The 227,443-nt window shown below is 63.9% G+C and carries 206 protein-coding genes, 3 tRNA genes and 1 pseudogene (1 of these 210 cut by a window edge); 83 read left to right on the plus strand and 127 right to left on the minus strand.

What is annotated here, in order from left to right; translation table 11 throughout:
* The first annotated feature begins 341 nt into the window (after window positions 1–341).
* The 5 genes from ACFOKJ_RS07280 (at window position 342) to ACFOKJ_RS07300 (ending at window position 6,223) form a co-directional block, all read left to right on the plus strand.
* Window positions 342–833: a hypothetical protein gene (locus tag ACFOKJ_RS07280; protein ID WP_390277957.1), complete on the plus strand. Its 492-nt coding sequence runs from the start codon at window positions 342–344 to the stop codon at window positions 831–833.
* Window positions 834–996: 163 nt separating this feature from the next.
* Entirely contained in the window at window positions 997–1,254 is a 258-nt protein-coding gene (locus ACFOKJ_RS07285) for a PAAR domain-containing protein (RefSeq protein ID WP_390277958.1), read from the plus strand.
* Window positions 1,254–2,609: a hypothetical protein gene (locus ACFOKJ_RS07290; protein WP_390277960.1), complete on the plus strand. Its 1,356-nt coding sequence runs from the start codon at window positions 1,254–1,256 to the stop codon at window positions 2,607–2,609. Before ACFOKJ_RS07285 ends, ACFOKJ_RS07290 begins: the two co-directional genes overlap by 1 nt.
* Before the next feature lie 20 nt (window positions 2,610–2,629).
* A complete protein-coding gene (locus ACFOKJ_RS07295) occupies window positions 2,630–4,285 on the plus strand; it encodes an ImcF-related family protein (protein ID WP_390277962.1) in 1,656 nt (551 codons plus the stop codon).
* A gap of 6 nt (window positions 4,286–4,291) precedes the next feature.
* Complete coding sequence (locus ACFOKJ_RS07300; protein WP_390278581.1) at window positions 4,292–6,223, plus strand: ImcF-related family protein; 1,932 nt, start codon at window positions 4,292–4,294, stop codon at window positions 6,221–6,223.
* A 4-nt stretch (window positions 6,224–6,227) separates the two neighbouring features.
* Here the strand turns inward: ACFOKJ_RS07300 and rnhB are convergent, their stop codons facing one another.
* The 16 genes from rnhB to ACFOKJ_RS07380 form a co-directional block, all read right to left on the minus strand.
* Window positions 6,228–6,812 (minus strand): ribonuclease HII, encoded by a 585-nt coding sequence (gene rnhB / locus ACFOKJ_RS07305; protein ID WP_390277964.1) that lies wholly within the window; start codon window positions 6,810–6,812, stop codon window positions 6,228–6,230.
* A complete protein-coding gene (lpxB, locus tag ACFOKJ_RS07310) occupies window positions 6,806–7,975 on the minus strand; it encodes a lipid-A-disaccharide synthase (RefSeq protein ID WP_390277966.1) in 1,170 nt (389 codons plus the stop codon). The genes rnhB and lpxB overlap by 7 nt, the downstream gene beginning before the upstream one ends.
* Before the next feature lie 3 nt (window positions 7,976–7,978).
* Window positions 7,979–8,752: an acyl-ACP--UDP-N-acetylglucosamine O-acyltransferase gene (gene lpxA / locus ACFOKJ_RS07315; RefSeq protein WP_390277968.1), complete on the minus strand. Its 774-nt coding sequence runs from the start codon at window positions 8,750–8,752 to the stop codon at window positions 7,979–7,981.
* A 2-nt stretch (window positions 8,753–8,754) separates the two neighbouring features.
* Window positions 8,755–9,228 (minus strand): 3-hydroxyacyl-ACP dehydratase FabZ, encoded by a 474-nt coding sequence (gene fabZ, locus ACFOKJ_RS07320; RefSeq protein ID WP_390277970.1) that lies wholly within the window; start codon window positions 9,226–9,228, stop codon window positions 8,755–8,757.
* Window positions 9,225–10,268 (minus strand): UDP-3-O-(3-hydroxymyristoyl)glucosamine N-acyltransferase, encoded by a 1,044-nt coding sequence (gene lpxD, locus ACFOKJ_RS07325; protein WP_390277972.1) that lies wholly within the window; start codon window positions 10,266–10,268, stop codon window positions 9,225–9,227. Before lpxD ends, fabZ begins: the two co-directional genes overlap by 4 nt.
* Before the next feature lie 61 nt (window positions 10,269–10,329).
* A complete protein-coding gene (locus tag ACFOKJ_RS07330; RefSeq protein WP_390277974.1) occupies window positions 10,330–10,821 on the minus strand; it encodes an OmpH family outer membrane protein in 492 nt (163 codons plus the stop codon).
* Between the two features lie 9 nt (window positions 10,822–10,830).
* Window positions 10,831–13,125, minus strand: a complete 2,295-nt coding sequence (bamA, locus tag ACFOKJ_RS07335) for an outer membrane protein assembly factor BamA (protein ID WP_390277976.1) — start codon at window positions 13,123–13,125, stop codon at window positions 10,831–10,833.
* Window positions 13,126–13,134: 9 nt separating this feature from the next.
* The gene (gene rseP / locus ACFOKJ_RS07340; protein WP_390277978.1) at window positions 13,135–14,472 is read right to left on the minus strand and encodes an RIP metalloprotease RseP; all 1,338 of its coding nucleotides are present in this window, start codon (window positions 14,470–14,472) and stop codon (window positions 13,135–13,137) included.
* Complete coding sequence (ispC, locus tag ACFOKJ_RS07345) at window positions 14,472–15,647, minus strand: 1-deoxy-D-xylulose-5-phosphate reductoisomerase (RefSeq protein WP_390277980.1); 1,176 nt, start codon at window positions 15,645–15,647, stop codon at window positions 14,472–14,474. The genes rseP and ispC overlap by 1 nt, the downstream gene beginning before the upstream one ends.
* A gap of 23 nt (window positions 15,648–15,670) precedes the next feature.
* Window positions 15,671–16,486, minus strand: coding sequence for a phosphatidate cytidylyltransferase (locus ACFOKJ_RS07350; RefSeq protein ID WP_390277982.1), 816 nt, complete (start codon window positions 16,484–16,486; stop codon window positions 15,671–15,673).
* A gap of 3 nt (window positions 16,487–16,489) precedes the next feature.
* Window positions 16,490–17,239 carry an isoprenyl transferase gene (locus tag ACFOKJ_RS07355; RefSeq protein ID WP_390277984.1) on the minus strand — a complete coding sequence of 250 codons (750 nt, stop codon included), beginning with the start codon at window positions 17,237–17,239 and terminating at the stop codon, window positions 16,490–16,492.
* A 10-nt stretch (window positions 17,240–17,249) separates the two neighbouring features.
* Window positions 17,250–17,807: a ribosome recycling factor gene (frr, locus tag ACFOKJ_RS07360; RefSeq protein WP_390277986.1), complete on the minus strand. Its 558-nt coding sequence runs from the start codon at window positions 17,805–17,807 to the stop codon at window positions 17,250–17,252.
* 76 nt (window positions 17,808–17,883) lie between these two features.
* Window positions 17,884–18,603, minus strand: a complete 720-nt coding sequence (gene pyrH, locus ACFOKJ_RS07365; RefSeq protein ID WP_390277988.1) for a UMP kinase — start codon at window positions 18,601–18,603, stop codon at window positions 17,884–17,886.
* Between the two features lie 90 nt (window positions 18,604–18,693).
* Complete coding sequence (tsf, locus tag ACFOKJ_RS07370) at window positions 18,694–19,560, minus strand: translation elongation factor Ts (protein ID WP_390277991.1); 867 nt, start codon at window positions 19,558–19,560, stop codon at window positions 18,694–18,696.
* A 73-nt stretch (window positions 19,561–19,633) separates the two neighbouring features.
* Complete coding sequence (gene rpsB, locus ACFOKJ_RS07375) at window positions 19,634–20,362, minus strand: 30S ribosomal protein S2 (protein WP_390277993.1); 729 nt, start codon at window positions 20,360–20,362, stop codon at window positions 19,634–19,636.
* Between the two features lie 133 nt (window positions 20,363–20,495).
* Complete coding sequence (locus tag ACFOKJ_RS07380; protein ID WP_390277995.1) at window positions 20,496–20,681, minus strand: hypothetical protein; 186 nt, start codon at window positions 20,679–20,681, stop codon at window positions 20,496–20,498.
* Window positions 20,682–20,757: 76 nt separating this feature from the next.
* Here ACFOKJ_RS07380 and ACFOKJ_RS07385 point away from each other — a divergent pair, with 76 nt between their 5' ends.
* From ACFOKJ_RS07385 to ACFOKJ_RS07400, 4 genes are all read left to right on the plus strand, one after another.
* Complete coding sequence (locus tag ACFOKJ_RS07385) at window positions 20,758–21,789, plus strand: NAD(P)H-dependent flavin oxidoreductase (RefSeq protein WP_390277997.1); 1,032 nt, start codon at window positions 20,758–20,760, stop codon at window positions 21,787–21,789.
* Window positions 21,790–21,865: 76 nt separating this feature from the next.
* Window positions 21,866–22,528, plus strand: a complete 663-nt coding sequence (locus ACFOKJ_RS07390) for a hypothetical protein (RefSeq protein WP_390277998.1) — start codon at window positions 21,866–21,868, stop codon at window positions 22,526–22,528.
* A gap of 66 nt (window positions 22,529–22,594) precedes the next feature.
* On the plus strand, window positions 22,595–23,368 hold the full coding sequence (gene nudC, locus ACFOKJ_RS07395; protein ID WP_390278001.1) for an NAD(+) diphosphatase: 774 nt from the start codon (window positions 22,595–22,597) through the stop codon (window positions 23,366–23,368).
* 215 nt (window positions 23,369–23,583) lie between these two features.
* Window positions 23,584–25,212 carry a methyl-accepting chemotaxis protein gene (locus tag ACFOKJ_RS07400; RefSeq protein WP_390278003.1) on the plus strand — a complete coding sequence of 543 codons (1,629 nt, stop codon included), beginning with the start codon at window positions 23,584–23,586 and terminating at the stop codon, window positions 25,210–25,212.
* Window positions 25,213–25,355: 143 nt separating this feature from the next.
* On the opposite strand, the gene ACFOKJ_RS07405 is transcribed toward ACFOKJ_RS07400, so the two are convergent.
* Genes ACFOKJ_RS07405 through nirJ form a run of 3 tightly spaced genes read right to left on the minus strand, consistent with a single transcriptional unit; the run spans window position 25,356 to window position 28,866 of the window.
* Complete coding sequence (locus ACFOKJ_RS07405; RefSeq protein WP_390278005.1) at window positions 25,356–26,066, minus strand: Crp/Fnr family transcriptional regulator; 711 nt, start codon at window positions 26,064–26,066, stop codon at window positions 25,356–25,358.
* 56 nt (window positions 26,067–26,122) lie between these two features.
* The gene (locus ACFOKJ_RS07410) at window positions 26,123–27,664 is read right to left on the minus strand and encodes a cytochrome D1 domain-containing protein (protein WP_390278007.1); all 1,542 of its coding nucleotides are present in this window, start codon (window positions 27,662–27,664) and stop codon (window positions 26,123–26,125) included.
* Window positions 27,661–28,866, minus strand: coding sequence for a heme d1 biosynthesis radical SAM protein NirJ (nirJ, locus tag ACFOKJ_RS07415; protein WP_390278010.1), 1,206 nt, complete (start codon window positions 28,864–28,866; stop codon window positions 27,661–27,663). Before nirJ ends, ACFOKJ_RS07410 begins: the two co-directional genes overlap by 4 nt.
* A gap of 728 nt (window positions 28,867–29,594) precedes the next feature.
* Here nirJ and ACFOKJ_RS07420 point away from each other — a divergent pair.
* Window positions 29,595–31,277 (plus strand): APC family permease, encoded by a 1,683-nt coding sequence (locus ACFOKJ_RS07420; protein WP_390278012.1) that lies wholly within the window; start codon window positions 29,595–29,597, stop codon window positions 31,275–31,277.
* A 277-nt stretch (window positions 31,278–31,554) separates the two neighbouring features.
* On the opposite strand, the gene ahbB (ACFOKJ_RS07425) is transcribed toward ACFOKJ_RS07420, so the two are convergent.
* The 16 genes from ahbB (ACFOKJ_RS07425) to ACFOKJ_RS07500 all read right to left on the minus strand — a co-directional run bounded on the left by ahbB (ACFOKJ_RS07425) (window position 31,555) and on the right by ACFOKJ_RS07500 (window position 45,295).
* The gene (ahbB, locus tag ACFOKJ_RS07425) at window positions 31,555–32,559 is read right to left on the minus strand and encodes a siroheme decarboxylase subunit beta (protein WP_390278013.1); all 1,005 of its coding nucleotides are present in this window, start codon (window positions 32,557–32,559) and stop codon (window positions 31,555–31,557) included.
* Window positions 32,556–33,539 (minus strand): siroheme decarboxylase subunit beta, encoded by a 984-nt coding sequence (ahbB, locus tag ACFOKJ_RS07430; RefSeq protein WP_390278015.1) that lies wholly within the window; start codon window positions 33,537–33,539, stop codon window positions 32,556–32,558. The genes ahbB (ACFOKJ_RS07425) and ahbB (ACFOKJ_RS07430) overlap by 4 nt, the downstream gene beginning before the upstream one ends.
* Window position 33,540: 1 nt before the next feature.
* Window positions 33,541–34,719, minus strand: a complete 1,179-nt coding sequence (locus ACFOKJ_RS07435; protein WP_390278017.1) for a cytochrome D1 domain-containing protein — start codon at window positions 34,717–34,719, stop codon at window positions 33,541–33,543.
* On the minus strand, window positions 34,716–35,072 hold the full coding sequence (locus ACFOKJ_RS07440; protein ID WP_390278019.1) for a c-type cytochrome: 357 nt from the start codon (window positions 35,070–35,072) through the stop codon (window positions 34,716–34,718). Before ACFOKJ_RS07440 ends, ACFOKJ_RS07435 begins: the two co-directional genes overlap by 4 nt.
* 54 nt (window positions 35,073–35,126) lie before the next feature.
* The gene (locus ACFOKJ_RS07445; RefSeq protein WP_390278021.1) at window positions 35,127–35,435 is read right to left on the minus strand and encodes a c-type cytochrome; all 309 of its coding nucleotides are present in this window, start codon (window positions 35,433–35,435) and stop codon (window positions 35,127–35,129) included.
* A 63-nt stretch (window positions 35,436–35,498) separates the two neighbouring features.
* Window positions 35,499–37,229 carry a cytochrome D1 domain-containing protein gene (locus tag ACFOKJ_RS07450; protein WP_390278023.1) on the minus strand — a complete coding sequence of 577 codons (1,731 nt, stop codon included), beginning with the start codon at window positions 37,227–37,229 and terminating at the stop codon, window positions 35,499–35,501.
* A gap of 77 nt (window positions 37,230–37,306) precedes the next feature.
* Window positions 37,307–37,519: a DUF3079 domain-containing protein gene (locus tag ACFOKJ_RS07455; RefSeq protein WP_390278025.1), complete on the minus strand. Its 213-nt coding sequence runs from the start codon at window positions 37,517–37,519 to the stop codon at window positions 37,307–37,309.
* A 606-nt stretch (window positions 37,520–38,125) separates the two neighbouring features.
* Window positions 38,126–39,943: a nitric oxide reductase activation protein NorD gene (locus ACFOKJ_RS07460; RefSeq protein WP_390278026.1), complete on the minus strand. Its 1,818-nt coding sequence runs from the start codon at window positions 39,941–39,943 to the stop codon at window positions 38,126–38,128.
* A 16-nt stretch (window positions 39,944–39,959) separates the two neighbouring features.
* Complete coding sequence (locus ACFOKJ_RS07465) at window positions 39,960–40,337, minus strand: hypothetical protein (RefSeq protein WP_390278028.1); 378 nt, start codon at window positions 40,335–40,337, stop codon at window positions 39,960–39,962.
* Window position 40,338: 1 nt separating this feature from the next.
* A complete protein-coding gene (locus tag ACFOKJ_RS07470) occupies window positions 40,339–41,148 on the minus strand; it encodes a CbbQ/NirQ/NorQ/GpvN family protein (RefSeq protein ID WP_390278030.1) in 810 nt (269 codons plus the stop codon).
* Window positions 41,149–41,156: 8 nt separating this feature from the next.
* On the minus strand, window positions 41,157–41,411 hold the full coding sequence (locus tag ACFOKJ_RS07475) for a cytochrome C oxidase subunit IV family protein (RefSeq protein ID WP_390278032.1): 255 nt from the start codon (window positions 41,409–41,411) through the stop codon (window positions 41,157–41,159).
* Window positions 41,412–41,567: 156 nt separating this feature from the next.
* Window positions 41,568–41,966, minus strand: a complete 399-nt coding sequence (locus tag ACFOKJ_RS07480; RefSeq protein WP_390278034.1) for a VOC family protein — start codon at window positions 41,964–41,966, stop codon at window positions 41,568–41,570.
* A complete protein-coding gene (gene yfcF, locus ACFOKJ_RS07485) occupies window positions 41,963–42,607 on the minus strand; it encodes a glutathione transferase (RefSeq protein ID WP_390278037.1) in 645 nt (214 codons plus the stop codon). The genes ACFOKJ_RS07480 and yfcF overlap by 4 nt, the downstream gene beginning before the upstream one ends.
* 107 nt (window positions 42,608–42,714) lie before the next feature.
* Complete coding sequence (locus ACFOKJ_RS07490) at window positions 42,715–43,299, minus strand: cytochrome c oxidase subunit 3 (protein WP_390278039.1); 585 nt, start codon at window positions 43,297–43,299, stop codon at window positions 42,715–42,717.
* A 96-nt stretch (window positions 43,300–43,395) separates the two neighbouring features.
* Window positions 43,396–44,829 carry a cbb3-type cytochrome c oxidase subunit I gene (locus ACFOKJ_RS07495; RefSeq protein ID WP_390278041.1) on the minus strand — a complete coding sequence of 478 codons (1,434 nt, stop codon included), beginning with the start codon at window positions 44,827–44,829 and terminating at the stop codon, window positions 43,396–43,398.
* Between the two features lie 40 nt (window positions 44,830–44,869).
* The gene (locus ACFOKJ_RS07500; RefSeq protein WP_390278043.1) at window positions 44,870–45,295 is read right to left on the minus strand and encodes a c-type cytochrome; all 426 of its coding nucleotides are present in this window, start codon (window positions 45,293–45,295) and stop codon (window positions 44,870–44,872) included.
* 148 nt (window positions 45,296–45,443) lie between these two features.
* On the opposite strand from ACFOKJ_RS07500, the gene cobA reads away from it, so the two are divergent.
* From cobA to ACFOKJ_RS07515, 3 genes are all read left to right on the plus strand, one after another.
* Window positions 45,444–46,238 carry a uroporphyrinogen-III C-methyltransferase gene (cobA, locus tag ACFOKJ_RS07505; protein ID WP_390278045.1) on the plus strand — a complete coding sequence of 265 codons (795 nt, stop codon included), beginning with the start codon at window positions 45,444–45,446 and terminating at the stop codon, window positions 46,236–46,238.
* Between the two features lie 399 nt (window positions 46,239–46,637).
* Window positions 46,638–47,003: a hypothetical protein gene (locus ACFOKJ_RS07510; protein WP_390278047.1), complete on the plus strand. Its 366-nt coding sequence runs from the start codon at window positions 46,638–46,640 to the stop codon at window positions 47,001–47,003.
* 1 nt (window position 47,004) lies between these two features.
* Window positions 47,005–47,370, plus strand: coding sequence for a hypothetical protein (locus ACFOKJ_RS07515; protein WP_390278049.1), 366 nt, complete (start codon window positions 47,005–47,007; stop codon window positions 47,368–47,370).
* A gap of 195 nt (window positions 47,371–47,565) precedes the next feature.
* Here ACFOKJ_RS07515 and ACFOKJ_RS07520 read toward each other — a convergent pair whose 3' ends face one another.
* From ACFOKJ_RS07520 to ACFOKJ_RS07530, 3 genes are read right to left on the minus strand one after another with little or no spacing between them, the layout of a single operon-like run.
* On the minus strand, window positions 47,566–48,825 hold the full coding sequence (locus ACFOKJ_RS07520; protein ID WP_390278051.1) for a hypothetical protein: 1,260 nt from the start codon (window positions 48,823–48,825) through the stop codon (window positions 47,566–47,568).
* Window positions 48,825–49,040, minus strand: a complete 216-nt coding sequence (locus ACFOKJ_RS07525; protein WP_390278053.1) for a DUF2249 domain-containing protein — start codon at window positions 49,038–49,040, stop codon at window positions 48,825–48,827. Before ACFOKJ_RS07525 ends, ACFOKJ_RS07520 begins: the two co-directional genes overlap by 1 nt.
* Window positions 49,027–49,455 carry a hemerythrin domain-containing protein gene (locus ACFOKJ_RS07530; RefSeq protein ID WP_390278055.1) on the minus strand — a complete coding sequence of 143 codons (429 nt, stop codon included), beginning with the start codon at window positions 49,453–49,455 and terminating at the stop codon, window positions 49,027–49,029. Before ACFOKJ_RS07530 ends, ACFOKJ_RS07525 begins: the two co-directional genes overlap by 14 nt.
* Window positions 49,456–49,586: 131 nt before the next feature.
* On the opposite strand from ACFOKJ_RS07530, the gene ACFOKJ_RS07535 reads away from it, so the two are divergent.
* The 8 genes from ACFOKJ_RS07535 to ACFOKJ_RS07570 all read left to right on the plus strand — a co-directional run bounded on the left by ACFOKJ_RS07535 (window position 49,587) and on the right by ACFOKJ_RS07570 (window position 57,887).
* A complete protein-coding gene (locus ACFOKJ_RS07535) occupies window positions 49,587–50,468 on the plus strand; it encodes a hypothetical protein (RefSeq protein ID WP_390278057.1) in 882 nt (293 codons plus the stop codon).
* A gap of 244 nt (window positions 50,469–50,712) precedes the next feature.
* On the plus strand, window positions 50,713–52,053 hold the full coding sequence (locus ACFOKJ_RS07540) for a purine-cytosine permease family protein (RefSeq protein WP_390278059.1): 1,341 nt from the start codon (window positions 50,713–50,715) through the stop codon (window positions 52,051–52,053).
* A 509-nt stretch (window positions 52,054–52,562) separates the two neighbouring features.
* Window positions 52,563–54,347: a caprolactamase subunit beta gene (capB, locus tag ACFOKJ_RS07545; protein ID WP_390278061.1), complete on the plus strand. Its 1,785-nt coding sequence runs from the start codon at window positions 52,563–52,565 to the stop codon at window positions 54,345–54,347.
* On the plus strand, window positions 54,344–56,428 hold the full coding sequence (gene capA / locus ACFOKJ_RS07550) for a caprolactamase subunit alpha (RefSeq protein ID WP_390278063.1): 2,085 nt from the start codon (window positions 54,344–54,346) through the stop codon (window positions 56,426–56,428). The genes capB and capA overlap by 4 nt, the downstream gene beginning before the upstream one ends.
* 118 nt (window positions 56,429–56,546) lie before the next feature.
* Complete coding sequence (locus ACFOKJ_RS07555; RefSeq protein WP_390278065.1) at window positions 56,547–57,503, plus strand: AraC family transcriptional regulator; 957 nt, start codon at window positions 56,547–56,549, stop codon at window positions 57,501–57,503.
* Between the two features lie 150 nt (window positions 57,504–57,653).
* Window positions 57,654–57,729 (plus strand) — tRNA-Ala (locus tag ACFOKJ_RS07560).
* A 2-nt stretch (window positions 57,730–57,731) separates the two neighbouring features.
* Window positions 57,732–57,807, plus strand: a tRNA-Glu gene (locus ACFOKJ_RS07565).
* A gap of 4 nt (window positions 57,808–57,811) precedes the next feature.
* Window positions 57,812–57,887, plus strand: a tRNA-Ala gene (locus ACFOKJ_RS07570).
* 227 nt (window positions 57,888–58,114) lie between these two features.
* Here ACFOKJ_RS07570 and ACFOKJ_RS07575 read toward each other — a convergent pair.
* The 6 genes and pseudogenes from ACFOKJ_RS07575 to ACFOKJ_RS07600 all read right to left on the minus strand — a co-directional run.
* Window positions 58,115–58,636, minus strand: a complete 522-nt coding sequence (locus ACFOKJ_RS07575; RefSeq protein WP_390278067.1) for a hypothetical protein — start codon at window positions 58,634–58,636, stop codon at window positions 58,115–58,117.
* Window positions 58,637–58,677: 41 nt separating this feature from the next.
* Window positions 58,678–59,283, minus strand: a complete 606-nt coding sequence (ribA, locus tag ACFOKJ_RS07580) for a GTP cyclohydrolase II (RefSeq protein ID WP_390278069.1) — start codon at window positions 59,281–59,283, stop codon at window positions 58,678–58,680.
* An 89-nt stretch (window positions 59,284–59,372) separates the two neighbouring features.
* The gene (locus tag ACFOKJ_RS07585; RefSeq protein WP_390278071.1) at window positions 59,373–60,080 is read right to left on the minus strand and encodes a GAF domain-containing protein; all 708 of its coding nucleotides are present in this window, start codon (window positions 60,078–60,080) and stop codon (window positions 59,373–59,375) included.
* A 189-nt stretch (window positions 60,081–60,269) separates the two neighbouring features.
* Window positions 60,270–61,430 (minus strand): GGDEF domain-containing protein, encoded by a 1,161-nt coding sequence (locus ACFOKJ_RS07590; protein ID WP_390278583.1) that lies wholly within the window; start codon window positions 61,428–61,430, stop codon window positions 60,270–60,272.
* Window positions 61,431–61,615: 185 nt separating this feature from the next.
* The gene (gene alr / locus ACFOKJ_RS07595) at window positions 61,616–62,683 is read right to left on the minus strand and encodes an alanine racemase (protein WP_390278072.1); all 1,068 of its coding nucleotides are present in this window, start codon (window positions 62,681–62,683) and stop codon (window positions 61,616–61,618) included.
* 133 nt (window positions 62,684–62,816) lie between these two features.
* Window positions 62,817–64,127 (minus strand): annotated as a pseudogene (locus ACFOKJ_RS07600) (D-amino acid dehydrogenase); the annotation flags it as partial.
* Window positions 64,128–64,293: 166 nt separating this feature from the next.
* Between ACFOKJ_RS07600 and ACFOKJ_RS07605 the strand changes: the two are divergent.
* Together ACFOKJ_RS07605 and ACFOKJ_RS07610 are read left to right on the plus strand one after the other, a co-directional pair.
* Window positions 64,294–64,791 carry a winged helix-turn-helix transcriptional regulator gene (locus ACFOKJ_RS07605; RefSeq protein ID WP_390278074.1) on the plus strand — a complete coding sequence of 166 codons (498 nt, stop codon included), beginning with the start codon at window positions 64,294–64,296 and terminating at the stop codon, window positions 64,789–64,791.
* A gap of 168 nt (window positions 64,792–64,959) precedes the next feature.
* Window positions 64,960–66,159 (plus strand): ammonium transporter, encoded by a 1,200-nt coding sequence (locus tag ACFOKJ_RS07610; RefSeq protein WP_390278076.1) that lies wholly within the window; start codon window positions 64,960–64,962, stop codon window positions 66,157–66,159.
* 309 nt (window positions 66,160–66,468) lie between these two features.
* Here ACFOKJ_RS07610 and ACFOKJ_RS07615 read toward each other — a convergent pair whose 3' ends face one another.
* Both ACFOKJ_RS07615 and ACFOKJ_RS07620 read right to left on the minus strand, forming a co-directional pair.
* Window positions 66,469–68,136: an ABC-F family ATP-binding cassette domain-containing protein gene (locus ACFOKJ_RS07615; RefSeq protein WP_390278078.1), complete on the minus strand. Its 1,668-nt coding sequence runs from the start codon at window positions 68,134–68,136 to the stop codon at window positions 66,469–66,471.
* A gap of 518 nt (window positions 68,137–68,654) precedes the next feature.
* Complete coding sequence (locus ACFOKJ_RS07620; protein WP_390278080.1) at window positions 68,655–69,383, minus strand: FadR/GntR family transcriptional regulator; 729 nt, start codon at window positions 69,381–69,383, stop codon at window positions 68,655–68,657.
* Between the two features lie 210 nt (window positions 69,384–69,593).
* On the opposite strand from ACFOKJ_RS07620, the gene lhpI reads away from it, so the two are divergent.
* From lhpI to fumC, 8 genes are all read left to right on the plus strand, one after another.
* Complete coding sequence (gene lhpI / locus ACFOKJ_RS07625) at window positions 69,594–70,514, plus strand: bifunctional Delta(1)-pyrroline-2-carboxylate/Delta(1)-piperideine-2-carboxylate reductase (RefSeq protein ID WP_390278082.1); 921 nt, start codon at window positions 69,594–69,596, stop codon at window positions 70,512–70,514.
* Between the two features lie 216 nt (window positions 70,515–70,730).
* The gene (gene acsA / locus ACFOKJ_RS07630; protein ID WP_390278084.1) at window positions 70,731–72,509 is read left to right on the plus strand and encodes an acetate--CoA ligase; all 1,779 of its coding nucleotides are present in this window, start codon (window positions 70,731–70,733) and stop codon (window positions 72,507–72,509) included.
* Between the two features lie 10 nt (window positions 72,510–72,519).
* Window positions 72,520–73,518 carry a pyruvate dehydrogenase (acetyl-transferring) E1 component subunit alpha gene (pdhA, locus tag ACFOKJ_RS07635; protein WP_390278087.1) on the plus strand — a complete coding sequence of 333 codons (999 nt, stop codon included), beginning with the start codon at window positions 72,520–72,522 and terminating at the stop codon, window positions 73,516–73,518.
* Window positions 73,515–74,498 carry an alpha-ketoacid dehydrogenase subunit beta gene (locus ACFOKJ_RS07640; RefSeq protein ID WP_390278090.1) on the plus strand — a complete coding sequence of 328 codons (984 nt, stop codon included), beginning with the start codon at window positions 73,515–73,517 and terminating at the stop codon, window positions 74,496–74,498. The genes pdhA and ACFOKJ_RS07640 overlap by 4 nt, the downstream gene beginning before the upstream one ends.
* Window positions 74,499–74,504: 6 nt before the next feature.
* Window positions 74,505–75,683: a dihydrolipoamide acetyltransferase family protein gene (locus tag ACFOKJ_RS07645; protein ID WP_390278092.1), complete on the plus strand. Its 1,179-nt coding sequence runs from the start codon at window positions 74,505–74,507 to the stop codon at window positions 75,681–75,683.
* A gap of 22 nt (window positions 75,684–75,705) precedes the next feature.
* A complete protein-coding gene (locus ACFOKJ_RS07650) occupies window positions 75,706–75,942 on the plus strand; it encodes an acyl carrier protein (RefSeq protein ID WP_390278095.1) in 237 nt (78 codons plus the stop codon).
* Between the two features lie 76 nt (window positions 75,943–76,018).
* A complete protein-coding gene (locus ACFOKJ_RS07655) occupies window positions 76,019–76,999 on the plus strand; it encodes a diguanylate cyclase domain-containing protein (RefSeq protein ID WP_390278098.1) in 981 nt (326 codons plus the stop codon).
* 109 nt (window positions 77,000–77,108) lie between these two features.
* Window positions 77,109–78,494, plus strand: coding sequence for a class II fumarate hydratase (gene fumC / locus ACFOKJ_RS07660; RefSeq protein ID WP_390278101.1), 1,386 nt, complete (start codon window positions 77,109–77,111; stop codon window positions 78,492–78,494).
* 107 nt (window positions 78,495–78,601) lie between these two features.
* On the opposite strand, the gene ACFOKJ_RS07665 is transcribed toward fumC, so the two are convergent.
* A complete protein-coding gene (locus ACFOKJ_RS07665) occupies window positions 78,602–80,638 on the minus strand; it encodes a methyl-accepting chemotaxis protein (RefSeq protein ID WP_390278104.1) in 2,037 nt (678 codons plus the stop codon).
* 346 nt (window positions 80,639–80,984) lie between these two features.
* Between ACFOKJ_RS07665 and mnmC the strand changes: the two genes are divergently transcribed.
* Entirely contained in the window at window positions 80,985–82,976 is a 1,992-nt protein-coding gene (gene mnmC, locus ACFOKJ_RS07670) for a bifunctional tRNA (5-methylaminomethyl-2-thiouridine)(34)-methyltransferase MnmD/FAD-dependent 5-carboxymethylaminomethyl-2-thiouridine(34) oxidoreductase MnmC (protein ID WP_390278107.1), read from the plus strand.
* 251 nt (window positions 82,977–83,227) lie between these two features.
* Window positions 83,228–85,804 (plus strand): ATP-dependent chaperone ClpB, encoded by a 2,577-nt coding sequence (gene clpB, locus ACFOKJ_RS07675; protein ID WP_390278111.1) that lies wholly within the window; start codon window positions 83,228–83,230, stop codon window positions 85,802–85,804.
* 65 nt (window positions 85,805–85,869) lie between these two features.
* Here clpB and ACFOKJ_RS07680 read toward each other — a convergent pair whose 3' ends face one another.
* The 10 genes from ACFOKJ_RS07680 to ACFOKJ_RS07725 all read right to left on the minus strand — a co-directional run bounded on the left by ACFOKJ_RS07680 (window position 85,870) and on the right by ACFOKJ_RS07725 (window position 102,623).
* The gene (locus ACFOKJ_RS07680) at window positions 85,870–87,090 is read right to left on the minus strand and encodes a M24 family metallopeptidase (RefSeq protein ID WP_390278114.1); all 1,221 of its coding nucleotides are present in this window, start codon (window positions 87,088–87,090) and stop codon (window positions 85,870–85,872) included.
* 232 nt (window positions 87,091–87,322) lie between these two features.
* Window positions 87,323–89,284, minus strand: a complete 1,962-nt coding sequence (locus tag ACFOKJ_RS07685; protein ID WP_390278117.1) for a methyl-accepting chemotaxis protein — start codon at window positions 89,282–89,284, stop codon at window positions 87,323–87,325.
* 166 nt (window positions 89,285–89,450) lie between these two features.
* The gene (gene narI, locus ACFOKJ_RS07690; RefSeq protein ID WP_390278119.1) at window positions 89,451–90,137 is read right to left on the minus strand and encodes a respiratory nitrate reductase subunit gamma; all 687 of its coding nucleotides are present in this window, start codon (window positions 90,135–90,137) and stop codon (window positions 89,451–89,453) included.
* Between the two features lie 57 nt (window positions 90,138–90,194).
* Entirely contained in the window at window positions 90,195–90,857 is a 663-nt protein-coding gene (gene narJ / locus ACFOKJ_RS07695) for a nitrate reductase molybdenum cofactor assembly chaperone (RefSeq protein ID WP_390278121.1), read from the minus strand.
* A gap of 5 nt (window positions 90,858–90,862) precedes the next feature.
* Complete coding sequence (gene narH, locus ACFOKJ_RS07700; RefSeq protein ID WP_390278124.1) at window positions 90,863–92,413, minus strand: nitrate reductase subunit beta; 1,551 nt, start codon at window positions 92,411–92,413, stop codon at window positions 90,863–90,865.
* 62 nt (window positions 92,414–92,475) lie between these two features.
* Window positions 92,476–96,174 carry a nitrate reductase subunit alpha gene (locus ACFOKJ_RS07705; RefSeq protein ID WP_390278127.1) on the minus strand — a complete coding sequence of 1,233 codons (3,699 nt, stop codon included), beginning with the start codon at window positions 96,172–96,174 and terminating at the stop codon, window positions 92,476–92,478.
* A 369-nt stretch (window positions 96,175–96,543) separates the two neighbouring features.
* Window positions 96,544–97,737, minus strand: a complete 1,194-nt coding sequence (locus ACFOKJ_RS07710) for a sugar MFS transporter (RefSeq protein WP_390278130.1) — start codon at window positions 97,735–97,737, stop codon at window positions 96,544–96,546.
* Window positions 97,738–98,001: 264 nt separating this feature from the next.
* On the minus strand, window positions 98,002–99,618 hold the full coding sequence (locus tag ACFOKJ_RS07715) for a methyl-accepting chemotaxis protein (RefSeq protein ID WP_390278132.1): 1,617 nt from the start codon (window positions 99,616–99,618) through the stop codon (window positions 98,002–98,004).
* Between the two features lie 301 nt (window positions 99,619–99,919).
* On the minus strand, window positions 99,920–101,299 hold the full coding sequence (locus tag ACFOKJ_RS07720; RefSeq protein ID WP_390278135.1) for a NarK family nitrate/nitrite MFS transporter: 1,380 nt from the start codon (window positions 101,297–101,299) through the stop codon (window positions 99,920–99,922).
* Window positions 101,300–101,360: 61 nt separating this feature from the next.
* Window positions 101,361–102,623 (minus strand): MFS transporter, encoded by a 1,263-nt coding sequence (locus tag ACFOKJ_RS07725; protein ID WP_390278138.1) that lies wholly within the window; start codon window positions 102,621–102,623, stop codon window positions 101,361–101,363.
* A 201-nt stretch (window positions 102,624–102,824) separates the two neighbouring features.
* Here ACFOKJ_RS07725 and ACFOKJ_RS07730 point away from each other — a divergent pair, with 201 nt between their 5' ends.
* Window positions 102,825–103,733, plus strand: a complete 909-nt coding sequence (locus ACFOKJ_RS07730; protein ID WP_390278140.1) for a PliI family lysozyme inhibitor of I-type lysozyme — start codon at window positions 102,825–102,827, stop codon at window positions 103,731–103,733.
* 63 nt (window positions 103,734–103,796) lie between these two features.
* Here the strand turns inward: ACFOKJ_RS07730 and ACFOKJ_RS07735 are convergent, their stop codons facing one another.
* From ACFOKJ_RS07735 to ACFOKJ_RS07755, 5 genes are all read right to left on the minus strand, one after another.
* Window positions 103,797–104,153 carry a SpoIIAA family protein gene (locus ACFOKJ_RS07735; RefSeq protein WP_390278143.1) on the minus strand — a complete coding sequence of 119 codons (357 nt, stop codon included), beginning with the start codon at window positions 104,151–104,153 and terminating at the stop codon, window positions 103,797–103,799.
* A 213-nt stretch (window positions 104,154–104,366) separates the two neighbouring features.
* Window positions 104,367–105,197, minus strand: a complete 831-nt coding sequence (locus ACFOKJ_RS07740) for a DMT family transporter (RefSeq protein ID WP_390278145.1) — start codon at window positions 105,195–105,197, stop codon at window positions 104,367–104,369.
* Window positions 105,194–106,051, minus strand: a complete 858-nt coding sequence (locus ACFOKJ_RS07745; RefSeq protein WP_390278148.1) for a DMT family transporter — start codon at window positions 106,049–106,051, stop codon at window positions 105,194–105,196. Before ACFOKJ_RS07745 ends, ACFOKJ_RS07740 begins: the two co-directional genes overlap by 4 nt.
* Entirely contained in the window at window positions 106,051–106,488 is a 438-nt protein-coding gene (locus ACFOKJ_RS07750; protein WP_390278151.1) for a hypothetical protein, read from the minus strand. The genes ACFOKJ_RS07745 and ACFOKJ_RS07750 overlap by 1 nt, the downstream gene beginning before the upstream one ends.
* Window positions 106,489–106,710: 222 nt before the next feature.
* Complete coding sequence (locus ACFOKJ_RS07755; protein WP_390278154.1) at window positions 106,711–107,820, minus strand: aromatic ring-hydroxylating oxygenase subunit alpha; 1,110 nt, start codon at window positions 107,818–107,820, stop codon at window positions 106,711–106,713.
* Window positions 107,821–108,285: 465 nt separating this feature from the next.
* Between ACFOKJ_RS07755 and ACFOKJ_RS07760 the strand changes: the two genes are divergently transcribed.
* Both ACFOKJ_RS07760 and pta read left to right on the plus strand, forming a co-directional pair.
* Complete coding sequence (locus tag ACFOKJ_RS07760) at window positions 108,286–109,482, plus strand: acetate kinase (protein WP_390278157.1); 1,197 nt, start codon at window positions 108,286–108,288, stop codon at window positions 109,480–109,482.
* Window positions 109,483–109,485: 3 nt separating this feature from the next.
* Window positions 109,486–111,576: a phosphate acetyltransferase gene (gene pta, locus ACFOKJ_RS07765; protein ID WP_390278160.1), complete on the plus strand. Its 2,091-nt coding sequence runs from the start codon at window positions 109,486–109,488 to the stop codon at window positions 111,574–111,576.
* Between the two features lie 278 nt (window positions 111,577–111,854).
* Here the strand turns inward: pta and ACFOKJ_RS07770 are convergent, their stop codons facing one another.
* The gene (locus ACFOKJ_RS07770) at window positions 111,855–112,184 is read right to left on the minus strand and encodes a hypothetical protein (protein WP_390278163.1); all 330 of its coding nucleotides are present in this window, start codon (window positions 112,182–112,184) and stop codon (window positions 111,855–111,857) included.
* A gap of 235 nt (window positions 112,185–112,419) precedes the next feature.
* Between ACFOKJ_RS07770 and ACFOKJ_RS07775 the strand changes: the two genes are divergently transcribed.
* Entirely contained in the window at window positions 112,420–113,898 is a 1,479-nt protein-coding gene (locus ACFOKJ_RS07775; protein WP_390278166.1) for a methyl-accepting chemotaxis protein, read from the plus strand.
* Window positions 113,899–113,968: 70 nt separating this feature from the next.
* Here ACFOKJ_RS07775 and ACFOKJ_RS07780 read toward each other — a convergent pair whose 3' ends face one another.
* Complete coding sequence (locus ACFOKJ_RS07780) at window positions 113,969–114,754, minus strand: HAD family hydrolase (RefSeq protein WP_390278169.1); 786 nt, start codon at window positions 114,752–114,754, stop codon at window positions 113,969–113,971.
* A 150-nt stretch (window positions 114,755–114,904) separates the two neighbouring features.
* Here ACFOKJ_RS07780 and ACFOKJ_RS07785 point away from each other — a divergent pair, with 150 nt between their 5' ends.
* Window positions 114,905–115,702, plus strand: coding sequence for a DeoR/GlpR family DNA-binding transcription regulator (locus tag ACFOKJ_RS07785; RefSeq protein WP_390278172.1), 798 nt, complete (start codon window positions 114,905–114,907; stop codon window positions 115,700–115,702).
* A 90-nt stretch (window positions 115,703–115,792) separates the two neighbouring features.
* Here ACFOKJ_RS07785 and rimO read toward each other — a convergent pair whose 3' ends face one another.
* Together rimO and phaR are read right to left on the minus strand one after the other, a co-directional pair.
* Window positions 115,793–117,112 (minus strand): 30S ribosomal protein S12 methylthiotransferase RimO, encoded by a 1,320-nt coding sequence (gene rimO, locus ACFOKJ_RS07790; protein ID WP_390278175.1) that lies wholly within the window; start codon window positions 117,110–117,112, stop codon window positions 115,793–115,795.
* Window positions 117,113–117,232: 120 nt separating this feature from the next.
* Window positions 117,233–117,793: a polyhydroxyalkanoate synthesis repressor PhaR gene (phaR, locus tag ACFOKJ_RS07795; RefSeq protein ID WP_390278178.1), complete on the minus strand. Its 561-nt coding sequence runs from the start codon at window positions 117,791–117,793 to the stop codon at window positions 117,233–117,235.
* Window positions 117,794–118,019: 226 nt separating this feature from the next.
* Between phaR and ACFOKJ_RS07800 the strand changes: the two genes are divergently transcribed.
* Complete coding sequence (locus ACFOKJ_RS07800; RefSeq protein WP_390278181.1) at window positions 118,020–118,565, plus strand: phasin family protein; 546 nt, start codon at window positions 118,020–118,022, stop codon at window positions 118,563–118,565.
* Window positions 118,566–118,692: 127 nt separating this feature from the next.
* Here the strand turns inward: ACFOKJ_RS07800 and speA are convergent, their stop codons facing one another.
* The 6 genes from speA to ACFOKJ_RS07830 form a co-directional block, all read right to left on the minus strand.
* Window positions 118,693–120,573, minus strand: coding sequence for an arginine decarboxylase (gene speA, locus ACFOKJ_RS07805; protein WP_390278184.1), 1,881 nt, complete (start codon window positions 120,571–120,573; stop codon window positions 118,693–118,695).
* 346 nt (window positions 120,574–120,919) lie between these two features.
* The gene (locus ACFOKJ_RS07810; protein WP_390278187.1) at window positions 120,920–122,209 is read right to left on the minus strand and encodes an NAD(P)/FAD-dependent oxidoreductase; all 1,290 of its coding nucleotides are present in this window, start codon (window positions 122,207–122,209) and stop codon (window positions 120,920–120,922) included.
* Between the two features lie 145 nt (window positions 122,210–122,354).
* Entirely contained in the window at window positions 122,355–123,248 is an 894-nt protein-coding gene (locus ACFOKJ_RS07815) for an ABC transporter permease subunit (RefSeq protein WP_390278190.1), read from the minus strand.
* The gene (locus ACFOKJ_RS07820) at window positions 123,241–124,158 is read right to left on the minus strand and encodes an ABC transporter permease subunit (protein ID WP_390278193.1); all 918 of its coding nucleotides are present in this window, start codon (window positions 124,156–124,158) and stop codon (window positions 123,241–123,243) included. Before ACFOKJ_RS07820 ends, ACFOKJ_RS07815 begins: the two co-directional genes overlap by 8 nt.
* A 10-nt stretch (window positions 124,159–124,168) precedes the next feature.
* The gene (locus tag ACFOKJ_RS07825; protein WP_390278196.1) at window positions 124,169–125,302 is read right to left on the minus strand and encodes an ABC transporter ATP-binding protein; all 1,134 of its coding nucleotides are present in this window, start codon (window positions 125,300–125,302) and stop codon (window positions 124,169–124,171) included.
* A gap of 439 nt (window positions 125,303–125,741) precedes the next feature.
* Complete coding sequence (locus ACFOKJ_RS07830) at window positions 125,742–127,541, minus strand: GGDEF domain-containing protein (RefSeq protein WP_449369336.1); 1,800 nt, start codon at window positions 127,539–127,541, stop codon at window positions 125,742–125,744.
* Between the two features lie 125 nt (window positions 127,542–127,666).
* On the opposite strand from ACFOKJ_RS07830, the gene ACFOKJ_RS07835 reads away from it, so the two are divergent.
* Window positions 127,667–128,461, plus strand: coding sequence for an alpha/beta fold hydrolase (locus ACFOKJ_RS07835; protein ID WP_390278202.1), 795 nt, complete (start codon window positions 127,667–127,669; stop codon window positions 128,459–128,461).
* A gap of 110 nt (window positions 128,462–128,571) precedes the next feature.
* Window positions 128,572–129,582, plus strand: coding sequence for a succinylglutamate desuccinylase (gene astE / locus ACFOKJ_RS07840; protein ID WP_390278205.1), 1,011 nt, complete (start codon window positions 128,572–128,574; stop codon window positions 129,580–129,582).
* A 112-nt stretch (window positions 129,583–129,694) separates the two neighbouring features.
* On the opposite strand, the gene ACFOKJ_RS07845 is transcribed toward astE, so the two are convergent.
* Both ACFOKJ_RS07845 and ppk2 read right to left on the minus strand, forming a co-directional pair.
* Window positions 129,695–131,080, minus strand: a complete 1,386-nt coding sequence (locus tag ACFOKJ_RS07845) for an FAD-binding oxidoreductase (protein WP_390278208.1) — start codon at window positions 131,078–131,080, stop codon at window positions 129,695–129,697.
* Between the two features lie 142 nt (window positions 131,081–131,222).
* Window positions 131,223–132,245: a polyphosphate kinase 2 gene (gene ppk2, locus ACFOKJ_RS07850; protein ID WP_390278211.1), complete on the minus strand. Its 1,023-nt coding sequence runs from the start codon at window positions 132,243–132,245 to the stop codon at window positions 131,223–131,225.
* 200 nt (window positions 132,246–132,445) lie between these two features.
* Between ppk2 and ACFOKJ_RS07855 the strand changes: the two genes are divergently transcribed.
* The 3 genes from ACFOKJ_RS07855 (at window position 132,446) to ACFOKJ_RS07865 (ending at window position 137,380) form a co-directional block, all read left to right on the plus strand.
* A complete protein-coding gene (locus ACFOKJ_RS07855; protein ID WP_390278214.1) occupies window positions 132,446–134,131 on the plus strand; it encodes a glutamine--tRNA ligase/YqeY domain fusion protein in 1,686 nt (561 codons plus the stop codon).
* A gap of 142 nt (window positions 134,132–134,273) precedes the next feature.
* Window positions 134,274–135,911 carry a bifunctional UDP-sugar hydrolase/5'-nucleotidase UshA gene (gene ushA / locus ACFOKJ_RS07860; protein WP_390278217.1) on the plus strand — a complete coding sequence of 546 codons (1,638 nt, stop codon included), beginning with the start codon at window positions 134,274–134,276 and terminating at the stop codon, window positions 135,909–135,911.
* Window positions 135,912–136,075: 164 nt separating this feature from the next.
* Window positions 136,076–137,380, plus strand: a complete 1,305-nt coding sequence (locus ACFOKJ_RS07865) for a nucleotide sugar dehydrogenase (protein WP_390278220.1) — start codon at window positions 136,076–136,078, stop codon at window positions 137,378–137,380.
* Window positions 137,381–137,566: 186 nt separating this feature from the next.
* Here ACFOKJ_RS07865 and ACFOKJ_RS07870 read toward each other — a convergent pair whose 3' ends face one another.
* From ACFOKJ_RS07870 to ACFOKJ_RS07900, 7 genes are all read right to left on the minus strand, one after another.
* The gene (locus ACFOKJ_RS07870; protein WP_390278224.1) at window positions 137,567–137,824 is read right to left on the minus strand and encodes an acyl-CoA-binding protein; all 258 of its coding nucleotides are present in this window, start codon (window positions 137,822–137,824) and stop codon (window positions 137,567–137,569) included.
* Window positions 137,825–137,940: 116 nt separating this feature from the next.
* Entirely contained in the window at window positions 137,941–138,612 is a 672-nt protein-coding gene (locus ACFOKJ_RS07875; RefSeq protein WP_390278227.1) for a hypothetical protein, read from the minus strand.
* Complete coding sequence (locus ACFOKJ_RS07880) at window positions 138,587–139,348, minus strand: DsbC family protein (RefSeq protein ID WP_390278230.1); 762 nt, start codon at window positions 139,346–139,348, stop codon at window positions 138,587–138,589. The genes ACFOKJ_RS07875 and ACFOKJ_RS07880 overlap by 26 nt, the downstream gene beginning before the upstream one ends.
* Before the next feature lie 15 nt (window positions 139,349–139,363).
* Window positions 139,364–140,518: a UbiH/UbiF family hydroxylase gene (locus ACFOKJ_RS07885; protein ID WP_390278233.1), complete on the minus strand. Its 1,155-nt coding sequence runs from the start codon at window positions 140,516–140,518 to the stop codon at window positions 139,364–139,366.
* 33 nt (window positions 140,519–140,551) lie between these two features.
* Entirely contained in the window at window positions 140,552–141,715 is a 1,164-nt protein-coding gene (locus ACFOKJ_RS07890; RefSeq protein WP_390278236.1) for an FAD-dependent oxidoreductase, read from the minus strand.
* A 7-nt stretch (window positions 141,716–141,722) separates the two neighbouring features.
* Window positions 141,723–143,033: an aminopeptidase P N-terminal domain-containing protein gene (locus ACFOKJ_RS07895; RefSeq protein WP_390278240.1), complete on the minus strand. Its 1,311-nt coding sequence runs from the start codon at window positions 143,031–143,033 to the stop codon at window positions 141,723–141,725.
* A gap of 32 nt (window positions 143,034–143,065) precedes the next feature.
* Complete coding sequence (locus ACFOKJ_RS07900) at window positions 143,066–143,437, minus strand: VanZ family protein (RefSeq protein ID WP_390278243.1); 372 nt, start codon at window positions 143,435–143,437, stop codon at window positions 143,066–143,068.
* Window positions 143,438–143,622: 185 nt separating this feature from the next.
* Between ACFOKJ_RS07900 and rfbD the strand changes: the two genes are divergently transcribed.
* The 3 genes from rfbD to ACFOKJ_RS07915 all read left to right on the plus strand — a co-directional run bounded on the left by rfbD (window position 143,623) and on the right by ACFOKJ_RS07915 (window position 145,413).
* A complete protein-coding gene (gene rfbD, locus ACFOKJ_RS07905; RefSeq protein WP_390278246.1) occupies window positions 143,623–144,522 on the plus strand; it encodes a dTDP-4-dehydrorhamnose reductase in 900 nt (299 codons plus the stop codon).
* Between the two features lie 98 nt (window positions 144,523–144,620).
* Entirely contained in the window at window positions 144,621–144,896 is a 276-nt protein-coding gene (locus tag ACFOKJ_RS07910) for a hypothetical protein (protein WP_390278249.1), read from the plus strand.
* Window positions 144,897–144,957: 61 nt separating this feature from the next.
* Window positions 144,958–145,413, plus strand: coding sequence for a hypothetical protein (locus ACFOKJ_RS07915; protein WP_390278252.1), 456 nt, complete (start codon window positions 144,958–144,960; stop codon window positions 145,411–145,413).
* Window positions 145,414–145,482: 69 nt separating this feature from the next.
* Here ACFOKJ_RS07915 and ACFOKJ_RS07920 read toward each other — a convergent pair whose 3' ends face one another.
* Window positions 145,483–146,367 (minus strand): dienelactone hydrolase family protein, encoded by an 885-nt coding sequence (locus ACFOKJ_RS07920; protein ID WP_390278255.1) that lies wholly within the window; start codon window positions 146,365–146,367, stop codon window positions 145,483–145,485.
* Between the two features lie 174 nt (window positions 146,368–146,541).
* Between ACFOKJ_RS07920 and ACFOKJ_RS07925 the strand changes: the two genes are divergently transcribed.
* The 4 genes from ACFOKJ_RS07925 to ACFOKJ_RS07940 all read left to right on the plus strand — a co-directional run bounded on the left by ACFOKJ_RS07925 (window position 146,542) and on the right by ACFOKJ_RS07940 (window position 148,271).
* Window positions 146,542–146,751, plus strand: coding sequence for a glycine zipper 2TM domain-containing protein (locus ACFOKJ_RS07925; RefSeq protein ID WP_390278258.1), 210 nt, complete (start codon window positions 146,542–146,544; stop codon window positions 146,749–146,751).
* 140 nt (window positions 146,752–146,891) lie between these two features.
* Window positions 146,892–147,674 (plus strand): substrate-binding periplasmic protein, encoded by a 783-nt coding sequence (locus tag ACFOKJ_RS07930; protein WP_390278261.1) that lies wholly within the window; start codon window positions 146,892–146,894, stop codon window positions 147,672–147,674.
* Window positions 147,675–147,827: 153 nt separating this feature from the next.
* Entirely contained in the window at window positions 147,828–147,956 is a 129-nt protein-coding gene (locus ACFOKJ_RS07935; protein ID WP_390278264.1) for a hypothetical protein, read from the plus strand.
* Between the two features lie 87 nt (window positions 147,957–148,043).
* Window positions 148,044–148,271: a hypothetical protein gene (locus ACFOKJ_RS07940; RefSeq protein WP_390278267.1), complete on the plus strand. Its 228-nt coding sequence runs from the start codon at window positions 148,044–148,046 to the stop codon at window positions 148,269–148,271.
* Between the two features lie 345 nt (window positions 148,272–148,616).
* On the opposite strand, the gene ACFOKJ_RS07945 is transcribed toward ACFOKJ_RS07940, so the two are convergent.
* Window positions 148,617–148,931 (minus strand): hypothetical protein, encoded by a 315-nt coding sequence (locus tag ACFOKJ_RS07945; protein ID WP_390278270.1) that lies wholly within the window; start codon window positions 148,929–148,931, stop codon window positions 148,617–148,619.
* A gap of 118 nt (window positions 148,932–149,049) precedes the next feature.
* The gene (locus ACFOKJ_RS07950) at window positions 149,050–151,872 is read right to left on the minus strand and encodes a valine--tRNA ligase (protein ID WP_390278273.1); all 2,823 of its coding nucleotides are present in this window, start codon (window positions 151,870–151,872) and stop codon (window positions 149,050–149,052) included.
* Between the two features lie 182 nt (window positions 151,873–152,054).
* Between ACFOKJ_RS07950 and ACFOKJ_RS07955 the strand changes: the two genes are divergently transcribed.
* On the plus strand, window positions 152,055–153,275 hold the full coding sequence (locus tag ACFOKJ_RS07955) for a response regulator (protein WP_390278276.1): 1,221 nt from the start codon (window positions 152,055–152,057) through the stop codon (window positions 153,273–153,275).
* 19 nt (window positions 153,276–153,294) lie between these two features.
* Here the strand turns inward: ACFOKJ_RS07955 and ACFOKJ_RS07960 are convergent, their stop codons facing one another.
* The 6 genes from ACFOKJ_RS07960 to ACFOKJ_RS07985 all read right to left on the minus strand — a co-directional run bounded on the left by ACFOKJ_RS07960 (window position 153,295) and on the right by ACFOKJ_RS07985 (window position 160,702).
* A complete protein-coding gene (locus tag ACFOKJ_RS07960) occupies window positions 153,295–153,621 on the minus strand; it encodes a tetratricopeptide repeat protein (RefSeq protein WP_390278279.1) in 327 nt (108 codons plus the stop codon).
* A gap of 448 nt (window positions 153,622–154,069) precedes the next feature.
* Complete coding sequence (locus tag ACFOKJ_RS07965; protein WP_390278282.1) at window positions 154,070–155,731, minus strand: protein kinase domain-containing protein; 1,662 nt, start codon at window positions 155,729–155,731, stop codon at window positions 154,070–154,072.
* A gap of 90 nt (window positions 155,732–155,821) precedes the next feature.
* Entirely contained in the window at window positions 155,822–157,033 is a 1,212-nt protein-coding gene (locus ACFOKJ_RS07970) for a nitrate/nitrite transporter (RefSeq protein WP_390278285.1), read from the minus strand.
* Window positions 157,034–157,293: 260 nt separating this feature from the next.
* Window positions 157,294–158,451, minus strand: a complete 1,158-nt coding sequence (locus tag ACFOKJ_RS07975) for a CmpA/NrtA family ABC transporter substrate-binding protein (protein ID WP_390278288.1) — start codon at window positions 158,449–158,451, stop codon at window positions 157,294–157,296.
* A gap of 91 nt (window positions 158,452–158,542) precedes the next feature.
* Entirely contained in the window at window positions 158,543–159,121 is a 579-nt protein-coding gene (locus tag ACFOKJ_RS07980; protein ID WP_390278291.1) for an ANTAR domain-containing response regulator, read from the minus strand.
* Between the two features lie 93 nt (window positions 159,122–159,214).
* Window positions 159,215–160,702, minus strand: a complete 1,488-nt coding sequence (locus tag ACFOKJ_RS07985) for a GGDEF domain-containing protein (protein ID WP_390278294.1) — start codon at window positions 160,700–160,702, stop codon at window positions 159,215–159,217.
* Window positions 160,703–161,032: 330 nt separating this feature from the next.
* On the opposite strand from ACFOKJ_RS07985, the gene ACFOKJ_RS07990 reads away from it, so the two are divergent.
* Window positions 161,033–161,611, plus strand: coding sequence for a DNA-3-methyladenine glycosylase I (locus ACFOKJ_RS07990; protein WP_390278297.1), 579 nt, complete (start codon window positions 161,033–161,035; stop codon window positions 161,609–161,611).
* A gap of 55 nt (window positions 161,612–161,666) precedes the next feature.
* Here the strand turns inward: ACFOKJ_RS07990 and ACFOKJ_RS07995 are convergent, their stop codons facing one another.
* From ACFOKJ_RS07995 to ACFOKJ_RS08005, 3 genes are read right to left on the minus strand one after another with little or no spacing between them, the layout of a single operon-like run.
* Window positions 161,667–162,050 (minus strand): DUF1987 domain-containing protein, encoded by a 384-nt coding sequence (locus ACFOKJ_RS07995; RefSeq protein ID WP_390278300.1) that lies wholly within the window; start codon window positions 162,048–162,050, stop codon window positions 161,667–161,669.
* Window positions 162,051–162,055: 5 nt separating this feature from the next.
* On the minus strand, window positions 162,056–162,616 hold the full coding sequence (locus ACFOKJ_RS08000; protein ID WP_390278303.1) for a SiaB family protein kinase: 561 nt from the start codon (window positions 162,614–162,616) through the stop codon (window positions 162,056–162,058).
* Window positions 162,613–163,863: a SpoIIE family protein phosphatase gene (locus tag ACFOKJ_RS08005; RefSeq protein WP_390278306.1), complete on the minus strand. Its 1,251-nt coding sequence runs from the start codon at window positions 163,861–163,863 to the stop codon at window positions 162,613–162,615. The genes ACFOKJ_RS08000 and ACFOKJ_RS08005 overlap by 4 nt, the downstream gene beginning before the upstream one ends.
* Before the next feature lie 227 nt (window positions 163,864–164,090).
* On the opposite strand from ACFOKJ_RS08005, the gene ACFOKJ_RS08010 reads away from it, so the two are divergent.
* The 18 genes from ACFOKJ_RS08010 to ACFOKJ_RS08095 all read left to right on the plus strand — a co-directional run bounded on the left by ACFOKJ_RS08010 (window position 164,091) and on the right by ACFOKJ_RS08095 (window position 182,667).
* Window positions 164,091–165,260 (plus strand): PQQ-dependent sugar dehydrogenase, encoded by a 1,170-nt coding sequence (locus ACFOKJ_RS08010; protein WP_390278309.1) that lies wholly within the window; start codon window positions 164,091–164,093, stop codon window positions 165,258–165,260.
* 83 nt (window positions 165,261–165,343) lie between these two features.
* Complete coding sequence (locus tag ACFOKJ_RS08015) at window positions 165,344–165,730, plus strand: VOC family protein (protein WP_390278312.1); 387 nt, start codon at window positions 165,344–165,346, stop codon at window positions 165,728–165,730.
* 18 nt (window positions 165,731–165,748) lie between these two features.
* Window positions 165,749–166,171, plus strand: a complete 423-nt coding sequence (locus ACFOKJ_RS08020; protein WP_390278315.1) for an NfeD family protein — start codon at window positions 165,749–165,751, stop codon at window positions 166,169–166,171.
* 40 nt (window positions 166,172–166,211) lie between these two features.
* A complete protein-coding gene (locus tag ACFOKJ_RS08025; RefSeq protein ID WP_390278318.1) occupies window positions 166,212–167,159 on the plus strand; it encodes an SPFH domain-containing protein in 948 nt (315 codons plus the stop codon).
* A 107-nt stretch (window positions 167,160–167,266) separates the two neighbouring features.
* Complete coding sequence (dbpA, locus tag ACFOKJ_RS08030) at window positions 167,267–168,649, plus strand: ATP-dependent RNA helicase DbpA (RefSeq protein ID WP_390278321.1); 1,383 nt, start codon at window positions 167,267–167,269, stop codon at window positions 168,647–168,649.
* A complete protein-coding gene (locus tag ACFOKJ_RS08035) occupies window positions 168,649–168,909 on the plus strand; it encodes a DUF2164 domain-containing protein (RefSeq protein WP_390278324.1) in 261 nt (86 codons plus the stop codon). The genes dbpA and ACFOKJ_RS08035 overlap by 1 nt, the downstream gene beginning before the upstream one ends.
* Before the next feature lie 378 nt (window positions 168,910–169,287).
* Window positions 169,288–170,250, plus strand: a complete 963-nt coding sequence (locus ACFOKJ_RS08040) for an IS110 family transposase (protein ID WP_390278327.1) — start codon at window positions 169,288–169,290, stop codon at window positions 170,248–170,250.
* A gap of 387 nt (window positions 170,251–170,637) precedes the next feature.
* Complete coding sequence (locus ACFOKJ_RS08045; protein WP_390278330.1) at window positions 170,638–172,959, plus strand: bifunctional salicylyl-CoA 5-hydroxylase/oxidoreductase; 2,322 nt, start codon at window positions 170,638–170,640, stop codon at window positions 172,957–172,959.
* Between the two features lie 29 nt (window positions 172,960–172,988).
* Window positions 172,989–173,765, plus strand: a complete 777-nt coding sequence (locus ACFOKJ_RS08050; RefSeq protein ID WP_390278333.1) for an SDR family NAD(P)-dependent oxidoreductase — start codon at window positions 172,989–172,991, stop codon at window positions 173,763–173,765.
* An 18-nt stretch (window positions 173,766–173,783) separates the two neighbouring features.
* Complete coding sequence (locus ACFOKJ_RS08055; protein ID WP_390278336.1) at window positions 173,784–174,629, plus strand: enoyl-CoA hydratase family protein; 846 nt, start codon at window positions 173,784–173,786, stop codon at window positions 174,627–174,629.
* Window positions 174,630–174,639: 10 nt separating this feature from the next.
* Window positions 174,640–175,818: an acyl-CoA dehydrogenase family protein gene (locus ACFOKJ_RS08060; RefSeq protein ID WP_390278339.1), complete on the plus strand. Its 1,179-nt coding sequence runs from the start codon at window positions 174,640–174,642 to the stop codon at window positions 175,816–175,818.
* Complete coding sequence (locus ACFOKJ_RS08065; RefSeq protein ID WP_390278342.1) at window positions 175,815–176,255, plus strand: acyl-CoA thioesterase; 441 nt, start codon at window positions 175,815–175,817, stop codon at window positions 176,253–176,255. The genes ACFOKJ_RS08060 and ACFOKJ_RS08065 overlap by 4 nt, the downstream gene beginning before the upstream one ends.
* Window positions 176,255–176,650: a RidA family protein gene (locus ACFOKJ_RS08070; protein WP_390278345.1), complete on the plus strand. Its 396-nt coding sequence runs from the start codon at window positions 176,255–176,257 to the stop codon at window positions 176,648–176,650. Before ACFOKJ_RS08065 ends, ACFOKJ_RS08070 begins: the two co-directional genes overlap by 1 nt.
* 4 nt (window positions 176,651–176,654) lie before the next feature.
* Window positions 176,655–177,455: an enoyl-CoA hydratase-related protein gene (locus ACFOKJ_RS08075; protein WP_390278348.1), complete on the plus strand. Its 801-nt coding sequence runs from the start codon at window positions 176,655–176,657 to the stop codon at window positions 177,453–177,455.
* Between the two features lie 36 nt (window positions 177,456–177,491).
* A complete protein-coding gene (locus ACFOKJ_RS08080) occupies window positions 177,492–179,042 on the plus strand; it encodes a 3-hydroxyacyl-CoA dehydrogenase (RefSeq protein WP_390278351.1) in 1,551 nt (516 codons plus the stop codon).
* A 3-nt stretch (window positions 179,043–179,045) separates the two neighbouring features.
* Window positions 179,046–180,251 carry a 3-oxoadipyl-CoA thiolase gene (gene pcaF / locus ACFOKJ_RS08085; protein ID WP_390278354.1) on the plus strand — a complete coding sequence of 402 codons (1,206 nt, stop codon included), beginning with the start codon at window positions 179,046–179,048 and terminating at the stop codon, window positions 180,249–180,251.
* A gap of 181 nt (window positions 180,252–180,432) precedes the next feature.
* The gene (locus ACFOKJ_RS08090; protein WP_390278358.1) at window positions 180,433–182,037 is read left to right on the plus strand and encodes an AMP-binding protein; all 1,605 of its coding nucleotides are present in this window, start codon (window positions 180,433–180,435) and stop codon (window positions 182,035–182,037) included.
* Window positions 182,038–182,319: 282 nt separating this feature from the next.
* Window positions 182,320–182,667, plus strand: coding sequence for a DUF805 domain-containing protein (locus ACFOKJ_RS08095; RefSeq protein WP_390278585.1), 348 nt, complete (start codon window positions 182,320–182,322; stop codon window positions 182,665–182,667).
* A gap of 189 nt (window positions 182,668–182,856) precedes the next feature.
* On the opposite strand, the gene ACFOKJ_RS08100 is transcribed toward ACFOKJ_RS08095, so the two are convergent.
* The 5 genes from ACFOKJ_RS08100 to mobB form a co-directional block, all read right to left on the minus strand.
* Window positions 182,857–183,366, minus strand: coding sequence for a MarR family winged helix-turn-helix transcriptional regulator (locus ACFOKJ_RS08100; protein WP_390278362.1), 510 nt, complete (start codon window positions 183,364–183,366; stop codon window positions 182,857–182,859).
* Between the two features lie 276 nt (window positions 183,367–183,642).
* A complete protein-coding gene (locus tag ACFOKJ_RS08105; protein WP_390278365.1) occupies window positions 183,643–185,949 on the minus strand; it encodes a Tex family protein in 2,307 nt (768 codons plus the stop codon).
* Window positions 185,950–186,046: 97 nt separating this feature from the next.
* The gene (locus ACFOKJ_RS08110; protein WP_390278368.1) at window positions 186,047–186,508 is read right to left on the minus strand and encodes a molybdenum cofactor biosynthesis protein MoaE; all 462 of its coding nucleotides are present in this window, start codon (window positions 186,506–186,508) and stop codon (window positions 186,047–186,049) included.
* A gap of 2 nt (window positions 186,509–186,510) precedes the next feature.
* Entirely contained in the window at window positions 186,511–186,762 is a 252-nt protein-coding gene (locus ACFOKJ_RS08115; RefSeq protein ID WP_390278371.1) for a MoaD/ThiS family protein, read from the minus strand.
* Window positions 186,759–187,253 (minus strand): molybdopterin-guanine dinucleotide biosynthesis protein B, encoded by a 495-nt coding sequence (gene mobB, locus ACFOKJ_RS08120; RefSeq protein WP_390278374.1) that lies wholly within the window; start codon window positions 187,251–187,253, stop codon window positions 186,759–186,761. Before mobB ends, ACFOKJ_RS08115 begins: the two co-directional genes overlap by 4 nt.
* 195 nt (window positions 187,254–187,448) lie before the next feature.
* On the opposite strand from mobB, the gene ACFOKJ_RS08125 reads away from it, so the two are divergent.
* Window positions 187,449–189,350: a type IV pili methyl-accepting chemotaxis transducer N-terminal domain-containing protein gene (locus tag ACFOKJ_RS08125; RefSeq protein ID WP_390278377.1), complete on the plus strand. Its 1,902-nt coding sequence runs from the start codon at window positions 187,449–187,451 to the stop codon at window positions 189,348–189,350.
* Entirely contained in the window at window positions 189,347–190,000 is a 654-nt protein-coding gene (locus ACFOKJ_RS08130; RefSeq protein ID WP_390278380.1) for a response regulator, read from the plus strand. The genes ACFOKJ_RS08125 and ACFOKJ_RS08130 overlap by 4 nt, the downstream gene beginning before the upstream one ends.
* Before the next feature lie 133 nt (window positions 190,001–190,133).
* Here ACFOKJ_RS08130 and ACFOKJ_RS08135 read toward each other — a convergent pair whose 3' ends face one another.
* From ACFOKJ_RS08135 to ACFOKJ_RS08145, 3 genes are read right to left on the minus strand one after another with little or no spacing between them, the layout of a single operon-like run.
* Window positions 190,134–190,946, minus strand: a complete 813-nt coding sequence (locus ACFOKJ_RS08135; protein WP_390278383.1) for a crotonase/enoyl-CoA hydratase family protein — start codon at window positions 190,944–190,946, stop codon at window positions 190,134–190,136.
* Window positions 190,947–190,948: 2 nt separating this feature from the next.
* The gene (locus ACFOKJ_RS08140; RefSeq protein WP_390278386.1) at window positions 190,949–191,452 is read right to left on the minus strand and encodes a DUF4442 domain-containing protein; all 504 of its coding nucleotides are present in this window, start codon (window positions 191,450–191,452) and stop codon (window positions 190,949–190,951) included.
* Window positions 191,453–191,482: 30 nt separating this feature from the next.
* Window positions 191,483–192,076, minus strand: a complete 594-nt coding sequence (locus ACFOKJ_RS08145) for a TetR/AcrR family transcriptional regulator (protein ID WP_390278389.1) — start codon at window positions 192,074–192,076, stop codon at window positions 191,483–191,485.
* A 169-nt stretch (window positions 192,077–192,245) separates the two neighbouring features.
* On the opposite strand from ACFOKJ_RS08145, the gene dapF reads away from it, so the two are divergent.
* The 4 genes from dapF to ACFOKJ_RS08165 all read left to right on the plus strand — a co-directional run bounded on the left by dapF (window position 192,246) and on the right by ACFOKJ_RS08165 (window position 195,125).
* On the plus strand, window positions 192,246–193,076 hold the full coding sequence (gene dapF, locus ACFOKJ_RS08150; protein ID WP_390278392.1) for a diaminopimelate epimerase: 831 nt from the start codon (window positions 192,246–192,248) through the stop codon (window positions 193,074–193,076).
* A gap of 35 nt (window positions 193,077–193,111) precedes the next feature.
* A complete protein-coding gene (locus ACFOKJ_RS08155; RefSeq protein WP_390278395.1) occupies window positions 193,112–193,747 on the plus strand; it encodes a DUF484 family protein in 636 nt (211 codons plus the stop codon).
* Window positions 193,744–194,310: a hypothetical protein gene (locus tag ACFOKJ_RS08160; RefSeq protein ID WP_390278398.1), complete on the plus strand. Its 567-nt coding sequence runs from the start codon at window positions 193,744–193,746 to the stop codon at window positions 194,308–194,310. Before ACFOKJ_RS08155 ends, ACFOKJ_RS08160 begins: the two co-directional genes overlap by 4 nt.
* A 206-nt stretch (window positions 194,311–194,516) precedes the next feature.
* Complete coding sequence (locus ACFOKJ_RS08165) at window positions 194,517–195,125, plus strand: heme-binding beta-barrel domain-containing protein (RefSeq protein ID WP_390278401.1); 609 nt, start codon at window positions 194,517–194,519, stop codon at window positions 195,123–195,125.
* Between the two features lie 59 nt (window positions 195,126–195,184).
* On the opposite strand, the gene ACFOKJ_RS08170 is transcribed toward ACFOKJ_RS08165, so the two are convergent.
* The 12 genes from ACFOKJ_RS08170 to ACFOKJ_RS08225 form a co-directional block, all read right to left on the minus strand.
* A complete protein-coding gene (locus ACFOKJ_RS08170; protein ID WP_390278404.1) occupies window positions 195,185–195,640 on the minus strand; it encodes an OsmC family protein in 456 nt (151 codons plus the stop codon).
* Window positions 195,641–195,659: 19 nt separating this feature from the next.
* A complete protein-coding gene (aroF, locus tag ACFOKJ_RS08175; RefSeq protein WP_390278407.1) occupies window positions 195,660–196,676 on the minus strand; it encodes a 3-deoxy-7-phosphoheptulonate synthase in 1,017 nt (338 codons plus the stop codon).
* A gap of 9 nt (window positions 196,677–196,685) precedes the next feature.
* Entirely contained in the window at window positions 196,686–197,273 is a 588-nt protein-coding gene (locus ACFOKJ_RS08180) for an LOG family protein (protein ID WP_390278410.1), read from the minus strand.
* 248 nt (window positions 197,274–197,521) lie between these two features.
* The gene (gene pheA / locus ACFOKJ_RS08185) at window positions 197,522–198,595 is read right to left on the minus strand and encodes a prephenate dehydratase (protein WP_390278413.1); all 1,074 of its coding nucleotides are present in this window, start codon (window positions 198,593–198,595) and stop codon (window positions 197,522–197,524) included.
* 2 nt (window positions 198,596–198,597) lie between these two features.
* Window positions 198,598–199,188 carry an O-methyltransferase gene (locus ACFOKJ_RS08190; RefSeq protein WP_390278416.1) on the minus strand — a complete coding sequence of 197 codons (591 nt, stop codon included), beginning with the start codon at window positions 199,186–199,188 and terminating at the stop codon, window positions 198,598–198,600.
* A gap of 122 nt (window positions 199,189–199,310) precedes the next feature.
* Window positions 199,311–200,525 (minus strand): MFS transporter, encoded by a 1,215-nt coding sequence (locus tag ACFOKJ_RS08195; RefSeq protein ID WP_390278419.1) that lies wholly within the window; start codon window positions 200,523–200,525, stop codon window positions 199,311–199,313.
* 267 nt (window positions 200,526–200,792) lie between these two features.
* Window positions 200,793–201,878 carry a 3-phosphoserine/phosphohydroxythreonine transaminase gene (serC, locus tag ACFOKJ_RS08200; RefSeq protein ID WP_390278422.1) on the minus strand — a complete coding sequence of 362 codons (1,086 nt, stop codon included), beginning with the start codon at window positions 201,876–201,878 and terminating at the stop codon, window positions 200,793–200,795.
* A gap of 229 nt (window positions 201,879–202,107) precedes the next feature.
* The gene (locus ACFOKJ_RS08205; protein ID WP_390278424.1) at window positions 202,108–202,554 is read right to left on the minus strand and encodes a PaaI family thioesterase; all 447 of its coding nucleotides are present in this window, start codon (window positions 202,552–202,554) and stop codon (window positions 202,108–202,110) included.
* Window positions 202,551–203,024 carry a PaaI family thioesterase gene (locus ACFOKJ_RS08210; protein WP_390278427.1) on the minus strand — a complete coding sequence of 158 codons (474 nt, stop codon included), beginning with the start codon at window positions 203,022–203,024 and terminating at the stop codon, window positions 202,551–202,553. The genes ACFOKJ_RS08205 and ACFOKJ_RS08210 overlap by 4 nt, the downstream gene beginning before the upstream one ends.
* A 2-nt stretch (window positions 203,025–203,026) precedes the next feature.
* Window positions 203,027–205,699 carry a DNA gyrase subunit A gene (gene gyrA, locus ACFOKJ_RS08215; protein ID WP_390278430.1) on the minus strand — a complete coding sequence of 891 codons (2,673 nt, stop codon included), beginning with the start codon at window positions 205,697–205,699 and terminating at the stop codon, window positions 203,027–203,029.
* A gap of 130 nt (window positions 205,700–205,829) precedes the next feature.
* Window positions 205,830–206,573, minus strand: coding sequence for an amino acid ABC transporter permease (locus ACFOKJ_RS08220; RefSeq protein WP_390278433.1), 744 nt, complete (start codon window positions 206,571–206,573; stop codon window positions 205,830–205,832).
* 72 nt (window positions 206,574–206,645) lie between these two features.
* The gene (locus ACFOKJ_RS08225) at window positions 206,646–207,464 is read right to left on the minus strand and encodes a basic amino acid ABC transporter substrate-binding protein (RefSeq protein ID WP_390278437.1); all 819 of its coding nucleotides are present in this window, start codon (window positions 207,462–207,464) and stop codon (window positions 206,646–206,648) included.
* Between the two features lie 127 nt (window positions 207,465–207,591).
* Here ACFOKJ_RS08225 and ACFOKJ_RS08230 point away from each other — a divergent pair, with 127 nt between their 5' ends.
* Window positions 207,592–208,233, plus strand: a complete 642-nt coding sequence (locus ACFOKJ_RS08230) for a hypothetical protein (RefSeq protein WP_390278440.1) — start codon at window positions 207,592–207,594, stop codon at window positions 208,231–208,233.
* A 60-nt stretch (window positions 208,234–208,293) separates the two neighbouring features.
* Here ACFOKJ_RS08230 and ACFOKJ_RS08235 read toward each other — a convergent pair whose 3' ends face one another.
* On the minus strand, window positions 208,294–210,087 hold the full coding sequence (locus tag ACFOKJ_RS08235; RefSeq protein ID WP_390278443.1) for an ABCB family ABC transporter ATP-binding protein/permease: 1,794 nt from the start codon (window positions 210,085–210,087) through the stop codon (window positions 208,294–208,296).
* Window positions 210,088–210,154: 67 nt separating this feature from the next.
* Window positions 210,155–210,532 carry a Co2+/Mg2+ efflux protein ApaG gene (gene apaG, locus ACFOKJ_RS08240; protein WP_390278445.1) on the minus strand — a complete coding sequence of 126 codons (378 nt, stop codon included), beginning with the start codon at window positions 210,530–210,532 and terminating at the stop codon, window positions 210,155–210,157.
* A gap of 109 nt (window positions 210,533–210,641) precedes the next feature.
* Here apaG and rpe point away from each other — a divergent pair, with 109 nt between their 5' ends.
* Both rpe and ACFOKJ_RS08250 read left to right on the plus strand, forming a co-directional pair.
* Window positions 210,642–211,328: a ribulose-phosphate 3-epimerase gene (rpe, locus tag ACFOKJ_RS08245; protein ID WP_390278448.1), complete on the plus strand. Its 687-nt coding sequence runs from the start codon at window positions 210,642–210,644 to the stop codon at window positions 211,326–211,328.
* On the plus strand, window positions 211,325–212,050 hold the full coding sequence (locus ACFOKJ_RS08250) for an SDR family NAD(P)-dependent oxidoreductase (protein WP_390278450.1): 726 nt from the start codon (window positions 211,325–211,327) through the stop codon (window positions 212,048–212,050). The genes rpe and ACFOKJ_RS08250 overlap by 4 nt, the downstream gene beginning before the upstream one ends.
* Before the next feature lie 110 nt (window positions 212,051–212,160).
* Here the strand turns inward: ACFOKJ_RS08250 and ACFOKJ_RS08255 are convergent, their stop codons facing one another.
* The gene (locus tag ACFOKJ_RS08255; RefSeq protein ID WP_390278453.1) at window positions 212,161–213,324 is read right to left on the minus strand and encodes a hypothetical protein; all 1,164 of its coding nucleotides are present in this window, start codon (window positions 213,322–213,324) and stop codon (window positions 212,161–212,163) included.
* A 114-nt stretch (window positions 213,325–213,438) separates the two neighbouring features.
* Here ACFOKJ_RS08255 and ACFOKJ_RS08260 point away from each other — a divergent pair, with 114 nt between their 5' ends.
* Together ACFOKJ_RS08260 and trpE are read left to right on the plus strand one after the other, a co-directional pair.
* Complete coding sequence (locus tag ACFOKJ_RS08260; RefSeq protein ID WP_390278455.1) at window positions 213,439–214,134, plus strand: phosphoglycolate phosphatase; 696 nt, start codon at window positions 213,439–213,441, stop codon at window positions 214,132–214,134.
* Between the two features lie 237 nt (window positions 214,135–214,371).
* Window positions 214,372–215,838 carry an anthranilate synthase component I gene (gene trpE / locus ACFOKJ_RS08265; RefSeq protein ID WP_390278587.1) on the plus strand — a complete coding sequence of 489 codons (1,467 nt, stop codon included), beginning with the start codon at window positions 214,372–214,374 and terminating at the stop codon, window positions 215,836–215,838.
* A gap of 66 nt (window positions 215,839–215,904) precedes the next feature.
* Here the strand turns inward: trpE and ACFOKJ_RS08270 are convergent, their stop codons facing one another.
* The 3 genes from ACFOKJ_RS08270 to ACFOKJ_RS08280 form a co-directional block, all read right to left on the minus strand.
* Window positions 215,905–218,748: an EAL domain-containing protein gene (locus tag ACFOKJ_RS08270; RefSeq protein WP_390278458.1), complete on the minus strand. Its 2,844-nt coding sequence runs from the start codon at window positions 218,746–218,748 to the stop codon at window positions 215,905–215,907.
* Window positions 218,745–219,671: an ABC transporter substrate-binding protein gene (locus ACFOKJ_RS08275; protein WP_390278461.1), complete on the minus strand. Its 927-nt coding sequence runs from the start codon at window positions 219,669–219,671 to the stop codon at window positions 218,745–218,747. Before ACFOKJ_RS08275 ends, ACFOKJ_RS08270 begins: the two co-directional genes overlap by 4 nt.
* Before the next feature lie 181 nt (window positions 219,672–219,852).
* Complete coding sequence (locus ACFOKJ_RS08280) at window positions 219,853–220,971, minus strand: Card1-like endonuclease domain-containing protein (RefSeq protein WP_390278464.1); 1,119 nt, start codon at window positions 220,969–220,971, stop codon at window positions 219,853–219,855.
* A 347-nt stretch (window positions 220,972–221,318) separates the two neighbouring features.
* On the opposite strand from ACFOKJ_RS08280, the gene ACFOKJ_RS08285 reads away from it, so the two are divergent.
* A complete protein-coding gene (locus ACFOKJ_RS08285) occupies window positions 221,319–222,080 on the plus strand; it encodes a substrate-binding periplasmic protein (RefSeq protein WP_390278467.1) in 762 nt (253 codons plus the stop codon).
* A gap of 70 nt (window positions 222,081–222,150) precedes the next feature.
* Here the strand turns inward: ACFOKJ_RS08285 and nagZ are convergent, their stop codons facing one another.
* From nagZ to ACFOKJ_RS08325, 8 genes are all read right to left on the minus strand, one after another.
* Complete coding sequence (gene nagZ, locus ACFOKJ_RS08290; protein WP_390278470.1) at window positions 222,151–223,236, minus strand: beta-N-acetylhexosaminidase; 1,086 nt, start codon at window positions 223,234–223,236, stop codon at window positions 222,151–222,153.
* A 7-nt stretch (window positions 223,237–223,243) separates the two neighbouring features.
* Window positions 223,244–223,639, minus strand: a complete 396-nt coding sequence (acpS, locus tag ACFOKJ_RS08295) for a holo-ACP synthase (protein WP_390278473.1) — start codon at window positions 223,637–223,639, stop codon at window positions 223,244–223,246.
* 16 nt (window positions 223,640–223,655) lie between these two features.
* Window positions 223,656–224,387: a pyridoxine 5'-phosphate synthase gene (pdxJ, locus tag ACFOKJ_RS08300; protein ID WP_390278589.1), complete on the minus strand. Its 732-nt coding sequence runs from the start codon at window positions 224,385–224,387 to the stop codon at window positions 223,656–223,658.
* A gap of 31 nt (window positions 224,388–224,418) precedes the next feature.
* Window positions 224,419–225,150, minus strand: coding sequence for a DNA repair protein RecO (gene recO / locus ACFOKJ_RS08305; protein ID WP_390278476.1), 732 nt, complete (start codon window positions 225,148–225,150; stop codon window positions 224,419–224,421).
* Complete coding sequence (locus tag ACFOKJ_RS08310; RefSeq protein WP_390278479.1) at window positions 225,131–225,484, minus strand: antibiotic biosynthesis monooxygenase family protein; 354 nt, start codon at window positions 225,482–225,484, stop codon at window positions 225,131–225,133. The genes recO and ACFOKJ_RS08310 overlap by 20 nt, the downstream gene beginning before the upstream one ends.
* Before the next feature lie 211 nt (window positions 225,485–225,695).
* Window positions 225,696–226,586: a GTPase Era gene (gene era / locus ACFOKJ_RS08315; protein WP_390278482.1), complete on the minus strand. Its 891-nt coding sequence runs from the start codon at window positions 226,584–226,586 to the stop codon at window positions 225,696–225,698.
* Window positions 226,583–227,296, minus strand: coding sequence for a ribonuclease III (gene rnc / locus ACFOKJ_RS08320; protein ID WP_390278485.1), 714 nt, complete (start codon window positions 227,294–227,296; stop codon window positions 226,583–226,585). The genes era and rnc overlap by 4 nt, the downstream gene beginning before the upstream one ends.
* Window positions 227,297–227,299: 3 nt before the next feature.
* Window positions 227,300–227,443, minus strand: partial view of a DUF4845 domain-containing protein gene (locus ACFOKJ_RS08325; protein WP_390278488.1) — the 3' portion only. It continues 234 nt past the right edge of the window; the window shows 144 of its 378 coding nt (coding positions 235–378); its start codon lies beyond the right edge, outside the window; its stop codon occupies window positions 227,300–227,302.

Consider the following 227,443-nt stretch of genomic DNA (forward strand, 5'->3'; position numbering starts at 1 on the left):
TCGAGCTGGGCAAGCAGACGTTGAAAGGATTGGGTATCCATCATCGCGCTCCTGGTGAGGTGCTTGCTTCAGCTTAGTTACCAACTCGTAATTGGGACATAGCCATAAAAAATGGAAAACTCAAAAGTCGATCCGACCAAATCACTCTTGAGACGTTATACTTACCATCAGAAAACAAAAACGAACAAACAGAAAAAAACATCAATCACCGTTTTTACCAGCCTTACAGAAAAAAACAGATTCTATATTTATGCATACGCAAACACCGGATACAGCGAGACATCAACCAATTACGCAAAGGGCTTTCTTTCGACATTCCAAAAAATTGACGTCATTAAAAAATGAGAATCACAAAATACATACTCCCCATTGCCATCTTTAGCACAACCCAATCTTATGCCAACGAGCAGGTGGCAATAAACATCGACGACCAAACAAAACTATATATCACAACTGAAAAATCAATTGCAACTATAAAACTAAAATCCGGAAAATTAAAAAAGCAAAAATCCATAGATATGGATTCAGAAAAATCAATTCACATTGAAGTATACAAATCAAAAAACATCAATAATAAATATTTTTCCATATGGCACATAGACGATGGAATGGGGGTTTATAAAATATATAGATTCTTTATATATTTATCAGGAAGAAAAAATATAGTTGAAATAAAACCAAAGTGCGCAGACGAGTTCATAAACATTAAACTAATAAAAGCATCCACCATAATAGAAAGCAGCTACTACAATGAAAACACAATATCAAGGTGCTTTACAGACATTAAAAAAGCAACAAAAACCGCAAATTCTAGTTTCATTTTCTATAAGTAAAATATTTTTATGAAATAAAAACAAACTTACGAAAGTTATCTAAAAATAACAATCGGAAAATAAATAAATCATTGCCAATGATTCAGCTTGTCAGAAGCTATTGAATGTTTTTGATAAATAGAATGCACCATAACCCCCCCCCCATTCCTCCACGGAATTCCCCATGCGCCCTTTCATTCGTGTCGGTGATACCCATACCGGTGGCGGCGAAGTGCTGGCCGGCTCGCCGCACATGACCTTTGCCGGCCGCAAGCTGGCGCGTCGCGGCGACCCGGTGTCTTGCCCGCGGCATGGCCGTAACGAGATTGTCGAAGGCGATGCCGCGTTTACCGATAACGGCATCCCGGTGGCCTTGCATGGCCACCGCTGTGCCTGCGGCTGCACCTTGATCGCCTCGCTGTCGCAGGCCGGGAAAGCCTGATGCCGATTACGCTGGAAGACATCCCGGCCGCGGACGAGACCACGGTGCCACCATTGCGCGTGTGGGTCTGGCTACTGCTGCTGTTGCTGTGCCTGCTGGCAGGCGCGCTGTATGGCTGGTTGTTCTGGCCCGCCGGCAAGCCGGTGATGACGCTGGCGTGGTGGAGCCGGGTGCTGATCTGGCCGTTGTGCGGCTACGCCGCCCTGCTGGGGGTGCGGCTGTGGTGGCATGACCACTGCCACATCGCAGTGCTGGACTGGAACGCGGATCGCGAGACACTGCTGGCGGAAGAAACCCTGCGTGGCCAGCAGCCGCTGTACCTGTATGCGATTGCGCAGCAATGCGCGCTGGGTAGCGATGGGCTGGCGGCGCGCCTGTTGGCAGGAGACAGCGCCCTGGCCGCCACCGCAATCGACGGGGTGGGCCATGTGATCTGTGCCCGTTTCCCGGCGGATTTCCTGGCGCAGGCGCTACCAGAAGCGTTGCCGGACGATGTGGATGAGGAGGCCTTCGCCAGCGATGAGGATGTGGCCGCGATGGAGATCGCACTGGCGCTGGAGGCGGATGCGAACTTGCCCGTGGTGCCTTCTGCGGAAGCCGCACCGCCGCACTCCCCGGCATCCTGGTTGCCACGGGTATTTGTACAGCTGCTGCAAACCCTGTTGCCGCAGCTACAGACGCTGCATAGCCCGCCCCGCGTGGTACTCAGCTGGGCGCCGGCGTTGGCCGCATCCGACCCGCTGGCACATTGGCAGCAAGCCTGTGCGCGCTGTGGCGTGTCGCTGCTGCCGCCGGATACGGCCGAGCAGGGGCTGTTGCTGCTGGATCGTTGCCTGGAACAAGCCGCCCCGCTGACCTTGCTGGTCAGCGTGCACGGGCATGAGACGCCACCGGCAGGGTCTGGCGACGCGGCGGTGGCGTTGTTGTTCGGCCCGGAGCAGCCGTCTGCAGCAGAGGATATGCCACCACTGGCCTGGCTCAACCGCCCCGAGCAACTGGGCCGGGCCGCCAATACCGTGACCCAGTCTTTGGCCTACGCGCTGCGCTGGAGCACCTTGCCAGCCAGCGATGTGGAGCAGGTCTGGCTGGCCGTGCCGCCGGGCGCGGACCAGGTCGCCGTTTTGACGGCACTGGCCGAGCTGCCACTGCCCACTGCGGCACACCCGCGTATCGATGTGGCGGCAGCACTGGGAAATGTGGGGCAGACCGCCGGCTGGCTAAGCCTGGCGGTAGCCGCCGAGCATGCGGCCAACAGCGGCAAGCCCCAATTGGTGATCGCCAGTGATCCGCTGCCGGTAGCGCTGGTCATCGAGCCGCTTGGCAGCCCAGCAGCTGCCGAGCCGCCATCTGAATAACGGAAAGAGAGTTTACCGTCATGTCCGACATGTCTACTGGTCGCCCACGTATCGTGCGTGGTTTAGCCCTGCTCCTGCTGGCTACCTTGCTTGGCGGCAGCCTGTTCATCTGGCAGGACGATATGCAGTTTCCCGGCGAGGCCCTGAAGTGGCGTGCCGAAGCCGTGCTGTTCGGCAGCTGCCTGGCCATGGCCCTCCTGCTGCTGTGGGCCAGTGGTGGCCAACGCGACAGCCCGTTACGGCAACGCTGGCTGCAGCGCCGCCAGGCACGGGACGAGAACGTGGAACAGCAAAAGCAACTGCTTGCCACTCGCGCCTGGCACCCCGCCCTGCAACGCCACCTCGCCGCCCAGCACAGCTGGTGGCAGCGCCGGCGCAAGCTATGGTTGCTGGTGGCCGGGGACGAGGCGCTGGTGCGGGCGCATTTCCCGTGGCTGATCGAGCAGGGTTGGCTGGATGCGCGGCAGGCAGTGCTGGTCTGGAGCGGCGCCACGCCGCCCGACGGTGGCTGGGCGCGGCTGCGTGGGCGGTGGCGGCTGCCGGCGGATGGCATCGTGCTCGTCAGCCAGAGTGCAGCGCCCGATGGCGGCGCGGCGCTGGCAGGGTTGGCCGCAGATTGTGGCGTGGCCTTGCCGGTGCAGTTGCTGCTGAGCCCGGCACAGGTCAGCGGCCAACGGCCGGAAGCGGCGCCACCGATTCTGCTGAGCTGGCGCGAACAGGCGAACCGCGCCGAGATCACCCTGCCCTTGTTCAACCAGCTGGAAGCGCCATTGGCAGCGTCCGGCGTGGCGGCGATGGCCGGTGGGCTGGCGTGGCATTTCGATGCTGCGCTGTCGCAGTGGCTGCAGCGCCAGGGCGCGGCGCTGGCCGCCGGCTGCGAGCGGCTGGGCCAGCGCCTGCACCGCCAGCAGCATCTGGTGGGGCTGTGGTTCTGCCCGGCACCGGTGTGGGCGGGAGCCGGGGCAGGGTTTGACTCCCCACTCCCGACTCCCCACTCCCCCAATGCAGCGTCGCCACTCGCCGCGTCCCACTCCCCCAGTGTTGCCGCCCCGCAATCGGCCTTGGACAGCGCGCTGAATGTACAACTGCCTGCCGCCTGGCTGCGGCAGTTTCGTCACAGCTATGCGCGCCGTACCCGGCCGGGGCTGAAGTTCTGGCTGTGCTGGAGCGTGCTCCTGCTGGCGGCGGTTGCCGCCGTGTGGATAGTTCTGTCCTACCAGGCCAACCGCGCGTTCGTGCGCCAGCTGCACGGCAACCTCGCCACGCTGCAGGCGGCGCGCACTCCGGAGGCCGGGTTGGCCGCATTGGTCGCGGTGCAGCAGGATATCGCGGTGCTGGAGGCGCATCAGCAGCATGGCGCGCCGTGGTTGCTGCGGGTCGGCATGAACCGTGATGACGACTTGCTGGCCGGCGCCTGGGCGCCGTATGGCGCGGCGGCGCGGCAGTGGTTGGCGGCGCCGGTGCAGGCGCAGCTGGCGCTGCAGTTGCAGGCACTGAGCGCGGTGCCGCTGGATGGCAGCATTGACTCCCCACTCCCGACTCCCCACTCCCCCAATGTTGAGGCCGTTGGCACCGCACAGGCCGGAGCCACGTCACCCACTCCCTACTCCCCACTCTCCACTCCCGCTGTAAGCCCCCCCGCCTCCACCACCGCCGCCATCAGCCAGCAAGGTTAAGAGGCGCTGAAAGCCTGGCTGATGCTGGTGCAGCCGGCGCATGCCGATGCAGGTTTCCTGGCGCCAAGGTTGGCCGCAGGCGGTGCCATTGCCTGGCGCCAGCAGTCGCCGGACCGGCTGCAGCAGGTAGCGCGCTTCTATGCCGCGCATCTGGCGCAGCATCCAGAGTGGGCATTGCCCGGTAATGCCGCGCTGCTGCAGGCCTCACGCCAGACGCTGTCCGGGCTGATCGACGTGGAGCAGGCCTCTGATACGCTGTACCGCCAGCTGCTGGCCGACAGCCGCGCCCGCTTCCCCGATCTGCCGCTGGCCACGCTGACCGGCGGCCGCGATCCGCGCGGGCTGTGGCGAGTAGCAGGCAACCTGCCCGGCGTCTACACCCGGCAGGCCTACGATGGCTTTGTGAAGGAGGCGATCAGCCGCCTGTCGCAGCAGACCGCCAGCAATGGCGACTGGGTGCTGGGCCAGCAGGCGATCAAGAGCAGTGACAAGCCGGCCGACATCGCCGCTGCGCTGCAGCGCCGCTACTTTGCCGACTTCGCCCATGCCTGGCAGGGCTATCTGAACCGCATCCAGTGGCAGCCTGCGGCCAACCTCTCCGCCAGTGCCGAGCAGCTGCGGGTGTATGCCGATGCGCAGCAGTCGCCGCTGGCCGGCCTGATGCAGACCATCGTGTGGCAGGCGCAGGCCGGCGCGCAGCAGCGCAGCCTGGCGGATTCGCTGGTGGACAAGGCCAAGAATGTGTTCAACAGCGACGATGCCGACCCGGCGGCGCAGGCGGCAGCAAGCAAAGCGGCCAATGCTGCCCTTGGCGCCCCGCTGGCCGAGGCCTTCGGCCCACTGCTGCGCTTGGCCGGTAATGTGGAAGGCAGCAGTGATGCCGGCGGCAAAGCGGCGGCAAACGCTGCCGACAGCCTGAGCCTGCAACGCTACCTCGACCGCGCCAGCGCCACCCGCCTGAAGCTGGACCAGGTCAACGCCGCCGCCGACCCGGACGCCTACGCGCGCCAGCTGGCGCAGAACCTGTTCCAGGGCCGCGCCAGCGAGCTGGTGGACGCCCGCGACTACGCGCAGCTGGTGGCCGCCAGCCTGGGCAGCGCCTGGGCCGGCATGGGGCAGAACCTGTTGCTGGAGCCGCTGGACCAGGGCTGGCGCACGCTGATGCGCCCGGCCGCCGCCAGCCTCAACAGCCTGTGGGATGCCAGCGTGGTGCGGCCGTTCAACAGCAGCTTCGCCGGCCGCTACCCGTTCAACGACAGCGACAGCGACGCCAGCCTGGCCGAGCTGGCGCGTTTCATCGGCCCGCAAGGCAATATCCAGCGCTTCGCCGGCAACGAGCTGGCCGGCATCCTGCAGAAACAGGGCGACCAGTGGGTGCCCAACCCGCTGTACGCGCAGGCACTGCGCTTCGACGTGGACTTCCTCAACAGCCTGAACAAGCTGGCCTGGCTGGCCGGGCAGCTGTATGCCGAGGGCGATCTCAAGACCCGCTTCAGCCTGATGGCGCTGGGCCACCCCAAGGTCACCGACAGCCAGCTGCAGCTGGACGGCCAGAGCGTGCGCTACTTCAACCAGCGCCCGGTATGGCAGAACCTGGCCTGGCCGGGCGAGCCGCTGAAAGCCGGCGGCACCCTGCTGTGGGAATCGCTGGACGGCGGCCTGCGCAAACAGCAGGACTCCCCCGGCCCGTGGGGCTTCATCCGCCTGCTGGCCAAAGCAAAAGCCGAGCGGCTGAACAACAGCGACTGGCGCCTCGTCTGGCCGCTGGATGACGGCGCGCAGCTGCGCTACACGCTGCGCACCCAGGCCGGCAGCGGCCCGCTCGCGCTACTGCAGCTGGACCACTTCAAACTGCCGGCGCGGGTGTTCGATACCGGCGGGCTGGCGCAGCAGGCACCAAAACCGGCTGCGGCCAACGCTGGGAAGGCAAAACCGTAATGGACTAGAACAGGCTGCCCTGCTCCGCTGCCAGTTGCGCGCGTACCGGGGCGAAGCTGCGGCGGTGCTCGGGCAAGACGCCATGTTCGAGAATGGCGGCCAGGTGCTCCGGCGTGGGGTAGCCCTTGTGGCGGGCAAAGCCATACTGCGGATGCAGCTGATCGAGCGCGATCATCTCGGCATCACGCGCAGTTTTGGCCAGGATGGAGGCAGCGGAAATCTCCGCCACCTTGGCATCGCCCTTGACGATGGCCTCGGCCGGCAGGCGCAGGGTCTTGGGGATCTTGTTGCCGTCGATCAGCACCTTGTCCGGCACGATTGCCAGCCCATCCACCGCGCGCACCATGGCCAGCATGGTGGCCTGGAAGATGTTAACGCGATCGATCTCGGCGGCGTCGGCCCGGGCGATGCACCAGGCCAGCGCCTTGGCGCGGATCTCCTCGGCCAGTGCCTCGCGTTTCGCCTCGCTGAGCACCTTGGAATCGGCCAGCCCGGCGATGGGCCGTGCCGGGTCGAGGATTACCGCAGCGGTGTAGACCGCGCCTACCAGCGGGCCGCGGCCGGCCTCGTCCACACCGCAGATCAGCATCGTGCCACCCGCAGCACCGCGCGTGCGGCCAGCTTGGCGGAGTCCAGCTTCAGCACTTCGTGCATGCGCTCAAACGTGCTGATGATGTCCTGCCGGCTGTCCTGGTCGCGGTACAGCTTGCTCACCTCCGCCGCCAACTTGTCCACCGTGGCCTCGTGTTGCAACAGCTCCGGCACCACGAAGCGGCCGGCCAGCACATTGGGCAGGCCGACGAACGGCAGTCTGAGCTTGCGCTTCACCAGCTGGTAGGTAAGCCAGGACAGCTTGTAGCTGATTACCATCGGCCGCTTGGTCAGCGCCACTTCCAGTGTGGCGGTACCACTGGTGACCAGCACCACGTCGGCGGCGATCATCGCCATCTGTGCATGGCCAATCAGCTTGCGGATCGGCAGATCCCAGGCCTTGTGGCGGGTGAGCAGCCGGTCGAACTGGTCCAGGGTTGGCCGCGTGGCCAATGGCACCAGGAACTGGGCGTCCGGGTATTCCTGCAGCAGCTTGCGCGCCACTTCGATATACAGCCCACCCATGTACTCCAGCTCGCTGCGGCGGCTGCCCGGCAGCAGCGCAAACACCGGGCAGTCCTTGCGCAGACCCAGCTGCTCGCGCATGGCATCGCGATCCGGCGTAAACGGGATCTCGCTGGCCAGCGGGTGGCCGATATAGGTGGCATGCACGCCGGCCGCGTCGTACAGCGGCTTTTCCATCGGGAACAGGCACAGCACCAGGTCGGCGGATTCACCGATCTTGCTGACTCGCTCCGGCCGCCACGCCCATACCGACGGGCTGACATAGTGCACGGTGTGCAGCCCGGCCTGGCGCAGGCTTTTCTCCAGCCCCAGATTGAAGTCCGGCGCATCGATGCCAACGAATACGTCTGGGCGCTCGCGGATCAGCGTGTCGCGCAGGGTGCGACGGATGCGCAGCAGCTCCGGCAGGCTTTTCAGCACTTCCAGGTAGCCGCGCACCGCCAGTTTTTCCTGCGGCACCTGGCTGTGGAAGCCGCGGGCCAGCATGCGCGGGCCACCAATGCCAGCGAACTCGATATTGGGGTGGGCGCTGCGCAGCGCGTCCATCAGGTGTGCGCCCAGCATATCGCCCGAGGCCTCACCGGCGACCATGGCCACCTTGAGGGCACCCGGGCGGGTAAACAACTTTGCAGTCATGAGTTAACGGATGATGCCGCGGTTGGCTGTCTCGAAGAAACGCACGAACAGGTCGAGCTCGGAGTTGGCCGCAGCGGCGGCAATGATCTCGGCCTTCGCCTCGTCAAAGGACAGGCCCTTGCGGTACAGCGACTTGTAGGCGTTGCGGATGTTGCGGATCTGCTCTGCGGTGAAGCCACGGCGCTTCAGACCCTCGGCATTGATGCCGCTAGGTACGGCGCGGTTGCCGTGCGCCATCACGTATGGCGGCACGTCCTGCGCCACGGCGCTGGAGAATGCGGTCATGGCGTGATCGCCGATGTGGCAGAACTGGTGCACGCTGGTAAAGCCGCCCAGGATCACCCAGTCGCCGATATGCACGTGGCCACCCAGGGTGGCGTTGTTGGCGAAGATGGTGTTGTTGCCCACCTGGCAATCGTGGCCCAGGTGCACATAGGCCATGATCCAGTTGTTGTTGCCCATGCGGGTAACGCCCACATCCTGCGCGGTACCGATGTTGAAGGTACAGAATTCGCGGATGGTGTTGTTGTCACCGATTTCCAGTCGCGTCGGCTCACCGGCGTATTTCTTGTCCTGCGGCACCGCACCCAGCGAGCTGAACTGGAAGATGCGGTTGTTCTTGCCGATGCTGGTATGGCCTTCGATCACCACGTGCGGACCGACCCAGGTGCCGCTGTCGATGCTGACATTGGCGCCGATGATGCTATAGGCGCCGATTTCCACGTCCGGCGCAATCTTGGCACCTTCGGCGATGATGGCGGTGGGGTGAATGGCCATGCTTACACCTCGCGTTTTGCACACATGATTTCGGCTTCACAGGCCACCTGGCCGTCCACCAGCGCACGGGCGCTGTATTTGCCGATGCCACGCTTCACGGTGATGGTTTCCACCTCGAATACCAGCTGGTCGCCCGGCACTACCTGGCGCTTGAAGCGGGCCTTGTCGATGCCGACGAAGAAATACAGCTCGTTGTCGGCACGCTGGCCCTGGCTCTTGATCGCCAGAATGCCGGCAGCCTGCGCCAGCGCTTCGATGATCAGCACGCCCGGCATTACCGGGTACTGTTCGAAGTGACCCATGAAGAACGGTTCGTTGATGGTGACGTTCTTCAGTGCCTTGATACGGGTATCGGCCACGAATTCGGTAACGCGATCCACCAGCAGGAACGGGTAACGGTGCGGCAGGTAGCTCATGATCTCGCGCACGTCGATGTGTACTGCGGCGCTGTCGGTGTTGTTTACGGCTTCGGTCATGCTTGTGCGTCCTTGTTCTGTTGCACGTCTTTCAGTGCTTTTTCGAGCTGTTTGACACGGCTGACCAGCTGATCCAGGTGTCGCAGATGCGAGGCGTTGGTCAGCCAGTCTTTGTAAGTGGAAAGCGGGAACGACGACGCGTAGTTGTCGGCGTTACGAATGGATTTGGATACCAGCGTGCCGCCACCAATATGGGTGCGGTCGGCAATATCGATATGGCCGACGATCATCGCCGCGCCACCGATGGTGCAGTTGGCGCCGATCTTGGTGCTACCGGCAATACCGGCACAGCCGGCAATGGCGGTGTGGGCACCGATTTCCACGTTGTGCGCCACTTGCACCAGGTTATCGATCTTGGCATCGCGGCGGATGATGGTGTCGTTCAGCGCGCCACGATCGATGGTGGTGTTGGCGCCGATTTCCACGTCGTCCTCGATGATTACCCGGCCGGTCTGCGGAATCTTGAACCAGCTGTCGCCGGCCCAGGCAAGGCCAAAGCCGTCGGCACCGATCACCGTGCCGCTATGCACGCCAACGCGGTTGCCCAGCCGGCAGCCATGGTAAATGGTGACATTGGGGTACAGCACCACGTCGTCACCCAGCACCACGTCATCGCCCAGCACCACGCCCGGATGCAGGATGCAGCGTTCGCCAATCACCACGTTGCGGCCAACACTGACCAGCTCCCGCACTTCGGCGCTGGCGGCGATACGCGCACCCTCGCCCACCACGGCACGTTCGTGGATGCCGGCACGGGCAGCGGCCGGCGGATTGAACAGCGTAGCCACCTTGGCAAAATACAGGTAGGGGTCGGCCACCAGGATCAGGCTGCGACCCTCGCCTGCCGCCTCGTCAGCCAGAGCCGGCTTGACGATGACTGCACCAGCCTGGCAGCTGCCCAGCTGGCTGCGGAATTTGGGGTTGGCCAGAAAGGTGATTTCCTGCGCCGTTGCCTCACCCATCGGCGCCAGGCGCACGATGTCGCGATCCTCGCCGCGCAGTTCACCACCCAGGGCGGCCACAATTTGCGATAGTTTCATCGGAACTCATCAACAATGAAGCCGACTGGCGTCGGCTTCGGGTTTCTGCAGGGGAGCCGGTTTACTTCTCCAGCTCCTTCAGCACCTTCACTGTGATATCCAGTTTGGGGCTGACATAGACCGCATCCTGCAGTATCAGATCGTACTGCTCGCGCTCGGCAATCTGGCGGATGATGCGGTTGGCACGTTCCTGCACCGACGCATACTCCTCGTTGCGCCGCTGGTTCAGGTCATCGCGAAAATCACGCATCTTGGCCTGGTATTCACGGTCGACGGAAGCCAGCTCCCGTTCCTGTGCCTTGCGCTCTGCTTCATTGGTCTTGTTGCGTGCAATCAGACCTTCCAGCTCCTTGCCGCGCGCAGCCAGCTTCTTCAGCTCCAGCTCGCGAGCGGCAAACTCGCGCTCCAGCTTCTTCTGCGCGGCCATTGCCGGCGAAGCCTCGCGATACACGCGCTCGGTATTGATATAACCCACTTTCAGATCAGCCGCTTGCACCATTGCGGCCGACCCCAGCAGCGTGCCCAGCAACGCCAGGCGATAAATGCTGTTCATACGCCGTCCTTAGAAGGTTTGCCCCAGCAGGAACTGGAAGCGTTGTACGTCGTCGTTTTCCTTCTTGCCCATCGGGAATGCGTAGCTGAACTTCATCGGGCCGATCGGCGACAACCAGGCCAAGCCAACACCCGCGGAGTAACGCATGGCATCCGTGGCAGTCACGCTCTTGATGCGGTCATCCCATACCGTGCCGGCATCGAAGAACAGGCTGGTACGCAGGCTGCGATTGTCTCGCATGCCTGGGAACGGGAACAACAGTTCGGCGGAGCCCACGATCTTGCGGGTACCGCCCAGGGCATCGCCATCGCTGTCGCGCGGACCCAGGCTGCCGCTATCGTAGCCGCGTACCGAACCCAGACCGCCTTCGTAGAAGTTCTGGAAAAACGGCACCCGCTTGGTCTGGCCGTAGCTGTTGGCAAAGCCGATATCGCCGCTGAGGGCAAAGGTAAAGGTCTTGGACAGCGGCCAGAACCAGCTCTGGCTATGGGTGACACGGTAGTACTGCAGATCGCCGCCCGGCAGGCCGGCGCTGACGTTTACGCTCATGCTGTTGCCGCGGGTCGGCCACAGCGCGCTATCGCGCTTGTCACGCGACCAACCAGCGGTAGCCAGGTAAGTGGTGTTCTTCTCGCCGTTGTCAGTCACGAATTCCTGGTATTGCTCCGGGCTGTCCGCACCCAGTGTCAGCTTGCTGAATTCGGCACCGATGCCGAAGTTGATGCGGTCGTACTCGGTTACCGGCACCCCGAAGCGCACCATGCCACCGGTGGTGCTGTTCTTGTACAGGTCGTAATTCCCGCTATTGGAGTTGTATGGCTTGCTGACGCGGTTGTAGACGTCGTAGCCCACGCTCACGCCATCCACGGTGTAGTACGGGTCGGTGAACGACAGCGAATACACCTTGGAAGATTTGCCCTGGTTGAAGTTGACGGCTACCGATTTGCCGGAACCCAACACGTTAGACTGAGATACCGACGCGGACAGCTGCAGGCCGTCGTTCTGCGCGTAGCCAATACCGGCCTGGATCGAGCCGGTGGCGCGCTCCTTCACGTTCACCAGCATGTCGACCTGGTCCGGGGTATCGGCAACCGGCGGGGTTTCCACCTCTACAGATTCAAAGTAACCCAGCAGCTCCAGGCGCTCCTTGCTGCGTTTCACTGCGGCGCCGTTGTACTGTGCGCTTTCCAGCTGGCGCAGCTCGCGACGGATCACTTCGTCGCGGGTACGAGTATTGCCGGCAATGCTGACGCGGCGTACCGAGGTAAGACGACCCGGATCGACAAAGAAAGTCAGTACCAGGGTCTGCTTTTCACGATCGATTTCCGGGGTAACGTTGACGTTGGCGAAGGCATAGCCTTCCGCGCCCAGACGGTCGGACAGCGCATTCACCGATTCATTGACCAGCTCGCGATTGAACAGCGCGCCCGGCTTCACGGTAAGCAGCTGTTTCAGTTCGGCTTCCGGCACTTTCAGATCGCCGGCCAGACGCACCTCGTTCACCTTGAACTGTTTGCCCTCGGTGATATTGATGGTCAGGAACACTTCTTTCTTGTCGGCACTGATCGACACCTGGGTGGAGTCGATATTGAATTCGGCGAAGCCCTGGTTCAGATAGAAGGCACGCAGCTTTTCCAGATCGGCACTCAGTTGCGGGCGCGAGTACTGGTCGGCCTTGGACAACCAGGTCATGTAGCCGGAAGGGGTCAGCGCAAACTCGTCCAGCAGGTCGGACTCTTCGAAATGGCGGGCGCCAACGATATCGATGCTGCTGATCTTGGCGGTAACACCTTCCACGATGTCCAGGGTAATGGCCAGACGGTTGCGGTCCAGCTTGGTAACCTGCGGGGTGATCTCCACCGCATATTTGCCCTTGCTGAAGTACTGGCGCTTCAGTTCCTGGATCGCCTGATCCATCAGGCCCTGATCATAGATGCGCGACTCGGCCAGACCGTTGTCCTTGAGCGCCTTGACCAGCTGGTCCTTGTTGAATTCCTTGGCGCCGGAGATATCCAGGCGCGAGATCACCGGGCGCTCGTTTACCGACACGATCACCACGTCCTTGTCGGCTTCGACCCGGACATCGTTAAAGAAACCGGTAGCGAACAGTGCCTTGATCGCGGCAGAGGCCTTTTCGTCGCTGAAGCTGTCACCCACTTTCAGCGGCAGGTAATTGAACACGGTGCCGGGCTCGGTACGCTGCAGCCCTTCAACGCGAATATCCTTGATGACAAAACTGTCGGCCGCCCACAGCGGCGACATAAGAACGGTAGAAACTGCAGCGGCAATAAAACGTTTATTCATTAGTTTTCCCTATTGGGCCAGCAGCCGAGCGAAGTCATTGAACAGGGCCAGCAGCATGACAGTCATGATGAATGCCATCCCCACGCGCTGACCGACTTCGTATGCACGTTCCGAAAGCGGGCGCCCCCGGATCAACTCAACGACATGATACAGCAAGTGCCCACCATCCAATACCGGTATGGGCAGCAGATTAAACACCCCAAGGCTGACACTGATCAGCGCCATGAATTCCAGCAACGCCAACCAGCCGGCATCGGCACTCTTGCCGGCGAACTCGGCAATGGTCAGCGGACCACTGATGGCGTCCAGCGATACCGTGCCGGTAAACATGGCAGCCAGCATGCGCAAGGTACTGCCACTCAGTTCCACGGTACGGGCGATGGCGGCTTGCACTGCAGCCAGCGGCGCCACCTCCCGGCTTTGCCAATGCTGCTGCATCCAGGTCTCATCCACCGCCGGCGCCACGCCAATACGGCCACGCTGCAAGCCATCCTGCTCTACCATGTCCGGTCGCAGGGCCAGCGATATAGCCTTGCCATCCCGCTGAACTTGCAGCTGCATCAGCTTGCCCGGATGATCCTGCACCCACCGCACCCAGGCTTCCCAGCTGCGTATCGGCTTGCCATCCGTCGCCAGCAGGCGATCACCAGGCTGCAGGCCGGCACGCGCACCGGCGCCATCCGGCAAGACGGTGCCGACTTGCGGCAGGTAACGTACCGGCAACATGCCCAGGCGGGCAAACGTATGCTGATCCAGCGTCTGCAGGTTGAAACGCTCCAGGTCGGGCTGCACCGTCAGCTGCCGCTGCTGGCGCTGCACCTGCAGCCGCAGCTTGTCGCCATCGGCAATCACATCGGCAATGCTACTGCGCAACTCGGTCCAGTCTGTCACCACACGTCCGTTGACTGCCCGCACCCGGTCGCCCGGCTGCAGGCCGGCGGCTGCCGCTGCGGTCTGCGCCACCACTGTGCCAATTACCGGCTGCAGGCTGCGCTGGGTGCCGGACATGGTGATGGAAAACAGCAGCACCGCCAGCAGCAGGTTGGCCGCAGGGCCAGCCACTACCACGATCATGCGCTGCCATACCGGACGGGCATCGAACGCTCGCTCGCGATCCTGCGGCTCCACCTCGCCCTCGCGCGAATCCAGCATGCGCACAAAGCCGCCCAGTGGAACCAGCGCCAGCCGCCACTCGGTGTCGCCGATGCGCCACGACAGCAGCTTGCGACCGAAGCCGATGGAAAAGGTCAGCACCTTGATACCGCAGGCACGCGCAGCCAGGAAGTGGCCGAATTCGTGAAAGGTCACCAGCACGCCGATGACCAGCAGGAAGGCCAGGATCGTCATCAGGCAATCCAGCCCTGCACCAGGCTACGCACCATGGCATCTTTCTCCAGCAGGCTGTCCAGGTCACCGCTTGCCGCCAGCTCGGCCTGCGCCAGCGCGCGCTCGATCAGCTGCGGAATCTGCAGGAAGGCAATACGGCCGTCGAGGAACGCCGCCACCGCAATTTCGTTGGCCGCATTGAGCACTGCCGAGGCATCGCCGCCGGTACGCAAACAATCGAACGCCAGTCGCAGACAGGGGAAGCGCTGCAGATCCGGCTGTTCGAAGGTCAGCCCGGACAAGGCCATGAAATCCAGCGGCGCCACCGGCGCGGTAATGCGCTGCGGCCAGGCCATGGCGTAGGCGATCGGCGTGCGCATGTCCGGCGTACCCAGCTGGGCAATCACCGAGCCATCCTGGTAACGCACCATGGAGTGGATCACGCTCTGCGGGTGCACCACCACCTTGATACGCTCTGCCGGGGTGGCAAACAGCCAGTGCGCCTCGATCACCTCCAGGCCCTTGTTCATCAACGAGGCGGAGTCCACCGAGATCTTGCGCCCCATCACCCAGTTTGGGTGGCGACAGGCATCCTCGGCAGTCACTTGTTGCAGCTGCTGCAGCGAATGCTGACGGAACGGGCCACCGGAGGCAGTAAGGATCAACTCTTCGATACCGGCGGCGACGTGGTCGCCGGCAAAACCGGCTGGCAGCGACTGGAACAGCGCATTGTGTTCGCTATCCACCGGCAACAGCTCGGCACCACCACGGCGCACCGCCTGCATGAACTGCTCCCCAGCCACCACCAGCGATTCCTTGTTGGCCAGCAGGATGCGCTTGCCGGCCAGCGCGGCGGCAATGGTTGGCCGCAGACCGGCGGCACCGACGATGGCAGCCATCACCATGTCCACCTCGGCAGCCGTGGAAACAGTCTCCAGCGCTGCGGCGCCATGCAGTACTTCGGTACGGCTGCCGGCAGCCGCCAGACGGTTGCGCAACTGCGCAGCCGCCGTCACATCCACCAGCACGGCAAACGCCGGCTGGAACTGCTGGCATTGCGCGAACAGCTTGTCCACCTGGCTATTGGCAGCCAGCGCGTAGACCTGGTAACGCTCCGGGTGCATGGCCACCACATCCAGCGTACTGCCGCCGATGCTGCCGGTAGACCCCAGAACGGTAATGTTTTGAATCGTCATGATGCCCTTAAGACGAGTGATACTCAGGCAAGCAGGAAACGCAATGCGGCGGATACCGACAATACCGCGATCAGGCTGTCGATGCGGTCATACACCCCACCGTGGCCTGGCAGCAGGCTGCTGCTGTCCTTGATGCCGGCACTGCGTTTGAACCAGGATTCCAGCAGGTCGCCGATCACGCTGACAGCGGTCAGCGCCAGCGCCAGCGGTAGCAGCAAGGACATGGGCAGGTCGAACTGCAGCCAGCCCAGCCGGGTAACCAGCCAGGTATAGCCCGCCACGCCAAGCACCGCTCCGGCCACGCCTTCCCAGCTCTTGCCGGGGCTGATTGCCGGCGCCAGCTTGCGCTTGCCGAAGGCCTTGCCGGCAAAGTAGGCCGCAATATCGGCCACCCATACCAGCCCCATCACTGCCAGCAGCTGAGTAGCGCTGGCCACGCTGTCATCCGGCCGCCAGGCAACAAAGCCCAGCCAGGCAGGCAGCATCAGCAGCCAGCCCAGCAACATGGCCCGCCCGCCCTTGGGTAGCGGCCAGCGACGCGACAGCCACAGCGGCGTCAGCAGCAACCACACCGGCAGCGACAGCAACAGCAGCCCATGAGCGACCGTCGCCTGCAGTGGCTGCGGCAACTGATAGATAGCCAGCGCCAGCAGGCCGGAGCCCGCGAGGTACAGCCACTTCGCCACGCCGCGCAGCGCCGCCATGCGACTGTACTCCCACAGCGCCAGCCCCACTACCAGCCAGGCAAAAGCAGCCCACAGTGGTGCGGACAGGTAAAACACGGCGCCCAGCATGAGCGGCAGCAGCAACAGTGCCGTGATGACGCGGGTTATCAGCATGAATCAGCCTCGGCGGTGGGCTTGCGGCAGTTGCTCGCTGGTACGGCCAAAGCGGCGTTCACGATTACGGAACGACACCAATGCCTGGTCCAGCGCTTCCTTGCCAAAGTCCGGCCACAACAGATCGGTGAAATAGAGTTCGGTATAAGCCAGCTGCCACAGCAGGAAATTGCTGATGCGCTGCTCGCCACCGGTACGAATGAACAGGTCTGGCTCGGGGGCATAGGACATCGACAGGTTGGCCGCAAGATTGGCTTCGTCGATCTGGGCTACACCCTGCGCCTGCAGCCGGTTCACCGCCTGCAGCACATCCCAGCGGCCGCCGTAGTCGGCGGCGATGGTCAGCACCAGGCCAGCGTTGGCCGCAGTCTTGGCTTCAGCCGCCTCGATACGCTGACAGATGGCGGCAGAAAAGCGCTCGCGCGAGCCAATGACCCGCAGACGGATATTGTTCTGATGCAGGCGTTCCACTTCGCGATCCAGCGCCACGAAGAACAGCTCCATCAGAAAATTGACTTCATCCTCGGGACGGCGCCAGTTTTCGGTGGAGAACGCGAACAGCGTCAGGTAGCCCACCCCCAGGTCGATACAGTGACGCACGGTATCGCGCACCGCATCCAGGCCACGCTTGTGGCCTGCCACTCTCGGCAGCAGGCGCTTCTTGGCCCAGCGGCCATTGCCATCCATGATGATGGCAATGTGCCGGGGCACGGATTGCACCGCCGGCACATCTTGCGTGGAACTTGCAAACACGCAATGCTCCTTACACGGCCATCAGTTCGGCTTCTTTGGCAGCCAGCGCCTTGTCGACTTCGGCAATGTACTTGTCGGTGAACTTCTGAATATCGTCCTGGCCGCGGCGCTCGTCGTCCTCGGTGATTTCCTTGTCCTTGAGCAGGTTCTTCAGGTCGTTGTTACAGTCACGGCGTACGTTGCGGATGGAAACGCGGGCACCCTCGGCCTCGGCGCGTACTACCTTGATCAGGTCCTTGCGGCGCTCCTCGGTCAGCGCCGGCATCGGCACGCGAATGATCTCGCCCATGGAAGACGGATTCAGACCCAGGTCGCTGTCGCGAATGGCTTTTTCGATCTTGGCCAGCATGTTCTTTTCCCACGGCTGCACGCCGATGGTACGCGCGTCGATCAGGGTAACGTTGGCCACCTGGTTTACCGGCACGTCGCTGCCGTAATAATCCACCATCACATGATCCAAGAGACCGGTGTGAGCACGGCCGGTACGCACCTTGCTCAGGTCGGTCTTGAAGGTTTCCAGCGATTTCTGCATGCGCTGTTCAGCCGACTTCTTTACATCGTTGATCATGATTACTCCCGTTGCATTCTGAAAAACAAGGCGGAAAGCGGCTTGCAGCCGTTTCCGCCTATGTGGAATCACTAAATCAGCAGTGTACCAGCGTGCCTTCGTCTTCGCCAAGCACGACACGGGCCAGTGCACCCTGCTTGAAAATGCTGAATACCTTGATATTCAGGTGCTGGTCGCGACACAGCGCAAAGGCGGTGGCGTCCATCACTTTCAGGTTGCGATTGATGGCCTCGTCGAAGGTCAGGGTCTGGTAACGCACTGCATCCGGGTTCTTTTTCGGGTCATCGGTATACACGCCATCCACCTTGGTGGCTTTCAGCATGATATCCACGTTCATTTCCATGCCACGCAGCGCGGCAGCGGTGTCGGTGGTAAAGAACGGGTTACCGGTACCGGCAGCAAAGATCACTACCTTGCCTTCTTCCAGGTATTGCATGGCCTTGCCGCGTACGTACGGCTCGGCGATCTGCTGCATGGTCAGCGCGGACTGCACACGCGCCACCAGGCCAGCCTTGGTCATGGCATCTTTCAGCGCCAGCGCGTTCATCACGGTGGCCATCATGCCCATGTAGTCTGCAGTGGCGCGGTCCATGCCGGATGCTGCCGGCGCCACGCCACGGAAAATATTGCCACCACCAATCACGATGCCGACTTGCACACCCAGATCCACTACATCCTTGATCTGTGCCACGATCTGCTCGATCGTGTTGCGGTTGATGCCGTAGCTGTCATCACCCATCAGGGCTTCGCCGGACAACTTCAGCAGGATGCGCTTGTATGCGGGAACTTGGCTCATGATTACCTCTGGCATTCGGTTTGAATTCTGTTTGCGAAACGGCACCCTGTTTTGCAGGGTGCCGTTTATTGTGTACAACCGGACTACGAATTACAGCTTGGCAGCGGCAGCCACTTCAGCAGCGTAGTCTACAACCTTCTTCTCAATGCCCTCGCCCACTACGAACATGGCGAATGCCTTGACGGAAGCACCCTTCTCGGCCAGCAGTTTTTCTACGGTCTGGTCCGGGTTCTTCACGAACGGCTGACCAACCAGGGTCACTTCAGCCAGGAACTTGTTCACGCGACCTTCCACCATCTTGGCCACGATGTCGGCCGGCTTGCCGGATTCGGCAGCCTGGGCGGTGTAGATCTTGCGCTCTTGTTCCAGGGTCTCGGCCGGAACCTGATCCTTGGATACGCAGATCGGCTTGGAAGCGGCAATGTGCATGGCCACGTCCTTGCCCACTTGCTCTTCGCCCTTGTAGTCCACGATCACGCCGATCTTGGCGCCGTGCAGGTAGGTGGCGATAGCGCCGTCGGTTTCGTAACGCACGAAACGACGGATGGTCATGTTCTCGCCCAGCTTGGCAATAGCGGCCTTGCGGGTTTCTTCAACACTTACACCGTTAACCACTACTGCGCCCAGTGCTTCCACGTCAGCCGGGTTGGCTTCAACCGCAGCTTGAGCGGCGGCGGTAGCCAGCGCGATGAAAGTCGGGTCTTTAGCCACGAAATCGGTTTCGCAGTTCACTTCCACCAGGGCGCCAACGCCACCAGCTACGAAAGAACCGATGATACCTTCTGCAGCGACACGGCCAGCCATCTTGGAAGCCTTGTTGCCGGACTTGATGCGCAGGATTTCTTCCGCCTTGGCAGCGTCGCCGTCGGCTTCAACCAGTGCCTTCTTGCACTCCATCATGCCCAGACCAGTCGCAACGCGCAGGTCAGATACCATCTTTGCGGTGATTTCCGCCATGACTAACTCCTTAAAAATAAATACGTTCCGGAGGATTTAAAAAAAGGGGCTTTCGCCCCTTTTTGCCAAGTGCTTACTCGGCAGCTGCCTCGGCGGCAGCTACGATTTCCTGCAGCGACTGAGCGCGGCCTTCCAGTACGGCGTCGGCGATACCGCGAGCGTACAGACGGATGGCACGGCTGGAGTCGTCGTTACCCGGAATTACGTAGTCAATGCCTTCCGGCGAGTTGTTGGTATCAACCACACCGATAACCGGGATACCCAGTTTCTTGGCTTCAACGATGGTACCTTTCTGGTAGCCGGTATCGATAACGAAGATCGCGTCCGGCAGACCTTTCATATCCTTGATACCACCCAGCGAACGCTCGAGTTTTTCAACTTCGCGCTGCATATCCAGCAGTTCTTTCTTGTTGAAACCGGACTGATCGCCAGCTTCGAGCTGAGCACGCTTGTCTTCAAGACGCTTGATGGACTGCTTCACGGTCTTGTAGTTGGTCAGCATGCCGCCCAGCCAGCGGTGATCCACGAACGGCACGCCTGCACGGACGGCTTCTTCGCGGACGATCTCACGCGCCTGACGCTTGGTACCCACGAACAGGATGGTGCCCTTGTTGGCGGCCAGACGACGCACATATTCCTGAGCCTGCACGAACAGCGGCAGGGTTTTTTCCAGGTTGATGATGTGGATCTTGTTGCGGCTGCCAAAGATGTACTGAGCCATCTTCGGGTTCCAGAAGCGGGTTTGGTGGCCGAAGTGTACGCCGGCCTCAAGCATTTGACGCATGGTCACATTGGTGGACATTCTTTAATCTCCAAAAGGGTTAAGCCTCCATCCACACAGTCAACCCTTGCGGGCACCCTATTGCGTGCGGATGTGCGTAATTTCCCCCGGAATTGAGGGAACTCGCAATTCTAGCACTGGCCTGCATGCCGGCTCAAGCCCCATCCCGCTCCTGCGCATCGCGCAAGCGCTGCCTGCGCTTGCGCCCGGCGATCCACACCACCAGCCAGGTGGGCAGAAACCCCAGCAGCAATACCACCAGCAGCGACTGCGGCAGCGAGTTCTGCCCCACCGCCAGCATCAGTACAAAGTACAACCAGCCTATCAGCACCAGATACATATCAAACAACCGTTTGAATTTTATTGAAAGTTGCGACAAGAATAGCGCACTACCACGCACAACACAGGGCTATCGCATGCAAACCCCCTTTACCCGCTCCTTTGGCGTGACCCGGCCGCTGGTCTGCCCGGGGATGAGCTATATCGCCACGCCGGAGCTGGTGGCCGCCACCTGCAATGCCGGCGGGCTTGGCATCCTGGCCACCGGGCCGCTCAATGCCGAGCAGACCCGCGCCGCCATTCGCCGCATCCGCGAGCTTACCGACCAGCCGTTCGGCATCGGCTGCACGCTGATGATGCCGGGCGCACGCGAGAACGCCGAAGTGGGCCTGCAGGAACAGGTACCGGTGATCAACTTCTCGCTGGGCAAGGGCGACTGGATTGTCAAGCGCGCCCATGCCTACGGCGGCAAGGTGATTGCCACCGTGGTCACTGAAAAACACGCGCAGTCCGCGGCCAACATCGGCGTGGATGCGCTGCTGGTAACCGGCCACGAGGCAGCAGCCCATGGCGGCGAGGTTACCTCGCTGGTGCTGATCCCGGCCATCCGCCGCCTGACCGACCTACCCATCATCGCCGCCGGCGGCTTTGGCACCGGCGACGGCCTGCTGGCGGCACTGGCACTGGGCGCCGATGCAGTAGCGATGGGCTCGCGCCTGGCCATGACCTGGGAGAGCCCGGTGCACCAGCGCAGCAAGGAGATGATCCTGCAACGCAGCGTGGCCGACACACTGTACTCGCGCAACTTCGACGGCCTGTGGTGCCGGGTAATGGACAGCCCGGCCGCGCGGCGCGCCACCCGCAAACCGCTGGGACTGTTGGCCGCAGCCTGGAAAGCCGCCGCCGCGGCACGCAAGATGCAGATGCCGCTGTTCAAGGTAGTGCTGGGTGGCCTGCTGCGCCAGCCACAGCAATTGCGCCAGCTGGCACAGTTCGGCGCCGCCACCGAATCCATCCGCCTGGCCATAGAAGATGGCGACCACCAGCGCGGCGTGCAGCTCATCGGCCAAGTGCAGGGTCTGATTGACGATACGCCAACCGTGGCCGAGCTGTTCCAGCGCATCGAGAACGAGGCCAACCAAAGCCGGCAGCGACTGCTGCAGCTGTAGCCGCTACCGGCTTGTACTCACAAACAATATTGATTATCATTTGCAAAACAATCACCGTGGTTTGCAAGGGGTAATCATGACGCTACCGGCCTACGCCTACGACTTGCTGCACTCGCCGCCACCTGCAAGCAGCCATGCCAACCGCCAGCGACTGCGAATTGCGGCCAACCGGCTGAGCATCATCACCGGTGGCAGCCAACAGCAACGCCAGCAGCTGCTGGCCACGCTGGCAGGCAGCCACGGCGCCCTGCATGGCTTGCTGTTCGGCCAGCCGCTGCAGGACGGCAAGCTGCAACAGCTGGCCTGCAGCCAGTGCGAGCAAGGCAGGCACTGCAAAACCTCGCTGCAGCAGTATGTACTGCAAGGCCGCTGCTACCAGCGCTCCTGGTGGCAACGGCCGTCGGCGGAAGATCAGCAAGCCACGGAGCGTTTGCTGCGCGAACTGGGCCTTGCCCTGCAGGTGGCGACACCACTGCAGCAGCTGGACGACGCACAGCGCGAACTGGCCGCCATCGCCCGCGCCCTTGCCAGCCGTGCACCGGTGGTACTACTGCGGGAACCGGCCGCACTCGACAGCATCCAGCTACCACCGCTGCTGACGCTGCTGCGCCGCCTGGCCATCACCGGCCGCACCATCGTATTGGCACTGGCAGACCGGCAACTGGCGGCCAGGCATGCCCAGCAACTACTGGACCTCGACACCGACGCCAAACTGCCGGCACAGCATCTGGCGGCATGAACGACCGTGGCGCAAAGCAATGGCGACAGCGTAGAATCCAGACCATTTCCGCCCGATAGCCGCGTCATGAGCCTGAATCTGCCCAGCCAGCCCTCCCCCCTGCTGCCCGTCCAATGGTGCGTGTTCGATGGCAACGGTCTCTACCTGCAACATGACACGCTACCGGCAACACCGCCGGCCAATCACACCGGCAGCCGCTATATCGGCCACAACGCCACGGCCAACCTGTTCGCCACCGAATTGCTGGGCGCACCGCCCGCCGACTGGCAACTGCTAAGCCTGCGCCAGGCGCTGCTGACCCTGCCGGCCGACTACACCGCCATGCTGGCGCGGGCCGCGCAATTGCGCCGTTTCGACCACAGCCATCGCTACTGCGGCGCCTGCGCCGCGCCGCTACTGGCCAACAGCAATGACCACGGCAAGCACTGCCCGAGCTGCGGCGAGCTTTACTACCCCCGGCTGTCGCCGGCGATGATGGTGCTGATCTATCGCGACAATGAAGTACTGCTGGCGCGCAGTCCGCATTTCGCGCCCGGCATGTACAGCGCGCTGGCCGGCTTTGTCGAGGCCGGTGAATCGGTGGAGGAATGTGTGCATCGCGAGGCGTTCGAGGAGGTCGGCGTGCGCGTGCGCAATCTGCGCTACATGCGCTCGCAATCCTGGCCGTTTCCGCACTCGCTGATGCTCGCCTTCACCGCCGAGTACGACAGCGGCGACATCACCCCGCAGCCTGGCGAGATCGAGGATGCAGCCTGGTTCCCGGTGGACCAGCTACCACTGACGCCGCCGCCGCGCTCCATTGCCCACTTCCTGCTGCAGGACTACCTGGCAGGACGGTGACTGCCGCCGCCAGCATAGTCGGCAACCAAGCGGACTGTTGCAGGACTGGTTCCTGATTTCACCACGGACATCCCCTGTCCTCGTTAACACTTCTACAAAGTGCAAGGGCGATTTACTATCGTTCACATAAAACGATCGGCACTCCAATTGACAACACAAGCCGGCACCCACCCAAGACACCAAACGTACAAGTGCTTCAGCAAGGATAAATAATCATGGGGAAACTCACTCTGGCCCAGCGCCTGGGCCTGGGCTTTGGCGCGGTCATTCTGTTACTGGTGCTAGGCTCCGCCTTCACCCTGTTCCGTCTCACCACCATCCAGTCGCGGGTATCCGAACTGGTGGAATACCGCATTCCGGTCATCCAGAACTCGCGCACCCTCAGCGGCGCGCTGCTCGCCTCCACCAATGCCGCCCGCACCATCCTGCTGGAAAGCGACGACAAGCTGGTGGAAGAAAAAATGGCCATCCTGAAAAATTCGGTGAAGGTCGCCCGCGACCAGTACGCGCAGATGAAGGCCATCTCGCGTGACGCCGCCGAGCAGGAGCTGGTGGGCAAGATCGGCCAGTCGCTGGGCGAATTCAGCGGTCTGGTGGACAAGCTGCTGCCCATGATCACCCGCCAGAAATGGGATGCGTCGATCATCGTCAGCGAAAAACTGGAGCCGCAGGAAAAACTGCTCGGCATCCAGCTGGACAAGCTGATCGCCTACCACACCAAGGTGATGGAAGAGCAGAAGGAATCCACTACCAGCACCCTGCGCGACACCATGGTGGCCTCGCTGCTGGCCATCGTCATCAGCGTGGGTGCCAGCATCTTCGTGGCGCTGCTGATTGCCCGTGCGCTCACCCGCCAGCTGGGTGGCGAGCCGAACTATGCGGCCAACGTGATGAAGGAAATCGCCAACGGCAACCTGGGGGTGGCGGTAAAGCTGCGCAAGGGTGACAACAGCTCGCTGCTGTACAACCTGTCGTGCATGACCAAGGAACTGAACGATGCGCTGCACACCGTGGAACGCAGCGTGCAGGAAAGCGCCTCCGCCTCCGCCGAGCTGCAGCACACCATGCAGCGCCTGATGAGCCGCTCGGAAGAACAGAACCGTGCCGCCGATGAAATGGTGAGCGTGATCCAGCAGATGGCGGTAGGCGTGCAGGAGCTGCACCGCAGCGCCGACGACACCGAGGCCGCCGCCCGCTCCGCCAGTGGCGAAGCCCAGCAGGGCGTGGAAGTGATCAAGGGTGCGGTGCGCGAGATGGATGCCATCAGCACGCTGATTCGCGAGACCTCCGGCAGCATCAACGAGCTGGGCCGCCAGAGCCAGACCATCGACAACATCGTGTCGGTGATCCGTGACGTGGCCGACCAGACCAACCTGCTGGCACTGAACGCCGCCATCGAAGCCGCCCGTGCCGGCGAACAGGGCCGCGGCTTTGCCGTGGTGGCCGACGAAGTGCGCAAGCTGGCCGAACGCACCACCAAGGCCACCGGCGAAATCGCCTCGATGATCGGCGCCATTCGCGTCAGCGCACAGCAGGCGGTGGAAGCCATGAACCAGTCGGTGGAACGTGCCCACACCAGCGCGGCGCAGGGCCAGCTGGCCGGCCAGTCGATTGTCGCCATCCAGAGCGGCACCGATACCGTAGGCCACAGCGTGCAGGGCATTGCCAGCGCGCTGTCCGAGCAGGCCCGCTCCGGCGAGCAGGTGTCGCGTGAAGTGCAGCGCATCACCTCGATCGCCCAGCGCAACCGCGATGCGGCCAACGAAGCCGCCACCGCCGCCGCGCGCATGAGCGAGCTGACCGAGGAAATCAGCCGCAGCTTCCGCCGCTTCCAGACCACCTGATCTGAATGGAAATAGGGAGTAGGGAATGGGGAGCAGGCGCTACGCGTCGACACTCCCTACTCCCTACTTCCTACTGCGCCACCAGCAGGCCGTATTGGTGGGCACGCTACGCTTTGCCCACCCTACGCCACTACACCTCCCGATTACTGCCCCTCCAGCTGCTGCAGCAACAGCGGGTCGATGATGTCGATATCGCGACCGCGCACCGCTATTGCTCCCTGCTCCACCAGCCCGTGCAACACCCGCGAGAAGGTTTCCGGGGTGATGTTCAGCCGCGAGGCGATCACGTTCTTGTTCACCGCCAGCCGCACCACGCTATCGCCGCGCTGGCGTTGCAACTGCAGCAAATAGCCGGCCACGCGCTGGGCGGCGTTTTCCACCGAGTAGCGCGCCACATCGCGCATCAGGTTGTGCAGGCGCAGCGCCAGGCCAGCCAGCATGCGCTGCGCAAAGCCGGGGTCGCTGACGATGGCGGCGCGGATGGCATGCGAGCTGACATGCAGCAGCAGGCCGTCCTCGATGAACTGCGCCATCACCGGGAACGGCTGGCCCAGGAACATCACCGCTTCACCGAAGCTCTGCCCCGGGTGCAGTATCTCCACCACCTTTTCCACTCCGCCATTGGAGCTGAGCGCCAGCTTCACCTTGCCGTACACCAGCAGGTACATGCCGTCACAGGCATCGCCACGCTGGAAGATCACCTGCCCTTTCAGGCCGCGCACCTCGCGCGTGGCCGGCACCAGCGCCTGCAGCTGCGCCGGCGACAGTTGCTGGAACAGCGGCTGGTGACTCAGAAACGCGGAAACATCTATCGGAACCATGCTGGCCTCGACCTGGAAAATGATCTGGCGCAAGGCTACGCCGCTGCCCGCCGCGCGGCCATGCGCCGGAAGACGGTAGCGGCTACGCCCTAATGACTAGTGCCACTGGAACGCGTCACCTTGTTGAAAACGTTGTACTTGCCGATGGGTTTCATCATCGGCAGCGCCGCCACTTCGCGGAAGGTCGTCGCATCCACTACCACCAGTTCGCCCGGCGTTTCCATGATGCTCACCAGCGCGTAGCGGCCGTCGTGGGTGAACTCCACGTGGGCATTGGTCTTGCCCGGCCGCAGCGTCAGCTGGCGCACCACCTTGAAACTGCGCTTGTCGATGATGGAAAGCGTGTCGCGCTGCGGCGACATCATGGCGTCCACCCAGGCATACGGCGTGTTGTCGTGGCTGCGCAGGAAGAAACCCGGCCCCGGCGTGGCGATGTTGGCCGCCACCTGCCAGCGATCCATGTCGATTACCGTTACCCGGCCGCTGTTCAGGTTTGGCGTGGCCATATAGTGGTGGCCGCCCTGCTGGAAGGTGATGCCGGAGCCCAGGTGCGGCATGCCGTCCAGCGGCAGCTCGGCCACCTTGCTGCGGCTGTCCAGGTTGATCACCTGGGCGTGGCCGTCGCGCGAGGCCGCCATCACATGGCGGTAGCTGTCGTCAAAAAAGAAGTCGTCCAGCACCATGTCCAGCGGTGTGATGCGTGGATTCTGGTAGCCAGGCAGCGCCAGGCCCTCGCCCATCTGGTAGTCGTGCACATAGCCGGGGTAGATCGGCGCGGCCTTGGGGTTGTAGGAGATCTCCCACAACTCGGCAGCATCCTTCAGCGCCACGATGAAACTTTGCCGCGGCGCGGCGTCATACACCGCCGACACCCGCGACGGCTTGCCGCTGCGATCCTGCACCGCATAGGTTTTCACTGGCTTGAGGCCGTTGGCGTCCAGCAGCACCAGCGTCTGCGGCAGGGTATTGCCGGCCAGCACCCAGCGGCCGTCGTCCGACACCGCAAGGTTGCGGGTATTCAGCCCGACGCGGATCTCCGCCACGGTCTGCAGCGTGTACAGGTCGTACTGGCTCACCCAGCCATCGCGGCTGGCAAAGTAGACAAAGCGCCCGTCTGGCGAGAACTTGGGCCCGCCGTGCAGCGCGAAGCGGCTCTGGAAGCGTGTCAGCGGCGTAAAGCGGTCGCCATCCAGCACGGTAACGTGGTGGTCGCCAGCCTCCACCACCACGAACAGGTTGCGCGGGTCGATGCCCGTCGCAAACTGCGGTGTGGCCGGCAGGCTGGCCGGGTCGTGGTACTGGATGCGCGAGGCCGCGGTATCCGCCTCGCGCCACAGCGGCGGCGTGGCTGGCGGCGTACCCAGCCAGGCAGCCAGTGCACTGATGTCGGCATCGGATAGCGTGCCGGCAAAGCCGGCCATCTGGGTGGCGGTGCGGCCATCGCGGATCGTGCGCAGCACCTCGGCCGGCTTCAGCCGCTCCAGGCTTTGCGACAGCAGCGCCGGCGCCATTGCGCCCATGCGCTCGGCACCGTGACAGCTCTGGCAATGTTGCTGGTACAGCGCAGCCGGCGCAGCGGCGCTGGCGGCCAACGGTGCCAGCAACAGCAGCAGGGTAAGCAGGCACTTCATGTCCGGCCCTCCACCGCTACCCGCTGCCATGGTGTCAGCGGCGGTGGCGGCACATAGCCGGCGGCCACACCGATTTCCGCATCGCTGAGATAACAAGCCGGGTCAGCAGCCCAGTAGTCGCCACACAGCTGCCAGGCGCGCACGCGGGTGTTGCCGTTGCAGATGTCCAGATGGCTGCAGGCGGCGCAGCGCCCTGTTACCGGCCGCGGCCGCTGTTTCAGCCCGGCCATCAGCGGGTGGCTGGTATCCGGCCAGATGGCGGAAAACGGCCGCTCGCGCACATTGCCCAGCGTCACCTGCCACCACATGGTGTCCGGATGCACATTGCCTACGTTGTCGATATTGGCCACGTTCACACCGCTGGCGTTGCCGCCCCACTGCTGCAGGCGCTGGCGCAGGGTCGCCACCTCGGCCGGATAGTGCCGCGCCGCCCACTGCAGCAGGTAGACGCCGTCGGCATCGTTGTTGCCGGTAACGAAGTCGCGCGCGTCGCCTGCCAGCAGCTGCCGCTGGCAGGTATCCAGCAGCAGGTCCATCGCCCAGCGGGTGCGGGCGTGCTGTGCGTCGCAGTCGCGGTGCTTGTTGCCGCGCCCGGCGTAGTTCAGGTGCGAGAAGTAGAACTTGTGGATGCCCTCGTCCGCCACCAGCTGCAGCAGCGCCGGCAGGTCCAGCGCGTTGTCCTCGGTCATGGTGTAGCGCACGCCCACCTTGATGCCGGCATCGCGCGCCAGGCGAATGCCCTGCAGCGAGCGCTGGTACGCGCCTTCCAGGCGGCGAAAGCGGTCGTGGCTGGCCCCGATGCCGTCCAGGCTCACCCCCACATAATCGAAGCCGGTGTCGGCGATGCGGCCAACGTTGGCCGCGTCGATCAGCGTGCCGTTGCTGGACAGCCCGATATAAAAGCCCATGTCGCGCGCACGGCGGGCAATGGTGAAGATGTCCGGGCGCAGCAGCGGCTCGCCGCCGGACAGAATCAGCACCCGCACGCCAAAAGCGTACAGGTCGTCCAGTACCGCGAACACTTCACCGGTAGAAAGCTCGCCGGCGAAATCCTTGTCGGCGGAGGTGGCATAGCAATGCTGGCAGGTAAGGTTGCAGCGGCGGATCAGGTTCCAGATCACCACAGGACCAGCAGGCGACCGCGCCGGCGCCAGCGGCTGCGGATGCAGCAGGGTATGCAGGTAATGGCTCAGGCGCAGCATGACAGCCTCCGGCAATGACGATGGCGTCATCGTCGGCGCTGTCCACCAGAATCTCATTGACAGCCGTCAAGCACACGCCGGCTGCGGCGGTACCGAATCAAACGACATCAATGCGGGCAGGAATGTCGCAGCCCCCTTCATGCACAGGCAGGCATGCTTGCCGCCAACGCGGTTGACTGCAAGGAGAAACCGACCTGGCTCTGCTGACCGGGCGCATATGCCTGTCCCGCAGGCAGCTCCCTGAATTTCGATATTGGCATTCAGGATCTGGATGTCTGCCCAGCCACCAGCCGGAAAAATTGAGGCAGCGCGGCAGAGTGCAGCCCGTCAATTTAAGGACCAATTGCAAGCTTGGCCGTTAATGCTTAGCTACTTGGCAGATCGCACTATGTCATTGTTTTACTTGAAGAACGCAAGCCATTTTTATGCAAAAAGCTATTGCTGAATGAAGAGCGCTGTTCCTGATGCCGTCTGCTGGCCTGCATATTTGGTGAAAAAAAACTAAAGCGGGACGTTTTTGAGCGCGTGCAAGCCACAGGATTACAGGAGACTAAATTTGCTCGATGCGATTGTTCTGCCAGGTCTCTTGTTGAACGCTAGGTGGCTGTAGAAAGGCAGATCCAGAAACGGGTCGAAATGCAAAGGAAGGCCGGCACTCGTCGGCACAAAACATAGCAGCCAGAAATGGCAGCAAGCGTCTGAAACCCGCGACTTCAGGCGAAATAAAATTGCGAAACCAGGCAGGTGTTCCTGTTCTGGTGATAGAGGAGAATGTTGTGAGTTTGCAAGAACATGTGCTGCGAACCACTGCAGCGAATGCGTATGCCCCGCCCACAGCTACGCAAGACTGCGAGCTGCACCGAAATTTGACCTGGAAAGACGCCTTCTGGGTAACCAGTGGCGTACCTGCCGGGGTGTTGTTCGTCATTGGAGGCGTCTCGGCCACTGTCGGTCAGCCTGCATGGTTTATCTGGTTACTCGCCATCCTTATCGGCTTTGCCCAGTGCTTTACCTATGCAGAGATCTCCGGCCTCTATCCGCACAAATCCGGTGGTGCATCGGTATATGGTGCACTCGGATGGGTGCGTTACAGCAAGTTCGTTGCGCCAGTATCCGTGTGGTGCAACTGGCTGGCATGGTCGCCGATGCTGGCGTTAGGCACCAGCCTGGCCGCCGGATACACACTGAGCAGCCTGTTCCCGGCAGATTCCGCAATCAATAGCTGGCAGCTCACCCTGCTGAACCTTGGATTTATCAGCAAAGATCTGACACTGCAGGTGAACGCTACCTTCGTGCTGGCGTTGATCTTTCTGTTGATCACCTTCAAGTTGCAGCACAGCGGCGCGTCATCCGCAGCCAAGACCCAGCGCATTCTGGGCATTGCCTCTCTGACCCCCTTGCTAATCATCTCGCTGGTGCCGCTTTTCACCGATGACATGCCATCCAGTCACTTTCTGCCGCTGCTGCCGTTGTCACACGATGCTTCCGGTGCCGCAGTGATGGGCAGCTGGAATGCTGCGGGTATCAGCACCGCACTTGGCGCCATGTTCCTGGCTTGCTGGTCCACCTTCGGCTTTGAAACCGCGGTCTGTTACACCCGCGAATTCAAGGACCCGCAGCGGGATACCTTCCGTGCCATTTTCTCTTCCGGCTTGCTGTGCCTGTTCATGTTTATCCTGGTGCCGATTGCCTTTCAGGGGCACCTGGGACTGGAAGGCATGCTGGCTCCCGGCATCATTGATGGTTCGGGTGTGGCAATAGCCATGGCAAAGTTTGTCGGTGGCGGCGTGGTGGTGGTCAATGTGATCGTGGCCATGCTCGTGCTATCGGTGCTGCTGATAGTGATGACATCGATGATGGGCTCCTCGCGCACCCTGTACCAGGCCTCGGTAGATGGCTGGCTGCCGCGCTACCTGTCACATGTCAACAAACATGGCGCGCCGACTCGCGCCATGTGGACCGACCTGGGCTTCAACGTGTTCCTGTTATTGATGTCCAATTACATGTCGGTACTGGCGGTTTCCAACGTCTGTTACATGATATTTGTGTTTCTCAACCTGCAGTCCGGCTGGATTCACCGCATGGACCGCCCGGACTGGGAACGTCCGTACAAATGCAGTAGTTGGCTGCTGGGACTGGGGGCGTTTTGTGGTTTCGTCGACCTGGTGTTTGCCGGCGCCGGCGCCAATTTTCAGGGCGAAAACACCCTGCGCAATGGCCTGATCGCCGCCTTCCTGATCGTCCCGGTATTCATCTACCGCCATTATTGGCAGGACAAAGGCGTGTTTCCGGAGTCCATGCGTCGCGACATCGAATTGCCGCATGCCCGCGCCGGCATCCTGCCTTATCTCGCCTTAGTGCTGGCAGTGGCGGTAGTGTGGATTTCAGCCGAACTAAGTGTGCAAGGTTAAATCCCGTGCACCACAAGTCGGCCGAAGGCAAAGGGATGCCGAAAGCCAGCCTTCACATGGCAGGTCGAACTCCAGGTGTTGTTAGAACCGCATTAGCCTAAGTGGTGAAACCTGAACTGCCCCCTGCTTGCCTGCCACTTCTGCGGCTGCTTCCAATGCGTAAGCAGCCGTTTTTCATGCATAGGACAAGTGACAATCTTGAGCAATCACCAGATACGGCTTCACTACCCGGCTGCCCCATCGTCGCCGCAGCCCTCTCCGTCCTGCCCCTATCCACCTATACCCTGACACCGCTCTTCTTCAGTATGCGGCTGGAGAACAGCACCTCATGACGGCGACAGGCGGCCCCCAGCAGCTGGCGCAGCTCGGCCACCTGTGCCAGCACCGCATCGCGGTTGCTGCCATGGCACATGGCGAACAGATTGTACGGCCACACCGGCTGGCGCCGCAGCCGCCGGTAGCAATGGCTGACAAAAGACAGCGCACCGATTTGCTGCCCCAATGCATCCACCGCAGCATCGTCCACATCGAATACCGCCATGCCGTTGGCCGCATAGCCGATGGCGTAATGATTCGGCACCGCGCCGATGCGGCGGATCACCCCCTGCTGCACCATGGCCGCCAGCCGCGCGCAGACTTCACCTTCGGTCAGCGCCAGTTCGCTGGCCAGCTGCTGCCACGGTTCGGCCAGCAGCGGCAGGCCACCCTGGGTGGCGCGGATCAAGCGCCAGTCGGCCTCGTCCAGCGCGGCCTCGTCCAATGCGCCATCACACCCGCCCTCTCCCGCCAGCTGCTCACGCCGTCCCACCGGGGCATTGCCGCCCACGGCGAACTGCATGCCCACGTAGTACTCGCGCAGTTTGGGAAAGTCGTACACCCGCAACCCAGTCTGCTCCTCGATCTCCAGCATGGCGTCGTAGATGCCGCCCGGCGTGCGGGTGGCCAGTACGAACCACATATTGAAATCGTGCTCGCGCCGGTAGTTGTGCGCCACCGCCGGCAAGGCATTGACCTGCGCCGCCACCGCGTCGAAGCGTGCCTCCGGCACCGCCATGGCGGCCAGCACGAAGGCGCCGCCCATGCGCTCCACCTGGTACATGGGGCCGAAGCGGGTCAGCACCTTGCGGTCCAGCAGCGACTGCAGCCGCTGGCACAGACTGTCGGCAGTCAGCCCCAGCTCTGCGCCGATGCTGGCAAACGGCGCCGCATGCAAGGGGAAACCGCCCTGCAGGCGGTCGATGATCAGGCTGTCGATGACATCCAGCGGCATGGCGGCATTCATGTGGTTTCCTGCTGGTAACGGGCGCCGCGCTGGGTATAGCGGCGGGTGGACAGCAGCATGGCGTGCGGCAGCTGCTGCAAATCATGGTTGGCCGCAATCCGCGCCAGCTCGCGGCGGGCGCTGGCGGCGTCGCGGGCGTGAATCATGCAGAACAGGTTGTACGGCCAGTGCGTGCCGCGCGGCGGGCGGGCATAGCACAGGGTAACCGCCGGGTCGGCGGCCAGGCTGGCGGCAATCGCGTCACGCTCCCTGGCCGGCACCTGCCACACGCACATGGCATTGGCGCGAAAGCCCAGCTCGTGGTGGCGCAGCACAAAGCCGAAGCGGCGGATCACCCCGCTGGCCACCCAGCACTGCAAGCGTTCGCGCACCTCCTGCTCGGACAGCCCGCTGGCAGCCGCCAGCGGCAGGAACGGGCAAGGTAGCAGCGGCAGCCCTTCGCCCAGCGCGGCAATCAGCCGCCGGTCGGCATCGTCCAGCACCGGTGGCGGCGGGCTGACGGTAACGCGCCGTGTCGGCCCCTGCGCCCCCAGCGCAAAGCCGAGGTCGATGTGGTATTCGCGCTCCAGCGGCAGGTCCAGCGGCGTCAGGCCGGTAAGTTCGGCGATGCGTGCCAGTGCGGCGTCGATGCCGGCTCGGTCTGGCGCCGTCAGCACGAACCACAGGTTGTAGTGGTGATCGCGCGCGTAGTTGTGATTCACCTGCGGCAGGCTGCTCACCTGCGCCGCTACCTCGTCCAGCCGCGCCGGCGGCACCGCCAGCGCCGCCAGCGTGCTGGCACCCACGGTATTGGGCGCAAACACCGCGCCCACCCGGCTGAGCAGGCCATCGCGCAGCGACTGGCGCAGCCGCAGTAGCAGCACCGGCTCGGGCAGCCCGCACTCGGCGGCCAGCAGCGTGAACGGCGACGACAGCAGCGGAAAGTCACGCTGGTAGCGGTCCAGCAGCCGCAAGAACGGGTCATGCAATGGCTGGTTCATGTCACATCCCCATGCGCGCGGCGCGCCAGCTGAAAAAAATGCCGGAAGGGTTGGCCGCAGGCAGCTCGGCCACGGTGGCAAAGCTTTGCGTGTCGATCACCACCAGCTTGTCGTCGTCGCGGCTGGACAGCCACACCGCGTCGCCGCGGGCGGTGAACTCCATGTGCAGGATCGCCTTGCCCGGCTTAAGCGTCTTGATGACCTGCATGCTGGGCACGTCGATTACCTGCACGGTGTCGTTGTGCGGGTAGGCAAAGTTCACCCATACCCGGCGCCCGGATGGCTCGGCCATCACGAACACCGGCTGGCCGTACACCGCCAGCTGTGTCACCTGCTGCCAGCTGCGGCTGTCGGCCACCAGCACGCTGTTGTGGCCAATGGCAGGCAGAAAGGCGTAATGGCCGGCAATGCTCCAGCCGCGCAAGTGCGGCATCTTGTACACCGGCTGTGCTTCCCGCCCCTGCCCGTAACCAGGCAGGATGCGGCGCACGCCAGCCTCCGGCTGCCAGGTATCCAGCAGCGCCAGGCCGTCCTCGCCGTACAGGCCGGCAATGTAGTAACGACCATCGCTGCTGGCCAGCCCGTCGTAAGGCTGGCGGCCAACGTTGCGGTATTTGGTGACTTGCGGCGCGCGCGGCTTGGCCGCATCCAGCAGCCAGATCTCGCCGGCCTCGAACAGGCTGTAGGCAAAGCGGTTGCCCGGCAGGTCGGCCAGACCCACCACCTTGGATGGCTGGCCGTGTTCGTCCACTGCCGGCACCTCGGCCAGCAGCGCCAGGGTGTCGGCATCGAACAGCTTCACGCCACCGGGGCTGTAGTTCTGCGCCGCCACGATGCGGCCGTCGCTGGATATCGCCCCGCCGATGCTGTTGCCCGCCTGCATCACCCGCGCCACCAGCTTGCCGGCGAGAATGTCCACCTTGGACAGCCCGCCGTCGCGGCCGAACACGTACACGTAGCGCGCATCGCGGCTGTACACCAGCGAGGCGTGCGACAGGTCGCCCAGCCCGTTCACCCGCGACAGTTGTGTCAGGTGGCTGTTGTCCACCACCTGCACGCTGCCGCTGGCGCGCTCGATCACCACCCCCAGATCACCCGTGCCGCGCAGCGCCGGGCTGGCGCAGCCGGCCAGCAGCGCCGAGGCGGCAGCGGCCAGTAGCAATTTGCCAAATCGTTTCATGGGGCAACTCCCTGTTGCAGTTGCCGGATCAGCCAGCGTGCCTCGTCCTCGCTGAGAAACGGGCGCCACGGCGGCATGGCGGTGCCGGGGCGGCCATCCAGCAGCGTGGCGAGCAGGCTGTCTTCCGGCTTGCCAGCAAGCGCCGCGGCGGTAAGCGGGCTGCCCAGCCCGCCCTGCAGCGTCATGCCGTGGCAGGCACCGCAATCCTGCCGCAGCAGATGGCGCAGCTCGGCGGCGCGCGCGGGCGCGGGCGTCTCGGCTCGTACCGATTCATGCAGGAACATTACGCTGCAGACCAGCAGCAACAGACACTTCAGACACAGCCGCAGCGGGCTGTCGGGGGGCTTGGACATAGCTTGCTTCCAGAAGGAACCATGCGGCCAACTCATGGTTGGCCGCATGCCTGTTTACTGCGCCAACACCCACTTCACCAGCTGCTTCAGCTCGGCATCCGGCACCTGCGGGTTGGGCGACATCGGGATCGGGCCAAAGCTGCCGGCACCGCCCTTCTTCACCTTCTCTTCCAGCTTGGCCTGCACGTTCTGGCCCTTGTACTTGGTGGCGATGTCCTTGAATGCCGGCCCTACCACCTTGTTAGCGATGCCGTGACAGGTCATGCAGTTGTTTTTCTTGGCCAGTGCCTCAGAGGCGTGCGCCGGGGCGGTGAGCAGCAAGCCGCTGCCAAGCAGGCCAGCAAGCAACCAGGTCTTTTTCATGATGCGATCTCCATATCGGCTACAGCGCAGCGGGCAACGGCCCGCCACGCCCATGCCGCGCAGTTAGTAAACGTCGTGCTGGGTATTGAACACGTTGAACTTGCCGGTCGGGGTGATCAGGCGCTTGTCCTTGATCACCGCCTTGCAGCTGCGGGTCTTGTCATCCACCACCACGATGGCGGATTCCTTGTTCTTGGCGCTCCACACCGAGAACCACACCTCGTCGCCGGCCTTGTTGAACTCCGGCTGCACCACGCGCTTGGCGCCGTCATCGGTGAGCTTGGCGCAGGCGGCGATATCCACCACCTGCGGCCCCTTGGCCAGGTTGTTGATGTCGTACACCGCCACGCTCTGGCTTACCTTGGCATCCGGGTTCAGCGGGGTATCCACCCACAGGTTGTGCGATTTCGGGTGGGTCTTGATGAACAGCGAGCCGCCGCCCTGGCCCTTGAAGGTGGCTACCGCCTTCCACGCGTATTGCGGGTGTTTCACCGGGTCGGTGCCGATCAGCGTCACGTCTTCGCTACCCAGGTGCGAGGTGCTCCACACCGGGCCGTACTTGGGATGCACGAAGTTGGCGCCACGGCCCGGGTGCGGGGTCTTGCCCACGTCCACCAGCGCGGCCAGCTTGTCGAGCTTGGTATCCACCACCGCAATCTTGTTGGAAGCGTTGGCCGCCACCAGGAAGTAGCGCCCGCTGCTGTCGAAGCCGCCGTCGTGCAGGAACTTCGCGGAATCGATGGTGGTGGTCTTCAGGTTGTTGAGGTCGGAGTAGTCCACCATCATGATCTTGCCGGTCTCCTTGGCATTGATCACGAACTCCGGCTTGTAATGGCTGGCGACAATGGACGCCACGCGCGGCTCCGGGTGGTACTCGTTATCCACCGTCATGCCACGGGTGGACACGATCTTGCGCGGCTTCAGCGTGTCGCCATCCATGATCACGAACTGCGGCGGCCAGTAGGTGCCGGCCACGGCAATCTTGTCTTCCCAGCCCTTGAACTTGGAGGTCTCCACCGAGCGCGCCTCCAGCCCCACCTTCACCTCGGCCACGTTGTCCGGCTTGGGCATCCACAGGTCGATGAGGTTGATCTTGGCATCGCGGCCGATCACGTACAGGTAGCGGCCAGACTTGGACAGCCGCGAGATATGCACCGCGTAGCCGGTCTTGACGATGTTGATGATCTGCTTGCTGTCGCCGTCGATCAGCGCCACCTCGCCGCTGTCACGCAGCGTTACCGAGAACAGGTTGTCCAGGTTGTAGTTGTTCATCTTGCGCGTCGGGCGCTTGTCCACCGGCACCAGCACCTTGCGCGAGTTTTCGATGTCGGCCAGCGAGTACTCCGGCGGCGTCGGCGGCTCCTGCTGGATGTAGCGCGCCATCAGGTCCACATCCTGCTCGCTCATCTCGCCGGAGGTCTGCCAGTTGGGCATGCCGGCCGGGCTGCCGTAGGCGATGAAAATCTTCAGATAGTCGGTGCCGTGCGCCAGGGTGATGTCCGGGGTCAGCGGCTTGCCGGTGGCGCCCTTGCGCAACACGCCATGACAGCCGGCGCAGCGCTCGAAGTAGATCTGCTTGGCCCGCACGAACTCCGCCTTGGTCATCGGCGGTGCCTTGGGGTTGATGTTCTGGTGCATTTCCTCGGCCGCCAGCGGCGAACCGCCGGCCTGGTATGCCAGATCGCTCGGCGTTACCGGCTTGCCGGCCGCATCGGCCCAGGCCAGGGTTGCCGCCAACGGCAGGGTTGCCAGCAGTACACCTTGCGCCAGCGCGCGCATCCTCGGGACTTTCATGATGTTCTCCACCACGCTATGAAGGAATCGATGCGCGCATCTTCCGCCCGCGCTCAGGACGACAGCATTGATTCGCATCAACGCTTTCCGGCCCCGCCATCCGGGGGCGTGTCCTCGATATCCAGACCCCAGTCGCCGTGCAGATACCAGTCGTCGCCCAGCACCTCCGCCGGGTGCTGGGTACGGCCGGAACCGTTGCCGCACTGCAGCGAGCCCGCCGGGCAGTATTTGTCGCAACCCCAGCACACGCGCTCCGGGTGCGCCGGGTGAATCGGGAATTTCTTGGCCATGGTGGCCTCCTTGTCTTGCGGCCAACGTTGGCCGCATGTCTTGCCGTACCAGGTACCCGTAGCCCGGATAAGCGCAGCGCATCCGGTAGCGTGGGCATCTCCCCGGATGCGCCTGCAGCTTATCCGGGCTACCGTCTTGCTCACCCTGCGGGTAGCCAGAACCGAACCAACTTGCCCCAATCCCGTTGGCGCGAGCCGTGCAAAACGGTATGCCCCAGGTTTTAAGACGCCGATCTGTCTGAGTCCCGAGCCGTTAGCGAGGGACGAGTTCGGCGGCGCCTGGGGCGTGCCGTTTTGCACGGGGTTTCGAGCAGCCGTCGGGGAGCCGGGGATTGCTAAGGGGGCCGCGGTGGCCCCCTTAGCCTGCTCGCCGGGCGGAACCGGCACCAAAATCAACATCCGCGCAGCGGATTCCATAAACCAAAGAAGCAAAACCACGCGGTAAACGTTGGGCCTCGCTACGCTCGACACCAACCTACGAACCGGGCTCCCGAGGTTGGCCGTATGACGGCGGAACGCCCGGCAACGTTGGGTCTTGCTACGCCGGGCCCAACCTACGCACTGGTGGGCACGCCTTGCTTTGCCCACCCTACGATTGGTCCCTGTCTACGCCGTCAGCCGCGCGTACAGGCCGGTCAGCACCTGCGGCAGCCGCCGGGCGTCGTGCACCACGCTGTAACCGTTGCGGCCGAACAGGTGCGGCAGGTAGTCGCCGGCCTCCTTGTCCACCGTGACGCAGAACGGAATCAGCCCGGCCTGCTTCGCCTCCAGCACCGCGCGGCGAGTGTCTTCCACCCCGTAGCGGCCTTCGTAGTGATCCAGGTCGTTGGGCTTGCCGTCGGACACGATCAGCAGTAGCCGGCGCTGCGCCGGCTGCTCCAGCAGGATGCGCGTGGATTGGCGGATGGCGGCGCCCATGCGGGTGTAGTAGCCGGGGCGGATCGCCAGGATGCGGCCGCGCGCGGCGTCGTCGTAGCGCTCGGCAAAATCCTTCAGCAGCAGGTAGCGCACCTCGCTGCGGCGGATGCTGGAAAATCCGTACAACCCGAAGCTGTCGCCGCAGGCGGCCAGCGCTTCGGCAAACAGCAGCAGGCTGTCGCGGATCACGTGGATCACCTGCCCGGCCTCGCCCAGCCAGCTTTCGGTGGACAGCGACAGGTCGGCCAGCAGCAGGCAGGCCATGCTGCGCCCGCCCGGTGGCCAGGCCTGGTACAAGGCCGGCTCGGCCACTGCCACGCCGCTGTGCTGCTCGGCCAGAAAGCGGATCACCCGGTCGAGGTCGATATCCGGCCCGCTGGCTTCGCCGCTCTTGCGCGAGCGCTCCGGCGACAGCGCCTGGAACTGGCGGCGCAGGCGCCGCGCCAGCGGCTGCAGCGACTCCGGCAGGCTGGCCGGCTGCGCATCGCGCGGCAGCATCGGCTGCAGCCGGCAGTGGTCGGCCACCAGCCGCTGCCGCTTCCAGTCCCACTCCGGCAGCAGGATGCCGCCGCCCAGCGGGGTGTCGTCGTAGGCGGCCGCCGGCAGGTCGAGGTCGAACTTGAGGCGGCTGGAGCGGGTCTTGCCGTCGCGCGCCACGGTAATGCGGTCCATGTCCTCGGCGGCGGCGCCGTCGTCGGCCTCATCGTCATCCTGGTGGCGGTTCACCTTCACGTAGTCGTCCCAGGTGAAGATGCTTTCGGCACGGAACTGCAGCAGCATGCCGTTCTTGCGCTCGTCCGGGGTTTCACGGCGGGCGCGGTAGCGGCGGCGCTGCTTGCCGTCGCGGCTGTCGCCCTCGCTGGCCTCCGGTGTCTGGCCATCGTCAGCGTTGGCCGCAACACTGCCCGGCGGTTCGGGATGCAGCCACAGCAGCACCGGCTGCGGCGCGCCGCCGCCAGCCGGCAGCTGCACGGCCTGTTCCGGCGCCTGCAGCGCCTGGCGGATGGCGGCTTCGCGCGCGGCGGCGGCTGGCTCGCGCGGCATGTCGCGCAGCGGCAGCAAGGCCGCCACCAGCCGGCGGTACAGCGTGGCGAGGCCGGGCATCTGCGTGAGGCAGGCGGCTGCGGCGCGGCGGTTGCGCGTAAGCCAGTCGCCGGCGGTCAGCGGCTGCGCCGCCAGCGCCATCAGCCAGAAGTACAGATCGCGGTTCAGCGCCGCATCCGGGTACAGGTCGATTTTCTCCGGCAGGTAGAGTGACTGGCCATCGCGCCAGGCCAGTTCCACCTGGGTGTTGCTGCCGGCAATGCGCTCCAGCAGCCGGCGGCGTGCGCCGTGCGCGGTACCCACCGCGCTTTTCACCGTCAGCGCCGGGTCGCCGCCCATGGCGCGAAAGAACAGCGGCGCCTGCTTTTCCATATCGACCAGCGCCACGGCGGCCTGCGGGTAGCCGCGGTAGGCGGCGCGGCGGATGAGTTTGTCCCACCAGCCGCCGACAATATCTTCCATCAGTATGTTTCCGTGTTCAGCGTGGCCGCCACAGGCCGGGCAGCGGGTAGCGGCATGGCAAGCCGGCCATGGCCCGTGATAGCGCGTAGGCGCCGGACAGCACCAGGCCAGCGTGCACCAGGGTGAAATACAGGATCAGCAGCACCCAGGTGGCACTGTTGCCCAGCCCGCCCAGCAGCGCCACCGCCAGGCTGACCAGCAACAGCAGCGCGCCGCTCCACAGCGCCGCCACGAAGGCCTGGCGCAAGTGCTCGCGCAGTGCGGCTCCGGCCAGCGGCTGCCAGCGGCGGCGGCAGCACCACAGCGCCACAAAGGCAATTCCCGGCGCCAGCAGCAGGTTCAGCAGGTACAGCGCGTGGGCGCAGATGGCGCGCTGGCGCTCGGTATCGTCCATGTCAGTGCTCGAACTGGGTAGCCACCACCGCCAGCAGCGCAGCGATGGTTTCCGGCTCGTCCGACAGCGGCTCCACCAGCGCCACCCGGCAGGCGGCCAGCGGTGTCATGCCGCTGGCGATCAGCTTGGCGGCGTACACCAGCAGCCGGGTGCTGACGCCTTCGTCCAGGTCGTAGCCGGACAGCCGGCGCAGCTGGCCGGCCAAGGCCACCAGCCGCGCGGCCAGGCGTTCATCCGCCCCGCCCTCCTGCTGCAGCACCGCCATTTCCACCTGCGGCGCCGGGAAGTCGAAGCTCAGCGCCACGAAGCGCTGGCGGGTGGAGGGTTTCAGCGTCTTGAGCACGTGCTGGTAGCCGGGGTTGTAGGACACCACCAGCATGAAGCCGGGCGGTGCCGCCAGCTCTTCGCCGGTGCGTTCGATTGGCAGGATGCGACGGTCGTCGGTAAGCGGGTGCAGCACCACGGTGGTGTCCTTGCGCGCTTCCACTACCTCGTCCAGGTAGCAGATGCCGCCGGCGCGCACCGCGCGGGTAAGCGGGCCATCGCACCAGCGGGTTTCGCCGGCGGCAATCAGGTGGCGGCCTACCAGGTCGGCGGCGGACAGGTCGTCATGGCAGGACACGGTAAACAGCGGCAGGCCCAGCCGCGCGGCCATATGGGCGACAAAGCGGGTCTTGCCGCAGCCGGTGGGGCCCTTGATCAGCACCGGCAGCTGCTGGCGCCAGGCGCTCTCGAACACCGCGCATTCGTCGGCTACCGGCTGGTAATACGGAAGGTTGGCCGCAAGCGCAGCCGAAACGGGGGCATTCATCGAAGCTCCTACAGGAAACTGGCCAGCAAGCCGCCGCATACCAGCAGCAGCCAGCCATGCACGCTGCCGCGCAGCCACAGCGGCGCACGACGCAAGGCCATGAATTGCTCCACCACCGCCACGCCTTTGAGCCAGGCGCCGGTCAGCGCCAGCACCGCCACGGCGTGGCCATGCCAGTCGGCCAGCCAGGCCAGCAGCAGGGTGAGCAGGCAAAGCCATAGCCAGGTCAGCCACAGCCCGCGATGGGAAACGGGGAAAATCATGCGCCAAGCATGCCGCAGCAGCCCTGCGGCCAACCTTGACTGCAGGCAAGAAAAAGCCCGCGGGCGCGGGCGGGGGGGGTATGGCAAGGCTGCAGATGCAAAGACCTGGCCGGGCGGCTGCGGTTTAGCGCCTGGGTGTTGCCACGCAGGCCCGCTTCAGCCGGCGGCCGGTTGCAGCAGATCCCACAGATTGCCGTACAGGTCCTTGAACACGGCTACCGTGCCGTAGTCTTCCTGCCGGGGCGGGCGGACAAACTCGATGCCGGCCGCCTGGTAGCGGGCGTAATCGCGGGCGAAGTCGTCGGTATACAGGAACAGGAAGACCCGTCCGCCGGTTTGCGCCCCGACCCGCGACAGTTGCTCGTCGGACGAGGCCCGTGCCAGCAGCAGCCGCGACTCGCTGGCGCCCGGTGGCGACACCACCACCCAGCGCTTGGACTGTTCGGCAATATGGCTGTCTTCCTGCAACACGAAGCCCAGCTTGCCGACAAAAAACGCCAGCGCCTCGTCGTAGTCGCGCACCAGCAGCGATACCAGCCCCAGGCTCTGCTTCATGGCGACACTCCCGCGCCGGCTGCATCGCCCAGCTGGCGCCAGGCCTGCAGCGATGGCCGCTGCCACTGGCGCTCGGCATAGTCCGCCAGTTGCTGTGGCAGCGGGTAGTCGCTACGCAGCAGGCGCTGCAGCATCAGCGCCAGATCGGCATCGGCAATGCACCAGTCGCCAAACAGCTGCTCGCCACCGTGCGCCAGCAGGCTGGAAGCTACCGCCACCAGCTTGGCGGCGGCCTGCTGTCCGGCGGCATCCAGCGGGGCGGTGGCCGGCCGACGGAACACTACCTCGGTGGTGCGCTGTTCGCGCAGCGGCAACAGATCGCTGCGCAGCCAGGCCTGCACCTGCCGCGCCTGTGCCCGCTGTTGCGGCTGCGCCGGATACACCGCCACTTCCGGGTGGCAGTCCTCCAGGTATTCGCTGATGGCGGAGGATTCAGCCAGATGGAACTCGCCGTCCACCAGCAGCGGAACCCGCTGCATGCCGGTGAGCGTGGCATAGGCCGGCTGCCGGTTGGCGCCGCTTTCCAGGTCCACGGTACGCAAGGCGAACGGCAGCTGTTTTTCGGTGAGCGTCACGAAGGCAGACATCGCATACGGGCTCAGGTACTGGCTGTCGACATACAGCAGGTAGGGCTGGGGCATGATGGGCTCTCGGCAAGACAGGGGAAAGCGGCCACTTTACCCGTTCCGCCGCATGGCTACAGCAGAGCCATCCAGAATGCATTGTTCTGCAGACCACACAGCAATAGTCAACGCGCCACATACACCAGCGCGAACAGCACCAGCCACACCAGATCCACCATGTGCCAGTAGGCGGCGGCAGTTTCCACGCCGACATGGTTGGCCGCATCGTAAGCGCCGTGGCGCGCACGCAGGTACACCGCGGCAATGATCACCATGCCCAGCACCACGTGCAGGTAGTGAAAGCCGGCCAAGCCCAGGTAAAACATCCAGAAATCGTTGCTGGACAAGGTGATGCCGGCAGCAAACTTGCCGGCAAACTCGTGGCCCTTGAGCAGCAGGAAGGCCGCGCCACACAGCAGGGTAGCCAGCAGCCAGCGCTGTCCGCGCTGCTGCCGGCCATGGGCAAAGTCCTGCACCGCCGCCGCCACCGCGCCGCTGCCGGCGATCAGCAGCAAGGTATTGATGATGGCCGGCAGGCGCGCCAGCCCGGCCTGGCCGGCGGCAAACAGCGCCGGCTGGCGCGCGCGCACCACGCCGTACACGGCAAAGAACAAGCCGAACACCGCCAGCTCGGCCAGGATGAAAAACCACATTGCCAGATCGCCAGGCACCGTGCGCGGCGCACTGGCGGCCAACCTTGTTGTCTGCATTGTCTTGCTCCGGGCAACCGTGCCGCCGCCGTCACGACTGCATCGTAAAAAAGGCGCCCCTCTCAGGGCGCCAAGCGTTACACACACACTGCGGAATCAGTCCCGTGCATCGCCACGCACGAAGAAGCTGACGATGTACAGCAGCAGGCCGACAAAGAACACCACCCCGGCGGCCTCGCGCAGCCAGTAGAAGAAGGCGATCTGATCCTGCGCCGCCATGAAGGACAGCGGCTGGCTGCCCATGCGCTGCATCCATACCTGCAGGATGCCGGCGGCGGTGAGGAACAGGGTAATGAACACCATGGCGATGGTCATCAGCCAGAACGACCACATTTCCACCACCTGGGCGCGGTTGCTGTTGGCCTCGCGGCCACGCATCAGCGGCATGGTGTAGGAAATCATGGTGATCACCACCATGGCGTAGGCGCCGTAGAAGGCCATGTGACCGTGGCTGGCAGTGATCTGCGTGCCGTGGGTCAGGTAGTTCACCGGGGCCAGGGTATGCAGGAAGCCCCACACGCCGGCGCCGAGGAATGACATCACGCCGGTACCCAGCGCCCACAGCACGGCAGCCTTGTTCGGGTGTTCGCGGCGGCGCTTGTTCACCATGTTGAAGGAGAACAGCGTCATCATGAAGAACGGAATCGGTTCCAGCGCGGAGAAGGCCGAGCCGAACACCTGCCAGTAGCTTGGCGTGCCAATCCAGAAATAATGGTGACCGGTACCGATGATGCCGGTGATCAGCGTCATGGCGATGATCACGTACAGCCACTTCTCCACTACTTCGCGGTCAACACCGGTAACCTTCACCAGCACGAAGGCCAGCATGGCACCCATGATCAGCTCCCACACCCCTTCCACCCACAGGTGCACCACCCACCACCAGAAATACTTGTCCAGCACCAGGTTGATCGGGTTGTAGAACGAGAACAGGAAGAAAATCGCCAGCCCCCACAGCCCCAGCATCATCACCATGCTGATACTGGTCTTGCGCCCCTTCAGCACCGTGAGACTCAGGTTGTAGAGGAAGGACAACGCCACCAGCACGATGCCGACCTTGGTAATGGTGGGCTGCTCCAGGAACTCCCGCCCCATGGTGGGCAATATGTCATTGCCGGTGATCTGCGCCAGCGTGGCATACGGCACCGCCAGATAGCCGACTATGGTCAGCGCCCCGGCAATCAGGAACACCCAGAAGGTAATGATGGCCAGCTTCGGGCTGTGCAGTTCGCGCTCCGATTCCTCGGGAATCATGTAGTAACCCGCCCCCATGAAGCCGAACAGCAGCCACACGATCAGCAGGTTGGTGTGCACCATGCGCGCCACGTTGAACGGAATCTCCGGGAACAGGAAATCGCCGATCACGTACTGCAGGCCCATCACCAGGCCAAAGATGATCTGCCCGACAAACAGGCCGATGGCAGCCATGAAGTACGGCTTGGCCACCGCCTGCGAGCGGTATTTGAGTTGAACGTTGGCCGCAGCCTGCCCCGGGGCGGGGCGCAGTGTGGCCGTAGTGGAGGAAGTCATGCGCGTCTCCTGATGGGTAATGTCTGCCAGTGCGAAGGAATCAGCCTTCGATATTCGGCGGCCAGTTGTTGGTATTGATCTCGGAGCTGTACTTCAGGAAGGCCACCAGATCGTCCAGCTGTGCGTCGGTCAGATGGAAGTTCGGCATCTGGCGACGGCCCGGCACGCCGGTGGGCTGCGCCTTGATCCAGGCCTTGATGAAATCCGGGCCGCGGCGCTGGTAGACATTGCCCAGCTCCGGCGCGAAATAGGCGCCCTCGCCCAGCAGGGTGTGACAGCCGATGCAGTTGTTGGTCTCCCACAGGTTCTTGCCGCGCGCCACCTGCTCGGTAAGGTTGGCGCGGTTGTCCCGCTTGGGCAGCGCCTGCACGGTGTCGAACGTCAGCGCGACAAACAGCAGGAAGAAGAACACCGCGCCGCCATAAAAAATATTGCGCGCGGTGGATTTGGTGAAACTGGTGCTCATCGCAACCTCCTAGTCATCTGCACCGGCAACCCGGCAACTGAGTGCGGACTGTACGTTTCCACCCATCCGGATAGCATTGACGGCAGTCAACGATTTCCGGTCACCGCCCTCCCACACTGGCGCCATGCTCATCACCGAGGAAGACCACATGACACCCGCCCTGCCATTCCCCCACCCCGCGCCGCTGCGCGCCGGCCAGGTAAGCCTGGTGGGTGCCGGCCCCGGCGACCCGGACCTGCTCACCCTCAAGGCGCTGCGCCGCCTGGCCGAAGCCGACGTGGTGCTGTACGACCTGCTGGTGGCCGAAGAGATACTGGCACTGGTCAACAAGCGCGCGCGGCTGGTCTGCGTGGGCAAGCGCGCCAGCCGCCACACCCTGCCGCAGCAGGACATCAACCAGCTACTGCTGCGCGAGGCGCAGGCCGGCTGGCGCGTGGTACGGCTCAAGGGTGGCGACCCACTGCTGTTCGGCCGCGGGGGCGAAGAGTTGGCCGCACTGCTGGCAGCCGGCATCGAAGTGGAAGTGGTGCCCGGCATCACCGCCGCCGTGGGCGCCGCGGCGGCAGCCGGCATCCCGCTGACTCACCGCGACTGCGCGCAGGGCGTAAGCCTGGTCACCGGCCACCGCCGCGACGGCGCCAGCGGCCTGGACTGGGCGGCGCACAGCGGCAGCGAACAGACTGTGGTGGTGTACATGGGCCTGGGCGAAGCGGCGAGTATCGCCAGCGCGCTGCAGGCAAACGGCCGCAGCGGCAGCACCCCGGTAGCCATCATCGAACAGGCCACCACGCCCCGACAGCGGGTGCTGCGCTGCACGCTGGCCACCCTGGCCGACTGCGTGGCACGGGACTGCCCGCAACCGCCGGCATTGCTGGTGATAGGGAAAGTGGTGGCGCTGGCGGCCAGCTGGCAGCGGCAAGCGGAGGGATGCCTGGTGGATTAGCGCCGTATCCGGGGCCCTACCTTAGACAGCAGAAGAAGGTTGGTCGCAGCGCCGAGGGGCGCGCGGCCAACGTGGGAGATAAAACGTAGATATTTACGAAACCATGCAGGTTGGCGTCGAACGTAGCGAGGCCCAACGCCTACCGCGCAGCAGCGAGACAGTTTTGAGTCGACTGAACTGCCACGGTAACCGTTGGGCTTCATTTCATTCAGCCCGACCTATGGCACTACGGCGAGCCATCGCCAGCCAGCAATCCTGACCAACCCCAGTCGTTTACTTCCGCCTGCTCTACCGCTTGTCATGAAATACAAGCTATCGTTTAATTCGGCTCGTATGCAGCGACCAGACTCATTTGCAGTATCAAAACGCTAGCCACCCCAAATTAGTCACGACGTTTACATGACGATGAAACAACTAATACCGCACCCGATTCTGCCCAGCCCACATGAGTACGATATAAGCAGCTTTCACTACCACATCGATAGCAATGATGCGGGGCAATCGTTTATTGACATGACATTAACGAGAAACCGGCAGGTGGTAACGCTGCGCTTCTGGCAGCCGGTCAGCTTGAAAATCGAAGAGGGCTTTCCCCAGCCAACACGCGGCATGGTGTTTTACGACCACTCAGCAGACGGTCTCGAGAACATCACCGTAGAAGTTTCCGACTTTGAAGCTTCGCCGGGTGCCGTCACCTTTTTCGCGCGCAGCGTAGAACAATTAGAAAACTCGGCCCCTTGGGAAAGGGGTTGCACGGTTCGATGACATGAGCAAATCACCCACTTCACACCAGCTCACCATCTCAGGACTTGCAGACATCCAGCAGCGCTCCATTGCTGCCAATGAGCTTGTCGTCACTTTCCCGGACGCAATGCGTGCGCTTGATCTCTTTCAACAGCAGAATGTGATGGTATTGGGCTGGGAAGGCTGGCTGCGTTATCCGCAGGGTACGGTCGGACACTCCCGACAACACCAGGGCACGATAGATCTATCCGCCATGAGCCCCCAGGACGCCATTGCCACAGTCCGGGCGACGATCATGCTGGCGCAGAGCGAATGGCATGCAACTCCCGAAGTAGCGGGTGCCGAGTTGTACTTCTGCATTACCACATCTGACGCAGCTGCTCAGTAGGTTGGGTTGAGCGCAGCGAAGCCCAACGTTTACCGCGTAGCAGCGAGACAGTTTTGACTCGACTGAACTGCCGCAACAACCGTTGGGCTTCATTTCATTCAGCCCAACCTACGGCACTGCGGCCATCCAGCGGCCACCACGTCACACGGCGGCGGAACGCCCGCTTTGCGGGCTTCCGCCCTACAGATCGCGCACCTAGCCCGCCTGTACCACCTTCCCCACCGGCTGCGTGCCCTGCCGCCAGCGCTGCCAGGCCGCCAGGTAGTGGGCGCACAGCGCAATGGCCAACACGCTGCCACTGATTGCCGGCAGCCACCACAGCGCCGGCCACAGGCTCCAGATCACGCCACATAGCTGCCACAGACACAGCAGCCTCCAGCCCTGCCGCGCCCTGACCTCCGGCAGCAGCACCTGCAGCGATGGCACTTTCTGCTGCGGCTTTACCCCGCGGCGCAGCTGCAGCCACAGCAGGAACGGCACGATGCGGTACAGCATGCCCACGCACAGCGAGAAGGCCACGCCGCCCAGCAGCAGCCAACCCTGCAGCCGGCGCAGCGCCGGCACATCCAGCCACTGCCCGGCGACAAAGGCCACGCCCAGCGCCAGCAACAGCCCCAGCGCCAGCTGCCAGTAGCGTGGCAGCCATTCCTGCGGCCGGCGGCTGCCGCGTAGCGCCGTGGCCCATACCCAGCCAAGCAGCGGCAGCGGCAAGGCCGCCAGCCACCACCAGCCGCTGTCCGGCCACAGCAGCGATAGCGCACCGGCCAGCAGCAGCAGGCTGCCCCAGGCCGGCGAGGCCCAGCGCTGCCACCAGCCGGGCAAGGCCGGGGTAAGCAGGAACATGGGCAGAATCACCTGCGCCACGGCCACCAGCAGCAGCCACACCCAGCCCTGTGCGGCCAAGCGGTGCAGCGGCAGCAGGGTAAGCAGCGGCCACGGCTGGCCCCAGGCCAGCACGCCCAGCTGGGCGATGCCCAGCCCCAGGGTGATGATCAGCGCAGCCAGCGCCCAGCGCAGGCCACGGCTGCTGCTGTCCTGCGCCGGGCTGCGCCACAGCTGCCACCACAATATGGCCAGCAGCAGCGTGGCCACGGCGAAGCCAACGCTTGCCAGCTGCAGCCAGCCGGGCGTCAGGTCTCGGGCCAGGCCGGCAAACAGCGCGGCGCACCCCAGCTGCCAGCTGCCCCACAAGCCATGGCGCCAGATGCCGGGGCGCGGAAAACCCAGCGCCGACACCACCGCCAGCAGCTGCAGCAGCGCGCCCAGCATCACATTGCCCAGCACGCCCAGAGCAAGCAGGTGCAGCGGCAGCCACAGCGCGGGCGACGGGTAGCTGCCGTCTGCGGCGTCATGCCAGGCACCGGCCAGCAGCAGCAGCCACAGCAGGGCGGAGATGAAAAAACGCACCGGCAGGTCGAGTGGCGGTGCGCTGTCGTAACTGGGTATCGCCTGCATCAGGGAATGTCCACGTGGAAGATCACGCCGCTCATGTCGGGCAGCATTTCGCTGTCAAAACGCACCATGCGGTCACGCAGCATCGGCAACAAGGGGCCGGGAAAGTGTGGTAGCACAAAGGACAGCCGCTGACCGCTTTGCGCCTCGTCCACGGCATCCAGAATGATTTCCATCGGTTCGGGCGGCACCAGGCCGCGCAGGTCACGCGGGCTCATGACCGTGCTCCGCCAGCAGCGCCGCCAGGCCGGCGCGATCGCACATCGGGTACAAGATGTTCTCCTCTTTCAGGTTGTGCTGCTGCATCAACAATAGCAGCGTGTCGGCGGCGCCGGCCAGGCTGTCGCCGTCCTGCTGCGCTGCAGCCTGCTGCATCTCGTCCATCAGCAAACGCATCTCGGCATGCTCGCTGCGCATCACCGCAGTCGGCCCCTGCGTGATGCCGGTAGCCGCCTCGAATGCCGGAAACAGCAGCTGTTCCTCCTCATACAGGTGCTGCGCCATGGCGGCGCAGAACTGTGCGCAGCCGGCCTGCACCAGTGGCCAGTCGCCGGCGCGCAGTGCCTGCTCCACGGCCACGAACTGGTCATCGCAGCGGCGATGCACCCGGGTAAAGCTGTCGGTAACTGTCATGTCTGCCCCCACTGGTATCTGGCTGCAGACATTGTGCGGTGCGCCAGCCGCTAGCAGACATGATGCCGGTCAAGCGGATCACCGCTGGCGGCGGCTTTCGCCGGCGGCGGGCTGGCCGTAAGATCGCATCTTTGCCCGCCTCGCCTGCCACCATGCCGCCACGCCACGCCCTGCTACTGCCGCTGCTTGCCGGCCTGATGCTGTCTTCCTGCGTCAGCATTCCCGATGCCGGTCAGCGCAGCGCCAGCGCCACGCAGCTGGCCGCCAGCCACGGCTGGGTGGCGCAGCCGCTGCATACCGGCAACTTTGTGCTGCAGGCGATGCTGCCGCCCGCCCCGCCGGCTGCCGAACGGTTGACGGTGTATATCGAGGGCGATGGTCTGGCCTGGCTGAATCGCGATACCCCGTCGTCCGACCCGACGCCGATTACCCCGCTGGCGCTACAGCTGGCGCTGCAGGACGACGGCCCCGCCGCCTACCTGGCCCGCCCCTGCCAGTACCTGCTGGCGGCCAACCCCGAATGCGGCCAACGCTACTGGACGCAGCAACGCTTTGCGCCGGAGCTGGTTACCGCCAGCAACCAGGCGCTGGAGCAGCTGAAGCAGCGCTTTCAGGCGCGACAGCTGGTACTGGTGGGCTATTCCGGTGGCGCGGCGGTGGCGGCGCTGCTGGCGGCACGCCGCAGCGATGTGGCGGGGCTGATCACGGTGGCCGGCAATCTGGACCACGCGGCGTGGACCAGCCAGCTGGCGCTGACGCCGCTGCGCGGCTCGCTGAATGCGGCGGATAGCTGGGCGCAATTATTGCGAGTGCCGCAGCTGCATTTTGTCGGTGCGGACGACAGCCAGACCGGCATGCTGGCAGTAGCGCCGTTTGTGCAGCGTTTTCCGCCGTCACAGCGCCCGCCGGTAAGCATACAAGCCGGCTTTGGCCACCAGTGCTGCTGGGCCGCCAGCTGGCCGGCGCTGTTGCACAAGGCCCGCCAAGAATGGCGCGCGCCGGCTATGCAGTAACAGTCTATAAACCCTGCGCTGGCGTGCTATCTGGCCACCCTGCCGCTTCCTACGATGGTGACAGCCTGAAGGCTGACACAATCGGGCGCCGCGAAAAGCCCTGATTTCCAAGCGAGACAAGGCGCGAACGAAAAATGTCGACGCAGCATATGTTTGATATGTCAGGAGACACAATCGTAAGCAACGCCGTATCGCAACGAAAGCAGGAGTTTTTCGTGGTGTCCAACCATAAGGGAGAGACATCATGGCAAGCATCATCAATGAAAGCGGGGCGCACAGCGACCCGGACTTTACCCGCGGGCCGGTTCCGGCCGAAGCCCGCATGGGGCGGCTGGGCCTGAGCATGGCCTGGTGGTCGGTGTGCAGCGCCATGTTCTGGCTGGTGGTATCCGCCACGCTGGCGCTGAACTACGGCACGGTGAACACGCTGATCGGCCTGGCGCTGTCGGCCATCTGCTACAGCGTGATCAACGCGGTGATCAGCCGCTACGCCATCAGGAGCGGGCTGTCGGTGGCGCTGTTCTCGCGCACGCTGTTCGGCCAGTCCGGCTCGGCGCTGGCCACGCTGATCTTCTTTGCCACCGCCATCTACTACGCGGTGTTCGAAGGCTCGGTGATCGCGGTGGCGATCCAGAACTACTTCCCCTCGCTCAGCATTGAGCAGGCCTACCTGCTGGTGGTGGTGTACAGCGTGCCGCTGGTATTCGGCTCGGTACAGCGCTGGCTAGACAAGCTCAACGGCGTGCTGCTGCCGTTCTACCTGCTGGGGTTGGCCGCAGCGGTGGTTCTTACCATCAGCGAGTTCGGCTACAGCCATGCCTGGCTGCAGCTGGCGCCGGCCGGTGGCGCGCCGGCGGATGGCTGGTGGAGCTGCTTCACTTACTTCATGGGGGTGTGGATCCTGATGATGTACACCTGGGACTACGCCCGCTTCGGCAAGACAGAGGACAGCGACTACCACGCCCGGCTCAACTTCGGCCTGCCGTTCTACCTGTTCACCTTCCTGATCAACGGCATGGCCGGCATCTTTCTGGCCAGCAGCATCCCCACCAGCGGCGGGGTGAGCGAGGTATCGGTAGTGCTGGCACTGCTCAAGCTGATGGGCTTTGCCGGTCTGGCCTTCGTGTGGGTGAGCCAGACGCGCATCAACACCGCCAACTTCTACCTGGCCACGGTGAACATGCAGAGCTTCTTCGACCGCGCTTTCGGCATCCGCCTGCCCAAGGTGGCCTGGGGCGTGGTGGTGGGCGGCATCGTCTACCTGCTGATGCTGGGCAATGTGTTCAGCGTGATTCTGCAGGCGCTGGCCTACCAGGGCATTTTCGTGGTGGCCTGGGTGGGCATTGCCCTGGCGCACATCCTGCTGGGACTGGGCGCCAGCGTGGATGACAGCACGCCGGCTATCCGCCGCGAGGGCATTACCAGCTGGTTCGTGGCCACCGGTGTCGGCATTGCGCTGATGGAAGTCGGCGGCATGCTGGCCGGCTTCTCCGCCCCGGCTACCTTTATCGTGTCATTCCTGCTGTACCGCTACCTGCAGCGCGGTGCCCCTGCCGGTGAAACAGCGTTCAACCGGGCACCATAACGTTCGCTCACTCCTCATTGGCCCCGCCTCGTGCGGGGCGTTTTTTTGCGGCCAAGCCTGGCTGCCACATGTAGCCCAGAGAAGCCGCTGGCGCATCCGGGAAGCCGAGGGCGGCGGCGTGAGCTGCCCCGAAAGTCATCGTGACAGTGGCTTGAAGCGCCCCCGGATGCGCTTCGCTTATCCGGGCTACGGGTGGGTGTTTTTGTCCGCCATGGCTGTGCACCCACAGGCCAAGCATCCTGCACTGTGGTGCAAGAGCCGTGCGCGGCAAGGGCATAAGGTACAGACACAGGCCGGTGCAGCAGCACCGGACCAGCCCCTTGCGGCCAACCTTGGGTGGCCTCGAAAAACCCGGATTTCCAAGCGAGACCAGGCGCGAATGAAAAATTCCGACGACGCATATGTTTGATATGTAAGGAGGAATTTTTTGTGAGCAACGCAGTATCGCAACGAAAGCTGGTGTTTTTCGAGCTACCCCTTGCAGGCCGCCGGACATACGGAGACGCACCATGACGCAAGCCCCTCACCACGCCGGCCGGGTAGACCCGATCACCCTGGCCGTGATACGCGGCGCGCTGGAAACCACGCAGCGGGAAATGACGCTGACGCTGGAAAAAACCGGCCGCTCCAGCGTGTTCAACCTGGCGCACGACTACAGCAATGCGCTGTTCGACCATCTGCCGGAGATGATCCTGCAGGGCCAGGACATCCCCATCCACCTGGGTTCGCTGATTCCGGCAATGAAAGCCGTAGCCGGCTTCTTTGGCGACGACATCCACGAAGGCGACGTGATCTACCACAACGACCCGGCCTACCAGGGCAGCCACATCCTGGACTGCTGCATGTACAAGCCGGTGTTCTACCAGGGCGAGCTGGTGTTCTGGACGGTGTGCAAGGGTCACCTCACCGACATCGGCGGCCCGGTGCCGGCCGGCTACAACCCGGCAGCCAAGGAAATCTACGCCGAAGGCCTGCGCATCCCACCGGTGAAGCTGTGGGACCAGGGCCGCCGCCGTGACGACGTGGTGAACCTGCTGCTGTCGAACATGCGCGCCCGCCGCGACCAGGAAGGCGACCTGAACGCCCAGTTCGGCGCCTGCCGCGTGGGCGAACGCAACCTGATCGCGCTGCTGGACAAATACGGCGTGGACACGGTGCGCGCTGCCATTGCCGAGCTGAAGGACATGGCCGACCGCCACATGCGCTCGCTGATCCGCTCGATTCCCGATGGCAGCTACCACGGCGAAGCAGTGCTGGAAGACGCCGGCCACGGCCTGGGCGCACTCACCATCCGCACCACCGCCACGGTGAAGGACGACACCGTGCACATCCGCGTCGAGAGCCCGCCGCAAGTGCCCTACTTCATCAACTCCTACGCAGGCAACTCCATGTCCGGCATCTACCTGGGGCTGATGATGTTTGCCCAGGTGCCGCCGCCGTACAACGAAGGCCTGTACCGCTGCGTGAGCGTGGACCTGGGGCCCAAGGGCACGCTTTGCAATGCGATGGAACCGGCGCCGCATGTGAACTGCACCACCACGCCGATGGAAACGCTTACCGACGCGGTGCGCATGGCGTTCGAGGCCGCCGCACCGGAGCGCGTCACCGCCTCCTGGGGCCACGCCAGCGGCATCAATATCGCCGGCATCAACCCGGCCACCGGCGAGCAATACGTGACCATGGTGCTGGCCTCCATCATCTCCGGCGCCGGCGCCACCCGCTACATGGACGGCTGGCACGCCTGCGGCCCGCTGTGCTGCTTCGGCGCGCTCAGCTCCGGTGACATCGAGCTGCTGGAATATGCCTACCCCATCATCATCCACCGCTACGGCCTGCAGGAAGACAGCGGCGGCGCCGGGCGCTACCGCGGCGGCAGCGGCACGGTGTGGGAGGTGGAACCGATCGGCCACGAGATGACCATCATCGCCTTCGGCGAAGGCCGCCAGATCGGCACCATGGGCGCCGCCGGCGCGGTGGACGCGCTGCCGGAGCGCAAGCTGGGCCGGCTGGAAATCGACAAGCCGGGCGAGCACATCGTGCACCGCCAGAACGTGATCACCACCATCCAGCCGGGCGAGCGCGCCCGCAATGTGAACCCGGGTGGCGGCGGCTATGGCCTGCCGTGGCAGCGCCCGGCCGAAGAAGTGCTGCGCGACGTGTGTAACGGCCTGGTGTCCATCGACGCCGCCGCCACCGAATACGGCGTGATTCTCGACAGCTGCGGCCAACATGTGGATGCCGCCGCCACCGCCGCTGCCCGCCAGCGCATGAACCAACAGGGAGTACAGGCATGAAACAGCGATTCCGACTGGGCGTAGACGCCGGCGGCACCTTCACCGACTTCGTACTGGCAGAAAAAGACGGCCCGCTGCGCCTGTTCAAGAGCCCGTCCACTCCGGACGACGGCACCCGCGCCATTGCCGCCGGCCTGCAGCAGATGGCCGAGGCGCTGGACATGTCCGCCAGCCAGATCGTGCAGAACTGCGACCTGTGCATCAACGGCACCACCGTGGCGCTGAACGCGCTGATCGAGCTCAAGGGCGTGAAAGTGGGCCTGCTGTGCACCGCCGGCCACGAGGACAGCATCGAGATCCGCCTTGGCCACAAGGAAGAAGGCTACCGCTACGACGCCAGCTACCCGCCGGCACCGCAGCTGGTGCCGCGCCAGCTGCGCCGCGCGGTGCGTGGCCGCGTGCTGTCCGATGGCAGCGTGCACGAGCCGCTGAACGAAGACGACATCCTGGCCGCCATCGAGGTGTTCCGCGCCGAGCAGGTGCAGAGCGTGGCGATCAGCTTCGTGTGGTCGGTGCGCAACCAGGCGCACGAGCGCCGCGCCCGCGAGCTGGTGGAGCAGCACCTGCCCGGCGTGTTCGTGTGCTGCGGCAGCGAGGTCTACCCGCAGGTGCGCGAGTACACCCGCACCTCCACCACGGTGGTGAACGCCTACCTCAGCCCGGTGATGGGCCGCTACGTGCAGCGCATCGACCAGTTCTTTGCCGAGCACGGCGCCCGCGCCCCGGTGCGCTACTACCAGAGCAACGGCGGCCTGGCGCTGGGCACGGTGATGCGCGAACGCGCGGTGAACGCCATCAACTCCGGCCCGGCCTCGGCGCCGCAGGCCGGGCTGTATATCGCCAAACCGTTCGGCATCGACAACGTGATCACCGTGGACATGGGCGGCACCTCGTTCGACATCACCCTGGCCAAGGGCGGCCAGACGCAGCTGAACCGCAACTTCGACTTCCTGCGTCACCGCATCGGCGTGCCGATGATCCACGTGGAAACGCTGGGCGCCGGCGGCGGCTCCATCGCCCACATCAATACCTTCGGCATGCTGGAAGTGGGCCCGCACAGCGCCGGCGCCACCCCTGGCCCGGCCTGCTACGGCAAGGGCGGCGAGCAGGCCACCGTGACCGACGGCAACCTGGCGCTGGGCTATCTGCGGCCGAACGCGGTGCTGGGCGGCACCATCCGCCTGGACCAGGACAAGGCACGCAGCGCGATTGCGGCCAACGTGGCCGAGCCGCTGGGCATCAGCGTGGAGAAGGCCGCCTTCGGCATCAACACGCTGGTGAACATGAACATGGCCAACGGCATCCGCCGTATCTCCATCGAGCAGGGCTACGACCCGCGCGACTTCGCGCTGATCTGCGCCGGCGGCGCCACCGGCATGCACATCACCGCGCTGGCCGAGGAGCTGGGCGTGGAAACCGTGCTGGTGCCCAAATCCGCCTCCTGCCTGTGCGCCTTCGGCCAGGTGATCTCGGACGTGAAGTACAACTTCCTGGCCAGTGCGCCGATGCGCCTGCACCGCGAGGCGGACCTGGCCGAGCTGAACCGGCTGTTCGCCGACATGGAACAGCGCGGCCGCCAGCTGCTGCTGGACGACGGCTTCGATGCCGCCGACATCCGCGTGCACCGCAGCGTGGAAATGCGCTACATGGGGCAGATTCACGAATGCACGGTGGACATTGCCGGCGGCGAACTTGGCGCTGCCAGCGTGGACGCCATCCTGGCCGCCTTCCATGCCCGCCACGAGGCGCTGTTCACCTACAGCGAACCGCACAACCCGGTGGAACTGGTGAACCTGGAATGCACCCTCACCGGCCTGGTGGACAAGCCGGCGCTGCCCAGCCTGGCACAGGACGCCGACAGCATCCGCGACGCGCACGACGGCTTCCGCCCGATGCTGTTCGACGATAGCGGCCGCTGGGTGGAAACCCCAGTGTACCGCGGCGAGCAACTGCTGGCCGGCAGCCGCATCGTCGGCCCCGCCGCCATCGAGGAGCCTACCACCACTGTGGTGATTCGTCCCGGCTGGCAGGCGGAATTGCACACTTCCGGCACATATAAACTGACGCGCTGGGCCGAATAGCCGATGATGATTTAAACAGAAAGACCGCAGCCGGCCCCGTGCCGGCTGCCGCGTTGACGAACCCGTTGCCATGACGACGGGCGGAGCGATCCGCAACGCGATACCAGAGGAGACAAGCATGAAGCAGCACTACAGCACGGCCGGTGCCGGCCCGATCGAGCGCATGCGCAGCTGGCAGGATGTGATTCGTAGCACCTATTTCGACCTGCAGCTGGATTTTCGCGATGCGGCCAACTTCGAGGCCTGCCTCACCCGCTGGAGCCTGGGCGAATTGTCGCTGTCGCGCCTCAGCTCCAGCCCGCTGCGCTACCGCCGCAGCAGCGGCGAAAGTGCTGACAGCCGCGACGAGCAGTTTCTGGTGTCGCTGCCACGGCAAAGCGATATCCGCTTCAGCCAGATGGGGCGCGATGCGCACTGCGCCCCCGGCCACTTCCTGCTGGAACGCAGCCTGGACCCATACGAATTCAGCCACAGCCGCGACAACAATCTGTGGGTGCTGAAGATCCCCGGCCCGCTGCTGCGCCACCGCCTGCGCAACCCGGAGCGCTTTTGCGCGCTGACCTTCGACGGCAGCAGCGGTATCGGCGCGCTGTTCACCGGCTATGTCAATGCGGTGGGCAGCCAGCTGGAGCAAGGCCAGGAGGTGCTGCACCCGCTGGTGGGGCAGCAGCTGCTGGAGCTGTTCGTGGCCTGCACCGAAAACAGCCCGGCAGTACTGGACTCGCAGGGCTCCGGTGTGCGCGCCGCCCACCTGCAGCGCATCGAGCAGCATGTGCGCCGCAACCTGGCCGATACCGCGCTAAGCCCGGAGCAGATCGCCCAGGCCTGCCGCATTTCCACCCGCTACCTGCACGACCTGTTCCGCGATACCGGTCAGACTTTCAGCCAGTGGCTGCGCGAACAGCGGCTGGAAGGCGCACGCCAGGCGCTGGTACGCCAGCCGCGGCTGAGCCTGGCGCAGATCGCCTACCAGTGGGGCTTTACCGACCAGTCGCACTTCTGCCGCGTGTTCAAGCAGCGCTACGGCCATACCCCGCGCGAGGCACGCGAGCAGCAATTGCGTACTCAGCACTGAAAGCCATTTAAAATCAGCAACTTGCAATCTGCAAATTGAAAAGCGTCAAAAAATCGTAAATAGATTGCAAAAAAACGCTTGACGCCAATTATCGTGCACGTTAAAGTGCGCACCTCTTCGCGATGCAGCGATGCAACACGAAGAACCTGTGGGGGTATAGCTCAGCTGGGAGAGCGCTTGCATGGCATGCAAGAGGTCATCGGTTCGATCCCGTTTACCTCCACCACAGTCCCCATCGTCTAGAGGCCTAGGACACCGCCCTTTCACGGCGATAACCGGGGTTCGACTCCCCGTGGGGACGCCAATCTGGGGGTATAGCTCAGCTGGGAGAGCGCTTGCATGGCATGCAAGAGGTCATCGGTTCGATCCCGTTTACCTCCACCAGATAAAGAAAAAAACCGATCCTTGTGATCGGTTTTTTTCTGCGCACAGCACTACTGTCTGCAGCCCGAAAAAAAACCGACCTTTATGGTCGGTTTTTTCATTTCTGCCTCGCTTCCGCCCACCACCTGACATTCCCGTAGTGCGGACATTGGCGCAGCTTGCGTTGCAAAGCCCAGCGGCATCCCAGCAAGCGCCCTACGCGACCCACCCCAAGCCATCCACCCTATTCAGGCCAGCAGCTGCTGCTCACTATCCGCCAGGCTGCCCGCCAACCGCTGCCAGTCATCCTGCTCGGCGCTATGCTGCAGCACCCGCAGCAGGAAATGACAACCGCCAAACATCAGCCGCAGCCGCACCCTGGCCTCCTGTTGCTGCTGCGGCAAGCTCTGCGCCAGTTGCGGCCACAGGCCCACCAGCCGCGCCAGCACCTCGCCCACCTGCTCCAGCTCGGCAAACAGGCCGTGCGCCGGCTTGCCACCGGCCAGCAGCGCCCGCTCCTTCAAGTCGTCGATGCGCTCCTGCAGCAGGGCCAGCAACTGCGCCAGCTGCGCCGCCAGTTGCTCCGGCGTGGCCGCCTGGCGCTGCGCTCCGTCCGGGTCCAGTTGCAGCGCATGCTGCGCCAGCAGGCTGGCCTGAAACTCGCCAGCCGCCTCGGCCACCGCATGCGGCAGCACGTGACGCGGCACTGGCGCATGCGGCAAGCGGGTATGGATGGCTTCGGATTCGCCCACCGGATCGATACGTATCATGCAGACACCCCCAGACAAGCAGGCTCCAGAACACCTCTAGTTCAAAAGCCGAACAGATGCCCCAGCTTGGACTGCTTGGTATTCAGGTAATGATCGTTGTACTCGTTGCGGCCAACCTGCAGCGGCACGCGCTCCACCACATTGATGCCGGCCTGCTCCAGCGTGGCAACCTTGCGCGGGTTGTTGGTCATGATGCGCACTGCCGGCACGTTGAGCAGCGCCAGCATTTCGCGCGCAATGCGGAAATCGCGCATATCGGCCGGAAAGCCCAGTTGCTCGTTGGCCTCCACGGTATCGGCGCCGCCGTCCTGCAGCTTGTAGGCGCGAATCTTGTTCAAGAGGCCGATGCCACGCCCCTCCTGACGCAGGTACAACAGTACGCCGCGCCCCTCGCGGGCGATGGCTTCCAGCGCCGCCTCCAACTGGAAACCGCAGTCGCAACGCAGCGAAAACAGCGCATCGCCGGTCAGGCACTCGGAGTGCACGCGCGCCAGCGGCGCCTCGCCCTGCAGCTCGCCCAGGGTCAGCGCCACGTGCTCGCGGCCGCCTTCTTCCTCGAAACCATGCATGTCGAACACGCCGAACGGGGTCGGCAACTGGCAGCTGGCCACCAGCTCGACGCGTGGGGCCTCATTGCTTTGACTCAAAATCTGCTCCGCTTATTCATATCGATGACAGCTACTGCATGGTAGCCAGCGCTGCCGCACCTACAAAGCGCAAAGATTTGCAGGTTTTATCAGAAATTTTCAACAGGGTTGGCCGCAAGCACGGCAAAGGGTTGCGCCAGGGACAGCGCCAACGCAGCCAGCACCGTTTGCTTGTATTCATCAAAAAATCCGGCCCTGCCATCTTCCGCATCCAGAATGCCCAGCACGCGGCCATCCGCCGCCAGCACCGGCAGGCAGACTTCGCTCTGCACCTTGGGGTCGCATTCATAGTAGGCACCGCCGGCCCGCCGCCAGGCAGCCACGTCCGCGATTACCGCACCCCTGCCACTCAAGCCTACGCGGCTATTGTTACTGAACTGCGCAAAGTCTTCGCTCAGAGGAAACTCGGCACGACTGGGCAGGCCGCGATAGGCCAGCTTGACCAGTCGCGGCTCGCCATCGCGCTCGAAACGGCAGTACACCCCCAGCCAGTCGGCCGGCACCAGCCGCAGGGTGGCCTGCAGCAGCGCATCCAGCTGCCGCAATTTGCCGGCAGCCTCGGCGCTGCGCCCACCCAGCCACGGCGACAGTTCGTACGGCGCTTCCTCCAGCTCATCCACCAGCGAGCAGCTGCCGCCCTCGCCCAGCTTGGGCACCCGGTAACTGAACAGTTCATCCTCGCTGCGCGGCGCGGCCGGCTGCGCCAACGCGGTTTCCAGCACGGCAACGGCCTGCTGCAGGCTGGCGGCGGAAAGCTCCAGCCCGGCTTGTTCCAGGTAGTTTGCGGCACGAGACATCGGGGACACTCCGGCAAAGTAATTTAGTCGGGTATTATCGCCCGTTTTGGCCGCCGGACTCCAGCCATACCGGGCGCAAGCGCTGCAAAAATCGCGCCGCCACCATGCACAACAGCCAGCGTGCGCCGCATCGGCACAGGCTGGCTGTTGAAAACAGGCAAAAAACGCAAGCGGCCGCCGCCGGCCGCCTCACACCGACTGCAGCAAAGGCTCTTCCTCCAGCCAGGCGTGGTGCTCGACATTGCGGCCAACTAGCCGGTTGCGGCCATTCTGCTTGGCCTGGTACATGCGGGCATCGGCCAGTTTGAGCAGCTGCCGCCAGTCATAACTGCCATCCTCGAACCATTCGGCCACGCCGATGCTGGCGGTGATCGGCTCGCCATCCGGGCGCATGCCCAGACCGCAGCGGCGCAGCCGCGCCAGCGCCCGCATTGCCTGGGCCGAGGTGGTATTGGGCAACAGCAGCAGGAACTCCTCGCCGCCCCAGCGCACCAGCACATCGCCCTTGCGCAGCTCGCCCCCCACCCGCTCGGCCAGGCCTTTCAGCGCCTGGTCACCGACATGGTGGCCGAACTTGTCGTTGATGCTCTTGAAGTGATCGATGTCGATGAAGGCCACGCACAGCGGGCTCTGGCAACGCAGCGCCAGCGTGGCCTGCAGCTCCAGCACTTCCTCGCCGCTGCGACGCGAGAAGGCGCCGGTAAGCGGATCACGCACCGCCTGCTGCACCAGCGCGATCATGAATGCCAGCTGGCTGGTACAGGCCAGCGCCGACACCCCGGCGATCAGCACCTGCAGCCAGAAGCTCCCCCAGAACGACGGCCAATCCACGGTAGTCCATTCCAGCATGCCACCCAGCAGGTGGGCGGACAGCGCCGGCACGGCAAAGCCGATGCATTCGGCCAGCGACAGCGGGAAAATCGCCAGGCCGGCCAGCAGCACGAACGGCAGGAAAGCATAGCCGGTACCGATGGCGGCAGAGATGCCTTCCAGGTTGTGGTTCAGCAACAGCAGATGCGATATCACGTAGAACAGTGACGGAATGGCAAACAGGCAGGCCATGCCGGCCCAGGCCTGCATCAGCGTGGCACTGGCACGGTAATGACGGTAGAGCAGGAAGAACGCGGCCGACGCGATCAGCCGCAGCACCGCCAGCTGCAGGCTAAGCCGCCACGGCAACGCCAGCAGATCCACCACGATCCACAGCGGGGTGAGCACACCAAACAGACAGGCCACCAGCCGCACGCGATTAACAATGATGCGCGCACGACGCCCGTTCATCAGCGGCATATGCCCCTGCGGCGACAGCAACCAACCAGCCTCGCTGTCATTGATCTCGCCAGGCAACATTCCCACCAACTTATGCCACAACTGGCTGGACAAACTGCTCATCGGCCATCCCTCGATTAAGTGGCGGGAATTATCGACATGCTTACCGGATAAAGGGTTTGCCGCAGATCAACCTCCGGGCACTCAAGCACAAACAAAAACGGCATCACAGGAAGTGATGCCGTTGCAGCATGAAAAATGTTGTATCAACCGTACACAAAATGGGCGCGCTTCACATTGCACAGCAGCTCGTAGCTGATGGTGCCGGCCTTGGCCGCCACGTCGTTCACGCTGATGGTATCGCCCCACAGCTCCACTTCACTGCCCACGCCGGCCTGTGGCAGGTCGGTAAGATCCACGGTCATCATATCCATGGATACACGGCCGATTACCTGGCTGTTCGCCCCGTCAATCAGCACCGGGCTGCCGGTAGAGGCCAGCCGCGGGTAGCCGTCGGCATAGCCGCAAGCCATCAGGCCGACACGAGTTGGCCGCGTGGTGACAAAGCTGGCACCGTAGCCCACCGGCTCACCCACTCCCAGCTCGCGCACGCCGAAGATGCGGGTGGACAGCCGCATCACCGGCTTGAGCCCGGCGGCGGACGGGTGGCCATCCGGCAGCGGCGAGGAGCCGTACAGCATGATGCCGGGGCGGCCCCAGTCACGGTGCGCACGCTCGTGGATCATGATGCCGGCGGAGTTGGCCACGCTCACGTCGCCCTCCAGGCCAGCGGTGGCGGCATTGAAGGCGGCAATTTGCGCGTCGGTGGCATCGCAACCCGGCTCATCGGCACGAGCGAAGTGGGTCATCTTCACGATGGCATCCACCTTGCCGCTCTGCAGCAGGCGCTGGTAGGCGGCGGCATAATCGGCCGGAAAGAAACCGGCGCGATGCATGCCGGAGTCCATCTTCAGCCACACGCGGTACGGCTTGTCGGCCGGTGCGGCCAACAGCATCTCCAGCTGCTCGCGGCTCTGCACCACCAGCCACAGGTCGTGCGCCTGCACCTCGGCCAGCTCGGCCGCCTCGAACACGCCTTCCAGCAGCAGGATGGGGCCGGTGATGCCGCCGGCGCGCAGCTGCAGCGCCTCTTCCAGGCAGGCCACGGCAAAGCCGTCGGCAATATCGGCCACCGCCTGCGCACAGCGCACCGCGCCGTGACCGTAGGCATTGGCCTTCACCACCGCCAGCGCACGGCCGCCGTGGCGCTGGCGTGCCAGCAGATAGTTATGACGGAAGTGGTCCAGACGAACATGGGCAATCAGGGGACGCATAGCTGGCTTCTTGGAATCGGTTGGTAACGGACAAGAAAAATCCCGCCGCACAGGGCGGGCCACCGTGCAGCCAGCCACCAGGGGCTGGCCGCAAACATATGACCTTGCTGCGGGGCAGGAACTCAGTACGGGATCAGGCCTTGGCCATTGCCGGGGTCTGCATCGGCACCACCAGGGTCTGGCCCGGCTTGGCATAACGCTGCATGGACAAACCGTCCACGCTGATTTCCGGGCGGGCGCCGACGATCTGGTCAGCCAGCACTTTGCCGGAGCCGGCACACATGGTCCAGCCCAGGGTACCGTGGCCGGTATTCAGCGACAGGTTGGCAAAGCGGGTGCCGCCGATGATCGGGGTGCCATCCGGGGTCATCGGACGCAGGCCAGTCCAGAACTCGGCGCGGGACACATCGCCGCCATCCGGATACAGATCGGTTACCACCATTTCCAGCGTGGCGCGACGCTTCGGGTTCAGGCTCAGGTCGAAGCCGGCCAGCTCGGCCATGCCGCCAACGCGGATGCGGTCATCAAAGCGGGTAATGGCGATCTTGTAGGTTTCATCCAGCACGGTGGAGGTCGGCGCACCCTTGGCATTGGTGATAGGCACGGTCAGCGAGTAGCCCTTCACCGGGTAGACCGGGATATTGATGCCCAGGGTCTTCACCATGTCACGCGAGTAGCTGCCGGTAGCCACCACATAGTGGTCGGCAGTCAGCATCTCGCCTTCCACGCGCACGCCGGTCACCTTGTCGCCATAGGTTTCAATACCGTCGATGCTCTTGCCCCACAGGAACTTCACCCCCAGCTCGGCACACATGTCGGCCAGCAGAGTGGTGAACAGCTGGCAGTCACCGGTATCGTCGTTCGGCAGGCGCAGACCGCCCTTGAGCTTGTGCTTGGTCTTGGCCAGCGCCGGCTCGATGCGGGCACAGCCATCGGCGTCCAGCACCTGGTATTCCACGCCGCATTCCTTCAGCACCTCGATGTCCTTGCCCATGGCGTCCACCTGCTGCTGGCTGCGGAACAGCTGCAGGGTGCCACCGTTGCGGCCTTCGAAGTTGATGCCGGTCTCGGCCACCAGCTCGCGGATCTTGTCACGGCTGTACTCGGCCAGGCGCATCATGCGGCCCTTGTTGACGTTGTAATCCTTGTGATTGCAGTTGGCGAACATGCGCGCCATCCACTCCCACTGGTAGGTGCTACCATCCACGCGAATTGCCAGCGGCGCGTGTTTCTGGAACAGCCACTTGAGCGCTTTCATCGGAATGCCCGGCGCGGCCCACGGTGCGGCGTAGCCCGGAGAGATCTGGCCGGCGTTGGCAAAGCTGGTTTCCAGTGCCGGGCCCGGTTGACGCTCGACCACGGTCACATCCACACCGGCCTTGGCCAGATACCATGCAGTGGAAATACCAACGACACCACCACCCAATACGATGACTTTCATGCGCTCCTCCGGGACCTTTCTCCGCGGGCAACCCCGCTTGCTTGCTGTGTGTGTTTGCCGTCTAGACGGCGATCAGTGATTTTGCGTAGTATATTGAGAGATAAGCAGTTTTTTTCACTTACTTTTACTATATACGTAGTGACTTTTCTTTAAAAAATTGAAAAATCCAGTGAAATCGCAACGCACAATAAACACAAGCCAGCGCCAGCTTGACCGCACCGATCTGAAGATCCTGCAGCACCTGCAGGCCAATGCCCGCATCTCGATGACCGAGCTGGCCGACAAGGTGGGCCTGTCCACCACACCGTGCACCGAACGGGTGCGCCGGCTGGAGCGCGATGGCGTGATCGAGGGCTACCACGCCCGCCTCAACCCGCAGGCACTGGGCGCCAGCCTGCTGGTATTCGTGGAGATCAAGCTGTCCGCCAAATCCGGCGACATCTTCGATGCCTTCCGCCGCGAGGTGCAGAAGCTGCCGGATGTACTGGAATGCCACCTGGTATCCGGCGAGTACGACTACCTGCTCAAGGTGCGGCTGCCGGACATGTCCATGTACCGCAAAGTGCTGGGCGACATCCTGCTCAAGCTGCCGCAGGCCAACGAGTCGCGCAGCTACGTGGTAATGGAAGAGGTGAAAGAGACCGCCATCCTGCCGCTGGGCAACTAGCGCGCACCAAAGCGGCGCAAGCCACTGATCACGCACCGTTTTATCGCCAACAAGGCACCAAAATCGCCCCGCCATTGGCATAAACCCTGCTTTGGTGCCGGATATTGCCGCTGGCACCGAAATTGCTCATGAACGCCCCAAGATCACGCATAACAACGGGACGCTCTCATGACTGCCACTTCCCCCAACGATGTCCTCTTCCTGCTGCTGGGCGCGGTGATGATCCTGGCCATGCATGCCGGCTTCGCCTTTCTGGAGCTTGGCACGGTGCGCAAGAAAAGCCAGGTCAACGCGCTGGTAAAAATCCTTACCGACTTTGCCGTCTCCGCCATCGCCTACTTCTTCGTGGGCTACAGCGTGGCCTACGGCGTGAATTTCCTTGGCGATGTAGACCACATCAGCCAGCACAACGGCTACGAACTGGTGAAATTCTTCTTCCTGCTCACCTTTGCCGCCGCCATTCCGGCCATCGTCTCCGGCGGCATTGCCGAGCGAGCGAAGTTTCACCCACAGTCCGCCGCCACCTTCCTGCTGGTGGGCCTGGTGTACCCATTCTTTGAGGGCATCGCCTGGAATGGCCACTTCGGCGTGCAGGACTGGCTTGCGGCCAACCTGGGCGCGCCGTTCCACGACTTTGCCGGCTCGGTGGTGGTACACGCGGTAGGCGGCTGGATCGGTCTCGCCGCCGTGCTGCACCTGGGCGCGCGCCGTGGCCGCTACAGCAAGGAAGGCCGCGTGGCCGCGCACCCGCCTTCCTCCATCCCCTTCCTGGCGCTGGGCGCCTGGATCCTGATCGTGGGCTGGTTCGGCTTCAACGTGATGAGCGCGCAGAAGATCGCCGGCATCTCCGGCCTGGTGGCCATCAACTCGCTGATGGCCATGGTGGGCGGCACCCTCACCGCGATGTGGCTGGGCAAGAACGACCCCGGCTTCATCCACAACGGCCCGCTGGCGGGCCTGGTGGCCGTGTGCGCCGGCTCCGACATCATGCATCCGATCGGCGCGCTGGCAGTGGGCGGCGTGGCCGGTGCCATGTTCGTGTGGCTGTTCACCCTGACGCAGAACCGCTGGAAGATCGACGACGTGCTGGGCGTATGGCCGCTGCACGGCCTGTGCGGCGCCTGGGGCGGCGTGGCAGCCGGCATCTTTGGCCAGGGCTGGCTGGGCGGCCACGGCGGCGTGAGCTTCGGCGCACAGTTGATCGGCACCGCAGCCGGCATCGCCATCGGCTTTGGCGGCGGCTACCTGGTGTATGGCCTGCTCAAGCGCACCGTGGGCATCCGCCTGAGCGACGAAGAGGAATTCAACGGCGCCGACCTGTCGATACACCAGATCACCGCCACCCCGGAGCGGGAAACCAACTGGTAAGGGCGCCTGACAGGGAACAATTAAGTCTGTCGGGCATGAACAAATGAAAAAGGGAGCTGGGCTCCCTTTTTCGTTACTTCCACTCTTCAGCATTGCACCGACAAACTGGAAAAGTGATGAGCGATACAGAAATCATCCCGCTGGAGCACCGCACCCAAAAGGTCGGGACAATCCGGGCACTCGCTCAAAGGCCACTTCCTGTGACCCTTTCACAAGGTGCACTTGGAGCCCGACCTGGACAGCCCCGGCTCCAGCAGGCAATCCTGTCCTATGGTTGGCCGCAAGCTGGTAACGCGCAGACGGGCCGGCTTAACGCTTGCCGGCCGCCTCTTCTCGCCGGCGCTTGGCCTCTTCCAGCAGGTAGACCTGGTAGTCGTCCAGATCGCCCGCGAAATCGCTGACCCCGCCACGCGACACCATCCAGAATTCGTCGCACACCGCACGCAGCAACGCCCGGTCGTGGCTGACCAGCATCACCGAGCCTTCGAACTCGTTCAGCGCCACGCTCAGCGCCTCGCGGGTGGCGAGGTCCAGATGGTTGGTCGGTTCATCCAGCAGCAGCAGGTTTGGCCGCTGCCACACGATCATGCACAGCACCAGCCGCGCCTTCTCGCCGCCGCTCATGCTGCCGACCGGCTGCTTCACCATGTCGCCGCTGAAGTTGAAGGTGCCGAGGAAATTGCGCAGCCCCTGCTCGCGGCAATCGTTGGCCGACGGCCGCATCGCCGCCGGGGTGTCGCGCACCAGACGGAACATGTGCTGCAGCGGATCGTCCTCCGGCCGCAGCACGTCCAGCTCCTGCTGCGAGAAGTAGCCGATATTGAGCCCCTTGCCGCGAATGATCTCGCCTCCGACCGCCTGCAGCGCCTCGGCCACGGTTTTCACCAGCGTCGATTTGCCCTGGCCGTTGGCACCGAGAATGCCGATACGCTGCCCGGCCAGCACGGTGCGGTTCACATTGCGCACGATCACCGTCGGCGGCGTATCTTCCGGCGCGCCCTCCGGCGCCGGATAGCCGAACACCGCGCCGGTCATAGCCAGCATCGAGTTCGGCAAGCTCTGCGGCTCCTTGAATTCGAACTGGAACTCGGCATCGGCCAGCACCGGCGCGATCTTCTCCATCCGCTCCAGCGCCTTGACCCGGCTCTGCGCCTGCTTCGCCTTGCTGGCCTTGGCCTTGAAGCGATCGATGAACTTCTGCAGGTGCGCCATCTTTTCCTGCTGCTTGGCCTGCGCCGCCTGCTGCAGAACCAGCTGTTCTGCACGCATGTCCTCGAACTTGCTGTAATTGCCGCCGTAGCGCACCAGCTTGGCATTGTCGACGTGCAGCGTCACGTTGGTGACGGCATCGAGGAATTCGCGGTCATGGCTGATCACCACCATGGTGCCGGCGTACTGCTTCAGCCACGCTTCCAGCCATACCAGCGCGTCCAGATCCAGGTGGTTGGTCGGCTCGTCCAGCAGCAGCAGATCGGACGGGCACATCAGCGCACGCGCCAGTTGCAGCCGCATGCGCCAGCCGCCGGAAAAGCTGTTCACCGGCTGCTGCAGTTCGGCGACGCTGAAACCCAGCCCGAGAATCAGCGCTTGTGCCCGTGCCGGCGCGTCGTGGGCACCGGCATCGTTGAGCGCGGTATAGGCGTGCGCCATGCGCATGTAGTCTTCGCCTGCCTCGGCCTCGGCCACCTCCTGCTGCGCGGCGAGCAGGGTGGTATCGCCTTCGATCACAAACTCGGTCGCCGTCTGCGCCGTTTCCGGCATGTCCTGCGCCACCTGCGACATGCGCCACTGCGACGGGATCGACACATCGCCGCCGTCTTCGTGCAGCGAGCCGTTCAGCACCGCGAACAGCGAGGATTTGCCGGCGCCGTTGCGGCCGACCAGGCCGACTTTCTCGCCGGGATTGAGCGTCACCGACGCGTTGTCGAGCAGGACTTTGGTGCCGCGGCGCAGGGCCACGTTTTTCAGAATGATCATGGGAAGCGCCGTGCGGCGGCAGAAAACAGGTTACGCCGCGACCGGCGACAAGGCGGGAAGACGACAGGCAATGCGGCCAACGTTGGCCGCACCGGGACAGGGAGCCGTCACATGCTGCAAAGCAATAAAAACGGCGCGGCGCAGATGGTAACACGCCCCTACGTGTTCCAAAGGGGAAGAAAGCTGACGTTCGGTGCCGGCAACTGAGAAATGGCCGGTGTGTGACTCTAAGCAGACGCTCAGGACAAATGGGGGGCGCCTCGAAAAACCCGGATTTTTAAGCGAGACAAGGCGCGAACGAAAAATTTCTACGCAGCATATATTTGATATGTAAGGAGAAATTTTTCGTGAGCAACACAGTATCGCGACGAAAGCTGGAGTTTTTCGAGGTGCCCTGGGGTAACAGACCGCCTTGGCCGCTTAGCACGAATTGGCCGTAAGGCAGGTTTCGGTGCATGGCAGTCACCTGAATGGCCGCCGCAGAGGAATCCTGACCGGATGCAACCTCCCCCGCCACCCTACGACTGCTGCAGATGGGTCATATCCTTGCTGACCCGCTTCAGGTGCTGCTCGACATAAAAAGCGGCCGCCTGCTCGTCACCATCGACGATGGCCTCGTAGATCAGCCGGTGTTCCGCAACATACAGCTCGATGCGCGCGGCGTCGTAGATGCCGTCATCGCGCAAGCGCTGCCACAGCGGCTGCTCCATGCTGCTGGCGATCTGGTCTGCAATTCTTACCAGTAACCCATCACCGGTCATCACGGCCAACTCGCGGTGGAACAGACGGTCCGATTCGCTCCACAGCAGTTGCTGCTGCGGGTCGTCAATATCCTTGACCCGCGCCATCGCCGCCAGCAGCTGCTCGGCCACCGGGCTGCGTCGCGACTTGCGCGCCGCCATGCGGGCAATCGCCGGCTCCAGCATCAGCCGCACTTCCAGCATGGCAACCGGGCTGTCGTCGGTGCGCTCACGTAGCTGCCCCGCATCGGCCGGTCTCCCCGGCAGTTCCTTGCATACATAGGTGCCAGAACCACGGCGGGTTATAACCAGTGCCTCGTTCTGCAGCGCGCCGATTGCCTCGCGCACGGCGGGGCGGCTCACACCAAACAGGGTGGCCAGCTCGCGCTCGGAGGGCAGCCGCGACTCGGGCGCATAGTCTCCAGCATAAATCCGGGCCCGAATCTGTTCGGCCACCTGTTCGTACACCAGCTGGGCACGAAACGGCTGGTTCGGCTCTTCCTGCACGGCAAACTCCTTGCTTGCGATTGTTGCAAAACTGGTCAACAGTCACCCGCAATGTGGCAACTTTTAAAAACCAGTTTTGCAAACCACTCGATCAAACGGTAAAAATATTTACCAGAAACCAGATATTGGTAAGTATATCAGCCCAGCGGGGCATGAGCAGCCCACGCTAAGCGGCCCGCCACGCTCGTCTTCAGCCATTGGAAGCCCCACATGCAGAACCTATCCGTTCTTTCGCCACAGCAGACCGCCGAGCTGCTGCCGTACAACGCGCTGTGCGAAGACATCGCGCAGGCGGCACGGGATTACCAGGCCGGGCAGATACATTGCCCGGAACGGCAAGTGCTGCCCCTGCAGGACAGCGCCGTCCTGCTGTCGATGCCGGCCACCACGCACGACATCGGCATTCACAAGCTGGTCAACGTGTGCCCGGGCAATCAGCGCATAGGCTTGCCGACCATCCAGGGGATCGTCAGCGTTTATGACGCTGCCTCCGGCAGCCCGCGCCTGCTGCTGGACGGTCCCACGGTAACCGCCCGCCGCACCGCCGCAGTTACCCTGCTGGCCATGCGCCGGCTACTGCCGGCAGCACCCGGACACATTGCGGTATTCGGCTGCGGCAAGCAGACCTCCGCGCACCTGGAAGCATTTGCCGACCAGTACCCGGGCATGCGGGTGGATGTACACGGCCGCTCGCAACAGCAGGTTCGCGACTTTATCGAGCGCCACCGCGCCCTGCCGCTGCAGCTGCTGGCTGGCGGCCAGGCGGTAGACGATGCGGCCGAGGTGGTGGTTACCCTCACCACGAGCAAGACACCGGTGTACACCCAGGCAGCACAGGCCAATCGCCTGCTTGTCGGCGTCGGCGCCTTCAAGCCGGACATGGTCGAGTATGGCGCTACCCCGGTTCATGGCAGCACGATCTATATCGATGACACGATCGGCGCGCGTCACGAGGCCGGCGACCTGATCCAGGCCGGCATCGACTGGAACACGGTGCAGTCGCTAGCCGACGCAGGCGTTGCGCCCATCGACTTCACCCGCCCACGCCTGTTCAAGAGCGTTGGCACCGGCGCCTGGGACCTGGCCGCAGCACGCTGCGCATTGCGGGTGCTCGGCAAGGGCGCTGGCTAGGGCCAGCGCCTGAAGAGCGCTGTTTGGCCACACCGGGGCGCTGGCACGGCACCGAGATGCCGCCAGCCAGCGCCGCTCACTGCCCCCCTTCGCACGACGCGGCGCCACGCCCGCACTTGACCTGGCGCATTGCCGCTGGGAATCCATCACTTATAAATAACCTAGCAATCCACCCCTGCCGTTGTACTCAGGCCGTACGCCGCCTGGAGATGATCGATGTCTGACGACAAACAGCCGATGGGCCAGACCCGTATCCACAAGACCGGCACGCAACAACCCGCACCGCATCTGGCAAGCTACGAACAGGCGGCGGCGCAGTTCCGCTGGGACGATGCGGCCAACTTGCTGGATGGCCTGCCGGGCGGCGCGGGACTGAACATCGCCTACGAGGCGGTAGACCGCCACCTGGCGCATGGCCGCGGCGACAAGACCGCCTTGCGCTGGCTGGGGCGCAATGGCGAGCGGCGCGAGCTGAGCTATGCCGGGCTGGCACAGGCCAGCAACCGCTTTGCCAACGCGCTGCACAGTCTGGGGGTACAGCCGGGCGAAGGCGTGTTCGTGCTGATGGGCCGCCTGCCGGAGCTGTACGTGGCGCTGCTGGGCGCGCTCAAGGCGCGCTGCGTGGTGACGCCGCTGTTCTCGGCCTTCGGCCCGGAGCCTATCGCCACCCGCGCCGAGATGGGCGATGCGCGCGTGCTGGTAACCACGCCGGAGCTGTACCTGCGCAAGGTGCAGGGTCTGCGCCAGCGGCTACCCGGCCTGCGGCATGTAATCGTGGTGGGCGAGGCGCCAGCCGGTGATGCCAGCCTGCACAGCTGGGCCGCGCTGGTGGATGCGGCCAACCCGGACTACGCCATCGCGCCCACCGACCCGGAGTCTGTCAGCCTGCTGCACTTCACCAGCGGCACCACCGGCAAGCCCAAGGGCGCCATGCACGTGCATGCGGCGGTGCTGGCGCATGCGGTGACCGGCCGCTACGCGCTGGATCTGCACGATGATGATGTGTTCTGGTGTACCGCCGACCCCGGCTGGGTAACCGGTACCAGCTACGGCATCATCGCACCGCTGGTCTGCGGCGTGACCAATGTGGTGGTGGAGGCAGAATTCGACGCGCAGAGCTGGTATGGCGTGCTGGCCAGCGAGCGCGTGACGGTGTGGTACACCGCGCCCACCGCCATCCGCATGATGATGAAACTGGGCGCCGCGGCGCTGCAGGGCTACGACCTGTCGGCGCTGCGCTTCATGGCCAGCGTGGGCGAGCCGCTGAACCCGGAGGCGGTGCTGTGGGGGCAGCAGGCGTTCGGCCTGCCGTTCCATGACAACTGGTGGCAGACCGAGACCGGCGGCATCATGATCGCCAACTACGCCGCCATGGACATCAAGCCCGGCTCCATGGGCAAGCCGCTGCCCGGCATCACCGCAGCCATCGTGCAGCGCGACAGCAGCGGCCTGCGACTGATCGACTCGCCGGATACCGACGGCGAGCTGGCGCTGAAAACACCGTGGCCATCGATGATGCGCGGCTACCTGCACGAGGACGAGCGCTACCGCAAATGCTTTGTCGACGGCTGGTATCTGACCGGCGATCTGGCGCGGCGAGATGCCGATGGCTACTACTGGTTTGTTGGCCGCGCCGATGACGTGATCAAGTCGTCCGGCCACCTGATCGGCCCGTTCGAGGTGGAAAGCGCGCTGCTGGAGCACCCGGCGGTGGCCGAGGCCGGGGTGATCGGCATTCCCGACCCGATGGCCGGCGAGGTGGTGAAGGCCTTCGTGGCGCTCAAGCCCGGTTTTGCCCCGGACGAGGCGCTGCGCAACGAGCTCTTGGGCCATGCCCGCAAGCGGCTGGGCGCGGCGGTGGCGCCCAAGCAGATCGAGTTCCGCAACAACCTGCCCAAGACCCGCAGCGGCAAGATCATGCGTCGGCTGCTGAAGGCGCGCGAGCTGGGGCTGCCGGAGGGCGATCTTTCCACCCTGGAAAGCGACGAAAAGTGAGGGCCGGGCGATGAGCGACAAACTGCACCTGGATCGCGCCAGCCTGCACCAGCTGTATCGGCAGATGCAGCGCATCCGCCGCTTCGAGGCTCGTTGCGTTGCCCTGTACCAGGCGCAGCAGATACGCGGCTTTCTGCACCTGTACGACGGTCAGGAGGCGGTGGCGGTGGGCGTCACTTCGGCACTGGACGCTGGCGATGCGGTGCTGGCCACCTACCGCGAACACGGCCACGCGCTGGCCAGGGGGGTACCGATGGACGCGCTGATGGCGGAGATGCTGGGCAAAGAGCAAGGCTGCTGCCGTGGACGCGGCGGCTCCATGCACATCTTCGACCAGGCGCGGCGCTTCTATGGCGGCAATGCCATTGTCGGCGGCGGGCTGCCGCTGGCGGTGGGCATCGCCATGGCGGACAAACAGCTGCGCCCGGGGGCGGTGACGGTGTGCTTCTTTGGCGAGGGCGCGGTGGCTGAGGGGGCATTTCACGAGAGCCTGAACCTGGCGGCGTTGTGGCAGTTGCCGCTGCTGTTCGTGTGCGAAAACAACCTGTACGCCATGGGTGTGCCGCTAGCGGATTCGGATGCCGAGCCGGAGGTCTACCGCAAGGCGGCCGCCTACCGCGTGGCCGCGGCACAGGTGGATGGCATGGACCTGGTGAAGGTGGCGGCGGCGGCCAGGCTGGCGGTGGCGGAGCTGCGTGCCGGGCGCGGCCCCTACCTGCTGGAGTGCCGCACCTATCGCTACCGCGCGCATTCCATGTTCGATACCCAGGCCTACCGCGGCAAGGACGAGGTGGACAAGTGGCGCCAGCTGGACCCGATCGCCCGGCTGCAGGACTGGCTGCTGGCCAACCGGCAGATCAGCGCGGAAGAACTTTGCCGCATCGATGCCGACATCAGCGCCGAGATCGACGCGGCGGTGGCATTTGCCGAGGCCGGTACGCCGGAACCGCTGGCCGAGCTGACACGCTTCGTGCTGATGGACAGCGTGGTGCAGGAGCAAACGCCATGAGCCGCATCACCTATCGCGAAGCCTGCCGCCAGGCGATTCGCGCCGCACTGCTGGCCGACCCGCGCTGCTTTGTCATGGGCGAGGACGTTGGCCGCTACGGCGGCTGCTACGCGGTAACCAAGGGCTTGCTGGAGGAGTTCGGCCCGCAGCGCATCCGCGATACCCCGCTGGCCGAGAACGGTATTGCCGGCGCCGGCGTGGGTGCGGCGCTGGCCGGGCTGCGGCCGATTGTCGAAATCATGACCTGCAACTTCAGCCTGCTGGCGCTGGACCAGATCATGAACAACGCCGCCAGCCTATCGCACATGTCGGGTGGGCAGTTCGCCGTGCCGCTGGTGATCCGCATGGCCACCGGCGGCGGCCGCCAGTTGGCGGCGCAGCACTCGCACAGCCTGGAAGGCTGGTATGCGCACATTCCGGGGCTGAAAGTGCTGGTGCCGGCCACGGTGGAAGACGCCCGCCACATGTTGGCCGCAGCGCTGGCCGACCCCAACCCGGTACTGATTTTCGAGCACATCGTGCTGTACAACGCCGAAGGCGAGCTGGATGAGGCAGTCAGTGCCGTGGATATCGAGCATGCCAAAGTGCGCCGCAGCGGCACCGACATCAGCCTGGTGACCTATGGCAACAGCCTGCCAAAATGCCTGGTCGCCGCCGAAGAGCTGGCTCGCGCCGGCATCCAGGCCGAGGTGATCGACCTGCGCGTGCTGCGGCCGCTGGACAGCGCCACCGTTATCGCATCGGTGAACCGCACCCACCGCTGCCTGATCGTGGACGAAGGCTGGCGCAGCGGCTCCATCTCCGCCGAAATCGCCGCCCGGCTGGCCGACGAGGCGTTATACGAACTGGATGCGCCAGTGCGGCGGGTGTGCAGCGCCGAAGTACCGGTGCCCTACGCGGCGCATATGGAAACCGCGGCGCTGCCGCAGGTGGCGGACATCGTGGCGGCCGCCCGCGCGCTGCTGCAGCCGGCGGGGTAGCGCGATATGGCCGATTTTCTGATGCCCTCGCTGGGCGCCGACATGGAGACCGGCAAGCTGGTGCAGTGGCTGGTGAAGGCGGGAGATCGCGTCAAATCCGGCGACGTGGTGGCGGTGGTGGAAACCCACAAGGGCGCCATCGACGTGGAAATATTCCTTGATGGTGTCATCAGCAATCTGGCCGCGCTGGATCAGGAGGTACCGGTAGGCACCGTGCTGGCTACGGTGCAGCAGCCCGGTGAAGTGGCGCAAACCGTGGCGCCAGCTGCACCGGCAGTTGTTGCCGCGCTGGTGCCAGCCACGGCAGCCGCCAGCCCCGCGGCCGCCGGCCTTGCGGCCAACGTTGGCCGCATGCGCATCAGCCCGGCAGCGCGGCGGCGGGCGCAGCAGCTTGGCGTGGACGTGGCGACACTGGCGGGAACTGGCGAGGGCGGCGCCATCTGCCTGCGCGATGTCGAGGCTACTGCCGCCCGACAGCCGACGGCTCCGGCACAAGGCAGCGAGCCACATCGCGGTTTCGACCCGGCGCAGATGCGGCTGGCCATTGCCGCAGCCATGGGCCGCTCCAAGCGCGAGATTCCGCATTACTACCTTAGCGACAGCATCGACTTCACCGCCGCCGCGCAGTGGTTGGCCGCTTGGAATGCCGGGCAGCCGCCGGAGCAGCGCCTGCTGGCAGCGGTGCTGCTGTTGAAGGCATGTGCCAAGGCGCTGCAGGCCTACCCGCAGTTCAACGGTTTTTACCGGGATGGCGGCTTTCACGCCGGCCAGGGCCTGCATATCGGCTGGGCCATTGCCTTGCGCGGCGGCGGGTTGATCGCCCCGGCCATCCACCATGTAGACCGCTTGAGCCTGCCGCAGCTGATGGCCGCCATGCGCGAGCTGGTGCAGCGGGCCAGGGCCGGCGGCCTGCGCAGCTCGGAGCTGGGCGACCCGAGCATTACCGTTACCAACCTGGGCGAGCGCGGCGCCGAAAGCGTGCTGGGTGTGATCTACCCGCCGCAAGTGGCCATCATCGGCTTCGGCCGGGTACAGCAGCGGCCATGGGTGCTGGACGGGCAACTGGCGGTACGCGAGGTGCTGAGTGTCAGCCTGGCGGCGGACCACCGCGTGACCGACGGCCACCTGGGCGGGCAGCTGCTGGCCGCCATCAACGAAGCACTGCAACACCCGGACACCTTGTGAGCACGGGTACAGGAGAACAGGCATGAACAGGGATGAAGTCATGGCGCTGGTGGCCAGCGTACTGGCCCGCATCGCCCCGGAGGCCGAGCTGGCCGGCGTGGGCGACAGCGAGGACCTGCGCGCGGCACTGGATCTGGATTCGATGGATTTTCTTAACCTCATCATTGGTCTGAGCAAGGGTAGCGGGCAGGACATACCGGAGAAAGACTACCCCCGGCTGTTCACGCTGCAGGGAATTGTGACTTACCTGGCGCAGTAGCTGCGCCATTACCGTGCCATGGCACGGCGGCCGGGTGTGTACTGCCGTCGACTGCACAACAAGCAGCGACAAGGACATGACTCAGGTACCCAGCATGAGCTTTTCGACAGGCACTACTGCCGGTGACAACCCGGGACACAGTAGCAAAGGATTATCCAGCGTCCTGTGGTCGGTTGAGACCCGGCTCAGGCTGGCGGATTCCCTGTTCATCAATTCCGACGAAGGGATATGCATTACCGATCTGTCCGAAGTCATCATCGATGTGAACCCTACCCTGTGCGCCCTGACCAGCTATGACCGCGCCGAACTGATCGGCAACACCCCGCGCATATTTTCATCGCAGTTACACGACAAGGCATTTTTCTCCGCGCTGTGGCACACCCTGCTGACCAAAGGACAATGGCGGGGAGAAGTCTGGAACCGGCATCGCGATGGATCGCTCTACGCTGTCCGGCTGAATATTTCCGCCGTCTATGACCAGAACCAGAATATCTCGCACTTTGTCGGCATCCTGGCCGACATTACCGAGCAGAAGCTGCTTATGCAGTCGTTGGAGAAGAATGCCAATTTCGACCCCCTGACCGGGCTGCCCAATCGGCTGCTGTTCAACGACCGCCTGCACCTGGCGCTGGCCCAGGCCGACCGGACCAGCACCATGCTGGCGGTCTGCTTTCTGGACCTCGATGGCTTCAAGGCAATCAATGATGCCCACGGACACCAGACGGGTGACCTGGTGCTACAGGCCGTAGCCAGCCGTATGGCGTCGAACGTGCGCAGTGGTGACACCATCGCCCGCCTGGGGGGAGATGAATTCATCATCCTGCTGTGGGGGCTGCAACAGGCCAGCGAGTGCCGGCAGATGCTGGAGCGGCTGCAACAGGCCATTTGTCAGCCAGTGCTGTTGCCGCGGCTGACGCTTGTCCCGGCGGTGAGCATTGGCGTTGCCATCTACCCTGCCGATGCACAGACTACCGAGCAACTGCTGGCCCTGGCGGATACCGCCATGTACCGCGCCAAGGCGGCTGGGGGTAACCGCATAGCCTACTACCAGGCCTGAGTCGGCACCGGCAGGCACAGGCCGGCACGGCCCGCGCGACGGGCTGGGCTAGACTGAAGGGTGCATCGGAAACAGGCAAAGCCGGTTCACCCACTACAGGAGGCCACTGATGCGTACCGCCACCCGAATGGAAAATGACGCCATGGGCACGGTTGCCGTGCCGGCCGAGGCCTTGTGGGGCGCGCAGACCCAGCGCTCCCTGGCGCATTTCAGCATTTCCACCGAACAGATGCCCGCCGCGCTGCTCATGGCGCTGGCGCGGGTAAAGCTGGTGAGCGCGCGGGTAAACGCCAGCCTCGGCCAGCTGCCGGAGTCCGTTGCCGGCGCCATCATTGCCGCCGCCGGCGAAGTGCTGGCGGGCAAGCACCCACAGGCGTTTCCGCTGTCGGTGTGGCAGACCGGCTCCGGCACGCAAAGCAATATGAACATGAACGAGGTGCTGGCCAACCGTGCCTCCGAGCTGCTGGGAGCCGGACGCGGCGCCGCGCGCTGCGTGCACCCCAACGATCAGGTCAACCTTGGCCAGTCTTCCAACGATATCTTCCCCACGGCCATGCATGTGGCCGCCGCCAGCGAACTGCATGCCAGGCTGCTGCCAAGTCTGCAGGCACTGCAAGCCACCCTGGACGGCAAGTCACAGGACTTCGCCGCCATCGTCAAGATCGGGCGCACACACCTGCAGGATGCCGTACCGCTGACACTAGGCCAGGAGGTTTCCGGCTGGGTGGCGCAGCTGCAGCATGCCGAGCAAGCGGTACGCAGCAGCATGGATGCGCTGTACGAGCTGGCGGCTGGCGCAACCGCGGTGGGCACCGGCTTGAACACCCACCCCAGGTTTGGGGCCGAGCTCGCCGCCGGCCTTGCAGCGGACACCGGCCTGCCGTTTCGCTGTGCGGCCAACCGCTTTGCCGCGCTGGCCGGACATGATGCCCTGGTCAGCGCGCACGGCGCGCTGAAGACCCTGGCGGTAGCGCTGATGAAAATTGCCAACGATGTGCGCTGGCTGGCATCCGGGCCACGTTGCGGCCTGGGTGAGCTGCTGCTGCCGGAGAACGAGCCGGGCAGCTCGATCATGCCCGGCAAGGTGAACCCCACGCAGTGCGAAGCCCTGACCATGGTCTGCTGCCAGGTGCTGGGCAATGATGTGGCGCTGAATATCGGCGGCGCCTCCGGCAACTTCGAGCTAAATGTCTACAAGCCATTGATCATCCACAATTTTCTGCAGAGCGTGCGGCTGCTGGCTGACGCGATGGCAAGTTTCGATACGCACTGCGCGCGCGGCATCACTGCCAACCGGGCGCGCATCTACGAACTGCTTGCCCGTTCGCTGATGCTGGTAACCGCACTGAGCCCGCACATCGGATACGACCATGCGGCCGAGATCGCCAAGCACGCCCACGCCGAGGGGCTGACGCTGCGCGAGGCGGCTCTCGCCAGCGGCTATGTCAGCGCGGCGCAGTTCGATGCCTGGGTACGCCCGGAGCAGATGGTATGAAGCCCCCTGCCTCTTTAGCCGGCGGGAAGGCGCGGCCCAGGCAGGAATGAAAATGCCGTTCACTGTCGGCAGTGAACGGCATTTGGCATGGCAGCGGCAGCAAGCGCTCAGGTACGGAACAGGTTCACCTCGTCGCGCAGGGAGTTGGCCAGGCCACTCATCTGCTGCGCGGTGTCCGCCGAGCGGTTGGCCGCATCGTTGCTGACGCCGGCCAGGGTGGCCACCTGCTCTACCTGGGCCACGATCTGCTCCACGCTGGCACGCTGTTCCAGCAGCCGCTGGTGGATCTGCGTCACCACCGCCATGGTTTCCTGCGAGGCACCCAGGATGCTGTCGATGGCGTGGCGCGCCTCGCCGGTAATGGCGGCGCCATTGGCCGCCAGCGTTACCGACTGGCGCATGGCGTCCACCGCGCAGCCGGTGGCACTCTGCATGGAGTTGATCTTGCCGGAGATCTCGCCGGTGGCGGCACTGGTGCGCTCGGCCAGCTTGCGCACTTCGTCGGCCACCACGGCAAAGCCGCGGCCGAATTCGCCGGCGCGCGCGGCCTCGATGGCAGCATTCAGCGCCAGCAGGTTGGTCTGCTCGGCAATATCGTGAATCACGTTGATGATGGTGGAAATCTGCTGCGCGCTGTCTTCCAGGCTATGCAGGCTGCCGGCGGCGGCATCCAGCGTGCCGGAAATGCGGTTCACCTCCTCCACCGCCGCCACCAGGCTGCGGCTGCCCTGGGTAGCTGCCTCGCCGGAGGCGTTGGCCGCACGGCTGGCCTCGCTGGCCACGTGCTCGATCTGCTGCACGCTGTCTTCCAGCTGGCGGCCAAGGCCGTGCATCAGCGTGGCGCTTTCGCGCTGCTCGCCGGAGGAGTTCGCGGCCGCCGCGGCCTTGTCGGCCAGTTCGCGCGCCGCCAGCTCCAGGTCGGTGGCGTGGGCGCTGGTGCGGTTCAGCGCGTGGCGGAAATTCTCCAGCAGGCTGTTGATGGCGTCGGCCACCTCGCCCACTTCGTCACGCCGCGCTACCTGGATGCGCCGGGTCAGGTCATGGCTGTCGCGCACCTCACCCACATCGCGCACCAGCAGACGCACCGGGCGCCCCACCAGCCGGCCGGTCAGCAGCCACAGCGCCAGCGACATCAGCACCAGCAGCAGCACGCAGCCGCCCATCAGACCCTGCAGCAGCAGGCGGTTGTCGCGCTGCAGCTCGCTGGCCAGCTCGTCGCTGACGATCAGCCAGCCCCAGGCATCCAGCCGCTGCCAGCTCAGCATGTGTTCCACCGGCTTGCCGTTGTCGTCCGGCAGCGTCACGGCCAGGCTGCCCTGCTTGCTGTCCAGGATGTCTTTCAGGAATGGCTGGCCCTTGCTGTCCAGCGCCTTGTCGATGCCGCGGCCGGACAGTTTGTGATGCAGCACGAAGCGGCCATAGTCACGGCTGCCCTTGTTGACGTCGATAATCTGGATATGGCCGGACTCGCCGATGTGTACCTTGGTCAGGCGTGCCAGCAGGCCGCCCACCCCTTCGCTGGCACCCAGTGCCACCGAGGTGGCGCCCACTACCTGGCCCTGCTCGTCCTTGATCGGGCTGTAGCTGACCACGTATTCCTTGTCATACAGCACCATCTTGCCCTGGTAGGGCATGCCCTTCAGCAGCCGCTCATAGGCAATGCTGCCGCGTTCCAGCTTGCTGCCCACTGCCCGCTTGCCATCAGCTGTCAGCAAGGAGGTGGAAATGCGGATGAAATCATCGCCCTGGCGCAACAGCACCGCCGCCGGGTTGCCGCTGCGCACGGCAAACTCGCCGGCCAGGTCGTGATTGTTGTTCAGCACCATCTCGCCGGACTTGAGCACCGGCAGCGCGCCGGCCCCCTCCACCTCGGCGGTCTGGCCTGCCACCAGCTGCATGGCGCCAGGAAAGCTGGCCACGAACATGCGCTCGAACTGCGACGCGGAAATCTTCAGCGCATCGTCAAAGCCCTCGATCATGTTTACCGACTGGCTGATCAGCTGCTGCTGCACCCCCTGGGTGCGTGCCAGCAGCAGTTTTTGCGAGAAGTAATAGGCGGGCAGCATGAAGGCTGCTACCAGCAGCACCATCAATACCACCTGCGCCAGTACCAGCCGCGTACCGATACGCATTGCGTGTTTCATGTTGTTGTCTCCACGTTGCTAGGCGGCGGTGTCACGTTTTGCATGCACCGCGTCTGGAATAGTCCGCAGATTCTATAGGGTCTATTGAAAGCACCATGCAAAAAATCGGCCAGATCCTACCAGACAGCTGCATGCTGCCTATTGTAGACAGTCAAATATCTATACATTTCATGTGCTTGCGCTCGGCAACATCGCCACTCCTCGCTGTACCCTGCGCACCACACTGGCGGCCAGAACCGCGCGCGCAGCCACGCCCGGCGGAAAAAGCTGCCCTGCGTCATACCGGCCTGCCCCGCGCGCGGGCATACTACGCACCTTTACGCAGCAACCGTTTCCAGCACCAGACATGTCTTCCAGCACTCAAGCGGCCCGCCTCGACTGGAGCAGCGGCCAACCCGTCGCCAGCGACTATGGCGACGTGTACTTCTCCCGCGACAGCGGCATCGACGAAACCCGCCATGTGTTCATCCACCACAACCAGCTGCCGGCACGCTTTGCCGCACTGGCGGACAATGCCGTGTTCAGCATCGGCGAAACCGGCTTTGGCACCGGGCTGAACTTCCTGGTGGCGTGGCAGACCTTTCTGCAGCACGCCCCCGCCAGCGCCCGGCTGGCCTTTGTCAGCACCGAAAAGCACCCACTGCAGCCAGATGACCTGCAGCGCGCGCTGGCCATGTGGCCACAGCTGGCGCCGCAGGCGGAACAGCTGCTGCAGCAATACGCCGAACTGCCGCCGGGCTGGCACCGCTTCACGCTGCAGGATGGGCGCATCAGCCTCACGCTGCTGGTGGGCGATGCACTGGAGACCCTGCCGCAGCTGGATGCGGCAATAGATGCCTGGTTCCTGGACGGTTTCGCCCCGTCACGCAACCCTGACATGTGGCAACCGGCGCTGTTCCAGCAGCTGGCGCGGCTGTCGGCACCGGGTGCGACCCTGGCCACCTTTACCTGTGCCGGCATGGTGCGGCGTGGATTGACGGCTGCAGGTTTCAGTGTAGAAAAGGTAGCCGGGCATGGCAGCAAGCGTGAGATGACGCGCGGCCAACTTGTTACCCCGCCCGCAGCCGGCTGGCTGGCGCCGTGGTACGCGCGGCCACGACAGCAAGCGGCAGAACGCAGCGCCATCGTGATCGGTGCCGGCATTGCCGGTGCCAGCGTGGCGCACAGCCTGGCGCTGCGCGGCTGGCAGGTAACGGTGCTGGATCGCCAGCCGGCGCCGGCCAGCGAGGCCTCCGGCAACCCGCAGGGCGTGCTGTACACCAAGCTGTCGCCACACTTCACCCCGCTCACCCGCCTGCTGCTGGCCGGCTACAGCCACAGCCTGCGCACCCTGGCGGCGCAGCTGCCGCCGGGCGAGGAAAGCTGGCAGCCCTGCGGCGTACTGCAACTGGCACACGATGCCGACGAGGCCAAGCGCCAACAGGGGCTTGCCAATGCCGGGCTGCCGACGGGCATCCTGCACGCCGTCAGCGCCCAACAGGCATCGCAGCTGGCCGGCGTGCCGCTGACGCACAGCGGGCTGTACTTCCCGCAGGGCGGCTGGCTGCACCCGCCGGCGCTGGTGCGCCAGCTGCTGGCACACCCGAATATCCGGCTGCGCACCGGCTGCAGCGTAGACAGCCTGCAGCAGCTGGAAAACGGCCAGTGGTTGGCCGCAAACCAGCACGGCGAGCTGGCCCGCGCCAGCGTGGCGGTACTGGCCAATGCCAACGATGTGCGCCAGTTCGCCGCCGGCAGCCAGCTGCCGCTCAAGCCGATACGCGGCCAGGTGTCGGTGCTGCCGGCCACCGCCGCCAGCCGCGCCCTGCGCAGCGTGATCTGCGGCGAAGGCTACATCTCGCCGGCACGGCATGACAGCCACTGCTTTGGCGCCACCTTCAAGTTCGAACAGCCGGCCGGCGCCACCACGCCGGGCGAGCACCAGGAAAACCTGGCCATGCTGGCCGATATGGTGCCGGCGCTGTACCAGGCGCTGGGCGGCGACAGCCTGCAGGCCTCCGATTGCACCGGCCGCGCCGCGCTGCGCTGCACCAGTCCGGACTACCTGCCGCTGGCCGGTCCGCTGGTGGATGCCGAAGCATTCCGGCAGCAATACGCCATACTGTCGCGCGATGCCACGCTGCAGCCGGACACCCCTGCCCCCTATCTGCCGGGGCTGTACGTCACCACCGGCCACGGCTCGCGCGGCATGGTCACCGCGCCGCTATGCGGCGAAGTGCTGGCCAGCCTGCTGGAAAACGAGCCGCTGCCACTGCCCAAGGGGCTGATGGATGCGCTGCACCCCAGCCGCTTCCTGCTGCGCGGGCTGATACGCAAAAAAAACAAGCAGCCGTCATGACCAGCTTGGCCGCATGCGGCCAACCCTCGTAGCGGGCAGCACAAGGAGCAGCACACCCGCTTTCTTGCGCTGCAACAAACCTGCCACCGCAGCCAGCACCGCCACCCCAGCCGCCCGCCCCTGTGCGGGCGATTTTTTTGTCTACCATCAAACCACGCGGCATTCGCTGCAATCGCGCATGGCAGGCGCTTGAAATCCGGCAAGCCCCTCCCAAACTTGCAGGTATTCAAGCTTTATACGGAGAGCACAGCATGCGATTCGACAAACTGACCACCAAGTTCCAGCAAGCCCTTGGCGAGGCCCAGAGCCTGGCCCTGGCCGAAGACAATGCCTACATCGAGCCGCAGCATGTGCTGCTGGCCATGCTGGAAGACACCGACAGCGGCGCTGGCAGCATGCTGGCCCGTGCCGGCGTGAATACCGGCGCCCTGAAAACCGCGCTGCGCGACGCCATCGCCCGGCTGCCGAAAGTCACCGGCACCGGTGGCGAGATCACCGTATCGCGCGATCTGGGCAACCTGCTCAACCTCACCGACAAGGCCGCCACCAAGCGCGGCGACCAGTTCATCGCCAGCGAGCTGTTCCTGCTGGTGCTGGTGGAAGACAAGGGCGAAACCGGCCGCCTGCTGAAGCAGCATGGCGGCAGCCCTGCCGCGCTTCACGCCGCGGTGGACGCGGTGCGCGGTGGCGACACCGTGGGCAGCGCCGATGCCGAAAACCAGCGCGAGGCACTGCAGAAATTCACCCTGGACCTGACCGAGCGCGCCCGCGCCGGCAAGCTGGACCCGGTAATCGGCCGTGACGACGAGATTCGCCGCGCCATCCAGGTGCTGCAGCGCCGCACCAAGAACAACCCGGTGCTGATCGGCGAGCCAGGCGTGGGCAAGACCGCCATCGTGGAAGGTCTGGCACAGCGCATCGTCAACGGCGAAGTGCCGGAAAGCCTCAAGCACAAGAAACTGCTGGTGCTGGACATGGCAGGGCTGATCGCCGGCGCCAAGTACCGTGGCGAGTTCGAGGAGCGGCTGAAGGCGGTACTGAGCGATATCGCCAAGGATGAAGGCAACATCATCCTGTTCATCGACGAGATTCACACCATGGTGGGCGCCGGCAAGGCCGATGGCGCCATGGACGCCGGCAATATGCTGAAGCCGGCGCTGGCGCGCGGCGAACTGCACTGCCTGGGCGCCACCACGCTGGACGAATACCGCAAGTACATCGAGAAGGATGCCGCGCTGGAACGCCGCTTCCAGAAGGTGCTGGTGGACGAGCCGACGGTGGAGGACACCATCGCCATCCTGCGCGGCCTGCAGGAAAAGTACGAGATTCACCACGGCGTGGACATTACCGACCCGGCCATCGTGGCCGCGGCCGAGCTGAGCCACCGCTACATTACCGACCGTTTCCTGCCGGACAAGGCCATCGACCTGATCGACGAGGCCGCCAGCCGCATCAAGATGGAGCTGGACTCCAAGCCGGAAGAAATGGACAAGCTCGACCGCCGCCTGATCCAGCTGAAGATCGAGCGCGAGGCGGTGCGGCGCGAAACCGACGAAGCCTCGAAAAAGCGCCTGCAGCTGATCGAGGAGGAAATCGAGACGCTGTCACGCGACTACGCCGACCTGGAGGAAATCTGGAAGGCCGAGAAGGCCACCCAGCAGGGTAGCCAGTCGATCAAGGAAGAGATCGAGCGGCTGAAGGTGGAAATGGAAGAGCTCAAGCGCCAGGGCAACTGGCAGAAGCTGGCGGAGCTGCAGTACGGCAAGCTGCCGCAACTGGAAGGCCGGCTGAAGGATGCCGAGGCCGCCGGCAGCGGCGACAGCAAGCCCAACCGCCTGCTGCGCACCCAGGTGGGCGCCGAGGAAATCGCCGAGGTAATCTCGCGCATGACCGGCATTCCGGTATCCAAGATGCTCACCGGCGAGCGCGAAAAGCTGCTGCACATGGAAGACGTGCTGCACCAGCGCGTGGTGGGCCAGAACGAGGCGGTAACCGTGGTGGCCGACGCCATCCGCCGTTCGCGCTCCGGCCTGGCCGACCCAAACCGCCCGTATGGCTCCTTCCTGTTCCTCGGCCCCACCGGCGTGGGCAAGACCGAGCTGTGCAAGGCGCTGGCCGGCTTCCTGTTCGATAGCGAGGAGCACCTGATCCGCATCGACATGTCCGAGTACATGGAGAAGCACTCGGTGGCGCGGCTGATCGGCGCCCCGCCCGGCTACGTGGGCTACGAGGAAGGCGGCATGCTCACCGAACAGGTACGCCGCAAGCCGTACAGCGTGATCCTGCTGGATGAAGTGGAAAAGGCGCACCCGGATGTGTTCAACGTGCTGCTGCAGGTGCTGGACGACGGCCGCCTGACCGACGGCCAGGGCCGCACCGTGGACTTCAAGAACACGGTGATCGTGATGACGTCCAATATGGGCAGCCAGCACATCCAGAGCATGGCCAGCGACGACTACCAGGTGGTGAAACTGGCGGTACTGGCCGAGGTGAAGTCGCACTTCCGCCCGGAGTTCATCAACCGTATCGACGAGATGGTGGTGTTCCACAGCCTGGGCGAAGCGCAGATCAAGTCCATCGCCCGCATCCAACTGAAGCGGCTGGAAGAGCGCCTGGCCAAGCTGGATATCAGCCTGCAGGTGAGCGACGAGGCGCTGAGCCTGATCGCCGACGCCGGCTTCGACCCGGTGTACGGCGCACGGCCACTGAAACGTGCGATCCAGAGCGAGATCGAGAACCCGCTTGCCAAGGCGATACTGGCCGGCAAGTACCCGCCGAAAGCCACCATCATGGTGGAGGCAAGGGCTGGCCAGCTGCAGTTCGACTAAACCGGCTAGCCCACAAAACATGCGGCCAACCTTCCACGGTTGGCCGCATTTTTCATCAGCAATGCTCAGGCCTGCAGGCCGAACGGGTCGTCGATGCTGTGGCTGGGCTGGGTAAACCAGCGCGGGCCGTGTTCGGTCATGTAGAAGTGGTCTTCCAGCCGCACGCCGAATTCACCCGGCACGCAGATCATCGGCTCGTTGCTGAAGCACATGCCAGCCGCCAGCGTAGTGCTATCGCTGCTTACCAGGTAGGGCCATTCGTGGATGTCGAGGCCAATGCCGTGGCCGGTGCGGTGCGGCAGGCCCGGCAGCGCATAGCCGGGGCCGAAGCCGTCCTGCTCCAGCTGGCGCCGCGCCGCACGGTCCACCTCGCCGCAGGCCACGCTGGGCTGTGCCGCGGCAAACGCCGCCGCCTGCGCTGCCTTTTCCGCATCCCACACCTGGCGCTGACGCGCAGACGGCGTGCCGAATACATAGCTGCGGGTGATATCGGACAAATAGCCATGCAGCGCGCAACCGGTATCGATCAGCACCATGTCGCCGTCGCGCAGCGTCTGCGCTTCCTTTACGCCATGCGGGAAAGCGGTGGCCGCGCCGAACAGCACGATGCAGAAAGTGGAGCCAGCGGCACCCACCTTGCGGTGCGCCTGCTGGATGAAGGCCTGCACCTCGGTAGTGGTGATGCCTTCGTAAAGCATGCTGGCGGTAGCCTGCTGCACCGCCAGCGTCATGTCCTTGGCGCGCTGCATCAGCGCCAGCTCGGCGGCCGATTTGCGCATGCGACACCAGGCAGTAACCGCGCTGGCGTTCACCAGCCGTACATCCGGGCAACACTTGGCAATACCGTCCACGGTAAAGAACGGTGCGCTTTCGTCCACCGCCAGCACCAGCTGCCCGCCCTGGCACGGCAACGCCTGCAGCAGGCCGGCCAGCAAGGCATACGGGCTTTCGTGCTCGTGCCAGCTGTGCACCGGGCCATCCAGCTGCATGAAATCCTGCACCGTACCCAGCTCGAACCATGGTGCGATGTACTGCAGCTCGCCGCTGGCCGGCAGCAGCGCACCCACCATGCGTTCGCTGGGGTACCACTGCAGGCCGGTGAAGTATTTCAGGCTGCTGCCGGCGTGCAGATACAGCGCGTCCATACCCTGCTCGCGCATGCGCTGCTGCGCCCTGGCGATGCGCTGGCGGTATTCGTCCAGCGCGATGGGTGCCGTACCCGCCGTCATGTCCTGCAATGTCGCCAGTGCCTGTGCCGCGCTGCTGCCGCCTACGCCGATAGTCATACCGTGTCCTTTCCCGTTGCTGGCACCTGTCTGGCCGCAACCGCGGCCAACCCATACCATTTTTGCATGCAAATTCTGGCGATTCTGCCTGATGCGGAGCAGGAAATCTGCATGGACTGACCTAAATGCCGGTAACCCCATCGCTATAATCGATTTTTTGCATGCAATGCCACGCACAAAAGCAAAACGACCACCGCCAAGGGTGGTCGTTTGTTTTACTGCGCAGTAGCGATCAGCCGCCGGAGGTGTGCTTGAAGCGGTCCACCTGCTGCACCAGCTCGCCGGAGGTGCGCGTCAGCTGCTCGGACAGATCGGCAGCCTCCTGCACGATGGTGGCGTTGTCCTCGGCCAGGGCGGCGATGCGGCTGATGTTCACCGCCACCTCGCTGCTGGCGGCGGTCTGCTGCTGCATGGCGACCGCGGTATCCTGACTCTTGGCGGCGGTGTCTTCCGCCTCGCTGTGGATCAGCTCCAGTTCACGCAGCGTTTCGGCCACCAGTGCCATGCCCTGGTCCATCTGGCCGCGCGCCAGCTGCATGCGGCTGGCGGCATTCTGGGTATCGCCGGTAATCACTTCGATCAGTTGGGCAATTTCCACCGTTTCCTTGCCGGTGCGCTCGGCCAGCTTGCGCACTTCGTCGGCCACCACGGCAAAACCGCGGCCCATTTCGCCGGCACGTGCCGCCTCGATCGCCGCATTCAGCGCCAGCAGGTTGGTCTGGTCGGCAATTTCGCGGATGGCGGTGATGATCTGGCGGATATTCTGCGATTTCTCGGCCAGCGAGATGATCATGCGGCCAGCATCGTCCACCGTGGCGGCGGTGTCTTCAATGGCGCGGGTGGTGGCATGCATGCGCTCGCGGCCTTCGCTGACGCCCTGCTGCATCTGGCGTGCCACTTCCAGGTTCTGCTGGGTATTGGCGCTGACGGCAGCAATGCCAGCAGACATTTCCTCCACCGCGGCGGCAATCTGGGTGGACGAGCTGCTCTGCGCCTCGGCGGCGCCGGCGGCGCGCTCGGACACGCCCTGCAGCGCACCAGCCGCCTGCTGCAGCTGATGGGCATTGAGCTTCACCACTTTCAGGGTGCTGGCAAAGGCGTCCACCAGTGCATCCAGCGCACGGCCCATGCGGGAAATCTCGTCCTGGCCTTCCAGGTGTGCGCGCACACCCAGATCCAGGTTCTGGCTCATCTGCGACATCATGCCTTCCAGCTGCAACACCGGACGGCGAATGCTGCGGTACACCGCGAAGCCGCCGATCAGCAACAGCAGGGTAATGGCGATGGTGGTGCCGGCGGTCAGGCCCAGCTCGGTACCGGCGCGGCCAACCTGCGCCTCCACGCGGTCACGCAGCTCGGTCAGCAACACTTCCTGTGCCGCCTTGAGCTTGGCGATGCGTGCGGAGGTGCCGGCAAACCAGTCCTGCGGGGTTACGGTTACCGGGCTGCCAATCGGCGCACCATACACGCTGTCACGCAACGCCTGCACCGCGGTGACTTCCGGCGCGCCCAGCGGCGCTTGCAGCATGCTCAGCAACTGTGGTGGCGCCAGCTGCTGCAGTTGCTTCAGACAGGCATCCTGCTGTGCCTGCAGCGACTTGGCCTGCGCAAACTTGGCCTGGTCGAAGGCACCGGCCGCCAGTACGCCGTTGACGAAGCCACGCTCGCGGCCGGCCAGTTCCTTGGCGCACAGCAGATTGGACAAGGCGGTGCCGTAGCGCAGCACCTGCACGTCGTCACTGCCGGCTGCCAGATCGGAGGTAATCGCGATCAGGCGTTCGATGTTTTTGGTGTATTCGGCGAACACTTCCGGCGCCGCCACGCTGCGGCTGTCCACGCTGCCACGCTTGCCCAGCAGCCCCTGCACGCTGCTGATGGCCTCGGCCTGGCTGTCTGCCGCCTGGGCGGCAAACGCCTGCAGTGCCGCATCGGCCTTGCCACGCGCGGTGGTCAGCGCCTCCGGCAATGCCCCCTGCCCGCTCAGAAAGCCGTTGGTCAGGCCGCGCTCCGCCTGCAGGCTATCCACCAGCTCGGACGACGCCGCGGCCACATCCACCAGCCGGCGCGCATCCTGCATATCGTGCAGCCGGGCAAGCTGCTGGTAGGAGACAATGCCGGACAGCACGAAGGTCATCACCGCAAATGGCAACACCAGCAGCAACAGCTTGGGGCCAAGATTGAGTCGGGAAAGCATGGTGGGCTCCGAAAGGGGTGGGTGTTGAAAGACGCTGTTATTTTTTTAGTGCAACGCTGGTCACTTAATTTAACAATTTAATGCAAACTGCGTGCCGCCTTTTTGCGGCAGCGCAAAAAAAGCAGGCCATGCCACCATGGCATGGCCTGCTTGCATTGCCACAGGCTCAAGCGCGCGGGCGAACCAGCTGCCAGGCGCGGCCCAGGTAGGTCACGGCACCGAAACCGCTCCACACGTGCACCAGACGGGTGAACGGGAAGATCACGAACAGGCTCATGCCCATGAACAGGTGCAGCTTGAACACCGGGGAAGCCCCCAGGATGAACAGCGCGGCATCGCCACGGAAGGTAACGATGTGCTGCGCCCAGCTCATCAGCAGCACCATTTCGTGGCCGTCCAGGTGCTGGGCGGATACGACGATGGTGGACAGGCCCAGCAGCAGCGTGGCCAGAATCCACAGCAGCACCAGCTTGTCGCGCCAGGTGGTGTTGGCGGCCAGACGGTCGCTACTGAAGCGGCGATGCAGCAGCAACAGCACGCCAACCAGGCACAGCGTGCCCATGATGCCGCCGGCGGTCATGGCGAACACCTGCTTGAAGCTGTGTGTCACGCCCAGCGCGTCCCATACCGCCACCGGGGTCAGCAGACCCACGGCGTGGCCGAAGAACAGGCCGATGATGCCAAGGTGGAACAGGATGTTCCCCAGGCGCAGGCTGCCGCGATGCAACAGCTGGCTGGATTCGCTCTTCCAGCTGTACTGCTCGCGCTCGAAGCGCGCCAGGCTGCCCAGGATGAAGATCGCCAGGGCGATGTACGGGTAGATCCCGAATACGAATTGATGCAAGTAGTCCATGTCTTTCTCCTTGCGGCCAACGGGCGGGCGCCTGCTCCCGCCCGGGCCGGCGGCGGATTAATGGCAGGCGGTCGGCCCGCTTCCCTTGGGGTAGAAATTGACCGGGGCGATCTGCGGCAGGGTCGGCTTGAGCAGCGGTTCCACGCCGTCGATGCCGGGGCCGAAGGTCTCCAGCGCCTCGTCCATGTCGCGAATCGGCGGCACGGTCAGTGGTTCCGGCGTTACCGGCGACAGCCACACCAGCGCATCCAGCACGCCGGCGTAGTCGCTGCCACTGTCGGCCAGCTTCCTGGCCACGTGCGCCAGCACATGTACCGCGTCACCCAGCAGGCGATTGGCCTCCTCCGCCTCGCACAGCGACAGGAACTCCAGGAACAGCGGCACGTAGTCCGGCAGCTCCTCACTCACCGGCTCGAAGCCGTGCGCCTTGTATTCCTCGATCAGGTCCACCATGGCCTGGCCGCGGGCGCGGTCCTCGCCGTGGATGTGCTCGAACAGGTGCAGCGAGTGCGACGGGTTGCGGTCGAATATCTGCACGTAGTCCTGCTGCAGCTCGATCAGCTCGCCTGCGGCCAACCGTTGCAGCAGCGGCTCCACGCCACGTGCCACATCCTCGTCGCCAGCCAGCACCTCGCGGATTTCCGGCAGCGCGTCCAGCAGCTCCTGTTGCGGGTAGCCCAGCAGGGCTGCCAGTGCGCGATAGATCATCGGGTTGTACATGATGGTCAGCCTCCGGCGTTGGCCTTGCGGTCGCGGCGCATGTCGTGGAACACAATCGGCGATGCCTTCTTCTTGCCGAACAAGCTGGAATCGGACGTGCCGCCCGAGCAGCCGTTACCGAAGGTGAAGCCGCAGCTGGCCTTGTCGTCGAAGGTGTTTTCCACCATCTCCTTGTGGCTGGACGGAATCACGAAACGGTCTTCGTAGTTGGCAATCGCCATCACCTGGTACATCTCTTCCACCTGCGGGCCGGAAAGGTGGGTGCCTTTCAGCGTGGCCGGGTTCACCACCTTGTCCACGCTCTTGCTGCGCATGTAGCGACGCATCGCCACCATGGTTTCCAGCGCCCGCACTACCGGCTCTTCCTTGCCGGCGGTGAGCAGGTTGGCCAGGTACTTGATCGGGATACGCAGGTCTTTCACGTCCGGGATGATGCCGTTCTCGCCAATCAGGCCGTTTTCCAGCGCGGACTGGATAGGCGACAGCGGCGGGATGTACCACACCATCGGCAGCGTGCGGTATTCCGGGTGCAGCGGGAAGGCAACCTTCCACTCCATGGCCATCTTGTACACCGGCGACTTCTGCGCGGCGGTGATCCAGGCTTCCGGAATGCCCTGCTTGCGGGCCTCGGCGATGATGTCCGGGGCGTTCGGGTCCAGGAATACCCCCAGCTGCGCCTCGTACAGGCTCTTCGGATCTTCCACGCTGGCAGCGGCTTCGATCTTGTCGGCGTCGTACAGCAGCACACCCAGGTAGCGGATGCGGCCAACGCAGGTTTCGGAGCACACGGTAGGCTGGCCGGCCTCGATACGCGGATAGCAGAAGATGCACTTCTCGGCCTTGCCGGTGGTCCAGTTGTAGTAAATCTTCTTGTACGGGCAGCCGGATACGCACATGCGCCAGCCGCGGCACTTGTCCTGGTCGATCAGCACGATGCCGTCGTCTTCCCGCTTGTAGATGGAGCCGGACGGGCAGCTGGCCACGCAGGCCGGGTTCAGGCAGTGCTCGCACAGGCGCGGCAGGTACATCATGAAGGTGTTCTCGAACGCCGAGTACATCTCCTTCTGGATGCCTTCGAACAGCGCATCCTTGGCGCGCTTGGAGAACTCGCCGCCCAGGTCGTCTTCCCAGTTCGGGCCCCATTCGATCTTGTCCATCTTCTTGCCGGTGAGCACCGACACCGGACGCGCGGTCGGCGGGGTGATCATTTCCGGGGCGTTCTGCAGGTGCTCGTAGTCGTAGGTGAACGGCTCGTAGTACTCGTCGATGGACGGCAGATTCGGGTTGGCAAAGATATTGGCCAGAATCTTCAGCTTGCCGCCCTGACGCGGCTCCAGCTTGCCGTCGCTGCGGCGCACCCAGCCACCCTGCCATTTTTCCTGGTTTTCCCATTCCTTGGGGTAACCGATGCCGGGCTTGGTTTCCACGTTGTTGAACCAGGCGTATTCGATACCGTCGCGGCTGGTCCACACGTTCTTGCAGGTTACCGAACAGGTATGGCAACCGATGCACTTGTCGAGGTTGAGCACCATACCGATTTGGGCACGGATTTTCATATTCTTGCTCCTAATGTCTCAGAAGGCTCGGGGAGGTGGCGCCCAGGGCGCCACCGATGCGCTTACACGCCTTCCGAGAGCGGCTTGTCCAGCCAGTCCACGTTCTTCATCTTGCGCACCACCACGAACTCGTCGCGGTTGGAGCCCACGGTGCCGTAGTAGTTGAAGCCCCAGGCCAGCTGCGCGTAGCCGCCGATCATGTGCGTGGGCTTGGTCACCGCACGGGTTACCGAGTTGTGGATGCCGCCGCGCTTGCCGCTGGTTTCCGCGCCCGGCACGTTCACGATCTTCTCCTGGGCGTGGTACATCAGGCTCATGCCTTCCGGCACGCGCTGCGATACCACGGCGCGGGCAGTCAGCGTGCCGTTGACGTTGAACACCTCGATCCAGTCGTTGTCCACGATGCCGGCCTTCCTGGCGTCGATCTCGGAGATCCACACGTGCGGGCCGCCGCGGCTCAGGGTGAGCATGCGCAGGTTGTCGGAGTAGGTACTGTGGATGCCCCACTTCTGGTGCGGGGTAATCCAGTTCAGCACGATCTCGCTGTTGCCATTCGGCTTCTTGCCGAGGATGGCCGCAGTGGTCTTCAGGTCGATATGCGGGCGGTACACGCACAGGCCCTCACCGAAGGCGCGCATCCACAGGTGATCCTGGTAGAACTGCTGGCGGCCGGTGATGGTGCGCCATGGAATCAGCTCGTGCACGTTGGTGTAGCCGGCGTTGTAGCTCACCTCTTCGCTTTCCAGGCCGGACCAGGTCGGCGAGGAGATGATCTTGCGCGGCTGTGCCTGCACGTCGCGGAAGCGGATGCTGTCATGCTCGCGCGGCAGTGCCAGGTGGGTGTGGTCGCGGCCGGTGATCTTGGACAGCGCGTCCCATGCCTTCACTGCCACGTGGCCGTTGGTTTCCGGCGCCAGGGTCAGAATCATCTCGGCGGCGTCGATGGCGGTATCCAGCCGGGGCTGACCAGCAGCCACACCGTCGGCCACGGTCTTGTTCAGGCCGCGCAGCACGTCCACTTCATGGCCGGTCTTCCAGGCAATGCCCTTGCCGCCGTTGCCCACTTTCTCCAGCAGCGGGCCGATGGAGGTGAACTTGTCGTAGATCTTGCGGTAGTCGCGTTCCACCACCGTCATCTTCGGCATGGTCTTGCCCGGGATCGGCTCGCACTCGCCTTTTTTCCAGTCGCGCGGGTCGAACGGCTGGCCCAGTTCTTCCGGGGTGTCGTGCATCAGCGGGGTCAGTACCAGGTCCTTGCGGGTGCCCAGGTAATCACCGCCGATATCGGAAATCGCCTTGGCGAAGCCCTTGTAGATCTCCCAGTCACTCTTCGACTGCCACAGCGGCTGCACGGCCTCGGACAGCGGGTGGATGAACGGGTGCATGTCGGAGGTGTTCAGGTCGTCCTTCTCGTACCAGGTGGCGGTAGGCAGCACGATGTCGCCATACAGGCAGGTGGTGGACATGCGGAAGTCCAGCACCACCAGCAGGTCCAGCTTGCCTTCTACGGCCGGGCGCACGGTGACCTCGGTCGGCTTGATGCAGCCGTCCTCGTCGTTCATCACCGCGTTCTGGGTACCCAGCAGGTACTTCAGGAAGTATTCGTGGCCCTTGCCGGAGCTGCCCAGGATGTTGGAACGCCACACGAACATATTGCGCGGGAAGTTCTTCGGGTTGTCCGGGTCGTTGCACGACATGTCCAGCTTGCCGGATTTCAGGTTCTCCACCGCGTAGGCGATCGGGTCCTGGCCGGCGGCCTCGGCATCGCGCACCACGTCCAGCGGGTTGGTGGTGAGCTGCGGCGCGGACGGCAGCCAGCCCATGCGCTCGGCCTTGGCGTTGTAATCGATCAGCGCCATCTGGCTCATGCGGCCATCGGCGGTGGGAGCCAGAATCTCGTTGACGCCCAGTTTTTCGTGGCGCCACTGACTGGTGTGCGCGTAGAAGAAGCTGGTGCCGTTCATCTGGCGGGCCGGGCGATTCCAGTCGGCGGCAAAGGCCAGCGGTGCCCAGCCGGTTTGCGGACGCAGTTTTTCCTGGCCCACGTAGTGGCACCAGCCGCCGCCGCTCTGACCGATACAGCCACACAGCATCAGCATGTTGATGATGCCGCGGTAGGTCATGTCCATGTGGTACCAGTGGTTCAGCGCGGCACCGACGATCACCATGGAACGGCCATGGGTCTGGTCGGCGTTCTGCGCGAACTCACGCGCCACCTGGATCACCATCTCCGGCTTCACGCCGGTATGCTTCTGCTGCCAGGCCGGGGTGTACGGCACGTCATCCATGTAGCTGGATGCCACGTTGCCACCGCCAAGGCCACGGTCGATACCGTAGTTGGCCGCCATCAGGTCGAACACGGTAGCCACCAGCGCGCTGCTGCCATCGGCCAGGGTCACCTGCTTCACCGGCACATTGCGGGTGAGCAGCTCGTCGTGCTCGCTGCCGAAGTACGGGAAGCCCACGCCTACCACGTCGTCGCGATTGTCGATCAGCGACAAGCGCGCCTTGATCTCGCGGCTGCCATTGGTAGTGCTGCCGTCTTTCTCTTCCAGGTTCCACTTGCCACTCTGGCCCCAGCGGAAGCCTACCGAGCCGTTCGGCGCCACGATGTCGCCGCTCAGCTCATCCAGTACCAGGGTTTTCCATTCCGGGTTGTTGTCTTCGCCCAGGTTGGCCGCAAGGTTGGAGGCGCGCAGGAAGTAGTCCGGCACGTAACGGCCGCCGTCTTTCTTCAGCGTCACCAGCATCGGCATATCGGTGTACTGGCGGATGTAGCCGGTGAAGTATTCGGACGGATTATCGAGGTGGAATTCCTTGAAGATCACGTGGCCCATGGCCATCGCCAGCGCGGCGTCGGTGCCCTGCTTCGGCGCCAGCCAGATATCGCCGAACTTGGCCATTTCGCCAAAGTCGGACGACACCGCCACGGTTTTGGTGCCCTTGTAGCGCACTTCGGTGTAGAAGTGGGCGTCCGGGGTACGGGTCATCGGGATGTTGGAACCCCACACCATCAAGTAGTTGGAGTTGTACCAGTCGGCCGATTCGGCCACGTCGGTCTGCTCGCCCCAGATCTGCGGGCTGGCCGGCGGCAGGTCGCAGTACCAGTCGTAGAACGACAGCGGCACGCCACCGATCAGGCTCAGGTAGCGGCTGCCGGCGGCGTAGGACACCATGGACATCGCCGGAATCGGCGAGAAGCCGATTACGCGGTCCGGGCCGTAATTCTTGATGGTGAAGGCGTTGGCCGCAGCGATCAGCTCGTTGGTTTCTTCCCAGGTGGCGCGCACGAAACCGCCCTGGCCGCGCTTGGATTTGTACTGCTTTGCCGTTTCCGGGTTCTGGCTGATCTTTTCCCAGGCCTCGATCGGGCCCATGGTCTTGCGCGCCTCGCGCCACAGCTTCATCAGCCGGCCGCGAATCATCGGGTATTTCACACGCTGGGCGGAGTACACATACCAGCTGTAGGAGGCGCCACGCGGGCAGCCGCGCGGCTCATGGTTAGGCAGGTCCGGGCGGGTGCGAGGGTAGTCGGTCTGCTGGGTTTCCCAGGTAATCAGACCGTTCTTCACATACACCTTCCAGCTACAGGAGCCGGTGCAGTTCACGCCGTGGGTGGAACGCACGATCTTGTCGTGCTGCCAGCGCTGGCGATACCCGTCTTCCCACTTGCGGTCTTCCTTCACCACCGCACCGTGGCCGTCGGCGAAGGTGGATTTCACCTTGCCCAGAAAATTCAGTCTGTCGAGAAAGTGGCTCATTTTGCCTCCGAATGGTTACCGCCTGGCGGTCCGTTCAGGTTGGCCGCATCGCACTGCGGATACCTGTGGTCACGCTGGTAAGCTTAGGCGGGCAAGGCAAACCCGCCCATTCGCCACAGGTGGCAAGGCCGGCGGGCAGACGGAGGACAGCAACTCAGCCGAAAGGAGTAGCCCGCCCCGCCATGTGGCGGGGTGGACGTAGCGCATGGACAAAGGCCTTTCGCTTGGCGAAAGGCCTTTGTCTTGTAAACGGGAAGGCTGCCGATGCAATAGCCTGGCTGGAGCCGCCCGGCTCGGCAGGCTACGCCGGAAGCATGAAAAATGCGGCCAACCCCTACAGGTTGGCCGCATTCATGAAGACAGGAAAACTCAGGCCTGGCGCGGTTTGTAGCCTGCGGCGCCGTAGAACAGGATGAACAGGTAGCACAGCAGCGGCACGCTGAACGATGCCAGCAGGCTGATGCTGTCGGCCACCCCGGCCTGCAGCAGCGGCAGCAGCGCGCCGCCGACAATGGCCATGCACAGCACGCCGGAGCCGGCGCCGGTGTCGCGACCCAGCCCGTTCAGCGCCAGCGAGAAGATGGTGGGGAACATGATGGAATTGCACAGCCCCACCGCCAGCAGGCTGTACATCGCCAGCTTGCCGCCAGCCAGCATGGCCAGCGCGATCAGCGCCACCGACAGCAGCGCATTGCAGGCCAGCACCTTGCTGGCGGCGACCCGGCGCATCAGCGCGCTGCCAATGAAGCGGCCCAGCATGGCGCCACCCCAGTACAGTGCCAGCAGCTTGCCGGCAGCGGCCTGGTCGAGACCGCCGATGTCCGGCTGCTCCATCAGGCTCACCAGGAAGCTGCCGATGCCCACCTCGGCGCCGACATAGACAAAGATGCCGATGGCGCCCAGCACCAGGTGGCGATGGCGCAGCACGCTGCGCATGCCCTGCTCGCTGCCGCTGCTGTCATGCACCACCGGCAGACGCAGACGGGCAAATACCGCAGCGATGATGAACAGCGCCGCCGCCAGCCCCAGGTAGGGCAGCTGCACGCTTTCGGCCCCGCCGGCGCTCCCCCCCAGAATCAGCACCGCGCCCAGCAGCGGCGCCACGGTGGTGCCCAGCGAGTTGAAGGCCTGGGTCAGGTTGAGGCGGCTGGAGGCGGTGCGCGCCGGCCCCAGGCGGGTAGCGTAGGGGTTGGCCGCAACCTGCAGGATGGTGATGCCGGCTGCCAGCACGAACAGCGCGCCGAGGAAGGCAGCATAGGACAGCGTGGCCGCCGCCGGGTAGAACAGCAGACAGCCACTGCCGGCAATGCTCAGCCCCACCACGATGCCGCGCTGGTAACCCAGCGCCTGCACCAGGCGACCGGCCGGCAAGGAGACAATGAAGTAAGCGGTAAAGAAGCTGAACTGCACCAGTGCGGCCTGCACATAACTGAGTGCGAACACGCCTTTCAGGTGTGGAATCAGGATGTCGTTCAGCGAGGTGATCAGGCCCCACATGAAAAACAGCGACGTCAGTACGGTCAAGGATTTGCCGTGGTTTTGCGTATCGACATGCGCTTGCATGTTGCGAGTACTCCCTGTGTTGTTGGGCAAAGGAGCGCTAGTCTAATTTCAACAGGGTTTGTACTCGATTGCTTTCACCATTCTTACAGCACACTTTCACAACATTTGTGCGCCACAGCGCAACATATCATTTATTTTCAAATACTTGATGCAGTCATATCCTGGTGCACGCCACTGCACCAGGATAATCCGCCCAAATAGACAGTAAGTTTCATGTAAGAAAACTACCATAAGCCGTCACCGCGTCACGGCCGGCACGGTCGCTCAGGTGGTGTAGCAGGCCACGTCGCGGCGCATGTCCTGCGCCAGCGCATGCAGCCGCAGCGCATTGCTGGCGGTGCTCTGTGCCGCCACGCTGCTTTCTTCCGCGATCTGGGCAATGCCATCCACTTTCTGTGCGATGCGCGCACTGGCCGCGCTCTGCTCATGAATGGCCACCGCGATTTCCGCCACCTGCTGCCCCACCTGCCCGGCCAGCTCGCGCAGTTCGCCCATGGCATCCCCGGCCAGCCGCACCCGGGCCACGCCATGCTCCACGCGGCCCAGCACATCGCCGATCAGGTGTACCGTGGCCTCGGAACCATCGCGAATGCTGGATACGGTGGTCTGGATCTGCCCGGTGGAGGCGGTCGCGCGCTCCGCCAGCTTGCGCACCTCGTCCGCCACCACGGCAAAGCCACGGCCATACTCGCCGGCGCGCGCCGCCTCGATGGCCGCATTCAGCGCCAGCAGGTTGATCTGGTCGGCGATATCGCCAATCACCCCCACCACGGTGCCTATCGATTCGCTACGCCCCTGCAGCTCGCGCACATGGCTGGAGGTATCGCGCACCACAAGGGCAATGCCTTCGATCAACTGCACCGTTTCGCGAATCATCTCCTCGCTGGCCTGCACCTGGCTGCCGGACGCCGTGGCCAGCTTGTCGGCAAGCTGCGTGCGCTCGGCTATGTGCGCGATACGTTGGGTAACCGCCTCTACCGCGGCGGCCATTTCCGCGGCAGAAGCACTGGCATGCCGCGCCCCGCTCTGTACCTGGTCGGAGGCCACACTGAGGTCTTCGGCAGCGATCGATACTGCGTGCGAGTGATGGCCGATCTGGTGGATGGAATCGCGCATCTTGCCCAGCAGCTGGTTGAAAGCGTGCAGCAGGCCGCCGATTTCGTCGTTCTTGTGCACTTCTACCCGCCGCGACAGGTCCTGGCGCTCCGATATCCCCCGTACCGCCAGCGCCGCCGACTGCACCGGCCGGTTGATGCTGCGCAGGATCAGCCAGCCACAGCCGAACAGCAGCACCATGGACACCAGCAGCGAGGCGGCAAACACCGTCTTCGCGGCGGCCATCTCGGCCTGCGCCTGCTCGCGGTTGCGGCGGGCTTCGTCCAGTACATCGTTGACGATGGCGGTGACCGAGGCCCCCAGTTCGGTGCCGACCAGCCGCCACGGCTCGGCGGCAGCCGACATCTGCGCCACCGTGGCACCCGGCGTTACCCGCACTGCCTGCACCCGGTCCAATTGCTGCTGGTACTGCTGCTGCAGGGCCTCGAAGCGTTGCACATGCGCCAGGTCTTCCGGGTGCCGCAGCTCGGCTTTCAGCCTGGCCACCAGTTCGCGCAGCTTCTGCGCCGTCTGGCGGTTGCGCAGCCTGGCCTGCAGCTGAAAATTGCCGTCCGACTCATACAGCTGCAGGATGTCGTCGATACGCAAATCCTTGAAGGTACTGCGGATATTCGCCACCAGCCCCAGGCGCGGGATCAGGCGTTCATTCACCACATCCAGCTTGGCGTCGGCGTCGTGCAGGGCCTTCAGCCCGGCCAGGCTGGGCACCAGTGCGGCCAGCAACGCCAGCACGGTAAACAACAGCAACTTCAGTTTGATGGTCATGGTCTGCATCCCATAGAGAGTTGAAGCCGATTCAGAGGAACCTGCGCTTTCCGGTGCTACTGCCTGCTGTCCGCTGGCCGTGGTCATTGCCACGGCCTGTTGTGGTGCCCGCCGCACTGTTGCGGCCAACGTGGCGTGCGCTGCGACGTATAGCCGCCGGCACGCGCCATGGCCTTGATGCATATCCAGTATTTCGATAATCCAACACTCGCCGCTGACGTGTGCGGCGCACAAAAAAAGCGCCCCTTGCGGGGCGCGGCAAAAAGATGCAGAAGCCAGTCTGCAGCTTGGAGAAACCGTATCAGCACGGCACTTCGGCGTTCTTGCGGGCGTAGAACCACCAGTTGATCAGCACGCAGCTGACATAGAACGCGATGAAGGCATACAGCGCCGCGTCCACACCACCGGTCATGGCGATGGAAGTGCCGTAGCTCTTGGGAATGAAGAAACCGCCGTAGGCACCGATGGCGCCGGAGAAGCCCAGCACGGCAGCCGCCTCGCGGGTGGCATCGGCCACTGCCTGTTTCTGCGCGGTTTCACCCTTGCCGGCCATGCGCTTGTGCAGGGTCAGGAAGATGGCCGGCACCTGCATGAAGGTGGAGCCGTTACCGATACCAGTCAGCGCGAACAGGCACAGGAACATGGCGAAGAAGCCCTGGAAGCTGCCACCCTGGCCGTTATGCGGCAGGAAGCCGATCACGGCGAGCACGGCAACAATCATCAGCAGGAACACCGCCTGGGTCACCTTGGCACCACCGATCTTGTCGGACAGCCAGCCACCGATCGGACGCGCCAGCGCACCCACCAGCGGGCCGAAGAACACGTATTTGGTCGGGTCGACATCGGGGAACTGGCCTTTTACCAGCAGCGGGAAGCCGGCGGCAAAACCGATGAAGGAACCGAAGGTACCGATGTACAGCCAGCACATCAGCCAGTTGTGCTTGCGCTTGAAGATCACGGCCTGATCGGCAAACGATGCCTTGGCCGAGGCGATGTCATTCATGCCGAACCAGGCGGCAATGGTGGACAGCACGATGAACGGCACCCACACGAAGCCGGCGTTCTGCAGCCACACCTGCTTGGTGACATCCCCTTTCACCCAGGTTTGCGCTTCGCCGCCAAAGGCGCCGAACAGGCCCATGGTGATGACGATGGGCACCACGAACTGCACCACCGACACCCCCAGGTTGCCCAGGCCGGCATTCAGGCCCAGCGCGGTACCCTTCTCCGCTTTCGGGAAGAAGAAGCTGATGTTGGACATCGAGGAGCTGAAATTGCCGCCGCCAAAACCGCACAGCAGCGCCAGGATCACCATGGTGACGTAACTGGTGTTAGGGTCCTGCACCGCGAAGCCGATGCCCACGGCCGGAATCAGCAAGCTGGCGGTGGAAATGGCGGTCCACTTGCGGCCGCCGAAGATCGGTACCATGAAGCTGTAGAAGATACGCAGCGTGGCGCCGGACAGTGCCGGCAGCGCGGCCAACCAGAACAGCTGGTTCTGGCTGTAGGTAAAGCCGATGTTCGGCATGTTGAGCACGGCTACGCTCCATACCTGCCAGATGATGAACGCCAGCATCAAGGCAGGAATCGAGATCCACAGGTTGCGGCGGGCTACCGCCTTGCCGTCCTGTTGCCAGAAAGTGTTATTTTCCGGCTCCCAGCGGGTCAGTACATGAGACATGATGTCATCCTCGATATGAGGCGGCCCCTGCCGCCCCAGAATGTAGAAATCTTTGCAGCGCTCAGCGGGTGGCGGTTGCCAGTTTGGCGTCCTTGTCTTCTTCGGCACGGCGCACGGCGCGGAAGGAGAAGTGCATCCAGATCAGCGATACGCACACGGTGCCGTACAGCAGCATGAAGGAGCTGGAGCGCACCCCGGTGAGATCCACCAGCGCACCGAACATGATCGGCAGCAGGAAGCCGCCCATGCCGCCGGCCAGGCCCACCACGCCGGATACCGCGCCGATGTTGTCCGGGAACTCATCAGCAATGAACTTGAACACCGATGCCTTGCCAATGGCCATGGCCACGCCCACGCCGAACAGCACCAGGGTGAACATGGTGGCGTTAAGGCCGATGTCGAAACCCTGTGGGCCATTGACGGTCTGGATGATGAAGTGGGTCTGCGGGTAGGACAGGATGAAGAAGGCAATCCAGCACACCCACATCACGCCCCAGGTCACTTTGTAGGCGCCGTACTTGTCGGACAGCCAGCCCCCCAGTGCGCGCAGCACACCGCCAGGCAGCGAGAAACAGGCAGCCAGAAAGGCGGCGTGCTTGATGTCAAAGCCGTATTCGCCCACGTAGTACTTGGTCATCCACAGTGCCAGCGCCACGTAGCCACCGAACACCACCGAGTAGTACTGGCAGTAGCGCAGCACGGCCGGGTTCTTCATCAGTGCCAGCTGCTGGCCCAGACTCACCTTGCTGGACACCAGGTGCTTGGGGTCATGGAAAGAGAAGAACCAGAACAGGATGGCGGTCACCAGCATCACCGCGGCGTAGACATTGGGCACCAGCTGCCAGCCACCGATGGCGATCAGGCTGGGGGCAATCAGCTTGGTCAGCGAGGAACCGGCGTTACCGGCGCCGAACACGCCCATCGCCATGCCCTGCTGCTCCTTGCGGAACCAGCGCGCCACGTATGGCGTGCCCACCGAAAACGAGCCGCCGGCCAGGCCGACGAACAGGCCGATGGCGAGGAAGTGCCAGTATGCGGTAGCGAACTGCATGAAGTAGATCGGCAGCACGCTGGTCAGCATCAGCGCGAACAGCACGATGCGGCCACCGTAACGGTCGGTCCAGATACCCAGCGGCACGCGGATCAGCGAGCCGGACAGCACCGGCGTGGCCGCCAGAATGCCGAATTCGGTTTCGTTCAGCCCCAGTTGTTGCTTGATCGGGATGCCCAGTACCGCGAACATCATCCAGATCATGAAGCACACGGTAAACGACACCGTGCTCGATACCAGCACGGCGTATTGTTTGTAGGTTTGCGAGGCCATGATGTTTTTATCCGCTCTATGGAGACACTGTCACAGTACGCGCCCCGGCCTGCGGCCAACATTGGCCGGTAGTGGTGACCCTTCGCCTATTAGGGATTAGCCAGCTCGCGCCATTCGGCGGGGGAAACTAGTTCGGAAGGCGTAGCCACACGCCAGCACAGCGTCTACGCTGCGAACACCACCCCTGTTCTGGAGCCGCCCATGCGCCGCTTGCTTGTGATTGCTGTGATTGTCGGGCTGCTTGGCGGCGTGGCGGCACACAGCGCAGCGCTCACCACCACCATGTGGCTGCCGGACAACCGGCTGGCCACGCTTGCGGGCCAGCTGCGCGGCTACGAGCAGCACGACTACCGACTGCCCTTGCGTCAGGGGCAGCTGCTGCGCCTGAGTCTGGGCAGCAACAAGCCGTCCACCCGCTTCAGCCTGCTCCCGCCGGGGGGCGGCACCGCCCTGCTGCAAGGGGCCGGCGACAGCCGCCGCTACAGTGTGCGTGTTCTGCAGGATGGGGACTTCACGCTACGCATCTACCAAACGGTGGATGCCGCCCGGCTGGGAGAAAGCAGCCGCTTCAGTCTGCAGCTGCAGGCGCTCGGACCTGTCGGCCACGATACCCTGCCCGCGTTCCGGCGCCAGCTGGCCTGGCGCGATATCCGCTTTACACTGCAGTGCGACTGCCGCAGCTCGCTAAACACCCTGCTGCTGCGCATGGATGGCCCACGGCAGCGGCAGCAGCTGCAACTGGCGCTGGATGGCAGCATCAGCGGCGCCGAGCTGGCCGATCTGAACGCCGATGGCCGCCCGGAGCTGTACCTGTACCTGCAGTCGGCCGGCAGCGGCAGCTATGGCAGCGTGCTGACCCTGCTGCTGGATGCTCGCCAGCAACTGCAGCAGCTGCCCGCCCTGCCGCCGCTGGCGGCAGATGCCGCAGGACAAGGCTATATGGGGCATGACCAGTTCGAGATTGCCGGGCAACGGCTGCTGCGCCGCTTCCCGCTATACCGCCCGCAAGATAGCAATACCACGCCAACCGGCGGCTGGCGCGAGCTGCGCTACCGGCTGGCTGCCAGCGGCGATGGCTGGCAGCTGCAGCTGGAAAGCAGTACTCCATAAAGCAACATGCCGCGCCCCCAGACGGGAGCGCGGCATGTTGCATAGCGGGCTGACCGTGGTGTGCTATGCCGCCACCGGGCGCTGCAGCCAGGCCTGCGCTTCTTCCACACTGTCGAAATACTGCGCATGGGTGTGGGTGAGCAGGCCGGAAATATGCGCTGCTAGGTTGATCCACACATCGTTGCGCACAATGGCAAAGCGGCCAAAGTCGTTCTCGTGCGCACGCATGAAACGCACCTCTTCCATGGCCATGTCCAGGGTGAAATCCTTCATGCCGGCCAGATCCAGCAGCACATCCGGCTTGCCATGCTCTTCGGCACGCTTGAGCAGCGCCTGTTCCAGCAGCTTGAAGTCACCAAGGGTGAATTCGTTGAACAGCGCCACATCCAGGCCATAGTCCTGTTCGCGGATGGAAATCATGTCGGGCTCCTTTCCGGGGAGCAAGGCCGGCCAGTGCCGGCCCTGCAGGGTTCTTTTATTGTAGGGCACCTCGAAAAACTCCCGCTTTCGTCGTGATACTGCGTTGCTCTCGAAAAATGTCTCCTTACATATCAACGCATATGCTGCGTCGACATTTTTCGTTCGCGCCTTGTCTCACTTAAAAATCCGGGTTTTTCGAGGTGCCCTGTGATTCTAGCGGCGGCCAGCCAGAATGCCGCTGAGAATGATCAAACCCATCGCAGCCAGCTCGCCCGCCGTCATGACATGCTGCCACAGCAGCACGCCGAACAGGGCAGAAAATACGACAGTGAGATAGGACAGGTTGGCTACCAGCAGCTTGCGGCCAAGCTTGTAGGCGCGGGTCATGGCCAGCTGCGCGATCATGGCGGTTACCCCCAGGCCCAGCACCCACGGCAGGTTGGCCGCGGTGAGCGGATGCCACTCCTGCCCCAGCATCAGCAGCAGGCCGCCCAGGGTGGAGATCAGCGCAAAGTAGAACACCGTGCGCCACTCGGCCTCGCCCGCCTGCCCCAGTTCGCGCACATGCAGATAGGACCAGCCGGCCAGAAACCCGGAACCCAGCCCCACCAGCACCGGCAGCATGCCCAAGCCATGCAGCGTGGGCTTGAGCAGTAGCGCCACTCCGGCAAACCCCAGGGCGATAGCCAGCAATGCCGTTGCCGACAGCCGCTCGCGCAGCAGGATCATCGACAGCAAGGCGAGGAACAATGGCGAGGTGTAGTTGAGGGTAACGGCGGTGGACAGCGGCAGATGGCTGATGCCGTAGAAGTAGCACAGCAGCGAGATGTAACCCAGCACCCCGCGCTGCAGATGTCTCACCAGTAGCGGCGTGGCGAACGACTGCCGCCGCAGCAGCGCATTGCCGCCCAGCAGCAGCACTGCAAAGGCAGTGCGCCAGAACACCAGCTCCACCGTGCCCAGCGTGGCCGCCGCCAGTTTGACGAACACCCCCATCAGGCCGAAGCAGGCCGCCGCCAGCACCATCCACCAGGCACCGTTCATCGACCACCCCGGATCGCCAGCAGCCCGCAGGCCACGATCAGCACCATGCCCAGCATGGCACTGGCCGCCAGCGCCTGCCCCTGCAGCAGCACGCCCAGCAGCGCGGAAAACACCACAGTAAGGTAGGACAGGCTGGACACCAGATACTTGCGCCCGTCCTTGTAGGCCCGCGTCATCGCCAGCTGCCCCCACAGGCCGAACAGGCCGACAGCAACCAGTTGCAGCAGCGCCGGCAGATCCGGCAGCGAAAACCCGCCGCGCAACAGCACCATCACCAGCCCGAACAGCGAAGCCAGCAGGAAGAACCAGAACACGATCACCGATGGCGCCTCACCCAGTTCGCCCAGCTCGCGCACGTGGAACACCGCCAGGCCGGCACAAAGCCCGGAACCGAGGCCGATCAGGCCCGGCAGCCACTGGCCGGCATCAAAGGTTGGCCGCAGGATGAAGTTGATGCCGGCAAAGCCGATCAGCAGCGCCCACAACACCGGCGGCGACAGCCGCTCACCGCGCAGCAGCACGAAGCAGACGGCAAACGATAGCGAGGAGGTGTAGTTGAGCGTGACCGCAGTGGCCAGCGGCAGGTGTGCCAGCGCGTAGAACAGCATGGCCATCGACAGATAGCCCATCAGGCTGCGCTTGATATGCGCGCCGATATGCGGCGTGATCAGCTGTTCATGCCGCCCCAGCATGGCAGGCAGCAGCACCAGCAGGCCAACAAAGGTGCGGTAGAACAGCACCTCGAAGGAATCGAAACGGGTGCCGAGGCTGGCGGCGAAATAGCTCATCAACGCAAAACAGGCCGCCGCCAGCACCATCCAGCCTGAGCCCAGACCAGCCAACCACTGCCGCATCAGGCCGCCCCCTTGCCTGCGCGGCTAACACTGGCGCCCAGGCACAAGGCCACGAATGCCTTGCGGTAGCGATGGAACTCGGACGCGTTGGCCGCACAATCGGCAAACAGCGCGCTGCGGCCATCCTGCTGCACCACCCGCAGGTGGCTGCGCACGATCCACAGGCTGTTCAGCACGTACTCGCCTTCGCGGTACTCCAGTACCAGCCGCCCGCTCTTGCGATCCAGCTGTACCTTGCCGGCGGCATCGCGCTCGCCCTGCGGCTTGCGATAGCGTTCGGCCAGCCGCGCCATCGGCTCCTTGCCGCGCAGCCGCTCACGCCACAGCCGCACGCTGACGCCGCTGCGCTCGCGGTCTTCCACCAGTGGCGGCAGCACGCGAATACCGCCCTGACTGTCCGGGCGCACCTTCCAGCCGGCGGGCAGGTCGAAACTCACGCCGAGATCCGTATTTCGATAAATGCCAGCATGGGTAGCGGCAGAAAACAGCAAGGCAAGCAACAGCAGGCGGTGGGGACGCATGTAGGTGGGTGATCTGCAGCAAAAACGCGCGGCAAGCCGCGCTTCAGGCCGGACACGCGGCGCGATGCGCAGGGTATCCAGCAACGAATACGGCGCGGAATTCCGCGCCGTCGTCATTGTGCCGCACAATACAGTGTCTTAGCCAGCCAGATGTTCGCCCATCAGCCGGCGGTAGAACTCGTGGAAGTGCTGCATGCCGTCCTCGGTGGGCGACTGGTAAGGGCCGACCTCGCTCTCGCCGCGCAGCCACAGCGCCTTGCGGCCTTCGTGCATGCGCTGGCAGATCTCGTCGTCTTCCACCGCGGTTTCGAAGTACGCCGCCTGTTCGGCCTCGATGAAATCCGGCTCGAACCACAGAATGTCTTCCGGGTAGTAGAACTCGGTAATCACCGTGCACTGCTCCGGCCCGCGCGGAATCACCACGCTCACCACCAGCACGTGCGGGTACCACTCCACCATGATGTTGGGGTAGTAGGTCAGCCAGATGGCACCGTATTCCGGCTGCTGGTCGGCGTAGCGCTTCAGCACTTCCTCGTGCCACTTGCCGTACACCTTGCTGCCGGAGCGGGCCAGCTGGTTCTTCACCCCCACGGTCTGCACGTGGTACTGGTCGCCCCACTCCCACTTCAGGTCGCCGCAGTTCACGAAGTTGCCGAGGCCGGGGTGGAACGGGTCCACGTGGTAATCCTCGGAGTACACCTCGATGAAGGTCTTCCAGTTGAAGTTGTATTCGGTGGTGTAGGACTTGTGGTAGCCGTAGCCTTCAAACGACATGTGCCTGGCCACGCCCAGCTTGGCCAGGTCGCGGCCGATGTCACGGCGGGCATCGAACAGCAGGCCGTTCCAGCGGGTAAGCGCGGTCTGGTTCAGGTTCAGGCACGGCGTTTCCGGGAAGTGCGGCGCGCCCACCAGCGTACCCTCGGCATCGTAGGTCCAGCCGTGCAGATTGCACACGATGTGGTTGCCATTGCCGCGCCCCTGGTAGATCAGGGCCTGGCGATGGCGGCAGACGTTGGAAATCAGCTTGATGTCGCCATCGACATTCTTGAGCATCTTGCCGTGGCCCATCCATTCCAGGGTGTGATAGTCGCCGGCGTTCGGCACCATCAGTTCATGGCCGTAGTACTGCGGGGCATCGGCGAACAGCAGCTTCTGTTCCAGCGCGTAATACGCCGGGTCGAAGTAGGTAAAGACGGGCAACTGCGCAGCAGAAGCCTTGAGCAACTGGGACGAAGCCAGATCAGACATTATTCCCACACCTCCGTGGTAGAAGATATAAGACCAGCCGAATCTCGCTCTTAACGAGTTTACGGAGAGCTATAAAAAGAAAAACCTGTCGTTACCTAGGCTTAGCTAAGTCAGCCCTGGAAACGAGGCCGGGATTTTGGGCTAAATCCCCCCCCGGGGCAAGCACTTTTTGTCCCGGTTTTTTGTCAGAAGTCAACTGATTTGCCGGTTTAATATGATCAAACTGTCCAGTAAAAAATTTAACTGGCAAAACCCTTTTACTTTCATGATCTTGCCACCACACCAACAGACAACCAGCGCTGCAGGCAGACCCAAGGGAACTCCCTATGGTGCAATGCATCACAAACAGGGATAATGACGCCCCTCCCCGTCCGGCATGCCCGGTCTGGCATGGCGCGGAGCAACAATAACAACACGCAACAACGGCACAGACTTCTTATCTGCAGTCTTCGCTACGGACCCGACATGATCACCCACACCCTCGTCATCAACTGCGGCAGCTCGTCGCTGAAATTCGCGCTGATCAACCCGCAGACCCAGGCCACCACGCTGAGCGGCCTGGCGGAAAAACTCGGCCTGCCGGATGCCGGCATCAGCTTCAAGCAGGATGGCCGCAAGGTGGAACTGGCCCTGGCGCAGGGCGACCACGCCGGCGCCATGCGCGCCATCCTCACCTACCTGAACGAACGCGAGCTCACCGCCACGGTAAGCGCCATCGGCCACCGCGTGGTGCATGGCGGCGAGACCTTCCAGCAGTCCACGCTGATCGACGCCGGCGTGATTGCCGCCATCGAGGATTGTGCCCGCCTGGCGCCGCTGCACAACCCTGCCCACCTGCTGGGCATCCGCACCGCCATGGAGTGCTTCCCCGGCCTGCCGCAGGTAGCGGTATTCGATACCGCCTTCCACCAGAGCATGCCGCAGCATGCCTACCTGTACGCAGTGCCGATGCGGCTGTACCGTGAACACGGCGTGCGCCGCTACGGCTTTCACGGCACCAGCCACCGCTATGTCAGCGCCGAAGCGGCGCGCATGCTGGGCAAGCCGCTGGCCGACACCGCGCTGGTGAGCGCCCACCTGGGCAACGGCGCCTCGGTGGCTGCCGTACTGGGCGGGCGCAGCGTGGACACCAGCATGGGGCTGACCCCGCTGGAAGGCCTGGTGATGGGCACCCGCTGCGGCGACATCGACCCCGGCGTGTTCGGCTACCTGGCTACCGAGCTGGGCACCGACATCCAGGGCGTGACCGACATTCTCAACAAACAGTCCGGCCTGCTGGGCCTGTCCGAGCTGTCCAGCGACTGCCGCGAGCTGGAAGATGCCGCCGCCAACGGCCACACCGGCGCCAACGTGGCGCTGGAGGTGTTCGCCTACCGTCTGGCCAAGCAGATCGCCGCCATGACCGTGGCGCTGGGGCGGCTGGATGCGCTGATCTTCACCGGCGGCATCGGCGAAAACTCGCCGCTGCTGCGCGGCAAGGTAGTGCGCCAGCTGGGCTTCCTCGGCCTGCGGCTGGACGAGGCGGCCAACGCCGCCGCCTGCCGTGGCCAATCCGGGCACATCTGCCAGCCTGGCAGCAGCGCCGCGCTGGTGGTGAACACCAACGAGGAGCTGATGATCGCACTGGATACCGCCGCGCTGACTGCGCAGCAAGGAGCCTGAGCGATGCAGACTTTCCTGATCGCCCCGGTCGGCTTCGATGCTGGCCTGACATCGGTATCGCTGGGCCTGGTGCGCGCGCTGGAGCGCGACGGGCTGAAAGTGGGCTTTATCAAACCCATCGCCCAGGGCGGCGAAGGCGCCGAGCCGGAACGCTCCAGCCACTTCGCCCGCGAGCTGTGTCACCTGAATGCGCCGACACCGATCAGCATGGAGCGCGCCGAGCACCTGCTGAGCCAGGGTCAGCTCGACCAGCTGCTGGAGGAAGTGGTAAGCCTGTATCAGCAGGTGGCGGCCAACGTGGACGTGGTCATCGTCGAAGGCCTGGTGCAGGACCAGCAGCATGTATTCACCGCCTACATCAACAGCAAGCTGGCCCGCACCCTGCAGTGCGAGGTGGTGCTGGTGGGCGCAGGCGGCGAGCTGCCCAGCCATGAGCTGGCGGAAAAGCTGGACATCGCCATGCAGGCGTTCAGCGGCGGCAGCAACCAGATAGCCGGTTATATCCTCAACCGTCTGCCGGCCGGGCAAGATGCCAGAACGTTGGCCGCAGAGATCGCCGCCAGCAGCCGGCTGCTGCAGAAACGGCGCATCCCCTGCCTGGGCGGCATTCCGCTGGAGCCGGAGCTGATGGCGCCACGCACGCTGGACGTGGCCAACTACCTGAGGGCGCGGCTGCTGCACGCCGGCCAGCTTACCCGCCGTCGCGTGCTGAGCATCTCGGTAATGGCGCGCTCGGTGCCGCACATCGTGCACCTGCTGAAACCGGGTGCGCTGGTGATTGTGCCGGGCGACCGCGAGGACGTGATCCTGGCCACCGCCATGGCGGCGATGAACGGCGTACCGCTGGCCGGCCTGCTGCTGACCTGTGGCGCCGAGCCGGACCCGCGCGTGGCGCAGCTGTGCCACAAGGCCTTCACCAGCGGCATGCCGGTACTGTCCATCGACACCAATACCCTGGACAGCACCACGCTGATCGCGGCGATGAACCGCCAGGTGCCGGCCGATGACCTGGAGCGCATGGAGCGGGTGGTGGACTTCGTTGCCGAACACCTGAATACCAGCGTGCTGCAGCAGCGCCTTGGCGATACCCGCGAGAAGCGCCTGTCGCCACCAGCCTTCCGCTACCAGCTGATGGAAAAGGCACGCCGTGCCGCCAAGCGTATCGTGCTGCCGGAGGGCAACGAGCCGCGCACAGTGAAGGCCGCCGCCATCTGCCAGGAAAAAGGCATTGCCCATTGCGTGCTGCTGGGCGACCGCGAAGAAATTGCCCACGTGGCCGAGGCACAGGGCATCGTGCTGCCACCGGGGCTGGAGATTGTCGATCCCAATGAAGTGCGCGCCCGCTACGTGGCGCCGATGGTGGCACTGCGCAAGAACAAGGGCCTGAACGCGCCAATGGCCGAGCAGCAGCTGGAAGACAACGTGGTGCTGGGCACCATGATGCTGGCGCTGAACGAGGTGGATGGCCTGGTATCCGGCGCGGTACACACCACCGCCAACACCATCCGCCCGGCGCTGCAGCTGATCAAGACCGCGCCCGGCGCCAAGCTGGTTTCCAGCGTGTTTTTCATGCTGATGCCGGACCAGGTGCTGGTCTACGGCGACTGCGCGGTGAACCCGGACCCGAGCGCGGAGGAGCTGGCCGACATCGCCATCCAGAGCGCCGACTCCGCCGCCGCCTTCGGCATTCCGCCGCGGGTGGCGATGATCTCCTACTCCACCGGCGCCTCCGGCAGCGGCGACGACGTGGAAAAGGTACGCGAAGCCACACGCATTGCCCGTGACAAGCGCCCCGGCCTGCTGATCGACGGCCCAATGCAGTACGACGCCGCCAGCGTGGAAAGTGTTGGCCGCCAGAAGGCGCCGGACAGCCCGGTAGCCGGCTGCGCCAATGTGTTCGTGTTCCCGGACCTGAACACCGGTAATACCACCTACAAGGCGGTGCAGCGTTCTGCCGGGGTAGTGTCGGTAGGGCCGATGCTGCAGGGGCTAAAGAAACCGGTGAACGACCTGTCGCGCGGCGCACTGGTGGACGACATCGTCTACACCATCGCACTTACTGCCATCCAGGCCGAGCAGCTGCCGGTGGAATAAGGCCGTAGCTCGGATAAGCCGCAGGCCCATCCGGGGAAGTCGTAGCCCGGATAAGCGCAGCGCATCCGGGAAGTGCGGCTGCCGAGCCGCAAACTTGCCCGCATAAGACAACGCCCCCGCAAAGCGGGGGCCTTGTTGCATGTTGCCTGTCTATCCGGCGCCCCGGATGCGCCTGTGCTTATCCGGGCTACGCTGCCATCTGTCTCCCCGGATGCGCTTGCGCTTATCCGGGCTACGCTGCCATCTGTTTCCCCGGATGCGCCTGCGGCTTATCCGGGCTACGAACCGCCGAGGTTGAACTCCACTCCCGGTACGGTTTCCGGCTTGCCGGCAAGCTGAATCTCGCGGCAGGCGGCCAGCGCCTCGCTACGCAACGGCTCTTCCAGTCCCTGCCACAGGTCACTGATCGCAGCCGCCAGCAATTGTCCGCCCAGGCATTCGCTGCTGGCCTGCAACACCTGCGCCAGCGCCTGCAACTGCAAGGCCTGTTCGGCACCCAGCGGCAGTTTCTGTAGTCGTACCGATGAGCTTTTCACGTCGCAGCAGGCCAGCCCATGATCGCGGCGCGACAGCAGCTCGCCCACCTGTTTATCCAGCATCTGTCCCATGATTCACCTCCCCCACACGGTTTGCGTGTCCTCAGCATAGGCCAGTAGCGCGGCAATGCCAGTTGTTGCCGCATGTAAGCAAACAATTGTCAATCAAGTAAAAACCGTTATCTAACAGCCGCTTGCTGAATTCAAACAATTGTTTTAGCCTGTCGAACGCCTGCCAGGGCATAGAACAACAAACCGAGCAGCCCCGTTCGAGGTCGCTGCCAGCACAACAACACGAGGAGAAAACATGTCTCTCAACACCATTACCGAGTGGTTCATTCCGGAGTCCATCCGCCAGGATGCCGAAGGCCTGATCCGCGCCCGCACCGTAGTCAGCGTCGGCCTGCTGGCCGGCGTCATCGCCCCGCTGTTTGCCATTTCCTATTTCAAGCTGCATCACCCTGCCATGGGCAGTGGCATCGTGGTCGGCGGCATCGCCATGCTGCTGGGCCCGCTGCTGCTGAAGCTGTCTTCCGCGCTCAAACTGGTGGCGCAATTCATCGTGCTGGTGATGTTCCTGATGGTGGGCTGGATGGTGTATGTCAACGGCGGCATCATGTCCACCAGCATCATGTGGTTCGCCTCGGTGCCGTTTGCCGCTATCTTCGTCAGCGGCCGCCGCTCCGGCATCGTGTGGACGCTGCTCACTTTCGTGATGATTGCTGCGATGTTCCTGTTGTCCGCCGCCGGCGAGATTCCCCCTACCCCGATTGCGCACGAGGAGCTGCCGGTGCTGCAGGCCAAGTCGCTGATCGGCCTCACCCTGGTAGTGCTGAGTCTGGCGCTAGCCTACGACCGCGCCAAATCGCGCAGCTTCGCCAAGCTGGAGCAGGCGCGCGAAGCCGCCGAGCACGCAACCCGCGCCATGAAAGAGATGATGGAACAGGTAACGCGCTCGATCAGCGCCGCCTCCAGCGAGAGCCGTGATATTGCCGGCAGCACGCAGATGATTGCCCGCACCATGGGCGCACAGCGCAACCGCGCCGAAGACATGGTGGTGATCGCGCAGCAGATGGCGGTAGTCACCAGCCAGACCGCGGCGCAGTCGCATAGCGCCACCAGCATGGCGCACAACGCCGGCACTGCGGCCAACGATGGCGGCGCGGCAATGGATCAGGCGGTAAGTCAGCTCAACCAGGCTGGCGAAGTGATCGGCCACGCGGTGCAGCGCATGGAAGAGCTGGAACAGCGCAGCACCGAGGTGAACGGCATCGTGCAGCTGATTCGCGACATTGCCGACCAGACCAATCTGCTGGCGCTGAACGCGGCAATTGAAGCGGCACGCGCTGGCGAAATGGGACGCGGCTTCGCGGTGGTGGCCGATGAAGTCCGCAAGCTGGCCGAGCGCACCCAGCACGCCACGCTGGATATCGAGCAGAAGATCGGTTTGATCGTCAGCGGCACCAACCAGGCAATTGATGCCATCCGCAACGGCAATCAGCAGGTGAACGCGGGCCGCCAGCATGCGCTGGACGCGCAACAGCGCCTGGCCGGCATCATCCGCGACACCCATGCACTGGCGCAGCTGCTGCGCGAGGTATCGCAGGCGGAAGAGAATCAGAATCAGGGCTTTGCCCGCTTTGCCGGCGACATCACCGCCGTGGGCGACACCAGCCGCACCCTGTCCGGCGAGACCGAGACCATTGCCAGCGCCACAGAGCGCCTGGACAAGCTGATGGCGGAACTGGGCAACAGCGTGCAGCAATTCCGTCTGACTGCCGCCTGATAACGTTGGCCGCAAAAAACCGCCTGACCGGTGTAACGGCAGGCGGTTTTTTGCGGCCAACGTTCTGTTCTCAGGCAAAAGCCCGTTCCAGCACCCTGGCCACCGCGGACTCCGTATGGTGGCCAATGCTGCGCGCCTGCGGCACCTGCTCATACAAGCGCGGGCTGGCATTGGCCATGCGGTGCGGGTGCCCCACCAGCTGCAGCATTTCCACATCGTTCTGCGCATCGCCGAACGCCGCGCAATCCTGTGGCGCAATACCCAGCTGCTGCAACAGCAGCGCCAGCGCACTACCCTTGCTTACTCCTGCGGCCATCACTTCCAGATAGCAATCCTGCGAATACACCAGCGCCAGTTGGCCTTCAAAACGGTGCAGGATTTCCTGCTCGATGGCCGCCAGCTTTTCCGGTGCCGCCTGGTAGATGATCTTGGCGACATTGCTGCCATGGTAGTCCGCCAGACTGTCCACCTGTTCCGCCTTGCCGGCATATGCCTGCAGCGGCCCGTGGTAGCGGCAGGCCAGGCGGTGTTCATCCAGGTACAGCGCCATCTCGGCATCACCGGCCAGCGCCGGCTGCACCAGCTTGTTCACCAGCGCCGGCGCCAGGTTGGCCGCATGCAGCTGGCGGTCGTCATGGTCATGCATCCGCGCGCCATTGGAGCTGATGACACGAATGGGCAGGTCGCTGCCGGCAGCCAGAATATTGCGTACATCGCGGTGATGGCGACCGGTAGCGACAATCAGCTGGCAACCGGCGGCGGCGGCGCGGCGCAATGCCTGCCAGCTGCGGGCGTTGATGCGGGAATCGGCATCCAGCAGGGTGCCGTCCAGATCGGTGGCAATGGCGCGGAACATGGTGCTCTCCTGATAAAGGCTACGCACATTGTGCACCTTCATGCACAAACACGCAAACAATCATGCAAGATCGTGCTTGAAATAGGACGACAAATTGACCTGCTACGCCCGATGCTGCACGATTGCGCAAACTTAACCGGCAAAACACGCATGAACAGCGACAACACCCTGCTCCGCCCTGGCAATACCAGCCTGCCAAGCGAACGCCAGCACTACATCCGCCAGCTACTGCTGCAGGATGGCCGTGTGCTGGCTACCGAGCTGGCGCAGACACTGGGCGTGTCGGAAGACTCCATCCGCCGCGATCTGCGCGAGCTGGCCGCCAGCGGCGCCTGCAAGCGGGTGTACGGCGGTGCAGTGGCGATGACACCGAACACCGGCAGCTTCAGCGAGCGCAGCCATGAGCACGTGGCCAGCAAGGCTAGACTGGCCGCGGCAGCGGTACAGCTGCTGCAGCCGGGGCAGTTCGTGTTCCTGGATTCCGGCACCACCAATCTGGAGATCGCCCGCGCGCTGCCGGACATGGCGCTGACCATTGCCACCAACTCCATTCCCATCGCCGCCGCCCTGCTCGGCCGCCAGCAGTTTGACGTTACCCTGGTGGGCGGGCGCATGGACCACCGCATCGGCGGCACCATCGGCACCGCCGCCGCGCTGGAGGTGCAGGCGATGCGGCCGGACATCTGCTTCCTGGGCACCTGCTCGGTAGACATCGAGCTGGGCATTGGCACCACCATCGCCGAGGAGGCCGCATTCAAGCGCCTGCTGGTGCGCCAGTGCAGCCAGATCGTGCTGGCGGTAACCAACCAGAAGCTGGGCACCGCCTCGCCGTTCGCGGTGATGCCACTGAACGAGGTGAGCCGGCTGGTGATTGAGGCCGACGCCGAGCCGCACAAGGTGCAACAGCTACAGGGTAGCGGCGTGCCACTGCTGTTTGCTGCCGACTGACAACCCCACTCCGCACAAACAAAAACGGCGCACAGTTTGTCTGTGCGCCGTTTTCATGCGGCCAAGGTTGGCCGCAATATCACGAAAGCCTTACACCCGCTCGCCCCACAGGTCGTGCTCGCTGGAATCCACGATCTCGACCTCGACAAAGTCACCCGGCTGCAGATCCGCACCATCCTCGATGAACACCAGACCATCGATTTCCGGCGCGTCGGCATAGCTGCGGCAGACGGCGGTGCCGTCTTCGTCGATTTCGTCCACCAGCACAGTGCAGCGGCTGCCGATACGGGCGGCCAGACGCGCGGCGGAGATTTCCGCCTGCACTGCCATGAAGCGTTCCTTACGGTCTTCCTTCACCTCTTCCGGCACCGGCTCGGCCAGCTCGTTGGCCGCAGCGCCTTCCACCGGCGAGTAGGTGAAACAGCCGACGCGATCCAGCTGCGCTTCGCGGATGAAGCTCAGCAGTTCTTCGAAGTCTTCCTCGGTTTCGCCCGGGAAGCCGACGATGAAGGTGGAGCGGATCACCAGCTGCGGGCAGATCTCGCGCCACTTCTTGATGCGGCCGAGCACGTTCTCGCTGTTGGCCGGGCGCTTCATCAGCTTGAGTATCTTCTGGCTGGCGTGCTGAAACGGGATATCCAGGTACGGCAGGATCTTGCCTTCCGCCATCAGCGGAATGATCTCGTCCACGCTCGGGTACGGGTAGACGTAGTGCAGGCGCACCCAGATGCCGTGCTTGCCCAACTCCTCGCACAGCTCCAGCAGGCGGGTCTTGATCGGACGGCCGTTATAGAAGCCCAGCTTGTACTTGGCATCCACGCCGTAGGCGGAGGTGTCCTGCGAGATGATCAGCAGCTCTTTCACCCCGGCCTTGGCCAGGTTGGCCGCCTCGGCCAGCACGCTGTCGATCGGGCGGCTATCCAGGTCGCCGCGCATCGACGGGATGATGCAGAAGGTGCAGCGATGGTTACAGCCCTCGGAAATCTTCACGTAGGCGTAGTGCTTGGGCGTCAGGCGCACGCCGATGTCCGGCACCAGGTCCACGAACGGGTCGTGCGGCTTGGGCAGATGGGTGTGCACATGCGTCATCACCTCGTCGGTGGCGTGCGGGCCGGTGATGGCCAGCACCGACGGGTGCGCCTCCTTCACCACGTCGCCCTTGGCACCCAGACAACCAGTCACGATCACCTTGCCGTTCTCGTTCAGCGCTTCGCCGATGGCGTCCAGCGACTCCTGCACCGCGGCATCGATGAAGCCACAGGTGTTGACCACCACCAGGTCGGCACCGTCATAGGTGCCGGAGATTTCGTAGCCCTCGGCGCGCAGGCGGGTAAGGATCTGTTCTGAATCGGAGGCGGCTTTCGGGCAGCCCAGGCTTACGAAACCGACTTTCGGTGCAACTTGCGACATGTAAACGTCAACCCTGATAGATCAAAAATACACAAAGCCGGGCCCTGCAAGGCAGGGTCCGGCTATTGTAAGGTGCTGCGGATTATAGGAAAAACCGCAGCGGAACAAAATAGGCTACGACTATTTTTTCTCGTCGTCCTGGCTCGGCGGGTAGGCCGGGAAGCCGAAGCCGCTGAACATGGTGCGCGCCTGCTCCTGCATGCGGTTCTGCATGTCCAGGAACATATTGGTGCTCTGGTCCAGGTAGCTGGTCATCATGTTCTGCATCGCCGGGCCCTGGAAGTTCAGGAAGTCGGACCACAGCTTGGCGCCCAGCATCGGGTTGTCGCCGTACATGGTCTTGGCCTGCTCCTGCATGCGTTGCTGCAGCTGCGCGAACATCTGCAGGTTCTTCTCCAGGAACGGGCCCATCATGCCCTGCATGGCCTGACCGTAGTAGCGGATGAACTGGGTCAGCACTTCGTAGCTGAACATCGGCGAGCCACCGCTCTCCTCTTCCAGGATGATCTGCAGCAGCACGCTGCGGGTGATGTCCTCGTGGCTCTTGGCATCCAGTACCTGGATGTCCACGTTATCCAGCACCAGTTGCTTCACATCTCCCAGCGTGATGTAGGAACTGGTGGCGGTATCATACAAACGACGGTTCGGATACTTCTTGATGACCCGCTTCTCAACACTCATGTATCACTCCCAGCATTATCGTTTTGTTGTGTGCCGCCACATTACCATATTTGCAACACACTAGAGCAAATCTCCTAGTCGCAATTGCTGCACTACGCTAAGATCGCCTTGTCATTGTGCAGCGCACAATAAAGACCCCAGATATTTTGCGTTGCCACAGCAATAAAAACAATGCCTGCTGCCTCGTGACCCACGTTCTACCATTAACTGAGTGAGGGTTTGAAACATGAATACCAACGAACAACTGAACAAACTGTCCGTGAATGCACTGGACATCGCTTTCCGCATGGCACAAATCTCGCTGGAAAGTGCCGAGAAATTCGCCAAGCTGAGCCTGGAACTGTCCAAGCAATCACTGGAAGACAACGTGAACCTGGTGCGCGAACTGGGCGACGTGAAAGAGCCGCAACAAGCCGTGAGCAGCCTGAACCAGCTGGCCGCCCGCAACCTGGAGCAGGCAGTTGCCAACTCCCGCAATGTGTACGACATCGTGTCGCAAACCCAGGCCGAACTGGGCAAGCTGGCAGAAGAAAACTTCAGCGAACTGAACAAGAACGTGATCACCAATCTGGAGACCCTGACCAAGAATGCACCGGCAGGCTCCGAGACCCTGGTGAACAGCCTGAAATCTGGCCTGGCTGCCAGCACTGCTGCCCTGCAGACCCTGACCAAAGCAGGTCAGCAGGTTGCCGAGTTCGCCGACAGCAGCGTGAAAGCCGCCACCAGCGCCACCGCCGATGCGGTGAAGAGCGCAGCCAAGCGCGCCAGCTAAGCCATTAGCAAGCAACAGCAAGGGCCGTCACAGACGGCCCTTTTGCTTTGACTTCAATAACAAAAGGCCGTCACAAGACGGCCTTTTGTTCACTCTTGCGGCCAACCCCGTTGGCCGCAAGCCCGGCTTACACCGACAGGTAGGACGACTGCTTCAGCCCGCGGCAGAACTCGGCAAAGTACACCGAACGCTCCTCGCTGTTCAGCCCGGCCATACGTGCCTTGCCTTCGTAGCGATTCAGAATCTCCTCCGGCGACAGGTGCACGTAGCGCAGCATGTCTTCGATGGTGTCGTGCTCTTCCACACCCTCGAAGCTCACCTTGCCGCCTTCGCGCACGTACACGTTCACCGAGTCGGTATCGCCGAACAGGTTGTGCATGTCCCCCAGGATCTCCTGGTAGGCACCCACCATGAATACCGCAATCAGGTATTCCTCGCCCGGCTCTACCGCGTGCACCGGCATGCTGGATTCGATGCTCTGCTGGTCAACGTAATGCTTCACCTTGCCGTCGGAGTCGCAGGTCAGATCCTGCAGCACCGCGCGGCGGGTCGGCTGCTCGTCCAGGCGATGCAGCGGCATGATCGGCAGCACCTGGTCGATGGCCCAGGTATCCGGCAGGCTCTGGAACACCGAGAAGTTGCAGAAGTACTTGTCGGCCAGCTTTTCGGTCAGCTCGTCGTACACCTGGCGCTGCGAGCGCTGGCTGGCGGTGAGCTGCGCCTGCAGGCGGCGGCACAGTGCGGCCTGCACCTGCTCGGCCAGCGCTTTTTCCTTCAGCGTGATGCGGCCTTCGGCGTACATATCCGATACTTCCGAGCTCAGATGGCTGGCGCGGTAGTAGGTCTCGGTAACCATTTCGGCATCGGTCAGGCTCATCAGCTCGAACAGCTTGCGCACCGGCTTGGGCAGCGCCTGCACATCCGCCACTTCCGGCACGGTATCCGGCAGACGCTCCACGTCGGTCACGTTCATCAGCAGCACGGCGTGGTGCGCGGTCATGGCGCGGCCGGACTCGGAGAAGATGCGCGGATGCGGAATGGCGTTCTCTTCGCAGAACTCATGCAACATGGACACGATCACGTTGGCGTATTCGTCCATGTCGTAGTTGATGGAACTGGCATTGCGCGAGTGGGTACCGTCGTAATCCACCCCCAGGCCGCCGCCCACGTCCACGTGATCCACCGGCAGGCCCAGCGCGCGCAGTTCGCCGAAATAGCGGATCGCCTCGCGGAAGCCGGCGCGGTAGTCGGCGATGTTGGCGATCTGCGAGCCCATGTGGAAATGCATCAGGCGCACGTTGTCGCCATGACCCGCCGCCACCAGCTTGTCCACTGCGGAAATCAGCTGTGCCGCCGACAGACCGAACTTGCCCTTCTCACCACCGGTATCCGCCCACTTGCTGGAAGCCAGCGACGACAGCCGCACGCGCAGGCCGATATTGGCCTTCACCCCCAGCTTGGCGCTTTCCTGGATCAGCAGGTCAACTTCGGATTCCTTCTCGATCACCACGAACACTTCGTGGCCCAGGCGCTGGCCCATCAGCGCCAGACGGATGAAATCTCGGTCCTTGTAGCCGTTGCAGACAATGGTGCCCCCCTTGGGTGACAGTGCCAGCACCGCCATCAGCTCCGGCTTGGAGCCGGCCTCCAGACCGATGGACACATCCTGGGTGGCGATGATGCTCTTCACCACCGCCTCCTGCTGGTTCACCTTGATCGGGTAGATGGCGGTATAGCGATTGCCGTAGTTCTGCCCGGCAATGGCATTGTCGAAGGCGCGGCACAGCCGGGTAACGCGATCCTGCAGGATATCGGGAAAGCGGACCAGCAGCGGCATATCCAGCCCCTTGTCCGCCAGCGTATGCGCCAGCTCGTGCAGATCGATCTCGCGATGGTGACGCGCGTTGGGGCGCACTTTGACACAACCGTTGTCGCCGACATTGAAATAGCCAGCACCCCAGTGCCGGATGCCATACAGGCTCCGGCTATCCGCCACAGTCCAAGCCATGAAAGGATTTCCTAATCATTCAAAAATGGAAAACTGCTCCTTAGTGCGCGGCTTTCGGGCTAAGAAAGCTTCATGTGGGCCTGGGATGTCGGAGCGCGCAATAAATTGGCGGTTGTCGCCAAAAAACGAGCGCGGATTTTAGCAATCTCACGCCCCTTGACAAGCAGAATTTTGCCGCGTCCATTTTAATGAACATGGATGACAAGGCCAGCAGGCTGGCCTCGCCACTATACGCCCGCCATGTGAATGTTTTTTAACAGGTTTATGCCAGAAACCGGCAAAAGAAAAGCCGGGGTGTTTCGTGCATGATATTCGACACCACCCCGGCACTATTTGCCTCAATCGTTTACAGGTGATCCTGCAAGCGGTACCAAGCCATGCCCAGCACCAGTGCCGGCGTGCGCAGCAGCTTGCCGCCTGGGAATTTGCGATGCCGCAGCCGCTCGAACATCGCCAGCCTGCTGTCGTCGCCGGCAATCGCCTCGGCAATGACCTTTCCCGCCAGACCGGTTACCGCTACGCCATGGCCGGAAAAACCCTGGGCGTAGTAGACGTTGGCCGCAAGCCGGCCGAAGTCCGGCGCCCGGTTCATGGTGATATCGCAGAAGCCGCCCCAGGCGTACTCCACTTTGGCATCGGCCAGTTGCGGAAATACCCGCAGCATGTCCTGACGCATGGAATGGGCCAGATTGGCAGGCTCACGACCGGAGTAGCTCACCTTGCCGCCAAACAGCATGCGGTGGTCACTGGACAGGCGGTAATAGTCCAATACGAAGTTGGTATCGCACACCGCCATATTGTTGGCGATCAGACCCTGCGCGCGGTCTTCTCCCAGCGGCTCGGTGGCGATCACGTAAGTTCCCACCGGCATGATGCGGTCTTCCAGTTTGCCGGACAGCGCGCCGACATAGGCATTGCAGGCCAGCACCAGCTGACGGCAACGCACGCTGCCCGCCTCGGTGCGCACCAGCGGCGCTTCGCCTTCAACGTAATCAAGCACCGGCGTGCGCTCGTAAATGGCCACTCCGGCCGCACGCGCCGCGCGTGCCAGGCCCAGCAGATAATTGAGCGGGTGGATATGCCCGGCCAGTGGGTCATACAGCCCGCCCTGGTAACGATCCGAAGCCAGCAATGCGGCCAACTGTTCCCGATTCCACAGCTGATAGTGCTCATAGCCATAGAAATCCTGCGCCTCGCGCTGCCAGTTCAGCAGATCCTGAAAATGCGCCGGCTTTACCGCGGCATTGCAGAAACCACGCGTCCAGTCGCAGGCGATATCGTGCTGACGCACCCGCTGCTCGATGATTTCCACCGCCTCCAGCGACATGCGCCACATGCGACGGGCACCGTCATCGCCCAGTTGCTTGCGCAAGGTATCCATATCGCAGGCAAAGCCGGCAATCACCTGACCGCCGTTGCGACCAGAGGCCCCAAAACCGATCTGCGAGCCTTCCAGCAACACCACACTCAGGCCCTGCTCTGCCAGGTTCAGCGCTGTCGATACCCCGGCCAGCCCGCCGCCCACCACGCAGACATCACACTCCACATTACCCTGCAGCACGGCCCCGGGCTCCCAGGGGACAGCGGTAGCGGCGTAATAGGATGGCGCGTGTGCTTGATGGGCAAATGTCAGCATAAAGACCTCGTGTAGTGTGGTTGCAGGACAGGATCAGGGAAACGCAATACTGGGAAGCAAGATAATCACCTCATGACAGTGGGCTGTCGTTTGGGCATGAAAAACGGCGAAGCCACCAGGCCTCGCCGTCAAAGGAGCAATGCAATCAGCTGGTGGCGCCGAGCGAGGCACCGTTATTGCTGCTGCCGGGCACATCGTTCTCGCGCATGGCGGCGGCGATTGCCTTGTCGCGCTTGCGCTGTGCATTCAGCATCAGGTAGTTGGCCACCAGCACCACGCTACCCACCACCAGCACGGTGATGGCAGCCAGCGCGTTGATCTCCGGGTTCAGGCCAAGGCGCACCTTGGAGAAGATCACCTGTGGCAGCGTGGTGGAACCCGGGCCGGACAGGAAGGCGGTAGTCACCAGGTCATCCAGCGACAGGGTGATGGACAGCAGGAAGCCGGAGGCAATTGCCTGCGACACCAGCGGCAGCGTGATCACGAAGAAAATCTTCAGCGGCCGCGCGCCCAGGTCCATGGCGGCGTCTTCCAGGTTCTTGTCGATCTCCAGCAGACGCGAGCGCACCACCACCGACACATAGGCCATGCACAGCGTGGTATGCCCCACCCAGATGGTGAAGAAGCCACGCTCGGACGGCACGCCAATGAACTGCTCCAGCGAGATGAACAGCAGCAGCATGGACAGACCGGTAATCACCTCCGGCATCACCATCGGCGCGGTCATCATGCCGGCAAACAGCGTGCTGCCGGTGTAGCGCTTGAAGCGTGCCAGCACGAAGCCGGCCACGGTACCCAGTACCACCGCAGCAGTGGCGCTAGCCAGCGCGATCTCGATCGACAGCTTCACCGCGCTGATGATCTGCTCGTTCTGGAACAACGAGCCGTACCACTTGGTGGAGAAGCCGCCCCAGACCGTTACCAGCTTGGAGTCGTTGAACGAGTACACGATCAGGCTGACGATCGGGATATACAGGAACAGGAAGCCTACAGTCAGTACGCCCTTGAGGAACGGGGACAGTTTGTTGCCGTTATACATTGCCCTTACCCTCCAGCTCACGGGTCTCATAGCGATGCAGCAAGGCGATCGGCACGATCAGCAGCAGCACCATGATAATGGCCACGGAGGCAGCCATCGGCCAGTTGTTGTTATCGAAGAATTCGTTCCACAGCACCTTGCCGATCATCAGCGTATCGGTACCGCCCACCAGCTCCGGAATCACGAATTCGCCCACCGCCGGAATGAACACCATCATCGAACCGGCAATGATGCCGTTCTTGGATAGTGGCAGGGTAATGGCGAAGAATGCCTTGATCGGCCCAGCCCCCAGGTCGGCCGCAGCTTCCAGCAGACGCACGTCCATTTTCACCAGGTGCGAATACAGCGGCAGGATCATGAATGGCAGGTAGGCATACAGCATTACCAGGTACAGCGAGAAGTCGGTGTGGAACATGTGCAGCGGCTCGCTGATCACCCCCAGCGACAGCAGGAAGTTGTTGATCAGGCCGTTTTCGTTCAGCAGCCCCATCCAGGCATAGACCCGCAGCAGGAAGGAAGTCCAGAACGGCAGCATCACCAGCATCAGCAGCACATTGCGGCGCGCCGGGTCGGTGCGGGCAATGGCATAGGCAATCGGGTAGCCCAGCAGCAGACACATCACGGTGGTGAAGAACGCCACCTTCAAGGAAGACAGGTAGGTTGCCGCATACAGCTCATCGGTAAAGATGAAGCTGAAGTTGCCGAAGTACAGCGACAAACCGCGGATCACCCCCTCCTCTTCCTGCAGCAGGCTGGTGAATGGCGGAATCGCCAGATCCTGCTCGGCGAAGCTGATCTTCAGCACGATGAAGAACGGCACCAGGAAGAACAGCAGCATCCAGGTATAGGGAATGGCAATCACCGCCGTCTTCCCCAGCCTGAACTTGGCTTTCATTTTCAACAGGCTCATGACCGTCTCCTTAGCGCGTCAACACCACCGGCATGTCCGCACGCCAGCTCACGTACACCGGGTCGCCCCAGGTCGGCGCCTGCACATTGTTCTCGTGCCAGTGGTTGGCCGACACCATGGACTTCACCACTTTGCCGCTGCCCAGCTTGACGTGATAGATGGAGAAGCTGCCAAGGTAGGCGATATCGTCCACCACGCCGCGCGCGGTATTCGGCCCGGCCGGCGGCGGTGCCACATGCACGTGGATGTCTTCCGGACGCACGCTGGCCCATACCTGCATGCCCTTGGGGCCGGTAATGCCGTGGTCGATCAGTACGCGGCCGCCCAAGTCGGGAGACTCGATCTCCACGCGATCCGGCTCATCCACCACCACCGGGCCGGAAAACATATTGGTATCGCCAATGAATTCTGCAGTGAAACGACAGTTGGGGTAGTCGTAGATCTCGGCCGGCGTGCCAATCTGCAGCAACTGGCCTTCGGACATGATGCCGATGCGGGTGGCCATGGTCATGGCTTCTTCCTGATCGTGGGTCACCATGATGCAGGTCACACCCACCTTTTCCAGGGTGTTCACCAGCTCCAGCTGAGTCTGCTGGCGCAGTTTCTTGTCCAGCGCGCCCAGCGGCTCATCCAGCAGCAGCAGCTTCGGACGCTTGGCCAGGCTGCGAGCCAGCGCCACGCGCTGCTGCTGACCACCGGACAGCTGGTAGGGCTTGCGGTTGGCGTACTTGCGCAACTGCACCAGATCCAGCATTTCCATCACGCGGGCATCGATTTCACCCTTGGGCAGCTTGTCCTGTTTCAGACCGAAGGCAATGTTTTCCGCCACGCTCATGTGCGGGAACAGTGCATAACTCTGGAACATCATGTTGATCGGGCGCTCGTACGGCGCCAGGCCGGTGATGTCTTCACCATCCAGAATGATCTTGCCGGAGGTCGGGCGCTCCATGCCGGCCAGCATGCGCAGCAGGGTAGATTTGCCGCAACCGGAGCTGCCCAGCAGGGCAAAGATCTCGTTCTTGCGGATTTCCAGCTCCACGCCGTCAACGGCGGTGGCGTCTCCGAACTTCTTCACCACGTTGCTGATACGCAGGTAGGGCGTCTCAGTTTGAGAAACAGCAGACTGTTTACCAGTTTCCACCATGATATTTCTTCCCGAATGGAGGCTGTTGCGCCTCCGGTAATTTTCAAACAGCTGTACAAGCGGCCCAAGGCCAACCCTACCCCGCGTTACCGGAGCACGGCAAGACACCGTGATCCGGCTTTTGTCGCCGCAGGGCAATTGCCGTGCGAAAGCGCAAGAACCGGGGCCGCCGGCCAGGGGGCGCATCATAGCATTTGCCCACCAGCCAGGGCGCCAAGGCCGCCCGGATGCAGGCCGAGGCAGATTCCCCGCACCCCACCAGCCAGCAGTGAGCGCAACAGCAGGCTACCCCACGTTTAATAAAATTGACAAGAGTGCTGCAAGAAAATTAACGGATGCTTTTTTTGGCGCCACAACAAGCACTTACACATTGCAGTGCAGCAAAATCATCACCAGACAGGGAGGGCGAGCAGAAAAAAACCGGCAGGCGTTTAAATACTCAAACACCAGCTGCGCCACGCACCAGATCGGTGCCAGCAATGGCATCAGCGATGTACAGCACGCTACCTTGCTGTTTCTTGGCGGCTTTTTTGGCCAGGGTTGCCGCCGCTGCCACTTGATAGTGCGAGTCATAGTCACCGGCGCGCACCATAAGCACGCCCACCGACACGCTGGTGAGCGGGAAAAAGCGGGGCTGCCCATGGCGATCCGCCACATGAAAGCCGCCAGCATGCCGGTCGGCCGGGCAAAACAGCTGCAATACCTGCCGATCGAAGCGCTGCAACACCAGCCGCAAGCGCTGCTGCCAGTTGCAACTTTGCAACAGCAGCACAAAGTCATCACCACCGATATGGCCGACAAAGTCCGCTCCGGGCGCCACCGCTGCCTGCAGCAACTCCCCCAGCAGCCGGATCATGTCATCCCCGGCGCCGTAGCCGTAGTGATCATTGAACGGCTTGAAGTGATCCAGATCCACATATGCCACCACAAACGGGCGCTGCTGTTGCAGCAGGCGCGTGACCTGATCATTGATAGGCACATTGCCGGGCAGGCCGGTAAGTGGGTTGGCATAGCGCGCGGCCAACAGCTGCATCTCGCTGATGGCGCGCACCAGGTCCTGACCGGTACCCATGCCCAGGTAGCCGGTATCACCCACGATGATGAAACCATCGACCAGGTGCCGGCGTTCAGCCGCAGCCACCAGCACGGACAGGGTTTGCAAGTCGGTATCGGCCGTCACCACCAGCGGCGAGCGGTCGGCCAGCGCCAGGCAGGGCTTTTTCGCCAGCAGTTCGCGCGAAAACGGCTTGGCGAACGATTCCAGCACATGCAGCCTGGACAACAGCCCTACCGGCCGCATGCCGGACAGCACCGGCAGCGCGAACAGCGTCGGGCTGCCGGCAAACAGCCGGTACGCCTCATCGCAGCTGGCGTGCTCACTCAGAAACGGCACCTCGCACAGCAACTCCCGCACGGTGCGCCCACCGCCGGCGCGGGCCGGCACCAGGTCTGGCAGCAGGTAACTGGCAGCAAGCTGCGGCTGCGCTGCCGGCCTGGCCACCAGATAACCCTGCCCCATCACCACCCCGAGTTCGCACAGCACCGCCAGCTCCTCCGCCAGCTCTATCCCTTCGGCCACCAGCACCGCCCCCGCCGCACGCGCCATGTCCAGCAGCGAACGGACAAACTGCAACTTCAGGGCATCCTGATGAATCTGCTGTACGAAATACTTGTCCAGCTTGACCAGGTCAGGCCGTAGCTCCGACCACAGCCGCAGATTGGAAAACCCCTCTCCCAGGTCATCCAGCGCCAGTCGCACACCAATTCGCCGCAGGTCCGCCGCCACCTGGCACAGGGCGGGATAGCCCGCCCGCGGCTGCATCTCGGTCAGCTCCAGCACCACCCGCTCCGGCGGCAGCGCTTGTGCGGCCAACAGCCGGGCCAGCTCCTGCGCCGGCAGATGCCCGTCCAGCAAGGTATCCGGAATCACGTTCACGAACAGCGTTCCCGGCAGTTGCTGACGGGCAAACTCGGCCAGCACCATCTCCACGCAGGCGCGATCCAGCTGCCCCTGCAGCCCCAGCCTGGCGGCATGTTCGAACAAGGCCACCGGCGAATGTAGCAAGGTATTGGACGGCCCGCGCACCAGCGCCTCATAGCCGACCAGCCCGCCACCACCCAGATAGACAATGGGCTGGAACACCACCTGGATCAGACGGTCTTGCAGAATGCGTGCCAGCAATGCCGGCAAGCTTGCAGGCAGGTCGGCAGCCGCAACGGGAGTAGCCAAGGAATGCATATTCAGAGTCAACAGAAGCACTAGCGGAAGGCAGCCACTATAGCCACGCTATGTGACAGCCTTGGGTCAGCCCCACCGCGCCGCGGCTTTGCATCTAGAATGACAACACTACCGGGAGAATCCACATGCCATTCGCCACCATCCAGCAACGCCAGCTGTATTACGAGATCAGCGGCAGCGGCACCGACACCCTGCTGCTGTTCAACGGCCTGACCATGAGCACGCTGGCATGGGGCTTGATGACACCGGCACTGGAGCAACGTTTCCGGGTGCTGCGGCTGGATTTCCAGGGCCAGGGCCAGAGCGAGCAGACACCAGCCGAGTACTACCCACTACCACAGCAGGCCGACGATGCCGCCGCGCTGCTGGAAACACTGGACATCGGCCCGGTGTACCTGGTTGGGCTGTCCTACGGCGGCATGGTGGCGCAGCACTTTGCCCGTCGCCACCCGGGCAAGCTGCAGCGACTGCTGCTGGCCTCCACCCTGGCGTGGTCGGACGCGGTGAACGAGCAGATTTCCGCCAGCTGGAGCCAGGCGGAACAGGCCGGCGGTGCCGACCTGCGCTTCGACATCAGCCTGCCATGGCTGTTTTCCAGCCGCTTCTTCGCCACCGCCAGCGCCATGCTGCCGGACCTGCGCCGCATTTCCGCCGCTACCGGCTGGGGCGCGATCCAGCGCATCATCGGCGGCGTGCTGCAGCATGACGCCCGCAGCTGGCTACAGGACATCCGCACGCCAACGCACATCATTGTCGGCGACGAAGACCGGCTGACGCCGCTGTACCAGGCGCAGCTGCTGCAACAGGGCATTCCCGGCGCCACGCTGGCGGTGCTGCCGGGCGCCGGCCACGCCATCCACCTGGAAGCGCCGCAGGCGTTCTGCCAGCAGATATTCCAGTTCGCCAGTCGCGATACCTGAGCAGCAGCCCGGTACTTGCGCAGATGCGCCATCAACATTCGCAGCCGTGACAGCGCTCTGGCTGGCCGCACGGCTTTGCTTAGAATGGGGCATCTCAAAAAGGAGCGCGCATGAACCCGTTTGCCCCCGCCCGCGATTTTCTCGACCTCACCCTGCAAGGCCACACCCCGCAACAAACCTCCTGGCACACCCCGGCGCTGCAGGCGCAGTGGCTGGGTCACGGCCTGCTGCAGCTCACCCCGCATGCGGCCAACCCGCAGCAGGAGCAGATCCTGCTGTCCACCGGCATCCACGGCAACGAGACCGCCCCCATCGAGATTCTCAACAGCATCATCAACGACCTGCTGAACGGCGCGCTACCACTGGCCTGCCGCATCCTGGTGGTGCTGGGCAACATTCCGGCGATGCAGAGCGGCAAGCGCTTTGTCGACTACGACATGAATCGCCTGTTCGATGGCGCACACGCGAAACAGCCGGATGCCAGCGAGGCCCGCCGTGCCGCCGAGCTGGAACAGGCAGCCAGTGCCTTCTTTGCCGCCGCGCCGGCGGGCGCCCCGCGCCGTCACTACGACCTGCACACCGCTATCCGCGGCTCGGTGTTCGAACGCTTTGCCATTTACCCGTTCATCCATGAGCGCCAGCACAACCGCGAGCAGCTGGCCTGGCTGCGCGCTGCCGACGTGGAAACCGTGCTGCTGCACAGCAAGCCGGCAGCCACCTACAGCTACTACACCAGCGAACGCTGCGGCGCCGATGCTTTCACCCTGGAGCTGGGCAAGGCACGCCCGTTCGGCCAGAACGAGCTGGCGCGCTTCACCGGCATCGACCGCGCACTGCGCGAGCGACTATCCGGCCACGGCACCACGGCCACCCCGGATATCAGCGGCATGCGCCTGTTCAAGGCCAAGTACGACATCGTCAAGCACAGCGGCGAATTCGTGCTGCACCTGGCCGATGACGTGGAGAACTTCACCGCCCTGCCGCACGGCATGACAATCGCCGAAGACGTGGAAGTACGCTACGTGGCCGATGGCGGCGAGGAACGCATCCTGTTCCCCAACCCCAAGGTGGGCATCGGCCTGCGCGCCGGCATCGTGATCGAACCCGCCAGCCTGGACTGACACATATCCACAGGCAAACAGGGAAAAAGCTGTGGATATCCTGTTAGCCGAGCAAAAAAAATGCGCGGCGTCAGCAATTTGCTGGCGCCGCGCATTTTTAATGCAATTTTCTTTAAACCAGCAACTTGCCAGGGTTCATGATGCCATCCGGATCAAATGCCGATTTCAGGCTGCGCATCAGCGCGATTTCCTGCTCGCTGCGGCTAACCGACAAATAGTCACGCTTGAGCAGCCCCACGCCATGCTCGGCCGACATGCTGCCACCAAAGTCGCGCACCAGCGCGAACACCTGCTCGTTCACCTGCTCGCAGGCATCGCGGAACGCCTCCAGCGGCAACGCAGATGGCTTCAATACATTGATGTGCAGGTTGCCATCGCCGATGTGGCCATACCAGATCACTTCAAAATCCGGATAGTTGGCCGCCAGCAGCGCATCCAGCGAGGCAATGAAGGCCGGCACCCGGCTGATATTGACGGCGATATCGTTCTTGTACGGCGTATACGGGGTAATGCTTTCGCTGATGCTCTCGCGATAGGCCCACAGCTCGCGCGCATGCTGCAGTGACAAGGACATCACCCCATCCAGCACCCAGCCCTGCTCCAGACAGCGCTCGAACAGTTTCAGTGCCGTGGCATCGCCGGCATGCGCCGGGTCATCCAGCTCCAGCAACACGTAGAACGGCGCCCTGGCCTCGAATGGCGGCGGCAGATGACCGCGCGCCAGCACATGGCCCAAGGCCTGATCGGAGAAGAACTCGAATGCCGACAGGGTAATCCCCTCCCGAAACACCTCGAACACCCGCATCACATCGGCCAGCGCCGGCAGTGCCAGCAGCAACACCGCCTGCGGCGCTGGCGGCAGCGTCAGGCGCATGGTGGCACCCACCACAAAACCCAGCGTGCCTTCCGAGCCGATGAACAGGTGCCGGAAGTCGTAGCCGGTATTGTTCTTGGCCAGGCCGCGGTTCAGCTCCAACAGCTCGCCGGCGCCAGTCACCACCGTCAGCCCGGCCACCCACTCGCGGGTCATGCCGTAGCGGATCACCTTGATGCCGCCGGCGTTGGTGGCGATATTGCCGCCGATCTGGCTGCTGCCGCTGGAGGCGAAATCCACCGGGTAACACAAGCCCTTGTCGGCGGCATACTGCTGCAAGGCGGCGGTCACCACCCCGGGCTCGCACTGCACGGTACGCGCAATACGATCGAAGCTGCCGATGCGATTCATGCGCTCGAACGACACCACCAGTTCGCCATTCGCAGCCACCGCGCCACCGGACAGGCCGGTACGGCCGCCGGACGGCACCAGCGCCACCTTGTGCTCGCGCGCCCAGCGCACGATGCCCTGTACCTCGGCCACCGTGGCCGGCATGGCGATGGCCAGCGGCGCCGGCGGATAGTAGCGGGTCCAGTCCTGGCCGTAGTGGCGCAGGCTGTCTTCATCGGTACGCAGCACAAGCTGCGGCAAAGTCTGGTGCAGGCGGGCAAGTGGCGGGGACACTGGTTTCTCCGGACGAATGGCACACCCCTGGCGGGCGGGATTGCAGCGATGCTACCACGCGCGCCATGACTGCCCCGTGAACGGTTGGCAATAAAAAAGGCTGGCCTGCGGCCAACCTTCGTCCATCCAGGCTCAACAGCGCTCAGAAGCGGTTGATTTCCTTTTCCGACGCCTCGAACACCACCGCCGCCGGCCCCACGATCAAGGTATCCGGCCGCAGAATGGCTTCGTTCTTGTCCGGGTACGGCAACTGCCACAGGAAGTGGCGCAGGCAGTTGAGCCGCGCACGCTTCTTGTCGTCGGACTTGATCACCGTCCACGGCGCATCGCCGGTATCGGTATGGAAGAACATCGCCTTCTTGGCTTCGGTGTACTCATCCCACTTGTCCAGCGACTGGATGTCGATCGGCGACAGCTTCCAGTGCTTGAGCGGATCATCGCGGCGCGATACGAAGCGGCGCAGCTGCTCCTCGCGGCTCACCGAGAACCAGTACTTGAACAGGCGGATGCCGCTGTTCACCAGCATGCGCTCCAGCTGCGGCGTCTGGCGCATGAATTCCAGGTACTCCTGCGGCGAGCAGAATCCCATTACCCGCTCCACGCCGGCCCGGTTGTACCAGCTGCGATCGAACAGCACGATTTCACCAGCCGTGGGCAGATGCGGCATGTAACGCTGGAAATACCACTGGCCACGCTCCTGCTCGGTGGGTTTTTCCAGTGCCACCACGCGGGCGCCGCGCGGGTTGAGATGCTCGGTAAAGCGCTTGATGGTGCCACCCTTGCCGGCCGCATCGCGCCCTTCGAACAGCACCACCACCTTCTGCCCGCTGGCTTTCACCCAGCTTTGCACCTTGAGCAGCTCGATCTGCAGCAGCGCCTTCTGCTTTTCGTACTCCGGGCGCTTCATCCGCGTGCGGTACGGATAATCGGCCGGCAACGGCGCCGAGGTACTGTCCTCGCTGCTACCACGCGGAGCATGCGCCACCTGCAGCGCCACCGGCTGCTGGCTGACGGCCTCGATCTCCTGCGCCGCCGCCTCGCGCTTCGCCGCTCCACGCGACGGCGCGCGCTTGCGCGCAGGCTTGGCAGCAGGGCTGTCCGTTGCCGCGGCCGTGGCCTCCGGTTCCGCCAGAGCCTGGAGTTCCAGTAGTGTCTTGTCGTTCATGGCATGCCTTACGGTGGGGGTGACAAGTTCATGCTACGCCGCAAGCCAAATGTGACGACAACATTACCCGCATGCCGTTTGACATGCCTCAAGCCGGCCGGCCTGCCCGCACGGACAGCGGCCGCCACGGAGAAAACTACGGTGAAACAGCGCAATCAGGTTACAATTGCGCGTTAATCCAATACCGCATTCACTATCCGATGTCCGCAGAAAACAACGCTCCGGTAATCAGCAATTTCATCCGTGCCATCATCGACGAGGACCTGTCCTCCGGCAAACACAGCAGCATCGTCACCCGCTTCCCGCCGGAGCCGAACGGCTACCTGCATGTGGGGCATGCCAAGTCCATCTGCCTGAACTTCGGCCTGGCCGAGGACTACCAGGGCCAGTGCAACCTGCGCATGGACGACACCAACCCGGAGAAGGAATCCGACGAATACGTGCAGTCCATCAAGGACAGCGTGGCCTGGCTGGGTTTCCAGTGGCATGGCGAGGTGCGCTACGCCTCCGACTACTTCCAGCAGCTGTACGACTACGCCGTGGAACTGATCCAGGCTGGCAAGGCCTTTGTCTGCGACCTGAACGCCGAGGAAATGCGCGCCTACCGCGGCAGCCTCACCGAACCAGGCCGCGAAAGCCCGTACCGCGGCCGCAGCATCGAGGAAAACCTCGACCTGTTCACCCGCATGAAGAACGGTGAGTTCGCCGACGGCAGCAAGACCCTGCGTCTGAAGATCGACATGAGCTCCGGCAACGTGAACATGCGCGACCCGGTGATCTACCGCATCCGCCGCGCGCATCACCACCGTACCGGCGATGCCTGGTGCATCTACCCGATGTACGACTACACCCACTGCATCTCCGACGCGATCGAGGGCATCACTCACAGCCTGTGCACGCTGGAGTTCGAAGACCATCGCCCGCTGTACGACTGGGTGCTGGACAACATCAGCATCGGCTGCCACCCGCGCCAGTACGAATTCTCGCGCCTGGAGCTGCTGTACGCGCTGACGTCCAAGCGCAAGCTGAACGCGCTGGTGACCGAAGGCAAGGTAAGCGGCTGGGACGACCCGCGCATGCCCACCATCGAAGGCATGCGCCGCCGCGGCTACAGCCCGGCCGGCATCCGCCTGTTCTCGCAGCGCATCGGCGTGTCCAAGGGTGAGAACATCATCGACATCAGCGTGCTGGAAGGCGCAGTGCGCGAGACGCTGGAAAGCGAAGCCCCGCGCGTAATGGCCGTGCTGGACCCGATCAAGGTCACCCTGACCAACTTCGAGGATGGCGTTACTGCCAGCCGCAGCGCACCGTTCCACCCGCACCACCCGGAATTCGGCGAGCGCGAAGTGCCGATCGCCCGCGAGATCTACATCGAGCGCGAAGACTTTGCCGAAGTGCCGCCGCCGAAGTGGCAGCGCCTCACCGCCGGCGGCGAAGTGCGCCTGCGCTACAGCTACGTGATCAAGTGCGACGAAGTGATCAAGGATGCCAGTGGCAAGGTAGTGGAGCTGAAGTGTTCCATCGACCACGACACACTGGGGCAGAACCCGGTTGGCCGCAAGGTGAAGGGCGTGATCCACTGGATCTCCGCCAGCCACGCGGTGGAAGCCGAAGTACGCCTGTACGACCGCCTGTTCACCGAACCGCGCCCGGACGCGGTACGCGGCGAAGATGGCGAGTACGTCGACTTCATGCAGTTCCTGAACCCGGACTCGCTGCAGACCGTTACCGGCTACGTGGAACCGGTAGTACGCGACGCCGCACCGGAAACCCGCTACCAGTTCGAGCGCATCGGCTACTTCGTGACCGACCGCTTGCAGCATCAGCCGGGCAGCAAACCGGTGTTCAACCGCACCGTGGGCCTGAAGGACTCCTGGAGCAAGTAAGCCACACCTACCGGCTGGCCGCGCAGTATTTCGTTAAATTGCGACCAGCCGTTATCATGAAAGCGGCATGCACCTTACAGTGCAGGCCGCTTTTGCTTTGCAGCAAGGATTCGTTGCCGGTTTACGCATAACAGGGGCCCACATGAACACACGCCACACCGCCATCAGCCTGACCATTGTCGCAGCACTGTCCGCCCTGCCCGCCGCCACCCAGGCCGCGCCTCGCCAGGACCACAGCTACCGCATCACCATCATCCACACCAACGATCATCACGGCCGCTTCTGGAAGAACAGCGACGGCGAGTACGGCATGGCCGCGCGCAAGAACGTGATCGACCAGATCCGCGCCGATGTGCGCATCCACGGCGGCTACAGCCTGCTGCTGGATGGCGGCGACGTGAACACCGGGGTGCCGGAATCGGACATGCAGGACGCCGAGCCCGACTTCAAGGGCATGAATCTGCTGGGCTATGACGCCATGGCGGTGGGCAACCACGAATTCGACAAACCGCCGGCGGTGCTGGCCAAGCAACGGCAATGGGCGCAGTTCCCGATGCTGGCGGCCAACATCTACCAGCACGGCAAGCGCATGTTCGCGCCTTACAAGATCTTCGATCTGGGTGGCGTGCGCGTGGCGGTAATGGGTTTGACCACCGACGACACCAAGAAGCTGACCAACCCGGAAAACACCCAGGGTATCGAGTTCCGCAACCCGGCACGCGAGGCGGCACGACTGCTGCCAACACTGCGGAAGCAGGCCGACGTGATCATCGCCGCCACCCATATGGGGCATTACACCGATGGCAACCACGGCGTGAATGCACCGGGCGATGTGGAAATGGCGCGCCAGGTGCCGGGCCTGAATCTGATTGTCGGCGGCCACAGCCAGAACCCGGTGTGCATGCTGGCGGAAAACCGCCGCAACGATGCCTATGTACCGGGTAGCGACTGTGCACCGGATCGCCAGAACGGCGCCTGGATCGTACAGGCGCACGAATGGGGCAAATACGTTGGCCGCGCCGACTTCGAATACCGCAACGGCGAATTCCGCCTGCTGCAGTACCGGCTGATCCCGGTCAACCTCAAGAAAAGCGTGAAAGGCGAAGACGGCAAGGATCGCAAAGTCAGCTACAGCGGCGACATTCCGGAGCACAGCGAGATGCTGGCGCTGCTGCAGCCCTACCAGGACAAGGGCCAGGCGGTGCTGGGCGAGCAGCTGGGCAGCAGTGACGGCAGGCTGGAGGGCGATCGCGCCATCGTGCGCAAGCAGCCCACCAACCTCGGCGTGTTCATTGCCAGCGTGATGAAGGACAAGGCCCGCGCCGACTTCGCCATCATGAACTCGGGCGGCATCCGCGATTCGCTGCCGGCGGGCAAGATCAGCTACAAGGACATCCTCAAGGTGCAGCCGTTCGGCAATACCCTGGTGTACATCGACATGAGCGGCGCCGAGGCGCTGGACTACCTGAAAGCGGCCGCGAAAATGAGCCCCGGCTCGGGCGCCTTTGCGCAGTTTGCCGGTGTCACCCTGCGCATCGTCGGCGGTGAAGTGCAGCAGGCGCTGATCGGCGGCCAGCCGATCGACCCGGCACGCCGCTACCGGCTGGCGCTGAACAACTTCACCGCTGCCGGCGGCGATGGCTACCCGCGCCTGAACACCCATAAGGGCTACGTCAACACCGGCTACACCGATGCAGACCTGATGCGCGGCTACTTTGCCAGCCATGGCAGCATCAGGGTGGCCGACTTTGCACCCGGCGATGCGGTAACGCGGCAATAAGCAAGCGGTGCGATACACAATGCCGGCCAAGTGCCGGCATTGTCGTTACAAACTCGACGCATCACGCCTGCCCCTGCAACAAGTTTGCCTGTAAAATCCCCCGGTTAATTTTGGCGGCCAGCCCCGTGGTTGGCCGCAGCCATTTCCGAAGAAAGTCGAGCAAGGTGAAAGACGCGTTCCTGAAGAAGATTGCAGACAAGTCCGCGGTCATCGGCATCGTGGGCCTGGGCTATGTCGGCCTGCCGCTGATGCTGCGTTTCAATGAAGTGGGTTTCAAGGTACTGGGTTTCGACATCGACCAGCGCAAGGTGGATGCCCTGCATGCCGGCCAGAGCTATATCGAGCACATCAGCGCCGACAGCATCGCCAGCGCCCGCGACAGCGGCTTCGAGGCCACCACCGACTTCAGCCGCGCGCCGGAAGCCGATGCACTGATCCTGTGCGTACCCACCCCGCTCAACAAGTACCGCGAGCCGGACATGTCCTTCGTGCTGGGCACCATCGATAGCCTGGTGCCGCACCTGCGCGCCGGCCACCTGGTATCGCTGGAATCCACTACCTACCCGGGCACCACCGACGAAGAACTGCTGCCGCGCATCGAATCGTGCGGCTTCAAGGTGGGCGAGGATGCCTTCCTAGTGTTCTCGCCGGAACGTGAGGACCCGGGCAACCCCAATTTCACCACCCGCACCATTCCCAAGGTATGCGGCGGCGTGACCCCGGCCTGCCAGGAAATCGGCGTGGCGCTGTACAGCGCGGTAATCGACAAGGTGGTGCCGGTGTCGTCCACCCGCGCCGCCGAGATGACCAAGCTGCTGGAGAACATCCACCGCGCGGTAAACATCGGCCTGGTGAACGAGATGAAGATCGTGGCCGACAAGATGGGCATCGACATTCATGAAGTGATCCGTGCCGCCGCCACCAAGCCGTTCGGCTTCGTGCCTTACTACCCGGGCCCGGGCCTGGGTGGGCACTGCATCCCGATCGACCCGTTCTACCTGACCTGGAAAGCGCGCGAATACGGCGTGCATACTCGCTTCATCGAGCTGGCCGGCGAAGTGAACTCGTCGATGCCGGACTACGTGGTGAGCAAGATTGCCGCCGCGCTGAACCAGCGCAAGAAGGCGATCAACGGCAGCAGGATCCTGGTGCTGGGCATTGCCTACAAGAAGAACGTGGACGACATGCGCGAAAGCCCGTCGGTGTTCCTGATGGAAAAACTGCGCGACCTGGGAGCCGAGATCAGCTACAGCGACCCGCACGTACCGGTGTTCCCGAAAATGCGCGAGCACCACTTCGAGCTGTCCAGCGTGGCGCTGAGCGCCGACAGCATCGCCAGCTACGACTGCGTACTGCTGGCCACCGACCACGACAAGTTCGACTATGCGCTGCTGCAACAGCACGCACAGTTGATCGTGGACAGCCGTGGCAAGTACCTGCAGCCTGCGGCCAACGTGGTCAAGGCCTGAGTATTCCGCCAGACGCAAAAAAGCCAGTCACATGTGACTGGCTTTTTTGTGGTTCTTCACAGAATCGTGGGTACGCCACCAGTGTAGGGTGGGCAAAGGCCCTGGGCCGTGCCCACTGGCAAGGTCGTGGTGGTGGGCACGCTACGCTTTGCCCCACCCTACAAAAAAGGTTGGCAGGTGCGGCGATCAGGCCAGCAGCGATTTCACCAGGTCCACATAGCCCTGCATCGCCTGGGCGCTGTCCTGCCCTTTCAGCTTGTCCCAGGCATCGTACTTGGCGCGATTGATGAAATCCATCATGCCAGGGCGCTCGCCCTGCACATCGCCATCGGTAGCCTGCTTGAACAGCGCGTACAGCTGCAGCAGGGTCTGGTTGTCCGGGCGCTCGGCCAGGGTGGTAACGTCTTTTTGCGCCTGTTCGAACAGTGCTTGCAGATCGGACATGATCGTTTCCTCACTCAATGGAGCGTCAATGCGCTCCGGTTGCTGTTGTGTTAGCCCATCGGTACTAAACCGGCAAGCAAATGTACCATGAAACGATCGTTTGACAATCCCCGCCACTAGGGCTGCAGCGCCACCCGGATGTGCTTGCGGCTGCGCACCGGCACGCCACCCTTGAGCGCCGGCATGAAGCGCGCCTGCTGGAAGCTGGCCAGCACAAAGCGGGCGTAGTCGCTGTCGGCATTGCCAGCCACCACCTCCACCTTGTCCACCATGCCCTCGCGACTGATATACAGCTGCAAGTCCAGCGGTTGCGGCTGCGCCCGCGGGTAGTCCAGCAGCAATGGTCCGATCGGCGCGGCCAGCACATCCAGCTCGGCAGCCGGGTAGTAAGGGTCCAGCGCCAGCCCCGGCCAAGGCTCGCTGGCCGCCACCGCTCCGGCATCCTGCGCCATCTCCGCAGCGGCATCTGCCGTGCGGGAGCCATCCGGCTCGGCCATGTCCTGCGCCGGCTCGGCGACAGCGGCGGAGGCTGGCTGTGCGCCAGTCTCCGGGATAGCCGCGGCGGGCACCGTCAAGGCGGGCGGAGGCGGCGCAGCAGCCGGCGGCACTGCCGCCGGCAACGCTACCTGCAACATGGGGACAGCGGCAGGCCTGTCGGCCGGCGCCAGTGGCAGCAGCAATAGCGCCACATGCGCGGCCAACGCCAGCAGCACGCTGAGCAGCAGCGGCTGCTGATGCTGCCAGCACGCGGCGGCGCCGCGCTTACTTGGCCCGGAAGGCCGCTTCAATGGTTTCCACCGGCACCGCGCCGGAGATCATCTTGCCATTGGCCAGGAACAGGGCCGGCGTACCGCCCACGCCCAGTTTCTCTCCCAGCGCGGCAAGCTCGGCCAGCGGCGTGGCGCAGTTTGCTTTGCCGGCCGGCAGCTTCAGGCCATTGCGCATCACGCCGGTCCAGGTGGCGGTACGGTCCTTGCTGCACCAGATCTGCTCCGACTTGCGCGGCGCATCCGGGTGCAGCTGCGCCAGCGGGTAGAGGAAGGTGTAAATGGTGACGTTATCCAGCTTGGCCAGGGTGTCCTGCTCCAGGCGCTTGCAGAACGGGCAATCCGGGTCGGAGAACACCGCCAGCTTACGCTCGCCCTTGCCACGCACTTCCTTGATCGCCTTGTCCAGCGGCAGCGCGTTGAAGTCGAACTTCACCTGATTGAGCTGCTCCAGCCGGCCCTCGGTGATGCTGTTGCGGGTGGCGGTATCGATCAGGTCGCCGGTGAGCAGGTGCTCCACCTTGGCATCGGCGTACACGATGGTGTACTCCTCGCGTGCGCCGCGTTTCATCTTCACCACCACTTCATACAGGCCGGCTACCGGCGCGGCCTGCACGCTGGTGACTTCATGCTGCGGAAACTTGCTCTTGAAGGTGGCCAGCACGCTGTCCGTGCTGTCGTCTGCCGCTGAGGCGGTGCAGGCGATCAGTGACAGGCTCAGCGGGATGATGGCCAGTTGGCGCAGCGAAAACATCATGACAATCCTTTACGGTTAAAAACCCACCGCGTGGCGGGCCAGCTGTCGCTTGATCAGCGGCAGTCGATTGGTCAGGTTGAGGCCGGTGTTGCGCAGCCAGGCAATGCCCGGCAGTTCCTTGGCGTGAAACAGGCCGAACAGGGTATCGCAGGTCAGTTGCATGGTGCGCACCGCTTCCTTGCGGCCGCGTTCATAGCGGCGCAGCGCCAGCCATTCGCCCGGATCACGGCCGGCGGCAATGATGTCAGCCAGCCGCGCGGCATCCTGGAAACCCAGGTTGACACCCTGCCCGGCCAGCGGGTGCACGGTATGCGCCGCATCGCCCACCAACGCCACACGCTCGGCAATCACATGCTGCGGTGTCAGCAGCCGCAGCGGAAACGCCGCCGCCGGGGTGAGCACTTCCAGCTTGCCCAGCGCCTGCTCCCCGGCTTCGGCCACCACGGCGGCAAAACGTTCCGCCGGCAGCGCCAGCAGCGGCTCCGGCTGCGGCGTGGACCACACGATGGAGATGCATTTGCCCGGTAGCGGCAGCCAGGCCAGGATGCCGTCGCCGAGGAACCACTGCCGCGCGATGCCGTCGTGCGGTTTCTCGGTGGCGAAGTTGGCCACCACCCCGCTCTGGCCATACGGCTTCACGTCGGCGGCGATACCGCTTTGCTGCCGCACCCAGGAGTTGGCACCATCGGCGCCCACTACCAGTTTCGCCACCAGCTCGCGGCCATCTTCCAGCTGCAGCTGCGCCTGGCGCGGGTTGTGGCTCAGGCTCAGCGGGCGCACGCCCTCAATCAGTTCCACGCTGCTGGCGTCCTGCAGCTGGCGCCACAATGCGGCCAACAGCCAGCGGTTTTCTGTAATCCACGCTAGCGCCTCGGCACCGGCATCGGCGGCGGAAAACGCGATGCGCCCGCCCTGGTCGCCACGCACGTCCATGCTGGCGATGGTGCCGATACGCGCCATGTCCGGCCAGGCACCCAGGCTATCGAGAAAACGGCGGTTGGCCGGGCTGATGGCATACACCCGCGCATCCCAGCCGCTTTCCAGTTGTTCGAAGCGGGCGCTCTGCCCTTCCACCAGCGCCACGCGCCGCCCCTGGCGATCCAGCGCCAGCGCCAGCGCGGCGCCGACCAGGCCGCCGCCCACGATTACCACGTCAAATTGCTGTTTCATGTATTCCTTGTCACCTTGCGGCCAACATTGGCGCTACACGCCGAATACCAGATGGCTGGCAAAGCGCTTGCGCAGCGGCGGCAGGCTGTCCAGCAGGTTCATGCCGGCGCCGCGCAACTGTTTCAGTAGCGGGTTGGCGCCATCGAACAGCTGGATCAGGCCGTGGGTGAAGCCCACCACGGCGTGGCTGTCCAGCCGGCGCTGTGCCGCATAGCGGCGCAGCAGCGCGGCATCGCCCGGATCGGCGGCAGCGGCCAGCAGCTCGGTGAGCGCCACCGCGTCGCGCAGCCCCAGGTTGAAACCCTGTGCCGCCACCGGGTGCATGGTCTGGGCGGCATTGCCTATCATCACCACCCGGCCGGATACCACGCGGTTCAGCTGGCGCAGCAGCAGCGGAAACACCGCGCGCTCGCCAATGGCGGTAAAGCTGCCCAGGCGCTCGCCGAAGGCCTGCTGCAGCTCGGCCAGCACACTGGCTTCGTCAGCGGCACACAGTCGCTGCGCGTCGTCCGGGGTGCGCGTCCACACCAGCATCATGCGTTCGCCATGCGGCAGCAGTGCAAACGGCCCGGCATCGGCAAAGCGTTCGTAAGCGATGTTGCCGTGCGGCAGGCTGGTGGACACTTCGGCCAGCAGCGCGGTCTGCTGGTAATCGTGCACATGGCGCTGGATGCCAGGCAGGCTTTCCGCCAGCGCGCCACCTTCGGCCAGCACCACCAGCCGTGCGGTGAGCCGGCGGCTACGGCCATCGGCATCCCCTACCGTCAGGCTGGCGTAACGCGCCAGCGACTGCACCGCACTTACCTTGTGCTGCCACAGCACCGGCACGCCCTGTGCGGCCAACGCCTCGCCAAGACTGTGCGTCAGCGCCGGGTAGTCCACCACTGCACCCAGATGTGGCAAGGCCAGGTCGTCGCGGGTGATCACGGTGCGGCCCCAGGCCTGCTGCTGCGACACGTGCACGCTGTCGATATCGGTAGCCGGCAGATCGTCCGGCCAGGCGCCGACCGCTGCCAGTTGCTCGCGGCTGTACCACGACAGTGCCAACGCGCGTGCGTCGCGTACCTGCGCATCCCTGGCACGCGCCTCGATCAGCAGCACGTCGCGGCCAGCCTGTTTCAGGCGCAGCGCCGCCAGCGCGCCCACCGGCCCGCCGCCGACGATGACGATGTCGGAATGAAGAATCTCGCTTTGCATGGTTGTCCTAGGCTGTGGCCGGCTGCGCGGCCTGCATCAGGGCCTCGATGTCGGCAATGCGCTTTGGCGCCGCATCGGTGTAGACATGGTGGCCAGTGGCAGTCACCAGCACGTTGTCCTCGATGCGGATGCCGATATTGTGGAAGGCGGCCGGCACGCGGTCGTCCGGGCGGATGTACAGACCCGGCTCGATGGTGGTGCACATGCCGGGCTGGAATTGTCGCCATTGGCCGCCAGGGCGGCGCAGGCCGACATCGTGCACGTCCAGGCCGAGGAAGTGGCCGATGCCGTGCATGTAGAAGCGGCGGTAGTCGCCGGATTCGATTACCCCGTCCACCGTGCCCTGCAACAGTTTGTAATCCAGCATGCCCTGCACCAGCACACGCAGCGCGGCATTGGCCGGCGCATCCAGCGTGGCGCCGGGCTGCACTGCGGCGATGGCGGCCAGCTCCGCCGCCAGTACTACCTCGTACAGGTCGCGCTGTGGCTGGCTGAAACGGCCATTCACCGGGAAGGTACGGGTAATGTCGCCGGCGTAGCCCATGAATTCGCAACCGGCATCGATCAGCAGTAGGTCGCCGGCATTCAGCCGGGCATTGTTGGCCGCATAGTGCAGCGTGCAGGCATTGGCGCCACCGGCGACGATGCTTTCGTACGCCGGCTGGCGCGCACCGTTGCGCACGAAGTGGTACAGCAGCTCGGCCTCGATTTCGTATTCATAGCGCCCCGGTCGGGTAGCCTGCATGGCGCGCACATGCGCCTCGGCGGATATCTGCCCGGCGCGCTGCAGCACTGCCTGTTCGCGCTCGTCCTTGAGCAGGCGCATTTCATCGACCAGCAGCAGCAGGTCGCCAAACTGCCCCGGCGCATCCACCCCCAGCCGCGCGCGGGCACGCACTGCGTCCAGCCAGCCGGCCACGCGCACATCCCAGCCGGCGTTGCGGCCAACCGGCCAGTACAGCGCCGACATGTCGGCCAGCAACTCGGGCAGGCGCTGGTCCAGCTCGTCCACCGCATAGGCTTCGTCAAAGCCGAAAGCCTCTGCAGCAGCCTGCGGGCCATGACGGAAGCCGTCCCAGATTTCCATATCCGGGTTTTTGGCACGGCAGAACAGGATGGATTTGCCGCGACGGCCGTCCAGCACCAGCACGGCCTCCGGCTCGGTAAAGCCGGTGAGATAGAGGAAGTGGCTATCGGCGCGGTAGGGGTAATGCGCATCGGCATTACGCACCGCTTCCGGCGCGGTAGGCAGCACGGCGACGGCATCGCCGATGGCCGCCAGCAGCTGCTGGCGGCGGGCAAGAAGACTCTGGTGCATGAGCAACACCTGCAATCGAAACGGCGCCCAGTTTACACCCGCCGCCGCCGCCAGGCGATGGCACGATACGCCAGATGGATGCCGGCAGCAGCGCCCAGCAGATCGGCCAGCGCATCCCCCACTTCGGCACTGCGAGTGGCGGTAAACAGGCCCTGCGCAGCCTCCGAGCCCAGCGCCCACAGCAGGCACAAGCCCAGGCTGGTCCGCCACACCACTGCTGCCGGCTGCCCGGCCCGCCAGCGCGGCCACGCCAGCAGCAGGCCGCCCAGCAGGAACAGCGCGAAATGGCCCAGCTTGTCGAAATACGGGATGCCGGACGGCGCCCCGGCTGGCTTGAGCAGCAGCAACCACACTGAAGCCAGCCACCAGGCCAGTGCCGGCCACCAGCGTTGCCATCCCATCATCAGCAGACTCCCGCGCAAAAAATGTTGATAACGCCCGCTCTTAATACGCAGGGCTTTGTTTTATAAACAGCCAGGCTGGCGGCATCTGTCACAAGCGCCTGCTCGCCAGCCTGTACAATGCACCATTGTGCCTGCCCGCGCAGCGCCCTGCAGCCAGGCAGCCCTTACCGCATTGCGAGGCCCCCATGACACGCATCCTGATTACCGGCGGCAGCGGCCAGCTGGGTTTCGAGCTGCAGCGCGCGCTGAGCCTGTTCGGCGAACTGCGCTGCCCCGGCCGCCAGCAGCTGAACCTGGCCCAGCCGGCAGCCATCCTCGCCTGGCTGGATGCCGAGCGCCCGGATGTGATCGTCAACGCGGCGGCCTATACCGCGGTGGATCGCGCCGAGAGCGAGCCGGCACTGGCGCGGGCGATCAACAGAGCAGCGCCGGCAGCCATGGCGCAGTGGGCTGCGGCCAACGATGCGCTGCTGCTGCACTACTCCACCGACTACGTATTCGATGGCAGCGGCGAAACCCCTTGGCGCGAAGACGATGCTGCGCGTCCGCTGTCCGAATATGGCCGCAGCAAATGGCAGGGCGAGCAAGCGGTGCGCGCCAGCGGCTGCCGCCACTTCATCCTGCGCACCAGCTGGCTGGCCGGCCTGCACGGCGGCAATTTCATGAAAACCATGTTGCAGCTGGCCGCCAGCCGCGAACAGCTGCAGGTGGTGGACGACCAGTTCGGCGCCCCCACCCCCGCCTGCCTGCTGGCCGATGTCAGCGCCCAGCTGCTGGCACGCAGCCTTGCAGAGCCGGCACAGCCCTATGGCTGCTACCACGTGGCCAGCCAGGGCGTATGCAGCTGGTACCAGTACGCCGATTTTGTACTGCGGCTGGCGCGGGCGGCCAACTGGCCGCTGCTGCTGGCAGCCGACGGCCTGCAAGCCATTCCCTCCGCCGACTACCCGCAGCAGGCCCTGCGTCCGGCTTATTCGGCGCTGGACTGCGGCAAGCTGCAGCGGCAGTACGACCTGCAGCTGCCTCACTGGCAGCAGGGCATACACCTGCTGTTTGCGCAGCTGGACGCCACACGCCGGAGCTGATGCCCCCGCTGATGGCAGGGTTTAAGCCATCGATAAGCTACGGCTGCTATCAATAAATCTGATAAGCGCCCAGCCGGGCGCAGACCGAGGAGATAGCCATGAAGAAACTGCTGTGGATACTGCCGCTGCTGACCCTGCCGGTACTGGCAGCCTATGCCGAAGACACCCCGCCAGCCGGCCCCCCGCTACTGACCGACAGCGCCGGCCACGACCTGAATGATGATCACGGCAGCGACGGCACAGGCCACGACGCCGGCGACGACAAAGGGCACGATGGCGCCGACCACGACAGCGGCGACGACAAGGGTGGCAGCGACCGTGGAGGACGCGATGGTGGCGGCCATGACGGCGGTGGCAAGGGCAGCGACGATTGAGCAGAAGCGGCACAACGGCACGCTATACTCAATTATCGAACTCGCGCCCGGGGAGGTAGCAATGCGTAAATCACTAGTGGCCCTTTGCTGGCTGACACTGGCGGCGCCGGTAATGGCGCTGGACATCAACGAAGCCACCGTCGAACAATTGGTTGCTTCCGGTTTCAGCACTACAGATGCCCAGACCATCTACGACGCCATTCACCCGACGGTGGATACAGTGAGCCCGGTTACCAGCAGCAAGCAACTGCTGGCCCTGCCCGGCATCACCCAGGGTGACCTGAACCGGGTGCGCAGCCAGCTCACGGTGAACGGCCAGCGCATCACCACCCGCTCCGGCACCGCGCCGGCCATTCCGGGCGTCAGCCCGGCGATTCCGGCCAAGAAAGCCGCCATTCCTACTGCCACCACCGAACAATCGCTGCCGAGCGGTAATGCCACTAACGGCAACCGGGGCGGCAAGAATGAGGGCAACAAAGGCGGCAACAAGGGCGGTAACGGCAAGGGTAACAGCTAAGCCCACAGCCACCTCACACGACAACGCCCCGCTGCCCATGCAGACGGGGCGTTATGTTTGCCGACAATCTCAACCCAGCTGCTGGCGCAGAAACGCCAGCGTGCGCTGCCAGGCCAGGCTGGCGGCGGTCGCATCGTAACGCGCCGCGTTGCTGTCGTTGTTGAAGGCGTGGTTCACCCCTGGGTACAGGTGCAGCTGGTAACGCTTGCCGGCCGCCTGCAAGGCAGCCTCGAATGCCGGAATACCGGCATTGATGCGCTCGTCCAGCCCGGCATAATGCAGCAGCAGTGGCGCCTGGATGCGGCCAACATCGCCTGCCGCCGGCTGACTGCCGTAATACACCACCCCGGCATTCAGCGCCGGCAGATTCACCGCCATGCGCCCCACCTGGCCACCACCCCAGCAGAAACCCACCGCGCCGACCTTGCCATTACCCACCCCCTGCATATAAGCCAGCGCCAGCTGCGACACCGCATCGCCCGTCGCCGGCGTCAGCTTGCCGAACAGATCACGCGCCTTGTCCTCATCTGTCGGCGTACCCCCCATGGGCGACAGGTAATCCGGCGCCAGCACCACGTAACCGGCCAGAGCCAGATTGCGTGCCACATCACGGATATGCGGGTTCAGGCCACGGTTTTCGTGAATCAGCACCACCGCCGGCAGCGGGCCGCTAACACCAACAGGCCTGGCCAGGTAGCCAATGAGAGGCTGTTCGCCAAGGCGACCAAATTGCACTTCCTCCAACCGTAACCGGGCATCGTCGGCCGCCACCTGCGCCGCCTGCGCGTAGTTGTTCTCCAGCAGCGGTAGCAAGGCATAAGCCGCCGCCGCGCCGCCGGCCAGACGCGCCAAGCGATCCAGAAACACCCGCCGCGACAGCGGGGCATGTGTGTATTCGTCATAGAGGCGGATCACCTCCTGGCTGACGACAACGTGATTTGAAGCTGGCTTCATTGCTTACCTTCCCGTGATTAGCAGGCAGTCGTGCCGCCCGACCGGTGCAACAGCGCACCACCATGGCGGCCTGCCGATGGCATGCAGCTTGATGAAACTTGTCTACAGTAGGTACTGTCTTATCGAAACCACGATTTTTGCGGTGAGACGAACCGTGTTTCCAAGGAGTTCCCCATGATGCGCAAATACACCCGTAGCCTTGCCCTGCTGTTTACCGTTGCCGCCCTGTCCGGCTGCGCCGGCATGACGCAGAACCAGAAAAACGCCGCCATCGGTGCCGCTATCGGCGGCGTGGCCGGCTCCATCCTGACCGATGGCAGCACCATCGGCACCGTGGGCGGCGCTGCCGTCGGCGGCGTGATCGGCAGTGGTGCCGTGAAGTAAGCACCGCCTTGACTTGGGGCCGTCAGCGATAAGCGCGCGCCCCAAGTCGCCTGCCGATGTAATTGTCAATCGCAGTAAACCACAATCCGCCTCGCGACATATGCCGCTATAGTTTCCGGCCCGTTACCGGAAATACCGCCATGCCGCGCCGCCTGATAGCTCTGCTTTCCTGCCTGTTTGTCTACAGCACGCACGCGCAGGACATCCTGATCGCCGCCGAAAACGACTGGCCGCCATACTCCTACCTGCAACCCGGCAGCACACAGCCGCAAGGCATGACGCCCTTGCTGGTGCGCGAGGCCTTTGCCAGCCAGGACATTGTCGTGCGCTTTGTCAGCGTGACGCTGGGGCAATGCCAGCAACTGACCCTGGCTGGCAAAGTTGCCGCCTGCTTCGATGTTTCCGTCACCGATGACAACCGCAAGCAGTTCCTGTGGCCGCGCACCCCGCTCTTCTACGAGGAAGTCGGCATCTTCGGCCTGCTGCCGGCCCAGTCCGGCATTGCCGGCCAGCTCCAGACCCTGCCCGGAAGCATCGACCAGCAGACGCTGCAAGGGCGCAACCTGGGCATCACCCAGGGCTACACCTACCCCAGCAAACTGATTACCGATCCGGGTATCCGCAAAGTCGTGGCCGCTACCGAGTCGCAACTGATCGACATGCTGCTGGACCGGCAGGTGGATTACATCCTGATGAACACCCTGCCCGGCTTGCTACACCTGCAGCAGCACGGCGCGGCCGGCAAACGGGTACAGCGGCTGGGAGTGGTAGGCATGGACGCCTTCCTGCTGGCGTTCTCCCGCAGGCACCCACAAGGCGCGGCACTTGCCCGCAAATTCGACGCTGGCATGCAGACGCTGCACGCCAGCGGGCGTTACCAGCAGATCATGCAAAGTTATCGCCAGCAGCTGGGCATGCCCTGAGCACGCGCCGTGCGGGCGCTACCTGTACCAGTCAGCCTCCCTGGCAACACGTGGCTGGTTTCGGCGCCCAACAAAAACCTGCCAGCCGGCAAACGGCTTCTATACTGGCAGTAGCCTGCGGCCAACGCCGCAGCCAGGCCAAGGAGCAGCATCATGAGCAAAACCAGACACAGCACCAAGGAAGCGAAAAAGCCGGCCGCGCACACCATGAAGGAAAAGCGCGCAGCCAAGCATATGAAGAAACAGGCCGCCGCCATGCCGCCTATCGTGATTCCCCACTAGGCCCAGCGCCGCCATCGCCACAGGCCGCCCGCTCACCCCGGCGGCCTTTGTGCTTATCGGCCAGCCGCTGCAGAAGGAGCAAGCATCATGAAATGCTGGACATACGACACCCGCTACGGCGACTTCGAGATCGTGCCGCTGGATGGCAGCTACCACATCATGCACGAGGGAGAAGCACTGGGCGCCTACCCCACCCCGGAAGCCGCCGCCCAGGCGCTGGCCGCCGGCGAAACCAGCTGGCCACCCTTCGGCAACCCGCAAAACCTGGGCATACCGGCCGATCTGGCGCAATGGCACTGCCGGCAGCTGGTTTGACTGGTAGCTGATTTTCCAGCAGTAAAAAGATTGGCAGATAACATCGCGCAGCCTGAGCGTAGGGTGGGCAAAGGCCACAGGCCGTGCCCACCGGCAAGAGGTTACTGGTGGGCACGCTACGCTTTGCCCACCCTACTTGCCGAACCCACAAAAAAGCTTGGCCGCAAGCAGTGAAGGCATGCGGCCAAGCTTAGAAATTACGCGGAGAACGATGGGCTGCATTGCATTTAGCCCAACCTACCATGCTGTTCCATTAGGAAATGAGACCAACCCTAGAAGGGGAAAAGGTAAATATTTGGCTGCACTCCATTCGATCAGAACTACCGTATATTTTTACCCCAACCCCTAACCACGATCAAAAAACAAAACCCCACCAACAAACAAAATAAAATACACCGCAAAATATGCAAAAAATGACAAATTCAGAATCGCACCAACCCTAACACCGGCGTGATCCCAATTGTTCTTGTTAAACAAATATTGATACAGCAACTTACCTTGATATTTTTCACCCGGGAATTTTTTCTTAAAAAACTTATAGTTAAAAATCATAACAAAAACCACAAGGGAAAAAAGAAAAATTCTCATAACCGTCAGCCAATAAAAAAAATCCACCCCCAACTCTCGAACCACCATCAAATCCCCCAAGGTAGAATTCATCGCCAACCATCAAACTGAAGGCGCCCCTTTACTATCATATTTCAACAATATTCAGGCCAGAGCGCATGCTTATGCAATGCCAAAAAAAAGACCGCCAAAAGGCGGCCTTTTTTTATTATCAAGCCAGCTTTGCGAGCTGCACCTTGATCTTCTCCAGCTTGTCGTTCAGCTCCGCCAGCTGCGCCTTGTCGCGTTCCACCAGGTGCGCCGGCGCCTTGTCCACGTAGCCCGGCTTTTCCAGCTTGGCGGTGAGCTTGTCCAGTTCGGCCTGTACCTTGCCCTGCTCCTTGGTAAGGCGCGCGGTTTCGGCGGCTTTGTCCACTTCAACCTTCAGCATCAGGCGGGCGTCGCCGGACATGGCTACCGGGGCATCATCGGCCGGCAGTGCGGCCACGATGCTGCCTTCGGACACGCGAGCCAGCAGTTTCAGGTAGGGCACGAAGTCGGCCAGGCTGGCGTCGCTGGTTTCGATGAACAGCGGCGCCTTCACTGCCGGGCCAATGCCCATTTCGCCGCGCAGGTTGCGCACGGCGTTTACCAGGTCCTTGAAGGCGTCCATGCGGGCGTTGGCCGCAGCATCGATCTTCTCCGGTACAGCCACCGGCCAGCTGGCCAGCATGATGGAGTCGGTGTTCTTCGCGTTGGCCAGCGGCGCCACGGTCTGCCACAGCTCTTCGGTGATGAAGGGCATCAGCGGGTGGGTGAGGCGCAGCGCCACTTCCAGCACGCGCACGATGGTGCGGCGGGTGGCGCGCTGCTGCGCTTCGTTGCCGTTTTGCAGCTGTACCTTGGCCAGTTCCACGTACCAGTCGCAGTACTCGTTCCAGATGAATTCGTAGATCACCTGGGCGGCGATGTCGAAGCGGTAGGTGTCCAGCGCCTCGGTCACGTCGGTCTCGGCCTGTTGCAGGCGGCCGATGATCCACTTGTCGACGAAGCTGTATTCCAGCGGCAGGCTTTCATCCTGGCCGCAGTCCTTGCCTTCCACGTTCATCATCACGAAGCGGGTGGCGTTCCACAGCTTGTTGCAGAAGTTGCGATAGCCTTCTGCGCGCTTGAAGTCGAAGTTGACCGAGCGACCCAGGGTGGCGTAGCTGGCCATGGTGAAACGCAGCGCGTCGGTGCCGTAGGCCGGAATACCTTCCGGGAACAGTTTTTCGGTGGCCTTGGCGATCTGTGGCGCCTTTTCCGGGCGGCGCAGGCCGGTGGTGCGTTTTTCCACCAGCGGCTGCAGGGCGATGCCGTCGATCAGATCCACCGGGTCAATGACGTTGCCCTCGGACTTGGACATCTTCTTGCCTTCGTGGTCGCGCACCATGCCGTGGATGTACACATCCTTGAACGGCACCTTGCCCATGAAGTGGGTGGTCATCATGATCATCCGGGCGACCCAGAAGAAGATGATCTCGTAGCCGGTTACCAGCACCTGCGACGGCACGAAGGCGCGCAGTTCGGCGGTATCCGCCGGCCAGCCCAGGGTGGAGAACGGCACCAGCGCCGAGCTGAACCAGGTGTCCAGCACGTCCTGCTCGCGGCGCAGGGTTTTGCCCGGTGCCTTGGCACGGGCTTCTTCCTCGTTGCGGCCAACGTAGATGTTGCCGTCTTCGTCGTACCAGGCCGGAATCTGGTGGCCCCACCACAGCTGGCGGCTGATACACCAGTCCTGGATGTTGTTCATCCACTGGTTGTAGGTGTTCACCCAGTTTTCCGGGATGAAGCGCACTTCGCCGCTGGCTACCGCGTCGATGGCCTTTTCGGCAATGGATTTGCCGGTGGCATCACCCTCGCCCACCTTGCTCATGGCCACGAACCACTGGTCGGTGAGCAGCGGCTCGATCACGGTGCCGGTACGGTCGCCGCGCGGCACCATCAGCTTGTGCGGCTTGGCTTCCAGCAGCAGGCCCTGGGCTTCCAGGTCGGCCAGCATGGCCTTGCGCGCTTCGGCAGTGGTGAGGCCGGCGTAGGCGGCCGGCAGGTCGATGGTGCCCTGGGCAGTGCCGTCGAAGCCGAATACCTGTGCCTTGGCCAGGATGCGCGCTTCCAGGCTCATCACGTTGATGAGCTTGGTGTCGTGACGCTTGCCCACCTGGTAGTCGTTGAAGTCGTGCGCCGGGGTGATCTTGACGAAGCCGGTACCGAAGGCGGCATCCACGTAGTCGTCGGCAATCACCGGAATCTGGCGGCCGGTCAGTGGCAGCTCCAGCATTTTGCCCAGCAGGTGCTGGTAGCGCTCGTCAGTCGGATTGATGGCCACGGCCACATCGCCCAGCAGGGTTTCCGGGCGGGTGGTGGCTACGGTAACAAATTCGTCGCTCCCTACTACCGGGTACTTGATGTGCCACATGTGGCCATCTTCTTCCTCGGATACCACTTCCAGGTCGGAAATGGCGGTGCCGAGCTTGGCATCCCAGTTGGACAGGCGCTTGCCACGGTAGATCAGGCCCTGTTCGAACAGGCGCACGAACACTTCGGTAACCACTTCGGCGCGGGCATCGTCCATGGTGAAGTATTCACGGCTCCAGTCCACCGAGCAGCCGACGCGGCGCATCTGGCTGGTGATGGTGCCGCCGGATTGCTCCTTCCACTCCCATACCTTGCTGGTAAAGGCGTCGCGGCCCAGGTCGTGGCGGTTGATGCCCTGCTCGGCCAGCTGGCGCTCCACCACGATCTGGGTGGCAATGCCGGCGTGGTCGGTACCCGGAATCCAGGCGGTGTTGTGGCCCTTCATGCGGTAGTAACGGGTCAGGCCATCCATGATGGTCTGGTTGAACGCATGGCCCATGTGCAGGGTGCCGGTGACGTTGGGCGGCGGCAGCTGGATGCAGAAGGAAGGCTGGGTGCTGTCCATATGCGGCTGGAAGTAGCCGGACTGCTCCCATTGATCGTACCAGCGGCGCTCGATGTCGCCCGGCTCATAGCTCTTGGCAAGTTCCTGGGTCATGGTGTGAATTCGGTCTGGTTAGGCAAAAAATGGCGACAATTATAAACCGAATCGCTGCGTGGCGTCCGCACTGCCCCGCCGCGCCGGCAAGGCGAAATGCCCGCCGCCCTCCCAATGGCATCGATATATGTATATATTGTTGAAAATCACGTTCGAATTCACTCCAAGTTACTGAACACACCATGCACAGCCGCCATGTTTTGCTGGTAGAAGACAATGCCGCCGTCCAGCGCACCCTGCAGCGCATGCTGGAAGAAGACGGCTATCGCGCGATCTGCGCCGCCAGCAAACAGGAAATGCTGCGCATCCTGGCCAATGAAGAGCCGGAAACCCTGCTGGCCTGCCTGCTGGACTACTGCCTGCCGGACGCACCGGAAGGCGAAGCCCTGCCGGAGCTGATTGCCCGCCAGATTCCCACCATCGTGCTCACGGCGCGCAACGACCTGGCCACCCGCGAGCAGGTACTGCTGCAGCCGGTGGTGGACTACATCCCCAAGGAAAACCCGTCCGCCTACGAGTACACGCTGCGCATGCTGCACCGCATTGAGCACAATCCGGGTACCAGGGTGCTGGTGGTGGATGACTCCAGCGCCATTCGCGGCTACCTGGGGCAGTTGCTGCAGCGCCAGCTGTACGAAGTGGTGGAAGCCAGCAACGGCGAAACCGCGCTGAACCAGCTGGTGAACGACCCGGGCATCCGCCTGGTGCTGACCGACCACGACATGCCGGGCATGAACGGCGTGCGCCTATGCAGCGAGATCCGTCGCTTTCGCGGCCCTGGCGAGGTCGCCATCATCGGCATCTCCAGCAGCCAGGACCCAAGCATGAGCGCGCGCTTCATCAAGGCCGGCGCCGATGACTTTCTGACCAAGCCGTTCAACCACGAAGAATTCTTCTGCCGGGTAACACGCAACGTCGAGTACGTGGAGAACCTGCAGGCGCTGTCGCGCGCCGCGCGCGAGGACCTGCTGACCGGCCTGCCCAACCGCCGCCATTTCTTTGAAAGCGTGCAGCGCCAGCCGCCGCCGCATGCCCTGGCGGTGGTGGACATCGACCACTTCAAGCATGTCAACGACAACTACGGCCACGATATCGGTGACCAGGCGCTGCGCTGGGTGGGCTCGCTGCTGAGTGAAACCTTCGGCCACGAGCACGTGGCACGCTTTGGCGGCGAGGAATTCGTGATCCAGCTGTCGGCGGATCTGCCGCTGGCGCAGACGCTGGAGGCGTTCCGCCTGCGCGTGGCCAGCGCCGTGCTGCCTACAAGCCGCGGCGACCTGCAGCTTACTGTCAGCATTGGCGCCGCCATCGGCCCGCAGGAAGTGAACATCCTGCTGAAGCAGGCCGACGAGCAGCTGTACCGCGCCAAACAGGCTGGCCGCAACCGCGTCAGCCTGCAGTAGGCATCCGCCGGGCGGCACCCTACTCGCCGCCCTGCGCCTTCTCGATGCGGCGGGCAAACACCTTCATTTCCTTGGCGGCCTGGATGTCCCCCTTGCCCTCGGCAATGGCGATGCCTTCGTGATAGGCCGCCAATGCCTCCTGCGGCTGGCCGGCCTGCAGCAGTGCCTTGCCCAGCAGCTTCCAGGCGGCGGAAAAATCATGCTGCAGCGTTACCGCCTGCCGCGCAAAGCTGGCGGCCTGCGGCCAGTCCTGCAGTCGGGCGTATTCATTGGCGATGCCAAAGCGCAGCATGGCGCCATCGCGCGGGCCATCGCGCAGTTGCAGCAGGTTATCGAGCATGCTCATGACGACTCCTATCGATATTGACGTCAGCATGCGCGCCACGGCCACGGCTGGCAACCCTGCGGCCATCAGGGTTGGCCGCATCAAGCAGGTAGCCCGGATAAGCCAAAGGCGCATCCGGGGAGGGGTTGGCTGCAGATGGCGAGCATTCCCGGATGCGCTGCGCTTATCCGGGCTACAGGTCTGCCGTCTTAACCCCTGGCGAACAGCATGTTGACCGGCGCTCCCCGTAGGGCAGTCTGGCGCCTCACCACGTTGGCCGCATGAGTGCATGCAGGTAGCCCGGATAAGCCAAAGGCGCATCCGGGGTGGGGTTGGCTGCAGATGGCGAGCATTCCCGGATGCGCTGCGCTTATCCGGGCTACGGGTCTACCGTCTTAACACCTGGCGAACAGCATGTTGACCGGCGCTCCCCCGTAGGGCAGCCCGGCGCCTCACCATGTTGGCCGCATCAGCCCAGCAGCAGCAGGTAGACCAGCAGCAGATTGAGCAGCAGCGATACCAGCGCCAGCCGCCGCCACAGCCGTAGCGACAGGCGCTCGGCCCATGGTACCTGGCGACGGGCGCTCAGCGGCTGGCTGTCGCCACGCTCCAGCGCCAGGCGGAATTCCTCGGCGGTTTCGAAGCGTCGCGCCGGGTCCGGGTCCACCGCCTTGGCCAGCAGGGCCTCCAGCCACGGCGGCACCTCCGGCCGGTAACGGCTCACCGGCTGCGGGGTGCCGAAATGCGGCCGCTGGAAGGCTTCGATTTCGCCATACGGGTAGCGGCCACTCAGCAGCCAGTACAGGGTGACTCCCAGCGCATACAGGTCGCTGCCGGCATCCGCTGCCGCGCCATCGAACAATTGCGGCGCCATGAACGATGGCGTACCCACCGGGCCGAGCGCCTCGCCGCTGATGCCGGCGCACCAGGCCACCCCCAGGTCCAGCAGCCGCAGCTGGCCGTCACGCCCCAGGTGGATGTTGTCCGGCTTCACATCGCGATGCACGATGCCCAGCCGGTGCAGCACCGCCAGCGCGCGGCACAACGCCAGGCCGGTCAGCACCACATCGGCCACGCCCAGCGGGCCGGCGGCAGCGCGTGCGGCCAACGTTTCGCCGTCGTACCAGCGCAGCAGGTAATACAGATGGCTGCGCACCGCCTGCGGCGCCACCTCGGCAAAATACGGCGAGCTGACGCGGCGCTGCAGCCATTCCTCTGCCAGCAGCGCCTGCGCCGCCTCGCGATCGCCCGCCAGCGGCGGCGGCAGGGTCTTCAGCACCCAGCGCCGGCCGGCGCTATCGCTCACCCGGTAGGCGAGGCCGGATGGCGAGGCATGCAGCTTGTCCTCCACCGTCAACCCTTCAAACTGCTGTCCGGGCTTGAGCAGTGGTGGTGGCAGCAGCGCCTCGCCACGCGAGAAAGCGTCGTCCAGGTTGGCCGCAGGCAGCGCATCCACCCGCAGCACCAGCGCCGAAACGTTGTCCTGGCTACCGGCCGCCAGTGCCGCCTCCACCAGCACCGCCGCCGCCCGCTGCGGGTCGGTGTGCAGGCGCAGGATCTCGTCGATGCGCAGATCGCCCAGTGCGTTCCACACCCCATCGCACAGCAGCGCGTACACCTCGCCCACCGCCAGGTCGCCGTCGCAGAAATCCGCCACCAGGTGCGCATCCAGCCCCAGCGCGCGCTTGAGCACATGGCGCAGCGACGGCTCCTCCCACACATGGTCCTGGGTCAGGCAGCCGAGGCCGTCGCGCCCCAGCCGGTAGACACGGCAGTCGCCGACATGGGCGATGGTAAAACGCCGCCCGCGCAGCACCAGCACCGACAACGCTGCCACCAGCGAGCGCCCCTGGCTGCGCAGCCAGCGATTGTGCGCGCCCAGCAGCCGGTCCAGCGCCGCCGCCACCGCCCAGGTTTCCGGCGTGGCGTAGTAGTCGGCACATACCGCGCGCACGCTGGAACTGGCGGCCAGCTTGCCATCGGCACAGCCGGACACGCCATCCGCCAGCGCGAACAACGCACCCTTGCCGGCCAGCTGCTCGCCATCCGGCAGGCACCAGCCCAACGCGTCCTCGTTGCGCTCGCGCCGGCCGGGCTGCGATGCCTGGCCGATGCTGAGTTGCAGCTTCATATGTCTCCTTGGGGTTGGGGAGTAACCGGGAGCAGGGAGTAGCGAGTGGGGATCAGGCGCTGCGCGCTTAGACCCTCCTACTCCCTACCCTCACACCCGCGCCGCGGTAATGCTGGAAGCGCCCCAGGTAGTGCGCCAGCGCAGTTTCACCGCATACAGGCCCACCCAGGCCACCAGGCCCAGACTGGCGAACAGCCACAGCCCCAGCTGGTAGTTGCCGGTGTGCTGCTTGACCAGGCCCAGGCCGGCTGCCAGCAGGAAGCCGCCAATGCCGCCGGCCATGCCGATCAGGCCGGTCATCACGCCGATTTCCTTGCGAAAGCGCTGCGGCACCAGCTGGAACACCGCACCGTTACCGCAGCCCAGCGCCAGCATGGCACCCACGAACAGCGCCAGTGCCAGCTGCACCTGCGGCACATTGATGCCCACCACCGCCAGCAGCAGCGCCGCCACGGTGTACACCACCAGCAGGGTGCGGATACCGCCGATGCGGTCGGCCAGCGCGCCGCCCAGCGGGCGCATCATCGAGCCGGCGAACACGCAGGCGGCGGTGTAGTAGCCGGCAGTTACCGCGTTCAGGCCGTACTGGTCGTGGAAGTAGCCGGGCAAGGCGCTGGCCAGGCCGGCAAAGCCGCCAAAGGTCACGCAGTAGAAGAACATGAACCACCAGCTATCCTTGTCGCCCAGCACGCGCAGGTAGTCGGCCATGGCCTTGGGGGCCGGGCGCTGCGGCGCGTTTTTGGCGAACAGGCAGAACAGCACGAACACCACGCCCAGCGGCAGAATGGCCATGCCGAACACGTTTTCCCAGCCAAAGGCTGCGGCCAACCCTGGCGCCAGCAGCGCGGCCAGCACGGTGCCGGAGTTACCGGCGCCGGCAATGCCCATGGCGGTACCCTGGTGCTGTGGCGGGTACCACTGCGAGGCCAGCGGCAGCGCCACCGCGAACGAGGCACCGGCCACGCCGAGGAACAGCCCCAGCAGCAAGGCCTGGCCAAAGCTGTGGATGCCGAACATCCAGGCCGTACCCAGCGCCGCCATTACCACCAGCTGGCCCACGATGCCCGCGGTCTTGGCCGACAGCTTGTCCACCACCAGCCCCATGCCGAAGCGCAGGATGGCGCCGGCCAGAATCGGCGTGGCCACCATCAGGCCGCGCTGCTGTGCCGACAGCTGCAGCGCATCGGCGATCTGGATCGCCAGCGGCCCCAGGATGTACCACACCATGAAACTGAAATCGAAATACAGGAACGCCATCAGCAGCGTGGGGGTATGCCCCGACTTCCAGAAATCCTTGGTCATGTCTTTGCTCCCTTGCCTTCATCGCCTGAAAAGCAAAAAGGTCCGCCCACAGCCGGCTGGCTGCGCGACGGACCTCTTTGTCCGGCTTCGGCGGCCGCCATTGGCTGCCAAAGCTGCAAGGGATACTGAGCAAACACCGTGCCTGCCGAAACAGGCTGCAATCGCCCTGCTGGCGACAGTAGCGGGCTGCCAATGGTGCAGCGCCGCACCGAAGTGCCGCAGCCATGCCCTGCAACAAGGCATGGCGTAGTTTCAGCGCATTAGCGCGTCAGCGCCACGTTGCCCGCGGCCATGCCGCCCTGCACGGCAAATGCGGCGGCATAGCCGGCCGGGTCGCGGCCGTCCCACACCACGCCGTCGATCAGCCGGCTGCTGCGCATGCTGCTGGCCGGCAGCGCCACCCCGGCCAGCTCCGCCCCCTGCTGGTACAGCGCCTGCTGGTTGATGCGACGGGCGATGCCCAGGTAATCCGGTTCCTCGCGCAGCAGGCCCCAGCGCCGGTACTGGGTGAGAAACCACATGCCGTCGGACAGATAGGGATAGTTCACCCGCCCATCGTCAAAGCACTTCAGCCCACCGGCCACGCAAGTGCCGGACAGGCCGGCATTGAGCACCCCGGCCGGCAGCGGCAGCCCTGCGCGCTCCGCCAGCAGCTGCGCCACCTGGGCGCGGTTGCGCACATCATCGACAAAGCGCGAGGCATCCAGCAGCGCGGCGATCAGCGCGCGGGCGGCGTCAGGGTTGGCCGCGGCCCAGTCGGCGGTGCAGCCCAGCACCTTTTCCGGATGATCCGGCCAGATGTCGCCGCTGCTGGCAATGGTGAAGCCCACGCCCTCGGCCGCGCCCAGGCTGTGCCACGGCTCGCCGGCGCAGTAGCCATCCATCTGTCCGGCACGCAGCGCCGCCACCATCAGCGGCGGCGGCACCACGATGCTCTTCACATCGCGCAGCGGGTGGATGCCGTGCGTCGCCAGCCAGTAGTACAGCCACATGGCGTGGGTGCCGGTGGGAAAGGTCTGCGCGAAGGTGAACGGGCGCACATCGTGGCGCACCCGCCGCGCCAGGTCTTCGCCGCTGTGCACGCCTTCGGCGGCCAGCTGCGCCGCCAGGGTGATGCCCTGCCCGTTCTGGTTCAGCGTCATCAGCACCGCCATGTCGCGCTGCACACCGCCCAACCCCAGGTGTACGCCGTATATCAGGCCGTACAGCGCATGGGCGGCATCCAGCGCACCGGTCAGCAGCTTGTCACGGATGGCGGCCCAGCTGGCCTCGCGCGACAGCCGGATGCGAATCCCGTAGCGGCGGTCGAAGCCCAGCTCGGCCGCCACGATCAGCGCGGCACAGTCGGTAAGGGGCAGATAGCCCACGGTCAGGTCGATGCATGCCGCGGCTGTGTCGGCTTGGGTGGCGGTGCTCAATGCGGGAACTCCTTGTCGGATTGCGGCAGGCAGCGCAGGGGTACTGCACCATCCTGGCGCGACGGCGCACCAGGATGCGGCGCGGTGTGCTTCATGGCTGCAGCCACTCGGCCAGGCTGATGATCTCCTGCGCCACGTCCGCCAGCTTCTTCTGCTGCTTCATGGCGCGCTCGCGCAGCTGCTTGTAGGCGCTGGCTTCGTCCAGGCCCTTCATCTGCATCAGCAGGCCCTTGGCCTTCTCGATGAGCTTGCGCTCGGCCAGCTGGCGCTGGGCATCGGCCAGCTCGGCGCGGCGCGACTGGTCGATCTGGTAGCGCTCTATCGCCACCTGCAGCACGTGCTGGATGCGGCTGGCCTCCACCTGGCCCACCACATAGGCGGCCACACCGGCCTGCAGCGCGCTGCGCATGGCTTCGCGGCTGTCGTCGCCGGTAAACATCACCACCGGTTGCCCATGCTGCGAACCCATCACGCACACTTGTTCCAGCATGTCGCGCGCCGGGGCGTCGCTGTCGATCAGCACCACATCCGGCCGCGCTGCCGCCAGCACATCGGCCAGTTGTAGCGTGGCCTGCACCTCGGCCACCACGCGCACGCCGGCTGCGGCCAACGCCTCCTTCAGCGCTGCGGCCCGGCCCGAGCCATCATTCACCAGCATCACCGTGAGCACGGGCGTGTTCCTTGTCTGCCTGTTTTCATCCCCTGCAAGCAGCAAGCGGCATGCCACCTCGTGACATGCCGCCAGAAATCTGTGCCACCCGGGTCAGGCCGCCAGCACCACCTGGTTACGCCCCAGATGCTTGGCGCGGTACAGCGCGGCATCGGCACGGCGCAGCCACTGCTCGGCGTCTTCGTCTTCGCCAGCCATCATGGCCACGCCGATGCTCACCGTGAGGCGCAGCGGCGCATCGCCTTCACCGTCGATCAGTGCCTGCTCCACGTGGCGACGCACCCGCTCGGCCACCTCCAGCGCGGTGTGCTGCTCGCAGCGGCGCAGCAGCAGCACGAACTCCTCGCCGCCAAAGCGTCCGGCCAGATCGCTACTGCGCACCTCCTTGCGCAGCAGCTCGGCTACCTTGCGGATGGCCTTGTCACCGGCCACATGGCCATGCTCGTCGTTGATGCGTTTGAACAGATCGATATCCAGCATCAGCAGCGCGGCGCCTTCGCCACGCAGCCGGCTGTTGTGCCAGCAGTCGGCCAGCGCCTGGTTGGTGCTCTGGCGGTTGGCCAGGCCGGTCAGGCCATCGCTGCGTGCCTGCTGCGCCAGCTCGGCATTGGCCAGTTCCAGTTGTTGCAACAGCGTGGTGTTGGTGCGGTGCCAGTGCAGGAACATCTGGTAGCCGAACATGCCCATGAACAGCGCGATGAAGGCGATCACCCAGAAGAAGGCCCAGATCATGGCCGACAGCCGGTCCGCCGCCAGGCCAAGCCCTTCCAGCCCGCCGCTGCGCAGCTGGGCGTCTACGCTCTCGGTACCCAGCCAGATGGTGGTGAACGCGTAGATCAGCACGCTGAGGATCAGCGCCCCCATCAGCCGCAGCACCAGCTTGCGCGACTCGGTGGGCTGCACCGCCAGCAGTTGCTGGTGCCGCAGCATCCAGGCTTCGGCCTGCGGCCAGGTCAAGGCCAGCAGCGGTGCCAGCAGCAAGACGCTTTGCAGGAAATTACCCAGCCACCAGCCCTGCCAGATGGCGAACACCGCCACCTGATCCACCTGGTTGGTGTAACACCACACCAGCGCGGCGGCGGAGCTGAACATGCAGCCCACAAACACCATCTGCAGGAAAAACACCAGCGCACGCCAGGAGGTCAGCAAACAGGGCATGGCGATGGCGCGGTAGCCCAGCACCATCACCCCCAGCCCTACCGGGTTGCCGCAGGCAAACAGCAGCGCCCAGTACCATGGCATGCCGGCGTACAGCGCCAGGGTGAGAGTAGAGAGATAGGCCGGCAGCGCGCCCCAGCCCCAGCCGAAGCACAGCGCCCACCAGCTGCAGATCAGCAGCGGCGGATAGATGCTGACATAGAACGCCACGCCGCCGAATTCCAGCGGCAGGCCGGACCAGGCATTGATGACGGCGGCCAGGCCCAGCGACACGCTCAGCACGGTAGACAGCAACCAGGCCAGCAGGAAGCCGGTCTTTTGCTGCCGACTGCCATTGCGCCACAGCCGGCGCAGGCTGACGCTGTAATAAGCATCGGCCATGTCCGTGGACGCGGAGACAGGCAGGTCGGCACACAAGGTCATGAAACGGCTTCCATCAACGGGCATACTTGGTAAGCACGCCACATGCGAACAGCAATTAATGAAACAACATTACCAGCAATAGCTGGCACTTGTAAGTTTTAGCAAGCCCAGCTTCAATAAAATTTTATTGTCATAAAATTTGACTCGCGGAAGCTGCGGGGCGCCTCGAAAAACCCGGGTTTCTAAGCGAGACAAGGCGCGAACGGAAAATGTCGACGCAGCATATGTTTGATATGTAAGGAGACATTTTTCGTGAGCAACGCAGTATCGCGACGAAAGCTGGAGCTTTTCGAGGTGACCGGCGGCAACTGGAACTTAAGGACTCTCCCGATGAATGAACTGCAACGCTGCGGCTGGTGCGGCGACGACCCGCTGTACATCGCCTACCACGATGAGGAATGGGGCCGTCCGGTGCACGACGACACCCGCTTGTTCGAAATGCTGATCCTGGAAGGCGCCCAGGCTGGGCTGTCGTGGATCACCATACTCAGAAAGCGCGACAACTACCGCCGGCTGTTTCACGGCTTCGACCCGGCCAGGGTGGCGGCCATGGATGACGCCGACGTGGAGCGTCTGCTGCAGAATGCCGGCATCGTGCGCAACCGGCTGAAGGTGAACAGCGCCATCCGCAATGCCCGCGTCTTCCTGGCCATGCAGCAGCAGTACGGCAGCTTTGCCAGCTGGCTGTGGCAGCATGTCGATGGCCAGCCAGTAGTCAACCACTGGGCCAGCCTGGGCGAATGCCCGGCCAGCACCGAGCTATCGGACCGCATCAGCAAGGCGCTGAAGAAGCACGGCATGAATTTTGTCGGCAGCACGGTGATCTACGCCTTCCTGCAGGCGACCGGCGTGGTGAACGACCACCTCACCGGCTGCCCCTGCCACCCGCGGAATGCTGCCCGCAATTAAGCACTGCCAGGGTTGGCCGCAAGCTGCACTTGCGGCCAACCTTTAGCCTGCAGGCTCAGGCCAGCTGCAACAGATGCACGTCCAGCGCGGAGTTGTCGTCGGCCACTTCCTGGCCGAACTCCATGATGGTGTCGTCGTCCGGGTCGCTGTACCAGTTCACGGTCACATAGTTGCCAGCTACCGCAGCGGCATTCAGGCGCTCGAAGATGGCCAGGATCGCCTTGGTACTGGCGCTGTTGAAGTAGGCCAGCTGCACGTCAAAGGTGATCTGGGTCTGGTTCAGCGTGGCCAGGTAGCCATGCAGCGCGCTCATCAGCGGCTCGAAGAACACGGCGGCGTTTTCCGGGTAGCACTCGCCTTTCAGCGACAGCTGGTGGCGGGCAAAGTCGAAGTTCACTTCCGGGCTGAAACTGGTGGCGGCAAGGTGGATGTTTTGCATGATGGTCAGATGCTTGCTTTCAGATAGAACATGGTGGTCGGGCTGTCCGGGCCGTGCTCGTCGGCGAAGTCGAACTCCACCGGGCCGCTGGCATCACGCGCCACGGTGAGGAAACCCAGGCCGGCGCCCTTGCTTTCGGCGTCGTTGTCGGCGCGCAGCTTCTGCTTGTACAGCTGCTTGATGTCGTCGTTGCTCATGCCCAGTAGCGGCGCCAGCTTGTCGCGGATGCGGCCAACCTGGTTGCGGTCCACCGGGTTGGCGCATACCACGTAGAACTGCCCCTGCTGCTCGCCCACCCACAGCGCGCCACGGCGGATCTCGTGATCGTCACTGTCGGAAGCGGTAAGGTGCTCGGCGGAGTAATGCACCACGTTCTGCGCCATTTCGATGAACACCGAGAACAGCTTGCGGCGCTGCACATTGCTGGCGTCGGTCTGGTTCAGGCGCAAGCGCAGCGCGTCGGCCATGGCGGTGACAATGGCCTGCGAGAAGTAGCCGGTGTAGTAGAAGACCACGCTCTCGTCGCGGGCCAGGTTCTGGAAACGGTGGAAGGCGTCCAGGCTCATGCTTGCTGCTCCATGAAATGCATGCCGAACAGACTGACGTCGTCGCGGCGGCTGTTTTCGCCCTGCCAGTGGTGGAAGGCATCCAGCAGCGCCTGACGCTGCGCCGCCATCGGCTTGTGGGCGTGTTTGAGAATCTGTTCCTTGAAGCGCTTCTTGCCAAAGCAGATGCGCTTGGGGCCGCCGATCTGGTCGATGATGCCATCGGTGCTGATGTACAGCCGGCTGCCCGGCTTCAGCTTCACGCGGTGGTTGTCCCACTCGTAGTCCAGCGGCGTGGACACATAGCCCACCCCCTTCTTGTTGCCATCCACCACCGTCACCTCGTCCGCGCCGCGCGGCAGCACGAAGATCGGCGTCTTGGCGCCGGCGAAGGTCAGCGTATGGCTGGCGTTGTCGTACCAGCAGAAGGCGCAGTCCATGCCGTCGTCGGAACGCACCTCGATGTTTTCCTCCACCTGGCGCTCGTCGTCGGACAGCTGGCCCAGCGATTCCTTCACCAGCCGGTTGATGGCGGCCAGCAGCGCGGCCGGGTTGTGCAGGTCGTAGGTGCTCAATACTTGTTTGAGTGCCGAGGCCATGATCAGCGTCATGAAGGCGCCGGGCACGCCGTGACCGGTGCAATCGATTACCGCCACGAAGAAACCATCGTCGCGCTTCACGAAGTAGTAGTAGTCGCCGCCCACCACATCGCGCGGCTCCCACACCATGAAGTAATCATCCAGCCGGGCCGCCATGTCGCGGCGCGAGCTTTGCAGGAAGGACTGCTGGATCACCGAGGCGTAGTTGATGCTGTCCATCATCTGGCGGTGCTTCTGCGCCTGCTGGTCGGCCAGCGCCTGCACCAGCGACACACCCAGCCCCAGGCCGGCGTAGTCGCCGTCCACGGTGATGATGAAGCCGTCGGACAGCACCTTGTCGCCACGCGACAGCGCCAGGTAGGACAGCTCGGTAAGCGGCAGGTGGTAATCCACTACCAGCGGGTTGGCATCCATGAACGCGGTGCACGGCTTGCGGCCGAAGATCTCGCGGTGGAACGGCCGCGCCAGCATGCTCATGAAGTGGTTGCGGTTGATGATGCCTAGCGGCGCGCCATCGCGCACCACCGGCAGGTTGGACAAGTCCGGCTGGACGGTGAACAGCTCCAGCACCTGGTAGTTGCTGCTCTCCGGGGTGACTACCGGCGGGCTTTGCAGCAGATGGCCGGCCACCTGGGTAACGGCGGACAGCGCGGCGCGATCGCTATGCATGGGGAATTCCTGCGGCTGAGAAACAATGGCGCGCAGTGTAGGCAGCCGGCATTACCGCGCCGTGACGGTAATTTGAATGCACTGTTAAACGGAATTCAATGAATCAGACGTCATTGTTAAATGCTCACACAAGATGCAAGCCACTATGCCGGCTGGCAGCTGCTGCCCGCTGGCGTCCAGCGCTACTGGTTTATAGTGCTGGCATATCCCGATGCGCCGGAGTCACCATGCCTCGCCTGTTCCCGCTCGCCGCCACGCTCCTTGCCCTGCTGCCGGCATTGCCCGCCGCCCATGCGGCCAACTGTGACGGCCTGCCCGCCCTTGCCGCCCCGGCCGCTGCCGGCCTGTGCGCCGGTATTGTCGCCAGCGGCCTGCAACAGCCACGCGGCATCGCCCTGCTGGCCGACGGTGGCGTGCTGCTGACCGAGCTGGGGCGCTGGGACGCTGCCACCGGCCGCGTGCTGCTGCTGCGCAAGCAGGGCAAGCAGTGGCAACGACAGGTATTGCTGAAAGGCCTGGACCGTCCGCACGGCATTGCCCAGCTGCCGGATGGCAGCATCCTGCTGGGCGAGGTTGGCCGCATCAGCCGCTTCCAGCTGACCAAGCCGCAGCCGCTCCAGCAGCTGGCCACCCTGCCCGTGCGCCAGCGCCACCCGCTGACCACCTTCACCCTGGCCGGCGACATGCTGTATGTGAACATCGGCAGCAGCAGCAACAACTGCGAGCAGGCCACGCCGGCACAGCGCCGGGCCGGGCGCTGCCCAGAGTCGGAAGGCGACGCCGCCGCCGGCGTGGTGCGCCGCTACCGCTGGGACGGCAACACCCTGCGCGACCAGGGCATCTTCGCCCGAGGCCTGCGCAACAGCATGGCCATCGCCGTGCATCCGTCCGGCACGGTGCTGCAGGTGGAAAACAGCCGCGACGGCATCCACCTGCCGCTGGGGCTGCCCAACGACAACGAACTGCCGCACGACGAACTCAACCTGCTGCAGGTCGGCCAGCATTATGGCTGGCCCTACTGCTACGACAACGCCACGGCCGCGCCGGAATTCCGCGGCTATAACTGCAGACAGACCCGCAAACCGCTGCGCCTGCTGCCGGCGCACGCCGCGCCGCTGGGGCTGGCCTGGTGGCAAGGCGCGCAAGCGCCAGCGGCGTGGCGCAACTGGCTGGTGATCGGCTACCACGGCTACCGCCAGCACGGCCAGCGCATCGTCGCCTTCGCCACCGACGCACGCGGCCTGCCACGCGGCCCAGGCGTCACCCTGCTGGGGCCGTGGCGCGGCAAGCATGGCCCGGCCGGGCCGGTGGAAATCAGGCCGGCGGCCGACGGCAGCTTGTGGCTCAGCGACGATCGCAACGGCCAGTTGCTGCGACTGGTCGCCAGCAGGCGCTGAGTGTCAGCCGGCATCACAATAAATTGCCATGTGCATAAGCCGCCATCCATAATGCGCAAGCCTGCCACCCTACGGAGCCCGCCATGATCGATCACACCGGCATCACAGTCAGCGACATCACCCGCAGCAAGGCCTTCTATACCGCTGCGCTGGCCGCCATCGACTACCAGCTGCTGCTGGAATTCAGCGCCGCCGTTACCGGCCATGCCGATGTGGCCGGCTTTGGCGAGGCGCCCAAGCCGGATTTCTGGCTCAGTAGCGGCACGCCCAACCAGCCGCCGCTGCACGTGGCCTTTCGTGCGGTCAACCGTCAGCAGGTAGATGCCTTCCACGCCGCCGCGCTGGCGGCCGGCGGCCGTGACAACGGCGCGCCAGGCTTGCGCCCGCATTACCACCCGGACTACTACGGCGCCTTCGTGCTGGATCCGGATGGCCATAATATCGAAGTGGTCTGCCACGAGCCGGCCTGACCCCGAACAGGAGCCACCATGTCCGCTACCACTGCCTGGCTAATCGCCGGCGCCCTGCTGCTGGGTGCCGAAATGCTGACCGGCACTTTCTACCTGCTGGCCATTGCCTGCGGCACCACGCTGGGCGCGCTGCTGGCCTGGCTGGATGCCCCGCTCACGCCGCAGCTGCTGGCCGCCGCCGCCGGTGCCGCCGTGGCAGTCGTGCTGCTGCAACGCTGGAAGGCGCGCCAGCCAGCCAGCGCCGACGTTCAGGACGACGACATCGGCCAGCAGGTACGTATCGTGCACTGGCTGGACGCCAGCCACGCCCGCGTGCACTACCGCGGCAGCGAATGGCATGCCAAACTGGCCGCCGGCGAAACCGCCAGCGACGATGCCGACTGGAAGATCGTTGCCAAGCACGGCAGCAGCCTGCTGATCCGCGCCAGCCGCAGCAACTGACCGTTTTTCAATTGCCCTTTACCTACTGACAGGAGCTGTCATGGAGTTCGCCTTCATTCTGCTGGTGGTGGCCATCATTTTCGCCATCAAGTCATTCAAGATCGTGCCGCAGCAAAACGCCTGGATCGTGGAGCGCCTGGGCAAGTTTCACGCCGTGCTCAACCCGGGCCTGAACATCGTGATTCCGTTTGTGGACCGTGTGGCCTACAAGCACAGCCTGAAGGAAGTGCCGCTGGATGTACCGAGCCAGGTGTGCATCTCGCGTGACAACACCCAGCTGGAAGTGGACGGCATTCTCTACTACCAGGTAATGGACCCGCGGCTGGCCTCCTACGGCACCTCCAACTATGAGCTGGCCATCAGCCAGCTGGCGCAAACCACGCTGCGCTCTGTGATCGGCAAGCTGGAGCTGGACCGCACCTTCGAAGAACGCGAAGAGATCAACCGCGCGGTGGTGAACGCACTGGACGAGGCCGCCATCAACTGGGGGGTGAAGGTGCTGCGCTACGAGATCAAGGACCTGACGCCGCCGGAATCCATCCTGCACTCCATGCAGCAGCAGATTACCGCCGAGCGCGAAAAGCGCGCCCGCATCGCCCAGTCCGAAGGCGTGAAGCAGGAGCAGATCAACCTGGCCACCGGCCAGCGCGAGGCCGACATCCAGCGTTCCGAAGGCGAAATGCAGGCAGCCATCAATGCCTCCGAAGGCGAACGCCAGGCCCAGATCAACCGCGCCGAAGGCGAGGCAGCCTCCATCCGCCTTGTAGCACAGGCCAATGCCGAAGCGCTGGTACTGATCGCACAGGCCATCGGCCAGCAGGGCGGCAGCGATGCGGTAAACCTCAAGCTGGCCGAACAGTACATCAAGGCCTTCGGCAATATCGCCAAAGCCGGCAACACCATGCTGCTGCCGGGCAATGCCGCCGATGTGGGCGGCGCGGTGGCCAGCGCCATGAGCGTGATCGAACAGGTAAAAGGCAAGGCCTGAGCCTCGCAACATGCGGCCAGGCTGTCACCCGAGGCAAGGCAGGTTGGCCGCAAGCCGCCAGGCTGTTACACTCCGGCGCCTTGAATCATCAGCAAAGCCAAGTCATTGTGAGCAAAGCCAAATTTTCCAGCCTTAACCTGCCCGCCCCCATGCTGGCCAACCTCGATAGCCTGGGCTACACCAGCATGACGGCGATCCAGGCTGCCAGCCTGCCCGCCATCCTGGACAACCGCGACGTGATTGCCCAGGCCAAGACCGGCAGCGGCAAGACGGCAGCGTTCGGCCTTGGCCTGCTCACCAGCCTCAACCCGCGCTGGTTCGGCATCCAGTCCCTAGTGCTGTGCCCCACCCGCGAGCTGGCCGACCAGGTGGCACAGGAAATCCGCCGCCTGGCGCGCTGCATCGACAATATCAAGGTGATTACCCTGTGCGGCGGCACGCCGATGGCGCCGCAGCGCGCTTCACTGGAGCACGGCGCGCACATCGTGGTGGGCACACCGGGCCGGCTGCAGGATCACCTGTCGCGCGGCACGCTCAACCTGTCCGGGGTGAAGACCCTGGTACTGGACGAGGCCGACCGCATGGTGGACATGGGCTTCATCGAGGAAATCGTCGGCATCGTGCGCGCCTGCCCGCGCCAGCGCCAGACGCTGATGTTCAGCGCCACCTACCCGGACAATATCCGCAAGCTGGCCGAACAGTTCATGAAGCAGCCGCACATGGTGCAGGTGGAAGCGCTGCACGACGCCGGCCAGATCGAGCAATGGTGGTACGAGATCGACCCGGATCATCGCCTGGATGTGGTGGCGCGCGTGCTGCAAAGCGTGCGCCCCGGCTCGGCACTGGCGTTCTGCAACACCAAGCAGCGCTGCAAGGAGCTGGTGGAAGCGCTGCAGTTCGCCGGCTACTCGGCACTGGCGCTGTATGGCGAACTGGAACAGCGCGACCGCGACCAGGTTCTCGCCCGCTTCGCCAGCAAGAGCGCCACCGTACTGGTAGCCACCGACGTAGCGGCGCGCGGCCTGGACATCAAGGAACTGGACCTGGTGATCAACGTGGACGTGGCGCACGATGCGGAAGTGCACATTCACCGTATCGGCCGTACCGGCCGCGGCGAAAAGCACGGTCTGGCGCTGACGCTGGTCAGCCCCAGCGACGCCCGCCGCGCCTCGGCGATCGAGGAATACCAGAAGGCCGACCTCAACTGGGAGCGTCTGGAAGACCTCAAGCCGGCCCCGGGCGGTGCATTGCTGCCACCGATGGTGATGCTGGAGATTGCCGGCGGCAAACGTGACAAGCTGCGCCCGGGCGACATCCTCGGCGCCTTTACCGGCGAAGGCGGCCTGACTGCCAGCCAGGTGGGCAAGATCACCGTGTTCGAGTTCAACACCTTCGTGGCGCTGGACCGCAACATCGCCCAGCAGGCCTTCCCGCGCCTGGCCAACAGCAAGATCAAGGCCAAGCAGTACAAGATGCGGTTGCTGGATTAATGACCATCAAGCTGGACAAGGCCGATCACGCACAGGCGCTGGAATCGCTGCAGCGCTACTGTGCGGCCAACCTCGATGAGCCACCCGGCCGCCTGCAGTGCGAGGCGTTGCTGGATTTCCTGCTCGCCGAAATCGGCCCCAGCATCTACAACCGCGCGGTGCGCGACACCCAGCAACGCCTGCTGGCGCGGGTACAGGAAGTGGACTTTGAAGTTCACGAAGATGAATTCCCTTGGTGGCCGGCGCAACGCCGGCGCTGAGTTTCCACCACGCACTCCAACTAACCGTAGGGCGCTTCCGTAGCCCGGATAAGCGCAACGCATCCGGGGATCACATCGCCAAACCTGGCCCCGGATGCGCCTACGGCTTATCCGGGCTTGTATGTTCTGTCTGCGCGCTTATGAAGTAGCGGATAAGGGCGCCGAGGTGGAGGGACGATCCGGGCTATCTGCCGTGTCAGCGGACAGACTCCAGTAGAAATGTCCCCATTTCGTTTGCTCCAGCGTCGATTAGGAATGCAGCGCGCGTGGCGACCCTGTCAGTGATCACCACGACGGCCAATAGATGCAAGCCCACGCCAACGCAAACGCCCCCTCGGCAGGTTCATTCTAACCGCTGCGTTTGCCTGGAACTGCCCCATGAATACCCAAGCCTTCTCCATTGGTGTAGATGTCAGTCTCGCCGAGTTGGTCATCTCCTACTTTGGCGATAGCACCGCCCCGATCAAGCTCGCCAACCATGCGCCAGAGATCAAGCGTTGGCTCAAGCGTTTGCCGCCTGCCTGCACCATCGGTATGGAAGCCACGGGCATTCATCACCGGCTGCTGGCTGACCTGGCCTTTGCGGCTGGCCATACCGTCTTTGTGCTGAATCCACGGGATGTGGCGCTCTACCTGAAAAGCCAGCGCAGCCGCGGCAAGACAGATGTACTCGATGCCCGCGGCATTGCCCGCTACACGCACAATGAGACGGACAAGTGCCACGCCTACGTCCCGCTCACAGCGCAGCAGCAAACGATCACCACGCTGATCCAGCGCCGTCATCAAGTCGTGAAGAGCCGTACCAGCTTACGCATGAGCTTTGCAGAGACTTCGCCGTGCGCCCAGGCGCTCTGTAAACTGATGCGCGCCTTTGATGCCTTGATTGCCGATATCGACAGCCAATTGCAGGCGCTGCTCGCCGCCGAAGAGGGTCTGAATACCCGCTGCAAGAACTTACGTTCCATTCAAGGCGTTGGCCCTCTGATCAGTGCGGCATTAGCCATGCGCATGAGTCGGGTGCGCTATGCCAATAGCGACGCGCTGGTGGCCGCAGTGGGGCTGGATCCCAGGCCGCGCGAGTCCGGTCAATACACCGGCACCCGCCACCTCTCCAAGCGGGGGAATCCTGAAGAGCGGCGGTTGCTGTATCTGGCCGCCGTCAGTGCGTGTCGCCACCCCATCTGGAAAGCCATCCAGACCGCGCTGTTGAAGAAGGGACTACCATCTACCGCCGTCTATTGCATCATCGCCCGCAAGATACTGCGCATCGCATTTGCTGTCTGGAATTCGGGCGTCCCTTACGACCCCAAGCTTGTCGGCAAGGCTTGTGCTCCAACATAGAATCTACCGGGGGCGCATTAGCGGAGGCACAAGCGTAGGGCGATCCGCCAGCTTGCGACCTACTCACACCCAAACGGTAGAACGCCCTGGCGGATCGCCCTGCGGGCATCCGCTCTACTGCATTTGGTGCTGTATCCGCTACGCGGATGCGGATTGCAGCCGCCCCTTCCCCGCACATCCACCGCCTCTTCTGCGCCTTGACGGTCAGCCATTCCACACTGTCACCCCCTTCCACGCGGGCATGAAACGCTGCCTCCGCAACCTGGGCACCCGCCTGACACTAGTTTAATTTACACTTAAATTATTTAAATCTAACTTGTCTCCACCCCTCACCTTGCCAGGGCATCAACCGAAGGCTCAGCCCTTCGCGTTTCAAGGAGACACAAGATGCGTATTGTCTGTATGGGCGGCGGCCCGGCCGGTTTGTACTTCGCCATTCTGATGAAGCAGTTGAACCCGCAGCACCACATCACCGTAGTAGAGCGCAACAAGCCGTATGACACCTTTGGCTGGGGGGTAGTGTTCTCCGATGCCACCATGGAAGGTCTGCGCCAGTGGGACCCGACCTCCGCCGAAGCGATCCAGATTGCCTTCAACCACTGGGACGACATCGAGCTGCGCATTCACGGCGAAACCATCAGCAGCAGTGGACATGGTTTTGTCGGCATCGGCCGCAAGAAATTGCTGAATATCCTGCAGGATCGCTGTGCCGAGCTGGGTGTGGAACAGGTATTCGAGCATGAGGCCGAGTCCGACGACGAATTCGCCGACGCCGACCTGATCATCGCCGCCGACGGCATTTTCTCCAGAACGCGGGAAAAGTACGCCAGCGTCTTCAAGCCGGACATCGTCAAGCGCCCGAACCGCTATATCTGGCTGGGCACCCACAAGCTGTTCGACGCCTTCACCTTCATCTGGGAACAGACCGAACACGGCTGGTTCCAGGCGCACATCTACAAGTTCGACGAGAACACCACCACCTTCATCGTGGAATGCCCGGAAGACGTGTGGCTGGCACACGGCCTGGACCAGGCCGACCAGCAGCAGTCCATCGACTTCTGCCAGCAGCTGTTCGCCAAGCACCTGGACGGCCACGCGCTGATGACCAATGCCCGCCACCTGCGCGGCTCGGCCTGGCTGAACTTCCAGCGCGTGGTGTGCGAACAGTGGTGGCTGAAGAACCACAACGACGCCCACGTGGTGCTGATGGGCGACGCGGTGCACACCGCGCACTTCGCCATCGGCTCCGGCACCAAGCTGGCACTGGAAGACGCCATCGAGTTGACTCGCCAGTTCCAGATCCACGGCGACAGCCCGGAGCAGATCGGCCACGTACTGCGCGAATATCAGGCCGCCCGCAGCATCGAGACCCTGCGCCTGCAGAACGCGGCCTGGAACGCCATGGCCTGGTTCGAGGTATGCGGCCAACGTTACTGCGACCACTTCGAGCCGCAGCAATTCATGTACTCCATGCTCACCCGCTCGCAGCGCATCTCGCACGAGAACCTGCGACTGCGTGACAAGGCATGGCTGGAAGGCTACGAACGCTGGTTTGCCGCCAAGGCCGGCGTGCCGGTGGCGGCCGATCAGCCGGCCCCGCCGCCGATGTTCACCCCGTTCACCCTGCGTGGCCTCACCCTGCCCAACCGCGTGGTGATGTCGCCGATGGCGATGTACTCGGCACAGGATGGCCTGGTAGGCGACTTCCACCTGGTGCACTTCGGCTCCCGCGCACTGGGCGGTGCCGGCCTGCTGTACACCGAGATGACCTGCGTGTCGCCGGAAGCGCGCATCACCCCGGGCTGCGCCGGGCTGTACCGGCCGGAACACGCCACCGCCTGGAAGCGCATCGTCGATTTCGTGCATGCCAACAGCGGCGCCAAGATCGGCGTGCAGCTGGGACATGCCGGCCGCAAGGGTGCCACCCGCGTGGCATGGGAAGGCATCGACCAGCCGCTGCAGAGCGGTGCCTGGGAGCTGGTATCCGCCAGCCCGCAGCCCTACCTGCCGCACAGCCAGACGCCACGCGCCGCCAGCCGCGCCGACATGGACAAGATCACCACCGATTTCGTCAACGCCACCAAGCTGGCGGCCGAGGCCGGGTTCGACATCCTGGAACTGCACTGCGCGCACGGCTACCTGCTGTCGTCCTTCCTGTCGCCGCTGACCAACCAGCGCGATGACGAATACGGCGGCAGCCTGGAAAACCGCGCCCGCTTCCCGCTGGAAGTGTTCCACGCCATCCGTGCGGTGTGGCCGCAGGACAAGCCGATTTCGGTGCGCCTGTCCTGCCACGACTGGGTGCCGGGCGGCAACACCCCGGACGATGCGCTGGAGATTGCCCGCCTGTTCAAGGCTGCTGGCGCCGACATCATCGACTGCTCGTCCGGTCAGGTATCGAAGGCAGAGAAGCCGGTGTACGGCCGCATGTTCCAGACCCCGTTCGCCGACCAGATCCGCAACGAAGCCGGCATCCCCACCGTGGCGGTGGGCACCATCTTCGAGGCCGACCACGTGAACAGCATCATCGCCGCCGGCCGTGCCGACCTGTGCGCGGTGGCGCGTCCGCACCTGGCCGACCCGGCCTGGACGCTGCACGAAGCGGCACGCATCGGCTTCAAGGGCGTGGCATGGCCGCCGCAGTACCAGTCCGGTCGTGGCCAGTACGAGGCCAACCTCAGCCGAACCTACCAACAACCCGGCAAGTAAGCCGGCTCGCGATCCAACAGGGGAAAGCCATGCACTGCAATCAACTCAATGGCCGCCATGCACTGATTACCGGTGCCGGCGGCGGCATCGGCCAGGCCATCGCCATGGCGCTGGCCGGCCACGGTGCCAGCCTTACCCTGCTGGGTCGCGACAGCGCCAAGCTGGAAACAGTGCTGCAACAGCTGCCGGGCAGCGGCCACGGCCTGGCGCTGGCCGACATCAGCGACTACGAGGCTGTCAAACAGGCCTTTCATGCCGCGGCCAACGCGCGCGGCGATATCGACATCCTGATCAACAACGCAGGTGCCGCGCGCTCGGCACCGCTGGGCAGAACCGACCCGGCAATGTGGCAGCAGATGCTGGATACCAATCTCACCGGCACCTACAACGGCATCCACGCGGTACTGCCAGCCATGCAGACACAGGGCTGGGGCCGCATCGTCAACATCGCCAGCACCGCCGGCCTGACCGGCTATGCCTATGTGGCGGCCTACTGCGCCGCCAAGCACGGCGTGATCGGCCTCACCCGCGCGCTGGCGCTGGAGCTGGCGCGCAGCGGCATCACCGTTAACGCCGTCTGCCCCGGCTATACCGACACCCCGCTGCTGCAGGAGGCCATCGCCAATATCGTGGCCAAGACCGGACGCAGCAGCGCAGAGGCCGAAACCTCGCTGGCCGCCAGCAATCCGCAAGGCCGGCTGATCCGCCCCGAAGAAGTGGCCAATACCGTGCTGTGGCTGTGTCTGCCCGGCGCGGAGGCCATCAATGGCCAGTCCATCGCCGTCGCCGGCGGCGAAGTGATGTAACGCACAAGGAAACCCGCCATGGCAGAACTTTCCATGCACGACCACCAGCAAGCCCTGCGGCACTACCAGCCGCGCCATTTCGACTGGCAATGCAGTGAAGATGGCCGCATCGCCACCATCACGCTGAACCGGCCGGAGCGCAAAAACCCGCTGACATTCGATTCCTACGCCGAGCTGCGTGACCTGTTCCGCCGCCTGCCCTACGCCTCCGATGTGCGGGTGGTGATCCTGCAGGGTGCCGGCGGCAACTTCTGTTCCGGCGGCGACGTGTTCGAGATCATCGAACCGCTCACCAAGATGACCATGCCGCAGCTGCTGGAATTCACCCGCATGACCGGCGATCTGATCAAGGCCATGCGCCGCGCGCCGCAGCCGGTGATCTGCGCCATTGACGGCGTGTGCGCCGGGGCCGGCGCCATGCTGGCGCTGGCGGCGGATTTTCGCCTGGCCACCGCCGAAGCCAAGACTGCCTTCCTGTTCACCCGCGTTGGCCTGGCCGGCGCCGATATGGGCGCCTGCGGCCTGCTGCCACGCATGATCGGCACCGCCCGCGCCACCGACCTGCTGATGACCGGGCGCAGCATGAGCGCCAAGGAAGGCCTGGACTGGGGCTTCTTCAAGGAACTGTTCCCGCCGGAAGAGCTGCACGCCCGCGCCGAGGCGCTGGCACGCAGCCTGGCCGACGGCCCGTGGTTCGCCCACGGCATCACCAAGACCATGCTCAACCAGGAGTGGGCAATGGGCATCGAGGAGATGATCGAGTCCGAAGCCCAGGCCCAGGCCATCTGCATGGCCACCCAGGACTTCCGTCGCGCGTTCGAGGCATTTGCCGCCAAGCGCCGCCCGCAGTTCGAAGGCAACTGAGGAACACACCATGGATCGCAGTTACCTTGACCTGCCGTTCTTCGGCCCCGAACACCGCCAGCTATCCGACCGCCTGCTGCAATGGGCAGGCGAGCAGATGCCGGCCATCGATCACCATGATGTCGACCGCAGCTGCCGCCAGCTGGTGCGCGCGCTGGGCGCCGCCGGCTTCCTGCGCTACTGCGTGCCGGCGGCATTCGGCGGTGCGCTGCCACAGCTGGATTCACGCGCGCTGTGCATCACCCGCGACACCCTGGCCTATCACGATGGCCTGGCCGACTTCGCCTTTGCCATGCAAGGGCTGGGCAGCGGCGCCATCACTCTGGCCGGCAGCCCCGAGCAGCAACAGCGCTGGCTGCCGCGCGTGGCCAGCGGCGAGGCGATTGCCGCCTTTGCGCTGACCGAGCCGCTGGCCGGCTCCGACGTGGCCGCCATGCAGTGCGAGGCCCGGCTGGAGGGTGAGCACTACCTGATCAACGGCGAAAAGATCTGGATCTCCAACGGCGGCATCGCCGACTTCTACTGCCTGTTCGCCCGCACCGGCGAGGCGCCGGGCACGCGCGGCATCTCCGCCTTCATCATCACCCCGGACATGCCGGGCTTCGAAGTGGTGGAGCGGCAGCAAGTGATGGCGCCGCATCCGCTGGCGCATCTGCGCTTCACCAATATGCGCGTGCCTGCGGCCAACCGCCTGGGGCCGTCCGGCGAAGGCTTCAAGCTGGCCATGCGCACACTGGACATTTTCCGCGCCTCGGTGGCTGCGGCGGCGCAGGGCTTTGCGCGCCGCGCAGTGGACGAAGCGGTGCAGCATGCGCGGCAGCGGCCGATGTTCGGCCACACCCTGGCCGACCTGCAGCTGAGCCAGGCCAGCCTGGGCAGCATGGCTACCGACATCGCCGCTGCCGAGCTGCTGACCTGGCGCGCCGCCTGGCAGCGCGACGTACTGCAGCGCCCCACTACCCGCGAAGCGGCCATGGCCAAGATGACCGCCACCGAGAACGCGCAGCGGGTGATCGACGCCGCGCTGCAACTGCATGGTGGCCTGGGCGTGAAAAGCGGCGTCAAGGTGGAGTCGCTGTACCGCGAGATCCGCGCGCTGCGCATCTACGAAGGCGCCACCGAGGTGCAGAAGTTGATCGTTGGCCGCGAGCTGCTGAAAGCCGCCGCCAGCGCGGAGGGCGCCGCATGAGCACACCGCAACAGCCGGCAGCCGGCAACAGCTTCTGCCAGCAGGTGAAGGTGCGCTTTCTCGACTGCGACCCCTCCGGCATCGTGTTCTTCCCGCAGTACTTCTGCATGCTCAACAACGTGGTGGAGCAATGGTGGGAGCACATCGGCCACCCGTGGAGCCAGCTGATCCTGGAGCGGCGCATCGGCACCCCCACCGCCCACCTGGACAGCAACTTCCTGCGCCCGTCACGCATGGGCGACGCCTTGCTCTACCACCTGTCGGTCAACCACGTCGGCACCAGCTCGCTGGTGCTGCAACACTTGATCAGCCACCAGGGCGAGCTGCGGTTGCGCATCGTGCAGCGCCTGGTCGCCACCTCGCTGGACACCCACCAATCGCAGCCCTGGCCGGACGACGTGCGCCAGGCACTGCTGAACTTCAAGGAAACCCCGTGATGCACAAGATCCTTCAACCGGAAAACTGGCTGGCCCCGCGTGGCTACTCCAACGGCATCGAGGCACGCGGCCGCCAGATCTATGTCGGCGGCCAGATCGGCTGGAACGCGCAATGCGAGTTCGAAACCGACGACCTGGTGGCGCAGATCCAGATCGCGCTGGCCAACTGCGTGGCGGTGGTTGCCGCCGCCGGGGGCGATGCCAGCCACATCGTGCGTATGACCTGGTACCTGAAGGACAAGAAGGAATACGTGGCACGGCTGAAGGAAATCGGCCGCGCCTACCGTGCGGAAATGGGCAGCAACTACCCGGCGATGAGTGCGGTGCAGGTGGCCGACCTGGTGGAAGACCGTGCGCTGGTGGAAATCGAAGTCACCGCCGTGATTCCGGACTGACACCATGCCGAGCCAGCCTATCTATGCGGCCAACCCCGAGTTGCTGCTGCTCACGCCCCCCACTGCCGGCGTGCTGGAAATCCAGCTGCACCGCCCGGAAGCGCGCAACGCCCTCTCCACCCCGCTGCTGCAGGCACTGGTAGCCCTGCTGGAACAGGCCGCCAGCGACCCGGAGGTGCACTGCGTGCTGCTCAGCGGCGGCGAGCGCTTTTTCGCCGCCGGCTCCGACCTGGCGGAAATGGCCGGCAAGGACATGGTGGCCATGCTGCTGGACGAGCGCCGTCAGCTGTTCGCCCGCATCGCCCGCTTCCCCAAGCCGCTGATCGGCGCGGTGTGCGGTTATGCGCTGGGCGGTGGCTGCGAGCTGGCGATGCACGCCGACATCCTGATCGCCGGCGAATCCGCCCGCTTTGGCCAGCCGGAAATCAATCTCGGGCTGATGCCGGGCGCCGGCGGCACCCAGCGCCTGCTGCGCGCAGTGGGCAAGTCGCTGACCATGAAAATGGTACTTAGCGGCCAGCCCATCACGGCCGCTGAAGCGTTGGCCGCAGGCCTGGTGGCCGAGGTATGTGCCGATGCTGACTGCCTGCCGCGCGCCCGCTTGCTGGCCGCCCACATCGCCAGCAAGGCGCCGCTGGCGCTGCGCCTGGCCAAGGAAGCCATCCTGCAGGCCGAGGAGATGCCGCTGTCCGCCGGGCTGGCGCTGGAGCGCGCCAACTTCGTGCTGCTGGCCGGCAGCGACGACCGCCACGAAGGTCTGGCGGCGTTCCAGCAAAAGCGTCCGCCGCGCTGGCAGGGCCACTGAGCCTGGCCAGCCAAAACATAACGAGGAGACCCAGACATGAGCGCACTCCCCCCAGCCAGCCTGGTCGCCGTTGTCGGCGGCGGGGTAATGGGCAGCGGTATCGCCATGGTGGCAGCCAGTGCCGGCCACCCGGTGCTGCTGTATGACCTGCAGCCGGAAGCAGCCCAACGGGCAGTGGACGGCATTCGCAACCAGTACGCCAAGCTGGCGGCACGCGGCAAACTCAACGAACAGCAGGCCGAGGCCGCGGCCAGCCGTGTCAGCGCCACCGGCTCGCTCAGCGACCTCAAAGGCGCGGCGCTGGTGATCGAGGCCATCGTCGAACGGCTGGATGCCAAGCAGGCGCTGTTCCGCGAGCTGGAAGCGCTGGTGGCGGCGGACTGCCTGTTCGCCAGCAATACCTCGTCGATTTCCATCACCTCCATTGCCGCCGCGCTGCAGCAGCCGGGCCGCTTGGCCGGCATGCATTTTTTCAACCCGGCACCGCAGATGGCGCTGGTGGAGATCGTCAGCGGCATGGCCAGCAGCGAACAGACCTTGAAGACGCTGGGCGCCACTGCCCGCGCCTGGGGCAAGACCGCGGTGAGCACCCGCTCCGCGCCCGGCTTCATCGTCAACCGCATTGCGCGGCCGTTCTACAGCGAAAACCTGCGCCTGGCGCAGGAAGGCGCCGCCGACTACGCCACGCTGGATGCGCTGCTGCGCGAGTGCGGCGGCTTCCGCATGGGGCCGTTCGAGCTGATGGACCTGATCGGCCTGGACATCAACCTGGCGGTAAGCCAGTCGGTGTGGCAGGCCACCTTTCTCGACCCGCGCTACACCCCCACCCTGATCCAGCAGGAGATGGTCAATGCCGGCTGGCTGGGGCGCAAGAGCGGGCGTGGCTACTACCGCTATGGTGGCGAGCAGCCGCCGCCGGCGGTGCAGTGCGAGCCGCCGCAGCCATGGCCGGTTGCCATCACCGTGTACACCGACAGCGTGGCCGGGCAGGAACTGGCCAGGCGGTTGCAGCACAACGGCGTGATCTTCAACTGCGACACCGGGGGTGATGGCTGCATCGCCAGCGCCGGCGATGCGCGGCTCTACCTCAGCGATGGCCGCAGCGCCAGCTGCCGCGCGCTGGACAGCGGTCACGCCAACCTGGTGCTGCTGGACCTGGCACTGGACTACGGCCATGCCGCGCGGCTGGCGATCCAGGCCGCTGCCGGCATCAGCCCGCATGCCCGCGATGCCGCCATCGGCCTGCTGCAGGCCGCCGGACTGCAGGTAACGCTGCTGCCGGATGGTGCCGGTCTGCCGGTGCTGCGCACCGTGGTGATGCTGGTGAACGAAGCCTGCGACGTACTAGGCCAGGGCCACGCCAGCGCCCACGACATCGATACCGCCATGCGCCTGGGCGTGAACTACCCCTGCGGCCCCATCGCCTGGGGCGAACAACTGGGCTTTGGCACCGTGCGCAGCGTGCTGCGTCACCTGGCCGACAGCTACGGCGAAGACCGCTACCGCGTGGCGCCGCTGCTGGAACAACTGCATTTTGCCGAGCGCTGCGGCCAACGCCCGGCCTCGCTGTACCACCAGAGGGGATAAGCCATGAGACACGCCTATATCTGCGATGCCGTACGCACACCGATCGGCCGCTACGGCGGCAGCCTGGCCGGCATCCGCACCGACGACCTGGCGGCGCTGCCGATCAAGGCGCTGCTGGCGCGCTACCCGCAGCTGGACTGGGCCGCGGTGGACGATGTGCTGCTGGGCTGCGCCAACCAGGCCGGCGAGGACAACCGCAACGTGGCGCGCATGGCCGCGCTGCTGGCCGGCCTGCCCATTGCTGTGCCCGGCGCCACCATCAACCGCCTGTGCGGCTCCGGCATGGACGCGGTGGGCAGCGCCGCGCGCGCCATTGCCAGCGGCGATGCCGAACTGATGCTCGCCGGCGGGGTGGAAAGCATGTCGCGGGCACCGTTCGTGATTCCCAAATCGGCGCAGGCCTTCGGCCGCAGCATGGAAATCCACGACACCACCATCGGCTGGCGCTTCATCAACCCGTTGCTGCAGCAACAGTTCGGCACCGACTCCATGCCGCAGACCGCCGACAACGTGGCGGCGGCCTACCAGGTTGGCCGCGCGGCGCAGGATGCCTTTGCGCTGCGCTCGCAGCAGCGCTGGCAGCGGGCACAGGCCGCCGGCGTGTTCCGCGATGAAATCGTGCCGGTACAGGTGGCGGTATCGCGCAAGGAAACCCGGCTGTTCGACAGCGACGAGCACCCGCGCCCCGACACCACGCTGGAAGACCTGGCGCGGCTGAAAGGCATCAACGGCCCCGAGCTGACGGTTACCGCCGGCAATGCTTCCGGCGTCAACGACGGCGCCTGTGCCCTGCTGCTGGCCTCGGAAGCCGCCATCCGCCAGCACGGCCTCACCCCGCGCGCGCGCATTCTCGGCATGTGCTGCTGCGGCGTGGAGCCCAGGCTGATGGGCATGGGGCCGGTACCCGCCAGCCGCAAGCTGCTGGCACAGCTGGGCCTGAGCGTGGCAGACATGGACGTGATCGAGCTGAACGAAGCCTTTGCCGCCCAGGCACTGGCGGTAATGGCCGAACTGGGGCTGCCCGCCGATGCCGAGCACATCAACCCCAATGGCGGCGCCATCGCCATGGGCCACCCGCTGGGCATGAGCGGCGCGCGCCTGCTGGCCACCGCCAGCCTGGAGCTGCAGCGCCGCCAGGGCCGCTATGCGCTGTGCACCATGTGCATCGGTGTCGGCCAGGGCATCGCGGTGGTGCTGGAACGGGTGTAGCTGCCCTTCCCCGCTCGGAAAGCGTCGGCACAAATACTTTAATTTTAAAATTTTTATATTTCACATTGTTTAACAAAGTCAGCCGCTAGACCTGCGCAGCCCAGCGGCTCGCCACCACCACCAACACTGAGGCGCCGCCACACTCCGGCAATACGGCGGCAGCCTCGGGAGGAGACCCGCCATGACCCACTCTGCCCATGTTGACCGCTTCGTCATCGACAACCTGCCGCCGCCGGAGCAATGGCCCGAGCTGAGCTTCACCCAGCCGGAACTGCTGTTTCCCACGCGCCTGAACGCCACCAGCCGCCTGCTGGACGAAGCGGTGGCGGAAGGCCATGGCGCGCGCACCGCCATCATCGGCAAACACGGCAGCTGGAGCTATGCCCAGCTGCAGGCGCAGGTAAACCGCCTGGCGCGGCTGCTGGTGGAGGACATGGGCCTGCAGCCGGGCAACCGCGTACTGCTGCGCGGCGCCAACTCGCCGATGTTTGCCGCCGCCTGGCTGGCAGTGTGGAAGGCTGGTGGCGTGGCGGTGGGCACCATGCCGCTGCTGCGCGCCAAGGAGCTGAAGCAGATCCTGCAGCTGGCGCAGATCAGCCATGCGCTGTGCGATGCCAGCCTGGCCGAGGAGCTGCTGCGCGCGCAGCTGGAATGCCCGGCACTGCACGAGGTAGCGCTGTACGGCAACGACGACTTCGACAGCCGGCTGGCGGCCAAGGCGGATGACTTCACCGCAGTGGACACCGCCGCCACCGACCCGGCGCTGATCGCCTTCACCTCCGGCACCACCGGTGTGCCCAAGGGCTGCATCCACTTTCATCGCGACGTCATGGTGATGAGCGAGCTGGTACCGCGCCATTTCCTGCAGCCAGGTGCCAACGACGTGTTCATTGGCACCCCGCCGCTGGCCTTCACCTTCGGCCTCGGCTCGCTGCTGTGCTTCCCGCTCTACGCTCGCGCCAGCACCGTGCTGCTGGAAAAGCTGCCGGCCGAGGAACTGGCGCAGGCCATCGCCCGCCACGGCGCCACCATCTGCGCCACCTCGCCCACCGCCTACCGGCAGATGACCCCGTTGGCCGCAAAGTATGATCTGTCCAGCCTGCAGAAATGCCTGTCCGCCGGCGAAGCGCTGCCCACCACCACCCGCGAGCAATGGCGCGAGGCGACCGGCATCCAGATCCACGACGGCATTGGCGGCACCGAAATGATCCACATCTACATCGCCTCGCGGCCAGAACACTACCGCCCCGGCGCCATCGGCAAGCCGCTGCCCGGCTTTACCGCCATGCTGGTGGACGAAGACATGCAGCCGGTGCCGGTGGGCGCCGAAGGCAAGCTGGCGATCAAGGGCCCCACCGGCTGCCGCTACCTGGCGGATGAGCGGCAGCAAAAATACGTGCGCAACGGCTGGAACATCACCGGCGACACCTTCCACCAGGACGAAGACGGCTACTACTACTACCACGCGCGGGTGGACGACATCATCGTCACCTCCGGCTACAACGTGGCCAGCCCGGAAGTGGAATCGGTACTGCTGGAGCACCCGGCGGTGGCGGAATGCGCGGTGATCGGCGTGCCGGACACCGATCGCGGCCAGATCCTGAAAGCCTTCATCGTGCTGCGCGCCGGCCACAGCGGCAGCGACGCGCTGGTGAAAGAGCTGCAGGATTACGTGAAGCAGCAGGCGGCACCATATAAATACCCGCGCGCGGTGAGCTTCGTCAGCAACCTGCCGCGCACCGAGACCGGCAAGCTGCAGCGCTTCAAGCTGCAAGAGGGGCAGTAAGCCGCAGGCAGGAGATGACCCGCTAGGTCATGCTCGCGCAGCTTCAACATTCTGCGCGAGCACGGCCTGTGGCCAACTTGCTCTGCTCTCAAGTGCTCGACCGTCCACTTAGAATGCGACGTTGCGTTACTACCATAGTAATTTACATATTTTTATTTAATCCGACCTACAAATCAACAGATGTTTTAGCAAAACACCATTAAAGCCGATTACTTTAAAATAGGAACAAATCATGTATTATTATTTAGAATATATGAATATTATTTTTTTGATAAAAATCCAATTACTAGATATTTCTTATCTTTTAACGGTAGATTAAACAGGAAAGAATTAATAACAAGACTGTCGCTTTTGATATTTTCTAGTGGCACACCCATAATCATCATAACTGAATTATTAGCACCAATAAAAAATGAAGTATTTTCTGGTATTTTGTTTATTTTACTTGTTGTAACATTAGCGGTAGTTTTTATCGGCTCACTGAGTATACAGGCCCGTAGATGGCACGACACCGATCGCTCAGGGTGGCACGTACTGCTAAACTTCACCCCCGGAGTATCTGCGCTTTGCTTTTTGTTTCTTATTTTTTGCCCTGGAACTCCGGGGCAAAACCAATATAACAAACCATAAATTCAGCAATAATTTCTTGACTAAATATAATTTCCTCACTTACAAAAATAATAATTATGTTTCGGAAATAGCCTTTCATGCTCGCTAGTAGATTTTTCAGAATTGAGACACTCCCAAAATGCAAAACCGCCGGGCTGGCAGCAGCGCGGCGGTTTTTTCATTCTTCGGCAAAACGCGTCCAGCGTTGCCTCACTTCGGGTCGGCCGGCGGCACACCGCCGCCCTGCGCCAGATAGTTTTTTAGCTTGCCCAGCAGGCCGGACAGCTGCGCCAGCTCTTCTCCCTGCAGGCCGCCGAACAGGCTGCCGATCCAGCGTTCATGCTCCACTGCCATGGCGGCAAACTCCTGCCGCCCACGCGCGGTCAGTGACACCACGTAGGCGCGACGGTCGTCCGGGTCGTCCAGCCGATCGATCAGGCCCTCGTCCACCAGCCGGTCCACCAGCCCGGTAACATTGCCGCCGGTCACCATCATGTGCTCCGACAGCTCGCGCATGCGCAGGCCGTGCGGGTAGCGCTGCAGCTGTGCCATCAGGTCGAAACGCGGCAAGGTGGTGTCAAACTGCAGCCGCAGCACGGTACGCAGCTGCGCTTCCACTAGGTTGTGGCAGGCCAGCAGTTTCAGCCAGGCGCGCAGGGCCTCGTGCGCGGGCGGCGCGGGCTCGTTGCTGTCGGATGGCTGGAACGGTGCTGTGGACATGGCGCGGTAGGCAAGTAAAAGTGGGCACTGGAAGCCGGTGATTCTAAACGATAGCCCAGCACGGCAACATGATTTGTAACAGGCAAATCGTGGTTTCCGGGTTGGCCGCAGCCAACCCGGCACCTGACAACTTACGGGCACCGCGAAAAACCCCAGCCTTCGTCGAGATACTGCGTTGCTCACGATTGTGTCTCCTGACATATCAACACATATGCTGCGTCGACATTTTTCGTTCGCGCCTTGTCTCGCTTAAAAAGCCGGGTTTTCGAGCCACCCTTACTTTTTCATCAGCTTGGCAAACGCCGCTGCCATGGCACCACCGCCCTGCTCCTGCGGTGCCTGCTGGCGCGGTTTGCCGCCGCCACGCGGCTCGCTGCGGCCGGCACCGCTGCGGCTGCTGGTGCCCGGTTCGTCGTCCAGGCGCATTGTCAGCGCGATGCGTTTGCGTGGCACGTCCACCTCCAGAACCTTGACCTTCACCACCTGGCCGGCCTTCACCACCGTGCGCGGGTCGTCCACGAACTTGGTGGACAGCGCCGAGATGTGCACCAGGCCGTCCTGGTGTACGCCGATATCGACGAAGGCGCCGAAGTTGGCAACGTTGGTCACCACGCCTTCCAGCACCATGCCCGGCTGCAGGTCCTTGATGTCCTCCACCCCGTCCTGGAAGGTGGCGGTTTCAAACGCCGGTCGCGGGTCGCGGCCGGGTTTTTCCAGCTCTTTCAGGATGTCGATCACCGTGGGCAGGCCGAAGCGCTCGTCGGTGTAGTCACTGGCGCGCACGGTCCTGATGAAGCTGATGTCGCCGATGATGTCCTTCACCGCGCGGCCGGTCTTGGCGACGATGCCTTCCACCACCGGGTAGGCTTCCGGGTGCACCGAGGAAGCATCCAGCGGGTTGCTGCCGCCCATGATGCGCAAAAAGCCTGCCGCCTGTTCGAAGGTCTTGTCACCGAGGCGGCTCACCTTCAGCAGCTCGCGGCGGCTCTTGAACGCGCCGTTGGCATCGCGGTGCGCCACGATGTTGGCCGCAAGCGTGCTGTTGAGGCCGGAAACGCGGGTGAGCAGCGGCACCGAAGCCATGTTCACGTCCACGCCCACCGCGTTCACGCAGTCTTCCACCACTGCGTCCAGGCTGCGCGCCAGCTGGCTCTGGTTCACGTCGTGCTGGTACTGGCCAACGCCGATGGATTTCGGGTCGATCTTCACCAGCTCGGCCAGCGGGTCCTGCAGACGGCGAGCGATGGACACCGCACCACGCAAGCTCACGTCGAGATCGGGGAATTCCTTCGCCGCCAGCTCGGAAGCGGAGTACACCGAGGCGCCGGCCTCGCTGACCACGATCTTGCTCATGCCCAGCTGTGGGAAGGCGCGGATCAGCTCCTGCGCCAGCTTGTCGGTTTCGCGGCTGGCGGTACCGTTGCCGATGGCGATCAGTTCCACCTTGTGGCGGGTGCACAGTGCGGCCAGCGTGGCGATGGAGCGATCCCAGTCGCGGCGCGGCTCATGCGGGTAGATGGTGGTGGTGTCCAGCAGCTTGCCGGTGTTGTCCACCACCGCCACCTTCACGCCAGTGCGCAGCCCCGGGTCCAGCCCCAGAGTGGCACGCGGGCCGGCCGGTGCGGCCAGCAGCAGGTCCTTGAGGTTGGCCGCAAACACCTTGATGGCCTCGGCATCGGCGGCTTCCTTGATGCGCGCGATCAGCTCCAGCTCCAGCGACAGGAAAATCTTGGCACGCCAGGTGAGGCGCACGGTATCCAGCAGCCACTTGTCGGCAGCGCGGCCGGCATCCTTGATGCCGAATTGCGCGGCGATACGTTCTTCGTATGCGGAGCGCTGCGTCAGCGGGGTGTCGTCCGGCTGGTATTTCAGCGCCACACTGAGCACGCCTTCGTTGCGGCCGCGCAGCAGCGCCAGCGCGCGGTGCGACGGCGTGGTTTTCAGCAGCTCGCGGTGGGCAAAGTAGTCGGCGAACTTGGCGCCTTCCTGCTCCTTGCCGGCCACCACCGTAGCGGACAGCTCGGCTTCGCTCCACAGCTTGTCGCGCAGATTGCCCAGCAGCACCGCGTCCTCGGCAAAACGTTCGATCAGGATGGCACGCGCACCGTCCAGCGCCGCCTTGGCATCGGCTACGCCCTTGTCGGCATCCACGAAGCCCACAGCCAGGGTTTCCGGGTTCTGGGTCGGGTCGGCCAGCAGGCTGTCGGCCAGCGGCTCCAGCCCGGCTTCACGCGCGATCTGCGCCTTGGTGCGGCGCTTGGGCTTGTACGGCAGGTACAGGTCTTCCAGCGTGGTCTTGTTGTCGGCGCCGTAGATGGCGGCCTCCAGCTGCGGCGTCAGCTTGTCCTGCTCGGCGATGCTCTTGAGAATGCTGGCGCGGCGATCGTCCAGCTCGCGCAGATAGCTCAGGCGTTCGCCAAGCATGCGCAGCTGGGTGTCGTCCAGCCCGCCGGTGGCTTCCTTGCGGTAACGGGCGATGAAGGGAATGGTGGCGCCCTCGTCGATCAGGGCAATGGTGGCGCTGACTTGCGCTTCGCGGACATTCAGTTCGGTAGCCAGGCGGCTGGCAATGCTCTTCAACATGCGGCGGGATTCTGTACGAAAAACGGAAGCCGCTACTGTAACGGCATACGCCGGAAAAGCAAGCTGCGGGCTGCACAAAGGCGGCCCGCCCGCCGCGTCAACGCACCCAGCCGGCAGCCGCGTCGCTATCGCTGGCCTTGGCATCCACCCAGCGGCTGTTGCCGTCGGCAAAATCCTCGCGCTTCCAGAACGGCGCCTCGGTCTTGAGGTAGTCCATCAGGTATTCGGCGGCGGCAAACGCCGCCTTGCGGTGGGCGGAAGCCACCAGCACCAGCACGATCTGCTCGCCCGGCGTCAGGCTGCCGACACGGTGCACCACGCGCACCGCGCTGATCGGCCAGCGGCCGGCAGCATCCTCGGCAATGCGTTCGATCTCGGCCTCGGTCACCCCCGGATAGTGCTCCAGGAACAAGGCGGCCAGCGGGGTGGCGGCATCGTGGCCGCGCACCATGCCCTGGAACGCCACCAGCGCGCCGGCGTCGCCAGCCACGGCACGCAGCGCCGCTTCCTCGGCCGCCAGGTCGAAACACTGCTGCTGTACGGTGATATGGCAGTGCATGCTCAGCCCCCGGTTACCGGCGGCAGAATGCCCACTTCGGCACCATCCGGAATCGTCACTTCGCCACGCACCACCTGCTGGTTCACCACCAGGCGGAACACCTTGCCCTCGGCCAGCGCCTCGGCCCAGTCGTTGCCACGGCAGCGCAATGCCGCCAGCAGCGTACTGCTGTCGCCCCCGGCCCAGTCCAGGGTTTCCTCGCCACGGCCCAGCGCGTCCTTGAGACGGCCAAAATACAGAATACGGATACTCACTTGCATTCCTCCAGCCAGCGCGCGATGAAATCGGCGATGGCGTCATGATCGTTCAGCGCCAGTTGTGGCAGCGCAATCTCCAGTGCTGCATCGCTGGCCACCGCCAGCACCTGCGCATCTTCCCGGCACAGCAGCGGCTTGCCAAGTTGCGGGCGATGCACTTCCAGCTTGGGCACCGGCTGCCATTTCTGCCCTTCCAGCAGCACCAGGTCCACCGGCTGCAATCGCGCCAGCTGCTCGGCCAGCGTCAGCTCCTGCGCCAGTTCGGCGAATACCGCCACCCGCTTTGGCGACAGCAACATCACCTCGGCGGCGCCGGCCTGGCGATGCCGCCAGCTGTCCTTGCCCGCCGCGTCCGGCTCGATATCGTGGTGGCTGTGCTTGATCACCGACACCCGCAGGCCGCGTGCGGCCAACCGTGGCAGCAGCGCCTCGATCAGCGTGGTCTTGCCGCTGCCGGACCAGCCGGCAATGCCCAGAACTTTCTGCACACCCTCTCCTTTTGGTGGATTGTGGCACTGCGGCACGGGCTGCTATGGTTGAGCTGTCAGCATTGTCACGCTTGTATACCCCATGCCCACCCCTGCCCTGGCCGCCCTGCGGCCAACCCTGTTGTGCCAGCCCCAGTGTTGTCGGTCATTGTGCCGTGCAGGGGCCGCGCTGACCATCCACCGGACGACCTAGCCATGCTCAACCAAGCGCCGCAGGTGCGCAGCCTGTCCACCAAGCTGCTGACCCTCACCATTGCCTGGCTACTGCTGGCGATGACCTCCATCGGCTACACCCTGGTGCTGTCGTGGAAGCTGGAAGGTGGCGCCGCCGCCATCAATGACGCCGGCAGCCTGCGCATGCGCAGCTACCGCGTGACACTGCTGGTCAGCGAAGGCGCCAGCGCCGACGCGGTGCGCGCCGAAGAGCTGCGCTTCAGCGACACCCTGGCTCGCCTGAAGAAGGGCGACCCGGCGCGGCCGCTGTTCCTGCCGGACAACGCTACCGTACGCGCCCAGGCACAGGAAATCGAACAGCACTGGCAGCAGGAAATGCTGCCGCAGCTGCAGGCCGCCGCCCGCCAGCCACAGCTGGCCGGCAACCGCAGCCGGCCGGATGTCTCCGGCTTTGTCGACCGCATCGACCGGCTGGTGAAGCTGATCGAGGAAGACAACGCCCGTAATACCACCCTGCTGCGCTTCTTCCAGATGGCGCTGATTGCCATGGCCATCGTCGGCTCCTTCGCCATGATGTTCCTGCTGTTCCTGCTGGTGATCCGCCCGCTCAACACCCTGGGAGAAGGCATTGCCCGGCTGCGCAATGGCGAGCTGGACGCCCGTATCGAGGAAGGCGGCAACGACGAATTCGCCCAAATTTCTACCGGCTTCAACCAGATGGCCAGCCACCTGCAGGACCTGTACGCCACGCTGGAGCAGAAGGTAGTGGACAAGACCCGCTCGGTGGAAGAGAAAAACCGCCACCTCACCGCGCTATATGGCACCACGTCATTCCTGCACGAATCACACGAACTGGAACCGATGTGTGACGGTTTCATCGGCCGGCTGATGGAGCTTACCGGCGCCGATGCCGGCAGTATCCGGCTGGTGGATGTGAAACGCGGCCGGATGGAGCTGATTGCCCAGCGCGGCCTGCCGGCAGACATGCTGGCCGATGACCACTGCTCGCCGCTGGATGGCTGCTACTGTGGCGAGGCCGTGCCGCAGCCATTTGCGGTGATCCGCCGCTTCGACCGCATGCAGCACGCCGAGGAAAAACACTGCCAGCGCGCCGGCTTCATGGAAATCTCGGTATTCCACATCCGCCACAACCTGAGCAATGTCGGCATCTTCACACTGTACTTCCGCCGCGTTACCCCGCTGTCACCGCAGGACCAGTTCCTGCTGGAAACCCTGGGCAGCCACCTCGGCCTCGCCATCGAAAACCTGCGCCTGGCGGCGCGCGACCGCCAGTTTGCGGTGGCCGAGGAACGCAACCTGATGGCACAAGGCCTGCACGACAGCATTGCGCAGTCGCTGTCCTTCCTCAACCTGCAGGTGCAGATGCTGGAAGCGGCGATGGCCGGCGGCGAAACCGAGCAGGCACAGGAAAACCTCGGCTTCATCCGCACCGGGGTGCAGGAATGCTACGAAGACGTGCGCGAACTGCTGCTGAACTTCCGTACCCGCATCAACAAGGAAGACTTTGCCGACGCGGTGCGTACCCTGCTGGCGCGCTTCGAACAGCAGGCACAGGTACCGGCCCAGCTCAGCATGCAGGGCAACGGCCTGCCGCTGGACCCGCAGCAGCAGCTGCAGGTGATCTTCATCCTGCAGGAAGCGCTGTCCAATGTGCGCAAGCACGCCCAGGCACAGCATGTCACTATCGAAATCCAAAACGAGGCCGATTTCGTGATGACCATTCGCGACGACGGCTGCGGCTTCGACCAGCAGCGCTTCGAGGCTCGCAAGAGCCGCCACGTCGGGCTGTCCATCATGCAGGAACGCGCCGCGCGCATTCATGGCCACATCGACATCCAGCCGCTGCCCAGCGGCACCGAAGTCCGCCTCACCCTGCCCCACACCGAAAGACAAGCCGCATGAACCAGACCATCCGCATTCTGCTGGTAGACGACCACACCCTGTTCCGCAGCGGCCTCAAGGCACTGCTGCAGCGCCAGCCCGACTTCGACATCGTCGGCGAGGCCGCCGACGGCCTGGAGGGCGTCAAGCTGGCCGAGCAGCTGAAACCGGACGTGGTACTGCTGGACATCGACATGCCGCAGATGAACGGCCGCGAGGCGCTGGCGCAGATCCTGGTGACCCAGCCGCAGCTGGCGGTGCTGATGCTCACCGTGTCCGAAGACGGCGACGACCTGGCCGAGTGCATGAAGAGCGGCGCTCGCGGCTACCTGCTGAAGAACATCAATGCCGATTTTCTGCTGTCCAGCATCCGCCGCGCGGTGGATGGCGACAGCGTGCTGTCACCGGAAATGACCGCCAAGCTGGTGGCGAGGCTGCGCACCCCGGCCAGCGAGGTGCGCAACCTGGAGCTGGAAAGCCTCACCCCGCGCGAACGCGAAACCCTGGCCTGGCTGGCACGTGGCGTGAGCAACAAGGAAATCGCCCGCGCGCTGGATCTGGCGGAAAGCACGGTGAAGGTGCATGTGCAGAACATCCTGCGCAAGCTGAGCCTGTCCAGCCGGGTGCAGGCAGCGGTGTACGCGGTGGAGCACGGGCTGGACAAGGTGTGATGCCGGGCACGGAATATCTCGGTAACGTTCGGGAAACTGGCGGAACGCCCCAGCGGGGCTTCCGCCCTAAGTCTAGGCAAAAAGGTTGGCCGCAAGCTTGCGGCCAACCTTTTTTGCTGCCAGGCACTGCGGCTCAGTCGCGGAACGTGGCCTTGCCGCCGGTAACAGCTGCCATCACCGCCTGCTGGATGTCTTCCGACAGCAACATCGCCGCATTCCAGGTGGCCACGTAGTTGAGGCTGTCGGCCACCGTGTGATCGCGGCTGTAGTTGAGGATTTCCTTGGTGCCGCGCACCGCCAGCGGCGACATGGCGGCAATCTGCGCGGCGGTGGCCAGCGCGTCGGCCAGTGCCGACTCGGCATCCGGCTGCACGCGGTTCACCAGGTGGATGCGCTCGGCCTCGGCGGCCGGCAGGTCGCGCGCAGTCAGCGCCAGCTCGCGGGCGTTGCCCTCGCCCACCACCCGCGCCAGCCGCTGCAGGGTGCCGACATCGGCCACCATGCCCACCGCCACTTCGCGCACACTGAACACCGCATTGGCGGCGGCGATGCGGATATCCGCCGCCAGCACGATATCGAGCGCACCGCCGACGCAGGCGCCGTGGATGGCGGCGATCACCGGCTTGCGGCACTGCTCCAGGCTGCTGACATTGGCCTGCAGCGCCAGAATCAACCGGCGCAGCTTGTCGCGCTTGCGCGCTTCGCAGGTATCTTCCACCGCCTGCTGCATGCCCATCAGCATGGCAAGGTCGATGCCGGCGCAGAAGTGTTTGCCGTTACCGGACAGCACCACGGCGCGCACCTGCGGCTCTGCATCGCACCATTCCAGCGCCGCCTGCAGCTCCTGCCACATCGCCTCGTTCAGCGAGTTGGCCTTGTCCGGCCGGTTCAGCGCCACATGGGCAACATGCTGATCCAGCGTCACGGTGAGCGTGCTGTAGTCCATGCTCAAGCCTCCTTGCGCTTCTTCGGCACCCAGGCCCACACCATTTCGCAGGCAATCGGCGACTCGCCGGATTCATCCGTCACCACTACATCCACCAGCACGTCGCCCTTGTCCTCGCTGAACATGCGGCCAACCTGTTCCGGGCTCAGCGTGGCCACCGCGCGCATATCGCCCTGCGCGCGCTTGAAGTAGCTCACCTTCATCGACTTGAGCAGCATCAGCTTGTCGTCCGGCACATTCATGCCCACCACGAAGCCGGTGGCGGTTTCGGCCAGCAGCGCCATGGCTGCGGCGTGCAGGCCCTGGATGTGGTTCTGCACCTTGCGGCGGTTCTTCACGCTAACCACCATGCGCTCGCGGCCAACTTCCTCGAATACCAGCCCGGCGGTGCCCAGGAACGGGACGAAGCGGCCGAACATGCGGGTAATCACCCAGCTGCGCAGGCCGGCCGGCAGTGCGGCGGTCTTGTCCACCATGCGGCACATGCTGTTTTTGGTTGTGCTCATCTTGTTTCCTCGTGTCGTGTTGTTGCTGTTTTAGTTGTGATCGCCTGCTGCGGCCAGGCCAAGCAAGGCCGCCAGCTGCGTCTTGATGCCGGAGATGGCATCCGGGTCGAAACGCGCCAGCTGCAGCGCGCCCTGCAGCGCGGCAAACAGCAGCGCGCCCATGCCCTCAGCGCTGCCGGCGTAGTGCATGCTGCCGTCGGCACGGCCGCGCGCCACGATGTCCACCGCCCAGGCACGCATCTCGGCCACGAACGCAGCGGCTACCTGCTGCATCTCCGGCGGCAGGGTGTGCAGCTCGGCGGACAGGATGCCGCTGGGGCAGATCTGCTGGCGCTGGTGGTAGCTGTCGCTCAGGCTGTAGTAGCGCGTCAGCTGCTCGACAGGTGCCAGCCCGGCCTGCGCCGCCACAAAGCGGGCAAAGCGGCGCCGGTAGCGCTCGATCAGCGCCATGCCCAGGTCGGTCTTGCGTGCAAAGTGGTAGTGGATGGCGGCGTTGCGCACCCCCAGTTCGGCACTGATGTGCTGATAGCTGAAGGCATTGAAACCGCGCGTCAGCAGCAGCGATTCCGCCAGGTCGAGGATCTTTTTGCGCGTGTCCTGTCGCGCATCGTTGGCCGCAGTCATGCGGCGACTCTACTTACTGGTCAGTAAGCAGTCAATCGATCGTTTGAATTTTCTCAAGCGCGCGCAATCACCCGCTTCGGAGCCGGCCCAGATATGCGCCAAACTGCATGACAGCGCGGACGAATCGGTTATGATGGCGAATCGATTTTCCCCACCCCAGCAGGACACCATGAAATTCAAGTTCAGCAAGATGCATGGCCTCGGCAACGACTTTGTCGTCATCGACGGCGTGCGCCAGACCGTGCAGCTGACCACGGAGCGTCTGCGTCAGCTTGGCGACCGCCATACCGGCGTGGGCTTTGACCAGCTGCTGCTGGTGGAAGCGCCGCAGGCGGCGGAAAACGATTTCCGCTACCGCATCTTCAACAACGACGGCAGCGAAGTGGAACAGTGCGGCAATGGCGCCCGTTGCTTCGTGAAATTCGTTACCGAGCAGAAGCTCACCAACAAGCGCGCCATCCGCGTGGAAACCGCCAAGGGCGTTATCGTGCCGATGCTGGACGACAACGGCCTGATCACCGTGGATATGGGCGTGCCGCGTTTTGCGCCGCTGGACATCCCCTTCATTGCCGAAGGCGACGCCATCAGCCACCCGCTGCAGGTAGGCGAACATTCGGTGGACATCAGCGTGGTGTCGATGGGCAACCCGCATGCGGTGCAGGTAGTAGCCAATGTCGATAACGCGCCGGTTGCGGAACAAGGCCCGCTGATCGAGCGTCATAGCCGCTTCCCGGAACGCGTCAATGCCGGCTTCATGCAGATCGTGAACCGTGGCGAGATCCGCCTGCGGGTGTACGAACGTGGCGCCGGCGAAACGCTGGCCTGCGGTACCGGCGCCTGCGCGGCGGTGGTGGCCGGCATCCGTCGCGGCCTGCTGGACAAGGTGGTACTGGTGCACACCCGCGGCGGCGACCTGACCATTTCCTGGGGTGGCCCCGGCCTGCCGGTAAAGATGACCGGCCCGGCCGCCACGGTATTCAACGGCGAAATCGAAATCTAGCGGCCCTGCGGCCAACGTGATGCAAGGAGTGTGCTGTGCAAGCTGATGACATTCTGGCCTACCTCGACGACAACCCGGACTTCCTGGCCAGCCATGCGCCGCGCTATGGCCTGAAGCCCTTGCAGGAACGAGTGGTATCGTTCGCTGATCGTCAGATGCTGGACCTGAAGGATCGCAACCGTCAGCTGGAAGCTCGCCTGACCCAGCTGATCCGCCACGGCGAGCAGAATGACCAGATCGTGGCACGCAGCCACAAGCTGGCACTGGCGCTGCTGCGCGGCCACAACCTGGCAGCCGTCAACCAGGCAATCCAGCAGGTTTTTGCCGAACACTTCGGTCTGCAGCGCGTCGCCTTGCGGCTATGGCACCCGGCAGCGGAAAACAGCGAGTTCTACAACAGCCGCCAGGACATCCGCCTGCTGGCTGGCAACCTGTCCGCCCCCTACTGCGGCCCGTATGCCAGCGACGAGATCATCGGCTGGTTTCCGGCCACCCCGGTGCTGCAATCCTTTGCCCAGGTGGCACTGCGTGACGGCACCGAACCGTTCGGCATGCTGGTGATTGCCAGCGACGACCCGCAACGCTTCACCCTGGAAATGCAGACCCATTACCTGGCGCAGATGGGCGAACTGATGTCGCAGGCGCTGCTGCGGGTGCTGGACAAGGCATGAGTCCGGACCTGGCCAGCCTGCTGTTGCTGGCGCCGCTGGCACTGTACAGCCTGCATGCACTGTGGCGGCTGATCGCCAGCGACAGCCTGCCTGCTGCATTCGCCTTCGTTGGCGGCTATTTCATCTGCGCGGTGCTGTTCCGCCTGACCCTGCCCTCGCTGGCAGTGGTACCGATCTGGCTGCCTTTCCTGTTCCCCTACGCCTGGACCGGCATCGCCGCGCTACTGCTGGCCAGTGGCACCCTGCGGCTTGGCCGCAAGGGGATAAGCCTCGATGGCGTGCCACCACTGCTGAGCGCCTATGCGCTGTCGCAGCTGTGCCTGCACCTGGGCTTGATGGCACTTTCCACCGTGCTGGCCGGCAGGCCGCTGCAGGCCTACGCCATGCTGCCGCCACTGGTGGCCGCCAGCGGCTACCTGCTGTACCGACTGTGCCTGTGGCTGAGCCAGCAAAACCAGGGCTGGCTGTCGTGGCCTGGAGTCATCATCACTGCCGTGGCGGCGCCACTGTGCCTGGGATGGGCGGTGGAACTACTGGTACCGGTGCTGCTGCGTTATCTGTAAACCCTGGCCATATCCGGCCCTGATAAGGGTTGCGCATCTGGGAGGTGGGGCGCCCCAGATATCCCGGATGCTGCGGCTTATTCGAGCGCCCCGCTGGCTCGCTCTCCGCATTAGGAAAAACCCTATAGGCATGACAATATACTCATCGCGATATTGATTGGGAATATTGCTTCTAATATTCCCCCGTCAATCGCAAGAGAATGATCATGCAAAAACTCCTCGCAATCGGCATGCTCTGCATGCAGTTGGTCACTGCGCACGCCGCCACCATCAGTGGCAACCCTTTGTCACCGTTCCTGGGTAGCTGGGAAGGCAACAAAGGAATGGACATCGCTCCGTCGCAAAAGAAAACCGGGCTCCCGCCCGGTAGTAGTGCCAACAATGCCTATTTTGAAAAAATCGTGTTTTCAGAAGGCGCAGATGCCACCAACGCCAGCGAGCAAGATGTCGTGGCCATCAAATACCATCAACAGGTGTTCCGCAAAACCGACAACAAGAAATTTCATGATCAAATCGGCTACTGGATCTGGGACAAGCGCAACAACACGATAATTCATGCGTTCTGTGTACCGCGAGGCACCTGCGTAAGTGCTCAGGGCTTACTAAAGCAGCCCCGCAGCCTGGAAGTTGCTACCGACACGGCGTTTGCCGAGAGTGCATTCATGCGCAAGCAGGCAAAAACCAACCGCTTCAGCATGACCATGAAGCTGAATGACGATGGCACACTTACCTACTCCCAGATCACGCAGCTACAGATTTATGGCAAACCATTCACCCATGTCGATGCCAACACCCAGCGCAAAACCGGCAATTAACAGCAGCATGATGTGAAAAAAGCCCGCCAACGGTGGCGGGCCATACTTGCAGCAAAGGCTTAGACTACCGGCTGTTTCAGCACCGTGCCATCGGCATCCAGCACCGTGACGTGAATCGGAATGCCCTGCCCGACGCTCTGCGACACGGTGCAGAAATCCTCGAAACTGCCCAGCAGACGCTCCAGGTTGGCCGCAGCGCCTACCTGCTTGCCGGCGCGCAGGCTGACATCAATGCGCAGCACGCGCAGACGGTTGCGCTCGTTGCGGTCCACCAGCGCACTGGCCTCGCAACTCAGTGGCTCGAAGTCGATATGGAATTTGCGCGAGGCGAACAGCAGGCTGGCCGACAGGCAGTTGGCCACCGCAGCCGTCAGCAGCTGGGTGGGCGACGGGCCGCTGTCACTGCCCAGTGGCGCAGGCTCGTCAGTCTGTAGCTGGTGGCCGCCGGCAGCAAAGCGGTTGTCGAAGCGGTAGTTTTCGATCTGCTGCAGGCTGACAACGGTGTTCTCGCTCATGTGCTCTCCGCTATTCTGCTTACAGGCTGCGGCCAACGGCGGCGGCCAGCGGTTGCAGCTGGGCACACAACGCCTGCAGCGCCTGCGGGGTAATTGCCTGCTCGGCATCGCACCAGGCATCCTGCGGCGATGGGTGCACCTCCAGCAGCAGGCCATCGGCACCGGCAGCCACTGCGGCGGCGGCCAGCGGCGGCACCAGCCAGCCTCGGCCGCCGGCATGGCTCGGGTCCACCAGCACCGGCAGGTGCGTCTCGCGCTTGAGCAGCGGGATGGCGGTGATGTCCAGCGCGTTGCGCGTGGCAGGCTCGAAGCTGCGCACGCCGCGCTCGCAGAACACGATGTTGTGGTTGCCGCCGATGGCGATGTACTCGGCCGCCATCAGCCATTCGCTGAGCGTGGCAGACACGCCGCGATACAGCAGCACCGGCTTGTTGATGCGGCCCAGCTCGCGCAGCAGCGGCACGTTCTGCATATTGCGCGGCCCCACCTGGATGGCATCGACGTCGTACTCCAGGAAGGTATCCAGCAGCCGTACATCCAGAATTTCGCTGATCATCGGCATGCCCTGCGCCCGTGCCGCCTGCTGCAGGTATTCCAGCCCGGCCTCGCCCACGCCCTGGAAGGCATACGGGCTGGTGCGCGGCTTGTAGGCGCCGGCACGCAGCAGGCGTACGCCCTGCCCCTGCAATTCGCCCGCCAGGGCAGCCAGCTGCGCGGCATCCTCGATGGCGCTGGGGCCGGCGATCAGCTGCAACTGCGTACCGCCGATGGGCACCCCACGGATGGACACCACACTGTTGTCCGGCTTCACCTCGCGCGACACGATGCGGTAATCCTTCACTACCCGCATCGCCCGTTCCACACCGGGCATGGTTTCGAACATGTCGGCACTCAGGCTGCGTTCGTCGCCAACAGCACCGATGATGGTGCGCTCGGTGCCACGCGAAATGTGTTCGCTCAGCCCGGCGGCACGGATGCGGCCAACCACCGCGTCGATCTGCGCTGCAGTGGCAGCTGCTGCCATCACGATGATCATTGCGCGGCCTCAGACACTGTCATGCGACAGCCACTTGGCCGCCGGGTTGGCTCGGTAGGCGTTCATGCGCTCCAGCAGAGCCGGCAGCGTATCGGCCACCACGAACAACGCCAGGTTGTCCTCGCGGATGAAGCCTTCGCGCACGCCGTGCTGCACCATGGCCAGCAGCGGGTCAAAGAAGCCGGCCACGTTGAGCAGGCCGATCGGCTTCTGGTGCACCGACAGCTGGCCCCAGGTCAGCATCTCGAACAGCTCGTCGTAGGTGCCGAAACCGCCAGGCAGCGCAATGAAACCGCCGGACAGGTCCTCCATCAGCGCTTTGCGTTCATGCATGGTCTGGGTGACGTGCAGCTCGGACAGCCCGTCGTGCGCCACTTCCTTGTCACGCAGGAAACCGGGGATCACGCCGATGACCCGGCCACCGGCAGCCAGCGCGGCATCGGCGGCCACGCCCATCAGGCCGATATTGCCGCCACCGTATACCAGGGTGATGTCACGCGCCGCCAGCTCGCGGCCCAACTCGCCGGCAGCCTCGGCATAGGCGGGGTTGCTGCCGCTATTCGAACCACAGAACAGACAGATGGATTGAATGGTCATGATGTGCTTTTGCCCGCTACTAGCGGGCTCCCGATCAATGGGCATCTCGAAAAACTCCCGCTTTCGTCGCGATGCTGCGTTGCTCACGAAAAATGTCTCCTTACATATCAAACATATGCTGCGTCGACATTTTTCGCTCGCGCCTTGTCTCGCTTAGAAATCAGGGCTTTTCGAGGCGCCCCAATGGACTTCCGGACCGGCAAACAACACGCCGGGCATCGGCCCGGCGCTTGTCTGCCCGCTAAAACTTACAGTACCGCCAGCGGATACGCGCCCAGCACCTTGACGAAGGCGGTCCGCTGACGCAGATCCTCCAGCGCGGCGGCCAGGTTGGCATCCTGTACGTGGCCTTCCATGTCGATGAAGAACACGTAGTCCCACAGCCCGGCACGCGACGGGCGCGACTCGAACTTGGTCATCGATACGCCGTTGGCCGCCAGCGGCTCCAACAGGTAGTGCACTGCACCAGGGCGGTTCGGCGCCGACACGATAATGGAGGTCTTGTCCTGCCCGGTGGGGCCCACGTCCTGATGCCCCAGCACCAGGAAGCGGGTGGTGTTGTTCGGCTCGTCCTCGATGTTCTCCGCCAGTTTCAGCAGGTTGTAGCGTTCGGCGGCAGCTTGGCCGGCAATGGCGGCGCAGTCCGGCTCCTCTGCGGCCAACCTTGCCGCCTCGGCATTACTGGCTACCGACACCCGCTCCACGCTGGCCGGCAGGTTCTTGTTCAGCCATTCGTGACATTGCGCCAGCGCCTGGGCATGCGCGTACACCCGGCGGATGCCGTCCTGCGTGCCATCCTTGCGCAGCAGGTGGTGATGGATGCGCAGCACCACCTCGCCACAGATCTTCAGCGGCGAGCTCACCATCAGGTCCAGCGTGCGGCCGATGGCGCCCTCGGTGGAGTTTTCCACCGGCGCCACCACGTAATCCAGGGTGCGGGATTCCACCAGGCGGAAGGCCTCGTCAATCGAACCGCAGGCCACGGTGCGCGCGGCATGGCCGAAGTGCTTCAGCGCAGCCAGCTGGGTGAAGGTGCCTTCCGGCCCCAGGTAGGCAATCGACAACGGCTTTTCCAGTGCCAGGCATTCCGACATCACTTCGCGGAACAGGCGCGCCACCGATTCACCCGCCAGCGGGCCGGGATTCAGTTCCTTGATGCGGCGCAGCACCTGGGCTTCGCGTTCCGGGCGGTAGATGATGCCGCCACCCTTGATCTCGCCGATGTCGCGGGCGTGCTGGGCGCGCTGATTGAGCAGGTTGAGAATTTGGACGTCGATGCTGTCGATGGCATCGCGATGTTGCTTGAGCAGTTGTTCCGACACGTTCAGAGATCTTTCAGGATGACAAACTGGCCTTTACCGATGGCGTAAGTTTCCGCGAGATAGCCATGGGTCGCAAGCACCGCAGCACGGAAATCGGCACATTCGTCAGCATGGGAAACGGCATTGTCCATCACCAGCACGCCACGCGGGGCGAGAATACGCGCGATTTCCGGCCAGTAGCCGGCATATCGTGACCGGTCGGCATCCAGAAACAGCATATCCACCGACTCGTCATCACAGGCGGCCAGCCGCTCGAAAGCATCGCCGGTATGCAGGCTGACCGTCTGCTGCAGGCCAAAGGAGTCGATCATGGCGCTGGCCAGCGCCGTTTTGTGCGCGCTGTTGTCCACGCTTTGCAGCCGGCCCTTGTTCGCCTGTGCGGCCAACCCCAGCCATACCGCGGAATAGCCATTGGAGGTACCGATCTCCAGCAGCGACATGGCGCGGCGGGCGCGCGCCAGCTGGTACAGGAACATGCCGGTATCGGGGGTGATGTTCAGCCGTTTGTCGGCGCGGGCGGCGTGGCGCGCATCGTGCGCCTCGCCCTCCTGCCACAGCTGGTACAGGCGTTTACGGTGTGCAGCAGTCAGCATGGACCAGATTCCTTAAAAACACGCTGACAGCATATTACCCACATTGACGATAAACAGGGGCTGCAGGTAGGCCCAGAAGCCGAGCGCCAGCAAGGTGGCCAGCAGCAGCCAGAGCAGCAGTTTCATGCCTGGCTGCCTGCCGCCAGCACCGGGGTTTCCTTCACTGGCAAGTTGGCCAGCGCTGCAGCTACTCCCAGCGCAATCGCCATGCCCCACACCAGGTCGTAATTGCCAGTGCGGTCATAGATCAGCCCGCCCAGCCACACACCAAGGAAGCTGCCCACCTGGTGCGAGAAAAATACCGCGCCGGACAGCATACCCAGGTTGCCCACGCCAAACAGACCGACGATCACGCCATTGGTCAGCGGCACGGTGGACAGCCACAGGAAGCCCATCACCGCGGCAAACACCGCGACCGACATGCTGCTCAACGGCAGCAACAGGAACAGCACGATGGTGATGCTGCGTGCCAGATAGATGGTGGCCAGCAGGTAGGGCTTGGAATAGCGCTCGCCCAGCCGGCCAAAGCTGTAAGTCCCGAAGATATTGAACAGGCCGATCAGTGCCAGCGCGGTACTGGCCACGCCGCCCGCCAGGCCATGGTCACGCAGGTAGGCTGGCAGATGCACGCCGATGAATACCACCTGGAAGCCGCACACGAAGTAACCGGCCATCAGCAGACGGAACGAGCGCTGCTGCCAGGCATCGCCGAAGGCATGCACAATCGACTGCAGCACACCGTGCGCCGCCGGCGGCGTGGCTGGCGCCTGACGATAGGCGCGCTGTAGCGGCGCGGCCAACGGCACCATCAGCGCGGCAACGGCCGCCAGCACCAGCAGGGAGGGCATCCAGCCCAGGCCATCGATCAGCCCGCGCTCGATCGGCACCATCATGAACTGGCCAAACGAACCGGCCGCGGCGGTAATGCCCATGGCACTGGAACGGTAGTTGGCCGGCACCGCGCGCACGATCACCGCGAACACCACGCTATAGGTGGTACAGGACAGCGCCAGGCCGATCAGCAGGCCGGCCGAGCCGGACAACAGCCAGCCGCTGGACGATACCGTCATCAGCGCCAGCCCCAGCGCATACAGCAAGCCCCCCGCCACCAGCACCTTGCCCGGGCCATGTCGGTCGGCAAACGCACCGGCAAACGGCTGCGAGGCACCCCAGATCAGGTTTTGCAGCCCCAGCGCCAGGGCAAAGGTCTCGCGACTCCAGCCAAAGGCCTGGGTCATGGGCGGCAGGAAAAAGCCGAAGCCGTGGCGCACGCCCATACTGAGCGAAACGATGGCGCCGGCGGCAAGCAGCAGCAGGGCAAGGGGGGAGATTTTCATTGTCGTTCCTTCATCAATCACGGCATGGTGCAAGCAATTGCCGCTTGCTGCCAGCCCCGACCGCCAAACAGATTGATCAACTGGCTGAACAATAGTGACCAGCCAGCCGTGCCACCTGCCGTACCGGCGGTCGCGGCCACACTGCTTGTGATGCTCGCCCGTCGGCAAAAACAAACCCCCGGCCATCTAGGCAGGGGGTTGTCGCTTGGCGAAGCCGCCTGTTAAGCCAGGCAGAACAATGCGACCAGGTTGGCCGCAAGCATCGCCTTAGCCGTGCTGACGGGCGAAATCCAGCATGAAGTGCACCAGCGACTTCACGCCTTCGATCGGCATGGCGTTGTAGATGGAGGCGCGCATGCCGCCTACCGAGCGGTGACCCTTCAGCTGCACCAGGCCATTCTTCTTGGCTTCGGACAGGAACAGGTCCTCCAGCGACTCGTCCTTCAGGCGGAACACCACGTTCATGCGGGAGCGGAACGGTGCATCGATATGGCTGTAGTAGAAGCCATCGCTGCTGTCGATGGCGTGATACAGCAGACCAGCCTTCTCGTCATTGCGCGCCTGCATGCCCTTCACCCCACCCTTCGCCTTCAGCCACTTGAACACCAGGCCGGAAATGTAGATCGGGTAAGTTGCCGGCGTGTTGTACATGGAGTCGGCGTCGGCATGGATCTGGTAGTTCAGCATGGTCGGCGTCTGCGGCTGGGCGTGGCCCAGCAGGTCTTCGCGCACGATCAGCACCACCAGGCCGGACGGGCCGATGTTCTTCTGCGCACCAGCGTAGATCAGGCCGTACTTCGATACGTCGAACTCGCGCGACAGGAAGTCGGACGACATATCGCACACCAGCGGGGTATCGCCCACCTGCGGGATATCGCTGTACTGCAGGCCACCGATGGTCTCGTTGGAGGTGTAGTGGAAATAGGCGGCATTCGGACTGCGCTGCCAGGTCTCCGGTGTCGGCACGTAGGCGTAGTTGCGGTCGGCACTGCTGGCCACCACGTTGACATTGGTGTAGCGCTTGGCTTCCTTGATGGCCAGCTTGGACCAGTGGCCGGTATCCAGCACGTCGATCACGCCATCGGCCGGCGCCAGGTTCAGCGGCACCATGGAGAACTGCTGCGAGGCACCGCCCTGCAGGAACAGCACCTTGTAGCCTGCCGGCACCTGCAGCAGCTCGCGCAGGTCCTGCTCGGCCTCGTGGATGATCTCCATGAACTCCTTGCCGCGGTGACTCATTTCCATCACCGACATGCCGGAACCGTGCCAGTCCAGCAGCTCGGCCTGCGCCGTGGCCAGCACTTCATGCGGCAGCACTGCCGGGCCGGCGGAGAAGTTGTACACCTTTGCCATGTTGAACCTCTATCTCTTTGTCTCTGATTCGAATAAAAAGCCACGCATGCAGCGTGGCCCAGGCTGCTGACAAACGGCCCACTTACGCGCCACCGGACCCGGCAAAGCCGGGCCGCTCTAGCAAAGCATTTGCATCGGCAGCCTTCCTGTTTACAAAACAAAGGTCTTTCGCGTGGCGAAAGACCTTTGTCAGCACGCTACGCCACGCTCTCAGCGTGGCTTTAAGTTGTCAGTTACCAGTGCTTAGCAGGAAGTGGGCACGCGCCACCGCCACCGGTTTGCTGCGGTCTTCCTGCCACGCCTCGATCAGCACATGCGCCACGCGCTTGCCCTGCTTGGTGATCTCGCACTGCGCATACAGCGTCTGCGCCCGACCGGAGCGCAGGTAGTCCAGCGAGAAGTCGACAATCTTGGGCGTTTCCAGCGATTCGCGGTTGCACATCAGGTGCAGCAGCGCCGCATTTTCCAGGAAGCCGCCAATCAGGCCGCCGTGCAGCGCCGGCAGCGTCACGTTGCCGACATTGCGCTCGTGAAACGGCAGGCGGAACAGCAATTCGCCCTGCTCGTCCTCGCCGAACTCCACCCCCATCAGCCTGGCGTACGGCAGGCCGGCGATGATTTCATCGTAGCGCTTCTCGTCGCGCAGGCGCGAGAAAGTCTCCATGAATGCACTCACGCCACACCCTCCTTCGGCAACATCGGCTTGGGGTTGGAATCGCGCATGAAGGTAGCCACGCCGTGGGCGATGGGATCGTCCGGACTGTCGTGGTAGCACACCGCGCGGGTGAAGGCGATCTGGTTGGCCATACGGTAGCACTCCGCGGTGCAGTAGATGGCCTTGCCAGGGGTTGCCGCCTTCAGGTAGTCGATACGCAGATCCAGCGTGGCGATGGTCTCCAGCTCGTCCATGTGCGCGGTCACCGCGATACCGCTGCAGGTATCGATGATGGAGGTAATCACCCCGCCGTGCACCACGCCGCTGGCCGGGTTACCCACCAGGTCGTCGCGCCATTCCACTTTCAGCGTCGGCTTGCGCCCTTCCGCCCCCAGGTACTGAAAGCCCAGGGTGACACAATGGGGGAAGGAGACGAACAACTCCCCCATTGCCTGCAGCAGTTGTGCGTTGGCTGGTGCCTGCTGGTTCATGCTCAGGCTTCCTCGCCGGCTGCCGGAGCATCCGGGTTGGCCGCAAGCTCGTCGCCCTCGCCTTCAACTTCTTCTTCGCAACTGTCTTCGCTCTCGGCCACCTTGACCAGGCAGATCAGCTTCTCGCCCTCGTCCAGGTTGATCAGGCGCACGCCCTGTGCCGAGCGGCCGGTCTCGCGCACTTCTGCCGCCTTGGTACGGATCAGCACGCCCCCGGTGGTGATCAGCATCACGTCGTCGCTGTCTTCCACCAGGCTGGCGCTCACCAACTCCAGACCGGTCTTGTCGGTAAGGTCCATGGCGATCACGCCCTGGGTGCCACGACTGGTGTGGCGGAACTCGCCCACGCGGGTACGCTTGCCATAGCCGCCATCGCTGGCGGTGAGTACCTGCTGCTCGTCGCTGTTGGCTACCAGCAGCGAGATCAGTTGCTGGCCCTCCGCCAGCGCCATGCCGCGCACACCACCGGCGGTGCGACCCATCGGGCGCACATTGGCCTCATCGAAACGCACGGCCTTGCCGGCATTGGAGAACAGCATGATCTGGTCGCTGCCGCTGGTGAGCGCTACGCCTACCAGCTTGTCGCCCTCGTCCAGCTTCACGGCGATGATGCCGGCGCTGCGTGGACGGGAGAATGCCTCCAGCGGCGTCTTCTTCACGGTGCCGTGGGCGGTACACATGAACACGAACGGCCCTTTTACCTTGTCGCTGACTTCGATGTCGTCGTCCAGCTCCGCCTCGTTACCGGTGAATGCCTTCACCGGCAGCATGGCGTTGATCTTCTCGCCGTCGGCCAGCGGCAGTACATTGACGATAGGCTTGCCACGGCTGGTGCGACCGCCCTGCGGCATGTCGTACACCTTGATCCAGTAGCAGCGCCCGAAGCTGGAGAAGCACAGCACGTAGTCGTGGGTATTGGCCACGAACAGGGTGTCGATGAAATCGTCGTCCTTGGTGGCAGCAGCCTGCTTGCCACGACCGCCACGGCGCTGCGACTGGTAATCGTCCACCGGCTGCGCCTTCAGGTAGCCGCCGTGAGTCACCGTCACCACCATCTCCTGCGGGGTGATCAGGTCTTCGATATTGATATCGCCACCGAACGGCTCGATCTCGGAGCGACGGCCATCGCCATACTGCAACATGATGGCGTTCAGCTCGTCGCGGATGATCTGGTTGATGCGCTCCGGGCGCGCCAGGATATCGATCAGATCCATGATGGTGTCCATGATCTCGCGGTATTCGCCGACGATCTTGTCCTGCTCCAGGCCGGTAAGGCGCTGCAGGCGCAGGTCCAGAATCGCCTGGGCCTGGGTTTCCGACAGGTAGTAGCCTTCCGGCTTGATGCCGAAGTTTTCGGCCAACCCATCCGGGCGTGCCTGATTCTGATCCACGCGGGCGAGCATGCTTTCCACCAGCTCGGAGCGCCAGGCCTTGGCCATCAGCGCGGCCTTGGCCTGCGGCGGCGCCTCGGATGCCTTGATCAGCGCGATGATCTCGTCCACGTTGGACAGCGCCACGGCCAGGCCTTCCAGGATATGGCCACGCTCGCGCGCCTTGCGCAGTTCGAAGATGGTGCGGCGGGTCACTACCTCGCGGCGGTGGCGCAGGAATTCCTCGATGATCTGCTTCAGGTTCAACAGGCGCGGCTGGCCATCCACCAGCGCCACCATATTGATACCGAAGCTGTCCTGCAGCTGGGTCTGCTTGTACAGGTGGTTGAGCACCACTTCCGGCATTTCGCCGCGCTTGAGCTCGATCACTACGCGCATGCCGGACTTGTCCGACTCGTCGCGCAGGTCGGAGATGCCCTCGATCTGCTTGTCGCGTACCAGCTCGCTGATACGCTCCAGCAGGCGAGCCTTGTTCACCTGGTACGGAATTTCGTCGACGATGATGGCCTGGCGGTCGCCCTTGCCGATATCCTCGAAGTGCACGCGGGCGCGCATGATGGCGCGGCCACGGCCGGTGCGGTACGCCTCCTTGATGCCGGCGGTACCGTAGATGATGCCGGCGGTGGGGAAGTCCGGCGCCGGAATGATGTCGATCAGCTCGTCGATGGTCAGCTCGCCGTTATCCAGCAGCGCCAGACAGCCGTTGATCACTTCGGTGATGTTGTGCGGCGGAATATTGGTGGCCATACCCACTGCGATGCCGGACGAGCCGTTGATCAGCAGGTTGGGAATGCGCGACGGCAGGATCAGCGGTTCATGCTCGGAGCCGTCGTAGTTCGGCCCGAAGTCCACGGTTTCCTTGTCGATATCGGCCAACAGCTCGTGCGCGATACGCGCCATGCGGATTTCGGTGTATCGCATGGCGGCGGCGTTGTCGCCGTCCACCGAGCCGAAGTTACCCTGGCCATCCACCAGCGGGTAGCGCAGCGAGAAATCCTGCGCCATACGCACGATGGTGTCGTACACCGCCGAATCGCCGTGCGGGTGGTATTTACCGATCACGTCGCCCACGATACGGGCGGACTTCTTGTAGGCGCGGTTCCAGTCGTTGGACAGCTCGTGCATGGCAAACAGCACACGACGATGCACCGGTTTCAGGCCGTCCCGCACGTCCGGCAGGGCGCGGCCAACGATCACGCTCATTGCATAATCGAGATAGGAGCGGCGCATCTCCTCTTCCAGGCTAATCGGGAGTGTTTCCTTGGCAAAAAGCTGATCGGTCATGGAAATCCGTTAACGTGAGCAAAATTATGGTCGCATTCTACCACAAAGCCCCGCCACAAGCGCCGCCAACGCCGGATGACAGACGCAAAAAAAGGCCGGAAAATCCGGCCTTTTCGACAGCATTCACGCTCTAGCGCGCACCGATGTGCAGCTTCTTCTCCAGGCTGCCGATACCCCACGCCATCAGCATGGTCAGCGCCAGGTAGATGAAGGAAATGGTCAGGTACGGCTCCCAGTAGCGGGAGTACACCCCGGCCACGGTACGGGCGGCAAATGCCAGCTCGGCCAGGCCGATGGCGGACACCAGCGAGCTATCCTTCAGCAGCATGATGGCTTCGTTGCCCAGTGGCGGCAGCATGCGACGGAAAGCCTGCGGCACGATGACGTGCTTCATGGTCTGGCCATAGGACAGGCCCAGCGAGCGCGCCGCCTCCATCTGCCCCTTGTCGATGGACTGGATGCCGGCACGGAAGATCTCGGTGATGTAGGCGCCGGCATTCAGCGTCAGCGCTACCAGGCCGGACAGGAAGGCGCCGTAGTTCTGGCGAATCTCGCGCGCGGCGTCACCGCTGAGCAGCATGCCGTCCACCGGATGGATCAGCATTGGCATCAGCGCGAAGTGCACCAGCAGGATCTGCACGAACAGTGGCGTGCCACGGAAAAACGCGACATAGGCACCGGCAGGCAGGCGCACGCCAAAGCGCAGCAGATACTTGCTGGCGCCATGCTTGGCTTCGGCCAGGCGGGCCATACCCATGAACAGCCCGATCAGGGTGCCCAGCACCACGGCGATCACCGTAATGCCCAGCGTCATCTTGATGCCGTCGATGAACAGCGGCGCATACTCGGCAATCATGCCCCAACGGAAATCCATGCTCGTCCCTCCTTGATGCAAAACAGGCGACCGGCCTGCAAACCAGACCGACCGCCTGCGTTTCTCTAGTTATTAGTTACCAAAGTACTTCTTGTGAATCTGATCGTAAGTACCATCGGCCTTGATCGCCTTGATACCGGCATTGATCTTGGCCAGCAGCTCGGCATTGCCCTTGTTCACGGCAAAGCCGTAATACTCCGGCGCAAAGCTCTTGGTGTCTTCCACGGTCACCATGCTCTGCTGCGGGTTATTGGCCACATAGTTGGCCACCACGCCATTGTCACCGACCGCGGCATCCACACCACCGCTTTCCAGCTCTTTCAGTGCCAGCGGCATGCTCTCGAAGCGCTTGATGTTGGCGCTGGTCTTGCCCAGCAGCTTCTGCACCACTTCGTCACCGGTAGTACCGGTCTGCACGGCCACTTTCTTGCTCTTCAGGTCCTGGAACGACTTCACGTCGGTGCTGGACTTGTTGATGGCGATCAGCTGGCGCGCCTCAAAGTAAGGATCGGAGAAATCCATGCTCTGCTTGCGCTCATCGGTGATGGTGATGGCGGAAGACAGAATGTCGCGGTCACCCTGCGGCAGGGTGGCGAACATGCCTTCCCACGGGGTATTGACGAACTTGACCTTGAAACCACCCTTGGCGGCAACCGCAGTCAGCACATCGATATCAAAACCGACGATTTCCTGCTTGTCGTTCTGGAATTCAAACGGCGCGTAGCTGGCATCGGTACCCACCACGTATTCACGGTCACCCGCTGCGGCGGCAGACGCCTCCGGCTGCGGAGCTGAAGCCTCCTGGGCGGCCTCCTGTTTCTTGCCACAACCGGCCAGCGCAAAAACAGACAACAACAAGCCTGCGATCAGCGTTCTTCTGGTTTGTTTCATTCCCTTGTTCTCCTGGTATGGAAAGCGGTCTGTTCATTGTGCAAACAACCGGCGTGCTAATATAGCAACCTCGCCCGAGAGCCACAACGATTGTTGCTTCCCCAGTAAAACCAGCAAATTCAGCCAAATGGAATTAACTCGCACCATTGCCACCATGGTTATTGCCTGCATGGCATTTTCTGCCAGCATCAGCCATGCCGAAGGCGAAGATACCCCACTGCCGGGCGATTTCCAGGAGTCGGCACCAGCACGACCACCGAAGGCAAAACCCCTGCAACTGCCGCCACCGACCCAGCCTGGCAGCAGCAAAACCGCCACCGAGCCATCCAGCCGCGCCAACGCCAGCCAGCAAGGCAAGCAGCAGGTCAGCACCAAACGCCAGACTCGCGCCGAAAAGCAGCGCAGCAAGCGCGGCAGTCGCCAATCCCAGGTTGGCCGCAAGGCCAGCAGCAAAGCCAGCAGCCTGCAGCAGCGCAAGACCAGGCTGAGCAAGCGCCAGCAACTGCGCCAACCAACGGCGCAGAGTGGCAAGCGCAAACTGCAACGCAGCAAGGCCAGCACCGCTAGCCGCCAGCTGCAAGCCGGCAAGACCAGGAGAGCGCAACAACCGAAGGCGCTGCGCAACGGCAAGCCGAAAGCTGTCCGCAAGCTCAGCCAGAGCCGCCAGCTCAAGGCCGACAAGAGCGCGACCAAGGCACGGCAGCTGAAAGCCAGCCAGCAGCGCAAGGCCAAAAAGAAACTGCCGCCAACACGCAAGCGGCAGCACTGACCAGCCATACAACAACGCCCCGCATTGCGGGGCGTTGTGCATTACGACAGCAAACCGGAATCACACCGGCTCCGCCTCACCCTCCTGCTGCAGCCGCCACATCTGCGCGTAGCGTCCATCCTGCGCCAGCAGTTCGCGATGGCTGCCGCGCTCGATGATGCGGCCCTGCTCCATCACCAGGATGCAGTCGGCGTCGGCGATGGTGGACAGGCGGTGGGCGATGATCAGCGTGGTACGGTTGGCCGCAATGCTCATCAGCTCGGCCTGGATGGCTTTCTCGGTGCGCGAATCCAGCGCGCTGGTGGCCTCGTCAAACACCAGCACCGGCGGGTTCTTCAGAATGGTGCGCGCAATCGCCACCCGCTGTTTCTCGCCACCGGACAACTTCAGCCCGCGCTCGCCGACCGTGGTGTCGTAGCCGTCCGGCAAGCTCATCACGAAGTCGTGGATGTGAGCGGACTTCGCCGCCTCGATCACGTCCTCCCGGCTGGCATCCGGCCGGCCGTAAGCGATGTTGTAGTAGATGCTGTCGTTAAACAGCACCGTGTCCTGCGGCACGATGCCGATATGCGCGCGCAAGCTGTCCTGGCTGATATCGCGGCTATCCACACCATTGAAGCGGATGCTGCCACCGGACACGTCATAAAAGCGGAACAGCAGCCGCGACAGCGTAGACTTGCCGGCGCCGCTGGCCCCCACTACCGCCACGGTATGGCCGGCGGGAATATCAAAGCTGACCTCATGCAGGATCTGACGCTTGGCATCGTAGCCAAAGCTCACCTGTTCGAACGAGATCGCCACCTCGCGGCTGGCCAGCTGCTGCGCGCCGGGGCGGTCTGCAACCTCGGCCCCCACGTTCAGCAGCGTGAACATGCGTTCCATGTCGGCCAGTGAGTGCTTGATCTCGCGGTAGACAAAACCGAGGAAATGCAGCGGCGCCCACAGCTGGGTCAGGAAGGTAGCCACAAGCACCACGTCGCCCACCGTCATCTCGCCGCGCACCACGCCGCGTGCGGCCAACCACATCACCAGCGTCACCCCGGTGGCGATGATGGCGCCCTGCCCGGCGTTCAACGCCGATAGAGACACCTGGTTCTTGATCGCCGAGCGCTCCCACGACGCCAGGTTGGCATCGTAGCGCTGCAGCTCATAACGCTCGTTGCCGAAGTATTTCACCGTCTCGTAGTTGAGCAGCGCGTCGATGGCCTTGCTATTGGCCTTGGAATCCAGATCGTTCATGCTGCGGCGGAACACCGTGCGCCACTCGGTTATCACCAGGGTGAAGGCGATGTAGATGGCAATGGTGCCAAAGGTCACCACCGCGAACCACACGTTGTAGCGTTGCAGCAGAATGCCCACCACCAGCGTGATTTCCACCAGCGTCGGCAGGATGTTGAACACGGTGAAGTTGAGCAGGAAGCCGATGCCCTTGGTGCCGCGCTCGATATCGCGACTCATGCCACCGGTCTGGCGCTCCAGGTGGAAACGCAGCGACAGCCGGAACAGGTGGGTGAACACCTCGCGCGCCACGCTACGCACCGCCCCCTGCACCACGCGGGCGAAGATGGCGTCGCGCAGCTCACCCAGCACGCTGGACAGCAGGCGTGCCAGGCCGTAGCCGGCCAGCGCCAGCAGCGGCAGCGCCAGCACCACATCGCGCACCGACAGCTGGTCGACGATGTCCTTCAGGTACAGCGGGGTCATCACCCCGGCCACCTTGGCAGCAATCAGGCAGCTCAGCGCCAGCAGCACGCGCCACTTGAAGCGCCACAGGTAGGGCAGCAGGGTTTTCAGGGTTTGCAGATCGTTGCGGTCGGCGGGAGCCGGCGCCGCGGCGTGGGCGTAATGTCGCATGTACTCAGGCAGGAAAAGACGGCAGCGGCAGGCCTTGCGGCCAACCCCTGCCATAGGTCAACAGGATTCAGTGCAGCACACGCGGCGCGATGAGATGGAACTCCGGAATATCGGCGTCAAAACGCGTGCCGTCGTCGGCTTCCATCTGGTAGCTGCCGCGCATGGTGCCGTACGGCGTGCGGATGGTGGCGCCGCTGGTATAGGTAAACTCCTCGCCCGGCGCCAGGTGTGGATGCTCGCCCACCACCCCGGCGCCGCGTACTTCCTGCACGTGATCGTTGGCGTCGGTAATGTACCAATGGCGGGTAAGCAGACGCGCCGGCACCTCGCCACTATTGCGGATGGTGATGCGGTAGGCAAAGGCATACTGGTCGTCGATGGCGTTGGAATGTTCTTCCAGATAGAAGGCCTGCGCCTCGACTGTGATGTGATATTTCTGGCTCACGGCAACCTCTCGCGGCAACAACTGATGCCTGATTCTACGCCACGTCGCGCCGCCCGGCTGCTATCGCGTACAATGGCGGCCATTTTCCGCACCGCATTTCGCACACGCCATGAGCCAGTTCCGTATCGCCCCGTCCATTCTGTCCGCCGATTTCGCCCGTCTGGGCGAGGAAGTACGCAACGTTATCGCCGCCGGCGCCGACGTGATCCACTTCGACGTCATGGACAACCACTACGTGCCCAACCTCACCATGGGCCCGATGTTCTGCGAAGCCATCCGCCCGCACACCACTGCACCGATCGACGTACACCTGATGGTGAAGCCGGTGGACAACCTGGCGGCGGCATTTGCCAAGGCCGGCGCCGACATCATCACCTTCCACCCAGAAGCCTCCGACCATATCGACCGCACCCTGGGGCTGATCAAGGATGCTGGCTGCAAGGCCGGCCTGGTGCTGAACCCGGCCACCCCGCTGTCCTTCCTTGACCACGTGATGGACAAGCTGGACATGGTACTGCTGATGTCGGTTAACCCGGGCTTTGGCGGCCAGAAGTTCATTCCGCAAACCCTGGCCAAGGTCAGCGCGGTGCGCCAGCGCATCGACGAGTACACCGCCAAGCACGGTGGCGAGATCTGGCTGGAAGTGGACGGCGGCATCAAGGTGGACAATATCGCCGAAGTGGCGGCCGCCGGAGCCGACACCTTCGTGGCCGGCAGCGCCATCTACGGCCAGCCGGACTACAAGGCAGTGATCGACGCCATGCGTGCAGAACTGGCCAAGGTGCAAGGCGCGTGAAAGCGGCCATCGTCACCGGCGCCTCGCGCGGCCTGGGCGCCGCGCTGACTGCACAGCTGCTGGCTGATGGCTACCGTGTGGCGGCCATTGCCCGCGACTGCAGCAGCCTGGCGGAGCACCCGCAGCTGATCACCCTGGACGCCGACCTGGCCGACAGCCAGTTGCTGCCACTGGTGCTGGAGCGCGCGCTGGCGGCGTTGGGTGACGGTGACAGCTACACGCTGATCAACAATGCCGGCACCGTGCAGCCCATCGCCAGCGCCGATGCACTGCCGGACGACACCACGCTGCAGGCGGTGGCGCTGAACCTTAGCGCGCCGATGCTGCTGTGCAGCCACTTCCTGGCGCACACGCCGGCCAGCAGCCAGCGCCGCATCATCAATATCTCTTCCGGCGCTGCGGCCAACCCCTACCCGGGTTGGGCGGTGTACTGCGCCACCAAGGCCGGGCTGGATCACTTCACCCGCACCCTGGCGGCAGAGCAGGCGCAACGTGCCGTACCGGTGCAGGCGGTGTCGCTGTACCCGGGCGTGGTGGATACCGGCATGCAGGCCGAGATTCGCAGCGCCGACCCGGCGGCCTTCCCGGGCCGCCCGCGTTTCGAGGCGCTGAAGGCCGATGGCGAGCTGACCTCGCCGGCGGACGCTGCCGCGCGCATCATCGGCTATCTGCACAGCCCGGCGTTTGGCAGCCAGGCAGTGCTGGACATCCGCCAGCTGTAAGCGCCGCCGCAGTCTGCGGACAGACTGTCTGCTTAATAAAACAAAGTCCTTCTGCGCCGCGAAAGGACTTTGTCAATACTGGCCAACACCCCGCCGTGGCGGGGTGTTGCTCATTTGGCGGGAGGCAACAGCGGCTTGCGCGCCTTCTTGCTTGTCGACCTGGCAGCCTTGTGGCTCGGCGCCGACTTCACCGCTGGGGCGGGTGGCGCCTCGGCAGCCGGCACCGAGGCATCGTCCGGCAGCGCGCCCGCATCATCCGCAGCATCGGCCTCCGACTCCTCATCGGCCGGTGGAGATGGCTTCAGCCACTCCGGCAGGCTGACATCCTTGTAATCCACCACGTTGGCCGCAGACGGCTGCAGGGTAAACACCGGCTTGCCTTCGTTGCTCATGTTCAGCTGGGTAAGCATGCCGACACTCACCCCCTGCTCACCCGGCGTGGACAGTGTGCGCGACTCTTCCAGCGCCAGCAGCTTGCCCTGCCGGTTGACCAGCAGATCGGTCTGGCTTTCCGAGCGCAGCTGCAGCGGGTCCGCCTCCGCCAGCTTGAGCAGGCCGGTGGCCACTTCCTGCACTTCCGCGCTGGCGCCATGGCGCTTGATGCTGTCCAGCAGCTCGGTAGCCATGCGCTGCGACAGCAGCCGGCCGGCGGCCGGGTCCAGGCTGAGGCGAATACGATAGGCCACGCCTTGTTGCGCATCCGCAGCCGTCAGCGGCTGGAAGCTGTATGCCTGCCGCTCTACCGCCGCATAGACGCGGCGCACGATGTCCGGCAACTCGGCCAGCACCGCGCTGACCGGCAGCTGCCTGGCCTTCTCTTCCGGCAGCTGGAATTTCACCAGTTTGTTTTCCAGCGACGGCAGCAGCAGGCTCATGGCCGAGCCATCGACATACAGCGTCAGCGTGTCCAGCTGCAGCAGCAGCGGAAACCGCAGCCAGGCCTCGGCATGCGGGCGGGTGAAACGCAGGGTGGGAATCAGCTCCACCCGTTGCTGCGTCAGATCCACCGCGCCGGCATATTGCAGGCGGAAAGAGCCGGCCAGGGTCTGCACCAGCGCCTGCAGTTCGGCGCGCTGCTTGCCCGGCAGCTGCAGGCTGGTGATGCGCGATTCGCCGCTGAAGTTGTAACGGGCGGCGACATTGTGGCGGTACAGGGTCTCCACCGCCGCCTCGTCGGCGCGCTTGCCAGCCAGTGGCGAACTGGCGCAACCGGCCAGCAGCAGCAATGCCAACGGCAGCGCCAGCAGGCGGCCGGTATGGGAGCGTTGTCGCATCGGGAAGTGCTTCATGACATTGGAAACCGCGCATATTACCCAACTGCCGGCCGCGGAAACAAGCCCGTGACCATCGGGTACAATGCCGCATTCACCCGTTTTCGATAGACGCAAATGAATCTGAAGCACATCAAAGCCGTAGCCTTCGATCTGGACGGCACCCTGGTAGACTCCATTGCCGACCTGGCCGCCAGCGCCAACGCCATGCGCGAAGCCATGAATCTGGCCCCGCTGCCGCAGGACCGTGTCGCCTCCTACGTGGGTGACGGCGTGGGCAGCCTGGTACATCGCACCCTCACCGACAGTTTCGACCAGCATGCCGACGAAGCCAGCTGGACCCAGGGCTTCAACCTGTTTATCCGCCACTATCACCAGCACCTCACCGTGCACACCCGCATGTACCCAGGCGTGGCTGATGCGTTGGGCCTGCTGCGCTCGCTGGACCTGCCGCTGGTGGTGATCACCAACAAATCGCAGTTCCTGGCCATGCCGCTGCTGCAGCAACTGGGCATCGATACCGCCTTCAGCATGGTTCTGGGCGGCGACAGCCTGGACGAGAAAAAACCGTCAGCACTGCCGCTGCTGCACGCCGCCGCCGTGCTGGATGTGAAGCCGCAGGAAATGCTGCTGGTGGGCGACTCGGAAAACGACGTTACCTGCGCACGCAAGGCCGGCGCGGTGGCGGTAGCGGTTGACTATGGCTATCGCGATGCCGCCACCCTGGGTGCCGACCTGGTGGTAGGCAGCCTGGTGGATCTGTACAGCCTGCTCAAGCAATCGCGCGACCCGCACGTGCACCGCCGCGACTGAGCGCGGCTTCGGCGCCAGCCCGCCGTGCCTGCCCGCTGGCGCCGATCTGCCGGCCGCCTGTACGGCGGCACGGTTTTCGGCCACAATAGCCCGGCATATTCTGTTGATGACTCTTATCCGATCCGCGATGAAATTCCTGCCCAATCGTGCCAGCTGGCGATGGCAACGCTAAGCGCCACCCAGCCCTGACCGTACCCGGCGCCCATGCGCCCACTGCCAAGACACCCGGATTTCATCATCATGACGCCACAACAATTTGCCGAGCTGGCCGCGGCCGGCTACAACCGCATCCCCGTTACCCTGGAACTGTTCGCCGACCTGGACACCCCGCTGTCGGTCTACCTCAAGCTGGCCAACCAGCCCTACTCCTACCTGCTGGAATCGGTAGTGGGCGGCGAACGCTTCGGCCGTTACTCTTTCATCGGCCTGCCGGCCACCACCCGCCTGCGCGTGCAGGGGCACAGTGTGCAGGTGGAGTACGGCGACAAGGTGATCGAGCGCCACGAAGGCGACCCGCTGGGCTTCATCGACAGCTTCATGGCGCGCTTCAACACCCCGCCGGTTGCCGGCCTGCCGCGCTTTACCGGCGGCCTGGTGGGCTATTTCGGCTACGACACCGTGCGCTATGTCGAGAAAAGGTTGGCCGCAACGCAGAAACCGGACCCGATCGGCACTCCGGACATCCTGCTGATGCTGTCGGAAGAGCTGGCGGTGGTGGACAACCTGTCCGGCAAGCTCTACCTGGTGGTATACGCCGACCCGGCAGTGCCGAACGCGCTGCAGAAGGCGCACGCCCGCCTGAACCAGCTGCGCGGCAAGCTGCGTGACAACGTGGCAATTCCGCTGTCGCTGCCGTCGCCGGCCACCGAGGCGGTATCCGAATACGGCCAGGAGCCGTTCAAGCAGGCGGTGGGCGAAGCCAAGCAGTACATCCTGGACGGCGACATCATGCAGGTGGTGCTGTCGCAGCGCATGAGCATGCCCTACACCGACGCGCCACTGTCGCTGTACCGCGCACTGCGCAGCCTGAACCCGTCGCCGTACATGTTCTACTACCACTTCGACGACTTCCACGTGGTGGGCGCCTCGCCTGAGATCCTGGTACGCCGCGAGGACGATACCGTGACCGTGCGCCCGATCGCCGGCACCCGCCCGCGCGGCAAGAGCCGCGAGGAGGACCAGGCTCTGGCCGACGAGCTGCTGGCCGACCCGAAGGAAATCGCCGAGCACGTGATGCTGATGGACCTGGGCCGCAACGACGTTGGCCGCGTGGCCGACACCGGCAGCGTGCGCGTGACAGACAATATGGTGATCGAACGCTACTCGCACGTGATGCACATCGTGTCCAGCGTAGAAGGCACGGTGAAGCCGGATGTCTCCAATATCGACATCCTCAAGGCCACCTTCCCGGCCGGCACGCTGTCCGGCGCGCCCAAGGTGCGGGCGATGGAGATCATCGACCAGTTCGAGCCCACCAAGCGCGGCGTGTATGGCGGCGCGGTCGGCTACCTGGGCTTTACCGGCGACATGGACATGGCGATTGCCATTCGCACCGCAGTGATCAAGAACGACACGCTGTACGTGCAGGCCGGTGCCGGCATCGTCGCCGACTCGGTGCCGGAATCGGAATGGCAGGAAACCCAGAACAAGGCGCGCGCGGTAGTACGCGCCGCCGCGCTGGTGCAGCAGGGGCTGGATGCCTGATTGCAGCTAGCCGCTAACAAAACAAGGCCCGCGCGATGCGCGGGCCTTTTGCTTGCGGCCAACTGCTCAGATCTCGAAGGTCCAGCTATCGCCATCCGGGCCAACACTGCGGTGGCGCAGCAGCCAGGCTTCCAGCTGCGGCACCGACATCGGCCGAGCAAACAGGAAGCCCTGCACCTGGTCACAGCGCAGTTTGCGCAGCTGCGCCAGCTGTTCCGGAGTTTCCACCCCTTCGGCAATGGTAACGAAGCCCAGCGAATGCGCCAGGCTAACAATCGCGCGCACGATGGCAATGCCACGCCCCTGCTCCAGATCCTGAACGAAGCTGCGGTCTATCTTCAGGCGGTCCACCGGGAAGCGGCGCAGGTAATTGAGCGAGGAATAGCCGGTGCCGAAGTCGTCGATCGCCAGGCGCACCCCCAGCTGATGCAGGCGCTCCATCAGCCCCAGCGCATCATCCGGATCTTCCAGCACCACGCTTTCGGTCAGCTCCAGCTCCAGGCATTCCGGCGGCAGCGCCGATTCGTGCAGCAGCCGAGCCACCTGCTCCACCAGCAAGGGCTGGCGGAACTGCAATGCCGACAGGTTCACCGCCACCGATGGCACGCGCAGATCACGCTCGCGCCAGCTCTGCATCTGGGCAATGGCTTCTTCCAGCACCCACATGCCTATCGGTACGATCAGCCCGCTTTCTTCCGCCAGCGGGATGAACTCGGCCGGGGATACCATGCCCAGCTCCGGGTGCTGCCAGCGCAGCAAGGCCTCCAGGCCGATCAGCCGGCCATGCATATCGCACTGCGGCTGGTAATACAGTTGCAACTCCTTGCGATCCAGCGCGCGGCGCAATTCCGCCTCCAGCTTCAGCCGTAGCGCCGAGCGCTGCTGCATCTGCGCGGTAAAGAAGCGGAAGGTGCTGCGCCCTTCGGCCTTGGCGCGGTACATGGCGGCATCGGCGGCGCGCAGCAGCTCTTCCAGCGTACCGCCATCGGTGGGCGCCATGGCAATACCGATGGAAGGTGTACTGACCAGTTCGTAGCCATTGAGGTGGTAAGGTGCCGACAACGCCTGCACCACGCTTTCCGCCAGGTGGCCTGCAGCGGATTCGTCGGTTTCTGGCAACAGGATGATGAACTCGTCACCCCCCAGCCGGGTGAGGGTGTCCTTTTCCTGCAGCAGCACCGACAGCCTGCGGCCAACCTCCACCAGCAACAGGTCGCCCATGCTGTGACCCAGGGTATCGTTGATGTTCTTGAAACGGTCCAGGTCGATGAACATCAGCGCCAGCGAGGTACGGTCATGCCGTGACAAGGCCAGTGCCTGATTGGCGTGATCCTGCAGCAGCGCGCGGTTGGGCAAGCCGGTAAGGCTGTCGAAATAGGCCAGGCGCCGAATATACTGCTCGGCCTCTTTCTGGCTGCTGATATCGCTGAACACGCTGATGTAGTGCGTGACTTCGCCATCCTCGCCACGCACCGCCGAAATGGATTGCCACTCCGGGAAGATGGTGCCGTCCTTGCGCCGGTTCCAGATCTCGCCCTGCCAGTAGCCATGACTGCCGATTTCATGCCACATGCGATGGTAGAAACCGCTATCGTGGCGCCCGGAGGACAACAGTGCCGGGGTACGCCCCAGGATCTCCTCTGCCTCGTAGCCGGTAATGCGCGTAAAGGCAGCGTTTACCTGCACGATGCGGCTGAAGCTGTCGGTGACCAGGATGCCGTTGTGGGCGGCGGCAAACACCTGCGCCCACAGCTGCAGTTCGTCCTCCGCCAGTTTGCGCTGGGTACTGTCGTGCGCCAGCAGGATACAGCTGGCCACGCCATGGCGATCCAGCTTGCGGGCGGCGGAAAGCTCGAACCAGCGCGCCTCGCAATCGATGAACAGGCAGATGCGCCTGCCACGCGATACGCCATCTTTCAGTGCTTCGGCAATGGCCAGGCAAATGGTGTCGGCCGCATCCAGCGGCATGACCTGGTGCACCAGCTTGCCCAGCAGCTGCTCGCGCGAAGCGCCCAGCTGCTGCTGGTTGGGGCTGGACCACACCTGCAGGAAGCGCCCTTCCGGCGACATCTCGAACAGCATGTCCGGCACCGCCAGCAGCAGGGCCTCCCGCTCCTGCGCCAGCTGGCCGGCGGCATGCGTCTGCTCCTGCAGCATGCCCAGCGAATCCTGCAGCTGCTGCTGCATGACATTGAACGCCTTCAGCAAGGCGCGCACCTCGCTGACACCCTGAATCGGCAACTGCTGCAATTTGCCGCTGGCGGCATAATCCAGCGTGGCCAGGCGCAAGCGTCCCAGCGGGCCGATCACGTAGCGCTGCCCCAGCCAGCTCAGCACCACGACCAGCACCAGCAACATCAGGCAGGGCCACACGAACACCTGCGCCACCTCGCGCTGGGCCTGCCGGATATTCGGCTGCAGCTGGTAGCGCATCAGCACGATACCGTGCCGCCTGCTGCGCAAGGCGTCCTCTTCCGGCGGGCTGTAGGCAATGCCGACCTGCACGCTGTACTGCTCCCGATCCAGCTGCGCGCCCCCCAGCCGGCTCTGCTGCAACGTCTGCAGCAGTGCCGGGGTGATGCCTTTCAGATCGGGCAGGCTCGCCCCCAGCTGCTGGCGATCAGTGGCATAGCGCACCACCTGCTGCGGGTCGGTGATGATCACGTCCACCACGCGCGGATCCGTTGCCAGCATGGCCAGTTCGTTATCGATATTGTTCTGCCACTCTGCCGCCGCCTGCAGATGCTGGCTCAGCCGGAACACATTCTGCATGCCGTCGCGGCGGGCATCTTCGAATTCCGCATCGATGCGACTGTTGACGGCAATCAGGTAGCCGCCGGCCAGGGTCATCAGCACCATGCCCACCACCACCAGGCCCATCAGCAGGCGATAGGAACCGGTGCGCATCATGCCCCCCCTTCCCGCAGCAAGGGGTGCAGCAAATCATCCAGCGATGACTGGCTGCGCAGCAGCCCTCGCTGCTGCATCAGCTGTTGCAGCTGCCTGGCGGACTGCAGCAGCCGCGGGTTACTCCCGGAAAACCACTCCAGATTCTCCTGGCGGTCCGGCAGGTGCATCCCCCAGAACAAGGACCTGACCTGGGCAGCGGACGCATCCGGCAAGTCGGTGAGCGCGGCCAGCCCGGCCAGCGTCTGCCTGTCCTGCTGGTCAAAAGCGGATAGCAGCTGAAAATGCACATCCAGCATGCGCTGCAGATTGTCGCGCTGCGCAGCCAGCACATCGCTGCGTACCGCCAGCACATCCACAATGCGGCCGGGAATCGACATGCTGGAAAACAGCAGATTGGCGCCCGCCGCCAGCAGCCGGCTGCTATGTGGCGCAAAGGTGATGATGGCGTCGACACGTCCGCTGGCAAACGCCTGCTCATGCTGATTCAGCAACAGCGGCACCAGGGTAATGTCCGATGGGCGCAGACCGGCACGCTGCAGTATCGCCTCCAGCATGATCGCCCCCACAGCACTCTGCTCCACCCCAATGCGTTTGCCGGCCAGTTGCGGCAAGCTCTGGATGCTCTCGTGCACCAGCAGCATGTCCGCCCCAGCCGACACATCCAGCACGGCCACCACCTGCAATGGCACGCCCTCGGCACGCATGGTCAGCACTTCATCCAGTGTCAGGCAAGCCGCCTCCAGCATCGATGCGGCCAACCCCTGCATCACCAGGGTGGCGGACGGAAAACGGATCACCCGCAACTGGCTGGCCGGCAACCGACCGGACTGCGCAGCCCACTCGATAAACAGATAACCTGGCCAGCCATTGCTGCCCAGCCGCAATAAGGGAGTGGGCGGCGTACAGGCAGACAGCAGCGGCATCAACGCACTGGCGAGCATGCCTTGCAGGCAATGCCGACGGGAGAATGGGGGGAGATGGGGGGGCATCGTCCGTTAATGTATAAATATTGTCAGACAGCAGATAGCCTGAGTATCCGTTATATCCCTGTTACTGTGAATGACAAATTAGCCGCCACTACCATGGCCATCAATAAGTTTCTCTTTAGACATGGCGGCCAAGTAGCCAACGTCGCAGACTATCGTCCGCCTGACGCAAGCCGCTACCAGACAAGGTGGCGATCTGCTGCACGCGCGCCCGGTTGGTCTCGCTGCTGGTAGGCGGATACAGGCTTACCAGCATGGCCTGGGCATCCAGCCCGCCAAGACGGACGGCACTATCCAGCTTGAACAGGTTTTCCAGCCCCACCCCACGCAGGCGCGGGCTGGCTGGCGCCGTGGTCTTGCACTCGATCAGGAACAGCTGGTTATTGCACATCACGGCCACGTCATATTCGTTTTCCACACCCTGATGACTTACCTTGATGCCACTGGCCGCATCGCTGATCGGCATGTGCGGCGCCATGCGCGCCACCAGCGCCAGCAGCCAGACCTCCAGCCAGCCCCCAGACAGGAACAGGTGCGACGGCGCATCGCGGCAGCGCATGTGGCCAATATGATCGAAACTGACCATGCCGCTTTGCTGCAGCCAGTTGCGCAGAAAATGCTCGCTGCGCGGCAGCAGGCGCCGGCTGAACTGACGCGCATCCAGCTCATTGCACAAACGGTTGAGCAAGGACAACTCATGCGGAAAGCTGGCCGCGCGCTGCGCCAGGCCGGCAGCCAGTTGCTCCAGGCGGACATCGCGTTGCCGCAGCCGGTAGCGCGCCTCGCGTACCCGGCAGCCATACAGTGCAAAGTAGTCTTCCAGGCTCAGCCCGTCCGCGATATCGCTACCTCCGGGCGGAGCAGATGGGTCGGCCGCACCAAGCCAGATCAGCCGATCGTGCGCATGATCCAGCGCCATCACCGGCAAGTGCCGCTTGCGGGCGATTTCGTAGGCCAGCGCCGCCTGCACCGGGGATGCCGCACTCAGATTCAGGCAGGCCGGTGCCTGCAGCAGTTCGCGCAAGCGCTGCTGCAACACCAGTGGCTGATTGTCAGCGGGCAAGGTTTCCACCGTGACCGGCAGATGCTGGCTGCGACACACCCCGGCGATATCGTAGGCGTAGCCCAGGTCAGACTCATGGCACAGCAGGCTGACGCGGCCAACCTCGAAGCGCCGATCCAGCGCTGGCGTGATGATGTCCGATGTCATGTGGCTGACAAAGGCGAAAAGATGCACGTTGTTTCTCCCGGTTCACTGCAAGCCGCCCGCCGGCTGGCATGTACATTGTCAGACAAGATGCAAAACGTTGTAAAAATCCATCAAGCAAGCAAAAACAGCCGGCGCAACGCCAAATGAATATCGATAAGTTATATCAGCGACTTGTCCCATTGCCACCCCGGCGGCAGAGCAGCACAACCATGGCAGAGTCAAAACAGCGTCAACTGGAACAAATATTCGGCAGATGGCAGCTTGCCCTGCCCTGCGCAGCCACCTAGACTGACATGCCTTCAAATGGTACTGCACTGCAACACCCTATGCGCCTGCCTTCATGCCTGCGGTTTCGCCGCTCAATCCTGCTCGCCTTGCCCGCCCTGCTGCTCTGCCAGCCGGCGACTGCCGCAGCAGGCTGCACGCGTCTGCTCGCCTCCGGCAACCCGGAATATCCACCTTACCTGTGGGTAGACCCGAACGACAGCAAGCGACTGGTCGGCGCCGCCGCCGACATGATGCAGCTGCTGTCACGCGAAGTGGGCATTCCCATCAGCGTCAACTATGCCGGCCCGTGGGCCCGGGTGCAGAAATCGGTACGTGACGGGCGGGTAGACCTGATAGCCGGCGCCTTTTACACCCAGTCACGCCGACAGTACATGAGCTACATCCAGACGCCGCTCACCATCACCCGCACCGCGATCTGGATGCGCGACAGCAAACCGCTCAATTACAACCACTGGCTGGATCTGGTGGGTTACCGTGGCGTTACCGTGGTCAACAACAGCTTTGGCGAGGAGTTTGACCGCTTTGCCGAGCACAGCCTGAATATAGAAACAGTCGGCAGCGTGGAAAATGCGCTGCGCATGCTCAGCCTGGGCCGCGCCGACTACCTGATCTACGAGGATGCGCCAGCGCAGGCTTACGCCAGCCGCCTGGGACTGCAGAACCTGAAAACCGCCAACGGCACCATCACCCGCGAAGCGCTGTACCTGACCCTGGGCCACCAGTCCGCCTGCTTCAGCGACGCACTGTACCAGCGTCTGAACAAGGCCATGAAAAAGCTGGTGGACAGCAAGGTGATGGAGCAGCTGATCGAGAAAAACCAGCAGCGCTGGCGCGAGGAAAACCGCTAGCCCGGCGCCCGGCAAGCAAACAGCCCAACCAACAGGTTGGGCTGTTTGCTTGTTGCCTGGCACGACAGGATCAGTAGGCTTCGCCGACGATGGGGCCTTGCAGCGTTTCGCGCGGCAGGCCCAGCTGCAGTACCGCCTGCTGCGCGGCGCGGAACGCCTCGCTGCCCAGCAGCGCCTGCCAGTCGGCCACCTCGCCCTGCCCGGCCATGCGCTGCAGCCTTGCGGCCAACTTGGGCAACACCGGCGGGGTGAGGCGGGCCAGCAAGTCATCAGCCAGATCCGGGCGATTGCACACCAGCGCCATATCGCAGCCAGCGGCAAATGCCGCCTCGGCACGCGCCACGATGTCACCGACACCGGCAGCGCCTTCCATGGTCAGATCGTCGGAGAAGATGGCGCCGTCAAAACCAAGCTCGGCGCGCAGGATGTCCTGCAACCATACACGCGAGAAGCCGGCCGGCTGGCTGTCCACCGCCGGATACACCACGTGTGCCGGCATTACCGAGGCCATGCCGGCGGCGGCCAGCGCGGCGAACGGCTTGAGATCGTCGGCACGCAGCGCTTCCAGGCTGCGCTGATCGACCGGGATCACATGATGGCTGTCGCCTTCGACAAAGCCGTGGCCGGGGAAGTGCTTGCCGCAGCTCCCCATGCCGCCACGCTGCAGGCCGCGCTGCAGCGCTACAGCCAGCGCCGACACCACCGCCGGGTCGCGGTGGAAGCTGCGGTTGCCAATCACCGCGCACTGGCCCCAATCCAGATCCAGCACCGGGGTGAACGACAGGTCCACGCCGCAGGCACGCAGCTCGGCAGCCAGTACGTAGCCGACGTTGTCGGCTGCCGCCTCGGCCGCCTCGGCGCCGGCGCTATCCCACAGCTGCCCCAGGAGCTGCATCGGCGGCAGGCGGGTGAAGCCATCAATGAAGCGCTGCACGCGGCCACCTTCGTGGTCGACGGCGATCAGCAGCGCCGGACTGCGCAGCGCGCGGATTTCGGCGGCGAGTGCCTTCAGTTGCTCGATATCCTGGAAGTTGCGGCGGAACAGGATCACGCCGCCCACCAGCGGGTGGCACAGGCGCTGGCGTTCTTCATCCGTCAGGCGGAATCCGGCCACGTCCGCCATTACCGGGCCGCGGGGCAGTTGCATAGTCGTCATGTCTTGCTCACAGGTTGGCCGCACCGGCGGTTTCGCAAACCACGAACGCCAGTGCATGTTGTTGTTCGTCGGAAATCGACAGGTGCACGCTGATGATGCCTCGCGCCTCGATGAACGCCTTCAGCGGCTCGTCGAAAGCGAACATCGGCTTGCCCAGCGTGTCATGCGTGATGGCGATGGCGGTGAGCAGCACCGGCTCGCGGATGCCGGTACCCAGCGCCTTGCCCAGTGCCTCCTTGGCGGCAAAGCGCTTGGCGAGGAAGCGTGCCGGCTTGGCCGCCTGCGCCAGCTCCTCGCGCTCGGGTGCGGCCAGCAGCCGGCGGCCGATGTCCTGCCCCCAGCGCGCATACAGGGCCTCGAAGCGCTCGATACGCGCCAGGTCGGTGCCGATGCCGTAGATCATCGCTGACAGACCCCGCTTACTGGCCCTGGCGGCCTTCGATCATCAGCGCCTTCATTTCACGCACCGCATTGGCAAAGCCCACCATCAGCGCGTGACTTACCAGCGCGTGGCCGATGTTCAGCTCGGCGATTTCCTGAATGGCCGCGATCGGCTTCACGTTGTGGTAGTTCAGGCCGTGACCGGCATTCACCACCATGCCCAGGTGCGCACCGAATACCGCTGCATCACGGATGCGCGCCAGCTCGGCGGCCTGTTCCTCGTGCTTGAAGTCGGCGTGGGCATAGGCACCGGTGTGCAGCTCGATCACCCGCGCGCCGGCATCCCAGGCGGCCTGGATCTGCTCGCGATCCGGGTCGATGAAGATGGACACGCGAATGCCCGCCTCGGTCATCTGGCGGGTGAACTCACGCACCTGGTCGAAGTAGCGGATCACGTCCAGGCCGCCTTCGGTGGTGACTTCCTCGCGCTTTTCCGGCACCAGGCACACGTCTTCCGGTTTCACGCGCAGCGCATTGGCCAGCATCTCGTCGGTCAGCGCCATTTCCAGGTTCATGCGCGTCTTGATGGTGGCGCGCATCGCGTCCACGTCGTGGTCCTGGATGTGGCGGCGGTCTTCGCGCAGGTGCAGGGTAATCAGGTCGGCGCCGCTGGATTCGGCCACCAGTGCCGCCTCGATCGGGCTGGGGAAACGGGTGCCGCGCGCCTGGCGCAGGGTGGCGACGTGGTCGATGTTGACACCGAGCAGGATCATGATTTGTCTCTCTCCGTGGCTGCGCCGGCTACTCGGCCAGCGCGTATAGGGTGGTCAGTAATTCGCGGGTGGCCAGCGGCTGCTGACCCAGCAGCTCATCCAGCAGCACGCGGGTAAGCAGACGGGCATCGCGCCGGGTCTGCGCCTGGGTGAGATCCCCCGTCGCCAGCGCCAGCAGGCTGGCGCCCGGCAGCACGCAGCTGCGCGCCGGTGGTCGCTCGATGGCCGCTACCCGCTGTGGCGGCTCGCCAAAACGGCACAGGTAGTGCAACTCCGGCGCGATGGCCTGGCCAGCCGTATCTGCGGCCAACGTTGGGGCGTAGCCCAGCAGGGCAAGCAAATCCAGCTCGAAGCGGCGCAGCACATTGCTGAAGGTTTCATCGCCCGCCAGGGTACGCACGCCGCGGTCGTACAGCTTGAACAGCTCCGGCGCCGGGTCGTCACGCGGCGCCAGGCGCAGCACCAGCTCGTTCAGGTAGTAACCGCACACCAGCCGCTCACCGGCGAACTGAGGCACGCCGCCGCGCCAGTCTGCCACGTGCAGGGTACGCAACTCGCTCTTGCCGAACCAGGACAGCTGCAGAGGCTGGAACGGCAGCAGCAAACCGCGCAGGTCGGAACGTGGTCGGCGCGCGCCGCGCGCCACCAGGGTGAAGCGGCCGTGATCGCGGGTAAGCACCTCCACCAGCAGGCTGGTTTCCTTGTAGGGCTGGGTGTGCAGTACGTAGGACGGCTGACGGTCAACCTTGCCCGGCTGCATCGCCCTGCTCCGGCCGCTGCCAGACTTTGGCGCGCTCCACCTTCGCTACCCGCAGCGCAAAACCGGCATACCAGCTGGCAAAGCCCTGCTGCTGTGCCAAGCGGTGCTCGGCATTGGCTTTCCAGCCGGCAATCGCTTCCTCGCTCGCCCAGTAGGACACGGTAATGCCGAAGCCGTCGCCATCACGCGCGCTCTCGGCGCCGAGAAAGCCCGGCTGCTCGCCGGCCAGTTCCACCATGCGCGCGGCCATGTCGCCATAGCCGGCATCGCCTGCGGTGCGCTGGTTGCTGAAGATCACCGCCCAGTACGGCGGCTCGGGAGTATTCGCAAACATGCGGCCAACCTTTTGCTAAAACACTATTGGCCACGAACCCCACGAAAAACACGAAAGCGGTTTACTGCTGGAATCTTTGGCGGCATCAGGCTGGTTCACTAACGAACCTCTCGCCGCAGATAGTGCACAACGCTGTCTCCCAGCTGCGCAGAAGTGCAGTACGAAGTCGTTGTTCGTGTCTTTCGTGGTTTTCGTGGCCGGGAAAATGCTCTTAGTTGATGCCGAAGTCGCGCAGGAAGCGCACGTCGTCGGCCCAGCCGGATTTCACCTTCACCCACACTTCCAGGAACACCTTGCAGTCGAACAGCTGCTCCATATCCAGGCGTGCCTCGGTGGAAATCTTCTTCAGCTTCTCGCCGCCACGGCCGATGACGATGGGCTTCTGCCCTTCCTTGTCCACCAGCACCGCCACGTAGATGCGGAACATGCTGCCGTCCACTTCGAACGACTCCACCTCCACGTTCATCTCGTACGGCAGCTCTTCGCCCAGGTAGCGGAACAGCTTCTCGCGCACGATCTCGGCGGCCAGGAAGCGCTGGGTCTTGTCGGTGACCATATCTTCCGGATACAGCGGTACCGATTCCGGCAGGTGCGGGCGCACCTTGTCCAACAGCTCGCCCAGACGCTGGCCGTGCTTGGCGCTCACCACCTCGACATCGGTAAACGGGAACTCGGCGCGTGCTTCCTCGATGAAGGCGGACAGCAGCAGGCGATCCTTGGCCTTGTCCAGCTTGTTCAGCACCAGGATCACCGGGGTTTTCTTCGGCAGCAGCGCGATCACTTCACGATCTGCCGCGCTCAGGCGCATGGCCTCCAGCACGAACAGCACGCAATCCACGTTGGCCAGCGAATCCTTGACGCTGTTGTTCAGCGCCTCGTTCAGTGCGCCCTTGTGGTAGGTCTGGAACCCCGGGGTATCGACAAACACGAACTGCGCGTTCGGCTCGGTGTAGATGCCATTGACACGGTGGCGCGTGGTCTGCGCCTTCTTGGAGGTGATGCTGATCTTCTGGCCGATGAGATGGTTCATCAGCGTGGACTTGCCGACGTTGGGACGGCCAACGATGGCGACAAAGCCGCAGCGGTACGGGGTATCGGTCATGATGTCTTTTTCTTGCCAGCGGCAAAGTGTTGCTCCAGCAGCTGTAGTGCCGCTTCCGCGGCCTGCTGTTCGGCGCCGCGGCGGCTGCCGCCCTCGCCGGTAGTGATGATGGGCAGCTCACCCAGATCGCACTGCACGCGGAACGACTGCTCGTGCGCCTCGCCGTTCTGCGCCAGGATGGTGTAGCGCGGCAATGCCAGCCGCCGCGCCTGCAGTGCTTCCTGCAGCCGGGTCTTGGCGTCCTTGGCATGGCGGGTTGGGTCGATGCTGGAAATGCGGCTGGCGTACAGCCGGCGCACCACCTGCTCGGCAGCCTGGAAGTCGCGGTCGAAGCTGATGGCGGCAAAGGTAGCCTCCACCGCATCGGCCAGGATAGACGGCCGGTTGTAGCCACCGCTCTTCAGCTCGCCCTCGCCCAGGTACAGGTAGTCACCCAGCTTCAGCTCCTGCGCGATCTCGGCCAGGGTGTTCTGGTTGACCAGATTGGCGCGCAGCCGCGACAGCTCGCCTTCGCTCAGCTTGGGAAACTGGTCGAACAGCATGCGAGCCACGGTGTAGTTCAGGATGCTGTCGCCGATGAACTCGAAACGCTCGTTATTGGGCATGCCGAAGCTGCGATGGGTCATCGCCTGCCTGAGCAGTTCCGGCTTCTCAAAAAAATAATCCAGCGCCGTGCAAAGGCGCCGGAAGCGGTTGTCTTGTTGATTCACGGTTTATTGTTGCTGTTCCTGCAGCACCGGGATGTTGCCTGCCTGGTACTCGAAATGGAATACCAGCTTGATGTCCTTCATTACCGGCAGGTCGGCGTCGTAGCGCACCCCTACCCCCAGCTTGTTACCGGAGCTGATCACCAGCAG

It is taken from the genome of Vogesella amnigena, assembly GCF_042648905.1.
GTDB lineage: Bacteria > Pseudomonadota > Gammaproteobacteria > Burkholderiales > Chromobacteriaceae > Vogesella > Vogesella amnigena.

Excerpts from the sequence above, each read along its gene's own strand:
- ACFOKJ_RS08065 (WP_390278342.1), top strand. The coding sequence starts at position 175,815 with ATGAGCACACCGCAACAGCCGGCAGCCGGCAACAGCTTCTGCCAGCAG.
- ACFOKJ_RS07590 (WP_390278583.1), bottom strand. The coding sequence starts at position 61,430 with ATGTTGCCTGGCGAGATCAATGACAGCGAGGCTGGTTGGTTGCTGTCG.
- ACFOKJ_RS07290 (WP_390277960.1), top strand. The coding sequence starts at position 1,254 with ATGCCGATTACGCTGGAAGACATCCCGGCCGCGGACGAGACCACGGTG.
- ACFOKJ_RS07895 (WP_390278240.1), bottom strand. The coding sequence starts at position 143,033 with ATGCACCAGAGTCTTCTTGCCCGCCGCCAGCAGCTGCTGGCGGCCATC.
- ACFOKJ_RS08125 (WP_390278377.1), top strand. The coding sequence starts at position 187,449 with ATGCTCAACCAAGCGCCGCAGGTGCGCAGCCTGTCCACCAAGCTGCTG.
- ACFOKJ_RS07770 (WP_390278163.1), bottom strand. The coding sequence starts at position 112,184 with ATGGGACAGATGCTGGATAAACAGGTGGGCGAGCTGCTGTCGCGCCGC.
- ACFOKJ_RS07400 (WP_390278003.1), top strand. The coding sequence starts at position 23,584 with ATGGGGAAACTCACTCTGGCCCAGCGCCTGGGCCTGGGCTTTGGCGCG.
- mnmC (WP_390278107.1), top strand. The coding sequence starts at position 80,985 with ATGTCTTCCAGCACTCAAGCGGCCCGCCTCGACTGGAGCAGCGGCCAA.
- ACFOKJ_RS07480 (WP_390278034.1), bottom strand. The coding sequence starts at position 41,966 with ATGAAGCAGAGCCTGGGGCTGGTATCGCTGCTGGTGCGCGACTACGAC.
- ACFOKJ_RS08170 (WP_390278404.1), bottom strand. The coding sequence starts at position 195,640 with ATGAGCGAGAACACCGTTGTCAGCCTGCAGCAGATCGAAAACTACCGC.
- ACFOKJ_RS07735 (WP_390278143.1), bottom strand. The coding sequence starts at position 104,153 with ATGATTTCCATCCGCGAACAGGACTATGGCCTGGATGTGGCGCTGTTC.
- pcaF (WP_390278354.1), top strand. The coding sequence starts at position 179,046 with ATGAGACACGCCTATATCTGCGATGCCGTACGCACACCGATCGGCCGC.
- ACFOKJ_RS07530 (WP_390278055.1), bottom strand. The coding sequence starts at position 49,455 with ATGACAGTTACCGACAGCTTTACCCGGGTGCATCGCCGCTGCGATGAC.
- ppk2 (WP_390278211.1), bottom strand. The coding sequence starts at position 132,245 with ATGAACGACAAGACACTACTGGAACTCCAGGCTCTGGCGGAACCGGAG.
- ACFOKJ_RS08075 (WP_390278348.1), top strand. The coding sequence starts at position 176,655 with ATGCCGAGCCAGCCTATCTATGCGGCCAACCCCGAGTTGCTGCTGCTC.
- ACFOKJ_RS07760 (WP_390278157.1), top strand. The coding sequence starts at position 108,286 with ATGATCACCCACACCCTCGTCATCAACTGCGGCAGCTCGTCGCTGAAA.
- ACFOKJ_RS08140 (WP_390278386.1), bottom strand. The coding sequence starts at position 191,452 with ATGAGCACAACCAAAAACAGCATGTGCCGCATGGTGGACAAGACCGCC.
- ACFOKJ_RS08070 (WP_390278345.1), top strand. The coding sequence starts at position 176,255 with ATGCACAAGATCCTTCAACCGGAAAACTGGCTGGCCCCGCGTGGCTAC.
- ACFOKJ_RS07495 (WP_390278041.1), bottom strand. The coding sequence starts at position 44,829 with ATGACTTCCTCCACTACGGCCACACTGCGCCCCGCCCCGGGGCAGGCT.
- era (WP_390278482.1), bottom strand. The coding sequence starts at position 226,586 with ATGACCGATACCCCGTACCGCTGCGGCTTTGTCGCCATCGTTGGCCGT.
- ACFOKJ_RS07800 (WP_390278181.1), top strand. The coding sequence starts at position 118,020 with ATGAATACCAACGAACAACTGAACAAACTGTCCGTGAATGCACTGGAC.
- ACFOKJ_RS08055 (WP_390278336.1), top strand. The coding sequence starts at position 173,784 with ATGGCAGAACTTTCCATGCACGACCACCAGCAAGCCCTGCGGCACTAC.
- ACFOKJ_RS08180 (WP_390278410.1), bottom strand. The coding sequence starts at position 197,273 with ATGACCATTCAATCCATCTGTCTGTTCTGTGGTTCGAATAGCGGCAGC.
- capB (WP_390278061.1), top strand. The coding sequence starts at position 52,563 with ATGACGCAAGCCCCTCACCACGCCGGCCGGGTAGACCCGATCACCCTG.
- ACFOKJ_RS07465 (WP_390278028.1), bottom strand. The coding sequence starts at position 40,337 with ATGGACGATACCGAGCGCCAGCGCGCCATCTGCGCCCACGCGCTGTAC.
- ACFOKJ_RS08190 (WP_390278416.1), bottom strand. The coding sequence starts at position 199,188 with ATGCTGACTGCTGCACACCGTAAACGCCTGTACCAGCTGTGGCAGGAG.
- ACFOKJ_RS07985 (WP_390278294.1), bottom strand. The coding sequence starts at position 160,702 with ATGACCTTGTGTGCCGACCTGCCTGTCTCCGCGTCCACGGACATGGCC.
- nagZ (WP_390278470.1), bottom strand. The coding sequence starts at position 223,236 with ATGACGACTATGCAACTGCCCCGCGGCCCGGTAATGGCGGACGTGGCC.
- ACFOKJ_RS07775 (WP_390278166.1), top strand. The coding sequence starts at position 112,420 with ATGTCTCTCAACACCATTACCGAGTGGTTCATTCCGGAGTCCATCCGC.
- ACFOKJ_RS08160 (WP_390278398.1), top strand. The coding sequence starts at position 193,744 with ATGAGTCCGGACCTGGCCAGCCTGCTGTTGCTGGCGCCGCTGGCACTG.
- ACFOKJ_RS07815 (WP_390278190.1), bottom strand. The coding sequence starts at position 123,248 with ATGTATAACGGCAACAAACTGTCCCCGTTCCTCAAGGGCGTACTGACT.
- fabZ (WP_390277970.1), bottom strand. The coding sequence starts at position 9,228 with ATGACCGAAGCCGTAAACAACACCGACAGCGCCGCAGTACACATCGAC.
- ahbB (WP_390278013.1), bottom strand. The coding sequence starts at position 32,559 with ATGAATGCCGCCATGCCGCTGGATGTCATCGACAGCCTGATCATCGAC.
- ACFOKJ_RS07955 (WP_390278276.1), top strand. The coding sequence starts at position 152,055 with ATGCACAGCCGCCATGTTTTGCTGGTAGAAGACAATGCCGCCGTCCAG.
- lpxB (WP_390277966.1), bottom strand. The coding sequence starts at position 7,975 with ATGACTGCAAAGTTGTTTACCCGCCCGGGTGCCCTCAAGGTGGCCATG.
- ACFOKJ_RS07470 (WP_390278030.1), bottom strand. The coding sequence starts at position 41,148 with ATGAATGCCCCCGTTTCGGCTGCGCTTGCGGCCAACCTTCCGTATTAC.
- ACFOKJ_RS07740 (WP_390278145.1), bottom strand. The coding sequence starts at position 105,197 with ATGAACGGTGCCTGGTGGATGGTGCTGGCGGCGGCCTGCTTCGGCCTG.
- lhpI (WP_390278082.1), top strand. The coding sequence starts at position 69,594 with ATGCAGAACCTATCCGTTCTTTCGCCACAGCAGACCGCCGAGCTGCTG.
- speA (WP_390278184.1), bottom strand. The coding sequence starts at position 120,573 with ATGGCTTGGACTGTGGCGGATAGCCGGAGCCTGTATGGCATCCGGCAC.
- ACFOKJ_RS08310 (WP_390278479.1), bottom strand. The coding sequence starts at position 225,484 with ATGTTTGCGAATACTCCCGAGCCGCCGTACTGGGCGGTGATCTTCAGC.
- pdhA (WP_390278087.1), top strand. The coding sequence starts at position 72,520 with ATGAGCGACAAACTGCACCTGGATCGCGCCAGCCTGCACCAGCTGTAT.
- ACFOKJ_RS07610 (WP_390278076.1), top strand. The coding sequence starts at position 64,960 with ATGACTGCCACTTCCCCCAACGATGTCCTCTTCCTGCTGCTGGGCGCG.
- ACFOKJ_RS07515 (WP_390278049.1), top strand. The coding sequence starts at position 47,005 with ATGAGCAAATCACCCACTTCACACCAGCTCACCATCTCAGGACTTGCA.
- ACFOKJ_RS07555 (WP_390278065.1), top strand. The coding sequence starts at position 56,547 with ATGAAGCAGCACTACAGCACGGCCGGTGCCGGCCCGATCGAGCGCATG.
- ACFOKJ_RS07930 (WP_390278261.1), top strand. The coding sequence starts at position 146,892 with ATGCCGCGCCGCCTGATAGCTCTGCTTTCCTGCCTGTTTGTCTACAGC.
- ACFOKJ_RS07435 (WP_390278017.1), bottom strand. The coding sequence starts at position 34,719 with ATGAAACGATTTGGCAAATTGCTACTGGCCGCTGCCGCCTCGGCGCTG.
- ACFOKJ_RS07450 (WP_390278023.1), bottom strand. The coding sequence starts at position 37,229 with ATGAAAGTCCCGAGGATGCGCGCGCTGGCGCAAGGTGTACTGCTGGCA.
- rpe (WP_390278448.1), top strand. The coding sequence starts at position 210,642 with ATGAGCCAGTTCCGTATCGCCCCGTCCATTCTGTCCGCCGATTTCGCC.
- ACFOKJ_RS07950 (WP_390278273.1), bottom strand. The coding sequence starts at position 151,872 with ATGACCCAGGAACTTGCCAAGAGCTATGAGCCGGGCGACATCGAGCGC.
- ACFOKJ_RS07650 (WP_390278095.1), top strand. The coding sequence starts at position 75,706 with ATGAACAGGGATGAAGTCATGGCGCTGGTGGCCAGCGTACTGGCCCGC.
- ACFOKJ_RS08060 (WP_390278339.1), top strand. The coding sequence starts at position 174,640 with ATGGATCGCAGTTACCTTGACCTGCCGTTCTTCGGCCCCGAACACCGC.
- ACFOKJ_RS07575 (WP_390278067.1), bottom strand. The coding sequence starts at position 58,636 with ATGATACGTATCGATCCGGTGGGCGAATCCGAAGCCATCCATACCCGC.
- pta (WP_390278160.1), top strand. The coding sequence starts at position 109,486 with ATGCAGACTTTCCTGATCGCCCCGGTCGGCTTCGATGCTGGCCTGACA.
- rnhB (WP_390277964.1), bottom strand. The coding sequence starts at position 6,812 with ATGCTGATCTGCGGTGTGGACGAGGCCGGCCGCGGCCCGCTGGTAGGC.
- fumC (WP_390278101.1), top strand. The coding sequence starts at position 77,109 with ATGCGTACCGCCACCCGAATGGAAAATGACGCCATGGGCACGGTTGCC.
- ACFOKJ_RS08005 (WP_390278306.1), bottom strand. The coding sequence starts at position 163,863 with ATGCATAGCGATCGCGCCGCGCTGTCCGCCGTTACCCAGGTGGCCGGC.
- ACFOKJ_RS08025 (WP_390278318.1), top strand. The coding sequence starts at position 166,212 with ATGGAGTTCGCCTTCATTCTGCTGGTGGTGGCCATCATTTTCGCCATC.
- ACFOKJ_RS07520 (WP_390278051.1), bottom strand. The coding sequence starts at position 48,825 with ATGCAGGCGATACCCAGTTACGACAGCGCACCGCCACTCGACCTGCCG.
- ACFOKJ_RS08225 (WP_390278437.1), bottom strand. The coding sequence starts at position 207,464 with ATGAAACAAACCAGAAGAACGCTGATCGCAGGCTTGTTGTTGTCTGTT.
- rpsB (WP_390277993.1), bottom strand. The coding sequence starts at position 20,362 with ATGTCCACCAATGTGACCATGCGTCAAATGCTTGAGGCCGGCGTACAC.
- frr (WP_390277986.1), bottom strand. The coding sequence starts at position 17,807 with ATGATCAACGATGTAAAGAAGTCGGCTGAACAGCGCATGCAGAAATCG.
- ACFOKJ_RS08050 (WP_390278333.1), top strand. The coding sequence starts at position 172,989 with ATGCACTGCAATCAACTCAATGGCCGCCATGCACTGATTACCGGTGCC.
- ACFOKJ_RS07925 (WP_390278258.1), top strand. The coding sequence starts at position 146,542 with ATGATGCGCAAATACACCCGTAGCCTTGCCCTGCTGTTTACCGTTGCC.
- rfbD (WP_390278246.1), top strand. The coding sequence starts at position 143,623 with ATGACACGCATCCTGATTACCGGCGGCAGCGGCCAGCTGGGTTTCGAG.
- ACFOKJ_RS07970 (WP_390278285.1), bottom strand. The coding sequence starts at position 157,033 with ATGACCAAGGATTTCTGGAAGTCGGGGCATACCCCCACGCTGCTGATG.
- ACFOKJ_RS07490 (WP_390278039.1), bottom strand. The coding sequence starts at position 43,299 with ATGCAGACAACAAGGTTGGCCGCCAGTGCGCCGCGCACGGTGCCTGGC.
- ACFOKJ_RS08110 (WP_390278368.1), bottom strand. The coding sequence starts at position 186,508 with ATGCACTGCCATATCACCGTACAGCAGCAGTGTTTCGACCTGGCGGCC.
- ACFOKJ_RS08145 (WP_390278389.1), bottom strand. The coding sequence starts at position 192,076 with ATGACTGCGGCCAACGATGCGCGACAGGACACGCGCAAAAAGATCCTC.
- ACFOKJ_RS07665 (WP_390278104.1), bottom strand. The coding sequence starts at position 80,638 with ATGAAACACGCAATGCGTATCGGTACGCGGCTGGTACTGGCGCAGGTG.
- ACFOKJ_RS08165 (WP_390278401.1), top strand. The coding sequence starts at position 194,517 with ATGCAAAAACTCCTCGCAATCGGCATGCTCTGCATGCAGTTGGTCACT.
- lpxD (WP_390277972.1), bottom strand. The coding sequence starts at position 10,268 with ATGAAACTATCGCAAATTGTGGCCGCCCTGGGTGGTGAACTGCGCGGC.
- ACFOKJ_RS07715 (WP_390278132.1), bottom strand. The coding sequence starts at position 99,618 with ATGACCATCAAACTGAAGTTGCTGTTGTTTACCGTGCTGGCGTTGCTG.
- acpS (WP_390278473.1), bottom strand. The coding sequence starts at position 223,639 with ATGATCTACGGCATCGGCACCGACCTGGCGCGTATCGAGCGCTTCGAG.
- gyrA (WP_390278430.1), bottom strand. The coding sequence starts at position 205,699 with ATGACCGATCAGCTTTTTGCCAAGGAAACACTCCCGATTAGCCTGGAA.
- ACFOKJ_RS07785 (WP_390278172.1), top strand. The coding sequence starts at position 114,905 with ATGAACAGCGACAACACCCTGCTCCGCCCTGGCAATACCAGCCTGCCA.
- clpB (WP_390278111.1), top strand. The coding sequence starts at position 83,228 with ATGCGATTCGACAAACTGACCACCAAGTTCCAGCAAGCCCTTGGCGAG.
- ACFOKJ_RS08015 (WP_390278312.1), top strand. The coding sequence starts at position 165,344 with ATGATCGATCACACCGGCATCACAGTCAGCGACATCACCCGCAGCAAG.
- ACFOKJ_RS07935 (WP_390278264.1), top strand. The coding sequence starts at position 147,828 with ATGAGCAAAACCAGACACAGCACCAAGGAAGCGAAAAAGCCGGCCGCG.
- lpxA (WP_390277968.1), bottom strand. The coding sequence starts at position 8,752 with ATGGCCATTCACCCCACCGCCATCATCGCCGAAGGTGCCAAGATTGCG.
- alr (WP_390278072.1), bottom strand. The coding sequence starts at position 62,683 with ATGCGTCCCCTGATTGCCCATGTTCGTCTGGACCACTTCCGTCATAAC.
- ACFOKJ_RS07285 (WP_390277958.1), top strand. The coding sequence starts at position 997 with ATGCGCCCTTTCATTCGTGTCGGTGATACCCATACCGGTGGCGGCGAA.
- recO (WP_390278476.1), bottom strand. The coding sequence starts at position 225,150 with ATGCAGCCGGGCAAGGTTGACCGTCAGCCGTCCTACGTACTGCACACC.
- nudC (WP_390278001.1), top strand. The coding sequence starts at position 22,595 with ATGAGCCTGAATCTGCCCAGCCAGCCCTCCCCCCTGCTGCCCGTCCAA.
- ACFOKJ_RS07410 (WP_390278007.1), bottom strand. The coding sequence starts at position 27,664 with ATGAAGTGCCTGCTTACCCTGCTGCTGTTGCTGGCACCGTTGGCCGCC.
- ACFOKJ_RS07835 (WP_390278202.1), top strand. The coding sequence starts at position 127,667 with ATGCCATTCGCCACCATCCAGCAACGCCAGCTGTATTACGAGATCAGC.
- acsA (WP_390278084.1), top strand. The coding sequence starts at position 70,731 with ATGTCTGACGACAAACAGCCGATGGGCCAGACCCGTATCCACAAGACC.
- ACFOKJ_RS07510 (WP_390278047.1), top strand. The coding sequence starts at position 46,638 with ATGACGATGAAACAACTAATACCGCACCCGATTCTGCCCAGCCCACAT.
- ACFOKJ_RS07440 (WP_390278019.1), bottom strand. The coding sequence starts at position 35,072 with ATGTCCAAGCCCCCCGACAGCCCGCTGCGGCTGTGTCTGAAGTGTCTG.
- ACFOKJ_RS07825 (WP_390278196.1), bottom strand. The coding sequence starts at position 125,302 with ATGGTGGAAACTGGTAAACAGTCTGCTGTTTCTCAAACTGAGACGCCC.
- ACFOKJ_RS08020 (WP_390278315.1), top strand. The coding sequence starts at position 165,749 with ATGTCCGCTACCACTGCCTGGCTAATCGCCGGCGCCCTGCTGCTGGGT.
- ACFOKJ_RS07680 (WP_390278114.1), bottom strand. The coding sequence starts at position 87,090 with ATGACTATCGGCGTAGGCGGCAGCAGCGCGGCACAGGCACTGGCGACA.
- serC (WP_390278422.1), bottom strand. The coding sequence starts at position 201,878 with ATGGCAAAGGTGTACAACTTCTCCGCCGGCCCGGCAGTGCTGCCGCAT.
- ACFOKJ_RS07710 (WP_390278130.1), bottom strand. The coding sequence starts at position 97,737 with ATGCAAGCGCATGTCGATACGCAAAACCACGGCAAATCCTTGACCGTA.
- ACFOKJ_RS07730 (WP_390278140.1), top strand. The coding sequence starts at position 102,825 with ATGCGCCGCTTGCTTGTGATTGCTGTGATTGTCGGGCTGCTTGGCGGC.
- ACFOKJ_RS08260 (WP_390278455.1), top strand. The coding sequence starts at position 213,439 with ATGAATCTGAAGCACATCAAAGCCGTAGCCTTCGATCTGGACGGCACC.
- ACFOKJ_RS07810 (WP_390278187.1), bottom strand. The coding sequence starts at position 122,209 with ATGCTGACATTTGCCCATCAAGCACACGCGCCATCCTATTACGCCGCT.
- ACFOKJ_RS07280 (WP_390277957.1), top strand. The coding sequence starts at position 342 with ATGAGAATCACAAAATACATACTCCCCATTGCCATCTTTAGCACAACC.
- yfcF (WP_390278037.1), bottom strand. The coding sequence starts at position 42,607 with ATGCCCCAGCCCTACCTGCTGTATGTCGACAGCCAGTACCTGAGCCCG.
- ACFOKJ_RS08100 (WP_390278362.1), bottom strand. The coding sequence starts at position 183,366 with ATGTCCACAGCACCGTTCCAGCCATCCGACAGCAACGAGCCCGCGCCG.
- ACFOKJ_RS07990 (WP_390278297.1), top strand. The coding sequence starts at position 161,033 with ATGAATGAACTGCAACGCTGCGGCTGGTGCGGCGACGACCCGCTGTAC.
- ACFOKJ_RS07745 (WP_390278148.1), bottom strand. The coding sequence starts at position 106,051 with ATGCGGCAGTGGTTGGCTGGTCTGGGCTCAGGCTGGATGGTGCTGGCG.
- narH (WP_390278124.1), bottom strand. The coding sequence starts at position 92,413 with ATGAAAATCCGTGCCCAAATCGGTATGGTGCTCAACCTCGACAAGTGC.
- ACFOKJ_RS07445 (WP_390278021.1), bottom strand. The coding sequence starts at position 35,435 with ATGAAAAAGACCTGGTTGCTTGCTGGCCTGCTTGGCAGCGGCTTGCTG.
- dapF (WP_390278392.1), top strand. The coding sequence starts at position 192,246 with ATGAAATTCAAGTTCAGCAAGATGCATGGCCTCGGCAACGACTTTGTC.
- ahbB (WP_390278015.1), bottom strand. The coding sequence starts at position 33,539 with ATGAACCAGCCATTGCATGACCCGTTCTTGCGGCTGCTGGACCGCTAC.
- ACFOKJ_RS07880 (WP_390278230.1), bottom strand. The coding sequence starts at position 139,348 with ATGATGTTTTCGCTGCGCCAACTGGCCATCATCCCGCTGAGCCTGTCA.
- rimO (WP_390278175.1), bottom strand. The coding sequence starts at position 117,112 with ATGTCGCAAGTTGCACCGAAAGTCGGTTTCGTAAGCCTGGGCTGCCCG.
- ACFOKJ_RS08035 (WP_390278324.1), top strand. The coding sequence starts at position 168,649 with ATGACCATCAAGCTGGACAAGGCCGATCACGCACAGGCGCTGGAATCG.
- astE (WP_390278205.1), top strand. The coding sequence starts at position 128,572 with ATGAACCCGTTTGCCCCCGCCCGCGATTTTCTCGACCTCACCCTGCAA.
- ACFOKJ_RS07640 (WP_390278090.1), top strand. The coding sequence starts at position 73,515 with ATGAGCCGCATCACCTATCGCGAAGCCTGCCGCCAGGCGATTCGCGCC.
- ACFOKJ_RS07945 (WP_390278270.1), bottom strand. The coding sequence starts at position 148,931 with ATGAATTCTACCTTGGGGGATTTGATGGTGGTTCGAGAGTTGGGGGTG.
- cobA (WP_390278045.1), top strand. The coding sequence starts at position 45,444 with ATGACACCCGCCCTGCCATTCCCCCACCCCGCGCCGCTGCGCGCCGGC.
- ACFOKJ_RS08230 (WP_390278440.1), top strand. The coding sequence starts at position 207,592 with ATGGAATTAACTCGCACCATTGCCACCATGGTTATTGCCTGCATGGCA.
- ACFOKJ_RS07460 (WP_390278026.1), bottom strand. The coding sequence starts at position 39,943 with ATGGAAGATATTGTCGGCGGCTGGTGGGACAAACTCATCCGCCGCGCC.
- ACFOKJ_RS08105 (WP_390278365.1), bottom strand. The coding sequence starts at position 185,949 with ATGTTGAAGAGCATTGCCAGCCGCCTGGCTACCGAACTGAATGTCCGC.
- ACFOKJ_RS07855 (WP_390278214.1), top strand. The coding sequence starts at position 132,446 with ATGTCCGCAGAAAACAACGCTCCGGTAATCAGCAATTTCATCCGTGCC.
- ACFOKJ_RS07655 (WP_390278098.1), top strand. The coding sequence starts at position 76,019 with ATGACTCAGGTACCCAGCATGAGCTTTTCGACAGGCACTACTGCCGGT.
- ACFOKJ_RS07380 (WP_390277995.1), bottom strand. The coding sequence starts at position 20,681 with ATGTATCTGGTGCTGATAGGCTGGTTGTACTTTGTACTGATGCTGGCG.
- tsf (WP_390277991.1), bottom strand. The coding sequence starts at position 19,560 with ATGGCGGAAATCACCGCAAAGATGGTATCTGACCTGCGCGTTGCGACT.
- ACFOKJ_RS07350 (WP_390277982.1), bottom strand. The coding sequence starts at position 16,486 with ATGCTGATAACCCGCGTCATCACGGCACTGTTGCTGCTGCCGCTCATG.
- ACFOKJ_RS07965 (WP_390278282.1), bottom strand. The coding sequence starts at position 155,731 with ATGAAGCTGCAACTCAGCATCGGCCAGGCATCGCAGCCCGGCCGGCGC.
- ACFOKJ_RS07615 (WP_390278078.1), bottom strand. The coding sequence starts at position 68,136 with ATGATCATTCTGAAAAACGTGGCCCTGCGCCGCGGCACCAAAGTCCTG.
- ACFOKJ_RS08270 (WP_390278458.1), bottom strand. The coding sequence starts at position 218,748 with ATGATGCGCACCGGTTCCTATCGCCTGCTGATGGGCCTGGTGGTGGTG.
- ACFOKJ_RS07830 (WP_449369336.1), bottom strand. The coding sequence starts at position 127,541 with ATGCATTCCTTGGCTACTCCCGTTGCGGCTGCCGACCTGCCTGCAAGC.
- ACFOKJ_RS08220 (WP_390278433.1), bottom strand. The coding sequence starts at position 206,573 with ATGGATTTCCGTTGGGGCATGATTGCCGAGTATGCGCCGCTGTTCATC.
- ACFOKJ_RS07890 (WP_390278236.1), bottom strand. The coding sequence starts at position 141,715 with ATGCAAAGCGAGATTCTTCATTCCGACATCGTCATCGTCGGCGGCGGG.
- ACFOKJ_RS07870 (WP_390278224.1), bottom strand. The coding sequence starts at position 137,824 with ATGTCCGATCTGCAAGCACTGTTCGAACAGGCGCAAAAAGACGTTACC.
- ACFOKJ_RS07920 (WP_390278255.1), bottom strand. The coding sequence starts at position 146,367 with ATGAAGCCAGCTTCAAATCACGTTGTCGTCAGCCAGGAGGTGATCCGC.
- ACFOKJ_RS08040 (WP_390278327.1), top strand. The coding sequence starts at position 169,288 with ATGAATACCCAAGCCTTCTCCATTGGTGTAGATGTCAGTCTCGCCGAG.
- ACFOKJ_RS08000 (WP_390278303.1), bottom strand. The coding sequence starts at position 162,616 with ATGAGCCTGGACGCCTTCCACCGTTTCCAGAACCTGGCCCGCGACGAG.
- ushA (WP_390278217.1), top strand. The coding sequence starts at position 134,274 with ATGAACACACGCCACACCGCCATCAGCCTGACCATTGTCGCAGCACTG.
- ACFOKJ_RS07900 (WP_390278243.1), bottom strand. The coding sequence starts at position 143,437 with ATGATGGGATGGCAACGCTGGTGGCCGGCACTGGCCTGGTGGCTGGCT.
- nirJ (WP_390278010.1), bottom strand. The coding sequence starts at position 28,866 with ATGCTGCGCCTGAGCCATTACCTGCATACCCTGCTGCATCCGCAGCCG.
- ACFOKJ_RS08130 (WP_390278380.1), top strand. The coding sequence starts at position 189,347 with ATGAACCAGACCATCCGCATTCTGCTGGTAGACGACCACACCCTGTTC.
- ACFOKJ_RS08235 (WP_390278443.1), bottom strand. The coding sequence starts at position 210,087 with ATGCGACATTACGCCCACGCCGCGGCGCCGGCTCCCGCCGACCGCAAC.
- ACFOKJ_RS08210 (WP_390278427.1), bottom strand. The coding sequence starts at position 203,024 with ATGAACCAGCAGGCACCAGCCAACGCACAACTGCTGCAGGCAATGGGG.
- ACFOKJ_RS08080 (WP_390278351.1), top strand. The coding sequence starts at position 177,492 with ATGAGCGCACTCCCCCCAGCCAGCCTGGTCGCCGTTGTCGGCGGCGGG.
- ispC (WP_390277980.1), bottom strand. The coding sequence starts at position 15,647 with ATGACGATTCAAAACATTACCGTTCTGGGGTCTACCGGCAGCATCGGC.
- ACFOKJ_RS07475 (WP_390278032.1), bottom strand. The coding sequence starts at position 41,411 with ATGATTTTCCCCGTTTCCCATCGCGGGCTGTGGCTGACCTGGCTATGG.
- ACFOKJ_RS07390 (WP_390277998.1), top strand. The coding sequence starts at position 21,866 with ATGACGCTACCGGCCTACGCCTACGACTTGCTGCACTCGCCGCCACCT.
- narI (WP_390278119.1), bottom strand. The coding sequence starts at position 90,137 with ATGGACTACTTGCATCAATTCGTATTCGGGATCTACCCGTACATCGCC.
- ACFOKJ_RS07720 (WP_390278135.1), bottom strand. The coding sequence starts at position 101,299 with ATGTCTCATGTACTGACCCGCTGGGAGCCGGAAAATAACACTTTCTGG.
- ACFOKJ_RS07725 (WP_390278138.1), bottom strand. The coding sequence starts at position 102,623 with ATGGCCTCGCAAACCTACAAACAATACGCCGTGCTGGTATCGAGCACG.
- ACFOKJ_RS07500 (WP_390278043.1), bottom strand. The coding sequence starts at position 45,295 with ATGAGCACCAGTTTCACCAAATCCACCGCGCGCAATATTTTTTATGGC.
- ACFOKJ_RS07780 (WP_390278169.1), bottom strand. The coding sequence starts at position 114,754 with ATGTTCCGCGCCATTGCCACCGATCTGGACGGCACCCTGCTGGATGCC.
- rseP (WP_390277978.1), bottom strand. The coding sequence starts at position 14,472 with ATGACGATCCTGGCCTTCCTGCTGGTCATCGGCGTGCTGGTGACCTTT.
- ACFOKJ_RS07885 (WP_390278233.1), bottom strand. The coding sequence starts at position 140,518 with ATGAAACAGCAATTTGACGTGGTAATCGTGGGCGGCGGCCTGGTCGGC.
- ACFOKJ_RS07995 (WP_390278300.1), bottom strand. The coding sequence starts at position 162,050 with ATGCAAAACATCCACCTTGCCGCCACCAGTTTCAGCCCGGAAGTGAAC.
- ACFOKJ_RS07705 (WP_390278127.1), bottom strand. The coding sequence starts at position 96,174 with ATGAGCCACTTTCTCGACAGACTGAATTTTCTGGGCAAGGTGAAATCC.
- ACFOKJ_RS07295 (WP_390277962.1), top strand. The coding sequence starts at position 2,630 with ATGTCCGACATGTCTACTGGTCGCCCACGTATCGTGCGTGGTTTAGCC.
- pyrH (WP_390277988.1), bottom strand. The coding sequence starts at position 18,603 with ATGAGCCAAGTTCCCGCATACAAGCGCATCCTGCTGAAGTTGTCCGGC.
- capA (WP_390278063.1), top strand. The coding sequence starts at position 54,344 with ATGAAACAGCGATTCCGACTGGGCGTAGACGCCGGCGGCACCTTCACC.
- aroF (WP_390278407.1), bottom strand. The coding sequence starts at position 196,676 with ATGATCATCGTGATGGCAGCAGCTGCCACTGCAGCGCAGATCGACGCG.
- ACFOKJ_RS07585 (WP_390278071.1), bottom strand. The coding sequence starts at position 60,080 with ATGTCTCGTGCCGCAAACTACCTGGAACAAGCCGGGCTGGAGCTTTCC.
- ACFOKJ_RS07685 (WP_390278117.1), bottom strand. The coding sequence starts at position 89,284 with ATGCTTTCCCGACTCAATCTTGGCCCCAAGCTGTTGCTGCTGGTGTTG.
- ACFOKJ_RS07960 (WP_390278279.1), bottom strand. The coding sequence starts at position 153,621 with ATGAGCATGCTCGATAACCTGCTGCAACTGCGCGATGGCCCGCGCGAT.
- ACFOKJ_RS07645 (WP_390278092.1), top strand. The coding sequence starts at position 74,505 with ATGGCCGATTTTCTGATGCCCTCGCTGGGCGCCGACATGGAGACCGGC.
- ACFOKJ_RS08275 (WP_390278461.1), bottom strand. The coding sequence starts at position 219,671 with ATGCCGCTGCTGTCTGCCTGTACGCCGCCCACTCCCTTATTGCGGCTG.
- bamA (WP_390277976.1), bottom strand. The coding sequence starts at position 13,125 with ATGAATAAACGTTTTATTGCCGCTGCAGTTTCTACCGTTCTTATGTCG.
- ACFOKJ_RS07940 (WP_390278267.1), top strand. The coding sequence starts at position 148,044 with ATGAAATGCTGGACATACGACACCCGCTACGGCGACTTCGAGATCGTG.
- ACFOKJ_RS07385 (WP_390277997.1), top strand. The coding sequence starts at position 20,758 with ATGCAAACCCCCTTTACCCGCTCCTTTGGCGTGACCCGGCCGCTGGTC.
- ACFOKJ_RS08135 (WP_390278383.1), bottom strand. The coding sequence starts at position 190,946 with ATGGACTACAGCACGCTCACCGTGACGCTGGATCAGCATGTTGCCCAT.
- ACFOKJ_RS08010 (WP_390278309.1), top strand. The coding sequence starts at position 164,091 with ATGCCTCGCCTGTTCCCGCTCGCCGCCACGCTCCTTGCCCTGCTGCCG.
- ACFOKJ_RS07820 (WP_390278193.1), bottom strand. The coding sequence starts at position 124,158 with ATGAGCCTGTTGAAAATGAAAGCCAAGTTCAGGCTGGGGAAGACGGCG.
- ACFOKJ_RS08045 (WP_390278330.1), top strand. The coding sequence starts at position 170,638 with ATGCGTATTGTCTGTATGGGCGGCGGCCCGGCCGGTTTGTACTTCGCC.
- ACFOKJ_RS07915 (WP_390278252.1), top strand. The coding sequence starts at position 144,958 with ATGCGTAAATCACTAGTGGCCCTTTGCTGGCTGACACTGGCGGCGCCG.
- ACFOKJ_RS07525 (WP_390278053.1), bottom strand. The coding sequence starts at position 49,040 with ATGAGCCCGCGTGACCTGCGCGGCCTGGTGCCGCCCGAACCGATGGAA.
- ACFOKJ_RS08090 (WP_390278358.1), top strand. The coding sequence starts at position 180,433 with ATGACCCACTCTGCCCATGTTGACCGCTTCGTCATCGACAACCTGCCG.
- ACFOKJ_RS07755 (WP_390278154.1), bottom strand. The coding sequence starts at position 107,820 with ATGTCTGATCTGGCTTCGTCCCAGTTGCTCAAGGCTTCTGCTGCGCAG.
- phaR (WP_390278178.1), bottom strand. The coding sequence starts at position 117,793 with ATGAGTGTTGAGAAGCGGGTCATCAAGAAGTATCCGAACCGTCGTTTG.
- ACFOKJ_RS08255 (WP_390278453.1), bottom strand. The coding sequence starts at position 213,324 with ATGCGACAACGCTCCCATACCGGCCGCCTGCTGGCGCTGCCGTTGGCA.
- ACFOKJ_RS07455 (WP_390278025.1), bottom strand. The coding sequence starts at position 37,519 with ATGGCCAAGAAATTCCCGATTCACCCGGCGCACCCGGAGCGCGTGTGC.
- ACFOKJ_RS07540 (WP_390278059.1), top strand. The coding sequence starts at position 50,713 with ATGGCAAGCATCATCAATGAAAGCGGGGCGCACAGCGACCCGGACTTT.
- ACFOKJ_RS07910 (WP_390278249.1), top strand. The coding sequence starts at position 144,621 with ATGAAGAAACTGCTGTGGATACTGCCGCTGCTGACCCTGCCGGTACTG.
- ACFOKJ_RS07330 (WP_390277974.1), bottom strand. The coding sequence starts at position 10,821 with ATGAACAGCATTTATCGCCTGGCGTTGCTGGGCACGCTGCTGGGGTCG.
- narJ (WP_390278121.1), bottom strand. The coding sequence starts at position 90,857 with ATGTACAACCCGATGATCTATCGCGCACTGGCAGCCCTGCTGGGCTAC.
- ACFOKJ_RS08195 (WP_390278419.1), bottom strand. The coding sequence starts at position 200,525 with ATGAAAATCTCCCCCCTTGCCCTGCTGCTGCTTGCCGCCGGCGCCATC.